203 protein-coding genes, 1 tRNA gene and 2 pseudogenes (2 of these 206 running past the window's edge) are annotated in these 221724 nt (G+C 63.3%); 92 read left to right on the forward strand and 114 right to left on the reverse strand.

Annotated features, from left to right (window positions below):
* A protein-coding gene (locus tag ACLEJU_RS01065) for an ATPase (protein WP_435421602.1) crosses the window boundary here: on the forward strand, positions 1-631 show its 3' portion. 191 nt of this gene lie to the left of the window's left edge; only the last 631 of its 822 coding nucleotides appear in the window; the start codon falls outside the window, past its left edge; its stop codon occupies positions 629-631.
* Positions 632-754: 123 nt separating this feature from the next.
* Here ACLEJU_RS01065 and ACLEJU_RS01070 read toward each other — a convergent pair whose 3' ends face one another.
* Positions 755-1804 (reverse strand): alkene reductase, encoded by a 1050-nt coding sequence (locus ACLEJU_RS01070; RefSeq protein WP_435421601.1) that lies wholly within the window; start codon positions 1802-1804, stop codon positions 755-757.
* A gap of 17 nt (positions 1805-1821) precedes the next feature.
* A complete protein-coding gene (locus ACLEJU_RS01075; protein WP_054885082.1) occupies positions 1822-2124 on the reverse strand; it encodes an ArsR/SmtB family transcription factor in 303 nt (100 codons plus the stop codon).
* Between the two features lie 152 nt (positions 2125-2276).
* On the opposite strand from ACLEJU_RS01075, the gene ACLEJU_RS01080 reads away from it, so the two are divergent.
* Complete coding sequence (locus tag ACLEJU_RS01080; RefSeq protein ID WP_435421600.1) at positions 2277-2861, forward strand: ACP phosphodiesterase; 585 nt, start codon at positions 2277-2279, stop codon at positions 2859-2861.
* A 66-nt stretch (positions 2862-2927) separates the two neighbouring features.
* Here ACLEJU_RS01080 and ACLEJU_RS01085 read toward each other — a convergent pair whose 3' ends face one another.
* Positions 2928-3716, reverse strand: a complete 789-nt coding sequence (locus ACLEJU_RS01085; RefSeq protein WP_435421599.1) for a lysophospholipid acyltransferase family protein — start codon at positions 3714-3716, stop codon at positions 2928-2930.
* Positions 3716-4471, reverse strand: coding sequence for an L-ornithine N(alpha)-acyltransferase (gene olsB, locus ACLEJU_RS01090; protein WP_159409011.1), 756 nt, complete (start codon positions 4469-4471; stop codon positions 3716-3718). The genes ACLEJU_RS01085 and olsB overlap by 1 nt, the downstream gene beginning before the upstream one ends.
* 147 nt (positions 4472-4618) lie before the next feature.
* Between olsB and ACLEJU_RS01095 the strand changes: the two genes are divergently transcribed.
* The 6 genes from ACLEJU_RS01095 to ACLEJU_RS01120 all read left to right on the forward strand — a co-directional run bounded on the left by ACLEJU_RS01095 (position 4619) and on the right by ACLEJU_RS01120 (position 9362).
* Positions 4619-5506 carry an acyl-CoA dehydrogenase gene (locus ACLEJU_RS01095; RefSeq protein WP_435421598.1) on the forward strand — a complete coding sequence of 296 codons (888 nt, stop codon included), beginning with the start codon at positions 4619-4621 and terminating at the stop codon, positions 5504-5506.
* Between the two features lie 68 nt (positions 5507-5574).
* Complete coding sequence (locus tag ACLEJU_RS01100; RefSeq protein WP_435421597.1) at positions 5575-6654, forward strand: serine hydrolase domain-containing protein; 1080 nt, start codon at positions 5575-5577, stop codon at positions 6652-6654.
* A complete protein-coding gene (locus tag ACLEJU_RS01105; protein WP_435421596.1) occupies positions 6651-6947 on the forward strand; it encodes an amidase in 297 nt (98 codons plus the stop codon). Before ACLEJU_RS01100 ends, ACLEJU_RS01105 begins: the two co-directional genes overlap by 4 nt.
* Before the next feature lie 44 nt (positions 6948-6991).
* Positions 6992-7573, forward strand: a complete 582-nt coding sequence (locus tag ACLEJU_RS01110) for a YceI family protein (RefSeq protein WP_435421595.1) — start codon at positions 6992-6994, stop codon at positions 7571-7573.
* A gap of 1 nt (position 7574) precedes the next feature.
* Positions 7575-8732 (forward strand): phospholipase D-like domain-containing protein, encoded by a 1158-nt coding sequence (locus ACLEJU_RS01115; protein ID WP_435421594.1) that lies wholly within the window; start codon positions 7575-7577, stop codon positions 8730-8732.
* A gap of 51 nt (positions 8733-8783) precedes the next feature.
* Positions 8784-9362 (forward strand): DJ-1/PfpI family protein, encoded by a 579-nt coding sequence (locus tag ACLEJU_RS01120; RefSeq protein WP_435421593.1) that lies wholly within the window; start codon positions 8784-8786, stop codon positions 9360-9362.
* A 28-nt stretch (positions 9363-9390) separates the two neighbouring features.
* On the opposite strand, the gene ACLEJU_RS01125 is transcribed toward ACLEJU_RS01120, so the two are convergent.
* Positions 9391-9789, reverse strand: coding sequence for a nuclear transport factor 2 family protein (locus ACLEJU_RS01125; protein ID WP_400721982.1), 399 nt, complete (start codon positions 9787-9789; stop codon positions 9391-9393).
* Between the two features lie 115 nt (positions 9790-9904).
* Here ACLEJU_RS01125 and ACLEJU_RS01130 point away from each other — a divergent pair, with 115 nt between their 5' ends.
* Positions 9905-10495, forward strand: coding sequence for a GNAT family N-acetyltransferase (locus tag ACLEJU_RS01130; protein WP_435421592.1), 591 nt, complete (start codon positions 9905-9907; stop codon positions 10493-10495).
* Positions 10492-11364, forward strand: coding sequence for a carbon-nitrogen hydrolase family protein (locus tag ACLEJU_RS01135; RefSeq protein WP_435421591.1), 873 nt, complete (start codon positions 10492-10494; stop codon positions 11362-11364). Before ACLEJU_RS01130 ends, ACLEJU_RS01135 begins: the two co-directional genes overlap by 4 nt.
* Before the next feature lie 45 nt (positions 11365-11409).
* Here ACLEJU_RS01135 and ACLEJU_RS01140 read toward each other — a convergent pair whose 3' ends face one another.
* Positions 11410-12933, reverse strand: a complete 1524-nt coding sequence (locus ACLEJU_RS01140; protein ID WP_012274004.1) for a fumarate hydratase — start codon at positions 12931-12933, stop codon at positions 11410-11412.
* A gap of 250 nt (positions 12934-13183) precedes the next feature.
* On the opposite strand from ACLEJU_RS01140, the gene ACLEJU_RS01145 reads away from it, so the two are divergent.
* Positions 13184-14104, forward strand: coding sequence for an iron-sulfur-binding ferredoxin reductase (locus ACLEJU_RS01145; RefSeq protein ID WP_435421590.1), 921 nt, complete (start codon positions 13184-13186; stop codon positions 14102-14104).
* 109 nt (positions 14105-14213) lie between these two features.
* Here the strand turns inward: ACLEJU_RS01145 and pyk are convergent, their stop codons facing one another.
* A complete protein-coding gene (pyk, locus tag ACLEJU_RS01150; RefSeq protein WP_110635940.1) occupies positions 14214-15668 on the reverse strand; it encodes a pyruvate kinase in 1455 nt (484 codons plus the stop codon).
* A 181-nt stretch (positions 15669-15849) separates the two neighbouring features.
* Between pyk and ACLEJU_RS01155 the strand changes: the two genes are divergently transcribed.
* The 3 genes from ACLEJU_RS01155 (at position 15850) to sbcB (ending at position 18203) form a co-directional block, all read left to right on the forward strand.
* Positions 15850-16236: a tetratricopeptide repeat protein gene (locus ACLEJU_RS01155; protein WP_435421589.1), complete on the forward strand. Its 387-nt coding sequence runs from the start codon at positions 15850-15852 to the stop codon at positions 16234-16236.
* Positions 16237-16360: 124 nt separating this feature from the next.
* Positions 16361-16720: a PilZ domain-containing protein gene (locus tag ACLEJU_RS01160; protein ID WP_110635946.1), complete on the forward strand. Its 360-nt coding sequence runs from the start codon at positions 16361-16363 to the stop codon at positions 16718-16720.
* A gap of 46 nt (positions 16721-16766) precedes the next feature.
* Positions 16767-18203: an exodeoxyribonuclease I gene (gene sbcB / locus ACLEJU_RS01165; protein ID WP_435421588.1), complete on the forward strand. Its 1437-nt coding sequence runs from the start codon at positions 16767-16769 to the stop codon at positions 18201-18203.
* A 70-nt stretch (positions 18204-18273) separates the two neighbouring features.
* On the opposite strand, the gene mvaT is transcribed toward sbcB, so the two are convergent.
* Positions 18274-18651: a histone-like nucleoid-structuring protein MvaT gene (gene mvaT / locus ACLEJU_RS01170; RefSeq protein ID WP_027917937.1), complete on the reverse strand. Its 378-nt coding sequence runs from the start codon at positions 18649-18651 to the stop codon at positions 18274-18276.
* 297 nt (positions 18652-18948) lie between these two features.
* Here mvaT and purU point away from each other — a divergent pair, with 297 nt between their 5' ends.
* Both purU and ACLEJU_RS01180 read left to right on the forward strand, forming a co-directional pair.
* The gene (gene purU, locus ACLEJU_RS01175) at positions 18949-19800 is read left to right on the forward strand and encodes a formyltetrahydrofolate deformylase (protein ID WP_023378897.1); all 852 of its coding nucleotides are present in this window, start codon (positions 18949-18951) and stop codon (positions 19798-19800) included.
* Positions 19801-19850: 50 nt separating this feature from the next.
* A complete protein-coding gene (locus tag ACLEJU_RS01180) occupies positions 19851-20084 on the forward strand; it encodes a hypothetical protein (protein ID WP_435421587.1) in 234 nt (77 codons plus the stop codon).
* On the opposite strand, the gene ACLEJU_RS01185 is transcribed toward ACLEJU_RS01180, so the two are convergent.
* From ACLEJU_RS01185 to ACLEJU_RS01205, 5 genes and pseudogenes are all read right to left on the reverse strand, one after another.
* Positions 19990-20982 (reverse strand): lysylphosphatidylglycerol synthase transmembrane domain-containing protein, encoded by a 993-nt coding sequence (locus ACLEJU_RS01185; RefSeq protein WP_435421586.1) that lies wholly within the window; start codon positions 20980-20982, stop codon positions 19990-19992. The genes ACLEJU_RS01180 and ACLEJU_RS01185 overlap by 95 nt on opposite strands.
* Positions 20979-21743, reverse strand: a complete 765-nt coding sequence (locus tag ACLEJU_RS01190) for a DUF2334 domain-containing protein (protein WP_435421585.1) — start codon at positions 21741-21743, stop codon at positions 20979-20981. The genes ACLEJU_RS01185 and ACLEJU_RS01190 overlap by 4 nt, the downstream gene beginning before the upstream one ends.
* Positions 21736-22857 (reverse strand): glycosyltransferase family 4 protein, encoded by a 1122-nt coding sequence (locus tag ACLEJU_RS01195; RefSeq protein ID WP_435421584.1) that lies wholly within the window; start codon positions 22855-22857, stop codon positions 21736-21738. Before ACLEJU_RS01195 ends, ACLEJU_RS01190 begins: the two co-directional genes overlap by 8 nt.
* Before the next feature lie 196 nt (positions 22858-23053).
* Positions 23054-23818: a methyl-accepting chemotaxis protein gene (locus tag ACLEJU_RS01200; RefSeq protein ID WP_371856889.1), complete on the reverse strand. Its 765-nt coding sequence runs from the start codon at positions 23816-23818 to the stop codon at positions 23054-23056.
* 93 nt (positions 23819-23911) lie between these two features.
* Positions 23912-25114 (reverse strand): annotated as a pseudogene (locus tag ACLEJU_RS01205) (cache domain-containing protein); the annotation flags it as partial.
* Here ACLEJU_RS01205 and ACLEJU_RS01210 point away from each other — a divergent pair.
* Complete coding sequence (locus ACLEJU_RS01210; protein WP_435421583.1) at positions 25095-26570, forward strand: helicase HerA-like domain-containing protein; 1476 nt, start codon at positions 25095-25097, stop codon at positions 26568-26570. The pseudogene ACLEJU_RS01205 and the gene ACLEJU_RS01210 overlap by 20 nt on opposite strands.
* Before the next feature lie 209 nt (positions 26571-26779).
* Here the strand turns inward: ACLEJU_RS01210 and ACLEJU_RS01215 are convergent, their stop codons facing one another.
* Positions 26780-28252 (reverse strand): inorganic phosphate transporter, encoded by a 1473-nt coding sequence (locus ACLEJU_RS01215; RefSeq protein WP_435425446.1) that lies wholly within the window; start codon positions 28250-28252, stop codon positions 26780-26782.
* A gap of 315 nt (positions 28253-28567) precedes the next feature.
* Entirely contained in the window at positions 28568-28768 is a 201-nt protein-coding gene (locus ACLEJU_RS01220; protein ID WP_027917930.1) for a hypothetical protein, read from the reverse strand.
* Between the two features lie 457 nt (positions 28769-29225).
* Between ACLEJU_RS01220 and pcaR the strand changes: the two genes are divergently transcribed.
* From pcaR to pcaC, 7 genes are all read left to right on the forward strand, one after another.
* Entirely contained in the window at positions 29226-30101 is an 876-nt protein-coding gene (gene pcaR / locus ACLEJU_RS01225) for a pca regulon transcriptional regulator PcaR (protein ID WP_178083375.1), read from the forward strand.
* A gap of 292 nt (positions 30102-30393) precedes the next feature.
* A complete protein-coding gene (locus tag ACLEJU_RS01230; protein ID WP_435425445.1) occupies positions 30394-31737 on the forward strand; it encodes an MFS transporter in 1344 nt (447 codons plus the stop codon).
* Between the two features lie 153 nt (positions 31738-31890).
* The gene (pcaF, locus tag ACLEJU_RS01235) at positions 31891-33096 is read left to right on the forward strand and encodes a 3-oxoadipyl-CoA thiolase (RefSeq protein ID WP_178083378.1); all 1206 of its coding nucleotides are present in this window, start codon (positions 31891-31893) and stop codon (positions 33094-33096) included.
* Between the two features lie 187 nt (positions 33097-33283).
* On the forward strand, positions 33284-34573 hold the full coding sequence (locus ACLEJU_RS01240) for an MFS family transporter (protein ID WP_159409034.1): 1290 nt from the start codon (positions 33284-33286) through the stop codon (positions 34571-34573).
* A 9-nt stretch (positions 34574-34582) separates the two neighbouring features.
* Positions 34583-35935, forward strand: a complete 1353-nt coding sequence (locus tag ACLEJU_RS01245; protein WP_159409035.1) for a 3-carboxy-cis,cis-muconate cycloisomerase — start codon at positions 34583-34585, stop codon at positions 35933-35935.
* Between the two features lie 11 nt (positions 35936-35946).
* Positions 35947-36738, forward strand: coding sequence for a 3-oxoadipate enol-lactonase (gene pcaD, locus ACLEJU_RS01250; RefSeq protein ID WP_435425444.1), 792 nt, complete (start codon positions 35947-35949; stop codon positions 36736-36738).
* A 10-nt stretch (positions 36739-36748) separates the two neighbouring features.
* Entirely contained in the window at positions 36749-37141 is a 393-nt protein-coding gene (gene pcaC / locus ACLEJU_RS01255; protein ID WP_085675148.1) for a 4-carboxymuconolactone decarboxylase, read from the forward strand.
* On the opposite strand, the gene ACLEJU_RS01260 is transcribed toward pcaC, so the two are convergent.
* The 6 genes from ACLEJU_RS01260 to ttgA all read right to left on the reverse strand — a co-directional run bounded on the left by ACLEJU_RS01260 (position 37138) and on the right by ttgA (position 46092).
* Positions 37138-37650, reverse strand: a complete 513-nt coding sequence (locus ACLEJU_RS01260) for a DUF962 domain-containing protein (RefSeq protein ID WP_435425443.1) — start codon at positions 37648-37650, stop codon at positions 37138-37140. The two genes, pcaC and ACLEJU_RS01260, sit on opposite strands and share 4 nt — an antisense overlap.
* A 71-nt stretch (positions 37651-37721) precedes the next feature.
* Entirely contained in the window at positions 37722-38645 is a 924-nt protein-coding gene (locus ACLEJU_RS01265) for a LysR family transcriptional regulator (RefSeq protein WP_435425442.1), read from the reverse strand.
* A gap of 190 nt (positions 38646-38835) precedes the next feature.
* The gene (locus ACLEJU_RS01270; RefSeq protein WP_435422179.1) at positions 38836-40092 is read right to left on the reverse strand and encodes an OprD family porin; all 1257 of its coding nucleotides are present in this window, start codon (positions 40090-40092) and stop codon (positions 38836-38838) included.
* A gap of 238 nt (positions 40093-40330) precedes the next feature.
* Positions 40331-41785: an AdeC/AdeK/OprM family multidrug efflux complex outer membrane factor gene (locus tag ACLEJU_RS01275; RefSeq protein ID WP_435422178.1), complete on the reverse strand. Its 1455-nt coding sequence runs from the start codon at positions 41783-41785 to the stop codon at positions 40331-40333.
* Positions 41782-44934 carry a multidrug efflux RND transporter permease subunit TtgB gene (gene ttgB / locus ACLEJU_RS01280; RefSeq protein ID WP_435422177.1) on the reverse strand — a complete coding sequence of 1051 codons (3153 nt, stop codon included), beginning with the start codon at positions 44932-44934 and terminating at the stop codon, positions 41782-41784. Before ttgB ends, ACLEJU_RS01275 begins: the two co-directional genes overlap by 4 nt.
* 3 nt (positions 44935-44937) lie before the next feature.
* Entirely contained in the window at positions 44938-46092 is a 1155-nt protein-coding gene (gene ttgA / locus ACLEJU_RS01285) for a toluene efflux RND transporter periplasmic adaptor subunit TtgA (protein WP_435422176.1), read from the reverse strand.
* A gap of 254 nt (positions 46093-46346) precedes the next feature.
* Between ttgA and ACLEJU_RS01290 the strand changes: the two genes are divergently transcribed.
* A complete protein-coding gene (locus tag ACLEJU_RS01290; protein ID WP_435422175.1) occupies positions 46347-46979 on the forward strand; it encodes a TetR family transcriptional regulator in 633 nt (210 codons plus the stop codon).
* 79 nt (positions 46980-47058) lie between these two features.
* Here ACLEJU_RS01290 and ACLEJU_RS01295 read toward each other — a convergent pair whose 3' ends face one another.
* Positions 47059-48510, reverse strand: a complete 1452-nt coding sequence (locus tag ACLEJU_RS01295; RefSeq protein WP_435422174.1) for an MDR family MFS transporter — start codon at positions 48508-48510, stop codon at positions 47059-47061.
* A gap of 353 nt (positions 48511-48863) precedes the next feature.
* On the opposite strand from ACLEJU_RS01295, the gene ACLEJU_RS01300 reads away from it, so the two are divergent.
* Complete coding sequence (locus tag ACLEJU_RS01300; RefSeq protein WP_110636008.1) at positions 48864-49733, forward strand: isocitrate lyase/PEP mutase family protein; 870 nt, start codon at positions 48864-48866, stop codon at positions 49731-49733.
* Positions 49734-49752: 19 nt separating this feature from the next.
* Here ACLEJU_RS01300 and ACLEJU_RS01305 read toward each other — a convergent pair whose 3' ends face one another.
* The gene (locus ACLEJU_RS01305) at positions 49753-49926 is read right to left on the reverse strand and encodes a hypothetical protein (protein WP_165837344.1); all 174 of its coding nucleotides are present in this window, start codon (positions 49924-49926) and stop codon (positions 49753-49755) included.
* Positions 49927-49970: 44 nt separating this feature from the next.
* Positions 49971-50879 (reverse strand): LysR family transcriptional regulator, encoded by a 909-nt coding sequence (locus ACLEJU_RS01310; protein ID WP_435422173.1) that lies wholly within the window; start codon positions 50877-50879, stop codon positions 49971-49973.
* Between the two features lie 102 nt (positions 50880-50981).
* Between ACLEJU_RS01310 and ACLEJU_RS01315 the strand changes: the two genes are divergently transcribed.
* Positions 50982-51857 (forward strand): MBL fold metallo-hydrolase, encoded by an 876-nt coding sequence (locus ACLEJU_RS01315; protein WP_435422172.1) that lies wholly within the window; start codon positions 50982-50984, stop codon positions 51855-51857.
* Between the two features lie 28 nt (positions 51858-51885).
* Positions 51886-52500: an NAD(P)-dependent oxidoreductase gene (locus ACLEJU_RS01320; protein ID WP_435422171.1), complete on the forward strand. Its 615-nt coding sequence runs from the start codon at positions 51886-51888 to the stop codon at positions 52498-52500.
* Between the two features lie 12 nt (positions 52501-52512).
* Here ACLEJU_RS01320 and ACLEJU_RS01325 read toward each other — a convergent pair whose 3' ends face one another.
* Entirely contained in the window at positions 52513-53388 is an 876-nt protein-coding gene (locus ACLEJU_RS01325) for a LysR substrate-binding domain-containing protein (RefSeq protein ID WP_435422170.1), read from the reverse strand.
* A 129-nt stretch (positions 53389-53517) separates the two neighbouring features.
* Here ACLEJU_RS01325 and ACLEJU_RS01330 point away from each other — a divergent pair, with 129 nt between their 5' ends.
* Entirely contained in the window at positions 53518-55155 is a 1638-nt protein-coding gene (locus ACLEJU_RS01330; protein ID WP_435422169.1) for a 5-guanidino-2-oxopentanoate decarboxylase, read from the forward strand.
* Between the two features lie 116 nt (positions 55156-55271).
* On the opposite strand, the gene ACLEJU_RS01335 is transcribed toward ACLEJU_RS01330, so the two are convergent.
* Positions 55272-56192 carry an AraC family transcriptional regulator N-terminal domain-containing protein gene (locus ACLEJU_RS01335; protein ID WP_435422168.1) on the reverse strand — a complete coding sequence of 307 codons (921 nt, stop codon included), beginning with the start codon at positions 56190-56192 and terminating at the stop codon, positions 55272-55274.
* A 201-nt stretch (positions 56193-56393) separates the two neighbouring features.
* Between ACLEJU_RS01335 and ACLEJU_RS01340 the strand changes: the two genes are divergently transcribed.
* Positions 56394-56687 carry a putative quinol monooxygenase gene (locus tag ACLEJU_RS01340; protein ID WP_103449332.1) on the forward strand — a complete coding sequence of 98 codons (294 nt, stop codon included), beginning with the start codon at positions 56394-56396 and terminating at the stop codon, positions 56685-56687.
* Positions 56688-56699: 12 nt separating this feature from the next.
* Positions 56700-56966: a hypothetical protein gene (locus ACLEJU_RS01345; RefSeq protein WP_435422167.1), complete on the forward strand. Its 267-nt coding sequence runs from the start codon at positions 56700-56702 to the stop codon at positions 56964-56966.
* Here ACLEJU_RS01345 and ACLEJU_RS01350 read toward each other — a convergent pair whose 3' ends face one another.
* Complete coding sequence (locus tag ACLEJU_RS01350; protein ID WP_435422166.1) at positions 56967-57572, reverse strand: flavin reductase family protein; 606 nt, start codon at positions 57570-57572, stop codon at positions 56967-56969.
* A 101-nt stretch (positions 57573-57673) separates the two neighbouring features.
* A complete protein-coding gene (locus ACLEJU_RS01355) occupies positions 57674-57961 on the reverse strand; it encodes a hypothetical protein (RefSeq protein ID WP_435422165.1) in 288 nt (95 codons plus the stop codon).
* A gap of 354 nt (positions 57962-58315) precedes the next feature.
* Between ACLEJU_RS01355 and ACLEJU_RS01360 the strand changes: the two genes are divergently transcribed.
* A complete protein-coding gene (locus tag ACLEJU_RS01360; protein ID WP_435422164.1) occupies positions 58316-59068 on the forward strand; it encodes a COG4705 family protein in 753 nt (250 codons plus the stop codon).
* Between the two features lie 51 nt (positions 59069-59119).
* On the opposite strand, the gene ACLEJU_RS01365 is transcribed toward ACLEJU_RS01360, so the two are convergent.
* From ACLEJU_RS01365 to bglX, 4 genes are all read right to left on the reverse strand, one after another.
* A complete protein-coding gene (locus ACLEJU_RS01365) occupies positions 59120-60439 on the reverse strand; it encodes an MFS transporter (RefSeq protein WP_435422163.1) in 1320 nt (439 codons plus the stop codon).
* 256 nt (positions 60440-60695) lie between these two features.
* Positions 60696-62030: a sigma-54-dependent transcriptional regulator gene (locus ACLEJU_RS01370; protein ID WP_435422162.1), complete on the reverse strand. Its 1335-nt coding sequence runs from the start codon at positions 62028-62030 to the stop codon at positions 60696-60698.
* Positions 62024-63781 (reverse strand): sensor histidine kinase, encoded by a 1758-nt coding sequence (locus tag ACLEJU_RS01375; RefSeq protein WP_435422161.1) that lies wholly within the window; start codon positions 63779-63781, stop codon positions 62024-62026. The genes ACLEJU_RS01370 and ACLEJU_RS01375 overlap by 7 nt, the downstream gene beginning before the upstream one ends.
* A 109-nt stretch (positions 63782-63890) precedes the next feature.
* The gene (bglX, locus tag ACLEJU_RS01380) at positions 63891-66182 is read right to left on the reverse strand and encodes a beta-glucosidase BglX (protein WP_435422160.1); all 2292 of its coding nucleotides are present in this window, start codon (positions 66180-66182) and stop codon (positions 63891-63893) included.
* A 188-nt stretch (positions 66183-66370) separates the two neighbouring features.
* On the opposite strand from bglX, the gene ACLEJU_RS01385 reads away from it, so the two are divergent.
* The 4 genes from ACLEJU_RS01385 to ACLEJU_RS01400 all read left to right on the forward strand — a co-directional run bounded on the left by ACLEJU_RS01385 (position 66371) and on the right by ACLEJU_RS01400 (position 69197).
* On the forward strand, positions 66371-66988 hold the full coding sequence (locus ACLEJU_RS01385; protein WP_435422159.1) for a TPM domain-containing protein: 618 nt from the start codon (positions 66371-66373) through the stop codon (positions 66986-66988).
* A gap of 73 nt (positions 66989-67061) precedes the next feature.
* On the forward strand, positions 67062-68276 hold the full coding sequence (locus ACLEJU_RS01390) for a class I SAM-dependent methyltransferase (protein ID WP_435422158.1): 1215 nt from the start codon (positions 67062-67064) through the stop codon (positions 68274-68276).
* Between the two features lie 178 nt (positions 68277-68454).
* Positions 68455-68706: a hypothetical protein gene (locus ACLEJU_RS01395; protein ID WP_435422157.1), complete on the forward strand. Its 252-nt coding sequence runs from the start codon at positions 68455-68457 to the stop codon at positions 68704-68706.
* A 2-nt stretch (positions 68707-68708) separates the two neighbouring features.
* The gene (locus ACLEJU_RS01400) at positions 68709-69197 is read left to right on the forward strand and encodes a helix-turn-helix transcriptional regulator (protein WP_435422156.1); all 489 of its coding nucleotides are present in this window, start codon (positions 68709-68711) and stop codon (positions 69195-69197) included.
* Positions 69198-69237: 40 nt separating this feature from the next.
* Here ACLEJU_RS01400 and ACLEJU_RS01405 read toward each other — a convergent pair whose 3' ends face one another.
* Entirely contained in the window at positions 69238-70248 is a 1011-nt protein-coding gene (locus tag ACLEJU_RS01405) for a DUF4917 family protein (protein ID WP_435422155.1), read from the reverse strand.
* A gap of 125 nt (positions 70249-70373) precedes the next feature.
* Here ACLEJU_RS01405 and ACLEJU_RS01410 point away from each other — a divergent pair, with 125 nt between their 5' ends.
* Entirely contained in the window at positions 70374-71444 is a 1071-nt protein-coding gene (locus ACLEJU_RS01410) for a glycerophosphodiester phosphodiesterase (protein ID WP_435422154.1), read from the forward strand.
* On the opposite strand, the gene ACLEJU_RS01415 is transcribed toward ACLEJU_RS01410, so the two are convergent.
* The 6 genes from ACLEJU_RS01415 to ACLEJU_RS01440 all read right to left on the reverse strand — a co-directional run bounded on the left by ACLEJU_RS01415 (position 71438) and on the right by ACLEJU_RS01440 (position 77228).
* On the reverse strand, positions 71438-73168 hold the full coding sequence (locus ACLEJU_RS01415) for a SulP family inorganic anion transporter (RefSeq protein WP_435422153.1): 1731 nt from the start codon (positions 73166-73168) through the stop codon (positions 71438-71440). The two genes, ACLEJU_RS01410 and ACLEJU_RS01415, sit on opposite strands and share 7 nt — an antisense overlap.
* A gap of 199 nt (positions 73169-73367) precedes the next feature.
* Positions 73368-73441 (reverse strand) — tRNA-Gly (locus ACLEJU_RS01420).
* Between the two features lie 110 nt (positions 73442-73551).
* Positions 73552-74439, reverse strand: a complete 888-nt coding sequence (locus ACLEJU_RS01425; RefSeq protein ID WP_435422152.1) for an alpha/beta fold hydrolase — start codon at positions 74437-74439, stop codon at positions 73552-73554.
* Positions 74440-74771: 332 nt separating this feature from the next.
* Positions 74772-75464 carry a pseudouridine synthase gene (locus tag ACLEJU_RS01430; RefSeq protein ID WP_435422151.1) on the reverse strand — a complete coding sequence of 231 codons (693 nt, stop codon included), beginning with the start codon at positions 75462-75464 and terminating at the stop codon, positions 74772-74774.
* Between the two features lie 47 nt (positions 75465-75511).
* On the reverse strand, positions 75512-75745 hold the full coding sequence (locus ACLEJU_RS01435; RefSeq protein ID WP_435422150.1) for a cysteine-rich CWC family protein: 234 nt from the start codon (positions 75743-75745) through the stop codon (positions 75512-75514).
* Positions 75738-77228: a sensor domain-containing diguanylate cyclase gene (locus ACLEJU_RS01440; protein ID WP_435422149.1), complete on the reverse strand. Its 1491-nt coding sequence runs from the start codon at positions 77226-77228 to the stop codon at positions 75738-75740. Before ACLEJU_RS01440 ends, ACLEJU_RS01435 begins: the two co-directional genes overlap by 8 nt.
* A gap of 212 nt (positions 77229-77440) precedes the next feature.
* Between ACLEJU_RS01440 and ACLEJU_RS01445 the strand changes: the two genes are divergently transcribed.
* A complete protein-coding gene (locus tag ACLEJU_RS01445; RefSeq protein ID WP_435422148.1) occupies positions 77441-77881 on the forward strand; it encodes a hypothetical protein in 441 nt (146 codons plus the stop codon).
* Positions 77882-77886: 5 nt separating this feature from the next.
* On the opposite strand, the gene ACLEJU_RS01450 is transcribed toward ACLEJU_RS01445, so the two are convergent.
* Positions 77887-78996 carry an enoyl-CoA hydratase/isomerase family protein gene (locus tag ACLEJU_RS01450; protein WP_435422147.1) on the reverse strand — a complete coding sequence of 370 codons (1110 nt, stop codon included), beginning with the start codon at positions 78994-78996 and terminating at the stop codon, positions 77887-77889.
* A 126-nt stretch (positions 78997-79122) separates the two neighbouring features.
* Between ACLEJU_RS01450 and ung the strand changes: the two genes are divergently transcribed.
* Positions 79123-79815 (forward strand): uracil-DNA glycosylase, encoded by a 693-nt coding sequence (gene ung / locus ACLEJU_RS01455; protein ID WP_435422146.1) that lies wholly within the window; start codon positions 79123-79125, stop codon positions 79813-79815.
* Between the two features lie 30 nt (positions 79816-79845).
* Here the strand turns inward: ung and ACLEJU_RS01460 are convergent, their stop codons facing one another.
* The 5 genes from ACLEJU_RS01460 to ACLEJU_RS01480 form a co-directional block, all read right to left on the reverse strand.
* Complete coding sequence (locus ACLEJU_RS01460; RefSeq protein WP_435422145.1) at positions 79846-80877, reverse strand: AbrB family transcriptional regulator; 1032 nt, start codon at positions 80875-80877, stop codon at positions 79846-79848.
* Positions 80870-82384 carry a tripartite tricarboxylate transporter permease gene (locus ACLEJU_RS01465; RefSeq protein ID WP_435422144.1) on the reverse strand — a complete coding sequence of 505 codons (1515 nt, stop codon included), beginning with the start codon at positions 82382-82384 and terminating at the stop codon, positions 80870-80872. Before ACLEJU_RS01465 ends, ACLEJU_RS01460 begins: the two co-directional genes overlap by 8 nt.
* 3 nt (positions 82385-82387) lie before the next feature.
* Positions 82388-82846: a tripartite tricarboxylate transporter TctB family protein gene (locus ACLEJU_RS01470; RefSeq protein WP_435422143.1), complete on the reverse strand. Its 459-nt coding sequence runs from the start codon at positions 82844-82846 to the stop codon at positions 82388-82390.
* 148 nt (positions 82847-82994) lie between these two features.
* Positions 82995-83975, reverse strand: coding sequence for a Bug family tripartite tricarboxylate transporter substrate binding protein (locus tag ACLEJU_RS01475; RefSeq protein ID WP_110636096.1), 981 nt, complete (start codon positions 83973-83975; stop codon positions 82995-82997).
* A 44-nt stretch (positions 83976-84019) separates the two neighbouring features.
* A complete protein-coding gene (locus tag ACLEJU_RS01480) occupies positions 84020-85309 on the reverse strand; it encodes an OprD family porin (protein ID WP_435422142.1) in 1290 nt (429 codons plus the stop codon).
* Positions 85310-85508: 199 nt separating this feature from the next.
* On the opposite strand from ACLEJU_RS01480, the gene ACLEJU_RS01485 reads away from it, so the two are divergent.
* Positions 85509-86180 carry a response regulator gene (locus ACLEJU_RS01485; RefSeq protein ID WP_159409075.1) on the forward strand — a complete coding sequence of 224 codons (672 nt, stop codon included), beginning with the start codon at positions 85509-85511 and terminating at the stop codon, positions 86178-86180.
* The gene (locus ACLEJU_RS01490) at positions 86173-87552 is read left to right on the forward strand and encodes a sensor histidine kinase (protein WP_435422141.1); all 1380 of its coding nucleotides are present in this window, start codon (positions 86173-86175) and stop codon (positions 87550-87552) included. Before ACLEJU_RS01485 ends, ACLEJU_RS01490 begins: the two co-directional genes overlap by 8 nt.
* Before the next feature lie 49 nt (positions 87553-87601).
* Here the strand turns inward: ACLEJU_RS01490 and ACLEJU_RS01495 are convergent, their stop codons facing one another.
* Positions 87602-88408: an HDOD domain-containing protein gene (locus ACLEJU_RS01495; RefSeq protein ID WP_435422140.1), complete on the reverse strand. Its 807-nt coding sequence runs from the start codon at positions 88406-88408 to the stop codon at positions 87602-87604.
* Between the two features lie 31 nt (positions 88409-88439).
* The gene (gene ygfZ / locus ACLEJU_RS01500; RefSeq protein ID WP_435422139.1) at positions 88440-89381 is read right to left on the reverse strand and encodes a CAF17-like 4Fe-4S cluster assembly/insertion protein YgfZ; all 942 of its coding nucleotides are present in this window, start codon (positions 89379-89381) and stop codon (positions 88440-88442) included.
* A 133-nt stretch (positions 89382-89514) separates the two neighbouring features.
* Between ygfZ and ACLEJU_RS01505 the strand changes: the two genes are divergently transcribed.
* Positions 89515-89769 (forward strand): FAD assembly factor SdhE, encoded by a 255-nt coding sequence (locus tag ACLEJU_RS01505; RefSeq protein WP_145187955.1) that lies wholly within the window; start codon positions 89515-89517, stop codon positions 89767-89769.
* Positions 89753-90214 (forward strand): protein YgfX, encoded by a 462-nt coding sequence (locus tag ACLEJU_RS01510; protein ID WP_435422138.1) that lies wholly within the window; start codon positions 89753-89755, stop codon positions 90212-90214. The genes ACLEJU_RS01505 and ACLEJU_RS01510 overlap by 17 nt, the downstream gene beginning before the upstream one ends.
* Here ACLEJU_RS01510 and nadB read toward each other — a convergent pair.
* Positions 90201-91805: an L-aspartate oxidase gene (nadB, locus tag ACLEJU_RS01515; RefSeq protein WP_435422137.1), complete on the reverse strand. Its 1605-nt coding sequence runs from the start codon at positions 91803-91805 to the stop codon at positions 90201-90203. The genes ACLEJU_RS01510 and nadB overlap by 14 nt on opposite strands.
* A gap of 435 nt (positions 91806-92240) precedes the next feature.
* Between nadB and rpoE the strand changes: the two genes are divergently transcribed.
* The 10 genes from rpoE to pdxJ all read left to right on the forward strand — a co-directional run bounded on the left by rpoE (position 92241) and on the right by pdxJ (position 102302).
* The gene (gene rpoE, locus ACLEJU_RS01520) at positions 92241-92822 is read left to right on the forward strand and encodes an RNA polymerase sigma factor RpoE (RefSeq protein ID WP_003252049.1); all 582 of its coding nucleotides are present in this window, start codon (positions 92241-92243) and stop codon (positions 92820-92822) included.
* A 31-nt stretch (positions 92823-92853) separates the two neighbouring features.
* A complete protein-coding gene (locus ACLEJU_RS01525; RefSeq protein ID WP_027917878.1) occupies positions 92854-93444 on the forward strand; it encodes a sigma-E factor negative regulatory protein in 591 nt (196 codons plus the stop codon).
* Positions 93445-93456: 12 nt separating this feature from the next.
* Positions 93457-94422: a MucB/RseB C-terminal domain-containing protein gene (locus tag ACLEJU_RS01530; RefSeq protein WP_435422136.1), complete on the forward strand. Its 966-nt coding sequence runs from the start codon at positions 93457-93459 to the stop codon at positions 94420-94422.
* 187 nt (positions 94423-94609) lie between these two features.
* The gene (locus tag ACLEJU_RS01535) at positions 94610-96046 is read left to right on the forward strand and encodes a DegQ family serine endoprotease (RefSeq protein WP_435422135.1); all 1437 of its coding nucleotides are present in this window, start codon (positions 94610-94612) and stop codon (positions 96044-96046) included.
* 182 nt (positions 96047-96228) lie between these two features.
* Entirely contained in the window at positions 96229-98028 is a 1800-nt protein-coding gene (gene lepA / locus ACLEJU_RS01540; protein WP_079226743.1) for a translation elongation factor 4, read from the forward strand.
* 5 nt (positions 98029-98033) lie between these two features.
* Positions 98034-98888: a signal peptidase I gene (gene lepB / locus ACLEJU_RS01545; protein ID WP_103449369.1), complete on the forward strand. Its 855-nt coding sequence runs from the start codon at positions 98034-98036 to the stop codon at positions 98886-98888.
* Between the two features lie 161 nt (positions 98889-99049).
* A complete protein-coding gene (rnc, locus tag ACLEJU_RS01550) occupies positions 99050-99739 on the forward strand; it encodes a ribonuclease III (protein WP_060508426.1) in 690 nt (229 codons plus the stop codon).
* Positions 99732-100634 (forward strand): GTPase Era, encoded by a 903-nt coding sequence (gene era / locus ACLEJU_RS01555; protein WP_016498176.1) that lies wholly within the window; start codon positions 99732-99734, stop codon positions 100632-100634. Before rnc ends, era begins: the two co-directional genes overlap by 8 nt.
* Positions 100635-100834: 200 nt before the next feature.
* A complete protein-coding gene (recO, locus tag ACLEJU_RS01560; RefSeq protein WP_435422134.1) occupies positions 100835-101518 on the forward strand; it encodes a DNA repair protein RecO in 684 nt (227 codons plus the stop codon).
* Between the two features lie 61 nt (positions 101519-101579).
* Entirely contained in the window at positions 101580-102302 is a 723-nt protein-coding gene (pdxJ, locus tag ACLEJU_RS01565) for a pyridoxine 5'-phosphate synthase (RefSeq protein ID WP_435422182.1), read from the forward strand.
* Here pdxJ and ACLEJU_RS01570 read toward each other — a convergent pair whose 3' ends face one another.
* Together ACLEJU_RS01570 and ACLEJU_RS01575 are read right to left on the reverse strand one after the other, a co-directional pair.
* On the reverse strand, positions 102303-103694 hold the full coding sequence (locus ACLEJU_RS01570) for a heavy metal sensor histidine kinase (RefSeq protein WP_435422133.1): 1392 nt from the start codon (positions 103692-103694) through the stop codon (positions 102303-102305).
* Positions 103691-104365, reverse strand: coding sequence for a heavy metal response regulator transcription factor (locus tag ACLEJU_RS01575; protein WP_435422132.1), 675 nt, complete (start codon positions 104363-104365; stop codon positions 103691-103693). The genes ACLEJU_RS01570 and ACLEJU_RS01575 overlap by 4 nt, the downstream gene beginning before the upstream one ends.
* Before the next feature lie 241 nt (positions 104366-104606).
* Here ACLEJU_RS01575 and ACLEJU_RS01580 point away from each other — a divergent pair, with 241 nt between their 5' ends.
* On the forward strand, positions 104607-104810 hold the full coding sequence (locus ACLEJU_RS01580) for a hypothetical protein (protein ID WP_103449372.1): 204 nt from the start codon (positions 104607-104609) through the stop codon (positions 104808-104810).
* A gap of 70 nt (positions 104811-104880) precedes the next feature.
* On the opposite strand, the gene cmoB is transcribed toward ACLEJU_RS01580, so the two are convergent.
* The 7 genes from cmoB to ACLEJU_RS01615 all read right to left on the reverse strand — a co-directional run bounded on the left by cmoB (position 104881) and on the right by ACLEJU_RS01615 (position 115944).
* On the reverse strand, positions 104881-105837 hold the full coding sequence (cmoB, locus tag ACLEJU_RS01585) for a tRNA 5-methoxyuridine(34)/uridine 5-oxyacetic acid(34) synthase CmoB (protein ID WP_435422131.1): 957 nt from the start codon (positions 105835-105837) through the stop codon (positions 104881-104883).
* The gene (gene cmoA / locus ACLEJU_RS01590; protein ID WP_435422130.1) at positions 105834-106577 is read right to left on the reverse strand and encodes a carboxy-S-adenosyl-L-methionine synthase CmoA; all 744 of its coding nucleotides are present in this window, start codon (positions 106575-106577) and stop codon (positions 105834-105836) included. Before cmoA ends, cmoB begins: the two co-directional genes overlap by 4 nt.
* Positions 106578-106666: 89 nt before the next feature.
* Positions 106667-107059 carry a protease inhibitor I42 family protein gene (locus tag ACLEJU_RS01595; protein WP_435422129.1) on the reverse strand — a complete coding sequence of 131 codons (393 nt, stop codon included), beginning with the start codon at positions 107057-107059 and terminating at the stop codon, positions 106667-106669.
* A 170-nt stretch (positions 107060-107229) separates the two neighbouring features.
* Complete coding sequence (gene lon / locus ACLEJU_RS01600) at positions 107230-109650, reverse strand: endopeptidase La (protein ID WP_435422128.1); 2421 nt, start codon at positions 109648-109650, stop codon at positions 107230-107232.
* A 225-nt stretch (positions 109651-109875) separates the two neighbouring features.
* Positions 109876-112287: a glucose/quinate/shikimate family membrane-bound PQQ-dependent dehydrogenase gene (locus ACLEJU_RS01605; protein ID WP_435422127.1), complete on the reverse strand. Its 2412-nt coding sequence runs from the start codon at positions 112285-112287 to the stop codon at positions 109876-109878.
* A 42-nt stretch (positions 112288-112329) separates the two neighbouring features.
* Positions 112330-113676 (reverse strand): carbohydrate porin, encoded by a 1347-nt coding sequence (locus ACLEJU_RS01610; protein WP_435422126.1) that lies wholly within the window; start codon positions 113674-113676, stop codon positions 112330-112332.
* A 222-nt stretch (positions 113677-113898) separates the two neighbouring features.
* Positions 113899-115944, reverse strand: a complete 2046-nt coding sequence (locus tag ACLEJU_RS01615; protein ID WP_435422125.1) for a TonB-dependent receptor — start codon at positions 115942-115944, stop codon at positions 113899-113901.
* A gap of 165 nt (positions 115945-116109) precedes the next feature.
* On the opposite strand from ACLEJU_RS01615, the gene ACLEJU_RS01620 reads away from it, so the two are divergent.
* Together ACLEJU_RS01620 and ACLEJU_RS01625 are read left to right on the forward strand one after the other, a co-directional pair.
* A complete protein-coding gene (locus ACLEJU_RS01620; RefSeq protein WP_023378991.1) occupies positions 116110-116331 on the forward strand; it encodes a VF530 family DNA-binding protein in 222 nt (73 codons plus the stop codon).
* 1 nt (position 116332) lies between these two features.
* On the forward strand, positions 116333-116968 hold the full coding sequence (locus ACLEJU_RS01625) for a Pr6Pr family membrane protein (protein ID WP_435422124.1): 636 nt from the start codon (positions 116333-116335) through the stop codon (positions 116966-116968).
* A 139-nt stretch (positions 116969-117107) separates the two neighbouring features.
* Here ACLEJU_RS01625 and ACLEJU_RS01630 read toward each other — a convergent pair whose 3' ends face one another.
* The 3 genes from ACLEJU_RS01630 to ACLEJU_RS01640 form a co-directional block, all read right to left on the reverse strand.
* Positions 117108-117866 carry a siderophore-interacting protein gene (locus ACLEJU_RS01630; protein ID WP_435422123.1) on the reverse strand — a complete coding sequence of 253 codons (759 nt, stop codon included), beginning with the start codon at positions 117864-117866 and terminating at the stop codon, positions 117108-117110.
* Positions 117859-118404 carry a PadR family transcriptional regulator gene (locus tag ACLEJU_RS01635; protein ID WP_294326535.1) on the reverse strand — a complete coding sequence of 182 codons (546 nt, stop codon included), beginning with the start codon at positions 118402-118404 and terminating at the stop codon, positions 117859-117861. The genes ACLEJU_RS01630 and ACLEJU_RS01635 overlap by 8 nt, the downstream gene beginning before the upstream one ends.
* An 86-nt stretch (positions 118405-118490) precedes the next feature.
* Positions 118491-121628 carry a transglycosylase domain-containing protein gene (locus tag ACLEJU_RS01640; protein ID WP_435422122.1) on the reverse strand — a complete coding sequence of 1046 codons (3138 nt, stop codon included), beginning with the start codon at positions 121626-121628 and terminating at the stop codon, positions 118491-118493.
* Positions 121629-122019: 391 nt separating this feature from the next.
* On the opposite strand from ACLEJU_RS01640, the gene ACLEJU_RS01645 reads away from it, so the two are divergent.
* Complete coding sequence (locus ACLEJU_RS01645) at positions 122020-123438, forward strand: amino acid permease (RefSeq protein ID WP_435422121.1); 1419 nt, start codon at positions 122020-122022, stop codon at positions 123436-123438.
* A 16-nt stretch (positions 123439-123454) separates the two neighbouring features.
* Here ACLEJU_RS01645 and ACLEJU_RS01650 read toward each other — a convergent pair whose 3' ends face one another.
* The 3 genes from ACLEJU_RS01650 to ACLEJU_RS01660 form a co-directional block, all read right to left on the reverse strand.
* Positions 123455-124594, reverse strand: coding sequence for an OpgC domain-containing protein (locus ACLEJU_RS01650; RefSeq protein ID WP_435422120.1), 1140 nt, complete (start codon positions 124592-124594; stop codon positions 123455-123457).
* 135 nt (positions 124595-124729) lie between these two features.
* Positions 124730-126349 carry an FMN-binding glutamate synthase family protein gene (locus ACLEJU_RS01655; RefSeq protein WP_435422119.1) on the reverse strand — a complete coding sequence of 540 codons (1620 nt, stop codon included), beginning with the start codon at positions 126347-126349 and terminating at the stop codon, positions 124730-124732.
* A gap of 101 nt (positions 126350-126450) precedes the next feature.
* Complete coding sequence (locus tag ACLEJU_RS01660; RefSeq protein WP_435422118.1) at positions 126451-130758, reverse strand: DEAD/DEAH box helicase; 4308 nt, start codon at positions 130756-130758, stop codon at positions 126451-126453.
* A gap of 90 nt (positions 130759-130848) precedes the next feature.
* Between ACLEJU_RS01660 and ACLEJU_RS01665 the strand changes: the two genes are divergently transcribed.
* On the forward strand, positions 130849-131262 hold the full coding sequence (locus ACLEJU_RS01665; RefSeq protein WP_435422117.1) for an NUDIX hydrolase: 414 nt from the start codon (positions 130849-130851) through the stop codon (positions 131260-131262).
* On the opposite strand, the gene metR is transcribed toward ACLEJU_RS01665, so the two are convergent.
* A complete protein-coding gene (gene metR / locus ACLEJU_RS01670) occupies positions 131246-132163 on the reverse strand; it encodes a transcriptional regulator MetR (RefSeq protein WP_435422116.1) in 918 nt (305 codons plus the stop codon). The two genes, ACLEJU_RS01665 and metR, sit on opposite strands and share 17 nt — an antisense overlap.
* A 198-nt stretch (positions 132164-132361) precedes the next feature.
* Between metR and ACLEJU_RS01675 the strand changes: the two genes are divergently transcribed.
* A complete protein-coding gene (locus ACLEJU_RS01675; RefSeq protein WP_435422115.1) occupies positions 132362-133357 on the forward strand; it encodes an alpha/beta fold hydrolase in 996 nt (331 codons plus the stop codon).
* Between the two features lie 169 nt (positions 133358-133526).
* Here the strand turns inward: ACLEJU_RS01675 and ACLEJU_RS01680 are convergent, their stop codons facing one another.
* The 6 genes from ACLEJU_RS01680 to ACLEJU_RS01705 all read right to left on the reverse strand — a co-directional run bounded on the left by ACLEJU_RS01680 (position 133527) and on the right by ACLEJU_RS01705 (position 140039).
* On the reverse strand, positions 133527-134855 hold the full coding sequence (locus tag ACLEJU_RS01680; RefSeq protein WP_435422114.1) for a sigma-54-dependent transcriptional regulator: 1329 nt from the start codon (positions 134853-134855) through the stop codon (positions 133527-133529).
* A complete protein-coding gene (locus tag ACLEJU_RS01685; protein ID WP_435422113.1) occupies positions 134852-136756 on the reverse strand; it encodes a sensor histidine kinase in 1905 nt (634 codons plus the stop codon). The genes ACLEJU_RS01680 and ACLEJU_RS01685 overlap by 4 nt, the downstream gene beginning before the upstream one ends.
* 69 nt (positions 136757-136825) lie before the next feature.
* Entirely contained in the window at positions 136826-137560 is a 735-nt protein-coding gene (locus ACLEJU_RS01690) for an amino acid ABC transporter ATP-binding protein (RefSeq protein ID WP_060512719.1), read from the reverse strand.
* Entirely contained in the window at positions 137557-138228 is a 672-nt protein-coding gene (locus tag ACLEJU_RS01695; protein WP_103449396.1) for an amino acid ABC transporter permease, read from the reverse strand. The genes ACLEJU_RS01690 and ACLEJU_RS01695 overlap by 4 nt, the downstream gene beginning before the upstream one ends.
* Positions 138229-138975: an amino acid ABC transporter permease gene (locus ACLEJU_RS01700; RefSeq protein WP_085675218.1), complete on the reverse strand. Its 747-nt coding sequence runs from the start codon at positions 138973-138975 to the stop codon at positions 138229-138231.
* 146 nt (positions 138976-139121) lie between these two features.
* Entirely contained in the window at positions 139122-140039 is a 918-nt protein-coding gene (locus ACLEJU_RS01705; protein ID WP_435422112.1) for a glutamate/aspartate ABC transporter substrate-binding protein, read from the reverse strand.
* Between the two features lie 338 nt (positions 140040-140377).
* Here ACLEJU_RS01705 and ACLEJU_RS01710 point away from each other — a divergent pair, with 338 nt between their 5' ends.
* A complete protein-coding gene (locus tag ACLEJU_RS01710; RefSeq protein WP_435422111.1) occupies positions 140378-144544 on the forward strand; it encodes an NEL-type E3 ubiquitin ligase domain-containing protein in 4167 nt (1388 codons plus the stop codon).
* Position 144545: 1 nt separating this feature from the next.
* Here ACLEJU_RS01710 and glpD read toward each other — a convergent pair whose 3' ends face one another.
* The 4 genes from glpD to ACLEJU_RS01730 form a co-directional block, all read right to left on the reverse strand.
* The gene (glpD, locus tag ACLEJU_RS01715; protein ID WP_435422110.1) at positions 144546-146084 is read right to left on the reverse strand and encodes a glycerol-3-phosphate dehydrogenase; all 1539 of its coding nucleotides are present in this window, start codon (positions 146082-146084) and stop codon (positions 144546-144548) included.
* A 174-nt stretch (positions 146085-146258) separates the two neighbouring features.
* A complete protein-coding gene (gene glpR, locus ACLEJU_RS01720; RefSeq protein WP_110636225.1) occupies positions 146259-147014 on the reverse strand; it encodes a DNA-binding transcriptional repressor GlpR in 756 nt (251 codons plus the stop codon).
* Positions 147015-147251: 237 nt separating this feature from the next.
* Positions 147252-148751, reverse strand: coding sequence for a glycerol kinase GlpK (glpK, locus tag ACLEJU_RS01725; RefSeq protein ID WP_159409114.1), 1500 nt, complete (start codon positions 148749-148751; stop codon positions 147252-147254).
* A 41-nt stretch (positions 148752-148792) separates the two neighbouring features.
* Positions 148793-149644 (reverse strand): MIP/aquaporin family protein, encoded by an 852-nt coding sequence (locus ACLEJU_RS01730; RefSeq protein WP_435422109.1) that lies wholly within the window; start codon positions 149642-149644, stop codon positions 148793-148795.
* 302 nt (positions 149645-149946) lie between these two features.
* Here ACLEJU_RS01730 and ybaK point away from each other — a divergent pair, with 302 nt between their 5' ends.
* Positions 149947-150417, forward strand: a complete 471-nt coding sequence (ybaK, locus tag ACLEJU_RS01735) for a Cys-tRNA(Pro) deacylase (RefSeq protein ID WP_435422108.1) — start codon at positions 149947-149949, stop codon at positions 150415-150417.
* A 37-nt stretch (positions 150418-150454) separates the two neighbouring features.
* Here the strand turns inward: ybaK and ACLEJU_RS01740 are convergent, their stop codons facing one another.
* Both ACLEJU_RS01740 and argF read right to left on the reverse strand, forming a co-directional pair.
* Positions 150455-151564, reverse strand: coding sequence for an ABC transporter ATP-binding protein (locus ACLEJU_RS01740; protein WP_435422107.1), 1110 nt, complete (start codon positions 151562-151564; stop codon positions 150455-150457).
* Positions 151561-152481 (reverse strand): ornithine carbamoyltransferase, encoded by a 921-nt coding sequence (argF, locus tag ACLEJU_RS01745; protein WP_435422106.1) that lies wholly within the window; start codon positions 152479-152481, stop codon positions 151561-151563. Before argF ends, ACLEJU_RS01740 begins: the two co-directional genes overlap by 4 nt.
* Before the next feature lie 383 nt (positions 152482-152864).
* Here argF and ACLEJU_RS01750 point away from each other — a divergent pair, with 383 nt between their 5' ends.
* A complete protein-coding gene (locus ACLEJU_RS01750; RefSeq protein ID WP_435422105.1) occupies positions 152865-154973 on the forward strand; it encodes a molybdopterin-dependent oxidoreductase in 2109 nt (702 codons plus the stop codon).
* Between the two features lie 91 nt (positions 154974-155064).
* Positions 155065-155400 (forward strand): Grx4 family monothiol glutaredoxin, encoded by a 336-nt coding sequence (gene grxD / locus ACLEJU_RS01755; protein ID WP_016395685.1) that lies wholly within the window; start codon positions 155065-155067, stop codon positions 155398-155400.
* 58 nt (positions 155401-155458) lie between these two features.
* Here grxD and bfr read toward each other — a convergent pair whose 3' ends face one another.
* Both bfr and ACLEJU_RS01765 read right to left on the reverse strand, forming a co-directional pair.
* Entirely contained in the window at positions 155459-155932 is a 474-nt protein-coding gene (bfr, locus tag ACLEJU_RS01760) for a bacterioferritin (protein WP_003258014.1), read from the reverse strand.
* Positions 155933-156133: 201 nt separating this feature from the next.
* Positions 156134-156355: a bacterioferritin-associated ferredoxin gene (locus ACLEJU_RS01765; protein ID WP_136913240.1), complete on the reverse strand. Its 222-nt coding sequence runs from the start codon at positions 156353-156355 to the stop codon at positions 156134-156136.
* A gap of 214 nt (positions 156356-156569) precedes the next feature.
* Here ACLEJU_RS01765 and ACLEJU_RS01770 point away from each other — a divergent pair, with 214 nt between their 5' ends.
* The gene (locus tag ACLEJU_RS01770; RefSeq protein WP_027918971.1) at positions 156570-157172 is read left to right on the forward strand and encodes a peroxiredoxin; all 603 of its coding nucleotides are present in this window, start codon (positions 156570-156572) and stop codon (positions 157170-157172) included.
* 147 nt (positions 157173-157319) lie between these two features.
* Here the strand turns inward: ACLEJU_RS01770 and rnt are convergent, their stop codons facing one another.
* Complete coding sequence (rnt, locus tag ACLEJU_RS01775) at positions 157320-157931, reverse strand: ribonuclease T (RefSeq protein ID WP_371922801.1); 612 nt, start codon at positions 157929-157931, stop codon at positions 157320-157322.
* 59 nt (positions 157932-157990) lie between these two features.
* Positions 157991-159037, reverse strand: coding sequence for a dihydroorotase (gene pyrC, locus ACLEJU_RS01780; RefSeq protein ID WP_085675229.1), 1047 nt, complete (start codon positions 159035-159037; stop codon positions 157991-157993).
* A gap of 130 nt (positions 159038-159167) precedes the next feature.
* On the opposite strand from pyrC, the gene ACLEJU_RS01785 reads away from it, so the two are divergent.
* Both ACLEJU_RS01785 and ACLEJU_RS01790 read left to right on the forward strand, forming a co-directional pair.
* Positions 159168-160142 carry a flagellar protein MotY gene (locus tag ACLEJU_RS01785; RefSeq protein WP_435422104.1) on the forward strand — a complete coding sequence of 325 codons (975 nt, stop codon included), beginning with the start codon at positions 159168-159170 and terminating at the stop codon, positions 160140-160142.
* A gap of 138 nt (positions 160143-160280) precedes the next feature.
* The gene (locus ACLEJU_RS01790) at positions 160281-161498 is read left to right on the forward strand and encodes an argininosuccinate synthase (protein WP_054885859.1); all 1218 of its coding nucleotides are present in this window, start codon (positions 160281-160283) and stop codon (positions 161496-161498) included.
* A 72-nt stretch (positions 161499-161570) separates the two neighbouring features.
* Here the strand turns inward: ACLEJU_RS01790 and ACLEJU_RS01795 are convergent, their stop codons facing one another.
* On the reverse strand, positions 161571-162011 hold the full coding sequence (locus ACLEJU_RS01795) for a hypothetical protein (protein ID WP_435422103.1): 441 nt from the start codon (positions 162009-162011) through the stop codon (positions 161571-161573).
* Between the two features lie 299 nt (positions 162012-162310).
* On the opposite strand from ACLEJU_RS01795, the gene ACLEJU_RS01800 reads away from it, so the two are divergent.
* Positions 162311-162937, forward strand: coding sequence for a response regulator transcription factor (locus ACLEJU_RS01800; protein ID WP_294326838.1), 627 nt, complete (start codon positions 162311-162313; stop codon positions 162935-162937).
* A gap of 44 nt (positions 162938-162981) precedes the next feature.
* On the opposite strand, the gene ACLEJU_RS01805 is transcribed toward ACLEJU_RS01800, so the two are convergent.
* The 8 genes and pseudogenes from ACLEJU_RS01805 to metG all read right to left on the reverse strand — a co-directional run bounded on the left by ACLEJU_RS01805 (position 162982) and on the right by metG (position 169325).
* Positions 162982-163158: a PA3496 family putative envelope integrity protein gene (locus ACLEJU_RS01805; protein WP_027918964.1), complete on the reverse strand. Its 177-nt coding sequence runs from the start codon at positions 163156-163158 to the stop codon at positions 162982-162984.
* A 104-nt stretch (positions 163159-163262) separates the two neighbouring features.
* Positions 163263-163901: an endonuclease III gene (gene nth / locus ACLEJU_RS01810; RefSeq protein ID WP_435422102.1), complete on the reverse strand. Its 639-nt coding sequence runs from the start codon at positions 163899-163901 to the stop codon at positions 163263-163265.
* Between the two features lie 4 nt (positions 163902-163905).
* Positions 163906-164424, reverse strand: a complete 519-nt coding sequence (locus tag ACLEJU_RS01815) for an Rnf-Nqr domain containing protein (RefSeq protein ID WP_435422181.1) — start codon at positions 164422-164424, stop codon at positions 163906-163908.
* Positions 164417-165019 carry an RnfABCDGE type electron transport complex subunit G gene (locus ACLEJU_RS01820; protein WP_435422101.1) on the reverse strand — a complete coding sequence of 201 codons (603 nt, stop codon included), beginning with the start codon at positions 165017-165019 and terminating at the stop codon, positions 164417-164419. The genes ACLEJU_RS01815 and ACLEJU_RS01820 overlap by 8 nt, the downstream gene beginning before the upstream one ends.
* On the reverse strand, positions 165016-165987 hold the full coding sequence (locus tag ACLEJU_RS01825) for an RnfABCDGE type electron transport complex subunit D (protein WP_435422100.1): 972 nt from the start codon (positions 165985-165987) through the stop codon (positions 165016-165018). Before ACLEJU_RS01825 ends, ACLEJU_RS01820 begins: the two co-directional genes overlap by 4 nt.
* Positions 165988-166009: 22 nt before the next feature.
* Positions 166010-166651, reverse strand: a pseudogene (locus tag ACLEJU_RS01830) (RnfABCDGE type electron transport complex subunit B); the annotation flags it as partial.
* On the reverse strand, positions 166648-167196 hold the full coding sequence (locus tag ACLEJU_RS01835) for an Rnf-Nqr domain containing protein (protein ID WP_435422099.1): 549 nt from the start codon (positions 167194-167196) through the stop codon (positions 166648-166650). The gene ACLEJU_RS01835 and the pseudogene ACLEJU_RS01830, both read right to left, overlap by 4 nt.
* A gap of 89 nt (positions 167197-167285) precedes the next feature.
* The gene (gene metG, locus ACLEJU_RS01840) at positions 167286-169325 is read right to left on the reverse strand and encodes a methionine--tRNA ligase (RefSeq protein ID WP_435422098.1); all 2040 of its coding nucleotides are present in this window, start codon (positions 169323-169325) and stop codon (positions 167286-167288) included.
* Between the two features lie 156 nt (positions 169326-169481).
* Here metG and apbC point away from each other — a divergent pair, with 156 nt between their 5' ends.
* Positions 169482-170576 (forward strand): iron-sulfur cluster carrier protein ApbC, encoded by a 1095-nt coding sequence (gene apbC / locus ACLEJU_RS01845; protein WP_435422097.1) that lies wholly within the window; start codon positions 169482-169484, stop codon positions 170574-170576.
* A gap of 184 nt (positions 170577-170760) precedes the next feature.
* Here apbC and ACLEJU_RS01850 read toward each other — a convergent pair whose 3' ends face one another.
* Positions 170761-170970 (reverse strand): cold-shock protein, encoded by a 210-nt coding sequence (locus ACLEJU_RS01850; RefSeq protein ID WP_003254922.1) that lies wholly within the window; start codon positions 170968-170970, stop codon positions 170761-170763.
* A gap of 328 nt (positions 170971-171298) precedes the next feature.
* Here ACLEJU_RS01850 and dcd point away from each other — a divergent pair, with 328 nt between their 5' ends.
* Both dcd and ACLEJU_RS01860 read left to right on the forward strand, forming a co-directional pair.
* Positions 171299-171865, forward strand: coding sequence for a dCTP deaminase (dcd, locus tag ACLEJU_RS01855; protein ID WP_003254920.1), 567 nt, complete (start codon positions 171299-171301; stop codon positions 171863-171865).
* Positions 171866-171964: 99 nt separating this feature from the next.
* A complete protein-coding gene (locus tag ACLEJU_RS01860) occupies positions 171965-172192 on the forward strand; it encodes a hypothetical protein (RefSeq protein WP_400721684.1) in 228 nt (75 codons plus the stop codon).
* Here ACLEJU_RS01860 and pdeM read toward each other — a convergent pair whose 3' ends face one another.
* From pdeM to ACLEJU_RS01915, 11 genes are all read right to left on the reverse strand, one after another.
* A complete protein-coding gene (pdeM, locus tag ACLEJU_RS01865; RefSeq protein ID WP_435422096.1) occupies positions 172193-172852 on the reverse strand; it encodes a ligase-associated DNA damage response endonuclease PdeM in 660 nt (219 codons plus the stop codon).
* Positions 172849-175299 carry a ligase-associated DNA damage response DEXH box helicase gene (locus ACLEJU_RS01870; RefSeq protein WP_435422095.1) on the reverse strand — a complete coding sequence of 817 codons (2451 nt, stop codon included), beginning with the start codon at positions 175297-175299 and terminating at the stop codon, positions 172849-172851. Before ACLEJU_RS01870 ends, pdeM begins: the two co-directional genes overlap by 4 nt.
* Before the next feature lie 68 nt (positions 175300-175367).
* Positions 175368-176483, reverse strand: coding sequence for a succinylglutamate desuccinylase/aspartoacylase family protein (locus ACLEJU_RS01875; protein ID WP_435422094.1), 1116 nt, complete (start codon positions 176481-176483; stop codon positions 175368-175370).
* A gap of 98 nt (positions 176484-176581) precedes the next feature.
* Positions 176582-178240, reverse strand: a complete 1659-nt coding sequence (locus tag ACLEJU_RS01880; protein ID WP_435422093.1) for an ATP-dependent DNA ligase — start codon at positions 178238-178240, stop codon at positions 176582-176584.
* Positions 178237-179253 carry a ligase-associated DNA damage response exonuclease gene (locus ACLEJU_RS01885; RefSeq protein ID WP_435422092.1) on the reverse strand — a complete coding sequence of 339 codons (1017 nt, stop codon included), beginning with the start codon at positions 179251-179253 and terminating at the stop codon, positions 178237-178239. Before ACLEJU_RS01885 ends, ACLEJU_RS01880 begins: the two co-directional genes overlap by 4 nt.
* Before the next feature lie 105 nt (positions 179254-179358).
* Positions 179359-179544, reverse strand: coding sequence for a hypothetical protein (locus ACLEJU_RS01890; RefSeq protein WP_435422091.1), 186 nt, complete (start codon positions 179542-179544; stop codon positions 179359-179361).
* A gap of 109 nt (positions 179545-179653) precedes the next feature.
* Positions 179654-182095, reverse strand: a complete 2442-nt coding sequence (locus ACLEJU_RS01895; protein ID WP_435422090.1) for a penicillin acylase family protein — start codon at positions 182093-182095, stop codon at positions 179654-179656.
* Between the two features lie 146 nt (positions 182096-182241).
* Entirely contained in the window at positions 182242-182442 is a 201-nt protein-coding gene (locus ACLEJU_RS01900) for an SEC-C metal-binding domain-containing protein (RefSeq protein WP_023379046.1), read from the reverse strand.
* A 7-nt stretch (positions 182443-182449) separates the two neighbouring features.
* Positions 182450-182926: an LEA type 2 family protein gene (locus tag ACLEJU_RS01905; protein ID WP_435422089.1), complete on the reverse strand. Its 477-nt coding sequence runs from the start codon at positions 182924-182926 to the stop codon at positions 182450-182452.
* A gap of 2 nt (positions 182927-182928) precedes the next feature.
* On the reverse strand, positions 182929-183405 hold the full coding sequence (locus ACLEJU_RS01910) for a YchJ family protein (RefSeq protein ID WP_110639619.1): 477 nt from the start codon (positions 183403-183405) through the stop codon (positions 182929-182931).
* 2 nt (positions 183406-183407) lie between these two features.
* Positions 183408-183902, reverse strand: a complete 495-nt coding sequence (locus tag ACLEJU_RS01915) for a DUF6231 family protein (RefSeq protein ID WP_110639620.1) — start codon at positions 183900-183902, stop codon at positions 183408-183410.
* 159 nt (positions 183903-184061) lie between these two features.
* On the opposite strand from ACLEJU_RS01915, the gene ACLEJU_RS01920 reads away from it, so the two are divergent.
* From ACLEJU_RS01920 to ACLEJU_RS01935, 4 genes are all read left to right on the forward strand, one after another.
* Positions 184062-184754 carry an OmpA family protein gene (locus ACLEJU_RS01920; RefSeq protein WP_110639621.1) on the forward strand — a complete coding sequence of 231 codons (693 nt, stop codon included), beginning with the start codon at positions 184062-184064 and terminating at the stop codon, positions 184752-184754.
* Between the two features lie 88 nt (positions 184755-184842).
* Positions 184843-185556, forward strand: a complete 714-nt coding sequence (locus ACLEJU_RS01925; RefSeq protein ID WP_435422088.1) for an OmpA family protein — start codon at positions 184843-184845, stop codon at positions 185554-185556.
* 101 nt (positions 185557-185657) lie between these two features.
* Positions 185658-185933 carry a DUF1145 domain-containing protein gene (locus tag ACLEJU_RS01930; protein WP_435422087.1) on the forward strand — a complete coding sequence of 92 codons (276 nt, stop codon included), beginning with the start codon at positions 185658-185660 and terminating at the stop codon, positions 185931-185933.
* On the forward strand, positions 185926-186684 hold the full coding sequence (locus ACLEJU_RS01935; protein WP_435422086.1) for a collagen-like protein: 759 nt from the start codon (positions 185926-185928) through the stop codon (positions 186682-186684). The genes ACLEJU_RS01930 and ACLEJU_RS01935 overlap by 8 nt, the downstream gene beginning before the upstream one ends.
* Before the next feature lie 36 nt (positions 186685-186720).
* Here the strand turns inward: ACLEJU_RS01935 and ACLEJU_RS01940 are convergent, their stop codons facing one another.
* Complete coding sequence (locus ACLEJU_RS01940) at positions 186721-187185, reverse strand: CopD family protein (RefSeq protein WP_435422085.1); 465 nt, start codon at positions 187183-187185, stop codon at positions 186721-186723.
* Positions 187186-187283: 98 nt separating this feature from the next.
* Between ACLEJU_RS01940 and dinG the strand changes: the two genes are divergently transcribed.
* The 6 genes from dinG (at position 187284) to ACLEJU_RS01970 (ending at position 195467) form a co-directional block, all read left to right on the forward strand.
* The gene (dinG, locus tag ACLEJU_RS01945) at positions 187284-189428 is read left to right on the forward strand and encodes an ATP-dependent DNA helicase DinG (protein ID WP_435422084.1); all 2145 of its coding nucleotides are present in this window, start codon (positions 187284-187286) and stop codon (positions 189426-189428) included.
* An 81-nt stretch (positions 189429-189509) separates the two neighbouring features.
* A complete protein-coding gene (locus ACLEJU_RS01950) occupies positions 189510-191747 on the forward strand; it encodes a beta-galactosidase (RefSeq protein WP_435422083.1) in 2238 nt (745 codons plus the stop codon).
* Positions 191748-191891: 144 nt separating this feature from the next.
* On the forward strand, positions 191892-193037 hold the full coding sequence (locus tag ACLEJU_RS01955) for a serine hydrolase domain-containing protein (protein ID WP_435422082.1): 1146 nt from the start codon (positions 191892-191894) through the stop codon (positions 193035-193037).
* Positions 193038-193136: 99 nt separating this feature from the next.
* Positions 193137-194114 carry an OmpA family protein gene (locus ACLEJU_RS01960; RefSeq protein WP_435422081.1) on the forward strand — a complete coding sequence of 326 codons (978 nt, stop codon included), beginning with the start codon at positions 193137-193139 and terminating at the stop codon, positions 194112-194114.
* A 19-nt stretch (positions 194115-194133) separates the two neighbouring features.
* Entirely contained in the window at positions 194134-194781 is a 648-nt protein-coding gene (pdxH, locus tag ACLEJU_RS01965) for a pyridoxamine 5'-phosphate oxidase (RefSeq protein WP_103449444.1), read from the forward strand.
* 221 nt (positions 194782-195002) lie between these two features.
* A complete protein-coding gene (locus tag ACLEJU_RS01970) occupies positions 195003-195467 on the forward strand; it encodes a glycine zipper 2TM domain-containing protein (protein WP_009684613.1) in 465 nt (154 codons plus the stop codon).
* A 72-nt stretch (positions 195468-195539) separates the two neighbouring features.
* Here the strand turns inward: ACLEJU_RS01970 and ACLEJU_RS01975 are convergent, their stop codons facing one another.
* The 7 genes from ACLEJU_RS01975 to ACLEJU_RS02005 form a co-directional block, all read right to left on the reverse strand.
* Positions 195540-197147 (reverse strand): NAD(P)/FAD-dependent oxidoreductase, encoded by a 1608-nt coding sequence (locus ACLEJU_RS01975; RefSeq protein WP_435422080.1) that lies wholly within the window; start codon positions 197145-197147, stop codon positions 195540-195542.
* Positions 197148-197250: 103 nt separating this feature from the next.
* The gene (locus tag ACLEJU_RS01980; protein ID WP_435422079.1) at positions 197251-197925 is read right to left on the reverse strand and encodes a COG3650 family protein; all 675 of its coding nucleotides are present in this window, start codon (positions 197923-197925) and stop codon (positions 197251-197253) included.
* 88 nt (positions 197926-198013) lie between these two features.
* Complete coding sequence (locus ACLEJU_RS01985) at positions 198014-198715, reverse strand: ABC transporter ATP-binding protein (protein ID WP_003254879.1); 702 nt, start codon at positions 198713-198715, stop codon at positions 198014-198016.
* Complete coding sequence (gene livG, locus ACLEJU_RS01990) at positions 198716-199483, reverse strand: high-affinity branched-chain amino acid ABC transporter ATP-binding protein LivG (RefSeq protein WP_008097486.1); 768 nt, start codon at positions 199481-199483, stop codon at positions 198716-198718.
* A complete protein-coding gene (locus tag ACLEJU_RS01995) occupies positions 199480-200736 on the reverse strand; it encodes a high-affinity branched-chain amino acid ABC transporter permease LivM (protein WP_435422078.1) in 1257 nt (418 codons plus the stop codon). The genes livG and ACLEJU_RS01995 overlap by 4 nt, the downstream gene beginning before the upstream one ends.
* Entirely contained in the window at positions 200733-201656 is a 924-nt protein-coding gene (gene livH, locus ACLEJU_RS02000) for a high-affinity branched-chain amino acid ABC transporter permease LivH (RefSeq protein ID WP_054886946.1), read from the reverse strand. Before livH ends, ACLEJU_RS01995 begins: the two co-directional genes overlap by 4 nt.
* Before the next feature lie 186 nt (positions 201657-201842).
* Positions 201843-202958 (reverse strand): branched-chain amino acid ABC transporter substrate-binding protein, encoded by a 1116-nt coding sequence (locus ACLEJU_RS02005; RefSeq protein ID WP_054891749.1) that lies wholly within the window; start codon positions 202956-202958, stop codon positions 201843-201845.
* A gap of 360 nt (positions 202959-203318) precedes the next feature.
* On the opposite strand from ACLEJU_RS02005, the gene ACLEJU_RS02010 reads away from it, so the two are divergent.
* Both ACLEJU_RS02010 and ACLEJU_RS02015 read left to right on the forward strand, forming a co-directional pair.
* Positions 203319-203624 (forward strand): DUF2288 domain-containing protein, encoded by a 306-nt coding sequence (locus ACLEJU_RS02010; protein ID WP_435422077.1) that lies wholly within the window; start codon positions 203319-203321, stop codon positions 203622-203624.
* 255 nt (positions 203625-203879) lie between these two features.
* Positions 203880-204767: an NAD(P)-dependent oxidoreductase gene (locus ACLEJU_RS02015; protein ID WP_435422076.1), complete on the forward strand. Its 888-nt coding sequence runs from the start codon at positions 203880-203882 to the stop codon at positions 204765-204767.
* Here the strand turns inward: ACLEJU_RS02015 and ACLEJU_RS02020 are convergent.
* Both ACLEJU_RS02020 and rapA read right to left on the reverse strand, forming a co-directional pair.
* Complete coding sequence (locus ACLEJU_RS02020; protein ID WP_435422075.1) at positions 204667-206931, reverse strand: putative bifunctional diguanylate cyclase/phosphodiesterase; 2265 nt, start codon at positions 206929-206931, stop codon at positions 204667-204669. The genes ACLEJU_RS02015 and ACLEJU_RS02020 overlap by 101 nt on opposite strands.
* Before the next feature lie 198 nt (positions 206932-207129).
* On the reverse strand, positions 207130-209976 hold the full coding sequence (rapA, locus tag ACLEJU_RS02025) for an RNA polymerase-associated protein RapA (RefSeq protein ID WP_435422074.1): 2847 nt from the start codon (positions 209974-209976) through the stop codon (positions 207130-207132).
* 132 nt (positions 209977-210108) lie between these two features.
* On the opposite strand from rapA, the gene ACLEJU_RS02030 reads away from it, so the two are divergent.
* From ACLEJU_RS02030 to ACLEJU_RS02060, 7 genes are all read left to right on the forward strand, one after another.
* Positions 210109-210807: a M949_RS01915 family surface polysaccharide biosynthesis protein gene (locus ACLEJU_RS02030; RefSeq protein ID WP_435422073.1), complete on the forward strand. Its 699-nt coding sequence runs from the start codon at positions 210109-210111 to the stop codon at positions 210805-210807.
* A gap of 107 nt (positions 210808-210914) precedes the next feature.
* A complete protein-coding gene (locus ACLEJU_RS02035) occupies positions 210915-211247 on the forward strand; it encodes an aspartate-semialdehyde dehydrogenase (RefSeq protein WP_435422072.1) in 333 nt (110 codons plus the stop codon).
* Positions 211248-211314: 67 nt separating this feature from the next.
* Positions 211315-211476, forward strand: a complete 162-nt coding sequence (locus ACLEJU_RS02040) for a hypothetical protein (protein WP_165837386.1) — start codon at positions 211315-211317, stop codon at positions 211474-211476.
* A 135-nt stretch (positions 211477-211611) separates the two neighbouring features.
* A complete protein-coding gene (gene ccoM, locus ACLEJU_RS02045) occupies positions 211612-211728 on the forward strand; it encodes a cytochrome c oxidase subunit CcoM (protein WP_275898203.1) in 117 nt (38 codons plus the stop codon).
* 169 nt (positions 211729-211897) lie between these two features.
* On the forward strand, positions 211898-213886 hold the full coding sequence (locus ACLEJU_RS02050; RefSeq protein WP_435422071.1) for an FUSC family protein: 1989 nt from the start codon (positions 211898-211900) through the stop codon (positions 213884-213886).
* Positions 213873-214079 carry a DUF1656 domain-containing protein gene (locus tag ACLEJU_RS02055; protein WP_027918922.1) on the forward strand — a complete coding sequence of 69 codons (207 nt, stop codon included), beginning with the start codon at positions 213873-213875 and terminating at the stop codon, positions 214077-214079. Before ACLEJU_RS02050 ends, ACLEJU_RS02055 begins: the two co-directional genes overlap by 14 nt.
* A gap of 11 nt (positions 214080-214090) precedes the next feature.
* Positions 214091-214960 carry an efflux RND transporter periplasmic adaptor subunit gene (locus ACLEJU_RS02060; RefSeq protein WP_435422070.1) on the forward strand — a complete coding sequence of 290 codons (870 nt, stop codon included), beginning with the start codon at positions 214091-214093 and terminating at the stop codon, positions 214958-214960.
* A gap of 39 nt (positions 214961-214999) precedes the next feature.
* On the opposite strand, the gene ACLEJU_RS02065 is transcribed toward ACLEJU_RS02060, so the two are convergent.
* A complete protein-coding gene (locus tag ACLEJU_RS02065) occupies positions 215000-215758 on the reverse strand; it encodes an SDR family NAD(P)-dependent oxidoreductase (protein ID WP_435422069.1) in 759 nt (252 codons plus the stop codon).
* Positions 215759-215870: 112 nt separating this feature from the next.
* Between ACLEJU_RS02065 and ACLEJU_RS02070 the strand changes: the two genes are divergently transcribed.
* Positions 215871-216827 (forward strand): LysR substrate-binding domain-containing protein, encoded by a 957-nt coding sequence (locus tag ACLEJU_RS02070; protein ID WP_435422068.1) that lies wholly within the window; start codon positions 215871-215873, stop codon positions 216825-216827.
* Positions 216828-216914: 87 nt separating this feature from the next.
* Positions 216915-217235, forward strand: a complete 321-nt coding sequence (locus ACLEJU_RS02075) for a DUF2025 family protein (protein ID WP_435422067.1) — start codon at positions 216915-216917, stop codon at positions 217233-217235.
* Positions 217236-217241: 6 nt separating this feature from the next.
* Here the strand turns inward: ACLEJU_RS02075 and ACLEJU_RS02080 are convergent, their stop codons facing one another.
* The gene (locus tag ACLEJU_RS02080) at positions 217242-219812 is read right to left on the reverse strand and encodes a bifunctional diguanylate cyclase/phosphodiesterase (RefSeq protein WP_435422066.1); all 2571 of its coding nucleotides are present in this window, start codon (positions 219810-219812) and stop codon (positions 217242-217244) included.
* A 54-nt stretch (positions 219813-219866) separates the two neighbouring features.
* The gene (locus ACLEJU_RS02085) at positions 219867-220940 is read right to left on the reverse strand and encodes a diguanylate cyclase (protein WP_435422180.1); all 1074 of its coding nucleotides are present in this window, start codon (positions 220938-220940) and stop codon (positions 219867-219869) included.
* A 130-nt stretch (positions 220941-221070) separates the two neighbouring features.
* Between ACLEJU_RS02085 and ACLEJU_RS02090 the strand changes: the two genes are divergently transcribed.
* Positions 221071-221724: the 5' portion of an MBL fold metallo-hydrolase gene (locus ACLEJU_RS02090; protein WP_435422065.1), read on the forward strand. It continues 441 nt past the right edge of the window; only the first 654 of its 1095 coding nucleotides appear in the window; it begins with the start codon at positions 221071-221073; its stop codon lies off the right edge, out of view.

Raw genomic sequence — 221724 nt, forward strand, 5'->3', positions numbered from 1 at the left:
CTTCCAGCAGATCTCGCTGATGGAGCAGCAACTGGTGGCCACCCAGGAAAGCTTTGCACGTATCAGCGAAGAAGCGGCCGGGCGTTTGCAGGCGATCAGCGGCAAGGTCGATGCCAGCGAGTCTACGAGCACCACCGGCAGTGAAGCACTGAAGCTGCAGATCCGTCAGTTGCAGGCCAGCCTGGCAGAGCAGGGCAAGCAACAGCAAGGTGTGGCGGGGCAGGCCGGTGACCTGGGCAAGCGCCTGGAGCAGGTGCTGGCGGATACCCGTGAGCAGCAGAAGGCGGTGACCGAGCTGCAGACTCAGCTGCAGGCACAGTTGAAGGCGGTGAACGGTGAGCTGGCGGCGCTGAAGTCGGGGCAGGTGGATGGCGGCAAGCTCGATGGCCAGTTCAAGAACCTCAACGATGAGGTGGCTGCACTGAAGAAGCAGGGTAATCAGAAAGCCGCGATCGACAGCCTGGAGCAGGATGTTCTGGTGCTCAAGACCCAGATGGAAAATCGCACGGCGTCGTCGAGCGGGGCGACGGTGCAGGAGTTCGATGCGTTCCGTGGACAGACCACGCGTAACCTCAATACCCTGCAGAACCAGATTCAGAACCTGCAGCAGCAGATCAATTCCCGGCCTTGAGAATGCAGGGGAGGGCTTTGCCCTTCTTTCGCGACACAAGGCCGCTCCTACAGGGAAACGCGATCTCTTGTAGGAGCGGCCTTGTGTCGCGAAAGGGCCGCAAAGCGGCCCCGGCAATCTCGATCACAGGCGTGGATAATCGATGTACCCCACCGGCCCCTTGCCATAGAAGGTCTCCGGATGTGCCTCATTCAATGGCGCATCCGCCGCCAGCCGCGCCGGTAGATCAGGGTTGGCGATAAACGGCACACCAAACGCCACTGCATCGGCCTTGCCCGCCGCCAATGCAGCATTGGCACTGGCCTTGTCGAAGCGTTCGTTGACGATATAAGGCCCGCCAAATGCCGCTTTGATCAGCTGGCCGATGCTGTCGTCGGCTTCCTTCTCCCGCGAGCAGATAAAGGCAATGCCGCGTTTACCCAGCTCGCGCGCCACGTAGGTAAAGGTCTCAGCGCGGTCGGCATCGCCCATGTCGTGGGCATCGGCGCGTGGCGCCAGGTGCACGCCGACGCGGCCGGCTCCCCAGACTTCGATGGCCGCATCGGTCACTTCCAGCAGCAGCCGAGCGCGGTTTTCCAGCGAGCCGCCGTAGCGATCGGTACGCTGGTTGGTGCTGCTCTGCAGGAACTGGTCGAGCAGGTAGCCATTGGCGCCGTGAATCTCCACGCCATCGAAGCCCGCGGCCTTGGCGTTCTCGGCACCACTGCGGTAGGCCTCGACGATGTCGGCGATCTCTTCGGTTTCCAGTGCACGCGGGGTCGGGTACTCGCTCAGCGGGCGCACCAGGCTGACGTGGCCTTTGGCCTGGATCGCGCTGGGGGCCACCGGCAATTCACCATTGAGATAGCTGGGGTGGGAGATACGGCCAACGTGCCACAGCTGCAGGAAAATACGCCCGCCAGCGCCGTGCACGGCCTGGGTGACGTTGTGCCAGCCACGCACCTGCTGGTCGTTCCAGATGCCGGGGGTGTCGGGGTAGCCGACGCCCATCGCGCTGACCGATGTCGCCTCGCTGAGAATCAGGCCGGCACTGGCGCGCTGCACGTAGTATTCGGCCATCAGCGCATTGGGCACGCGGCCTTCATCGGCGCGGCAGCGAGTCAGCGGGGCCATGATGATGCGGTTGGGCAGTTGCACGTCGCCCAGTTGGATCGGATCGAAAAGCGTGGTCATAACGGTTACCTGCCTTGTCAAAGCGCTTGGCGCAGTTGTTCGAGGAACGCCTCGATGGTGGCTTCGTTGCGTTTGAAGAAGTGCCACTGGCCGACCTTCTGGCTGCTGATCAGGCCGGCCCGCTGCAAGGTGGCCAGGTGGGCAGAGACGGTCGACTGCGACAGCCCGCAGCGCTGGTCGATCTGCCCGGCACAGACACCGTTCTCGGTGCTGTGGTACTGGTCGGGGAACTGCGTTGCCGGGTCTTTCAGCCAGCTGAGAATTTCTCGCCTGACCGGGTGGGCCAGCGCTTTTATGATTTCGTCGAGATCGAGTGGCATGGGTTGAGACTCGTGCAGTAGCGGTATATCGCGATAGGACGAAACGTACATCGGTATTTCGCGATACACAAATATGAAGAGGTTCTGAGCTGAGCGCGAATCGCTATATCGCGTTATAACGATATGCGTGATCGGGGTGCTAGACTGCGGCCATGAACTACCTCGCACACCTGCACCTGGGCGGCCCGGCGCCGCAGCAACTGCTCGGCAGCCTGTATGGCGACTTCGTCAAAGGCTCGCTGGAGGGGCGCTTCCCGCCTGCGCTGGAGGCGGCGATCCGGCTGCACCGGCATATCGACAGCTACACCGACCAGCATCCCTTGGTGCTGGCGGCGCTGGCGCGTTTTCCGCGGGAGCGGCGGCGTTTTGCCGGGATCGTCCTGGATGTGTTTTTCGATCATTGCCTGGCGCGGCACTGGGGAGATTACGCCGAGCAGCCGCTGGCGCAGTTCACCGGGGAATTTTACCGGGTGTTGCTGGCCGAGCCCGAGCTGCCAGGGCGGCTGGCGCGGATTGCGCCGTTCATGGCGGCGGATGACTGGCTGGGGGCGTATGGCGATTTCGCCACGCTGGAGCAGGTGTTCAACGGCATCGCCCGGCGCTTGTCGCGGCCGGATGGGATGGCCGGGGTAATGGATGAGCTGGAGCGGTTGTATGAACCGTTGCTGGCGGATTTCCGCGAGTTCTACCCACAATTGCAGGCGTTTGCGGCGGCCGGAAGGCTGTCTGACAGCTGAGCCTTGTGCTTTCTTCTCTGGCCTCTTCGCGGGCATGCCCGCGAAGAGGCCAGTACAGGCTATACATCAGGCAGCGCGTGCCTGACGGCGAGGCGCCGCTACAACTTCCTCAACCCCGAACAACGCCATGTGAATCGCCTGTTGCGCCTGAAACGCCAGCGCCGCACGTTCCTTCTCGACGCTGCCAATCGGCTTCAATATGTGAATACGCACCTCACCCCGTGGCTCGGCAAACAAGCGCATCAGGTGCGAAACCAGGTCATCGTCGCCAATGAACGGCGCAATCGGGTCCGCCTCGCCGTTGCGCAGGTACTGAATGGCCACCGGCTGCACTGCCACGCCCTGGTCGATGGCGCCGGCCAGCAGACGTCCGTGGAAGGTGCGCAGTTGGCGACCGTCGGTGGTAGTGCCTTCGGGGAAGATCAGCAGCGGCCGGGCATTCCCCAGCTGGTCGCTGATCTGTTCGCGCAGGCGCTGTCCGTCACCCCCACCGCGGCGAATGAACAGCGTGCCGGCCTTCTCTGCCAGCCAGCCGGCCACCGGCCAGTGGCGGACCTCGGCCTTGGACAGGAACGATAACGGCAGCAGCATGCCGAGCAGGGGAATATCGGTCCAGGACACGTGATTGCTGACCCACAGCATCGGCCGTTGTGGCAGTTCACCGATCACCTGCACCTCGAAGGGCAGGGCGCCGACCAGGCGCTTCATGAACCAGCAGGACCATTGCTGGCGAAGTTCGATGGAGGCCTTGATCCCCAGGCGTTCGGCCGCGGCGATGACGGCGGCCATGAGCATGCCGAGCGACAATACCAGCAGCAACCTGGCGAGGCGGGCGAGCACCCGCAGGCCAGGCATCAGACCGCTGCCTTGAAGTGGCGGGCGTAGCGCGGGCAGAGGTCGTCACGCTTGAGCAGGATGAACACATCAGCCACCTGGAAATCCTCGTCCCAGCACGGCTCGCCGCAGATCTTCGCACCCAGGCGCATATAGGCCTTGAGCAGCGGCGGCATTTCGGCGATGACGTTGTTCGGCAGGGCCAGGCTGGGCAACGGGTTCTTCGGCTCGGCACGCAGGTGCTCGGTGCACAGGTAGCGCTCGCGCAGGCGCTGCATGACAGCGTGGGCCTGCACGCCGCCGTCCTGCATGGGGATGCTGGCGCAACCCATCAGGTAGCTGTAGCGGCCCTCGTTGAGCACCTCGGCCAGTTCGCCCCAGAGCACGGCGATGGTGCCCCCATTGCGGTAGTCGGCGGCGACGCAGGTACGGCCCAGTTCGAGGATCGGGCCCTGCAGTTGCAGCAGGCCGTGCAGGCTGAATTCTTCTTCGCTGTAGAAGCGCCCCAGGCTGCTGGCGGCCTGGTGGTCGAGCAGGCGGGTGGTGGCTACCAGCTCGCCGGTGCTCAGGTCGCGCACGCCGATGTGGCGGCAATGTACGTCGTAGTCATCCATGTCCAGGCCCAGTTCGGCGCCTTTGAGCTTGGCCTTGAATTCTGCGCTGAACACCTTGTAGCGCAGGGCCTGGGCTTCCTGCAGGGCCGCGGCGCCGACCAGGCGTTCGGCTTGCAGACGGCGTTCAGTGCTGTTGTCGCCAGAGTGAGCGATCCGAGTCATTACGAGTCTCCATAAGCCAGCCATGAAAGGTTGCGGCCGGTCGGCTTTGTTGTGCAAAGTCAGCCTAGGTAGGCGCGGTGTCACCCCTGTGAACCTTTGGTGATGCTTGCATGACACCCCAGAACAGCCCCCTTGAAGGAGCGCCCGATGGCCTGGTTGCAACGACTCAACGACCCTCTCCGCCAGCCCCTGGCCGGCACCTTGGGCGAGACCTATGCCGCGCAGCTCGAGCGCCTTGGCGCGGTTGCCCCGTTCGAACTGGCGGTGCTGGGCGGGCGTGCCATGGCCACGCCGGGCCTGGCCTTCCTTATCGGTTACCAGGCCGCCCTGCGCGTGCTCTGGCCCAGTGCACCCGCCAGCCTTGGGGCACTGTGCGCCACCGAGCGGCGCAGCGTGCGCCCGGCTGACATGCATACCCGGCTGGTCGGTTTGCGCCTGAATGGAAACAAGGATTTCGTCACTGCCGGCCTGGATGCCGAGTGGCTGCTGGTTGCTGCGCGCAGCGAAGGGCTGGGTGAAACACCACGGCTGAGCCTGGCGGTGGTTTACCCGGGGGAGGCGGGGGTGACGCTTGAGGCACTGCCGACCCTGCCGCTGATGCCCGAGGTAGGGCACGGACGATTGCAGTTGCAGGATGCGGCCTGTGAGCTGCTGGCTGGCGATGGTTGGGATGCTTACGTCAAACCGTTCCGCTCGCTGGAGGACTTGTACGTGCTCGCGGCGCTGACGGCCTGGCTGTATGGGGTGGGGCAGGAGTGCGGCTGGCCGCAGGAGCTGCGCCTGCGTCTGCTGGGTTTGTTGGCGGGATGTGCCGAGGGCAGCCGGCAATGCGCCGACAGCGTCGGCTGCCACCTGTTGCTGGGTGGATTGTTCTCGCAGTTTCAGGAGCTGCGCGGGGCGATCGACAAAGCGCTGCTGGCGGGGCCGGAGCAATGGGCGCAGCTGTGGCAGCGGGATCAGGGGGTGCTGGCATTGGCCACTGCGGCGCGGGAAAAGCGCCTGGCCAAGGCCTGGGTGGCAGCAGGGCTGTCATGAAAGCCTGAAAAGCTGTGTGACCTTTTTTGATCCCGGGGCCGCAAAGCGGCCCCCAGCAGGCGATGAAGATGAAAGCATTTGCACTGCTTCTTGCTTTAGCCATGTGCCCTGCCTGGGCCGAAGTCTGGCCCGCACCTGACTGGCCCATCGACAACGCCACCTTCGACTGGCAGGCCGTCGACGCCTACGCCTTCCCCGAGCGCAACGCCAGCGAACGCAGCGGCATCCGCACCGACGCCCTGTTGATCATCCGCGACGGTCGCATCCTCCACGAACGCTACAGTGCCCCCACCACCGCCAATACCGCCCACCTGACCTGGTCGGTCAGCAAGAGCGTGCTGGCCACCGTGCTCGGCGTCGCCCAGGGTGAGGGCCGTTTCCAGCTGCAGGACCCGGCCGCACGTTTCTACCCGCCGATGCAGGCCCATCCTGACGTGCACCTGGCCGACCTGCTGCACTGGGCCAGCGGCCTGGACTGGCAGGAAGACTATGAATACGCACCGTTGAAGTCCTCCGTCGTGGCCATGCTCTATACCCGTGGGCGCGACGACATGGCGGCCTATACCGCAGCCCGTGCCAGCGCCGAAAAGCCCGGCCAGCGCTTTTCCTACTCCAGCGGCGACAGCAACGTGCTGGCAGCCGCCTTGCGCGGCATGCTCGATGCCGGCACCTATGCCGACTACCCCTGGCAGGCACTGTTCACCCCGCTGGGTATCGACAGCGCGGTCTGGGAGCGTGACGGCGCGAGTACGTTCGTTGGCTCTTCCTACCTTTATCTCAGTGCCCGCGACCTGGCGCGCATCGGCTTGCTGATGCAGCGCGATGGCCGCTGGCAAGGCCGCCAGCTGTTGCCGCCGAGCTGGGTTGCCTTCAACCGCACTCCCTTTACCCAGGCCGCCACGATGCCCGGCGAAGCCAACCCGGGTGGCCACTGGTGGCTCAACCTGCCATTGCCAGGTAGCCCGACACCGTGGCCCGATGCCCCGACCGATACCTACGCCGCGCTTGGCCACTGGGGCCAGGCGCTGTACATCGTGCCGTCGCAAAAATTGCTGATCGTGCGCTATGCCGATGACCGCGACGCCAGCTACAGCCATAACGAACTGCTCAAGCGGGTGCTGGCGGCGCTGGTCAAGGAGGGCGCATGAAGCGCGTGCTGTTGCTGGTGATCGTCGCCTTGCTCGGCTGGGCCTGGCTGGAGCGCCAGGCGCTGGCGGACTTCCCAGGTATTCTCTCGGCCTATTCGGCCAAGGAGTACTGCTCTTGCCGCTTTGTCATGGGCTTCGACGAGGCCTATTGCCGGGGCTATGTGAAGCAATGGTTGCCCCTGAGCCGGCTGGAGGAAGACGGCCCGCAACGGCGGGTCACCGCCGAGGGCCTCGGCCAGCGCAACCAGGCGGCCTGGCAGAGCGCGCAGGCCGGCTGCCGCTTGCTGCCATGAGGACGGGCGGGTAAGGTTGGCGGTCAAGTTTCACGAGACCTGCCATGTTCAAGCTGCCCCGTTTTCTACCTGCCCTGCTGCTGGCTTTGTGCCTGCCCGCCCACGCCAACTGGCACCTCGATGGCGAGTCCTCACGCCTTTCTTTCGTCACCGGCAAGAACGGTGATACCACCGAGGTGCATCGTTTTCTGGTGTTGCATGGCAGCGTTGACCGCAAGGGCGCGGCTGCGCTGAGCATCGAAATGGACTCGGTGAGCAGCGGCATCCCGCTGCGTGACGAACAGATGCGCGACAACCTGTTCGAGGTGGAGCGCTTCGCCGAGGCGAGCGTGAAGGCGCAGATCGACCTGCGACCGATCAACGACCTGGCCGATGGTGCGCAGATCGAACTGCGCCTGCCGCTGACCGTCACCCTGCATGGCCAGTCACACAGCTACAACGCGCTGCTGCTGGCCACCCGCCTGGATCAGCGGCGCTTTCAGGTAGTGACCCTCGAGCCGCTGGTACTGCGGGCCTCGGACTTTGGCCTGTTGCCAGGGCTGGAAAGCCTGCGCAAGTTCGCCAAGCTGAAATCCATCAATCCGTCGGTACCGGTCAATGCGGTACTGATCTTCAACGCCCGCTGACATGCCGGGGCCGGTCTTCCCCTGGCGGGATGGCAATGAATTCGAACTGCTGATCGACGGCCCCGAGTTCTTTCCGCGCATGCTCCAGGCGATCCTGCGCGCCGAGTTCCAGGTCGACCTCGAACTCTACCTGGTCGAGGCCGGTGCCTGTGCCGAGGCGGTGGTTGAGGCGCTGGAGCAGGTGGCACGCCGCGGCGTGCGAGTGCGTTGCCTGTTCGATGACTATGGCTCGCTGGCCTTTACGGCGGCGTTGCGCCAGCGCCTGCTGGAGGCCGGGGTGTACTTGCGCTGGTACAACCGCTTGCGCTGGAAACGTGGTTTTCGCAATCTGTACCGCGACCACCGCAAGCTGTTGCTGGTGGACGAACGCTGGGCGGTAGTCGGTGGCACTGGCGTCACCGACGAGTTCTGGACGCCAGGTGAGCCGACCAGCGAATGGCACGAGGTGATGGTGCAGATGCAAGGGCCCGTGGTGACCGACTGGCAGTTGCTGTTCGACCGCCAGTGGCAAGCCAACAACCGCCGCACCGCCTGGCGCCCGGCCGAAGGCTTCGGCTTGCCGCGCCTGCCCAAGGTGCCGGTGCAAGGCCAGGGCATGGGCCGGGTGGCCTATGCCGACGCCCGTCAGCATCAGGACATCCTGCATTCGCTGGTTCGGGCGATCAACAGTGGCAAGCAGCGGGTGTGGCTGGCCACGCCTTACTTCCTGCCGACCTGGAGCGTGCGCCGGTCGTTGCGCCGCGCCGCCGGCAAAGGCGTTGACGTGCGCTTGCTGCTGACCGGGCCACGTACCGACCATCCTTCGGTGCGTTATGCCGGGCACCGCTATTACCCCCGATTGCTGCGTGCCGGAGTGCGCATCTACGAGTACCAGCCGTGCTTCCTGCACTTGAAGATGGTGCTGATCGACGACTGGGTCAGTGTCGGCTCGTGCAACTTCGATCACTGGAACCTGCGCTTCAACCTGGAAGCCAACATCGAGGCCCTCGACCCACCGCTGACGGCCGCCGTGCAAGCCAGCTTCGAGCGCGATTTTGCCTTGAGCGAGGTGGTCGACCTTGACCATTGGCATGCCCGGCCGCTGTGGCGTCGGGTGAAGCAGCGCGTATGGGGCTGGCTGGACCGGCTGGTGGTCAACTTGCTCGACCGGCGCGACTGAGAGCGGCTATCGTGCAGTGACTGTCTCTAGGCAATCGAAGGAGTGGGTGCGATGACGGCGAAAAAGATTCTCATGCTGGTTGGCGACTATGTCGAAGATTACGAAGCCATGGTGCCGTTCCAGGCACTGAGCATGGTCGGGCACACGGTGCATGCGGTGTGCCCGGAGAAGGTTGCGGGGCAGACCGTGCGCACGGCGATTCATGATTTCGAAGGCGAGCAGACCTACAGCGAAAAGCCAGGGCACAATTTTGCCTTGAACTACGATTTCGTGCGGGTGCGGGCCGAGGGGTACGACGCGTTGCTGATCCCCGGTGGCCGGGCGCCGGAGTACCTGCGCCTGGATGAGAAGGTGCTGGAGCTGGTGCGAGCGTTCAACCAGGCCGGCAAGCCGATTGCGGCGGTGTGCCATGGCGCGCAGCTGCTGGCGGCAGCGGGTGTGCTGGAAGGGCGCGAGTGCAGTGCTTATCCGGCATGTGCGCCGGAAGTGCGCCTGGCGGGTGGTACGTTCATCGATATCGCGGTGGACCAGGCGCATGTCGATGGCAACCTGGTGACCGCGCCTGCGTGGCCAGCGCACCCGGCGTGGCTGGCCGCTTTCCTCAAGGTACTCGGCACCCGTATCGCCTGACGAACGCTCCCACAGGGGCCGTGTTGCGTCAGGCAACCTGCTCGATCCAGTCATTGAGGTTGTAGTAGTTGGTGACCCGGGCAATCTTGCCGCAGTGAATGTAGAAAAAGGCCCCCGCCGGCAGCACGTAGGTCTGCCCATTGGCTGCCGGCAGCCCTTCGTCGTCGGCCAGGTATTCGCCATGCACGGTGAATTCCGCCGCCGCCCGGCTGCCGTCGGCGTTCTGCATCACCACGATGTCGGCCAGGCGCTCGCGGTAGCAGCGGTTCATCTTGTCCATGAACGCAGCGAACTTCGCTTTACCCATGTGCCGCTCGCCCTGGTTGATGTCATGGATCACGTCTTCGCTGAGTAGTGCCAGGAAGGCCGGCATGTCGCCGGCATTGAAAGCGGCGTAGTAAGCATTTACCAGTTCGGTAGCGGTCATGGAACAATACCTGTCGTGTAGGGAAAAGGCGGTGTGCTGGCTCGGATGATAGGGTTTCCCCTCAAGCCCGGCTTAGCCGAGCGCGTCATCCACATCGACAAAACGACCGCCAAGCATGGAAATACGCCTGTTGCACGGCGCCGCTATCGCGCCTTACATCGATGACCTCGCTCGCCTGCGCCTGACCGTGTTCCGCGAGTTCCCCTACCTCTACGACGGCACCCCGGAGTACGAGGCCGAATACCTGGCCAGCTACACCCGTTCCGGCCGCAGCCTGGTGGTGCTGGCCCTGGACGAAGGCCAGGTGGTGGGTGCCTCCACCGGACTGCCGCTGGTAGATGTGGCCCCGCAGTTCCAGCAGCCGTTCCTGGCCCTGGGGCGCGACCCGGCCAGTGTCTACTACTTCGGTGAGTCGCTGGTACTGCCGGCGTACCGCGGCCGGGGCCTGGGCGTGCGCTTCTTCATCGAGCGCGAGTCCTATGCCCACAAACTGGCCGAGTTCGACTTCTGCGCGTTCTGTGCCGTGGAGCGCCCGGGTGTACATCCGCGCCGGCCTGCGGACTACAAGCCGCTGCACGGGTTCTGGCGGAATCGCGGCTTCCTGCATGAGCCGGCGCTGCGCACCAGTTACGCCTGGCGCGATTTGGACGAGTCGGAAAGCTCGGAAAAGATCATGTCGTTCTGGACCAAGGAACTGCCCATTTGATCCGCCTTGCGGCTTGCCAGTACGCCATCGAGCTGCATGAAACCTGGGACGCCTATGCCGAGCATTTGCAGGCCCTGTGTGCCGAGGCCGTGGCAGAAGGCGCCCAGCTGCTGTTGTTGCCGGAATACGCTGGGCTGGTGCTCAGCGGCCAGTTGCCGGCCGAACAGCGTGGCGACCTCAAGGGCTTGATCACCGGCATTCAGCCGCTGATCGAGCCCTGGCTGGCCCTGTGTGATGGGATTGCCCGGCGCTGGGGCATCTACCTGCAGCCGGGCAGTCTGCCGGTGCTCGACCGCGATGGGCAGTACCGCAACCGTGCCTGGCTGTTCGGCCCCAAGGGCATGCTCGGTTATCAGGACAAACTGATGATGACCCGCTTCGAGCGGGAGCATTGGGGCATTGCCGCAGGTCATGGCCAGCAGGTGTTTGATACTGATCTCGGGCGCCTGGGCATTCTGATCTGCTATGACAACGAGTTCCCGATGCTGGCGCGGCGCTTGGCCGAGGGTGGTGCCGACCTGATCCTGGCGCCGAGCTGCACCGACACCGAGGCGGGCTACCATCGGGTACGCATTGGCGCGCAGGCACGGGCATTGGAAAACCAGATTGCCGTGTTGCAGAGCCCGACGGTGGGGGTGGCGCCCTGGTCGCCGGCACTGGATGAGAATATCGGCCGGGCTGGGCTGTTCGTTCCGCCGGATCATGGGCTGCCGGGGGACGGGGTGGTTGCGTTGAGTCAGGCGATGAGCCCGGTGAGCAGCCAGTGGCTGGTGTGCGAGGTGGATCTTGAGGAAGTGCGGCGGGTGAGGCGGGAAGGGCAGGTGTTTACTCGCAGGGACTGGCCGGAGCAGTTCGAGAGAATCTTGTGAAAACAGCGGTGGCCCCATGCCGGGGCCACCACCGTTACAGGAGGCTTACTTCACCTCGACTGCCAGGCTTTGAGCAATCTTGCTCTGCCACAGGGCAGGGCCAGTGATGTGCACCGACTCACCGTTGCTGTCGACCGCGACGGTCACCGGCATGTCCTTGACCTCGAACTCGTAGATCGCTTCCATGCCCAGCTCGGCGAAGGCCAGGACCTTCGACTTGCGGATGGCCTGGGCCACCAGGTAGGCAGCGCCACCCACGGCCATCAGGTACACGGCCTTGTTGTCCTTGATCGCTTCGATAGCGGTCGGGCCACGCTCGGACTTGCCGATCATGCCCAGCAGGCCGGTCTGCTCGAGGATCTGGCGGGTGAACTTGTCCATGCGGGTGGCAGTGGTCGGGCCGGCTGGGCCTACCACTTCGTCACCGACCGGGTCGACCGGGCCGACGTAGTAGATGAAGCGGCCTTTCAGGTCCACCGGCAGTTCTTCACCGCGGTTGAGCATCTCGACCATGCGTTTGTGCGCGGCGTCGCGGCCGGTGAGCATCTTGCCGTTGAGCAGGATGGTCTCGCCTGGCTTCCAGCTGGCGACTTCCTCAGGGGTGATGTCGTCGAGGTTGACGCGGCGGGCGCTCGGGCCGGCTTCCCAGACGATTTCCGGGTAGGCATCCAGCGACGGTGCTTCAAGCTCGGCAGGGCCGGAGCCGTCGAGCACGAAGTGGGCGTGGCGGGTGGCGGCGCAGTTGGGGATCATGCAGACCGGCAGCGAAGCTGCGTGGGTCGGGTAGTCCATGATCTTGACGTCGAGCACGGTGGTCAGGCCGCCCAAGCCCTGGGCGCCGATGCCCAGCTGGTTGACCTTCTCGAACAGCTCCAGACGGATTTCTTCGAGGCGGTTCTGCGGGCCACGGGCTTTCAGTTCGTGGATGTCGATGGACTCCATCAACACTTCCTTGGCCATCACCGCGGCCTTCTCGGCGGTACCGCCGATGCCGATGCCGAGCATGCCAGGCGGGCACCAGCCAGCGCCCATGGTCGGGACGGTCTTCAGCACCCAGTCGACGATCGAGTCGGACGGGTTGAGCATGGCCATCTTCGACTTGTTCTCCGAGCCGCCGCCTTTGGCTGCAACGTCGACCTCGACCTTGTCGCCAGGGACGATGGAGTAGTGGATGACGGCCGGGGTGTTGTCCTTGGTGTTTTTGCGGGCACCGGCCGGGTCGGCCAGGATCGAGGCGCGCAGGACGTTTTCAGGCAGGTTGTAGGCGCGACGCACACCTTCGTTGATCATGTCGTCGACGCTCAGGGTGGCGCCGTCCCAGCGCACGTCCATGCCCACGCGCACGAACACGGTGACGATACCGGTGTCCTGGCAGATCGGGCGGTGGCCGGTGGCGCACATGCGCGAGTTGATCAGGATCTGGGCGATGGAGTCGCGTGCCGCAGGCGACTCTTCGCGCAGGTAGGCCTCGTGCATCGCCTGGATGAAATCGACGGGGTGGTAGTACGAGATGAATTGCAGGGCGTCGGCGACGCTCTGAATCAGGTCGTCTTGCTTGATCACGGTCATGCAGCGCGCTCCTCTTAAAGACGGGAACATTCAAAAAGACGCTCGACGGTGCCGACCAGCGTGTCGAAGCGCCTTGCAAGGCGCGCCGGCAGGCTGGCCGACGCAAAAGGGCGCGGCAGTATAGCGCGCCTCACCGCTCGAAACACCTGCGTGTGGTCTGGACCATGGTCGGCAGGCGCCAGGCATCCTTTTTGCTGCCAATGCGCGCTTGGCATACAGTGATCCGGTGATCGATGGAGACAGACTTACCATGCCCGAACTTTGCGTGGGCGCGCGCCGCTGGACGGTGCCGACCGGCAGCAACCTGCTCGATGCCTTGAATGAGGCCGGGTTCAACGTGCCCTACAGCTGCCGTGCCGGCAGTTGCCACGCCTGCCTGGTGCATTGCCTGCAAGGGCAGCCGGTGGACGCCTTGCCCGAGGCACTGTCGCTGGACAAGCATGCCTTGGGCTGGCGTCTGGCTTGCCAGTGTCGGGTGGTCGAGGACCTGCGCGTGGCGGTGTTCGACCCGCAGCAGGATGGCGTGCCGGCGCGAGTCTGCGCGGTGGACTGGTTTGGCAATGTGCTGCGCGTGCGGCTGCTACCGCAACGGGCGTTGCGTTATCAAGCGGGGCAACATGTGGTGTTGTGGTTGGGTGCGGTAGCTCGGCCTTATTCCCTGGCCAGCCTGCCGGGGGAAGATGATTTCCTCGAATTTCATATCGATTGCCAACGAGCAGGTGCCTTTTGCGACAAGGCCCGTGGGCTGAAGGCGGGCGATGAGTTGCGCCTGGGTGAGTGCAGGGGCGGGGCGTTGCACTACGACCCGGACTGGCAGGCGCGGCCGCTCTGGTTGCTGGCAGCGGGCACCGGCCTGGCGCCGTTGTGGGGCATCTTGCGCGAGGCAGTGCGCCAAGGGCATGACGGGGAGATTCGAGTGGTGCATGTGGCGCGGGACCACGCTGGGCACTATCTGGCGGAGCCGCTGATGCAATTGCAGGGTGTGAAGGTCGAGCTTGTGCTGGCGGAGCAGATGGAGGAGGCGCTGGTGGGGTTGCGGCCGTCATCGCGGCAGACGGTGGCACTGGTGTGCGGGGCGCCGGGGAGTGTCGAGCGGTTTGCCCGGCGGCTGTTTATTGCCGGGGTGCCGCGGGGGCAGGTGTTTGCTGATGTGTTCGTTGAACATGCATGAGGCATTTGTGATACCTGTGCGGGCCTCATCGCGACCTTCGGTCGCTCCTACGGGGAATTGCGATTTCCTGTAGGAGCGACCGAAGGTCGCGATGAGGCCTCAAAGGCTATCAGCCGACCAGCGGATCACCCACGTGCAAGATCTTCATGCCGTTGGTGCCACCGATGGTGTGGTAGCTGTCACCCTTGGTCAGGATCACCCAGTCACCTTGCTCCACCAGGCCGCGCTTGAGCAGCTCGTCGACGGCTGCCTGGCTGACCTTGTCGGCCGGCAGCGAGGCCGGGTCGAAGGCGATCGGGTAGACGCCGCGGAACATGTTGGCGCGGGCCTGGGTGGCGCGGTGCGGCGACAGTGCGAAGATCGGCACGTGCGAACGCAGACGCGACATGATCAGCGGGGTGTAGCCACTTTCGGTCAGGGCGATGATCGCCTTCACGCCCGGGAAGTGGTTGGCGGTGTACATGGCTGCCAGGGCGATGCTTTCGTCGCAGCGCTCGAAGGTGGTGTGCAGGCGGTGGCTGGACTTCTGGCTGGTCGGGTGCTTTTCGGCACCGGAGCAGATACGGGCCATGGCCTGTACGGCTTCGATCGGGTAAGAACCGGCGGCGCTTTCGGCCGACAGCATCACCGCGTCGGTGTTGTCCAGCACGGCGTTGGCCACGTCGGACACTTCGGCACGGGTCGGCATCGGGTTCTGGATCATCGACTCCATCATCTGGGTCGCGACGATCACCGCTTTGTTGTTGCGGCGGGCGTGCTGGATGATCTTCTTCTGGATGGCGATCAGCTCGGCGTCGCCGATTTCCACGCCCAGGTCGCCACGGGCAACCATCACCGCGTCGGAAGCGAGGATCAGCTTGTCGAGGGTCTCGTCGTCGGCAACGGCCTCGGCGCGCTCGATCTTGGCAACCAGCCAGGCGCTGCCGCCGGCTTCGTCACGCAGCTTGCGTGCGTATTCCATATCGCTGGCGTCACGCGGGAAGGAGACGGCCAGGTAGTCCAGGTCCATTTCCGCGGCGAGCTTGATGTCGGCCTTGTCTTTCTCGGTCAGGGCCGGCGCGGTCAGGCCGCCACCTTTGCGGTTGATGCCTTTGTGGTCCGACAGCGGGCCACCGATGATCACCACGCAGTGCAGGGCGTCTGCGGTGGCGGTTTCGACGCGCATGACCACACGGCCGTCGTCGAGCAGCAGTTCGTCACCAACGCCACAGTCCTTGACCAGGTCGGGATAGTCGATACCGACGATGTCCTGGTTGCCTTCGGTCAGCGGGTGGGCGGTGGAGAAGGTGAACTTGTCACCGATCTTCAATTCGATGCGCTTGTTGGCGAACTTGGCGATGCGGATCTTCGGACCCTGCAGGTCGCCCAGCAGTGCGACATGGCGGCCGTTCTTGGCGGCGATGTCACGGATCAGGCGGGCGCGCGCCTTGTGCTCGTCCGGAGTGCCGTGGGAGAAGTTCAGGCGTGCCACGTCCAGGCCGGCGAGGATCAGCTGTTCGATCACTTCCGGCGAGTTGCTGGCGGGGCCAAGGGTGGCGACGATTTTGGTACGGCGGATGCTCATGCACAGACTCCTATAGTGAAGCGCAGCGAAAGGCTACTCCTCAATTGCGCTGTAGTCATTGTTCCGTTGCACTACCTGCGACCAATGCAGGGGGGCATTTGAACGGGCGGGAGTATCCTTGCAAATGGCTGTGAAGATTTGCCGGCAATGGCCGATAAACAGGCATCAAAGGAGATACCCCATGCGCGCCCTGATCATAATCGCCCTGGCGGCCAGCACCGTCGGCTGCACCCGCTGGTCCATGGACCACCACCTGAACAACGCCTACCGCGCCTATGACCGGGGCGATTGCTCGAAGGTCATGCTGGAGTTGTCGCAGGTCGACCGCACCAGCCGTGCGCGGCCGTTCATCCACCCGGAAGTGTCGCTGCTGCGTGGCCAGTGCCTGGAGCGCGACAGGCTTTATGTGGATGCGGCGCAGACCTACGAGTACCTGATCCAGCAGTACCCGGGCAATGAATACGCTTACCGGGCCAAGGCGCGCCTGGAGACCCTGCAGAAGCTCGGGCACTACCGTGGTGCAGAGGCGGCGGTGGCCAACCCGGTCAATACCCCTACTTGGCGTTAACACCAAGGTGTCATTAATTTCACGGGATTTGACCGGCGCGCTGCGCTAATCTGTAACTCAGCTGTTACAACAACCGCCAGTACCTTGCATTCCTGGCATCAGGTACGGGACTGCACTCGCGATCATGTTCATCCAGCGCCATATCGAACGCCATCAGTTGCCTTGTGTGCTGAAGGTCTACAACCGCTTTACCGATCAGCCGATCGGTCAGCTGGGCAATGCCTCCGAAGACGGGATCATGCTGATCAGCTCGCTGCCTGTGCTGGTCGGGCCGGACTTCGAGCTGCAATTGCGGATCCCGCTGGCCGGTGGCGGATTTCAGTTCATCAACCTGACCGCCAGTTGCCTGTGGTGCCGCGAAGACCAGACCCCGGGCCACTACGATTCCGGTTTCATGCTGCTGCAGGCGCCGCGTGAATACGATGAGTTCGTCCGCTCGCTGCGCGACTATTTCAGTTTCCGCCCCGCCAACGCTTCCGCCTGAGCCTGTCTCCGCTAGAATCGGGTCGACCTCGAAACAGGACGACCCCGTGACTTCCAGCATCTTCTGGCACGACTACGAAACCACTGGCATCAACCCACGCTGCGACCGGCCGTTGCAGGTCGCTGGCGTGCGCACCGATTTCGAACTCAACGAAATCGAAGAGCCGATCAACCTCTATTGCCGCCCTTCGGACGATATTCTGCCGCACCCGGCCGCCTGTCTGGTCACCGGTATCACCCCCGAGCAACTCGCCAACCAGGGCCTGTGCGAAGCCGAATTCATGACCCGCGTCCACGCACAGCTGGCGCGCCCTGGCACATGCGCTGCCGGCTACAACACCCTGCGCTTCGACGACGAAGTGACCCGCTACAGCCTGTACCGCAACTTCTTCGACCCTTATGCCCGCGAGTGGCAGGGCGGCAACAGCCGCTGGGACTTGATTGACGTAGTGCGCACTGCCTACGCCCTGCGTCCGGAGGGCATTGTCTGGCCGCAACAGGACGGGCGCACCAGCTTGCGTCTTGAATTGCTCAGCCAGGCCAATGGCATCGACCATGGGCATGCCCACGAAGCGCTTTCCGACGTACGGGCCACGATTGCCCTGGCACGCCTGATCAGGCAGCAACAACCCAAGTTGTACGAGTGGCTCTTCCAGTTGCGCAGCAAGCACAAAGTGATGGAGCAGATCCGTCTATTGCAGCCTCTGGTACATATATCCGGGCGCTTTTCCGCAGCGCGTAATTATCTGGGGGTGGTCCTGCCATTGGCCTGGCACCCGCGTAATCGTAATGCACTGATTGTGTGTGACCTGCATCAGGAAACCCTACCGTTAATAAGGGAAAGTGCCGAGGTACTGCGCGAGCGTTTGTACACGCGGCATGAGGAATTATCTGAAGGACAATTACCGGTACCGCTCAAGTTGGTACAGATCAATCGCTGCCCGGTAGTCGCTCCGCTTTCGGTATTGCGCCCTGCCGATCAGCAGCGACTGGGTGTCGATCTGGCAATGATGCAATCACGCGCTGAACAGTTGGCTAATCAACAGGCTGAATGGCAGGACAAGCTTGAGCATATCTACGGCAAGGAGGACTTCGCTGCGGTTGAAGACCCGGAACAGCAGTTGTATGACGGTTTCATCGGTGATCGCGACCGCCGCCTGTGCGAGCAAGTTCGCACGCTGGACCCTGCGCAATTAGGGCATGGCCACTGGATGTTCGATGATCCGCGTCTGCCGGAGTTGTTGTTCCGCTACCGCGCCCGTAACTTCCCGGAAACCTTGAACAGCGAAGAGCGCCAGCGCTGGTATGGCTTCTGCCAGCAGCGCCTGAGCGATCCGCAATGGGGGGCACCGAACACGCTGGGTGATTTCGAGCAGGCCAGGCTGAGCGCCTGGGCCAACGCCGACGAGGCCGGGCGGCGAGTGCTGGACGCCTGGCAGGCGCATGCCAGCAACTTGCGTGAGCAGTTTGCAATCAGCCTTTGAATGAGCAAACAAAAACGCCGGCATCATGCCGGCGTTCTTGTTTGTATATACAAAGCGTTGCTGTGGACAGTCAGTCCAGCAGGGTCGCCCAGCTTTCAACCACGTCACCACCCCATTTGGCTTTCCATTCTTTCAGGGTCTTGTGGTTGCCGCCTTTGGTTTCGATCACTTCACCGTTGTGCGGGTTCTTGTATTGCTTGACCTTGCGCGCACGCTTGGTAGCAACTGGTTTCGCTGCACCGCGTGGGGCTTTGCTCAGTTTCGACTCTGGGTCGAGCAGGGCGATGACGTCGCGCAGCGACTTGGAGTATTCGCCCATCAGGGTGCGCAGTTTGCCTTCGAACTCCAGTTCTTTCTTCAGCTTGTCATCCTGCGACAGGTTGGCCAGGCGGGCCTGAAGTTCCTTGATGGCTTCTTCGGTAGCGCGGTATTCGTTGATCAGGGACATGGAGTGTTCCTTTAATGCGTGTTCAGAAATGAGTGAGGCAATAATAGACAGACGATACTCTCAAGTAAACATATTATTCGGCACTTAACTGTTAGTAGCCCTGTGACAAAATATCTCAAAATTAAGAAAAATTTACATATGACCCTGCAGTTCGTCCTGATTGTCATCAGGCTGTAGTAGCGCGCTTTCCGCCTTGGCTTGCCGGGCATGGCGCTGCCGGCGGGCGCAATGATTACTGCGTTTTTTTGGTCGGGCCGCTAGAATGAGCGCCTTTGCGAAGTTCTGGAGTCTTAATTCATGCGCACCTATCGTCTGGTGATCGCCTGCCCCGACCGTGTTGGCATCGTGGCGAAAGTCAGTAATTTCCTGGCCTTGTACAACGGCTGGATCAACGAAGCCAGCCACCACTCCGATGAGCAGAGCGGCTGGTTCTTCATGCGCCATGAAATCCGTGCCGAATCGCTGCCTTTCGGTATCGAGGCGTTCCGCGAGGCCTTCGCGCCGATCGCCGAAGAGTTCTCCATGACCTGGCGTATCACCGACTCGGCGCAGAAGAAGCGCGTGGTGCTTATGGCCAGCCGCGAATCGCACTGCCTGGCTGACCTGCTGCACCGCTGGCACACCGATGAACTGGATTGCGAGATCCCGTGTGTGATTTCCAACCACAACGACCTTCGCAGCATGGTCGAGTGGCACGGCATTCCTTTCTTCCACGTGCCGGTCGACCCCAAGGACAAGGCCCCGGCCTTTGCCGAAGTGTCACGCCTGGTCCAGGAGCATGCGGCTGACGTGGTGGTGCTGGCGCGTTACATGCAGATCCTGCCGCCGCAACTGTGCCAGGACTATGCCGAAAAGGTCATCAACATCCACCACAGCTTCCTGCCGTCGTTCGTCGGCGCCAAGCCGTATCACCAGGCGGCCCTGCGTGGCGTGAAACTGATCGGTGCGACCTGCCACTACGTGACCGAAGAGCTGGATGCCGGCCCGATCATCGAGCAGGACGTGGTGCGTGTGAGCCACGCCGACAGCATCGAAGACATGGTCCGCTTCGGCCGTGACGTCGAGAAGATGGTGCTGGCTCGCGGCCTGCGCTATCACCTGGAAGACCGCGTGCTGGTGCATGGCAACAAGACCGTGGTATTCGACTGATACCACCGCGGGGGCTGCATCGCGGCCCCCAATGCTTTGCGGAGAACATGATGGCAATCTCGCGCAACAAACCCACTGCCTCAACTCCCCCCACCCTCGGCGAAGGCTGCCTGGCCCGCTACGACCCCGAAGCCCTGAGCGACGACGACGGCACCGATTTCCCCGATGCCGCCGCATTGTGGCGCCAGCTCAACCCGCCTGACCCCGCCAGCGTTCCAGCAACGGACGCGCCAGCAGGCAGAAAAACACCGGCCCGCCCGCCAGCAGATAAAAGTAGTAAGTGATCGCCCTCCAGATCACGATCGCCGCTGCGGCTGTCGAGCTGCCTACCAGCGGTGTCAGCAGGCTGGCCGAAGTCAGCTCGGCGGCTCCAGCGCCACCTGGCAGCAGGCTGAATTGCCCGGCGCTGAGCGACAGCATCTGCACCAGGAAGCTCGGGATCCACGACAGCTCCACCCCCAGGCCCTGCAGCACCAGATACAGCACGCTGTAGCGCAGGCTCCAGTGCAGGCAGGTGAGGGTGAACACCAGCGCCAGGGTGCGTCTGGGCAGCTGCCAGGTCTGTGCCAGGGCGTCGATGAAATGCAGGACCTTGCGGGCCCAGCGGCGTTTGCGCTTGCCGGGCATGCCCAGGCGTTGCAGCAGGCGCCCGTTGAAGCGCATCACAGCCCGGCGGTAACGCAGCAGTACCACGATCATGGTCAGGGCTGCACACAGCAGCAAAGCGCTGCCCAACAACATGCTTTGCTGGCTGCGCCCGAGGCTGTGGAACAGGGCATAACCGGCAATCGCCAGCATCGCGCAGAAAAAGAACAGCAGGTCGTTCAACTGATCCATGGCAAATACCGCACCACTGCGGGCCGGCCCGATACGGTCACGGGCGAGCAGGGCCATGAGGGTGATCGGGCCACCGCTGCCGCCAGGGGTGGTACAGATCGCGAACTCGGTGGCCATCACCACGCCGAGGCTGCGCACACGGCCAAGCTGCGTCGCTTGCTCGCCGAGCAGCAGGCGCAGGCGCATGGCATTGATCACCCAGCACAGCAGGATCATGCCGAGCAGGGTCAGCAACAGCGTGGTGTCGAAGGTCGCCAGCCTGGGCAGCAGTTCGTTGCCGCCGAGCAGCGCCGGCACCAGCAAGGCGCCGGCCAGTGCCAAGGCCAGCCAGCCGAGGCGGTTCATGCGATCACCTGGCGCTCCAGCCAGGCCGACTTGGTCAGCGGCTCACGGCCTTGCAGCAGCAGGTTGTCGAGGGTGCGCAGCCAATAGTTGCGCGCTGAGCGGTGGCGCATGTCCACCGGGTGCAAGCCAAGACGCAGGGTTTCAGCCGTGCGCCAGTGCCGGCACTGCCAGTCGCAGACCACCCTCGACAGCCCCCGGCGCCACGCGCTGCGTGCGCTCCACACCAGCCCCGGTGCATCGAATGCGGTGAAGTCAGGCAAGCGATAAAGGTGCTGGGGGGTGCTGGTGTAGCGCAGCGGCAGTTGGCTCAGGGCCTGCCGGGTGCCTTGGCTCATCAGCCAGCCCGGGGCGACGAACCCGGCCACTGGCCAGCCTTGCCCGGCGAACAGGGCCAGGCCTTGTTCCAGGCGCTGCAGGGCTTGCGTCTGGTCAAGGGCATAGAACTCGCCTTCGTGGGTGTAGATACGGCGCATGAAGTACTCGCCGAGGCTGCGCGGCGTGGGCCCGTCGTCGGCGTGGTAGAAGCCGTGCAACGCCAGTTCGTCACCCCGGGCCAGGCGCCGTTCGAGCAGGCGGCAGAAGGTTGGTGAGCGAGTCAGAGGGTTGCGGTGATGAAAGTCTGGCACCACCAGCCAGGTCATCGGCACATTGCCCATTTCGTCCACGGCCTGCACGAACGGCTGGTAGTCCGGCCAGGTTTCGGGCGCGATATCGTGCAGCACCAGCATCAGGCTGCCCGAAGCCGCTGCGGGCTCAGCCATGGGCGCGTACCTGGGGTTGGTGGCCGAGCACTGCCTGGTAGTGTTGCAGCAGGCCAGCCACCACGATGTCCCACGAATAGTGCTGCTCCACATGCACGCGGGCCTGGGCACCGAGCTTGCGCACCCCTGCTTCGAACGCTTCGCGCACGGCAAGGGCCATTGCCTGGCCATCATTGGCCCGGCACAGGCGCCCGCAATGTTCGTTGACGATCTCGCCAAAGGCCCCGGCGCGTACTGCGACCACCGGGGTGGCGCTGGCCATGGCTTCGAGGATGACCAGGCCGAAGGTTTCCTGGTCGCCGGCGTGTACCAGCAGGTCGGCGCTGGCCATCAGGCGGGCCACCTCCTGCGGCGGGCGGAACTGGTCGATGACGCTGACGTTCTCGGGCACGCTGGCTGGCATGCTGGAACCAACCAGCAACAGGTGATAGGGCTGCCCGAGGTGTCGCATGCATTCGAGCAGCACCGGCAGATTCTTTTCCCGTGAACCGCGCCCGGCATAGATAAGCAGGCGGCTGGTATCGGCAATGCCCAGCTGGGCGCGCAGTTGCGGGTCGCGATGGTCAGGGTGGAAGGTCTGCAGGTCGACACCCAGGCGTTGTACATGCACGTCACGTACACCCAGGCGGCGCAGCTTGTCGGCCATCACCAGGCTGGGCGCCAGTACCCGGTCAAAATTGCCATACAACTTGCTGACATAGGCCTCGACATTGGGCGTGAACCAGTTGCCCATTCGGTTGCTCACCAGCAGCGGCAGGTCGGAATGGTAGAAGCCGATCACCGGCACGTCGAGCTTGCGCCGGGCTTCAAGTGCTGCCCAGGCGGTGAGGTAGGGGTCGCCGACTTCGATCAGGTCGGGCTTGAGGCAGCGCAGCACGTTGCACCACGGCGCCAGGCGCACCGGGAAACGATAGCCTTTGCCGAATGGCAGGGGCGGTGCGGGCACCTGGTAGATGCCATCGGCATGGCTGGCGCTGGGGCCGGGAATCAGGAGGCTGTGGCGTACGCCCGGCAGGGCGTCGAGGCGGTGGTGTTTGGCATCGAGGTACGTCCGCACGCCGCCGCTGGCCGGGGCGTAGAACATGGTGATGTCGGCGATGTGCACGATCAGCATCCCTCCGGGATCGTCTTCGGGTGTGTCATCTGGCGATGACGCGCCTAAAGGTTGACCTTTCTGAAGGATAGTTTGTTCGATCGGGTTGGGCGGGAGGGCAGTGCTGGATTCTTCGCGGCTGAAGCCGCTCCCACAGGGATTTCCACAATCCTGTAGGAGCGGCTTCAGCCGCGAAGCAGGCGACGCGGTCTGACGGTCAGATGCGGAAGCTGCCGACCAGGTGCTTGAGGCGGGTGGCCTGCTGCTCCAGGTCCGAACAGGCGCGCAAGGTGGCCTGCAGGTTCTCGACACCTTCCTGGTTGAGCATGTTGATCTCGTTGATGTCCATGTTGATCGAGTCGACCACGGCGGTCTGCTCTTCGGTGGCGGTGGCCACCGACTGGTTCATGCCGTCGATTTCGCCGATACGCACGGTCACGCTGTCCAGGCGCTCGCCGGCCTGGTTGGCGATCTGCATGCTGTCCTGGCTGTGGCGCTGGCTCTGGCCCATGGTATCGACCGACTCGCGGGCACCGACCTGCAGCTCTTCGATCATGGTCTGCACCTGCTGCGCCGACTCCTGGGTGCGATGCGCCAGGTTGCGGACCTCGTCGGCAACCACGGCAAAACCACGCCCGGCCTCACCCGCGCGGGCCGCTTCGATCGCGGCGTTGAGCGCCAGCAGGTTGGTCTGCTGGGAAATGCTGGTGATCACTTCGAGGATCTGGCCGATGTTCACGGTCTTGCTGTTGAGCGTCTCGATGTGCGCGCTCGAGGTGACGATCAGGTCGGACAGGCGGTTCATCGCGGCGATGTTGCGCTCCACCACCTGCTGGCCTTCCTCGGCCAGCAGGCGCGCGGAGCTGGCGTGCTGCGACGCTTGGGCGGCATTGCCGGCGATTTCCTGGGCGGCGGCGCCGAGTTCGTTGATGGCCGCAGCCACACTGTTGGTGCGGTTGGACTGCTCGTCGGAATTGGCCATCGACGAGTTCGAGGCGCTGATGACGCGCAGGGCCACCTCGTTGACCTGCTCGGTCGCCGAGGACACTTCGCGGATCGAGCCGTGGATACGTTCGACAAAGCGGTTGAAGGCCTTGCCGAGGATGCCGAACTCGTCGTGGTTGTGGATGCTCAGGCGCTTGGTCAGGTCCCCTTCACCTTCGGCGATGTCTGCCATGGCGCGGGTCATGGTGTGCAGCGGCTGCATCAGCACGCGTATCAGCAGGCCGAGCAGGCCGATGATGATCACCACCGCCACAAGGGTGGCGATCACCGCCGAGGTGCGAAAGGTGCTGAGCATGGCAAAGGCCTTGTCCTTGTCCACCGACAGGCCGATGTACCAGTTGGCCGAGGGCAGGCCCTTGATCGGGGTGAAGGTCAGCAGGCGAGCCTGGCCATTGGCGTCGACTTCGGTCAGCTCGCCGGACAGTTTCGGCGTTTGCTGCGGGAACAGGTCCGACAGCGACTTCATGACCAGGTCCTTGTCCGGGTGGACCAGGATCTTGCCCTGGTCGTTGACCAGGAAGGCATAACCCATGCCGCCAAAGTTCAGCGAGTTGATGATCTGCACCAGGCCATCGAGGGCGAGGTCGCCACCGACCACGCCGACGCTGCTGGAAACCTTGCTGAGGATGCCGATGACCATCTTGTTGGTGGTCAGGTCGATGTAGGGCTCGGTAAGAATCGCACCCTGGGCGTTCATGCCGTCCTTGTACCAGGGGCGGGTGCGCGGGTCGTAGCCATCAGGCATCTTGGAGTCCGGGCGCACGCTGAAACCACCATCGACCTTGCCCAGGTAGACCGTGAGGAAGCTCGAGATCAGGGCATTCTGGCCCATCAGTGTTTCGGCGTTGGCCGGTTGCTGGGCAATGTTCTGCGCCAGGTTTTCCACCAGCTTGATACGGCCATCGAACAGGTTGCGGATATTGGTCGAAGTGGACTCGCCCATCTCAGCCAGATAATTCTCCAGATTCTCGCGGATCGCATTACGCTGGAGGTAATCGTTGTAAAGGGTGAACAGGCTGAAGGCGAGTATCACGATCAATGACGCAGCCAGAAGGATCTTGTGGCTGAAACGCAGGTTTTTGTTCATGGCGTAATCGGTTCCGCTAAGGTTTTTATCGGGCGTTCGCACGGTGTCGCTGCAAACAGTGCAACATCCCGAAAAGTCCTTTTTCGGTTGCTCCTGTCTATTAAGGCGAATATCACCCAAAGGTATCGGCCGAATTAAGCTAAAGCTTGAGCGGGGGATAAAAGAGATGTCAGAAACATCGACCATAGTTGTAGGCGCTGACCCGGGCGGGCAACCCGTTCAGCAGGCCATGCGCCTCGCCAATCGTCACGGCCTGGTCGCCGGGGCTACCGGCACCGGCAAGACCGTGACCCTGCAGCACCTGGCGGAGGTGTTCAGCGATGCCGGGGTGGCGGTATTTGCGGCAGACGTCAAAGGCGACCTGTGCGGCCTGGGTGCGGCAGGTGCGCCACAAGGCAAGGTGGCCGAGCGGATCGCTGGCATGCCTTGGCTGGGACACACGCCAAAAGCCTATCCGGTAACGCTCTGGGATGTGGCGGGGCAGTCCGGCCACCCGTTGCGTACCACGCTCAGCGAGATGGGCCCGTTGCTGCTCGGCAATCTGTTGGAGTTGACCGACAGCCAGCAAGCCGCGCTGTATGCGGCGTACAAGGTGGCGGATCGCGAAGGCCTGTTACTGCTAGACCTGAAAGACCTCAAGGCCTTGTTGGCCCACCTGAAGGACAACCCGCAACTGCTTGGCGAAGACAGCGCATTGATGACCACCGGCTCGACCCAGGCCTTGCTGCGCCGGCTGGCAACCCTGGAGCAGCAGGGCGCCGAGGCGTTGTTTGGCGAGCCGGCGCTGCAGCTGGAGGACCTGTTGCGGCCGGATGCCGATGGCCGTGGGCGTATCCACCTGCTTGATGCCAGCCGACTGGTGCATGAAGCACCGAAGGTGTACGCGACATTCCTGCTGTGGCTGCTGGCTGAGCTGTTCGAGCAGCTGCCGGAACGCGGTGATGCCGACAAGCCGGTACTGGCGCTGTTCTTCGATGAGGCGCATTTGTTGTTCAACGGTACGCCGAAAGCGCTGCAGGACCGCCTGGAGCAGGTGGTTCGGCTGATCCGTTCCAAGGGGGTTGGCGTATATTTCGTCACCCAGTCGCCGGGGGATCTGCCCGATAGCGTGCTGGCCCAACTGGGCTTGCGTATCCAGCATGGCCTGCGCGCCTTCACCGCTAAAGAGCAGAAGTCGCTCAGGGCCGTGGCCGATGGCTTCCGCCCGAACCCGGCATTCGACAGCCTGGCGGTGCTGACCGAGCTGGGGATTGGTGAGGCGTTGGTCGGCACCCTGGAAGACAAGGGCACGCCGGCGATGGTCCAGCGAGTGCTGATCGCGCCACCGCAATCGCGGATCGGGCCGCTGAGTGCGGCCGAACGCAGTGCGCTGATTGCGGCTTCGCCTTTGTTGGGGCGCTACGACAAGGCTATCGACCGGGAGTCGGCGTATGAAATGCTGACCCAGCGCAAAGGAGAGCCGGTGGAGCCGGCGCCAGTGCCCAAGGCGGACGAAGAGAGCTTCACTGACAAGGCGGGCGAGTTTCTGCAGAGTGCGGCGGGGCAGGCGATCAAGTCGGCGGTGCGCCAGGCGGCCAATCAGTTGGGGCGGCAACTGGTGCGAGGGTTGATGGGGTCGTTGTTGGGTGGCAAGAAAAGGTAATCATGATGGTTGCGCGGTCTCTGTAGGAGCGGCCTTGCGTCGCGAAAGGGGCGCGAAGCGGCCCCAGCAATCTGTGCTGTTGCATGGATCCTGGGGCCGCTACGCGCCCCTTTCGCGACGCAAGGCCGCTCCTACAAAGACTGCGTCTGTGTTGACGATACCCATGAAAAAGGCGCCCTGGGGCGCCTTTTTCAGTGCAGCGGAATCGCTCAGGCCAGTGCCTTGGACGCCAGCCAGAACAGGCCGGCCGCCAAGCCCATCGAGGCCGGCAGGGTCAGTACCCAGGCCAGCAGGATGGTCTTCACAGTGCCGCCTTGCAGGCCGCTCTTGTTGGCGACCATGGTGCCGGCAACGCCGGACGACAGCACGTGGGTGGTCGACACCGGCAGGGCGAACACGTTGGCCATGCCGATAGCGCAGGCTGCGGTGATCTGCGCCGACATGCCCTGGGCATAGGTCATGCCTTGCTTGCCGATCTTCTCGCCGACGGTCAGCACCACACGCTTCCAGCCGACCATGGTGCCCAGGCCCAAGGCCAGGGCGACGGCCACGATCACCCAGAACGGGGCGTATTCAGTGGTGGCGGTCAGGTCCTTGCGCAGCTTCTCGAGGTCGGCCTTTTCACGGGCCTCCAGGCCAGGCAGCTTGCCGACCTTCTTCGCGGTGTCGTCCAGGCACAACAGGTAGCGGCGCACTTCGACACGCTTCTCGGCATCCAGCGCGTGGTAGTCGGTCACGCCTTGCAGCGAGGACTGCAGGGCGGCGATGGTCGGTTCGGTCTGCTGCGGGTTGCAGCTGAACTGCTCCGGCAGGTCGGTCGACTTGGCCTTGCCCAGTGCCAGGAACTCGCCCAGGGTGGCGGCGTTGCGCTGGTAGAACTGGCTCATGTGCAGGGTGGCGTCGCGGGTGCGCTCGATCTGGTAGGTGGTGCTGTTCAGGTCGAGGACGAACTTGGCCGGGACGATACCGATCAGCACCAGCATGATCAGGCCGATGCCTTTCTGGCCATCGTTGGAGCCGTGCACGAAGCTCACGCCCATGGCCGAGATCACCAGGACCAGGCGGTTCCAGAACGGTGGGTGCTTTTTGTCGTCGAGCTTGCGGCGCTGGTCCGGGGTCTTGTGCATCTTCGACAGCGGGCGCCACCATTTCAGGCCGACCAGCACCAGTGCGGCGACAGCGAAGCCGGCAATTGGCGAGACCACCAGCGACATGGCGATGTCGATCGCCTTCTGCCAGTTGACGCCATCGCCCAGCGGAATGTCGTTGATCAAAGCGTTGGCCAGGCCCACGCCGAGGATCGAGCCGATGAGGGTGTGCGAGCTGGAAGCGGGGATGCCGAAGTACCAGGTACCGAGGTTCCAGGTGATGGCAGCAGCCAGCAACGAGAAGACCATGGCCAGGCCATGCCCGGTATTCACATTGATCAGCAGCTCGACCGGCAGCAGGTGCACGATGGCGTAGGCCACCCCGACACCACCGAGCAGAACGCCGAGGAAGTTGAACACCCCGGAGAAGAACACGGCCAGGTGTGGTGGCATGGCTTTGGTATAGATGACGGTGGCTACCGCGTTTGCGGTGTCATGAAAGCCATTGATGAACTCGAATGCGAGCACGAAGGTCAGGGCGAGCAGCAGGCTCACCAATACCCAGGCATCCAGTCCGCTGAATAAATCGATCATGAAGGTTGTCTGGCGGTCATAGGGGGGCGGGATTATGCCAGAAAACCTTGGCAATCGATGCACCCACTGCTGACCGATGGCAGCTTTGTGAGCGCCCTCTCAGCCCAGTAGGTGACGTGATCTGGCGGAAAAAGTTCCGTTAAAAATCAAGAAATCGCCAAAAATTCGTTAAATTTCTGGAAAAATCTTGGCGCATTGACGCTTCAAACGGTTGTATGAAATTTGTGTAATTCCATTTCATCCTCGGCTTTTCGGTAAAGATCGGCCGCGTCGAGGGCGCCAAGCCCGCGACGTGCTGGCAGAGCAACAGGCAGCTCAGGGCTGCTCGCTGCGCAGTTCCTTTTCCATTTTTTCCAGTTCCTGGCTGAAGGCCTGGTCCTGAACGGTGGCGCGTTTGCGCCAAGGCTTGCGTTCCGGTTCCGGTTGCGCGGCATAGGTGGTGACTTCACCACCGTAAACTTCCTTGTAACGTTCTGCCTGGCGCTCGAGTTCCGCGCGCAGTTCATCTTTCGTCACAGTAATACCTGAATGAGTAAAAGTGGCTGATGTTGCATGCAGGTCCAAGTTGCCCATGCACACGACGTGCTGGTTGGCGGATGAAAGCCGGGCCAGTACTCCATTGCCGGAGTGTCGATCCGGGCCAGCGGAATCGATTATAGCAATCGGTAAATCGCCAAACAGGGATATTTATGTAATAGCGTGCAAAGTTTCAAGGCCACAGGTGGCCTGTACAAACTTTGAGCAAACAGCACCTGGAAGAGTTCACCGTCTTTTTCCGCAAGGCGGAAATAAAACGGCCCCGCACGAGGCGAGGCCGTTGCCTGGGGACTTCTACGGTGGGTACCTGACCAGTCTCTCCAAAGAAGCCACATGTGGCAGGAGAAAGGTATAAGTAAATTTGTCGGCGGTCAATTGCGATTATCGGCCGTTCGTTCGATAATCGCACGAGCCAGCGATTTTTTTGAGGTGAGCGATGAACGACGAAAGCACGGCCAACGAATCTGCCAACCCAGAGGCGATACGCCCGAGCGCACCCGCTCTGGCACCGCCGATCGTGGCCTCGCCGGCCAAGCGCATTCAGGCGTTTACCGGTGACCCTGACTTCATGACCTCCCTGGCGCGTGGCCTGGCGGTGATCCAGGCCTTCCAGGAGCGCAAGCGCCACCTGACCATCGCCCAGATCAGCCATCGCACCGAAATCCCCAGGGCCGCCGTGCGCCGCTGCCTGCACACGCTGATCAAGCTGGGGTACGCCACCACCGACGGGCGTACCTATTCGCTGTTGCCGAAAGTGCTGACCCTGGGCCATGCCTACCTGTCGTCGACGCCGCTGGCGGTGTCGGCCCAGCCCTATCTGGACCGCATCAGCGACCAATTGCACGAGGCTGCCAACATGGCCACCCTCGAAGGCGACGATATTCTTTATATAGCCCGTTCGGCCACGGTGGAGCGGCTGATTTCGGTCGACCTTTCGGTTGGTGGGCGGTTGCCGGCCTATTGCACGTCCATGGGGCGCATCCTGCTGGCGGCAATGGATGACACCAGCCTGCGCGAATACCTCGACCGCGCCGACCTCAAGGCGCGCACCAGCCGTACCCTGAATGACCCCGAGTCGTTGTTCGCCTGCATCCAGCAGGTGCGGGAGCAGGGCTGGTGTGTGGTCGATCAGGAGCTGGAGCAGGGGCTGCGCTCGATTGCCGTGCCTATCTATGATGCGTCCGGGCAGGTGCTGGCGGCGCTGAACGTGAGCACCCATGTCGGGCGGGTGACGCGCAGCGAGCTTGAGCAGCGCTTCCTGCCGATTTTGCTGGCGGCCAGCCGCGACCTTTGTCACCAGCTGTTCGGTTGACGGTATTAGCGACACTGTTTCCTGTTCGATAAACGCACAGTGTCGCTCCGGGTCAATTGCGCCTCCCGCCATCGCTGATTAATGTCTCTCGCAACGGTCGGCTCTGCCGACCGATACAAGAAAAACATAAGAGGCGCATCCCATGACCACTGTCACTCGACTGCCGCGGCCGCACCCGTTCGCAGTACCGTTGTATCCAGGCTGATTCAGGCCGCACTTATTCGATATTCAAGCCCTGTGCTCTTGACCCAAGTGCAGTGGCCCGACCGTGCCCCCTTTCTGGATAACAACAATGAACCAACCTCACGCTGTCGGGAGTAATCTCGACGTCCAGTCGTTCATCAATGAACAACCGTTGTCGCGCTATCAGTGGCGCGTGGTGATCCTCTGCTTCCTGATCGTTTTCCTCGATGGCCTCGATACCGCAGCCATGGGCTTTATCGCGCCTGCCTTGTCGCAGGAGTGGGGCATCGACCGTGCCAGCCTCGGCCCGGTGATGAGTGCCGCGTTAATCGGCATGGTGTTCGGTGCCCTGGGCTCCGGGCCGTTGGCCGACCGCTTCGGGCGCAAGGGCGTGCTGGTCGGGGCGGTGCTGGTGTTCGGTGGTTTCAGCCTGGCTTCGGCCTATGCAGGCAACGTCGACCAGCTGCTGGTGCTGCGCTTCCTGACCGGCCTGGGGCTGGGGGCGGGGATGCCCAATGCCACCACGCTGCTGTCCGAATATACCCCGGAGCGCCTCAAGTCGCTGCTGGTGACCAGCATGTTCTGCGGCTTCAACCTGGGCATGGCCGGTGGTGGATTCATCTCCGCGAAGATGATCCCGGCCTATGGCTGGCACAGCCTGTTGGTGATCGGTGGCGTGCTGCCGTTGCTGCTGGCTGTGGTGCTGATGGTCTGGCTGCCTGAGTCAGCGCGCTTCCTGGTGGTGCGCAACCGCGGTAACGACAAGGTGCGCAAGACCTTGTCACCGATCGCGCCGGCGGTGGTGGCACAGGCGGCCAGCTTCAGCGTACCGGAGCAGAAGGCCGTGGCTGCGCGCAACGTGTTTGCGGTGATCTTCTCGGGTACCTACGGCCTGGGCACGGTGCTGCTATGGCTGACCTACTTCATGGGCCTGGTGATCGTCTACCTGCTGACCAGCTGGCTGCCGACGCTGATGCGCGACAGCGGCGCCAGCATGGAACAGGCCGCGTTCATCGGCGCGCTGTTCCAGTTCGGCGGTGTGCTCAGCGCCGTAGGGGTAGGCTGGGCCATGGACCGCTTCAACCCGCACAAGGTCATTGGCATCTTCTACCTGCTGGCCGGGGTGTTTGCCTACGCCGTGGGCCAGAGCCTGGGCAACATCACCGTGCTCGCCACCCTGGTGCTGGTGGCCGGCATGTGTGTCAACGGTGCACAGTCGGCCATGCCATCGCTGGCCGCACGCTTCTACCCGACCCAAGGTCGCGCCACAGGCGTATCGTGGATGCTGGGCATCGGCCGCTTCGGCGCGATCCTCGGGGCCTGGAGCGGTGCAACGTTGTTGGGCCTGGGCTGGAACTTCGAGCAGGTACTGACTGCATTGCTGGTGCCCGCGGCGCTGGCGACGGTGGGCGTGATCGTCAAGGGGCTGGTGAGCCACGCCGACGCGACCTGATCAGTCGGGGGCCGCATTGCGGCCCCGTCATCGGAGATGGATAGCAGGGCAACATTTTGTTCGATAACCGCACATTTAGTCGATTATCGAATTGTAAGCGACCCCTCAGTCTCCTTAATCTGGGCCCAACGTAGCACCCCTGGCAGGAGAAGCCTGATGCGTGAAGTATTTATCTGTGACGCCATCCGCACCCCGATCGGCCGCTTCGGCGGCGCCCTGGCCGGCGTGCGTGCCGACGACCTGGCAGCCGTTCCGCTGAAGGCGCTGATCGAACGCAACCCGTCGGTACAGTGGGACCAGCTCGACGAAGTGTTCTTCGGCTGCGCCAACCAGGCCGGTGAAGACAACCGCAACGTCGCGCGCATGGCGCTGCTGCTGGCTGGCCTGCCAGAGAGTGTCCCGGGTGTGACCTTGAACCGCCTGTGCGCCTCGGGCATGGATGCCATCGGCACTGCCTTCCGCGCCATTGCCAGCGGTGAGATGGAGTTTGTGATTGCCGGCGGCGTCGAGTCGATGTCGCGTGCGCCGTTCGTCATGGGCAAGGCCGAAAGCGGCTACTCGCGCAATATGAAGCTGGAAGACACCACCATCGGCTGGCGTTTCATCAACCCGTTGATGAAGAGCCAGTACGGCGTCGACGCCATGCCGGAAACCGCCGACAACGTGGCTGATGATTACAAGGTATCGCGCGCTGATCAGGACGCCTTCGCCCTGCGCAGCCAGCAGAAGGCTGCAGCGGCCCAGGCTGCCGGTTTCTTCGCCGAAGAGATCGTGCCCGTGCGTATCGCTCACAAGAAGGGCGAAACCATCGTCGAGCGTGACGAACACCTGCGTCCTGAGACCACCCTCGAAGCGTTGACCAAGCTCAAGCCGGTCAACGGCCCGGACAAGACCGTCACCGCAGGCAACGCCTCGGGCGTCAACGATGGCGCCGCGGCACTGATCCTGGCTTCGGCCGAGGCGGTGAAGAAACACGGCCTGACCCCACGTGCCCGCGTACTGGGCATGGCCAGTGCCGGTGTTGCCCCGCGTGTCATGGGCATCGGCCCGGTGCCAGCGGTGCGCAAGCTGACCGAGCGCCTGGGTGTGGCAGTGAATGATTTCGATGTGATCGAGCTCAACGAAGCCTTCGCCAGCCAAGGCCTGGCTGTGCTGCGTGAGCTGGGTGTGGCCGACGATGCGCCGCAGGTGAACCCCAACGGCGGCGCGATCGCCCTGGGCCACCCGCTGGGCATGAGCGGCGCGCGCCTGGTGTTGACTGCGCTGCACCAATTGGAGAAGAGCGGGGGGCGCAAGGGCCTGGCGACCATGTGTGTGGGCGTTGGGCAGGGCCTGGCGTTGGCCATCGAGCGGGTTTGACCTGTACCGGTCTCTTCGCGGGGCAAGCCCGCTCCTACAGGGAACCACGCTGCCCTGTAGGAGCGGGCTTGCCCCGCGAAGAGGCCGGCACTTACGACACAAGGCCAATTGCCAGTCTGTAAGCGGAACGAGTGTGTTACTAGGTATGTCTAGACTTACCTAGGACCCCTCCAGGAGTAAAACCGTCATGACCTCAACCTATTACACCGGTGAAGAGCGCAGTAAGCGCATCTTCGCCATCGTCGGTGCCTCTTCGGGCAACCTGGTGGAATGGTTCGACTTCTACGTCTATGCCTTTAGCGCGATCTACTTCGCTGCGTCCTTCTTCCCCTCCGACGACCCTACCGTGCAGCTGCTCAACACTGCCGGCGTATTTGCTGCGGGCTTCCTGATGCGCCCGATCGGTGGCTGGATCTTCGGTCGCCTGGCCGACCGCCATGGCCGCAAGAATTCCCTGATGATCTCGGTGCTGATGATGTGCTTCGGCTCGCTGATGATCGCCTGTCTGCCGACCTATTCGAGCATCGGTGCCTGGGCGCCGGCGCTGCTGTTGCTCGCGCGGCTGATCCAGGGCCTGTCGGTGGGGGGCGAGTATGGCACCACGGCGACCTACATGAGTGAAGTGGCCCTGCGCGGTCAGCGCGGCTTCTTCGCATCGTTCCAGTACGTGACCCTGATCGGCGGCCAGTTGCTGGCGGTGCTGGTGGTGGTGATCATGCAACAACTGCTGACCGAGGAAGAGCTGCGTGCCTGGGGCTGGCGCATTCCGTTCGTGGTCGGCGCCATCGCCGCGCTGATCTCGCTGATGCTGCGCCGCTCGCTGCACGAGACCAGCAGCGCCGAAACCCGCAAGGACAAGGACGCCGGCACCATCAAGGGGCTGTTTCGCAACCACACCGCAGCGTTCATTACCGTGCTGGGCTACACCGCCGGTGGCTCACTGATCTTCTACACCTTCACCACCTACATGCAGAAGTACCTGGTCAACACGGCAGGCATGCCTGCGAAGACCGCCAGTTTCGTGATGACCGGCGCACTGTTCCTGTACATGGTGATGCAGCCGTTCTTCGGCATGCTCTCCGACCGCATCGGCCGGCGTAACTCGATGCTGCTGTTTGGTGCGCTGGGCACGATCTTTACCGTACCGCTGCTGATGGCGCTGAAGACCGTGAGCAGCCCGTTCATGGCTTTCGTGCTGATCACCCTGGCCCTGTGCATCGTCAGTTTCTACACCTCGATCAGTGGCCTGGTGAAAGCCGAAATGTTCCCGCCGCAGGTCCGTGCGCTGGGCGTGGGCCTGGCTTATGCAGTGGCCAACGCAGCGTTTGGTGGCTCGGCCGAGTATGTGGCCCTGGGGCTGAAGACCATGGGTATGGAAAACACCTTCTACTGGTATGTGACGGCCATGATGGCGATTGCCTTCCTGTTCAGCCTGCGCCTGCCGAAGCAGGCGGAATACCTGCACCACGATGATTAAGGACGTTGCATGAGCAACCAACTGTTCGACGCCTACTTCACCGCGCCGGCCATGCGCGACGTGTTCTCCGACCGTGGCCGCCTGCAGGGCATGCTCGACTTCGAGGCCGCGCTGGCCCGTGCCGAGGCTGCTGCCGGCCTGGTGCCGCACAGTGCCGTGGCGGCCATCGAGGCGGCCTGCCAGGCCGAGCGCTATGACGTGCGGGCGCTGGCCGATGCCATCGCCACCGCCGGCAACTCGGCGATCCCGCTGGTCAAGGCGCTGGGCAAGGTAATCGCCAGTGGTGTGCCCGAAGCCGAGCGCTACGTGCACTTGGGCGCCACCAGCCAGGATGCGATGGATACCGGGCTGGTGTTGCAGTTGCGCGATGCACTGGCGCTGATCGAAGCCGATCTCGGCAAGCTGGCCGAGACTTTGGCACGCCAAGCCCTGCAGCATGCCGACACACCGCTGGTTGGCCGCACCTGGCTACAACATGCCACGCCAGTGACCTTGGGCATGAAGCTGGCGGGTGTGCTCGGTGCCTTGACCCGCCATCGCCAGCGCCTGCAGGAACTGCGCCCGCGTCTGCTGGTGCTGCAGTTCGGCGGTGCCTCCGGGAGCCTCGCGGCCTTGGGTAGCAAAGCCATGCCGGTGGCTGAGGCGCTGGCCGAACAACTCAAGCTGACCTTGCCCGAGCAGCCTTGGCACACCCAGCGTGATCGCCTGGTGGAGTTCGCCTCGGTGCTGGGCCTGGTTGCCGGCAGCCTGGGCAAGTTCGGCCGTGATGTCAGCCTGCTGATGCAGACCGAAGCCGGTGAGGTGTTCGAGCCTTCCGCGCCGGGCAAGGGCGGTTCCTCTACCATGCCGCACAAGCGCAATCCGGTCGGTGCTGCGGTGCTGATTGGCGCCGCGACCCGCGTGCCGGGCCTGCTTTCGACGCTGTTCGCCGCCATGCCCCAGGAGCATGAGCGCAGCCTCGGCCTGTGGCATGCCGAATGGGAAACCTTGCCGGACATCTGCTGCCTGGTCTCTGGCGCCCTGCGCCAGGCCCAAGTGATCGCCGAAGGCATGGAAGTGGATGCCGAGCGCATGCGCCGCAACCTCGACCTGACACAAGGCCTGGTGCTGGCCGAAGCAGTCAGCATCGTGCTCGCCCAGCGCCTGGGTCGTGACCGTGCCCACCACTTGCTGGAGCAATGCTGCCAGCGAGCCGTGGCCGAACAGCGCCATTTGCGCGCCGTGCTGGGTGACGAGCCGCAGGTCAGTGCCGAGCTGAGTGCGGAAGAACTCGACCGCCTGCTCGACCCTGCTCATTACCTCGGCCAGGCCCGCGTCTGGGTGGCGCGCGCCGTGGCTGAACATCAACGTTTGACTGCCTGAAGGAGACCGCTGTGGCGCACTTGCAACTGGCCGATGGCGTACTGAACTACCAACTCGACGGCCCGGCCGATGCGCCGGTGCTGGTCCTGTCCAACTCGCTGGGTACCGACCTGGGCATGTGGGACAGCCAGATTCCGCTGTGGAGCGAACATTTCCGCGTGCTGCGCTACGACACCCGTGGCCATGGCGCTTCGCTGGTCAGTGATGGCCCTTACAGCATCGAGCAACTGGGCCAGGATGTACTGGCACTGCTCGACGCGCTGGACATTCAGCATGCGCACTTTGTCGGCCTGTCGATGGGCGGCTTGATCGGCCAGTGGCTGGGCATCCATGCCGGGGCGCGCCTGCACAGCCTGACCCTGTGCAACACCGCAGCCAAGATCGCCAACGACGAAGTGTGGAACACCCGTATCGACACCGTGCTCAAGGGCGGCCAGCAAGCCATGGTCGACCTGCGCGATGCCTCCATCGCCCGCTGGTTCACCCCGGCGTTTGCCGAGCAGCAGCCGCAAGAGGCGCAGCGCATCTGCCAGATGCTGGCGCAAACCAGCCCGCAAGGGTATGCCGCCAACTGCGCGGCCGTGCGTGACGCCGACTTCCGTGAGCAATTGGGCCGTATCCAGGTGGCGACGCTGATCGTTGCGGGCACCGAAGACGTGGTCACCACGCCTGAGCATGGCCGCTTCATGCAGGCCGGCATCATCGGTGCCACCTACGCCGAGTTCCCGGCGGCGCACCTGTCCAACGTCGAGATTGGCGAGGCATTCAGCCGCCGCGTGCTCGACTTCCTGCTGGCTCGCTGAGGAATTGGCCATGGATGAGAAACAACGTTACGACGCTGGCATGCAGGTTCGCCGCGCAGTGCTGGGCGATGCCCACGTGGACCGCAGCCTGGAGAAGCTCAACGACTTCAACGGCGAGTTCCAGGAAATGATCACCCGCCATGCTTGGGGCGACATCTGGACCCGCCCAGGCCTGCCGCGTCACACCCGCAGCCTGATCACCATCGCCATGCTGATCGGCATGAACCGCAACGACGAGCTCAAGCTGCACCTGCGTGCGGCAGCCAACAACGGCGTGACCCGCGACGAGATCAAGGAAGTGCTGATGCAGAGCGCGATCTACTGCGGCATCCCGGCAGCCAATGCCACCTTCCACATGGCCGAGTCCGTGTGGGATGAGCTGGGCGTAGAGTCGCGGGGTTAAACCCCGCGCACGGCCACCGGCCCGGCATTGGCTTCCACGGCCTGTTTCAGTGCCGGGCACAGGCCCAACATGAATGCCGCTTCAGCCACCACGAACAGCGGGCCGATGATCAGCCCGCTGATATCGTCGACGAACGCCGGCTTGCGGCCTTCGTAATGATGCCCGACGAACTGGATGATCCAACCCACCACGAACGCACCCAGGCCGGCGCTGAGCCACAGGCCGGTGGATTGCGTGGCCAGTGCCTGGCCGATCCACAGGCACAGGCCCAGCAGCAGGCCCATGACCAGGCCGAAGCGCAGGTCCAGGCGCAGGTAGAACCGCACGGCAGCGGCTGCGGCGAACAGGGCGGGGGATAGCCAGATGCCGGCCAGGTCCCAGCCGGGGCGCGACAGCAGCACCGTGACGGCGACGACGATCAGCGGAATGCCGACGAAGTGGGTGGCAATGTTGCGTGGGTCGCGGTGGTAGTTGGCGTATTGGCTCAGGTGTTCGACGAGGTTTTTCATTGTTGTTCCTCCCTGGGTGGCCGATGTCTCGATATAGCTAAGAATAGCCCGCGGTCACCACCATCATCAGTTCAGCGAATGGCAGCAGCGCGCATTGGTGCATCCAACCCCACCAGGGTTTCGATCATTGCCCGTGCCGCCGGTGACAAGCGGTAGCCGCTGCGGCTGACCACCCCGCACCTCACGCTCAGGACCTCCAGTGCCGGTGGCAGGTTGCGCCAGTGCAGGCGCACCAGGTGCCCGCTGGCAAGGTCTTCAGCCACGGCTTCTTCGCTGGCCGTGCCCACGGCATCGCTGGCCAGCACCACGCTACGCAATACCGCCAGATGCTCGGTCTGCAGGTGCGGGATGAAGTCGTTGCGCCCGCTCAGGTTGGCCAGGCGCTTGCGCACGCCGGGTGCGAGCCGGGCACTGGCCAAGGGGTAGGCGAACAGGTCGTTGGTCGACAGGCTGTCCTTGGCCAGCAGCGGGTGGCCGGGGCGGCAGAAGAACAGCCCGGGGCGCGGCGTGAGCGGTTCGGTGTGGAAGTTGGGGTCGGCCTCGAAGGGGCGGATGTCGTCAACGAAGAATTCGATCTGCTCGCGGCGCAGGGCCTGGCCCAGGCGCTCGGCATTGTCCACCACCAGTGCCGTGCGGATGCCGGGGTGGCTGGCGATGAAATGTTGCAGCGCTTGCGGGACCAGGCGCACGGCCAAGGCCGGGCCGCTGCCGAAATGCAGTTCGCCAGCGTCGAGCTTGGTCATCTGCAGCACTTCGTTGCTCAGCTGGGTGGCGCCTTGTACCAGGCGGCGGGCGTGCTGCAGCACCACCAGGCCCTCGGGGGTAGGGGGCAGGGCCTTGCTGGCGCGGTCGACCAGGGGGCAACCGAAGGTGTGTTCGAGGCCTTGGATGGCCCGGCTGAAGGCGGGTTGGGTGATGCCCATGGCTTCGGCGGCGCGGACGAAACTGCGGTATTCGGTGAGGGCGATGAAGTAGCGCAGTTGGCGAAGATCCATGTCGAGGCTCTGCGGTGGAACAGGGCTCGATTTAAGCGGTTACTTCATATGTCGTCAAAGAAGGTTTATTGATTTGGTTATGTCTTTTGATTATTTAAAAGGGAGTTGGCCTCTTCGCGGCTAAAGCCGCTCCCACAGGTCTGGCGCAGTACCTGTGGGAGCGGCTTTAGCCGCGAAGAGGCCGGTGGATCTAGAGGAGATTCAGCGGATAGCTCACGATCAACCGGTTCTCATCGAACGAGTTGGTGCTGTAATCCCGGCGCATGGTGGAGTTGCGCCACTTTACCGAAAGGTCCTTGAAAGTGCCGGACTGGATCACATAGGCCAGCTCGCTTTCCCGCGCCCATTCCTTGCCGTCGGTCACGCCGCCGGCGGTGACGTTGTCGCCCTTGATGTAGCGGTTCATCAGGGTCAGGCCAGGAATGCCGACGCTGACGAAGTTGAAGTCGTGGCGGACCTGCCAGGAGCGTTCCTTGGCGTTGTCGAAGCTCGAGTTGTAGCTGTCGTTGGCCAGGGTCCCGCCACTGGTGCCGTTGACCCGCATCCAGGCATCGTCGCCGCTGACCTTCTGCAGGCCGACGTAGAAGGTGTTGCCCTTGTAGCGCGCCGACAGCATCGCCGATGCCGTGCGGTTGTCCAGCTGGCCGGCGCGTTCCGCGCCATCTTCCTTGCCCCAGAAGTAGCCCAGGTTGGCGCCCAGGGTCCATTCGCCCAACGGCTGGCTGTGCACCAGGTTGAGGTACTGCTGGCGGTAGATGTCCTTGAGCTGGGCGTCCCACAGGCCAATCATGGTGCGCTTGTCGTTGAAGGTATATTCACCGCCGCCGAAGTTGAAGCGGTCGGAGGTGAAGGCCGCGCGGCCGTTGAGCGACATGTCTTCCATGCTGGCGTCGTTGCGCGGGCTGTTGCCGCGGAATTGGCCGGCATACAGGGTCAGGCCTTCGATCTCTTTCGAGGTGACTTGGCCACCCCGGAACGTCTGCGGCAGCGAGCGGCCGTCGTCCGAGCGCAGGATCGGCAACACCGGCATCCATTCACCGACCTTCAGCTCGGTCTCGGACAGCTTGGCTTTCAATGCCACGCCCAGGCGGCCGAAGTCGTCGGCGGGGCGGCCGTCGTCATGCACCGGTAATAGTTGGGTGTTGGCGGTACCTTTACCGCCATCGAGCTTGATCGAATACAGGCCCAGCACGTCCACGCCGAAGCCGACAGTGCCTTGGGTGAAACCGGAGCGGGCATCGAGGATGAAGCTCTGGGTCCATTCTTCGCCCTTGCCCTGCGGGTAGGCCGGGTCGACGAAGTTGCGGTTGATGTAGAAGTTGCGCAGGTTGAGGCTGGCCTTGGCGTCCTCCATGAACCCGCCATTGTCGGCGGCGCATACAGGCAGGGCGCAGGAAATGGCCAACAGGCCGGGCAGCAGCTGGCGTGCGGGTTGCGAAGTGCTCATCTGTCGTAAATCTCTTGTTTTTATGGGCGAACCGCTGCGCTACAGGATGCGGCCTGCAGGCGCGGGTCTTTTGATGAACTTGCGAAGCGTTGCGTAGGGAATGGTGCTGGGCAGGGCGGGGGTGAGGCAATTCGCCGCAAACGGTATTGGGCGATAATCGAACGCTATGTTCCGTCTGGTTAATTTTGCTCAATAGAAAGCCCAGCACGAGGCTGGGCTTGAGGCTGTTGCCGGTCGATCAGCTCTTCGGTGTGGCCACCGAAGCCTGCTGGTTGGCCTGGCCCGACTGCTCGTACCAGCCACCGCCGAGCGCCTTGTACAGGTTGACCTCGCTGGTCAGCTGCGAAAGACGATCGGTGATCAGCGATTGCTGGGCGCTGAACAGGTTGCGCTGGGCATCGAGGAAGGTCAGGTTGCTGTCGATACCGATGCGGTAGCGGCGTTCGGCCAGGCGGTAGTAGTCCTGGTTCGCTTGCACCAGGTCGCGTTGCGCCTGCAGCTGCTCTTCGAAGGTCTTGCGCGCCGCGAGGCCATCGGAGACTTCCTGGAAGGCGGTCTGGATGGTCTTTTCGTACTTGGCGACGTTGATGTCCTTCTGGATCTTCGAGTAGTCCAGGCTGGCCTTCAGGCTGCCAGCGTTGAAGATCGGCAGGTTGATCTGCGGCTGGAACAGCCAGGTGCCCTGGCCGCCGGCGAACAGGTGGCCCATGTCGGGGCTCAGGCTGCCAGCGTTGGCGGTCAGGCTGATGCTCGGGAAGAACGCTGCGCGGGCTGCACCGATGTTGGCATTGGCGGCCTTGAGCAGGTGTTCGGCTTCCTGGATGTCCGGGCGACGCTGGAGGATGTCGGACGGCAGGCCGGCCGGCACTTCGGCCAGCTGGTCGGCATTGAGCTCCAGCGGCTTGGCCAGGTCGGCCGGAATGCCGGTACCCAGCAGCACGGTCAGGCTGTTGACGTCCTGGGCGACCAGGCGCTGGTACTGCGAGTACTTGACCCGAGCGCCTTCCACGGCGGTGCGCGACTGGCTGACGTCGAGCGCCGAAGCCACACCGACTTCGTTGCTGCGACGGGTCAGGTTGTAGCTTTCCTCGTAGGTCTTGAGCGTCTCTTCGGTCAGTTTGAACAGCGCCTGGTCGGCCTGCCAGGTGTAATAGGCGTTGGCCACGCTGGCCACCAGGGCGATCTGCGTGGAGCGGCGCGCCTGCTCACTGGACAGGTAGGTTTCCAGGGCCTGCTCGGTCAGGCTGCGGACGCGGCCGAACAGGTCCAGCTCATAGGCGCTGACGCCCAGGGTAGCGGAGTACTGGCTGGTGATGTTGGATTCACCAGTGGTCGACATGTTCGCCGGCACGCGCTGGCGGCTGCCGCTGCCGGTGGCCGAGACTGCCGGGAACAGGTCGGCACGCTGGATGCGGTACTGTGCGCGGTAGGCGTCGATGTTCAACGCCGCCACACGCAGGTCACGGTTGTTCACCAGCGAGGTCTGGATCAGCTGCTGCAGGGCCGGGTCATGGAAGAACTGGCGCCAGCCCTGTTCGGCGGCGGCCACGTCGGCCGACTGGGTCGGCGAGTACGCAGGGCCTTGCGGCCACTGCGCGGCCACCGGCGATTCCGGGGTCTGGTAGTCAGGGATCAGCGAGCAGCCGCCGAGAATGAAAGCGGTTACCGCCAGGGACAACAAAGACTTGGTCATTGCCCAGCCTCATAACGTGGAGTTTCAGGGGTGGCGTCTTTTTCCGGCTCTTTGCTGCCGAACAGCGACGACACTGCGACGAAGAATAGCGGTACCCAGAAGATTGCCAACACAGTCGCACTGATCATGCCGCCAATCACACCGGTGCCGATGGCATGCTGGCTACCGGCGCCAGCGCCGCTGGCGATGGTCAACGGTACCACGCCGAGAATGAACGCCAGCGAGGTCATGATGATCGGGCGCAGACGCATGCGGCAGGCTTCGATGGCCGAGTCGTACAGGCTGCGGCCCTGTTCGTGCAGCTCCTTGGCGAATTCGACGATCAGGATCGCGTTCTTCGCCGCCAGGCCGATGGTGGTCAACAGGCCGACCAGGAAGTACACGTCGTTGGACAACCCGCGCAGGCTGGTGGCGATCAGTGCCCCGATGATACCCAGCGGTACGACCAGTACGACGGCGATCGGGATCGACCAGCTTTCGTACAGCGCTGCCAGGCAGAGGAACACGAACAGTACCGAGAGGGCGAACAGCGCCGGCATCTGCGAGCCGGAGAGTTTTTCCTCGTAGGACATGCCGGTCCAGGAGAAGCCGACACCGGCTGGCAGTTCGCCGGCAATGCGCTCGACTTCGGCCATGGCTTCACCGGTACTGTAGCCCGGCGCCGGGGCACCGAGGATTTCCATCGCTTCGACGCCGTTGTAACGCGACAGCTTCGGCGAACCGTAGGTCCATTCGCCCTTGGCGAAGGAGGAGAACGGCACCATCTCGCCGGCGCCGTTGCGCACGTACCACTTCTGCAGGTCTTCCGGGCTCATCCGCGAGTTGGGTTCACCCTGGATGTACACCTTCTTGACCCGGCCACGGTCGATGAAGTCGTTGACGTAGCTGGCACCCAAGGCAATCGACAGGGTGTTGTTGATGTCGGCGATGGTCACGCCCAGGGCGCTGGCACGTTCGTCATCGATGGTCAGCTGGTACTGCGGTTCATCATTCAGGCCGTTCGGGCGCACGGCGCTGAGGATCTTGCTTTGCGCGGCCTTGGCCAGGAACTGGTTGCGCGCTTCCATCAGCTTGGCATGGCCGACACCGCCGCGGTCCTGCAGGAACACGTCGAAGCCGGTGGCGTTACCCAGCTCCAGTACCGCAGGCGGGGCGAAGGCGAACACCATCGCATCGCGGAAGGTGAAGAAGTGTTGCTGGGCGCGCTGGGCGAGGTTGAACACGCTGTTCTCGGCCGAACGCTCACCCCACGGCTTGAGCATGATGAATGCCATACCGGAGCTCTGGCCACGGCCGGCGAAGTTGAAGCCGTTGACGGTGAACACCGACGCTACGGTGTCGGATTCTTCCTTGAGCAGATACTCACGCATTTGGTCGACCACCACCTGGGTGCGCTCGGCACTGGAGCCGGCTGGCGTCTGCACCTGGGCGAACAATACACCCTGGTCTTCTTCAGGCAGGAATGCGGTAGGAATGCGGGCGAACAGCCAGATCATGCCGACCACGATCAGCGCATAAGCCAGCAGGAACGGCACCTTGTTGCGCAGGATCGCACCAACGCTACGCTCGTAACCGTTTACGCTGCGGTCGAAGTTGCGGTTGAACCAGCCGAAGAAGCCACCTTTGGCGGTGTGGTGCTCGCCTTTCTTCAGCGGCTTGAGCATGGTGGCGCAAAGTGCCGGTGTGAAGATCAGCGCCACCAGCACCGACAGGCCCATTGCCGAGACGATGGTGATGGAGAACTGCCGATAGATCACACCGGTGGAGCCGCCGAAGAACGCCATGGGCAGCAGTACCGCCGACAGCACCAGGGCGATACCCACCAGGGCGCCCTGGATCTGCTCCATGGAGCGCTTGGTCGCCTCCTTGGGTGGCAGGCCTTCCTCGGACATTACCCGCTCGACGTTCTCCACCACGACGATGGCGTCGTCCACCAGCAAGCCGATGGCCAGGACCATGGCGAACATGGTCAAGGTGTTGATGCTGAAGCCCGCGGCGGCAAGGATGCCGAACGTACCCAGCAATACCACCGGGACAGTCATGGTGGTGATGATGGTGGCGCGGAAGTTCTGCAGGAACAGATACATCACCAGGAACACCAGGACCACGGCTTCGATCAGGGTGTGAATAACGCCACTGATCGATTCGGTGACCACCGGGGTGGTGTCATACGGGAATACCGCTTTCACCCCAGGCGGGAAGAACGGTTCCAGGTCGGAAATGGTCTTGCGCAGGGCCTTGGCGGTGTCCAGGGCGTTGGCGCCGGTGGCCAGTTTTACCGCAAGGCCGGAAGCCGGCTTGCCGTTGAACTGTGCGCTGACCGCGTAGTTTTCGCCGCCCAGGCCGACTTGGGCAACATCGCCCAGACGCACCTGCGAACCGTCGCTGTTGACCTTGAGCAGGATCTTCTCGAACTGCTCGGCGGTCTGCAGGCGGGTCTTGCCGATGATGGTGGCGTTCAACTGGGTGCCAGGCATGGCGGGCAGGCCGCCGAGCTGGCCGGAGGACACCTGCACGTTCTGCGCGGCAACCGCGGTCTTGACGTCGACCGGGGTCAGCTGGAACTTGTTCAGCTTGGCCGGATCGAGCCAGATACGCATGGCGTACTGCGCACCGAACACCTGGAAGTCACCTACACCGGCAGTCCGCGAAATCGGGTCCTGCATGTTGGAGACGATATAGTTGGCCAGGTCGTCCTTGGTCATGCTGCCGTCTTCGGACACCAGGCCGATCACCAGCAGGAAGTTCTTCACTGCCTTGGTGACACGGATACCTTGCTGCTGCACTTCTTGCGGCAGCAGTGGGGTGGCCAGGTTCAGCTTGTTCTGCACCTGGACCTGGGCGGTGTCAGGGTTGGTACCCTGCTCGAAGGTGGCGGTAATGGTCATGCTGCCGTCGGAGTTACTTTCCGATGACACATAACGCAGGTTGTCGATACCGTTGAGCTGCTGCTCGATGACCTGCACCACGGTGTCCTGCACGGTCTGCGCCGAGGCGCCCGGGTAGGTCACGGCGATGGCGATGGCCGGCGGCGCGATGCTCGGGTACTGGTTGATCGGCAGCTTCAGGATCGACAAGGCGCCGACCAGCATGATCACCAAGGCGATCACCCAGGCGAAGATCGGGCGATCGATAAAGAACTTCGACATGGTTTACTCCGCTTTGGCGTCTGCTTTGGCCGCGTTGGCCTGATCAGGGCTGCCTGGCTTCTTGACGTTGGTGGCGTCGCTGACCTTGACCTCGACGCCAGGGCGTACGTACTGCAGGCCTTCGGTGATCAGGCGGTCGCCCGGGTTCAAGCCGTCCTCGATCAGCCAGTCACTGCCCAGGGTACGGCTGGCCTTGAGCTGGCGCAGTTCGACCTTGTTTTCCTGGTTGACCACCAGTGCGGTCGGCGCGCCCTTGAGATCGCGGGTCACGCCCTGCTGCGGGGCCAAGATGGCGTTGGCGTTGACCCCGGCCTTGAGCCGCGCGTGCACGAACATGCCAGGCAGCAGGGTGTGATCGGGGTTGGGGAACAGCGCGCGCAGGGTCACCGAGCCGGTGGTCTCGTCGACCGCGACTTCGGAGAACTCCAGGCGGCCTTCCTGCTTCAGCAGGCTACCGTCTTCCAGCACCAGCTGCACCGAGGCGGCGTTTTCGCCGGCCTTCTGCAGTTGGCCGCTTTCCAGGTCACGGCGCAGCTTGAGCAGCTCGGCGGTGGACTGGGTGACGTCGACGTAGATCGGGTCGAGCTGCTGGATGGTGGCCATGGCGTTGGTCTGGCCATTGCTCACCAGGGCCCCTTCGGTGAACGAGGAGCGGCCGATGCGGCCGCTGATCGGGGCGAGGACCTTGGTGTAACGCAGGTCAATCTGTGCGCTTTTCAGCGAAGCTTCGGCCTGCAATCGTTTGGCACTGGCATCGTCGTATTCCTGTTTCGATACCGCCTGCTCGTTGACCAACTGCTTGTAGCGCTCGGCCAGCGACTTGGTCGCCTGCAGGTTGGCCTGGGCGTTGGCCAGGGTGGCTTCGTACACGGAAGGGTCGATCTGGTACAGCTGCTGGCCTTCCTTGACGTCGCTGCCTTCCTTGAACAGGCGCTTGAGGATGATGCCATTGACCTGCGGGCGCACTTCGGCGACGCGGAAGGCAGTGGTACGCCCTGGCAGTTCCGAGGTCAGGGTGAAGGATTGCGGCTGGATGGTCACGACGCCGACCTGAGGAGCCTGCGCTGCGGGCGCGGCTTCTTCTTTCTTACAGCCACTTAGCAGGGTTGCCAGGGCGACGGCGGAAACCAGAGCGGTAACGGCTGGCTTGAGTTGCATGAGGATCCTCGGGTCGCAAGAGCAGGGAGACGCTCAAGAGTAATGGAAGAGTCTTGTCAGAAAAAAACTATCCGGTGGATAAATAGCTTGCTAAGGAATATACTTACATTCATGGTTGTTTGTAAATACCGCTGGGTAGTACTTGGCTACTACCACGGCCCTTGATTAGCCCATCCGGGAGGCACCCTGCAGAGGTGACCCCGGCGGATTCCCCGCGAGCGAAGCGTAGCGGGCCCAGATGAGGTTGTACTGCCATGGTCCGTCGAACCAAAGAAGAAGCCCAGGAGACCCGCGCCCAGATCATCGAGGCAGCGGAAAAGGCCTTCTACAAGCGCGGGGTTGCGCGAACCACACTGGCCGACATCGCCGAGCTGGCGGGCGTGACCCGGGGGGCGATCTACTGGCACTTCAACAACAAGGCGGAGCTGGTGCAGGCGTTGCTCGACAGCCTGCATGAAACCCATGACCACCTGGCGCGGGCCAGTGAAAGCGAAGACGAACTGGACCCGCTCGGCTGCATGCGCAAGCTGTTGCTGCAGGTGCTCAACGAGCTGGTGCTGGACGCCCGTACCCGGCGTATCAATGAAATCCTGCATCACAAGTGCGAGTTCACCGATGACATGTGTGAAATTCGCCAGCAGCGCCAAGGCGCGGTGCTGGACTGCCATGTGGGCATCGACCTGGCGCTGGCCAATGCCGTTCGCCGTGGTCAGTTGCCGGCGGATCTGGATGTCGGACGCGCTTCTGTCGCCTTGTTCGCCTATGTCGACGGCCTGATCGGGCGCTGGTTGCTGCTTCCGGACAGCTTCGAACTGCTGCGCGACGCGGAAAAATGGGTCGACACAGGGCTGGATATGCTGCGCTTGAGCCCCGCGCTACGCAAATGACACTTTGTTAAGGATTGTGAGGGAGTGTTTCCCTCATGTATTAAGTGAGTATTAATGCCTTAGGGCAAGCCCTCGGCTCTCAACGGCCGCGCAATTGCCGGTCCGGCAGCGCCAAGGCCGCCAGCAGCCCCAGCAATGCAACTGCCGCACTGCCCAGCAACAACTGGCGGAACGTCTCCAGCAGTTTCATCTGCGTGTGTGGGTCCGCCTCACCTGCCTTCAGGCTCCCCAGCAGCGGGTTGCCCATCAACTCGAAACCACCTTGTTGAAGCAGTGCCAGCAGCAGGCTGGACATGCACGCCACGCCCATGGCCCCGCCGAGTGAGCGGAACAGGTTGGTGGTGCTGGTGGCCACACCGATATCCTTGCTTTCCACTGCACTCTGCGTGCCCACCAGCGAGGTCGGGAACTGCAGGCCGCAGGCGATGCCGGTCAGCAGCATGAACACGGCACTGAGCAGGCCAGACTGCGGTGGGGTGATGGCCATGGCGAAGATCGCCACGGGCATCAGCACGGCGCCCGCCAGAATCTGCGGTTTGAAGCGCCCGGTGCGGCTGGTCATGCGGCCACCGGTGTAGGCGCCCATGGGCAGGCCCATGACCAGCGGCAGCAGGTGCAGCGCGGCGCTGTCGGCACCGGCGCCAGTGATGCCCTGGTAGCGCAGCGGTATCAGCATGGTCAGCGAAATCGACTGGAAGCTGGCGAAGAAGATCACCCCCCAGCACAGCACGGCCACCCGGTTGCCGAACAGGCCCATGGGCAGCAGTGGTTCCTGGCAGCGCCGCTCATGGCCAATGAACAGGCTCAGGCCAAGCAAGGCGCAGGCGAACAGGGTCAGCACCGCGGGTGCGCTCCACGCCTGGCCTTGGCCGACCAGGGTGATGCCCAGCAGCAAACTGCCCAGGCCGAGGATCATCAGCACCGCGCCGAGGTAATCGACCCGAGCCTGACGGTGCTGCACCGGCATGCCGGCCAAGGCGCGGCGGATCGCCCACAGCGCGACCAGTCCCAGCGGCAGGTTGATCCAGAACACCCAGCGCCAGGACAGGTACTCGGTCAGCCAGCCGCCGAGTACTGGCCCGGCCACGCTCGCCACGGCGTACATGCTGCTGAAGTAGCCCTGGTAACGGCCACGTTCACGCGGTGGTACGAAATCGCCGATGATCGCCTGGCTCACCGACACCATGCCGCCGGCCCCAATGCCTTGCAGCACGCGCGCCATGACCAGTTGCTGCATGTCCTGGGCCAGGGCGCAGGCGATCGAGGCCAGGGTGAACAGGCTGATACCGGTGAGGATCATGCGTCGCCGGCCATACAGGTCGCCGAGCTTGCCGTAGATCGGCACGGCCACGGTCATCGCCACCATGTAGCCGGAAATCACCCAGGCCAGCAGGCCGACATCGTTGAACTGGGCCGAGATGGCCGGCAGCGAGACGGCGACGATGGTCTGATCTAGGGCACCGAGGAAGATCGCCAGCATCAGGGCGGTCAACACGTTGCGCAGGACGGTCGGGGGCAGGGCGGCAGTCACGGGGGTACCTTGTCTGGAAGGGCGACGCGAATAGCCGGATTGTAACCCGAGTTAGGTAGCTTCCTATGTACTATCTGCATCGCCTATGCAAGATCGGCATTGGCGCATTCATCCAGCGCTGCATGGCCGCGTGATATCGTTGGTATGCCACAGCGGCTGTAAGCCGCGGCCTGCACCAGCTTGGTGCAGCATTTTGCCGCAGGCTCGTGCTCCGCTGTCTCCCACACCTTTTATTCCTCTGCCTGCATGTCGAGCATGACCGCCCAGATGGCGACGGTTGGAACAGGTCAGGTAGACCCGATTCAGGGGTCGGTAGCAACCGTTCATTTTCTACATATATAAGCGGAGTGATCATGCCCAAGGCTTCCCATCAAGATCTGCGTTTTGCCTTCCGCGAGCTGCTCGCTTCAGGCTCCTGCTATCACACCGCCTCCGTGTTCGATCCGATGTCGGCACGCATCGCTGCCGACCTGGGCTTTGAAGTCGGCATCCTCGGCGGTTCGGTGGCCTCGTTGCAGGTGCTGGCAGCACCGGACTTCGCCCTCATCACCTTGAGCGAGTTCGTCGAGCAGGCCACCCGCATTGGCCGCGTGGCGCAATTGCCGGTGCTCGCCGATGCCGACCACGGTTATGGCAATGCGCTCAACGTCATGCGCACGGTCATCGAACTGGAGCGCGCCGGTGTGGCTGCGCTGACCATCGAAGACACCCTGTTGCCTGCCCAGTTCGGGCGCAAGTCCACCGACCTGATCTCGGTCGAAGAGGGCGTGGGCAAGATCCGTGCGGCCCTGGAAGCGCGCGTCGACTCGTCGCTGTCGATCATCGCCCGGACCAATGCCGGCGTGCTCACCACCGAGGAAATCATCGTACGCACCCAGAGCTACCAGAAGGCCGGTGCCGACGGAATCTGCATGGTCGGGGTGAAGGATTTCGATCAGCTGGAAAAGATCGCCGAGCACTTGACCGTGCCGCTGATGCTGGTGACCTATGCCAACCCCAACCTGCGTGACGACGAGCGCCTCGCTCGCCTGGGCGTGCGTATCGTGGTCGATGGCCATGCCGCCTACTTCGCCGCAATCAAGGCCACCTATGACTGCCTGCGCCTGCAGCGCGGCCAGCAGAACAAGTCCGAGAACCTCAGCGCCACCGAGCTCTCGCACACCTACACCCAGCCTGAGGACTACATCCGCTGGGCCAAGGAGTACATGAGCGTCGAGGAGTGATTGGCGTGGTGCCAATCAACTAACGGACGGCACTCAAGGTTGCGGTGTGGGGCACGCAGTGTTCCTGCTCGCAACGGTTGGCCGCACTGGGCTGGCTGCGTAGCAGTTCGGCGCGCCAGCAGGCCGAGCCATACAGCGCTGCGACCGCGGTCAGGGCCATGACCATGGCGACTCTTCTGGACTTGATGCCCATGGTGCTCACCTCCTGTTACTGCACAGGTGACACGCTAAGCATAGTCAATACAAGTCCCGGTCCCACTCCGGTTCGTCCCTGAACCGTTGCACCAGAAAATCCAGCATGCTGCGCAAGGTCGCCGGCATATGCTTGCGCGAGGTGTAGACCGCGTTCAGGTTCAGCTCCCGTGGCCGCGCTTCCGGCAGCAGCCGCACCAGAGCGCCGCTGCGCAGGGCCGTGGCCGCCTGGTAGGTTGGCAGCATAGCGATGCCGGCACCTGCCAGCGTTGCGTTCTGCAGCGTCATGACCTCGTTGGCGCTGATGTTGCCTTGCACCGGCACGGCGATCTGTTGGCCGCCCACTTCGAAATGCCACAGGCTGTGGCCGAAATAGGCATGGGTCAGGCAGTTGTGCTGGGTGAGTTCCTCGACTTGCTGCGGTGTGCCGTGCTCGCGCAGGTAGGCGGGCGTTGCACAGATCACCGAGCGGCACACGGTCAGGCGCCTGGCAATCAGGTTCGGGTCCAGATCGTTGCTGGTACGGATTGCCAGGTCGATACGCTCGTCCACCAGGTTGACCGTGCGATCGAGCATCTGCAGTTCAACCTTCACCCCAGGGTAGCGCCGCACGTACTCGGCGACCGCATCGGCCAGCTGCGCCTGTCCAAACGACGTACTGACGCTGATGCGCAGGGCACCCTTCGGCGCATCTTGCGGTTGTTGCACCGCGGCCTGCAGGTCACCGGCCAGGTCCAGCAACTGCCGGCAGCGGGGCAGGGTTTCCTGGCCGGCGGCAGTCAGGCTGAGCTTGCGCGTGGTGCGCTGCATCAGCCGTGCGCCAACCCACTCCTCCAGCTCGGCCAGGTAGCGCGACACTACGGGGCGCGATAGCTGCAGGTGGTCTGCCGCAGCCGACTGGCTGCCCAGGTCGACGACGGTGACGAAAACGCGCATGGCGTTGAGACGATCCATGATTTGCCCGATTTTAGAAACAAACTATGTCTGAGCATCGCATTTTTTGTCATGGATCGGGCAACTAAGCTGTTGCCCATCGTTCATCCCGCAGGAGTCACCATGTCGCTCTTCACTCCCTTGCGTGGCCTGCTGCTGGCCTGCATTACCCTGGCCGGCCCGGCACTGGCCGCCGAGCCGTTGCAGCTCGAGGTATACAACCCGGGGCATCAGGCCATTTTCCCGGTCAGCTCGGTGATCGTCAGTGGCGAGAAAGAGGCCATCCTGGTCGATGCCCAGTTCGGCAAGGCCCAGGCCGAGCAACTGGTGCAGCGCCTGCAGGCCAGCGGCAAACGCCTGACCACTATCTACATCAGCCACGGTGACCCGGATTACTACTTCGGCCTGGACACCGTGACCCAGGCCTTCCCCGACGCCAAGGTGTTCGCCTCGGCAGCCACGCTGGCCCATATCCGCCAGACCATGGACGCCAAGCTGGCGTACTGGGGGCCGCAGATGGGCGCGGACAAGCCGGCACGGCTGGTGTTGCCGCAACTGCTACACGGCCACAGCCTGATGCTGGAACGGCAGTCGCTGGAGGTCGTCGGCCTGGATGGTCCGCAACCGGACCGCAGTTTCGTCTGGATTCCGTCGATCAGGGCGGTGGTCGGCGGTGTCGTGGTTGCGCAGAACATCCACGTGTGGATGGCCGACACCCAGACGGCCAAATCCCACGCCGACTGGCTTGCCACCCTGGCGAAGATCGAGACCCTGGCACCGCGTACGGTGGTGCCAGGCCATTACCTGGGCCAGAGCAGTCACTCACTCGACGCCGTGCGCTTCACGGCGGGCTACATTCGCGCGTTTGATGTCGAAGCGGCCAAGGCGAAGGATAGCGGCGCGTTGATCGAGGCGATGAAACAGCGCTATCCCGGGCTTGCCGATGAGAGTTCGCTGGAGCTCGGCGCGAAGGTCGCCAAGGGCGAAATGAAGTGGTAATTCCGTTCAACTGACAGGAGCATTTTCGATGAGCAAGATCGCAATCATCGGCGCCACCGGCCGTGCTGGCAGCCAACTGCTGGAAGAAGCCCTGCGTCGCGGCCACAGTGTGGTGGCCATCGCCCGTGACCCATCGCAGTTGCAGGGGCGCGAAGGTGTAACCACCCAGGCATTGGATGCCAAGGACAGTGCTGCCCTGCAGCAGGCGGTCGCAGGTGTTGACGCGGTGCTCAGTGCAGCGCATTTCTCGACCCTCGAGCCCCACGCCATCATCGAGCCGGTCAAGCGTGCCGGGGTCAAGCGTCTGCTGGTGGTGGGCGGCGCAGGCAGCCTGCTGCTGCCTTCCGGGCACCGCGTGATCGACAGCCCGGACTTCCCGGAGGCCTACAAGGCTGAGGCCAGTGCCGGGGTGCAATTTCTCGATGTGCTGCGCCAAGAGCCGACACTGGACTGGACCTTCCTGTCGCCATCGGCGGAATTCGTCGAAGGCGAGCGCAGCGGGCACTACAAACTGGGCAAGGACCATCTGCTGATCGGTGCGGATGGCAAAAGCACGATCACCTTTGCCGACTTTGCCATTGCCATGCTCGATGAACTGGAGAAACCGGCGCACTCGCGCCAGCGCTTCACCGTCGGTTACTGAGACGTTTGTAGCTCATGGACTGGCCTGGCTTTCCAGCCAGTCCATGAGCTCGCCCAGCCCTGGCGGAAGGCTCTTCGCCTGGCTCACCAGGTAATACCCTTTACCGGTCTCTACCTTCAGCGCAAACGGCATGCACAGCCGCCCCCCGCGCAAGTCATCACCGATCAGCGCCCAGTCGCCAATCGCCACCCCGGTTCCCTGCGATGCCATGGCCATTGCCATGTCCAGCGTTTCGAAATGCTGCTTTGGCCCCTGTGCCTCCAGCACCACACCTGCCGCCTGTAGCCACAGCCGCCAGTCATGTTCATCCCGTGATGGATGCAGCAGCATGTGCCGGGCCAGATCCTGGATCTGCTGCAGGGGCACCGCCCCGTTCAGCAGCGAAGGCGCGCACACTGGTGTCAGTTGTTCGTCGAACAGCTTGCGCACCCGCAGCCCATGGTTCGGCGCAGCGCCATAGACCACGGCTGCATCGAACCCCTCACGGCGAAAGTCGACCCCGTGTTGCACCGTGGTGGTCAATTCGACCGGCACGTCTGGTCGCAGCGCCTGCCACTCCATCAGCCGTGGCAGCAGCCAGCGCATCACGCAGGTCGGTGCCTTGAGCTGCAAGGTGGCGCTGCGCCCGCCCACTTCGCGCACGCCTTGTTCGATGAGTCCGAAGATCTGCTGTACCCGAGGCAGCCAGTCCTGGCCCTCGCGGGTCAGGCTCAGGCCGCGGGCCTGGCGCTGGAACAAAGCGTAGCCCAGGTGCTCCTCGAGCCCGGCGATCTGCCGGCTGACGGCGCCTTGGGTGATGTGCAGCTGCTGTGCGGCACGGGTGAAATTGCAGTGCTGCGCGGTGACCAGAAAGGTGTGCAGGGCGGGCAGGGGGGGTAGCCGTTTCATTGCGCTGAGCCATGATTACAGGACATGGCTAGTATGTGTTTTTTTGCATTGTGGGGGTAGCGGTGCCTTGGGTCCAATGGGAGCAGATTGCAACAAGATTCTCCCCAACAAGATCTTAGGTGAAACCCCATGGCAACCTGCGGCGAAGTATTGGTCAAACTCCTTGAAGGCTATGGCGTGGACCATGTCTTCGGCATTCCCGGCGTACATACCGTGGAACTCTACCGTGGCCTGGCGGGCTCGTCGGTCCGCCACATCACCCCGCGTCACGAGCAGGGCGCCGGGTTCATGGCGGATGGCTATGCGCGTACCCGTGGCAAGCCAGGCGTGTGCTTCATCATCACCGGCCCGGGCATGACCAACATCACCACCGCCATGGGCCAGGCCTATGCCGATTCGATCCCGATGCTGGTGATCTCCAGCGTGCAGTCGCGCGATCAGCTGGGGGGCGGCCGCGGCAAGCTGCACGAGCTGCCCAACCAGGCAGTGCTGGTGTCGGGCGTGGCGGCGTTCTCGCAGACGCTGATGAGCGCCGATGACCTGCCGCAGGTGCTGGCTCGCGCCTTTGCCGTGTTCGATGGCGCCCGCCCACGCCCGGTGCATATCGAAATCCCGCTGGACGTGCTGGTGGAGCCCGCCGACCACCTGCTGCCCGGCCGCCCTGTGCGCAGTGCCCGCGCAGGTGCCGCTCCCCAGGCCGTAGCCGCCATGGCCGAACGCCTGGCCAATGCCCGCCGGCCGCTGATCCTCGCCGGTGGTGGCGCACTGGCTGCGGGTGTACCGCTGGGGCTGCTGGCTGAGCACTTGCAGGCACCGGTGGCACTGACCATCAACGCCAAAGGCCTGCTGCCAGCCAGTCACCCGCTGCAGATTGGATCGACCCAATCGCTGGTCGCCACCCGTGAGCTGGTGGAAGAGGCCGATGTGGTGCTGGCGATCGGCACCGAACTGGCCGAGACCGACTATGACGTGACCTTCAAGGGCGGTTTCAAGATTCCTGGCAGCCTGCTGCGCATTGACATCGACCCGGACCAGACCGTGCGCAACTACCTGCCGGAGCTGGCGCTGGTGGCGGATGCCGAACTGGCTGCGCAATCTCTGCTTGAGGCCTTGCGTCAACTACCCGCACCGGTGTGTGCCGAGGGCTGGGGCGTTGCCCGCGCACAGCGCCTGCGCGAAGCGTTGGCAACGGGCTGGGACCAGCCGACGCTGAGCCAGACACGCCTGCTGAGCAGCATTCTGCAAAGCCTGCCCAACGCCATTCTGGTCGGTGACTCGACCCAGCCGGTGTACACCGGCAACCTGACCCTGGACATGGATCAGCCGCGCCGCTGGTTCAATGCTTCGACCGGTTACGGCACTTTGGGCTATGCATTGCCAGCGGCGATGGGTGCCTGGTTGGGCAGCGCCGAGCAAGCGGCCGAGCGTGCGCCAGCGGTTTGCCTGATTGGCGATGGCGGCATGCAGTTCACCCTGCCGGAACTGGCCAGCGCGGTAGAGGCGCAGGTGCCGATGATCGTGCTGCTGTGGAACAACCAGGGTTACGAGGAGATCAAGAAGTACATGGTCAACCGGGCGATCGAGCCGGTTGGCGTGGACATTCATACCCCGGACTTCATCGGCGTGGCGCGGGCGTTGGGTGCCGATGCCGAGCATGTGGCCGATGTCGAGCAACTGCAGGCTGCGCTGGGACGGGCGGTGGAGCGCAAGGGGCCGACGCTGATCCAGGTCGATCAGAACCAGTGGCAGGCTTCAGTGGTGGAGTGAGATAAGTTTTTTCCTGCACCGGCCTCTTCGCGGGTAAACCCGCTCCCACAGGAATGTGGTGATCCTGTGGGAGCGGGTTTACCCGCGAAAAAGCCGGTGCAGGTTCACGCGATTTTTCAACCGGCACTGGCGCGCAACCGCGCCACATCTCGAATCGGCGGTGCGCCATACAGCCGGCTGTACTCGCGGCTGAACTGCGACGGGCTTTCGTACCCTACCCGATAGCCCGCCACCGCCGCCTCCAGGCCGTCGTTGAGCATCAGCCGCCGCGCCTCCTGCAGGCGCAGTTGCTTCTGGTACTGCAGCGGGCTCATGGAAGTCACGGCCTTGAAGCGGTGATGCAGGGTCGAGGTGCTGAGGTTGACTTCGCGGGCCAGGTCCTCGATGCGCAGCGGCTGCTGATAATTCTGGTTGAGCCAGGTGATAGCCTGGCACACCCGGTGGGTCTGGCTGTTGGCCAGGGCGATTTCGTACAGACGATAACCCTGCGGCCCACGCAGCAGGCGGTAGAGAATCTCGCGACGAATCAGCGGCGCCAGCATGCCGATGTCGCGCGGTGTGTCCAGCAAGCGGACCAGCCGCAGCAACGCGTCGAGCAGCTGCGGGTCGGTGCGTTCCACATAGAGGCCACGGCCGGAGGGCAGGTTGGGCACTAGCATCGGCCCGCTTTCTGCGATCAGCTGGCTGATTTCGGCTGGGTCGAGGTCCATGCGGATGCCCAGGCTCGGGTTTTCCGGGCTGGCGTCCAGCTTCACGCCGCTCAGCGGCAAGGTCACCGATACCACCATGTAATGCAACGGGTCGTAGGCGTATTGTTCGTCGCCGAGGAACAGGCTTTTGCTGCCCTGCGCCAGGATGCACAGCGCCGGTTGAGCCAAGGTAGGTACCGAACGAACGTCCTCGGTGTAGCGCACCAGATACAGGTCGTCGATGGCCGAGGCGGGGCCATGAGGCTCGCCAGCGTGCTTGCGAATCAGCTCGGCCAGTTCCTGGCGTTGCACTTCCAGAGTCGGGTCGATGGACGGGGCGGTGGTCATGATGGCTTTCCTCTGCTGACCGACGCAGCATAGGTTTGGGCAATGGCGGGCGCTAGTCGAAAGCTGCACGTCGATTGCCTGATCCTGCCGCAGTGCAGGATCAGGCAATCGGTGAGCAGTAATGGCCTAACGCGTCGCGCGTGCCAGCCCCTAACCTTGGCAGCCTGGTTTTCCGCCCGCCTGCTTCAAGGAGATCGTGCAATGACCCTACGACAACCGGTCACCCATCTGGCTTTCATCCGCGCCAGCAGCGGTCGTTCCGCAGAACTCGGCGCCCGCCTGCGCGACCTGCTGGAGCCATCCTTGCGCACCCCGGGCTGCCTGAGCTTCACCGTGCAGCGCTCCCAGGCCGACGCCGACCTGTGGCTGCTCAGCGGCAGCTGGCAGGATCAGCAGGCGATGAGTGGCTATTTCGCTTCACCCACCCTCAATGTGTTCGGCGAGCTGGTTCAGGCACAGGTCGTCAGCAGCCTCGACCTGCATACCTTCGATTGAAACACGGTTAGAATGCCGCCCCTCGATCAACAGGCGGATGGCAACATGGCACGTAGGGAATTCCCGCATTTCGAAGCGGTTTCGGCGATGGTCCCGGTGGAAGGCGGTGGCTATAACGCCGCCATCGCGGTCAAGGCCCTGGGCATGGGCGGCGCGCCGCGCTTTCACAAGGTACTCGACGAGCAGGTGTTCAAAAGCGCCGTGGCGGCTGACGAAGCCGCCTGCGCCGAGCTTGCACGCCTGCACGGCGTGGGCGAGGAAGGCGAACTGATCTGGTGATCAGGCCTGTGGGCGAGCCATCTTGAACAGGTTGCCCAACTCGAAGTAATCCGCCGGGCCACCACCACGCAGTATCGGCTCGGCGGCAGCGGTATCGTAGATGCCGTTCTTCAGCAGGTGCTCGGCTATGTGCACCGCCACCACCTCACCCAAAATCAGCCAGCTAGGCACCAGTTCCTGATCAGCGCGCTTGAGCTGGACGATCTGGCTCACCTTGCACTCGAAGGCCACCGGCGTTTCGCCCACGCGTGGCACTTTGACGATGTTCGATGGCACCGCAGTCAGCCCGCTCAGCTCGAACTCGCTGATATCGGCGGCGACGGCCGCGCAGCTCTGGTTCATCTGCTCGGCCAGTGGTCGGGTCGCCAGATTCCAGACGAACTCGCCGGTCTGCTCGATGTTGTTCAGGCTGTCTTTGCGCCCGACGCTGCAGAAACCGATGATTGGTGGAATGTAGTTGAAGGCGTTGAAGAAGCTGTACGGCGCGAGGTTCAGTTGGCCGTCCTGGCTTTGCGAGGAGATCCAGCCGATCGGGCGCGGGCCGACGATGGCGTTGAACGGGTCGTGGGGCAGGCCGTGGCCTTTGGCGGGTTCGTAGTAGTACATCTGCCAGCATCCTGGGAACGAAGTGCCTAGTGTGCCAAGCCTTTGTCCGCCTGAAAATGATCAAGCCCGGCCGAGGCCGGGCTGGTAGCGCGCAACAGGGATCAGCTGAGGCGGTGGGCGTTGGTGCGGTCGAAGCCGTCTTCGGCGAAGCGTTGGGCGTTGGTGTGGTCGAAGCCATCTTCGGCGAAGCGTTGGGCGCCGGTGTGATCGAAGCCATCTTCAGCGAAGCGTTGAGCGCCAGTGTGGTCGAAGCCGTCTTCTGCGTAGCTGGCCGATTGAGTCTGGGCAGCGGCGAAGGTGTGGGCGTTGGTGCGGTCGAAACCATCTTCGGCGAATGCGCCAGCAGCGAATACCGAGAGGGCCAGGGTGAGGATCAGTTTGCTTTTCATGGTCGTTGCTCCTTTGGGTGCGAGAGGTTATTTGTTTCTATGGGTTTAATGCTACGCCGATTAATTTGATTAAAAAGCGCAAAAAATAGCGCCTAAAAATCTAATTAATAGATGTATTTGGCCGAGCGCTGTGACTATCAGCAGGTGCCGATGCCTCTTTATGAGGTGCTTCGAACCCAAGGCGAGCGCAATGCTTCGCCAGCCATTGCAGATTGAGGGAGTAGGATTAATCGGTGGTTAAGAATGAAAAATCTTAATTTGTAACAGCGTATGACGCTTTTTTCATATATCGCCAACCGATTTTTCAAGCCCTTCTCAGCACCATCGCCGCACTCAATTCCGGAGCGGCAAACAATGAACAAACTTCCGCAAATCACCTTGGCCTTCTGGGTCATGAAGATCTGCGCCACCACCCTTGGCGAAACAGCCGGTGATCTGCTGTCGATGACCCTCAACGTTGGCTATGCCGTCAGCTCGATGATGCTGATCAGCGTGTTCCTGGTGACCCTGTTCGGTCAGCTGTTTTCGCGCCGCTATCACCCGATGCTGTATTGGCTGGTGATCCTGTCCACCAGCACCGCCGGCACCACCATGTCCGACTTCATGGACCGCACCCTGGGCCTGGGCTATGCCGCAGGCTCGGCAATCCTGATCGGTATCCTGCTGCTGACCTTCCTGGTCTGGCGCCTGAGCGGCAACCCGCTCGACGTTACCCGCATCAAGAACCGCACCGGTGAAATCTTCTACTGGGTGGCGATCCTGTTTTCCAACACCTTGGGTACCGCGTTGGGCGACTACCTGGCGGACGACTCGGGTCTGGGTTTTGCCGGTGGTGCACTGCTGGTCGGCAGCGCCATCGCACTGGTGGTACTGGCCCGCTACTGGACGCGCATCCCGGGTGTGGTGCTGTTCTGGGTGGCCTTCGTGCTGACCCGTCCGTTCGGCGCGACCCTTGGCGACGTCCTGACCAAGCCTCACGAGAAGGGCGGGCTGGACTTCGGCACCATCGGTTCTTCCGCTGTGCTGGGGGGCGTGCTGCTGGTGCTGGTGCTGATGGCGAGTTGGTACCAGAAACGTGAGCCGCGTCAGGTGCTGGAGATGTCCTGAAGCAAAAAGGGCGCCCTTGATAGGGCGCCCTTTTTTCATGCGGTATCACCATCAGTCAGTAGTAATCCGCGAATGCTGCTTGGTGTCCTTCATGGTCGCATACACCAGCAGCGAGCAGGCGATGCACGCCGTGACGTACCAGTAGAAGCCGCTTTCCATGCCGGCGCTCTTGAACCACAGGGCCACGTACTCGGCGGTGCCGCCGAAGATCGACACGGTCAACGCGTACGGCAGGCCGACGCCCAGGGCGCGGATTTCGGTGGGGAACAGCTCGGCCTTCACCACTGCGTTGATCGAGGTGTAGCCGCTGACGATGATCAGCGCCGCCATGATCAGGAAGAACGCGCCCCACCAGGTCTGGATGGTGTGCAGGGTGCTGAGGATCGGTACGGTGAACAGGGTGCCGAGCACGCCGAAAGCGATCAGGATCGGGCGACGGCCGATCTTGTCGGACAGGCTACCGATCACTGGCTGCAGGCACATGAACAGGAACAGCGTGGCCGCCGAGATGGTGGTCGAATCACTGATGCTCATGCCCACGGTGTTGACCAGGTACTTCTGCATGTAGGTGGTGTAGGTGTAGAAGGCCAGGGTGCCGCCCATGGTCAGACCCACCACGGTCATCAGCTCCTTCGGGTGGCGCATGAGGGTGCGCATCAGGCTTTCCTTGGCCTTTTCCTTCTTGGTGAAAGAGGCGGTTTCTTCCATCCCGCGGCGCAGGTACAGGGCAACCACTGCGCACAGCGCACCGATCACGAAAGGCACACGCCAGCCCCAGGCGTACAGCTGCTCGGTGGTCAGGGTTTGTTGCAGGATGATCAGTACTGCCAGGGCAATGAGCTGGCCGGAAATCAGCGTCACGTACTGGAAGCTGGAGAAGAAGCCACGGCGGTCCTTGCTGGCCATTTCGCTGAGGTAGGTGGCCGAGGTACCGTATTCGCCGCCCACTGACAGGCCCTGCATCAGGCGTGCGATGACCAGCAGGACCGGCGCCGCGACACCGATGGTGTCATAGCCTGGGGTGAGGGCGATCACCAGGGAACCGGCGCACATCAGCAGCACCGAAGCCATCAGCGCGGCCTTGCGGCCCTTGCGGTCGGCGTAGAGCCCCATCAGCCAGCCACCGATCGGGCGCATCAGGAAGCCCACGGCGAAGATCGCGGCGGTGTTGAGCAGTTGGGCGGTGGAGTCGCCGGCAGGGAAGAAGGCCTTGGCGAAGTACAGCGAGAATGCGGCGTAGACGTACCAGTCGTACCATTCGACCATGTTGCCGATGGAACCACTGAAGATCGACTTGAGGCGGCTGGCGGTGGTTTTTTCAGCGGCGGGCGTGTCGGCCGCCCCGGCTGGCAGGGAGGTGGCGTTATCCATCAGGGATACCTTCTCGTTGTTTTTGTGGAGCGCGCCGAAGCGCAGCTTGCCAGGGCAATTGCAGAAGGTGTGCCAAATGGGTGCGTAACGATCCAAATGGGGGCGTTGCAATGTCACAGGAGCCGCGGGTTACTTGGCGCGGCGCAGTTCTCTGTGGCAGCGGGTGTGCCCGCGAAGGGCTGCACAGCAACCCCGAGATCTCACAGAAATAAGCGGATTTTCGCCTATCAAGATTCGCCGATAAGCGGATTTCCGCCTATTCCCGTTCGACGAATGCCTCTCGGACCAAACCGTGGCGCTGCATTTTTTCGTTCAGCGTGCGTCGAGGCAGCTGCAAGGCCTCCATCACCGCCTTGATCTCCCCCGCATGCTGACGCAACGCCGCACGCAGGCACTGGGCCTCGAACGCTTCCATCTGCTCACCCAACGACTGTCCGGCAGGCGCAACTTCGATGTTCGGCGAGCCCAACCCCAGGGCATGCCGCTCCGCCGCATTGGCGAGTTCACGCACATTGCCCGGCCAGTCATGGGACAGCAGCTGCGCTAGTTGCGCACCGCTCAGTGCTGGCGCCGTGCGCCCCAGCTTGGCCGCGGCCGCACGGGCGAAATGCTCGAACAGAAGCGGGATATCCTCACGCCGTTCACGCAATGGCGTCAGGCGCAGTTCCGCCACGTTCAGGCGATAGGCCAAATCCTCGCGAAAACGCCCGGCTCGGGCCTCTTCGAGCAAGTCGGGCTTGGTTGCGGCAATGATGCGCAGGTCGACGCTGATACTTTGGTTGGCCCCCAGCCGCTCCAGCTTCTGCTCCTGGATCACCCGCAACAGCTTGGCCTGCTGGGCCAGCGGCATGCTCTCGATCTCATCGAGGAACACCGTACCGCCGTTGGCGTACTCCAATTTGCCGATGCGTTTGCCCTGGGCGCCAGTGAAGGCACCGCTTTCGTGGCCGAACAGTTCGGCTTCGAACAGTGCCTCAGGGATGGCCGCACAGTTGAGCGCGACGAACGGCCTGTCGGCACGCGGACCAAAGTCGTGCAGGCAGCGCGCCACGCGCTCCTTGCCGCTGCCGGTTTCGCCGCGGATCAGCACATTCACTGGCAGGCTAGCCAGGTCCAGCACCTGCCGGCGAAGCTGCTGCAAACCATGCGACATGCCGAGCAGGGTCGTTTCCAGGCGCGACTTGAGGTCAGCCTGTTCATGCAGGCGGCGGTTCTCCAGGACCAGCTGCCGTTTCTCCAAGGCGCGGCGCAGGCTGCCCAGCAAGTGCTGCGGGGTAAAGGGCTTTTCGAGGAAGTCGTAGGCGCCGTTGCGCATGGCCTCGACCGCCATCGGCACATCGCCATGGCCGGTCAGCAGGATCACCGGCAGGTCCGGGTCATCCGCCTGCAGGCGTTCGAGCAGTTGCAGGCCACCCATGCCTGGCATGCGTACGTCGCTGATGATCACCCCGGCAAAGTGCGCGGGTAGCTGGGCCAGGCAGTCTTCGGCGCGCGCGAACAGTTGCACACTGAAGCCCGACAGGCTCAGCCACTGCTCGACCGCAGTGCGGATGCTGGCTTCATCATCGACGACGATCACCGAATTCAACATACAGGCTCCAGGTCACGGGGCAAGGTCAGGCTCAAGCGGGCGCCGCCCGGCAGGTTCTGGGCGTGCAACTGGCCGCCGGCTTCGACGATGATGCCATAGGAAATCGCCAGGCCCAGCCCCAGGCCTTCGCCCACCGGTTTGGTGGTGAAGAAGGGGTCGAAGACCTTGGCCAGGTTCGCTTCGGCGATGCCGCCGCCGGAATCCAGCACGCTCAGGCGCCACTGCTCGTGCTCCGGTTCGATACGTACTTCCAGGCGCTTGTAGCGTTTATCGGCCATGGCGTCGAGGGCGTTGCGCAGCAGGTTGATCAATACCTGCTCGAGACGGATCGCGTCGCCCCGGACCCAGGCCGGGCGTGCCAGGTACAGGGCCACTTCGACTTCCTCACTGCGAATGCGGGTGTCCAGCAGGTGCAGGGCTTGGTCGACCACGGTGGCCAGGTCGAGGCGTTCGCGCAGGCCGACCGGGCTGTTGCGGGCGAAGGTCTTCAGGTGGCTGGTCAGCGCGGCCATGCGCGTGAGCATCTGTTCCAGTGGCTCGAGGGCCTTGCGCGCATCGTCGTAGCGGCCGTGGTCGAGCAGCAGGCGCAGGGTTTCCAGTTGCATGCGCTGGGTGGTCAGCGGCTGGTTGATCTCGTGGGCCATGGCCGCCGACATCTGGCCCAGCGCGGCCAGCTTGGCCGACTGCACCAGGCCCTCCTGGGCGGTGCGCAGCTCGCGGGTGCGTTCCTCGACCTGGCGCTTGAGCTCTTCGCGGCTGCGCTGGCGCAGGCGGGCCAGGCGCAGGCGCTGGCTGACGAACAGTGCGGCGAACACCAGGCTCAGCCACACGGCGGCGGCGCCCAGTGCAGCGTTGCGGCCAGCGGCTTCGACCTGGGGTTTGCGCAGTAGGTGCAAGGTCCAGTCCTCGCCCTCCAGCGGCAGGCTTTCCCAGAGGTATTCGGCAGCGCCATCGGGGCCCTGCACGCGGCTCAGGTGACTGTTGTTGGCGAAGCGGGTCAGTATCTGATGCTGAAGCGGCACCAGCGGCTGTTTGTCGTACTGGCGGGTCTCGCCGAGCTCGGCGCGATCGGCGCCGCTGAGCGGCTTTAACTCGCGGTAGCGCCAGCCGTCCTGATTGGCGATGAAGGTAATCCCGCGGGCATCACTGACCAGCAGGATGTCGCTGCCCTGGCGCCACTCGCGCTCAAGCTCGGGGAACTCCAGCTTCACCACCATGGCACCGAGGAAGCGCCCGTGCTCGTCGTTGACCGCACTGGACAGGAAATAGCCCGGCACGCCACTGGTCACACCCACCGCGTAGAAGCGGCCGCTGCCCAGGTTGCGGGTCTGTTTGAAGTAGGGGCGAAAGCCGTAGTTGGAGCCGACGTAGGTGGTCGGCAGGCGCCAGTTGCTGGCGGCCACGGCCAGCCCGGTGCGGTCGAGCAGCTCCAGGGTCGAGGAGTTGGCGGCGCCGTTGATGCGCTCGAGCTTGAGGTTGAGCGCGTGCTGCACCTGTTCGCTGACCGGGCCGCGCAGGGCCTCGATCAGCTCTGGGTCCAGCGCCAGCACGGCGGGCAGGGCGCGGTAGCGATCGATCAGGGTGTGCAGGGCGTTGGCGTACAGCACGAGCTGCTGGCTGGCGCGGCGGGCGTCGTCTTCCATGGCCTGGCGTTTGGCCTGGTGCATGGCCCAGCCGGCGCTGAGTGCGGTGCCAAGCACGATCAGCAGGGTGATCAGCCCCAGACGCAGGGCGCGAAAGGAAAAGGGCATGGGGCGGATCCGGGTGATGGGGATATCAGGCCCGGCCCATTCGCAGGGCAAGCCCGCTCCTACAGAGGGCGTGTAGGAGCGGGCTTGCCCGCGAAGAAGGCCAACCTAGTTACAACAGCTCGAAACTCTTTTGTTGCACCGCCTCGGAGTCCAGCCCGACCTGAACATTGAACTCGCCAGGCTCGGCCACCCGCTGCAGCTGGCCATTGTAGAACTTCAGGTCGTCCTCGCTGATGCGGAAGGTCAAGGTCCGCGACTCACCGGCCTTGAGCATCAGTTTCTGGAAGTTCTTCAGTTCCTTGACCGGACGGCTCATCGACGCCGAAACATCCTGCAGGTACAGCTGTACCACCGTCTCGCCGTCAAGCTTGCCGGTGTTCTTCACCGTCACCTTGGCCTCCAGAGTATCGCCACGCTTGAGGTCCTTGTTCGACAGGGTCAGGCCCGACAGTTCGAAGCTGCTGTAGCTCAGGCCATAGCCGAACGGGTACAGCGGGCCGTTGGGCTCTTCGAAATACTGCGAGGTGTAGTTGCCCGGCTTGCCTGGGGTGAACGGCCGGCCGATGCGGGTGTGGTTGTAGTACATCGGGATCTGCCCGACCGAACGCGGGAAGGTGATGGCCAGCTTGCCCGACGGGTTGTAGTCGCCGAACAGCACATCGGCGATGGCGTTGCCGCCTTCGGTACCGGAGAACCAGGTTTCGAGCATGGCATCGGCCTGCTCACGCTCCCAGCTGATCGACAGCGGGCGACCGTTCATCAGGACCAGGACCAACGGTTTGCCGGTGGCCTTCAGGGCCTTGATCAGCTCGCGCTGGCTGGCCGGTATTTCCAGGGTGGTGCGGCTCGACGACTCGTGGGACATGCCACGGGACTCACCGACCACGGCCACCACTACATCGGACTGCTTGGCGGCCTTGACCGCTTCATCGATCAGCACGGCCGCAGGGCGTGGGTCATCGACGATTTCCGGTGCATCGAAGTTGAGGAAGTTCAGGTAGTCGAGGATCGCCTTGTCGCCGGTGACGTTGGAGCCTTTGGCGTACACCAGCTTGGCCTTGCCCTCGACCGCACGGCGCAGGCCCTCGCGCACGGTGACCGAGTGCATCGGCTTACCGTCGGCGGCCCAGCTGCCCATCATATCGATCGGAGCATCGGCCAGCGGGCCGACCAGGGCGATGGTGCCGGCCTTTTTCAGTGGCAGGGTCTGGTTGCGGTTTTCCAGTAGCACCAGGCTGCGGCGTGCCACGTCACGGGCGGCGTCGCGGTGCAGGCGGTTCTCGGCGTAATAGTCTTTCAGGTCGGTTTCGGCCTTGCCGATGCGTACGTAAGGGTCCTTGAACAGGCCCATGTCGTACTTGGCACCGAGCACCTCGCGCACGGCCTGGTTCAGCTCGTGCTGGGTCACTTCGCCGGATTTCAGCAGCCCTGGCAGCTCTTCGCCGTACAGGGTGTCGTTCATGCTCATGTCGATGCCGGCCTTGATCGCCAGCTTGGCGGCTTCGCGGCCGTCGCGGGCGACACCGTGGCGGATCAGCTCCTGGATGGCACCGTGGTCGCTGATGGTCACGCCCTTGAAACCCCACTCTTTGCGCAACAGGTCGTTCATCAGCCAGGTGTTGGAGGTGGCCGGCACGCCATTGATCGAGTTGAGTGCCACCATCACCCCGCCAGCACCGGCGTCGAGCGCGGCGCGGTAGGGCGGCAGGTAGTCGTTGTACATCTTCGGCAGGCTCATATCGACCGTGTTGTAGTCGCGCCCGCCTTCCACCGCGCCATACAGGGCGAAGTGCTTGACGATGGCCATGATGCTGTCGGGGTTGGCCGGGCTGCTGCCCTGGAACGAGCGGACCATTACCTGGCCGATCTTCGAGGTCAGGTAGGTGTCTTCGCCGAAGCCTTCACTGGTGCGACCCCAACGTGGGTCGCGGGCGATGTCGACCATGGGCGCGAAAGTCATGTCCAGGGCGTCGGCCGACGCTTCGATGGCCGAGGTGCGGCCGACCTTGGCGATGGCGTCCATGTCCCAGCTGGCGGCCAGGCCCAGGCCGATCGGGAAGATGGTGCGCTCGCCGTGGATGGTGTCGTAGGCGAAGAACATCGGGATCTTCAGGCGGCTGCGCATGGCGGCGTCCTGCATCGGCCGGTTCTCGGGGGCGGTGCGCGAGTTGAACGTACCGCCAATGCGACCGGCGGCGATTTCTTCGCGGATCTTGTCGCGGGGCATTTCCGGGCCGATGCTGATCAGGCGCAGCTGGCCGATCTTTTCAGCCTCGGTCATCTGGCTGATCAGGTGGTCGATGAACGCCTGCTTGTCCTGCAGGGGCGGGGCGGTAGGGGCGGCAAGGGCCGCCTGGCTGGCAAGGCCCATGGCCAGGCCCAGCAAAGACAGTTTCATCATCAATTCCATTGTCGAGGCCTTTGCCGTATCCACGGTGATACGCGCGCGGCCGAAGTTTTCAGGCGGCTATTGTTGTACGATTCGCGGGTGATGCTTCCAGCGGCGGATTATGCCTGAATATGTCGACCGCGGACGAAGACCCGAATGCCGGGACAACAACTATAAGAACGCTGATAGAGAGCGAAGGCATGACCCCCCTCAATGAATACGAACGCCGCCAGGTGGCCGAGGCCATCGCCCGGGTCGAGCGGCGCACCGATGCGCAACTGGTGACCGTGCTGGCGCGCCGCGCCGATGACTATGCCTACCTGCCACTGTTCTGGGCCGCCGTGCTGGCGCTGGCCGTGCCTGGCCTGCTGCAGTGGTTGCTGGGCTGGCCTGGCATACGAGGGCTGCTGGTTGCCAACATGCTGCTGTTCATTGGCCTGTGCCTGCTGCTGCGCAGCCCGCGCCTGGCGGCCATGCTGATCCCCGCGGCCTTGCGCCGCTGGCGCGCTTCGAGCCTGGCGCGCCAGCAGTTTCGCGAACAGAACCTGCAAGGCACGGAAGGTGCTACAGGGGTGCTGATCTTTGTCGCCGAGGCCGAGCGGCATGTGGAGATTCTTGTCGACCTAGGCATCGATCATCATCTCGATGCCCAGGCCCGCGCTGTGTTGGTTGCGCGTTTCGCCGAACAGGTTCGCCTGGGGCGGACCTTGCAGGGCTTTGTCGAGTGCATCGAGGCGTGCGGCGAGTTGCTGTGCGAACACGTGCCACGCACCCATGCGCGCAACGAACTGCCCAACCGTCTGGTGATTCTCGACTGAACTGGTTGGCACAGGGTGTAGAATGCGCGGCATTGCGCAACGCGCCCCCTGTTATCCGAGGCACCCGCTTTCCATGTCCGCCAGTACTTCCGCTTCTTCCGCGCCGGATGCGCGCGCCCAGTTCCTCGACCTGCTGAGTGCCGCCCTGCACGGCAACACCCTGGTCAAGCTGGTGCTGGCGCGCCATGTCGGAGCCGACCAGACCCTGCAGCGCATCATCGCCAAGCCACTGCTGGTGAAGGGGCAGGCCCAGCTGTCGCTGGTCTACCGCCACCAGACCCGCGACATCACCCGCAACCTGCCGCTGGAGCAGGCCCAGGCGCTGGTTGCCGAGCTGCTGCCGGAGAGCTTTCGCAATGCCCACCTGTTCAATGCCGACGGCGAAGTGCAGCTGACCTTCAGCAAGAAGGGCAAGCCGATGCTCCAGCGCCACGGCGCCCAGGCGCCACGCGAGGCGGTTGCCAATACCGGCCATGACCGCGAAAAGAAACGCTACCTGGAGCTGTCGCGGCCATTCCTGCGCGACCTGGGCGTGACCGATGCCCAAGGCGTGCTGATCCCGTCGATGTCGCGCAAGTGGAAGCAGATCAACAAGTTCATCGAAGTCTTCGACCACGCCCTGGCCAATGCCCCGGTGCCGGTCGAGCAGACCCTGCGGGTGGCCGACTTCGGCTCGGGCAAGGGTTACCTGACCTTCGCCATGCATGATTACTTGCGCAACACCTTGGCGCGAGAAGCGCAGGTGACCGGAGTGGAACTGCGCCAGGACATGGTCGACCTGTGCAATGCCGCCGCGCAGCGTCTGGAACACCCTGGCCTGGAGTTCCAGTGCGGCGATGTGCGCAGCGTGGTGCCCGAGGCCATCGAGGTGATGATTGCCCTGCACGCCTGCGACATCGCCACCGACTACGCGATCCACACCGGCATCCGCTGCAATGCCGCGATCATCATGTGCTCGCCGTGCTGCCACAAACAGATCCGCCCGCAACTTCACAGCCCGGGGCTGCTGCAGCCGATGCTGCAATACGGGCTGCACCTGGGGCAGCAGGCCGAGATGCTGACCGACAGCCTGCGAGCGCTGTACCTGGAAGCCTGTGGCTATGAAACCAAGGTGTTCGAGTTCATCTCCCTGGAGCACACCAACAAGAACAAGATGATTCTTGCGGTGAAGCGCCTGCAGGCGGGGGATAACGCGGCATTGCTGAAGAAGATCGAGCAGCTCAAGGCGTTTTATGGGGTGCAGGAGCATTGCCTGGAGACGTTGTTGCGGGCGGACAAGCTGATCTGATTACAGCAAGATGAAGTGCACTGGAGAACTGCTCCTGCATTCTTGTAGGAGAATTCCCAAGAGCATTTAGCGGCCGTTTTGATCCTTGAGAGTTCTGTAGTGTGGCGTGATTGTTCGTCAATCTCGATGGTTGTCATTTGACAACCTGCTAATCACAAGCCCACACTGGAGAAAGCTGATGTCACGCCCCAGTCATGCCAGAAAAGAGGTCGAGCAGGCCTTGAGGCACGCTGAGTCACAGGGATGGCGGGTGGTGGTAGGAGGCGGCAAGCTGTACTGCCCCCTGAATGATGCCGATTGCCGTTGCGGGGAGTTTTGCATTACCAGCGTGTGGAGCACCCCGACAAACCCTGGCAATTTTGCCCGTCAGCTAAGGCGCGTCGTGGACAACTGCCCCAGCAGCATGGCTAAAGCTGGTAAGGAGAGGTAGCAGTGGAATACGAGTTCACCCTGAAGTATCAACTGATCGAAGACGAAAACGTCGATGTGATGCTGGAGCGTCTGGCCGAGGCAGGCTGTGATGATGCAATGGTGGGAGTTGGGCAGCCAGGCCGCCTGGCACTGGCTTTTGTGCGCGAAGCGCCCTCTGCCATGGAAGCCATTGAAAGTGCGCTGAGTGATGTACGTAAAGCAGTGCCCGGTGCCCGCCTGATCGAAGCGACACCCGACTTGGTAGGGCTCACCGACGTAGCGGAAATCATCGGTGTCTCACGGCAAAACATGCGCAAGTTGATGCTTTCGCATATGTACAGTTTCCCTACACCAATTCATGAAGGCAGTACATCGCTGTGGCATCTTGCGGATGTGCTGATCTGGTTGCAGGCGCGGGGAAGTTACGCGATCGGTCAGGACATTGTGGATCTGGCTCGGGTAGCCATGTCCGTCAATGTTTCCCGTGCACATGCGCGCGTTTTCGGTTGAGTGCGAAACCCAGCCTTTGCAAGCTAGTTGAGCGCGGCTATTAGCGACGCGCTGACGCCACCTCGATCGCCAACTTCTCCAACCCCAGCGGATGCGTACTGGCATCGAAAAAGTGCAGCGCAGTCCCGGCCATATCCCCGAACCGCTCGACAAAGTGCTGCTTCTGATTGATTACCGATGCCTCGCTCAACGGCCGGATGGCAATCGACAGATGCGCCGGTCGTGCCTGGCGAACGGCGTCGACCAGGTGCTGGTCTGTGCCGTCCAGATGTTGCCCGAACAGGCACATGCCCTGGCTTTCCTGTGCCAGCTGCCCCAACCCCCAGGCCAGGTAGTCCGAGTTGCGGATGGCGCGCATTTTCTCGTCGCTGCGTTCTTCGTTGACGAACAACGGCACTTCACCGGGAATGTTCACGGCGAAGCCGTCCAGCAACTCGGCGCTGTCGGCGCTGCGCTGGCGGGTACTGCCGTCAGGCAGCTTGAGCAGGTGCAAGCCGCCATGCAGGTGCAATACGCGGGTGCCTTCGCTGCGGGTGCGGCGTATGTCAAAGAACCCTTGGTCGTCGAACAGCGCGGCGAAGCCCTGCGGATTGTGCTGCATGGCCCAGGGCAGGATGAGGTCGTAGTTGCTGGTATAGACGCTGCGGTATTCGCGTAGGGCCTGGTTGATAGACGCCAGGGTAGCGGCTGGCACCAGCGGCCAGGGCAGGTGCAGGGTGCGGATGGCGTGGATCAGGCCTTCCTTGATCGAATAGTAGCGGTTCAGCGGCGCGGTGGAATTGATGGCCAGGGCGGCGTTGGCGCGCACGGTGTGGTTGAGGGTGCTCAGTACCGGCTCGAACAGCTCGGTGCCCAGCGACTTGAACAGGGCCTGGTCACTGATCGCCAGGCCTTTCTTGCGCCCGGCGCGCTGGGCCTCCTCGTACAGCGAGAAGTAGCCGAACGGTTTCCATAGCGCGCGACTGGCGCCGTTGCCCAGCAGCAGGGCTGTACACGGGTGGCGCTGGTTGAGGTCTGGCCAAGAGGCGAGGCGGGCGTCGAGAGCTGGCATGTGCGGTCCGTTCGGTGGTGCGGGAAACGGCGGGGACTTTAGCATGTCATGCAAGGTGTGCGAGGGTTGGTGTTTACATTGCAGCCTTGTGCTGCCTGCAACGCAGGACGAAAGAGGACTTCTCCATGCGCAATCCGCTGCTCCGCACCCTGGCCCTGAGCACGCTGTTCTCGGCTGCCTTGGCCTCAGCCACTGATGGCAAGACCTTGGCCGCTGCCCAAGGCATTCCTTACCCGGCCGTGATCGCCCACCGCGGCGCATCCTACGATGCCCCCGAATCCACCACGCCTGCCTATCTGCTGGCCCGTGAACTGGGCGCCGATTACCTGGAACTCGACCTGCAACGCACCCGCGATGGCGTGCTGGTGGTGGTCCACGATGATGAGCTGTCGCGCACCAGCAACGTCGCCGAGCGATTTCCCGAGCGTGCGAAAAGCCCGGTCAGTGCCTTCACCCTGGCTGAGCTGAAGTCGCTGGATGCCGGCAGCTGGTTCAATCAGGCCTACCCGAAGCGTGCCCGTCCGTCGTTCGAAAAGTTGCCGATCCTGACACTGGACGAAGTCATCGACATCGCCGAAGGCAACCCAGACCGCCACCCTGGGCTGTACATCGAAACCAAGGTGCCCAATCAGTTCCCCGGCATCGAGAAAGACCTGAAGGCACGCCTCGAAGCCCGAGGCTGGCTCGATCGGCCGGGGCGGGTAGTGTTGCAGACCTTCGACCGCAACAGCCTCAAGCTGCTGCACGAAGCCATGCCGCAGGTGCCGAAGATCCTCTTGCTGTGGGTGGGCAACAATGGCATCGCATCGGCATCCGGGCAGGATTTTGCCCAGTCAGGCGAGCAGGACAAGGCCGCTTTCTATGCGCGCCAACAGCCCAAGGACAAGGCGGAGTTCCTGCGCTGGCTCGACCATGCAAAGCGGGAGGGCGCAATCGGTACCGGCCCGTCAGCCACGCGCACTCATCTGAGCGAGCAGAGCTACAGCAACCTGATCCAGCCGTGGATGAACAAGGCGAATCACGAGCGCGGGCTATTGGTTCACGTCTACACACTCGATGACCGGGTCGATTTCGACAAGGCCATGCAGTCCGGTGTCGACGGGATCTTCACCAATCGGTCCGCAGAGCTGTTGCGCTTCCTGCAACGACCTGTGAAGCGCTCCGAATCCGAAATGCTGGAAGCTTTGGGTTATTGATTGTCCTGACTCGCCAGTGGCTTTTGTTCGGCCTCTGGCGCCTTGCGACTCCTGTTCCGCCAAACCCGATAAGCCCGAATTCCCGCCCTTACTGAGCCAAACAGCAACTTTTCTTCCATCTCCCGCGCCATCCCCGAGCGCACCAGCATGCGCAGGAAGGTGCCGCGGGCACGGGCGATGGCAAAGTGGATGCCCTGCGCTGTCAGGGTGTCGCGCACTTCGCGCAGGGCGGTGATGCCGCTGACGTCGATGCTGCTCACCGCTTCCGCATCGAACAGCACCGCATGAGGCTGGGCCTGACTCTGCACCGCTTCGAGCAGGCGCATCTTGAAGTAGTCGGCGTTGAAGAACAGGATCGCGTCGTCGAAGCGGTACACCACAAGGCCCGGCACGGTGCGGGCATCCTTGTTCTTGCGGATGTCGACCTGGCCTTCGGTGCCTGGCAGCCAGCCGAGCACGGCGTCGGTGGGCTGATAGATGGTATAGAGCAGGCGCAGGATCGCCAGGGTCACGGCAAACACGATGCCTGGCAATACGCCCAGACCAAGCACGCCGACCGTGGTCAGCAGGCACAGCCAGAACTCGAAGCGGCTCAGGCGCCTGATCCTGCCCAGCGACTTGATGTCGATCAGGCCCCAGCCGGCCATCAGCAGCACCGCACCCAGCACCGCCTGCGGGATCCACGCCATCGGTGCGGTGAAGAACAGCAGGATCAGGGCGATGACCAGTGCCGCGATAATGCCGACCAGCTGGCTCTTGCCACCGACCATGTCATTGACCGCCGTACGCGAGTCGGCGCCGCTGATGGCAAAGCCCTGGGAAATGCCGGCGGCCAGGTTGCTTACGCCAAGGGCGACGAACTCATGGTTGGCGTTGATCGCATAGCCGTGCCGTGCAGCAAAGCTGCGCGCGGTGAGCATGGCGCTGCAGAAGCTCACGGTGGCGATACCCAAGGCATCGCGCAGCAGGCTCTTGGTTTCGTTCAGGTTGCTGTGGGGCCAGGCGAGTTTGGGGATGCCGGACGGCACCGGGCCGAGGACGGCGACGCCAAAGCGGTCCAGGCCGAGCAGGCCGACCAGCAGGGTAAAGATTGCCACGGTCACCAGGGCCGCCGGCAGGCGAGGGTAGCGGCGCGGCAGCAAGATCAGCAGTGCCAGCCCGGCCAGGCCGATAGACAGGGTCATCCAGTGGATCTCGTTCAGGCGCTGGAAGAAATTCACCACGCTGAGGATGAAGCCGTCTCCCTCGATCTTGAACCCCACGACCTTGGACAATTGCCCGGCAATCAGGCTCAAGCCGATACCGTTGAGGTAACCGATCAGGATCGGGCGCGAGAAGAAGCTGGCGATGAATCCGGCGCGCGCCACACCGGCGACAATCAGCATCACCCCTACCAGCACGGTGACGATCACCGACAGTTCAGCGATGCGTTGCGGGTCGCCCATGGCCAGTGGCGCCACGGCGCCAGCGATCATGGCGCAGGTGGCGGCGTCGGGGCCGACCATCAATTGCCGCGAGCTGCCGATCAGGGCATAGACCATCATCGGCAGCACGCACGCGTAAAGGCCGTATTGCGGCGGCAGGCCGACGATCTGCGCGTAGGCGATGGCGATGGGTATCTGGATAGCCGCCACCGAAAGCCCGGCCTGCAAGTCGGCATGGAACCATTCACGACGGTAATGCAGCAGGTTGGCAAGGCCGGGGAGCCAGCGGGAGAGAAACATGCGTCGTCCTTTCAATATGTTTCACGGATTCATGAAGCATATGCGCCCCAAGCCGTTTCGCTTGCAAGCGCATTGAAGCGGAAGGCGTCGACTGCGGCCATGGGCCATATCAATGAAAGGGCAGAAACGAAAAAAGGAGCCGTGGGCTCCTTTTGACAGCGATGACGTTGCTGGAACGCCATGCGGGGAATGCAATGTGTGGAGCGGGTAGAGGGAATCGAACCCTCAACTAAAGCTTGGGAAGCTTTCGTTTTGCCACTAAACTATACCCGCGTCTGCGCTGGACTTTGTACCAGAACCCTCCCTGAATTAGAAGCCCAAGTTATAAAAAAGCTTGTAGGCGCCCCATGACCTGCGGGTGTGGGTAAGGGACGCCGATGCGCTCAGATGGCCAATGCATGCTGCCCCTGGATGTATGGGTTACCGCGTTGACGGGACTCGCGCACGGTCGGCTTGAGGAAACCGAGCATGACGTTGCGGGTGTCTTCACAGGCTGCCTTGTTTTCCATGTCGAGGAAGTGGCCCGCGTCGCGGATCACGCTGAACTGGCTGTTGCCCACATGCTTGCCGAACTCGCGGGCATCTTCGACGGTGGTGTACTCGTCGCGGTCGCCGTTGATGAACAGCACCGGGATGTCGATGTTGCGCGCGCCGTTCAGTGCCCGCTGCAGGTCACGCTGCAGCACTTCATTGATGTGGAAGTGCATCTGCGCATACTCGTGGCTGTCCAGGCCGCTGACATGCCGGTAGTTGAAGCGCTTGAACAGTGATGGCAGGTACTTGCCGATGGTGTCGTTGACCAGGTTGCCGACCTGGTAGCGATCGCAGGCAGCCAGGTAACGGCAGCCACGCTCCAGATAGTCGCGCATCGGTTCGTTGATGATCGGCGAGAACGAGCTGACCACCGCCTTCTTCACCATCCGCGGCTGGTGCGCCAGCGCCAGCAGGGTGCTGGCACCGCCCCAGGAGAAGGACATGACGTGGTCGCACTGGAAGCGCTCGATCAGTTCGAGAAGGATCTGCGCCTCGTCCTCCTTGCTGATCAGCCGTTCCTGGCGGTTGTGCGGCTTGGACTTGCCGGCATACGGCTGGTCGTACAGCACAACGTTGAATTGTGGGTGCAGGTTACGCACCGTCTGGGCGAACGAGGCCGTGGTGGCCAGCGACCCATTGATCAGTATGATCGTCTTCTCGGCCGCATCCGCGCGATAGAACTCCGTGTAAACCCGATACTGACCTTGGATATCAAGTACAGCGATTTCTGGCCTCATGTCATCGACTCCTGGCGCAAAAAGGGTAATCGCGTCACCTAGGGTGCACGTTCTTTATGACAGGTAGGCATTCGCCTGAATAAAACGGGGGGCCCTGTGTCGATCCTTGGCACACGTGTCGACGATATTGTTGTGGCGGGCAATCTGCCGTGCCCCAAGGCATCTGGGCTTTGGGTGGCCGGCAAAAGGTGTCTGAACTGCAGGCGTGACTGGCTGGTCACTCGCGGACTGACGAGTTGAGAGTCAAGCAGTGGGTCGGGGATCCCGCAAGTGCCGTTTGCGCAAATTTGTGACTCGGGCCGCTCAGCGGTCGTATGCCTGTATTACGGCATTCAGACGGAGGCGATCTCTTCCGCCGTCAGGGCCCTGAATTCGCCGGGTTGCAGGCCCGGATCAAGGCGGATCGTACCCATGCTTTCGCGATGCAGGCCGACCACCTTGTTGTCGAAATGGCCGAACATGCGCTTGACCTGGTGATAGCGCCCTTCGACGATTGCCAGCCGTGCCTGACGCGGGCCGAGGATGTCGAGTCGGGCGGGCAGGGTGGTCAGGTCTTCGAAGGCGAAATAGAACCCTTCGCTGAACTTGGCGACATAGTGCGCGCCGATCTCGTCTTCGGTTTCCACCAGATAGTGCTTGGGCAGCTTGGTGGCCGGCTGGGTCAGGCGCCGTGACCACTGGCCATCGTTGGTCAGGATCATCAGGCCGGTGGTGTTGAAGTCCAGGCGCCCGGCGATGTGCAGGTCGTCGCGCAATTCGCCGGGCAGCAGGTCGAGCACGGTGCGGTGCTGCGGGTCTTGCGTGGCGCTGACGCAGCCAGTGGGCTTGTGCAGCATCAGGTAACGTGCGGGGCGGCCGGCCTGCAGCAGTTGATCGTCCACTTCCACGCGGCTGAACTCCCGGACGTCCGCCTTGGGGTCGGTGACCACTTTGTGGTCCAGGCGCACACGGCGCTGCACCAGCAGCAGGCGTACTTGCTGGCGGTTGTAGCAGGGCAGGTTGGCGAGGAAGCGGTCGAGGCGCATGGCAGCGGGCAACGTGAAATGGGGACGCAGTTTAGCGGTTTTTCACTTTAGAGCGGTGCCGGCTTGTTCGCGGGCGAGCCGGCTCCCATAAGCTGGTCTTCCACGGCGGCGCAGCGCGGGCACAGGCAGGCCTTGTCTCGCAGTTCGGCAGGAAGGGCCTGGAGCACGGCAGGGTCGATGGTTACGCCGTAGCACCAGCAGGCCTGGGTGGCACTGCGTGCGTCGGCCAGGCTGCACTGGTTAAGGGCGCCACAGGCAGGGCAGAGCTGGCTGTCATTCATGTTCAGTTCCGGGTGTTTCACTGCAGACGCGGTTGCGACCGGCCTGCTTGGCACGATAAAGCGCACGGTCGGCGCGAGTCAGCAGGGCGTGGAGGCTGTCACCCGGTTGCAAGGCGCTGAGGCCGATACTGGTGGTCAGGCGCAAGGGTTGATCTTCGTAGCTGAAGGTCAGTTGCTCGGTACGACGGCGAATTTTCTCCGCCACGTCGATCGCCTGTCGGCCCTCAGCTTCGCGCAACAGCACGATGAATTCCTCACCACCCCAGCGGCAGAGTATATCCGACTGACGCAGGCTGCCCTGCAGCACGTTGGCGAACTGACGCAGCACTTCGTCGCCTGCAAGGTGGCCATGGGTATCGTTGAGCACCTTGAAGTGATCGAGGTCGATCAGCAAGGCGACCAAAGGTGCGCAATCGCGCTGGGCCTCCTGCAGGGCCTGGGCGGCCAGCAGGTCGAAGCTGCGCCGGTTGGGCAGGCCGGTCAGGCTGTCTAGGGTCGCCAGCGCCTCGGTGCTGGCCTGGTGGCGCCTGAGCATGCCATTGAGCAGCGACAGCACCACCAGGGTGATCATCGCGCAGATCACCAGGTTCAGGTACAGCGAGTGGCGAATCGGGTCCAGGGCGCCGGTCTCGCGTTTGTCGACCAGCAGGTACCAGCCTAGTTCGGGCAGTTGCCGCACATTAAGGAAGTGGCTGTGACCCCTGCTGTCCTTGTACTCGTGGCTGCCCTCGGTGGGCGTCGGGCGCTGCGCCAGCAAATCGCTCAGGTCGGTATTGTCGGACAAGGGTTGCCCGACCTTCAGGCCATGCGGGCCACCCTCCGAGCCGGTCAGAATGACCTTGCCCTTGGCGTCGGTGAAGAACACCGAGCGCTGGTAGCGGCGCTGATACTTGTCGATCAGCTTGATCACCGCGTCCACGCTCAGCCCCACGCCGGTGGCGCCGATGAAGCGCTGCTGATAGTCCAGCACCGGGTAGTTGATGAACACCGTCAGGTTGTCCTGGTTGGCCATGTCCAGGTCGACGTTGATCTCATACGGCGTTTTCATCTCGCGTAGGCGGAAGTACCAGGCATCGCGCCAGGTGTTCGGTACCACGTGCTTGAGCACACCCTTGGCCTGGTAGTAGGTGAGAGTGCGGTCGGAGACGAAAAAAGAGGTGAAGGTGTCCTGCTTTCCCATCACCTCGCCGAGAAAGCGAGTGACGCGCTGGGTGTCCTGTTCACCCGCCAGCACCCAGTCGCGCAGGAAGGTGTCCTGGGCCATCATCGAGGCGATCAGCACCGGGCGGATCAAGTCTTTCTGGATTTCCGAATAGACGGTATCGGAGGTCAGTGGCAGCTCGGTATTGACGATGCCGTCGCGGATCGCGCTGCGCGAGGCTACATAGCTGATCAGCGATGTGGCGAGGAAGCCGCAGGTCAGCAACAGCAGCAAGGCGAGGATCAGCGAGCGCTGTGAAAACAGGGCGGAGCGTGAAGGCATGATCTTCCCGTGATGTGTGCCGAGGCGCTCATTCTAGTGAGATGACAGGCAAAAGACTGCATGTTTTTAATGGTTATTTCGAGCTGTATCAATTTGTTGCTGAAATGGCACTGCACCTTGTCGCCGTTGTCTGATTCATTGTCGATGAACACGTTTTAGTCGACGCTCGCCAGCGCCGCTGTTCGGGCACCTCAGCGGTCCAGGAGGCCGCCATGTCCTATCGAATTCTGTTGATCGCCCTGCTGGGTCTGATGACATCTGCCTGTGCGCCCTACTACGACGGTGGCGGCTATTCACGCACTGAATACTATTCGACCGATCGCTACGTGACGCCAGGGTATTACCGCTATGACCGCTACTATGTAACTCCGCAGCCGCGCTATTACTATCAGCCCGCGCCTCGTTACTATCACCCGGCCCCCGTACCTTACTACCGGCCCAACCCACCGCCGGGGGTGAACCAGTGGCATGGCAACCCGCGTTACGACTATGGCAATCGTCAGCGCAATGACTATGGCCGCGATCGCGATCGCAATGACTATCGCGATGGCAGCCAGCGTTACCAGCATGATCGCTGGCATTCCCATAACCGCGGCGACAACGACGGCCAGTCGAATCGTGGGCGGGGTGGCGACCACAACTGGCAGCGCTGAGGGTGTCATGACCCAAGGTCGGCCAACGGGTGTCGCCCTTCCCACACCTTCGCGAAATGCGCCTCGACCACCGCCGCTGGCACCTGCGCCACATCCGGCCAGTGCCAGCGCGGCTGGTTGTCCTTGTCCAGCAGGCGGGCGCGCACCCCTTCACTGAATTCCGGGTGCCGGCAGCAGTTGAGGCTCATGCCGTATTCCATCTGGAACACCTGGGCCAGCGACAGGTGCCGGGCGCGGTGGATCTGTTCCCAGACCAGGTGCGCGGTCAGCGGGCAACCTTCATGCAGGCGTTGGCCGGCCTCGGCCAGCAGCGGATCAGTGTGATGCTTGAGGCCTTCGAGTGCCCGCCAGGCCGCAGCTGGGTCGGCTACATCGAGCAGTTCGTCGATCACCTGGCGCCGCGGCAGCCACTGCGCCGTTGGCAGCTCGGCCCATGCGCGATGCTGCTCGGCCTTGAGCAGGCTGTTCAGCTGCAGGCCGGTCTGCTCCTGCCAGTTCAGTTGCAGCAGCTCTTCGACCAATGCCTCTTGCTGTTCTTCCCCAAAGAAGCGATCAGCCAGGTCCAGGTCTAGGGCATCACGGGCATTGATCGGTGCCCCGGTCAGCCCGAGGAACAAGCCAAGCTTGCCGGGCAGGCGGGCGAGAAACCAGCTGGCGCCTACGTCCGGGTAAAGGCCGATGCTGATTTCCGGCATGGCCAGCCGGCTGCTTGGGGTGACGATGCGTACACCGGCGCCCTGCAGCAGCCCCATGCCGCCGCCCAGCACATGCCCGTGGCCCCAGCACAGCAAGGGCTTCGGGTAGGTATGCAAGAGGTAATCGAGGCGGTATTCGGCGGCAAAGAAGGTGGCGGCCAGCGGTGGTACGCTGCCGGGGTGGGCCAGGCAGGCCTGGGCCAGCGCTCGCACATCACCGCCGGCGCAAAAGGCCTTGGGGCCGTTACCGCGTAGAAACACGCAGACGACGCCACGGTCGCTGGCCCAGCTGTGCAGCTGTTCGCCCAGCACTTCGATCATCGGCAGGTTGAGGGCATTGAGCGCCTTGGGGGCATCGAGCGTGGCGATGCCGATTCGGGCGCCATCGGCGCCGGTGAGTACCTCGCAATGAATGGCCATGGACTACCTCGCGCAAGTCATCCCCCAAGTATGGCCCGCATCGCCGATCATGCCGGTCGTCGGTCGGATCGATTGACAAGGGTGATTGGCTTACCTAGTGTCGCGCCATTGTTTACGGATGGCCCCATGACTGAAGACGATCGCATCAAACTCGAACCCAGCTGGAAGGCTGCACTGCGCGCCGAGTTCGACCAGCCCTACATGCACCAGCTGCGTGAGTTCCTGCGCCAGGAGCACGCGGCCGGCAAGGAGATCTACCCGCCGGGGCCGCTGATCTTCAATGCGCTCAATTCCACGCCGCTGGAGCAGGTCAAGGTGGTAATCCTCGGCCAGGACCCCTATCACGGCCCGGGCCAGGCCCATGGCCTGTGCTTCTCGGTGCAGCCGGGGGTGCCGGCGCCACCGTCGCTGGTCAACATCTACAAAGAGCTGCAGCGCGACCTGAACATCCCGATCCCTAGCCATGGTTACCTGCAGAGCTGGGCCGAGCAGGGCGTGCTGCTGCTCAACACGACCATGACCGTCGAGCGCGCCAATGCCGCCTCGCATGCGAAGAAGGGCTGGGAGTTCTTTACCGACCGGATCATCCAGGTGGTCAGCGAGCAGTGTCCGAACGTGGTGTTCCTGCTGTGGGGGGCGCATGCCCAGAGCAAGCAGAAGCTGATCGATGGCACCAAGCACCTGGTGCTCAAGTCGGTGCACCCGTCGCCACTTTCGGCGTATCGCGGGTTCCTTGGTTGCGGACACTTCAGTCGCACCAACAGCTTCCTCGAACAGCGTGGCATGGCGCCCATCAACTGGGCATTGCCGCCACTCTGAAGGCGGGCAGGGGCTGCAGGGCGGCAGCCCCTAGTCCTGAGCCTTGACCCAATACCTGAACAACGGCTCCGCCAGAAACAGCACCAGAATCAACCGCACCACCTGCAGCGCCGTCACCAGCGGCACCGACAACTGCAGGGTTTCGGCCGTCAGGCTCATCTCGGCGATCCCGCCCGGCATCATCCCCAGGGTCAGCGAACGCAGGTCCAGCTCGGTCATCACGCTCAACCCCCACGCTGCGCTGCCGGCAATCGCCATGCACAGTGCCGTGGCCAGCAGGGTGCGCCCGAGGAAGGATGGCGCGCGGCGGAAGAACGCGCGGTTGAAATGGCAGGCCAGGCCGCTACCGATCAGCCACTGGCCGATCTGACTGGCACCGTTGGGCAAGGCGATCTGCAGGTTGCCTGCCAGGCTCACCGACGCGGCGACCAGTAACGGCCCGAACAGCCACGGGTTGGGCTGGCGCAGCCGCTGCCAGGCAAACCCCACCGCCACTCCCAACGGCACGATCAGCGCCAGCCAGCCCCAACTGACACTACTGGCGTGATTCAGCGGCACGCCGTCACCAAGCAGGAACTTGAACAGTGCCGGCACGCACAGCACCACGGCCAGCACGCGCAGGCTCTGCGCCGCAGCCACCTGGCTGAGTACCGCGCCATTGCGTGCGCCAAGGTTGACCATCTCCCCCGAGCCACCAGGCATGCTGGCGAAAAATGCCGTCGCACGGTCTTCACCGGTGCGCCGCAGCAGCCACACACTGATCACGCTGGAAAGCGTGGTGAACAGCGCGCCGAAGATGATCAGCGCGAAGTGGCTGGCGACCTGCTCGATCACCGCCGGGGTGAAGTGCAGGCCAATGCCGATACCGATGATGCATTGCCCACACTTGCGGCCATTGGGGATTTCCGACAGTTGCCAGGGCGTCAGGCAGCGCACCAGGATGATCGCCAGCAACGCGCCGACCATCCATGGCAAAGGCCAGCCGACCTTGCTGGCGGCGAAACCGCCAGCAAGGCCGACCAGCCCGGTTGCGACAAACAGCGGCAGTGACCTATCAGGCATCAGCCATGGCCCGGCGCTGCAGGCTGCGCTTGCGCCAGATGCGCAGCAGCGGCAGGGTCAGCATGCAGATGGTCAGCACCCATACCGACATGCTGATCGGGCTCGACCAGAGGATGCCGAGCTCACCGTTGGAAATCGACAGCGCCCGGCGCAGGTTCTGCTCCATCAGGCCGCCGAGGATGAAGCCAAGCAGGATCGGCGACAGCGGGAAGTCCAGCTTGCGCAGGATGTAGCCCATGATGCCGATGCCGACCATCAGGAACAGGTCGAAGGTGGTGGCATGTACTGCATAGACGCCGATCCCGGTGATGATCGCGATTACCGGTACCAACGCCCAGTTCGGTACGGCGAGGATGCGGGTGAAGATGCGGATCATCGGGATGTTCAGGATCACCAGCATGATGTTGGCGATGAACAGCGAGGCGATCAGGCCCCAGACGATGTCCGGCTGCTGTTCGAACAGCAGTGGGCCCGGAGTGATGTTGTACAGGGTCAGCGCGCCGATCATTACCGCGGTGGTGCCCGAGCCGGGTACGCCGAGGGTCAGCATCGGCACCAGGGCGCCGCAGCAGGAGGCGCCGATGGCGGTTTCCGGAGCAGCCAGGCCACGGGCATCACCCTTGCCGAAGTTGCCTTTTTCACCGGCAATGCGTTTCTCGGTCATGTAGGCAACGGCGCTGGCCAGGGTCGCGCCGGCACCCGGCAGTACGCCCATGATGAAGCCCAACAGGCCGCAGCGGATGTTGACCACGAACACCGAGGCTGCTTCCTTGAAGTTGAACAGCATGCGCCCGGTGGCCTTCACCGCCTGGTGGCCATGGTGGGTCTTCTCCAGCAGCAGGAGGATCTCGCTGATCGAGAACAGGCCCAGCACCAGCACCACGAACTGGATACCGTCGGCCAGGTGCACGCTGTCACCGGTGAAGCGGTATACACCGCTGTTGGCATCGATACCGACTGCCGACAGGAACAGGCCGATGAGGGCGGCAATGAATGTCTTCAGTGGCTTGTCACCGGCCATGCCGCCGAGGGCGACGATGGCGAACACCATCAGCACGAAGTATTCCGCCGGGCCGAAGGCAATCGCCCATTTCGCCAGCAGCGGGGCGAACAGCACCATTCCGCAGGTGGCGATGAACGCGCCGATGAACGAACTCCAGGCCGACAGCGACAGGGCCACGCCGGCCAAGCCCTGACGCGCCATCGGGTAGCCGTCGAGGGTGGTCATCACGGTCGAGGCTTCGCCAGGGATGTTCAGCAGGATCGAGCTGATACGGCCGCCGTATTCGCAGCCAAGGTACACCGCGGCCAGCAGGATCAGCGCCGACTCCGGTGGCAGGCCGAGGGCGAAGGCGATCGGGATCAGCAAGGCCACACCGTTGATTGGGCCCAGGCCTGGCAGCAGGCCGACCACGGTGCCGATCAGCGTACCCGACAGGGCGGTGACCAGGTTGTAAGGGGACAGGGCGACGCCGAAGCCCTGGCCCAGGTAGCTCAAGGTATCCATGTGTCAGTTCTCCAGTACGCTCAGCAGGCCGAGGGGCAGGGGTACGTCCATGACGCGGTCGAACAGCCAGTAGAGCAGCACGCTCATGCCCACCACCACGAGGGTGCTGTGCAGCCAGCGGCCGCCATACAGACGGGCCATGGGGATGCCGACCAGGATGGCGCTGAGGATGAAACCCAGGGGTTCGAAAGTGCCGGCGAAGATAATCAGCAGGCCGACACAGGCACCAATCTTGATCAGGGTTTCGCGGTCCAGCTCAGGCTCGTCGTCTTTGCGCACGATGGGCGTGGGACGGATGGCCAGGTAAAGCAGGCCCAGGCTCATCAGGCCAAGCATCAGCAGCGGGTAGGCACGCGGGCCGACCGGTTCGTAGGAAAACGCGGCCTGATAGGGCCAGGCCATCACGGCCAGGGCGGCGCACACCGCCAGCAGGGCCAGGGCGAAGATGCGTTGCAGGATCATGAGGAAATCCTCGTTGTTTACGGCGCGACACGGGCCCTGTGGGAGCGGGCTTGCCCGCGAACACCGGCATAGCCGGTGCCATGCACCGCGGTGCTTGCTTCGCGGGCAAGCCCGCTCCCACAGGGAACGATGACAGCTTTCGGGGGGCTTACTGGATCAGGCCGAATTCCTTGGCCAGTGCCTTGTACTCAGTCACCTGCTTCTTCACATAGCCGTCCAGCTCCGCGCCGGTCATGGCGAACGGGAACAGCTCGCGCTGGTCACGCAGCTTGGCGAAGTCTTCCGAGGCCAGCATTTTGTCGAACGATTCTTTCCACCAGGCGTACTCTTCGTCGCTCACCTTCGGCCCGAGGTAGAAGCCGCGCACCACTGGCCAGACGATGTCGTAACCCTGTTCCTTGGCGGTGGGGATGTCCTTCATCTCAGGCTCGTCCAGGCGGTTTTCCGAGAACACCGCGAGGATCCGCATGTTGCCGCTCTGGATGTGCGGCATGGAGTCGGAGATGTCGGTGGAACCGACCTGGATGTGCCCGCCCAGCAGCGCGGTGGCGATCTCGCCGCCGCCTTCCAGGGCCACGTAGCGCAGGTCGCGCGGGTTGATGCCGGCGGCCTTGGCGATCAGTGCGGTCTGCATCCAGTCCTGGCTGCCGACGGTGCCGCCGGAGCCGATCACCACTTTGCTCGGGTCCTTCTTCAGTGCCGCGACCAGGTCGTCGAGGGTCTTGTAGGGCGAATCACTCTTCACCGCGATGGCGCCGTAGCTGGTGCCGACTGCCGCCAACCACTTCACCGCGTTCTCGTCGAAGCGGCCGAACTTGCCCTGGGCCAGGTTCAGCAGCGAACCACTGGACCAGGCCACCAGGGTGCCAGCGTCGGCCGGGCGCTGGGCGACCACGGCGTTGTAGGCCACGGCGCCGACACCGCCGGGCATGTAGGTCACACGCATCGGCTTGCTGAGGATCTTTTCCTGCACCAGGGCGCTCTGCACCAGTTTGCAGGTCAGGTCGAAACCACCGCCAGGCGAAGCCGGGGCGATGCATTCAGGGCGTTTCGGTTCGGCGGCGAGGGCATTGCCGGCCAGCAACAGGCAGCCGGTGGCGAGGACGAGGCGGCGCAGTGAAAAGGTCATCGAATGTCTCCGTGAGCATTGTTGTTATGGGTTACCGCTTTGGGTTACCACAGCGCGACGCTGTAGCTCACCAGCAGCCGCACTTCGTCAGCATCGCGGGCGAAGTTTGAGCGGAAGGTGGCGTTGCGCAGGCGCACGGCGACGTTCTTCAACGGGCCGCTTTGTACCACGTACTTCAGTTCGGTGTTGCGTTCCCATTCCTTCCCCTCGCCACCAGCGGCGCGGCTGACGTTGTCGCCGTTGATGTAGCGGGTCATGAAGGTCAGGCCGGGGACGCCAAGTGCGGCGAAGTTGTAGTCGTAGCGCGCTTGCCACGAGCGCTCGTCTTTACCTGCGAAGTCGTTGATCTGGACGAAGTTGACCAGGTACGGGTCGGCACCATCGATGTAGGGGAAGGCGCTGTCGCCGGAAAGCTGCTGCCAGGCAGCGCTGACCTTGTGCCCACCCAGGCTGTAGCTGAGCATGGTGTTGAAGGTGGTGTTGTCGATGCGCCCGGCCTTGGCCGCCCCGGCATCGTCGCTGATCGCCAGGCGCACGTCGGCGCCGAAGGTGCCCGGGCCCCATGGCTGGGTGGCGAGCATGCCGATGAAGTGCTGGCGGTAGATGTCGTCGAGCTGGGCGAAGTGATAGCTGCCGGTGATGCGATCGGTGAACTTGTAGTCCAGGCCGGCCAGGTCGAGGTTGTCGGCGCTGAAGGTGCCACCGAAGCGGCCGTTCTTGTTGTTGAGGGCGAGGTCTTCCCAGTTGGTGTCGTTGCGGTCCTTGGCCTTGTCCAGGCGCCCGCCGGTGAAAGTAAGGCCCTTGATCTCCTGCGAGGTCAGCAGACCGCCTTCGAAGGTCTGCGGCAGGATACGGCCGTCGTTGGGCTGCAGGGTCGGCAGTTCCGGGATCAGGGTGCCGATCTTCAGTTCGGTCTTCGACACTTTGACCTTGCCGGTCAGGCCGAGCTTGGAATACTCGTCGGCAGCCTTGCCGTCATCGTGGGTCGGCAGCAGGCCGGTGTCGGTGCGGTCGGGGCTGGAGTCGAGCTTGATGCCCATCATGCCCAGCGCATCCAGGCCGAAGCCCACTGTACCATCGGTATAACCGGACTCGAAGTTGAGCATGAAGCCCTGGGCCCATTCGTCGCGCTTGGATTGCTGCGCGCTGGTGCCGTCGCGGAAGTCGCGGTTGAAGTACATGTTGCGGGTTTCGAAGGTTGCCGTGCTGTCTTCGAAGAAGGCGGCCTGGCTCAGCGGGGCGACACCGGCAAGTGCAACTGCACTGGCGATGGCAGAAGGGCGTGCGGACAGGGAACGGCTAGGCGCGAGCGCCTTAGGCTGCGATGACAGCATCGGGATGACTCCGTTTTTTATTCTTGTTCGTTGCACCTTGCTGGTGCTTTTTTCGGCGCGTGGAGCGACCGTGGTGCGATGCTAGGCAATGAACCTTTCGCTAACCTTTCAGCGTAAAAGGTTTGCTATAAGGGGCTTCACAGGCTTGGCGACGGCGGTACACTCCGCGCCACCGCCCCACCCGAGCAGGGAGAATCCGATGCGCGTGCTGCTGGTCGAAGACCATCTGCAACTGGCTGAAAGCGTGGCCCAGGCCCTGAAAAGCCAAGGCCTGACCGTGGATGTTTTGCATGATGGCGTGGCTGCCGACCTGGCCCTGGCCAGTGAGGAGTACGCCGTTGCCGTGCTCGACGTGGGCCTGCCACGGATGGACGGCTTCGAGGTGCTGGCGCGCCTGCGCGGTCGCGGCAAGACCCTGCCGGTGCTCATGCTCACCGCACGCAGCGATGTGAAGGATCGCGTGCACGGGCTGAACCTCGGTGCTGACGATTACCTGGCCAAACCCTTCGAGCTGACCGAACTGGAAGCGCGGGTAAAGGCCTTGCTCAGGCGCAGCGTGCTCGGTGGTGAGCGCCAGCAGCGCTGCGGGCCACTGGTCTACGACCTGGACACCCGGCGTTTCAGCCTGGACGAGGAAAACCTGACCCTGACCTCGCGTGAACAAAGCGTGCTCGAAGCATTGATCGCTCGCCCAGGTCGGGTGATGAGCAAGGAACAGCTGGCCGCCCAGGTATTCGGCCTGGACGAAGAGGCCAGCCCCGACGCCATCGAAATCTACATCCACCGCCTGCGCAAGAAGCTCGATGGCCACTCGGTTGCGATTGTCACCTTCCGCGGCCTGGGTTACCTGCTCGAGCACCGCGATGCGTGACAATGGCAGCTTGCGCGGGCGGCTGCTGGGCAACCTGGCGCTGCTGCTGGTGGTGCTGATGCTGGCCAGCGGCCTGAGCGCCTACTGGAACGGTCGCGAAGCGGCCGATACCGCCTACGACCGCACCTTGCTGGCTTCGGCGCGGACCATAGCCGCCGGGCTGTCCCAGCGTGATGGCAGCCTCAGCGCCGATGTGCCCTATGTGGCGCTGGACACCTTCGCCTACGACAGCGCCGGGCGTATCTACTATCAGGTGCTGGACATCAACCAGCAGCTGATTTCCGGTTACGAGCACCTGCCGCCACCGCCGCCCGGCACCCCGCGTACCGACGACTATCCGGCACTGGCGCGCTTCTACGACGCTACCTACCTCGGCCAGGACGTGCGCGTGGTCAGCCTGCTGAAAGCGGTGAGCGAGCCGAACATGAATGGCATGGCGGAAATTCGCGTGGCTGAGACCGAAGAGGCGCGGGTGCGCATGGCCCGTGGGTTGATGGCCGACACCCTGCTGCGCCTGGGCATGCTGGCGCTGGCTGCACTGGTCATGGTGTGGTTCGCGGTCAGCGCGGCGCTACGCCCCCTCGAGCGCCTGCGCACGGCGGTGGAAGAGCGTCAGCCGGATGACCTGCGGGCGTTGCCGGTGGTACAGGTGCAGCGTGAGCTGGGCCCACTGGTGCGTGCCTTGAACCACTTCACCGAGCGTTTGCGCGGGCAGTTCGAACGCCAGGCGCAGTTCATTGCAGAGGCGGCCCACGAACTGCGCACGCCACTGGCGGCGCTCAAGGCACGGGTCGAACTGGGGTTGCGTTCGCAGCAGCCCGAAGAATGGCGGCAGACCCTGGAGTCGGCAGCGCAGGGGACTGATCGCCTGACCCATCTGGCCAATCAGTTGCTGTCGCTGGCCAGGGTCGAGAACGGCGCCCGGGCGATTGCCGAAGGTGGTGCCCAGCGCCTGGATCTGAGCCAGCTGGCCCGTGAACTGGGCATGGCCATGGCGCCACTGGCGTACAACCGCGGCGTGGCCTTGGCGCTGGAAGCCGAGGCACCGGTGTGGTTGAAGGGGGAGCCGACATTGCTCAACGAGCTGCTCAGCAACCTGGTGGACAATGCGCTGGCGCATACCCCGGCGGGCGGCAATGTGATTCTGCGGGTGCTGGCGCCGGCGGTGCTGGAGGTCGAGGATGATGGGCCGGGGATTCCCGAAGAGGAGCGCGAGCGGGTATTCGAGCGGTTCTATCGCAGGGGTGTGCAGGGCAGTGGGCTGGGGTTGGCCATCGTGGGTGAGATCTGCAGGGCGCACCTGGCGCAGATCAGCCTGCATGATGGCGAGAAGGGCGGATTGAAAGTGCGGGTGAGCTTTATCGCCGACTGATCTTCTGCCTGTACCGGCCCCTTGGCGGGGAAAGTGCAGGCAGCCCCTATCAGCGCAACATGCTCCGCGCTTCCAGCAACTCGGCAATCTCCAGCTCGGTGCCAAAGGGCAGCCCAAGGTGCCGATAAGCCGGCAACGCCGCCAACGGCCGGCTGCGCCCGCGTTGGCTCAGGCATTTGGCGATCTGTACTACATCGATGTAGTCGACCTTGTCGGTGCGCCGGTCCAGGTCCTGTACCTGGCTCGGCAGGTTGACCAACTGCTCGGGAAACTCCCACGAAGAGAGAATCTTGTCCCCCAGCACCGGCTGGATCTGCTCGATCACATAGTGCAGGCAGACCGGGTCGGAAAGCAGCTCGTTGTGTTCTTCGGCGTAGATCAGCACCGGCAGCGCGCCGATCTGGTTGACCAGCCCGCCGAGGGTTGCCTGGTCGGGTTTCAACTGTGTAAAGCGACGGCAGATCTCATAGCTGATGCCCGCGACTTCCAGGCTGTTCGACCAGATATCCCGCAATTTTTGTTCAACTGCCGACGAGCGGGCATGGAAGATCTGTTCGATCACCAGGCCGATCGCCAGGTTGCAGCTGTAGTTGATGCCCAATCGTGTGATGGCCGTGTGCAGGTCGGTGACTTCGACCGCTGCGCGTAGCAGCGGGCTGTTGACCACCTTGATCAGGCGCGCGGACAGGGCGGCGTCACGGCCGATTACCTTGCTCAGGGCGGCAACGCTGATCTCGCTGTCTTCGGCGGCCTCGCGAATGCTCAGGGCTACCTCGGGCAAGGTTGGCAGGACCAGGTCATCGTTGTCGATGGCAGCGAGCAACTGCGCTTGAACCATCTCGGCCAGCTTGTTCATTAACGTCTCAACGGCAAGGGTGGTGCACTGTTCAGCGCTGGATTTCCTGGTCGCGGTCCAGCTCGTAGGGCAGGCTCAGCACCTGCAGGCGGGGGCCTTCGAGGCTGCCCAGGTGCAGGTTGTCGTCCTCCACCGACTCGGCGCTGAGCACTGCGAGCAGTTCGCAACCCTGGCCGGTGCTGGCGGCCAACACCACTTCGCCAACTGACGAACCATGGGTCGGTGAGAAAATTTCGCTACCGGGGGCCGGAACATCCTGCTGCTCGAGTGCCAGTCGGTACTGGCGGCGCTTGAGCTTACCCAGATACTGCATGCGCGCGACGATTTCCTGGCCGGTGTAGCAGCCTTTCTTGAAGCTCACGCCATCGACGGCCTGCAGGTTGATCATCTGCGGGATGAACAGCTCGCGGGTGGGGCCCATGACCTGGCCGATGCCGGCGCGCACTTGCCCCAGCAACCAGTCATTGAGGCTGCCTTCCGGCAACGCGGCTGCCAGCTGTTGGCGAATGCTGTCGGCCTGCTCTGCAGGTACCCAGAGTTCGGCGCGGTCGGCGGAGACGGCAATGGCGATCAGGCCATCATGGCGAACGGTGCTACCCGCCGCAGCCGGAAGGTCCAGCCCCAGTGCCTGCAGCGCGGCACCGCCACCCTGCAGGCCGAAGCGCGCCCAGGCTGCGCTCTCGTCAGTGAGCGTGGCCTTGGAAAACACGGCGTACTTCTTCAGGTCGGCCAGCTGCAGCTCCAGCAGCTCGCTGGCCATGGCCAGCAGGTAGCCATTGCCCTCGGGCAGGATGCGGAAGCTCGACTGCATGCGCCCCTTGACCATGCAGCGGGCGCCGAGGCTGGCATGCTCGAGGCTGAGGTAGTTGATGTTGCAGGTCAGCTGGCCCTGCAGGAACTTGCCGGCGTCGGAGCCGCGGACGGCGAGGATGCCCTCGTGGGACAGGGGGCTGAAGAAAGCGGAATCGGCCATGGGTCATCGCGGTGGCTAAAGACTGGCGGCCATCATAGAACGCCAGTAACAAAATAGGTAGGTGACTAGACCAACGCCCTGTGTCGCTTCGTTCACTGCGCGGTATACTGCGCGACCATTCGAGGAGGGCCCCATGGTCGAACAAACTGAACTCAACCGGCTTTTCTGGCACAGCCGCCGCGGCATGCTGGAACTGGACGTACTGCTGGTGCCATTCACCCAGGAGGTCTATCCGACCCTGAGCGAAGCCGACCGCGAACTTTATGTCCGCCTGTTGAGCTGTGAAGATCAGGACATGTTCGGCTGGTTCATGGAGCGTACCGAGTCGCAAGACCCGGAGCTGCAGCGCATGGTCCGCATCATTCTGGATCGTGTCCAGCCCAAGTGAGTGTTTCGAGTGCCGCTGGCAGGGCTCGCGCCTGTTGCTGGCGGCCTACCTGGGTTGCCAGGTGCTGGCGCTATTGGTCTTGTGGCTGAGCGCGCAGCCCTGGTGGCTTGGCCTTTCTGTTCTTGCCGCTTGTATTGCCCACGCGTGCTGGGCCATTCCCCGTCGTATCCTGCTGACTGACCCCCGTGCTGTTACTGGCCTGCGCCGAGATGCGCTGGGCTGGCGCGTATTCAGCCGGGCGCTCGGCTGGCAGCCGGTGCGCCTGTGTCGGGACAGTGTAGCCGTGCCGGGAATGGTGGTGTTGCGGTTCGTCAGGGCTGGGCACTGGCTCGGCGAGAGCCAGTGCGTACCTCGAGATGCCTTGGGGGCTGACCAGCACCGGCGTTTGCGGGTGCGTCTGAAGTTCAGCCGTCGCCGGTTCGACAGCTGTTTCAGGTCGGGCTGAGGATGGTGTCCCTGGCCTCTGGCAGCAATCCCGGGTAATCCAGGGTGTAATGCAGCCCGCGGCTTTCCTTGCGCTGCATCGCCGAGCGAATCATCAGCTCCGCCACCTGGGCGAGGTTGCGCAGTTCGATCAGGTCGCGGCTGACCTTGTAGTTGCTGTAGAACTCGTCGATCTCGTCGAGCAGCAGGCGAACGCGATGCTCGGCGCGCTGCAGGCGCTTGCTGGTGCGCACGATGCCCACGTAGTCCCACATGAAGCGGCGCAACTCGTCCCAGTTGTGCGCGATGATCACGTCTTCGTCCGAATCGGTGACCTGGCTGGCGTCCCAGCAGGGCAGGGCCCTGGGCATGGCGATCTGGTCCAGGTGCGCCTCGATGTCCGCCGCTGCGGCACGGCCATAGACGAAGCATTCCAGCAACGAGTTGCTGGCCATGCGGTTGGCGCCGTGCAGGCCGGTGAAGCTGGTTTCGCCAATGGCGTACAGGCCGGGCACATCGGTGTGGCCGCGATCATCGACCATGACCCCGCCACAGGTGTAATGGGCGGCAGGAACCACCGGTATCGGCTGGCGGGTGATATCGATGCCGAAGGCCAGGCAGCGTTCATACACGGTCGGGAAGTGGCTCTTGATGAAGTCGGCCGGCTTGTGGGTGATGTCCAGGTAGACACAGTCCACGCCCAGTCGCTTCATCTCGTGGTCGATGGCGCGGGCGACGATATCGCGAGGGGCCAGTTCTTCGCGCGGGTCGAAGCGCGGCATGAAACGCTCACCGTTAGGCAGCCGCAACAGCGCGCCTTCGCCACGCAACGCCTCGGTGACCAGGAAGCTCTTGGCCTGCGGGTGATACAGGCAGGTTGGGTGGAACTGGTTGAATTCCAGGTTCGCCACCCGGCAGCCGGCGCGCCAGGCCATGGCGATGCCATCGCCGCAGGCACCATCGGGGTTGCTGGTATAGAGGTAGACCTTGGCTGCCCCTCCCGTGGCCAGCACGGTGAAGCGTGCGCCGAAAGTGTCGACTTCGCCGCTGTTGCGGTTCAGCACGTAGGCGCCCAGGCAACGGTCACCCGCCAGGCCCAGGCGGCGCTCGGTGATAAGGTCGACCGCCACGCGCTGCTCCAGCAGCTCGATGTTCGGGCGTTTGCGCGCCTGTTCGAGCAGGGTGGTGAAAATCGCCGCGCCGGTGGCGTCGGCGGCATGGATGATGCGTCGGTGGCTGTGGCCGCCTTCGCGGGTCAGGTGGAACTCGAAACCGCCATCATCGACGCTGTAGTGCTCATCGCGGGTAAAAGGCACACCTTGCTCGATCAGCCATTCGATGGCTTCGCGGCTATGCTCGACGGTAAAGCGCACAGCGTCTTCGTCACACAGGCCACCTCCGGCATTTAGGGTGTCCTCGACATGCGACTGCACGGTGTCGGTGTCGTCGAGTACGGCGGCGACCCCGCCTTGGGCCCAGAAGGTCGAGCCGTTGGCCAGGTCGCCCTTGCTCAGCACGGCAATGCGCAAATGGCCGGGAAGGTTAAGTGCCAGGCTGAGACCGGCTGCGCCGCTGCCGATCACCAGGACATCATGTTGGAATTGTTGGCTCATGTCGGGACACTAGTAATCTTTGGAAAGGGCGCGGCACAATAGTCACGTGCAGATGGCAATGTGAAACTATCGTGAATGCTGGCCGGGCTGCCTTTATAGCAGCCTGCGGCAACCAATTTCCATGCCAGTTGGGACGTTGCGTCAATCTTTACGGGAACTTTCCGACACGGCCGGAAATCCTATGAAGGCTGTCCGCACGCCACAATTTGCCGCGGCGACGCGGGGCGGCAGCTCTATTCGGGCTGACACCTGCGTATTCGAAACCTGATTATCGACGCAGCGGGCCGTGACCGCGCCGCGTCTTCCGTGCGAGCCGACCAAGGGCCGCAGGAAACTTGCTTGGAGGGGAGAACTTTTGCGCAAAGCCCGAGTCTATGGTTGCAAGCCTGAACAAAGGCTGTGGCAACGCTCCTTCGAGTTTACTGAGGAGTGTTCATGCTAACCCAGGAAGAGGATCAGCAGCTTGTCGAGCGCGTGCAGCGCGGAGACAGGCGAGCGTTCGATCTGTTGGTGCTGAAGTATCAGCACAAGATTCTAGGGTTGATCGTGCGGTTCGTTCACGACACCCACGAGGCCCAGGATGTAGCACAGGAAGCCTTCATCAAGGCCTACCGTGCGCTTGGCAATTTCCGCGGTGACAGTGCGTTTTATACCTGGCTGTACCGCATCGCCATCAACACGGCGAAGAACTACCTGGTGTCCCGTGGAAGACGGCCGCCAGACAGCGATGTGAGCTCCGAGGATGCGGAGTTTTACGACGGCGATCATGGTCTCAAGGATCTCGAGTCCCCAGAGCGCTCGTTGTTGCGGGATGAAATCGAAGGCACTGTCCATCGCACCATCCAGCAACTGCCCGAAGATCTGCGCACGGCACTGACGCTGCGTGAGTTCGACGGGTTGAGTTACGAAGACATTGCCAGTGTCATGCAATGTCCGGTGGGTACCGTGCGCTCTCGAATCTTCCGCGCTCGGGAGGCCATTGATAAAGCCCTGCAGCCGTTGTTGCAGGAAACCTGAGACAGCGGCGATAGCCAAGAGAGGAACCGCCATGAGTCGTGAAGCTTTGCAGGAATCGCTGTCCGCGGTGATGGATAACGAAGCGGACGAACTGGAATTGCGTCGGGTGTTGAACGCCGTCGACGATGCCGAAACCCGAGCCACCTGGTCGCGTTACCAGGTAGCCCGCGCAGCGATGCACAAGGAATTGCTGCTGCCCAAGCTGGATATCGCCTCGGCGGTCTCCGCCGCGCTGGCCGATGAAGCCGTACCGGCCAAGGTCAAGCAGGGCCCGTGGCGCAGCATTGGCCGTCTGGCCGTGGCTGCCTCGGTCACCGTAGCGGTGCTGGCCGGTGTGCGTATGTACAACCAGGATGAGATCACTGGCGCCGAGCTGGCTGCCCAGCAGCCTGCACAGCAAGGCCTGAGCATGCCACAAAGTCAGGGTCCGGCGGTTTTGGCAGGCTATAGTGAAAGCAGTGAGCAACCGACCGGGCCGATGGCCAACGGCGTGCTGCAGAACCAGGCCGGCTGGGATCAGCGTCTGCCAGGCTATCTGCGCCAGCACGCGCAGGAATCCGCGCTCAAGGGCACTGAAACCGCCCTGCCGTATGCCCGCGCCGCCAGCCTGGAAAACCGCTAAGTAAGGAGGATCATGCGCGCGCTACCTCTCCTGTCGCTGCTGATAGGCAGCTGCATGACGGTGCCAGCGTTGGCAGCCAACTCATCGCCTGAGGCGAGTGAATGGTTGAACAAGCTGGCACAGGCCGAGCAGAAGCAGAGTTACCAGGGCTCCTTCGTCTACGAACGTAACGGCAGCTTTTCTTCCCACGATATCTGGCATCGCGTTCAGGACGGCAAGGTCAGCGAACGGCTTCTGCAGCTCGATGGCACCGCCCAGGAAATCGTGCGCGTGGATGGCAAGGTGCAGTGCGTCAGTGGTGCCTTGGCGAGCGGGGTAGGTAAACCTCCTGATTCTGCACAGCGTTCGCTCGATCCCCTCAAGCTGATGAGCTGGTATGACCTGAGCGTGGCAGGCAAGTCACGGGTCGCTGACCGCGATGCCGTGATTGTCACGCTGACACCTCGCGATCAGCATCGCTACGCATTCGAACTCCACCTGGACCGCCGTACCGGGCTGCCGCTGCGCTCATTGATGCTCAATGACAAGGGGCAACTGCTCGAGCGCTTCCAGATGACCCGCCTTGACACCGACGACCTGCCTACCGACCAGGACCTGCAAGCCAGTGCTGCATGCAAGCCGGTCGAGCGGGTGGCCAGTACCAGCAGCGAAGCGGTTGCCGGTTGGCGTTCTGACTGGCTGCCGCCGGGATTCGAGTTGATCAACAGTACGGTGCGCCGCGACCCTGAGCGCAACAGTTCGATCAGCAGCCTTATGTATGACGATGGCCTGGCCCGATTCTCGGTGTTCCTCGAGCCGGTGAAGGACGATGCCGGCGCTGATGTGCGCACCCAGCTTGGCCCGACCTCGGCCGTTTCGCGCCGGCTGAATACGCCCAAGGGCAAGGTGCAGGTCACCGTGGTCGGCGAGATTCCACTGGGTACGGCAGAACGTATCGCGTTGTCGATGCGCCCTCAAGATGCCCAGGCGCGCCAGTGACGGTGCGCTTTTTCGGGCCGAATCAAGGGCAATGCACAGGCGAACGGACACGCGGCTGAAATGAAATTAAAGCATTGTCATTTGCAATCCTTCGGCAAATTTTCTATAGGTCAGGCTTCTAGGAGCCTGGCCTTTGCTGCTTTGTGCAGGGCAATTTCCAACTACCGCTCGTTGTGACGGGAGCCGTATGTCAATACCACGCTTGAAATCCTACCTAACGATGTTCGCCGCCGTGCTGATGCTCGGCCAGGTGCTCAGTGCCCAGGCCGATGAAGCCCTGCCGGACTTCACCACCTTGGTCGAGCAAGCCTCGCCGGCCGTGGTCAACATCAGCACCAAGCAGAAGCTGCCGGACCGCGTCGCCTCCGGGCAGATGCCAGACCTCGAAGGCCTGCCGCCGATGTTCCGCGAGTTCTTCGAGCGCAACATGCCGCAGCAGCCGCGTTCGCCGCGCGGTGACCGTCAGCGCGAGGCCATGTCGCTGGGTTCGGGCTTCATCATTTCCAGCGATGGCTATGTACTGACCAACAATCACGTGGTTGCCGATGCCGACGAGATCATCGTCCGCCTGTCGGACCGCAGCGAGCTGCAGGCCAAGCTGATCGGCACCGACCCGCGCACCGACGTGGCCCTGCTAAAGGTCGAGGGCAAGAACCTGCCGACCGTCAAGCTGGGTGACTCCGAGAAGCTCAAGGTCGGTGAGTGGGTGCTGGCCATTGGTTCGCCGTTCGGGTTCGACCACTCGGTGACCAAAGGTATCGTCAGTGCCAAGGGCCGGACGCTGCCCAACGACACCTATGTGCCGTTCATCCAGACCGACGTGGCCATCAACCCGGGTAACTCCGGTGGCCCGCTGTTCAACATGAAGGGCGAAGTGGTGGGTATCAACTCGCAGATCTTCACCCGTTCCGGTGGTTTCATGGGCTTGTCCTTCGCCATCCCGATCGACGTGGCCATCGATGTGTCCAACCAGCTGAAGAAAGACGGCAAGGTCAGCCGCGGCTGGCTGGGCGTGGTGATTCAGGAGGTCAACAAGGACCTGGCTGAATCGTTCGGCCTCGACAAGCCGGCGGGTGCCCTGGTGGCGCAAGTACTGGAAAACGGCCCGGCAGCCAAGGGCGGCCTGCAGGTGGGTGACGTGATCCTGAGCATGAACGGCCAGCCGATCGTCATGTCGGCCGACCTGCCGCACCTGGTCGGCAGCCTGAAGGACGGCGAGAAAGCCAAGCTCGAAATCATCCGCAACGGCAAGCGCCAGACCCTGGACGTCGCTGTCGGCCCAATGCCGGATGACGATGCCGACATCGGTGCCGGTACTGGCCCTGAAGGCGGCGCCGAGCGCAACAGCAACCGCCTGGGCGTGTCGGTATCGGACCTGACCGCCGAACAGAAGAAGACCCTGGAGCTCAAGGGTGGCGTGGTCATCAAGGAAGTCCAGGACGGCCCGGCCGCGATGATCGGGCTGCGCCCGGGCGACGTGATCAGCCACCTGAACAACCAGGCGGTCGCGTCGGCCAAGCAGTTCACCGAAATCGCCAAGGACCTGCCGAAGAACCGTTCGGTGTCGATGCGCGTACTGCGCCAGGGGCGTGCCAGCTTCATCACCTTCAAACTCGCTGAATAAGCGGGCTCAAGGGTAGGAAAGGGCAGCTTCGGCTGCCCTTTTTCATGAAAGTTCACAATTGCGGGGGCGAATGCTGTGTACAGTCCGGTAGAGGAATCTCCCATATCCCAGCAGCTTAAGGTACAATTCCCGGCTATTTTTCGGCGGGCGTCCGGCTCGCAGCCTTTTCCGAGTGTTGACCCGTGAGTGATTTGAGTCATATCCGCAATTTCTCCATCATCGCCCACATCGACCATGGCAAGTCGACGCTGGCCGACCGTTTCATTCAAATGTGCGGTGGCCTGTCGGCGCGCGAAATGGAAGCCCAGGTACTGGACTCCATGGACCTGGAGCGCGAACGCGGTATCACCATCAAGGCCCACAGCGTCACGCTCAACTACAAGGCGCAAGACGGCAAGGTCTACCAGCTGAACTTCATTGACACCCCTGGCCACGTCGACTTCACCTACGAAGTCTCGCGTTCGCTGGCGGCCTGTGAAGGTGCGCTGCTGGTGGTGGACGCCGGCCAAGGCGTCGAAGCCCAGTCCGTGGCCAACTGCTACACCGCCATCGAGCAGGGCCTGGAAGTCATGCCGGTCCTGAACAAGATGGACCTGCCCCAGGCCGATCCGGACCGCGTGAAGGACGAGATCGAGAAGATCATCGGCATCGACGCCACCGATGCCGTGGCCTGTAGCGCCAAGAGCGGCATGGGCGTGGACGAGGTGCTCGAGCGCCTGGTGCAGACCATTCCCGCGCCGGAAGGCGATATCGAGGCGCCACTGCAGGCGCTGATCATCGACTCCTGGTTCGACAACTACCTGGGCGTGGTCTCGCTGGTGCGTGTGCGCCACGGCCGCGTCAAGAAAGGCGACAAGATCCTGGTCAAGTCCACCGGCAAGGTGCACCTGGTCGACAGCGTCGGTGTCTTCACCCCGAAGCACACCCAGACCGCCGATCTGAAGGCCGGTGAAGTAGGCTTCATCATTGCCAGCATCAAGGACATTCACGGTGCGCCGGTCGGTGACACCCTGACCCTGTCCACGACCCCCGAGGTCGAAGTGCTGCCAGGCTTCAAGAAGATTCAGCCGCAGGTCTACGCCGGCCTGTTCCCGGTCAGCTCCGACGACTTCGAGGACTTCCGCGACGCCCTGCAGAAGCTGACCCTCAACGACTCGTCGCTGCAATACATGCCGGAAAGCTCCGACGCCCTGGGCTTCGGCTTCCGCTGCGGCTTCCTCGGCATGCTGCACATGGAGATCATCCAGGAGCGCCTGGAGCGCGAATACGACCTGGACCTGATCACCACCGCGCCAAGCGTGATCTACGAGCTTGAGTTGAAGACCGGCGAAACCATCGTCGTCGACAACCCGTCGAAGCTGCCGGATGTCTCGGCCGTGGCCGATTTCCGCGAGCCGATCGTCACCGCGACCATCCTGGTGCCGCAGGAGCACCTGGGTAACGTCATCACCCTGTGCATCGAGAAGCGTGGCGTGCAGCGCGACATGCAGTTCCTTGGCAGCCAGGTGCAGGTGCGCTATGACATGCCGATGAACGAAGTGGTCCTGGACTTCTTCGACCGCCTGAAGTCGACCAGCCGCGGCTATGCTTCGCTGGACTATCATTTCGATCGCTACCAGTCGGCCAACCTGGTCAAGCTGGATGTACTGATCAACGGCGACAAGGTCGATGCCCTGGCATTGATCGTGCACCGCGACAACGCGGCCTACAAAGGCCGTGCGTTGACCGAGAAGATGAAGGAGCTGATCCCTCGGCAGATGTTCGACGTGGCGATCCAGGCAGCCATTGGCGGCCAGATCATCGCGCGGACGACCGTCAAGGCGCTCAGAAAGAACGTACTGGCCAAGTGCTACGGTGGTGACGTCAGCCGTAAGAAGAAACTGCTGGAGAAGCAGAAGGCCGGTAAGAAACGCATGAAACAGGTGGGTAACGTGGAGATTCCACAGGAAGCCTTCCTCGCCGTGCTCAGGTTGGATAGCTAGGTCCTATGTCGCTAAATTTCCCGCTGTTGCTAGTCATCGCCGTCTTCGTCTGCGGTTTGCTGGGCTTGATCGATCTGCTGTTCCTGGCCCCGCGCCGGCGGGCAGCGATCGCCAACTACCAGGGCAGCGTCACCCAACCAGAAATGGCGGTGGTCGAGCGCCTGAACAAAGAGCCGCTGCTGGTTGAGTACGGCAAGTCGTTCTTCCCGGTGCTGTTCATCGTGCTGGTGCTGCGCTCGTTCCTGGTCGAACCGTTCCAGATTCCTTCGGGGTCGATGAAACCGACCCTGGAAGTGGGCGATTTCATCCTGGTGAACAAGTTCTCCTATGGCATCCGCCTGCCGGTGATCGACAAGAAGGTCATCGAGGTTGGTGACCCGCAACGCGGCGATGTGATGGTGTTCCGCTACCCGAGCGACCCGAACGTCAACTACATCAAGCGTGTGGTCGGCCTGCCAGGCGACAAGATCAGCTACACCAACGACAAGCGGCTGTTCGTCAACGGCCAGCCGATTGCCGAGCAGCTGGTCGGCGCCGAGCCAGGTACCCTGGGCAGCGCTGAGCTGTACAAGGAAAAACTCGGCGAAGCCGAGCACTTGATCCGCAAGGAGATGACCCGTTATCGCATGCCGCCGGACCAGCAATGGACCGTGCCGGCAGGCCATTACTTCATGATGGGCGACAACCGCGACAACTCCAACGACAGCCGCTACTGGGATGACCCGAAAATCCCTAAAGAGCTGCACGGCATGGTTCCGGACCGGAACATCGTCGGCAAGGCCTTCGCGGTGTGGATGAGCTGGCCAGAGCCCAAGCTCAGCCACTTGCCCAACCTGTCGCGGGTCGGCCTGATCCATTGATACCCTTCGGCGCTGTCTTGCAGACAGCGCCGAATGCATTTCTGACATAGGCTGTGTTCTCAAGGAACGAGAGATTCGCCGCTTACCGCGACGGACCACAGCCAAACAGTCTTTCAGGATGTTGATTTGAACAACGCGTTGAACAACCAACGGGTGGCTGCATGACTGCTTCCCTTGCCCGTCTCGAGCGCAAGCTCGGCTACACCTTCAAGGATCAGGAGCAGATGCTGCTGGCCTTGACCCACCGCAGCTATGCCGGGCGCAACAACGAGCGCCTGGAGTTCCTCGGTGACGCCATTCTCAACTTCGTCGCCGGCGAGGCGCTGTTCGAGCGCTTCCCGCAGGCCCGCGAAGGCCAACTGTCGCGTCTGCGTGCCCGCCTGGTCAAGGGCGAGACCCTGGCCCGCCTGGCCCGTGGTTTCGACCTGGGCGACTACCTGCGCCTGGGCTCGGGTGAACTCAAGAGCGGTGGCTTCCGCCGTGAGTCGATCCTGGCCGACGCCCTCGAGGCGCTGATCGGCGCCATCTACCTGGACGCGGACATGCAGACCGCGCGCGAGCGTGTCCTCGCCTGGCTGACCGACGAGTTCGAGGGCCTGACCCTGGTCGACACCAACAAGGACCCGAAAACCCGCCTGCAGGAGTTTCTGCAATCGCGCAGCTGTGAGCTGCCGCGTTACGAAGTGGTCGACATCCAGGGCGAACCGCACTGCCGTACCTTCTTCGTCGAATGCGAAGTGGTACTGCTGAACAACAAGAGCCGTGGCCAAGGCGTCAGCCGGCGTATTGCCGAGCAGGTCGCCGCCGCTGCTGCATTGATCGCCCTGGGCGTGGAGAATGGTAATGACTGATAACAATCCGACCCGCTGCGGTTACGTGGCCATCGTCGGCCGCCCGAACGTGGGCAAGTCGACCTTGCTCAACCACATCCTCGGCCAGAAGCTGGCGATCACCTCGCGCAAGCCGCAGACCACCCGCCACAACATGCTCGGCATCAAGACCGAGGGTGACGTGCAGGCGATCTACGTCGATACCCCGGGCATGCACAAGGCCAACGACAAGGCCTTGAACCGCTACATGAACCGCAACGCCTCGGCGGCCCTGAAGGACGTCGACGTGGTGATCTTCGTCGTCGACCGCACCAAGTGGACCGACGAAGACCAGTTGGTGCTGGAGCGCGTGCAGTACGTGACCGGCCCACTGATCATTGCCGTCAACAAGACCGACCGCATGGAAGAGAAGGCCGAGTTGATCCCGCACCTGCAATGGCTGCAGGAGCAACTGCCGAACGCTGAAGTGATGCCGATTTCCGCACAGCAGGGCCACAACCTGGAAGCGCTGGAAGCCCAGATCGCCAAGCACCTGCCGGAAAACGACCACTTCTTCCCGGAAGACCAGATCACCGACCGCAGCAGCCGTTTCCTCGCTGCCGAACTGGTGCGCGAGAAGATCATGCGCCAGCTGGGTGCCGAGCTGCCGTACCAGATCACCGTGGAAATCGAAGAGTTCAAGCAGCAGGGCCACGTGCTGCACATCCATGCGCTGATCCTGGTCGAGCGTGATGGCCAGAAGAAGATCATCATCGGAGACAAGGGCGAGCGCATCAAACGCATTGGCTCTGAAGCGCGCAAGGACATGGAAGTGCTGTTCGACTCCAAGGTCATGCTCAACCTTTGGGTCAAGGTCAAAGGCGGCTGGTCCGACGACGAACGCGCCTTGCGTTCGCTGGGCTACGGCGACCTCTAAGTATTACTGTTGGGGCCGCTTTGCGGCCCATCGCAGCGGTTCGTCGCCACGACAAGCCAGCTCCCACAGGTACTGCACATGACTTGAAGTCGATGCTGTCGGTGTGGGAGCTGGCTTGTCGTGGCGACGAACCGCTGCGATGGGTTGTGCAGCAGCCCCAATTAGCAGTATTACCGGGGCGCAGGTAACGAGTGATCTTTATGGAACAGCCAGTCGGCCAGCCGGCCTACGTCCTGCACAGCCGCGCCTACAAGGAAACCAGTGCTCTGGTGGACTTCTTCACCCCGCAGGGCCGCCTGCGTGCGGTGCTGCGGCGTGCGCGAGGCAAGGGTGGCAGCCTGGTGCGGCCGTTCGTTCCGCTGGAAGTGGAGCTGTTCGGCAAGGGTGAGCTGAAGAACGTCAGGCGCCTGGACACTGTGGGTATTGCAGCGTGGCTGCATGGTGACGCGCTGTTCAGCGGCCTCTACCTCAATGAACTGCTGATGCGCCTGCTCCCCGCCGAGGCGCCGCAACCCGAACTGTTCGAGCATTACGCACTGACCCTGCAAGCCTTGGCCGCAGGAAGGCCTTTGGAACCCCTGCTGCGCTCCTTCGAGTGGCGGCTGCTGGAAGACTTGGGCTACACCTTTTCACTCAGCCACGACGTCAACGACCACCCGATCGAAGCTGACGGACTGTACCGCCTGCGGGTCGATGCCGGCCTCGAGCGCGTGTACCTGGCCCAACCTGGTCTGTTCAGCGGCACCGAGCTGCTGGCCCTGGCCCAGGCCGACTGGAATGCCCCCGGCGCCTTGCTGGCGGCCAAGCGCCTGATGCGCCAGGCACTGGCGGTACACCTGGGGCCAAACCCGCTGGTCAGCCGGGAACTGTTTCGCAAGCGCTGAGCACGTCGTATGCTGTGTGGCTCAAACTTCAGGAGAGCCTTTCGTGACTCATAGCAACCGCATGCTTCTTGGCGTCAACATCGACCATGTGGCGACCCTGCGCCAGGCCCGCGGCACCCGCTACCCGGACCCGGTCAAGGCTGCGCTGGATGCCGAGGAAGCAGGCGCCGACGGCATCACTGTGCACCTGCGTGAAGACCGCCGGCATATCCAGGAGCGCGACGTGCTGGTGCTCAAGGATGTACTGCAGACGCGCATGAACTTCGAAATGGGCATCACCGAAGAGATGATGGCCTTTGCCGAAAAGATCCGCCCGGCGCATATCTGCCTGGTTCCCGAAACCCGCCAGGAGCTGACCACCGAAGGCGGCCTGGACGTGGCCGGCCAGGAGGCACGCATCAAGGCAGCGGTCGAGCGCTTGTCGCGTACCGGTGCTGAAGTGTCGCTGTTCATCGATCCTGACGAGCGGCAGATCGAGGCTTCGCGCCGTGTCGGCGCCCCAGCCGTCGAGCTGCACACCGGGCGTTATGCCGATGCCGAAACACCGACCGAAGTGGCCGAGGAACTGCAGCGCATCGTCGACGGCGTAGCATTTGGCGTGGGTCAGGGGCTGATCGTCAATGCTGGTCATGGCCTGCATTATCACAACGTCGAGGCGGTGGCGGCGATCAAGGGCATCAATGAACTGAACATTGGCCATGCCTTGGTCGCGCATGCGCTGTTCGTCGGCTTCAAGGCCGCTGTGGCCGAGATGAAGGCGCTGATCGTCGCGGCTTCGCGCTGATCAGTCGTCAGTGCCGGCCCGGAACACCAAGGTGAACCGGGTTGGCCCTGTCGCTTCGCTTCGAACCTCGATCCGCCCTCCATGCAATTGCATGATCGATTTCACGATCGCCAGTCCCAATCCCGTCCCACCCTCCAGCCGCGAACGCCCTGAACCCACTCGATAGAAACGCTCGAACAGTTGAGGTAAATGTTCATCGGCTATGCCTGGCCCTTGGTTTTCCACCCAGATCAACACATCGTTGCCCTGACGCTCGATGCCCAGCTTCACTGGCTGCCACTGAGGTCCATGCCGTATGGCATTGCTCAACAGGTTCGACAGCGCCCGCTGGAACATCAAGCGGTCTGCCAGCGCCGTCCCCCAGCCCTGCAAGTGCAGCTCGATACCCTTCAGCTCGGCACTGAAGGCAAACAACTCGCTTACCTGCGCCGCTTCCTCCGCCAACGCCAGTGGCTTGAGCGCCACCTGCGCCTGGGGCTGGCTGACCTGGGCGAGGAATAGCATGTCGTTGATGATACGGTTGAGGCGGGTCAGCTCCTCGACGCTGTCTTCCAGCACTTCCCGGTAGTGCGGGCTATCGCGCTCGCGGGCCAGGGTGACCTGGGCCTTGCCCATCAGGTTGCCCAGCGGGGTACGCAGTTCGTGGGCCAGGTCGTCGGAGAATTGTGACAACTGACGCACACCCTGATCCAGGCGGTCGAGCATCACATTGATACTGCGCGCCAGTTCTGCCAGCTCCAGCGGTAACCCGGTGGCGGGCAAGCGGTGTTGCAGGTCCTGGGTGGAGACTTGCCCAGCGATGCGGCGGAAGTGGCGCAGTGGCCTCAAGCCGCGTTGCATCAGCCACCAGGCGCCTGCGCCGATCAGCAGCAACAGCACGGGCAGGGCCAGCAGGGTGGAGTGCAGATAGGCCTGGAGCAGGGCATGGTCGTCGGCGCGGTTGAGTGACATCATCACCCGCACCGGGGTGTCGTCACGCAGGCGCATCTGCCGGGTCACGGTGAGGATCTGGTTGCCGCTGCTGTCGCGCCATTCGTGATAGTTCAGCCGTGAATCGGTAGGCAATTCGCCAACCCGGGACTCCAGCGCAGGGCCGAGGCTGAGCAGGTGCGGGTGGCGACCCTCAAGGGCCAGGACGCTCAGGCTGAGGTTGTCGTGGCCCATCACCAGGTCGAGCAACGGATGGGCGCGGTTGCCAAGGTCCTCACTGCGCAGGTCGACCCGCAGGTTGTGCTCTACCTGCAACATCTTGCGCGCCAGGTCCTTGCGGGCGCGGCTGTCCAGTTCGTGGTCGAGGGCGAACACTGCCAGGCAGGCGAGCAGCAAGACCAGGGCGGCGCCCATCAGGGTCATGCTCAGGCCCAGGCGCAGCGACAGGCTGGCCTGCTTCACACGCGGGCCTCGAGGACATAGCCGACGCCGCGCAGGGTATGGATCAGCTTGTCGTCAAACGGGTCGTCAATCTTTGCCCGCAGGCGGCGGATCGAGACTTCGACCACATTGGTGTCGCAATCGAAATTCATGTCCCACACCAGCGAGATGATCTGCGTGCGCGACAGGACCTCGCCGCTCTGGCGCATCAGCAGGTGGAGCAGGGCGAATTCCTTGGCGGTCAGGTCGATGCGCTTGCCGGCACGGTAGGCCCGGTGACGGCTGGGGTCCAGCTCCAGGTCGGCGACGCGCAGGGTGCTCGGTTGCAGTTGCTGGTCGTTACGGCGCAGCAGGCTACGAATCCGGGCCAGCAACTCGGGGAATTCGAACGGTTTGAGCAGGTAGTCATCAGCGCCCAGGTCCAGGCCTTTGACCCGGTCTGACAGGCGACCATGGGCGGTCAGCATCATGATCCGCGTGGCCGACTCGGCGCGCAGACGCTGCAGCACCGTCCAGCCATCCAGTTCGGGCAGGTTGACGTCGAGGATGACCAGGTCGTAGGGCTGCTGGCGCGCCAGGTGCAGGCCGTCGGTGCCAGTGTGTGCGCAATCGACCACGTAACCGTTTTCGCGCAGGCCTTGTTGCAGGTAGTCGGCGGTACGCAGTTCGTCCTCGATGATCAGTAGGCGCATGGGCGGGCTCGGTAGGCTGGAAAGGGCAGAATTCTCAAGCCTGTAGGGGCTTCAGGGTCAAGCAGCAGGATGTTACGGCATGCGAATGGCCCGTCGGCGCAGATAACGGATTTGTAATCCTGGCGTTATCTGGCTGTATGCCAGGGCCACATTGCAAGACTGTAATGCCCGCCTCACCTTGGCGTTAGCTGCCGGTGGATACGATTGCCCTGTCTGATCGGTTATCAACGAGGCAAGCACGATGAACCTGAGCAAGTACCTGCTGCTGGCGACCCTCGCCCTGGGCAGCGCCAGTGTCTACGCCGAAGGCGGCGCCGAACGTTCCCAGCAGTTCTGGCAAGCATTCCGCCAGGACCAGGAGCGCCTGCACGGCGACAAGCAACAGGCTGTCGCCGAGCGCGAGCGCAAGGCGCAGGAGAAGGCCCGCGAGGTGGCCAAGGACTGAGGCAACAGCGGCTGTGCCGGCACTGCTCCCCGGCACAGCGGTGATTCGGGCGTCCCTATGGACGCCTTTTTTATTTGCGCGCCAGCAGGGTGGCGCGGCGCGGGGCGGGCAAGCCTTCGATCGTCTTGCTGTGGTCGTTCGGGTCGAGGAAGTCGCCTAGCGACTGGTAGCGCATCCATTCGGTGCTGCGCTGTTCCTCGACGCTGGTGACACTGACGTCGACGCAGCGCACATCGGTGAAACCGGCGCGGCGCAACCAGCGCTCCAGGGCCGGTACCGACGGCAGGTACCAGACGTTGCGCATCTGCGCGTAACGGTCTTCGGGCACCAGCACCTGGTTTTCGTCGCCCTCGATCACCAGGGTCTCCAGCACCAGTTCGCCGCCTTTGACCAGGCAGTCCTTGAGCGCCAGCAGGTGCTCGATGGGCGATCGGCGGTGGTAGAACACGCCCATGGAGAACACCGTGTCGAAGCCTTCGAGGTTGGCCGGCAGCTCTTCCAGCGCGAACGGCAGGTGCCAGGCGGGCAGGTCGGGCAGGTATTGCTGCACAGCCTGGAACTGGCAGAAGAACAGCCAGTTGGGGTCGACGCCGATGACCATGTCGGCACCGGCACCGAGCATGCGCCACTGGTAGTAACCGTTGCCGCAGCCGACATCGAGCACGCGCTTGCCCTTGAGGTCAAGGTGCGGGCCGACCCGCGACCACTTCCAGTCCGAGCGCCATTCGGTGTCGACATGCACGCCGAACAGGTCGAAGGGCCCCTTGCGCCACGGAGACAGGTCCATCAGGGCCTGGCGCATCTGCGCACGGGTGGCGTCATCGCATTCGCAATCCAGGCGCAAGCCGTCAGCCAGGTCGATTTCGCTGGGCTGCAGGGCTGGCAGTGCGTCGAGCGCGCCACGCCAGCGGTCGAGGTCGCCGTGGCCTTTTTCCAGCTTGGCTTCCAGTTGAGCTTGCAGGCCTTGGGACCAGGAAGCCAGGGGCGTGCCCGCCAGGCGGCGGACGAGGGGGGACAGATCGATCATGGCAGGGCTATCAGCGAGGCAAAATTGAGGCATTGGAACCACGGCACCACCTTGGTGAAGCCAGCCGCGTACAGGCGTTCCTTGTGGGCTTGCAGGGTGTCGGGCTTCATCACGTTCTCGATGGCGCTGCGCTTCTGGGCGATTTCCAGTTCGCTGTAGCCATTGGCCCGCTTGAAGTCCAGGTGCAGTTCGTTGAGCAGGGACTGTTCTTCGTCATCAGCGAAACGCAGTTTCTCCGAGAGGATCAGCGCGCCACCGGGCAGCAGTGCCTGGCGGATCTGGCCGAGCAGCGCCAAGCGTTGTTCCGGGGCAACAAACTGCAGGGTGAAGTTCATCGCCACCACCGAGGCCGGTTCGAAGGGCAGGGTGAGGATGTCGGCCTCCAGCACATCGACCGGCAGCAACTCCTGGAACATCGAGTCCTGGGCGTTGAGGTACTGCCGACAACGCTCGACCATGGCGGCGGAGTTGTCAACCGCGATCACCCGGCAGCCGTCGCTGCGCACATGGCGGCGCAGCGACTGGGTGACAGCACCCAGGGAAGCGCCCAGGTCGTACAGCGCGGTGTTCGGCTGGGCAAAGCGGGCGGCCAGCACGCCGAGGTTTTCGACGATGGTCGGGTAACCGGGCACCGAGCGCTTGATCATGTCCGGGAACACGCGCACCACGTCTTCGTTGAACACGAAGTCGGGGACTTGCTCCAGAGGTTGGGCGAAAAGGCGGTCGGGTTGTTTGCTCACGGTGAATCCAGGCGGCTGACGATAGGCAGGGCCGGCATTCTAGCCAAACCGCGGCGAGGATGCATGGTTGGCTGACCAGCGCTGCCCGTTCAATTGACCCGGATGGCGCAATCGAAGGTCTGTACCGGGCGCACTTCCGGTGCCCAGGGCTGCTGATAGATCAGCACCAGGTGGCCTTCACCGGCGGTGCGGGCCTGGTAGCGCCAGGTGGAGATGCCCGAGCTGCCAACGATGCCGGCGTCCTCGGGGGCACTGTAGACCTCAGGGCCCAGGCTTTGCAGCACGTTGGACGCAGGGTTCTGCACCAGCCAGCGGTAGCCGGTGGTGGGGTTGCTAGGCAAAGTCAGGGTGAGGCTCTGGCCGACCTGCAGGCGCTTGGGGCATTCGCTTTCAGCGTCCAGTTCGACGGTTTGCGTTGGCTGTTGGGCGCAGGCGGCAAGCAGGGCGAGGCTCAGGGGAACGAGCAGACGAGGGGCGGTCATGGTGGCTCCGAAGACTGGCGATGGCCTGAGGATACCCGATGATCGAGGGATTTTGTGTTGCCAGTGCCGGCCTCTTCGCGGCTAAAGCCGCTCCCACAGGTACAGCACAGCGCTCGAAAACTGTGATTTCCCTGTGGGAGCGGCTTTAGCCGCGAAGAGGCCGGTAAAGGTCAGAACAGGACTTTGGCCACGTCAGCGAAGCGCTTGGCGAAATGCACGGTCAGGCCTTCACGCAGGTAGTCCGGCAGCTCTTCGTAGTCACCGCGATTGGGCTCGGGCAGGATCAGCTCGAAAATCTTCTGCCGCCGCGCCGCGATCACTTTTTCACGCACGCCGCCAATCGGCAGCACCTGGCCGGTCAGGGTCAGTTCGCCAGTCATGGCAACCCCCTTTTTCGGCGCCTGGTCACGGGCCAGGGACAGCAGGGCGCTGGCCATGGTCACCCCGGCACTGGGGCCATCCTTGGGCGTGGCACCCTCGGGCACGTGCAGGTGGATGAAAGCTTCGTTGAAATAACCGGGGGTGCCACCGAACTGCTTCAGGTTCGAGCTGATGTAGCTGTAGGCGATCTCCGCCGATTCCTTCATCACGTCACCCAACTGCCCGGTGAGCTTCAGCCCGCGGTTGAGGCTGTGGATGTGGGTGGCTTCGATCGGCAGGGTCGCGCCGCCCATGCTGGTCCAGGCCAGGCCGGTAATCACGCCTTTGCCTGCCAGCACCTGCTCGCTGCGGAACACCGGCATGCCCAGGGCGGGCTCCAGGTCCTTGTTGCCGATCTTGAGCTTGGCGTCCGGGTCTTCCAGCAGCTTGACCACGGCCTTGCGCACCAGCTTGCCCAGCTGTTTTTCCAGCTGGCGCACCCCGGCTTCACGGGCGTAGCCCTCGATCACCGTGCGCAGGGCGCTGTCGCTGATGCTCAGGCTGGTCTTGGCCACGCCGGCCTTATCCAGCTGCTTGGGCCACAGGTGGCGCTTGGCGATGGCCAGCTTCTCTTCGGTGATGTAGCCGGACAGGCGGATCACCTCCATACGGTCGAGCAGCGGTCCGGGGATCGAGTCGAGGGTGTTGGCGGTGCACACGAACAGCACCTTGGACAGGTCCAGGCGCAGGTCCAGGTAGTGGTCGAGGAAATCGACGTTCTGCTCCGGGTCGAGGGTTTCCAGCAACGCCGAGGCCGGGTCGCCTTGGTAGCTCTGGCCCATCTTGTCGATCTCATCGAGCATGATCACCGGGTTCATCACCTCGACTTCCTTCAGCGCCTGCACCAGCTTGCCCGGCTGGGCGCCGATGTAGGTGCGGCGGTGGCCCTTGATCTCTGCCTCGTCACGCATGCCGCCGACGCTGAAGCGGTAGAACGGCCGGCCGAGGGATTCGGCGATGGACTTGCCGATGCTGGTCTTGCCCACCCCCGGCGGGCCCACCAGCAGCACGATCGAGCCGCTGATCTCGCCCTTCCAGGCGCCGACGGCGAGGAATTCGAGGATGCGCTCCTTGATGTCATCCAGGCCGGCGTGGTGCTGGTCGAGCACCTTGCGCGCATGCTTGAGGTCGAGCTTGTCCTTGCCGTACACACCCCAGGGCAGGGCGGTAGCCCATTCCAGGTAATTGCGGGTGACGGCGTATTCGGGCGAGCCGGTCTCGAGGATGGCCAGCTTGCCCATTTCTTCGTCGATGCGCTTTCTCGCCTGCTCAGGCAAGGTCTTGCCGGCAAGGCGCTGCTCGAACTGTTCGAGGTCGGCGCTGCGGTCATCCTTGGTCAGGCCCAGTTCCTGCTGGATGACCTTGAGCTGCTCCTTGAGGAAGAACTCGCGCTGATGCTCGCCGATCTGCCGGTTGACCTCGGCGGAAATCTCGTTCTGCAGGCGCGCGACCTCGACCTCCTTGCGCAGCATCGGCAGGACCTTTTCCATGCGCTTGAGCATGGGCACGCAGTCGAGCACTTCCTGCAGCTGGTTACCCGTGGCGGAGGTGAGCGCGGCGGCGAAGTCGGTGAGTGGCGACGGGTCGTTGGGGCTGAAGCGGTTGAGGTAGTTCTTCAGTTCTTCGCTGTACAGCGGGTTGAGCGGCAGCAGTTCCTTGATCGCATTGATCAGCGCCATGCCGTAGGCCTTGACCTCGTCGGTCGGCTCGGCCGGCTGGCGCGGATATTCGACTTCGACCAGGTACGGCGGGCGATGGTGCTTGAGCCAGGTGCGGATGCGCACCCGGGTCAGGCCCTGGGCGACGAACTGCAATTTGCCGTTTTCGCGGCTGGCGTGGTGCACCTTGACCAGGGTGCCGTACTGCGGCAGGGCCGAGGTGTCGAAATGGCGGTGGTCTTCCGGCGGGGTATCCATGAAGAACAGTGCCAGCGAGTGGTGCTCGGTCTTGGCTACGAGGTCGAGGGTTTCGGCCCAGGGCTCTTCGTTGACGATCACCGGCAGCACTTGCGCGGGGAAGAACGGGCGGTTGTGGATCGGGATCACGTAGACCTTGTCCGGCAACTGCTGGCCGGGCAGGGCGAGGGCGTGGCCGGTATTGGCCTTGGTATCGAGGTGTTCGACTTCGCTGTGTTCGTCGGGTTGTTCCGGAAAATCCTGCTGGTCGCTCATGGGGCACCTGCGTGAATGACTATGGTGCTTAGATGGGGCGCGGGGGGATGGGTTTCAATGGTAGACGAAGGGCGCAGAGGGAGGGTTTCATCTTCGGTTTTTGCCGGACCCTTCGCGGGCAAGCCCGCTCCCACAGGTACAGCGCTGCCCTGAAGAACAGCGCTGTACCTGTGGGAGCGGGCTTGCCCGCGAAGGCGGCGGTGAGGCCACCGCCGCAGCTGAAACTTAGTCAGCCAATTTGTAAGCGATGATGTAATCGCCCATCTTCGTGCCCAGCGAGCCATGGCCGCCGGCAACGATCAGCACGTACTGCTTGCCGTCCTTGCCGGTATAGGTCATTGGCGTGGCCTGGCCACCCGCTGGCAGGCGGGCCTTCCACAGTTCCTTGCCGTTGTTCACGTCATAGGCGCGCAGGTACTGGTCGAGGGTGCCGCTGAGGAAGCCGACGCCACCGGCGGTGACGATCGAACCGCCCATGCTCGGTACGCCTACCGGCATGCCGATCGGCACTGGGGTGCTGTCACGGGTAGTGCCGTTCTTGCGCTTCCATACCACCTTGTTGGTGAACAGGTCGATGGCCGCCACATAACCCCAGGCGGGTGCCTGGCACGGGATGCCGATCGGCGACATGAACGGGTGCATGGTCACTGCGTAAGGCGCGCCAGTGTTCGGCTGCACACCGCTGGTCTCGCTTTCGCGCTTGCTGCCGGCAGCAACCTGCTCGCGCGGCACCATCTTCGACACGAAGGCCATGTAGTTGGGCGAGGTGAACAGCAGCTGGCGCACCGGGTCGACCGACACACTGCCCCAGTTGAACACGCCGACGTTGCCCGGGTAGATCAGGCTGCCCTGTTCGGACGGCGGGGTGTATTGCCCTTCGTAGCGCAGCTCGCGGAACTGGATGCGGCACAGCATCTGGTCGAACGGCGTGGCGCCCCACATGGCCTTTTCGGTCAGCTCAGGGCCAAGCAGGTTGAGGTCGGAGCGGGCCTGGGTCGGTGCGGTGTGGTCACCCTTGACCGCGCCCTGCGGGACCGGGATCTCGCGAATCGGCACGATCGGCGTGCCGTCGCGGCGGTCGAGCACGTACAGGCTGCCCTGCTTGGTCGGCACGATGATCGCCGGCTTCACGTCGTCCTTGGTCTTCAGGTGCACCAGGGTCGGCTGGCTGCCGACGTCCATGTCCCACAGGTCGTGGTGGGTGAACTGATAGTTCCAGCGGGCCTTGCCGGTGGCCAGGTCCAGGGCGACCACGCCAGCGCTGTACTTCTCGGCGCCCGGGGTGCGGTCGGCGCCCCACTGGTCAGGGGTCTGGTTGCCCAGCGGCAGGTAGACCATCCCCAGGTCTTCGTCGACGCTGGCCAGCGACCACATGTTGGCCGAGTTGCGGCTGTACATCTTGCCCGGGGCCAGCGGCTTGGTGTCGTCCGGGTTGTTGCTGTCCCAGTTCCACACCAGGTGGCCGTCGTGCACGTCGTAGGCGCGGATCACGCCGGACGGTTCGTTGGTCGACTCGTTGTCGGTCACATGACCACCGATGATCACCAGGCTGCGGGTGATCGCCACTGGCGAGGTGGAGTAGTAGCCACCGGCAGTGAACGGGCCGATGCCCGTGGTCAAGTCGATCGCGCCCTGGTTGGCGAAGCCTTCGCAGACCTTGCCGTTGTCGGCGTTGATGGCGATCAGGCGGGCGTCGGCGGTCGGCAGGTAGAGGCGGCGTGGGCAGGCCTGGGCCACGGCCTGGCCGGCGTCGGACACTTTCGGTGCCGGGCTGCCGTCGCGGCTGACGTAGCTGTTCTCGTCATAGTACGAGACGCCGCGGCAGGTCATGTGGGCGAAGCCCTTGAAGGTGCCGACCGGGGTCTTGATCTGCGGGTCGTAGCGCCAGATCTCGGCACCAGTGTCCGGGTCCAGGGCCAGCACCTTGCTGTGGGCGGTGCAGGCATAGAGCATGCCGTTGGCCTTCAACGGGGTGTTTTCGTTGGTCAGCTCGACCGGGTCGTTGTCGGTCGGCAGGTCGCCGGTGCGGATGCGCCAGGCTTCTTCCAGGCGGTAGGCGTTCTGCGCGGTGATCTGGCGCAGCGGCGAATAGCGGTCGCCGTGCTCGGTGCGGCCATAGGCCTGCCAGTCGCCATCCGGCATGGCCGGTGCGGCGCTGCCCATTTCGCTGTTGTCGCGGCCCAGTTCGCCGAACACTTCACCTGGATGGGTGAACTGGCTGCCCAATGCGCAAGCGCCGGAAGCCAGCACGGCAACGCTCAGCAGTGCGGTGTTGGCCTTGGCGGCAGGGCCGGTCAGCGGGCGACGGGCCCACGGCAGCAGCAGCACCACGCCGATGGCGAACCAGATGGCCAGCCGCGGCACCAGTTGCCACCAGTCCAGGCCCACTTCGAGCATGGCCCAGATGGTGCTGCCCAGCAGCACCAGGCCATACAGGCCCAGAGCAATACGGCGCTTGGCCAGCAGCAGGGCGCCCGACAGGGCAAAGCCGATGCCGGCAATCAGATAGTACAGCGATCCGCCCAGCTGGCTCAGCTTGATGCCGCCGGCCAGCAGGGCCAGGCCCATCAGCAACAGCAGCACGCCCATCAGGCGTGGCAGCCAGCGGGTTCCTTGGTTGGCACCGTCAGTGCTCATCGTAGGTTCTCCCTTTAGTGAAGGTGGTCAGTGTGAAAGTGGTCAGAACGTGCTTTGAATCTTCAGGCCGCCGATCAGCGCGCTGTCGACCTGCGACACCCCGCCCGGATGGCGGATGTACTGCAGGTTCGGGCGCACCGTGAGCCAGTCGGCCAGGTGAATGCCGTAATAGAGTTCGGCGCTGTACTCGGTGTCTTGCACCGGCAGGTAGCCCGGGTTGTCGTAGTCGTCGAGGCCGGCCACCTGATTGGCCAGGCGGGCGTTCTTGCGGTAGGCCGGATTGGCGTGCACGCGGGCGACGGCGAAGCCGATGCCGTCCTTGGCGCGGGCGTCGAAGGGGCCTTTGTATACCAGTCCAGCTTGAACATAGTTGTCGATGACATTGGTCTTCTTGTCGTGCAATGTGGCGTTGGCGAACAGACTCAGGCCGCGCGACTGGTCGGACGCCAGCGAGGTGACCTGCTGCTGGGCCCCGAGCCACATGCCGTGCTTGCTCGAACTGCTGCGGTAGGCGGCGCCACTGAGGGCTGCCGGCTGGCCGTTGCTGTCCTTGAGAACATCCTGTGCCTTGGCATTACTGTAGTAGTAGCCGGCGCGATATTCCCCTTTCAGGCCATTCAGGCGTGGGCTCCATACCAGTTCGACCGGCATGACCGCGCCTTGGGTGCCGCTGCCGCTGAGCTTGAAGCCGTTGCCCGATTCGAGGTTGGACGGGTTTTGCTCATACACGCCAACCTGGGCATACAGCTCAGGGTTGAGGTTGTAGCGCACGCGCATGGCCCACTGGCTGACCGGCCAGTTGTACCAGATGCCGCCGACCCAGTTGCCCACCTGCGAGCCGCAGAAGGCGAGGTTCTGGAAGTCGCAGGGGAAGCTGTTGAAATCCTCGCCTTCGCCGAAACGGCCGACTTTCACGTCCAGGGCGCCGTCGAAGTATTTCTGCTTGATCCACATTTGCGTGAGCCGCCAGGTTTCGCCACGGCCCCAGACTTCCTGGGCCGAGGTGAAGCCGCCGACCCGCGGGTCGTTGATGCGGTCGTTGCTGATGTTGTTGCCGTGGCGCTCGGTAAGGGTCAGCTGGAACTCGGTGTCGTTCCAGCCGAGAATCTTCTCCAGGTCCAGGTGGCTGCCGAAGGTGAACTGGTCGCTGTAGCGTGCCGTGCGGTCGTGGTCGTAGCCGCCGTGCAGGTTGCTGCCCATCTCGCCGGTGTAGCCGAGGGTGAAGTCGTAGCCTTTTTCCAGCAGCTCGGTACGGGTGCCACCCCAGTCGCCGAACATCCATGGGGAGTCCTTGGCGAAGGGTTCGCTGGCGCTGGCGGTGTTCGGCAGGCTGGCGGTAAGGGCAATGAGGGCAAAGCCGGTGTAGCGGGTCTTGGGCAGTTGGAACATGAGATAGCGCTATCTTTTGATTATTGGGCAAACGGCAAGCGCACCGAGGAGTGGGTTCTTCGATGGAAGTGGCAATTGGGAATGCTGGATGAAGCGATTCAGCTTGCGGCGGGGAGGATATAGGGGAAGTTGTAAGAAAAAAAGACAAAATGTCGCAGTTGATTGTTGCTGATCCAGTAACAGTCAGTTGGGCAAGGGGGCTGCAGTGCAGCCCCAAATCGCTTAGAAGGTGGTCCGCAGTCCAACTTCTACGCTGCGCCCCGGCGCTGGCGCGATATCCCGAAGAATCGAACTCGCATAGCGCACGGTCTGGTCGGTCAGGTTCTCGCCGCGCACGAAGGCCAGCCACTGGCTCTGGCCGATGTCGAAACGGTAGCCGACGCTGGCCCCAAGCGTGGTGTAGCCGTCGGTGCTGGTCTCATTCTCAGGCTTGCGATGCTGCGATGCGGCATGTTGCACATCGACCCGTGCCTGCCAGCGGTCCAGTTCCCATACCAGTCCGCTGTTCAGCCGCAACGGGGCAATGCGCGGCAAGGGCTCGCCGCTGTCAAGGTTCTTGGCCCGGGTGTAGTCGCCGGACAGCTCCAGCGCAAAGCTGCCGTAGCGGTTCTCGAGCAGCTTCCAGCGGTCTTGTGCCTCGATGCCGTAGAAGCGCGCACGCACGCCCTGGTACTGGTATTCGGGGAAGCCGCCATCGTCATGATCGTGGTGGTGATCATCCTCGTCATGGTCGTGATCATGGCCTTCACGCAGGTTACCCGTGCCGATCAGGCCGATATAGTTGCGGAAGTGGCTGTAAAACACCCCGACACTGCCCTTGTGGGTGCCATTGTCGAAGCGCAGGGCCAGGTCAGCGGAAATGGCCTTTTCCTTGTTCAGGCTGGCGTCACCGACTTCATACGCGCCGGTGGCCACGTGGGCGCCGTTGGCATAAAGCTCGTAGAACGTCGGGGCGCGCTCGGTGTAGCCGAGGTTGGCCGCCAGCGACCAGATCGGGTCGAGCTGGTACACCGCGCCCGAAGACAGGCTGAAGGCGTTGAAGCTGCTGGCGCTGTCTGCGTCGACGAAGTTCTCGTTGCCCTTGGCATCGGGGTCGACGCGGGTGTGTTCCAGGCGTGCGCCCAGGCTCAGGTTCAGGCGCTCGGTGGCCTGCCACTGTTCGAGCATGAACAGCGCCAGGCTGTCGGTGTCGGTGTGCGGGACGAAGGCTTCCTCGCCCAGCGCCGAGAACTCGTTGCGGCTGACCTGTGCGCCAATCACGCCTTCGAGCGGCCCGAGCGGCTGATGACGGGCTTCGATGCGGGCTTCGTAGCCCTTGTTCTTGAAGGTGGTGTGTACCTCGCCTTCTTCGATCTCGCTGTGCTCGTAGTCGGTGTAGCCGGCATCGACCTTTACCGAGCTGAACGGCCCGTCCAGGTCACGCAGTTCCGAGGCAAAGGCGTAGTGGTCCTGCTTCATGTCCAGGCGCACGCCGGACTCGGCCACCGAGCCGTAGTTGCTGTCGTAGCGGCTGTAGGACAGGCCGGCATAACCATGGTCCCAGTTGTAGGAACCGCCGATTGCGCCACCGTCCTGGCGGCCGTCGCTGTTTTCCAGGCGGTGGCGACTGCCTGGTGCCTCGGGGTCACGGACCTTGGCGCTCTGCGCGTAGCCGGGGATACGCAGGTCATTGAATTGACGGCTATTGGCGTCCAGGTGCAAGGCGAAGGTGCCGTCACCGGCTTCCAGCTTGCCGGAACTGCTGCGGGTGGTGTCGGCGCCGCCGTAGCGCAGTTCGCCAGCACCGTGGATGCCCTCGATCGGCGAGTCGGGGATGCGGTTGTCGAAAGTGTTGATCACCCCTCCGATGGCATTGCCGCCGTACAGCAGGGCGGCCGGGCCGCGGACAATCTCCACGCGCTCGACCGTGACCGGGTCCAGCGGCACGGCGTGGTCATAGGAGAGCGATGAGGCATCCAGGGCACCCACGCCATTGCGCAGGATGCGAATGCGGTCGCCATCCAGGCCGCGAATCACCGGGCGGCTGGCGCCTGGGCCGAACCAGGTTGAGGCCACACCGGGTTGCTTGTTCAGGGTTTCACCGAGGCTGCCGTGCTGCTGTTGCAACAGGTCGTCACCTTCGAGCACGGTGCTGGGGGCTGCCTGTTGACGGTTGCCCAGCGGATTGGCGGTGACGACCTGGGGTTCCAGTTCCACGGCTTGGCTGGGTGATGAGGCGAGCCACAGGGCGACAGCGAGGGGGGAGAGGCGGAGCGGGATGTACAGCATGGGGATGAGGCGTTCCTTGGCAGATGCTTTTGTGTTGTTACAATATAACATCACTATTTCAGCACAGAGGTTTTGCCCCTGGCCAGTGGTTTTTCCGCAGGCAACACGGATCCCACCCGCCACTACACTCGTGTAAGGTGCGCATCTTTCCTACGGAGCACTGGCATGAGCACGGCCCAACACAACGCGCTGCACGGCAAGACCCTCGAACAGATCCTCACCGAACTGGTGGCGCACTACCAGTGGCAGGGCCTGGCCGAACGCGTTGATGTGCGCTGCTTCAAGAGCAATCCGAGCATCAAGTCGAGCCTGACCTTCCTGCGCAAGACGCCCTGGGCGCGGGAGAAGGTCGAGCAGTTGTACGTGAAGCTGCAGCGCCAGGCCTGACATGCCACGGCGCCCCTGGCTGACGTCGATGGCGTTGCTTGGCTGGTTCGGCCTTACGGTGCAGGTCTACCTGGTGCTGCTGGCGCGCTGGCAGGAGCAAGCCAGCCTGATTGGCGGGTTGATCAATGTGTTCGGTTACTTCACGGTGCTGACCAATACCCTGGTGGCGACGGTGCTCAGCTACGCGGCCTTTGGCCGGGAGTCGGCGGCCAGGCGCTGGTTTCTGTCACCTTCGGTGAGTTCTGCGGTGGCGGCCAGCATCGTGCTGGTGGCGTTGGCTTACAGCGTGCTGCTGCGCCACCTGTGGCAGCCCGAAGGCTGGCAGTGGCTGGCGGATGAACTGCTGCACGATGTGATGCCGCTGCTGTTCGCCTTGTACTGGTGGTTCGAGGTGCCCAAAGGCAGACTGCGGCTCTGGCACCTGATGGTGTGGGCGCTGTACCCGGCAGTGTATTTCGCCTATGCGCTGTGGCGGGGGAGTGAGATCGGGGCGTATGCCTACCCGTTCATCGATGTGGCGAGTCTGGGGTATGGGCAGGTGATGCTCAATGCCCTGGGGGTGTTGGCGGGGTTCTGGGGGATTGGCCTGGTGTTGCTGGGGCTGGACCGGTGGCGGGGATTGCGCAGGTTTGCTTGATCTGTAGGAGCGGCCTTGTGTCGCGAAAGGGCTGCGAAGCGGCCCCAGCAATATGTGTGGCGTCGCTGAAATCCCGGGGCTGCTTGGCAGCCCTTTCGCGACACAAGGCCGCTCCTACAGGGGAGCACGGCCGGGAGGTTCACTCGTCGTCTGCAGATCCATCGGCACGCCAATATGCGGCGGCCTTGAGGGCATCTTCCGCCACGCCTCTTTCCAGCAACAACGCCTTGGCCTGGCGGGTTAGCGATTTTTCCAGCGCCACCCAGCTGTACAGTTTGCCTTCGGGCAGCGACAGCGTGTTGAGCAACGCCAGCAAGTCTTCATCGCGCTTCAGCCAGATCACTTCAACCTCAGCCTTGCTCGGCAGCGGCTGGCGCTCCTGTTCATCCTCGATCTGGATCACTGCCAGCACCCGACGCCCCGCCGGCAGCTCCTCCAGGCGTCGGCCAATTGCCGGGATCGCCGTTTCGTCACCCACCAGCAGGTAGCTGTCGAAGATATCCGGTACCACCATCGAGGCCCGTGGCCCGGCGATGTTCAGCGTCTGCCCAGGTTTCGCCTGGGCCGCCCAGGTCGAAGCTGGGCCGTCGCCGTGCAGCACGAAATCGATGTCCAGTTCGTGGGCCACCAGGTCGATACGGCGCGGCGTGTATTCGCGCATGGTCGGCCGGGCGCCACCGTCACGGCCCAGGTTGCGGGCGTCGATGGCCTGCTGCTGCTCGGCCGTTTCAGCGAACAGCAACTTGATGTGGTCGTCACTGCCCAGGCTGGTGAAGCCCTGCAGTTCGGCGCCACCTAGGGTGATGCGGCGCATGCGCGGGGTGAGGTCGGTGACCCGCAGCACCTGCAGGCGGCGTTGGCGGATTTCGTGGTTGACGCGGTGAATGCTGTCACTCATGGGGATTCTCCCTGACTGGATCGGCAGGCCCGGAGGCGATGGCCTTGGCAGTGTCGTTGAGCAGGTTGCGCACCCGTTCGATTTCTTCCGGCGTCCAGCGGCCACTGTGCATGTGCAGGGCATGGCGCAGGTTGCCGACCGCCTCGTGGATTTCCGGCGGGCGGTCGTGGCCACGCAAGGCGCGCTTGCTGACTTCGATGCGCATGCGCACGCCATCCAGGGCAACGGCCTGATCGGCCAGCGCGTTACGGCCGGCAGCGGTAATGGCGTACAGGCGTTTGCTGCCGTGCACCTGGCCACTGATCAACTCGGCTTCTTCGAGGAAATTGAGGGTGGGGTAGATCACGCCGGGGCTCGGCGTGTAGCTGCCGTCGAACAGGTTTTCGATCTGGCGGATCAGGTCATAGCCATGGCCCGGTTGCTCGGCCAGCATCGACAGCATCAGCAGCTTGAGGTCACCCGGGGCGAAAACCCGCGGGCCGCGCTCGCCACGGGCAGGGCGGCGTTCAAAAGGGTCATGTGCGGAGTGGTCACGCATTTAGAGGCTCCCTGTGTTTCGATATATCGAAAGATATTACTCAAGATATATCTAAACACAAGCCTCTAAATGCCGATGATTATCATCTACGTTTTAGATGAGTCGTCGCCATGCATGGCAACCTGCGGTGGTTTGCACTCGTTCGGGTTACCTGGCTGCAAGTACGGCATCAGGATCGGCGCCATGCCCTTGAGTACCTGCACCGGCAGCGCCGAGGTGAACTTGAAGGCTTCCGCCGAGCGCCCAGGGACAAAGGCGGTCAGGGTGCCGAAGTGGTTTTCACCGAGGAAGAACACGAAGGTGGCGGTACGGTTGAGCGAGCGTGAGCCGATCAGCCGGCCGCCAGCGCCGAAGCTTTCGATACGGTTGTCACCGGTACCGGTCTTGCCGCCCATCACCAGCGGCGTGCCATCCTTGAGCTTGAAGCTGCCGGAGATGCGTCGCGCGGTACCGGCATCGACCACCTGCGACATGGCCCCTTTCAGCGCCCGCGCCACTTCCACCGGCAGAATTCGCACACCCCGGTCCGGGTCGCTGACCAGCTTGGTCTCGTAGGGGGTGTTGGCGGCAAAATGCAGGGTGTCGATGCGTAGCGTCGGCAGGCGCACGCCGTCGTTCTGGATGATGCCGACCAGTTCCGACAGCGCAGCCGGGCGGTCGCCGGAACTGCCGATGGCGGTGGCCAGCGACGGCACCAGATGGTCGAACGGGTAGCCCACGCGCTTCCAGCGTTGATGGATATCGAGGAACGCTTCGATCTCGACCATGGTGCGGATGCGGCTGTCACGCGCACCCTGGTGCCGGCTCTTGAACAGCCAGCTGTAGACTTCCTGGCGCTCGAAATGGCTGGCGTTGACCATTTCGGTGAGCGTGGAACTCGGGTGCTTCAACAGGTAGCCCAGCAGCCACAGGTCCAGCGGGTGGACCTTGGCGATGTAGCCCTGGTCGGGCAGGTCGTACTTGCCGGGGCCGTAGGCTTCGTACATCTCCGCCAGCTTGCCGTCGGTGAGTTTGCCCAAGGCGATCTTGTCATCCTTGCTGTGGGCACGGACGAAGGCATTGAAGGTTTCCTGGCCGGCTTCCGGGAACAGGTAGCGGTGCACCGCCGCCAGACGCTGCGGGGTGGCGCGCATGCTGTCGAGGAAAGTGTCCAGGCGCTGCTGGGAAGTCTTGCGCTGGTACTTCTTCCAGAAGCGCATCAGGTAGCTTGTGCCTTCCTTGTCGGCGAAACGGGCCAGGTATTCCTGGCGGCGCGGGTCGGAGTCGTCCTTGAGCAGCGGCACGCGGTTGAACGGCTGCTGGTAGGTGACGTAACGCACCAGGTCGCGCATCAGGCGGATGAACGGCAGGTTGATCGATTCGCGCAGGGCATCCTTGAGTGTCGGGTTGCGGTTGTTGTCTTCCTTGCGGAAGTTGTTGAACACGTGCATGCCGCCGCCGGTGAAGAAGGCTTCACCCGTGTTGGCCGAGTATTTGCGTTCCAACGCGGCATCGAGCATGGCATCCAGGCTCTGGTTCTTGCTGTTCTGTGCCAGCCATTCCAGTGACCACTGGGTAATGCGGTCGAGCTCGGCGACTTCGACTTTCTTCAACTCGGCTGCAGGCTTGCCGGCGTACTTGTCGTGCAGCTCGGCGATGATTTCCAGGTAAGTCGTGAGCACTCGTAGTTTGGCGGTCGAGCCCAGTTCCAGTTTGCTGCCTTCGTTGATATCGAAAGGCTGGTTGGTGCTGTCGGTCTGCACACGGACCCGCGAACCATCGGCGGTGCGCTCGAACAAGGTGAAGCTGTAGCTCACCTGGTCGGTAGTCTTGGAGGTGAGCAGGCGTTCACCGATCAGGCCGATCTGCGCGGCGAATTCGGGGTCGGCAAGGTTTTTCAGGTACTGGCTGACCTGCAGCTGCAGGTCGGCTTGCAGGGTGCTGGTGGCTGACACATCGAGGCGGTCGAGGTCATACAGCGGGCGGTTGAGCATGGCCGCCAGGCGGTTGCGGGCCAGGCTGATGCCTTTGTTGGTGATGATCGGCACGATGGTCGGCTGGGCGACCCAGTCGCGGTAGACCGCCTTGCTGGCCAGCGCCGCGTCGGCCAGCGGTTGATCGATGATCTTGGCGGCCGCCAGCACGCGAATGTGCGAGTCGGTGAGCTCGGCCAGTTCGACACGGCCCTTGGACAGGTAATGCGAAGGGCGGCGCTGGGCGATCATCAGCGACAGCACCTGGCGCAGGGCCAGGCCGCGCGCGGCCATGCTGTCCGGGTCCGTTGCGGTGGAGGTCAGTGCCTGGTTGACCTGGTCGAAATCGGCGCCGTACCAGACCCGCAGGCCCTCGGCCATGCCATGCACCTCGCCATGCCCAGGCACGGCCGACAGCGGCACGCTGTTGAGGTAGTCACGCACGATCCGGTGGCGCGCTTCGCTGGTGTCGGGGCCACCCTGGTAGGCGCGCACGCTGGCCGAGATCATCTGGCGGATCTTCTCGGCACCATTGACGGTCAGGCCATCCGGCGAATGGCGGTACTTCTCCAGCTGGGTGGCGAGGGTGCTGCCACCCGCCGACTGGCCGGGCAGGGCCAGATACTTGGCCACCTGGCTGTAGGCAGCCTTGGCAAAGCGTGGCCAGTCCACGGCCGGGTTGTTCTTTACGTCCGTGGTATCGAGCAGGTCGCGGTTTTCGATGAACAGCAAGCTGTTGACCATCACCGGTGGGATGGAGGCGAAATCCGGGTACAGGTGCTGCGGGTAGTTGTACTGGTACAGCGTCTCGCCGCGGCAGTCGGTGATCGACAAGCCGGTCTGGATCTTTTCGATGTAGGGGGCAAACAGACCATGATCGACATAACGCATCAAGGCGGGGGAGAACTGCACTTGTTCGCTGATCAGGTAATCGCGTTTCAGCAGGCGAGGCAGGAATTCGCCCAGCCCGCTATAGCCCAGGCGCTTGTCGAACGGCCCGTCGCCCGGGTAGACGATCGCATCGCTCGGCCCTGGCTGCAGCGAATAGGTGAGGGTGGTGGCCAGCTTGCTGAATTCGCGCGATTGCAGGTTGGAGGTGCGGAACTCGTCATAGGCGGCGAAACCGATGGCAACCAGTACCACCAGCAGGATCAGGAAAATCAGCCGCCACCAGAGCCTGCGCTGACGTGGGGACTGCGGTTGTGGCGTCTTGGCCGGAGGTGCTTCAGATGCTTCCGTTCTGGTTGGTTCCGATTGCCACAGTGCGCCCATAGTCTTCTATCCGGCCAGGTATTTTCGTCTTGCTTGTCTGAAGCTTAGACGTTGGCAGGAACAGGTGAAAAATTTGTAGGAAGTCGGGAAATGTAGCGTAGGGCTATGCGGCTTTGGTGTGGGTTTAATCCTGCGGCGTTGTTGTTAGGGTGGCAGTGGGATCGGGGCGGGCGTAGCAGCCCCCGAAAAACTCGCTGAATTTCCCTGTTTTTACAGCGAAAACCCCTGTAACGGACTTCCTATACTGCTCGGCCCCTTCGCCCTGCCGGCCGCTCTAGCCCGGCACACGGGCCGGCCCACAAGGCCAGCCTGGCAAGCCAACGCCACGCCTATCGGCATGGCCGGTGCTGCACGAAGGTCAAATCCAATAACAAAATGAGGTTGTATTGCTATGCCAGTCGGCAACCATCCTGCCCCTGCCGCGCCCACCGAGGGCAGCCCGCTCAAGCGTGAGCTGGGCGAACGGCACATTCGTCTGATGGCGCTGGGCGCCTGTATCGGCGTCGGTCTTTTCCTCGGTTCGGCCAAAGCCATCGAAATGGCCGGCCCCGCGATCATGCTTTCCTACATCATTGGTGGCCTGGCGATCCTGGTGATCATGCGTGCCCTCGGAGAGATGGCCGTGCACAACCCGGTCGCCGGCTCGTTCAGCCGCTACGCCCAGGACTACCTTGGCCCGCTGGCGGGTTTTCTCACTGGCTGGAACTACTGGTTCCTGTGGCTGGTGACCTGCGTGGCGGAAATCACCGCGGTGGCCATCTACATGGGCATCTGGTTTCCTGACGTGCCGCGCTGGATCTGGGCCTTGATGGCGCTGGGCAGCATGGGCGCAGTCAACCTGATCGCGGTCAAGGCGTTCGGCGAGTTCGAATTCTGGTTTGCCCTGATCAAGATCGTTACCATCATTGCCATGGTCCTCGGTGGCATTGGCGTAATCGCGTTCGGCTTCGGCAATGACGGCGTCGCCGTGGGCATCTCCAACCTGTGGAGCAACGGCGGCTTCATGCCCAACGGCGTGACGGGCGTGCTGATGTCGCTGCAGATGGTGATGTTCGCCTACCTGGGCGTGGAAATGATCGGCCTCACCGCCGGCGAAGCGCGCAATCCGCAGAAAACCATTCCCCAGGCGATCGGCTCGGTGTTCTGGCGCATCCTGCTGTTCTACGTCGGCGCCCTGTTCGTGATTCTGTCGATCTACCCGTGGGACGGCATCGGCAGCCAGGGCAGCCCGTTCGTCATGACCTTCGAGCGCTTAGGGATCAAGACGGCTGCCGGCATCATCAACTTCGTGGTGATTACCGCTGCGCTGTCGTCGTGCAACGGCGGCATCTTCAGCACCGGGCGCATGCTCTACAGCCTGGCGCAGAACGGCCAGGCCCCGGCCGCCTTCGCTCGCACCTCGAAAAGCGGCGTGCCGCGCAATGCGCTGCTGCTGTCGATTGGTGCGCTGCTGCTGGGCGTGCTGGCCAACTACCTGGTGCCGGAAAAGGTGTTCGTCTGGGTGACCTCGATTGCCACCTTCGGTGCGATCTGGACCTGGGTGATGATCCTGCTGGCGCAGATCAAGTTCCGCGCCGGCCTCTCGACCGCCGAGCAGAAGGCGCTGAAGTACCGCATGTGGCTGTGGCCGCTGAGCTCCTACCTGGCCCTGGCCTTCCTGGTGCTGGTGGTGGGCCTGATGGCGTACTTCGAGGATACCCGCGTGGCGCTGTACATTGGCCCGGCGTTCCTGGTGCTGCTGACGGTGCTGTATTACGCGTTCCGTCTCGCGCCAAAGCAGGAGCAGGGCATCGTCAGTCCGGCTTCTTGATGTGGAAGGGGGGCAGCTAGGCTGCCCCTTGTCCCGCCACTGCGGGCGCTACTCTGGGTTGCCCCAGCTGCTTGCTCCATTCCAGCCACCCCGCCAGCAACAGCATGGCCAGCAGCCCGCCCAGCGCGGTCAGCAACTGCACCGGCCAGCGATCCCCACCCATCGCATTGAACATGTCCGCCATCGGCGCCAGCAACACGCCCAGGCAGAACACTTCCAGCGAATAGCGCCCCATCCTGCAACTCTGCCGCGCCGCCCAACCTTGCAGCCACGGGCCGCTGCGCACCAGCCTGGCAGTGCAGAAGGCCAGCGCCAGGAACTGCACCAACCGCAGCGGTGAGAGATTGGTCTTGTCGATCGGGTACAGCCATTCGCCCAGCCAGCGTGGAATCAGCACATCGTGCAGTGCCGTCCAGCGCCAGGACAGGGTGATCAGCGCGCTGGCCAGCACCACGACGGCTGCGGCCACGAACAGCGGCTGGCGCCATGCCCGGGTGGACGACATTGTTGCGTTGCGCTGCCCACTCAGTGCTGCTGCGCCACCGAGCACGAACAGCAATTGCCAGGCAAACGGGTTGAAATACCAGACCCCACCGGCCTGGGCCGGCAGGTTCCACTTGAACGCCTGCACCAGCGCATACAGCCCCAACGACAGGCCCACCGCCAGCGCCAGGCGTTGCATCAACAGTGGCAGCAGCAGCGGCAAGCCCAGCAACAACAGGATGTACAGCGGCAGCGGGTCCATCAGGTTGGGCTTGAAGCGCAGCAGCAATTCGTCCACCAGCGCTTGCTGCGGGTCATGGAGGAAGTAGCTCAGCCCCATGCCTTCGATCATGTCCCGCTGGGCGTGGTGGTTGGCGACGAACACCATGCCCATCAGCAGCGCCAGCAGGAAGATATGCGCCACATACAGCACCCAGACTCGGCGCAGGATGCGCATGCTCGCCACCAGCCAGCCGTCGCGCCGGGCGACCTTGCCATAGGCCAGCACTGCCGCGTAGCCGGCGAGGAACACGAAGATCTCCGCCGCATCGCTGAAGCCGATATTGCGCACGGTGAAATTGCCCAGCGGGTTGTCGGGGATGTGGTCCCAGAAGATGAACACCAGGGCCAGGCCACGAAAGAAGTCGATGCGAAGGTCGCGGGCGTTGTTCATGGTCAGTGCCCTGGTCTGGAGGTTTCAGAGAATATCGTCCGGTGTACCAGGCGGCTCCCTTCGCCTCTGGCAAGCTGACTGAAGGCCGATTCGCCACTACCGCCAGCTTGCATTTCATTCAGCCAGTATAGGTACTCAAGCGACCGCTTCACTTTGCGGCTCGAAGCTGTCGGCCCGCGCCATCTGCCACATACGTGAATAGAACTGCCCGTTGACCTCGCCGGTGAGCAACTCGCCCGGCTTGAGGAACACATGCATCTGCGAGAACAGCTTGATCTCGGTGGCCGACACGCGCCGCACCAGGTGCTTGGCCTCCAGCTGCGCCGGGTGCTCAAGGCCCGCTGCGGCCAGCATCTCGGCCAGCGCACGCAGGGTGTTGTGGTGGAAGTTCAGCACCCGCTGGGCCTTGTCCGGCACCACCAGGGCGCGCTGGCGCAGCGGGTCTTGCGTGGCTACGCCGGTCGGGCACTTGTTGGTGTGGCAGCTCTGCGACTGGATGCAGCCAATGGCGAACATGAACCCGCGCGCCGAGTTGGCCCAGTCGGCGCCGATGGCCAGCACGCTGGCGATGTCGAAGGCGCTGACGATCTTGCCGCTGGCGCCGAGCTTGATCTTGTCGCGCAGGTTCAGGCCGACCAGGGTGTTGTGCACGAACAGCAGGCCTTCACGCAGCGGCACGCCGATGTGGTCGGTGAACTCCACCGGCGCGGCGCCGGTGCCGCCTTCCTTGCCATCGACCACGATGAAGTCGGGCAGGATGCCGGTTTCCAGCATGGCCTTGGCGATGCCCATGAATTCCCACGGGTGGCCCAGGCAGAACTTGAAGCCCACCGGTTTACCGCCAGACAGTTCACGCAGTTGGGCGATGAAGTGCATCATCTCGATCGGGGTGGAGAAGGCGCTGTGGCGCGATGGCGAGATGCAGTCCTCGCCCATCAGCACACCCCGGGTTTCGGCAATTTCCTGGGTTACCTTGTGCTTGGGCAGGATGCCGCCGTGGCCGGGCTTGGCGCCCTGGCTCATCTTGATCTCGATCATCCGCACCTGTGGGGTGCGGGCCTGGGCGGCGAAGCGTTCGGGGTCGAAGCGGCCGTCAGCGGTGCGGCAGCCGAAGTAGCCGCTGCCCAGCTCCCAGACCAGGTCGCCACCGTTTTCGCGGTGATAGGGGCTGATGCTGCCTTCACCGGTGTCGTGGTGGAAGTTGCCCAGCTTGGCGCCTTTGTTCAGGGCGCGGATGGCGTTGGCGCTAAGCGAACCGAAGCTCATGGCCGAGATGTTGAAGATCGACGCCGAATACGGCTGGCTGCACTGCGGCCCGCCGACGATGACCCGGAAGCTTGCCGGGTCGGTCAGTGGCGCCGGGCGCATGGAATGGCCGATGAACTCGAAGCCTGATTCGTAGACGTCGATCAGGGTGCCGAAGGGTTTGTCCGAGGCTTCGTTCTTGGCCCGGGCGTACACCAGCGAGCGCTGGGCGCGGGAGAAGGGCAGGGCATCGCTGTCGGCCTCCAGCAGGTACTGGCGGATTTCCGGACGAATGCCCTCGACCAGGTAGCGGATGTTGCCAAGGATCGGATAGTTGCGGCGCACCGCGTGGCGTTGCTGCAGCAGGTCGAACACCCCGATCAGGCTGAGCACCCCGGTGACCAGGGTGAACGGCCACAGCCATTCGTGGTGAAGGAACGGCAGGCTCGCCAGGGTGAACAATACACAGGCGGTGAAGAAGGCATAGCGGCTGAGAAGTGACAGGCTCATACGGGATCCTTGCGATGGCGCGGTCAGGCTCAGGGCCTGGGGCAAACCCCGACCATAGCCAACTTGTGTGGCAGTGCAAATCAAAATCGGGGTAGCGAAAATCATTCTCGCCAAGAGGTGTTCGAGGATAAGGTTCCAGCGCCTGTCGGCGTACGCATCAATGTATCCTTCCAGCTCGCTTGCTCCTGCGCCGAGGCATCCAGCAGATAGCTATAACGCCCAGCCACCCGCACCGCCACCGGAACACCATCGCGATACAGCAACCGGTTGCCACCCACAGCAGGCACTTTCGCCCCAGGCAGCAGCGACCCGATCAGGTTCAGCGGGTCGCTCGCACTCACCACCACCAACCCAGCATCCAAGGCACGCCGGCGTACCTGCCTCAGCAACCCGACCGCCTCCGGCAAGGCGAACTGCTCACCGGCCAGGCCGGCAATGAAACGCCCGCCACGAATTTCGCCACGCGCTTCCAGCCGGTGATAGCAACGCAGCAGCTCGCGCCAGGGCGGTAACACATCGCTTTCCCGCTCCAGCAGCCGCCAGCAGATGACCCCATAGCGTCGCAGCAGTGTGCGGGCGATATGCTCCAGGCGCTGGTTCTCGTCAATGCTGGTGCTGCCCCGACGCAGCAACGCCCAGCGCCCGGCATGGGCCATGCTGCTCGACATCGGCGGGTGGCCGCGCCGGCTATTGCGGGAGCTGCGCTTGGCGGCAGGGGTAATCAGGCTGCGCAGGCCGGTGAAGCTGTCGGCGCCCACCAGGCCGGCACCCACCAGTTCCTGCAACGCCGCTTCCAGCTCGCTGGGCAGCAGGTGGGCATCGCTGGTCAGTTCGTCGAAGAACAGCGCCCCGTGGGCCTGCAGCGCTTCAAGTACCCGTTGTGCCCGCCCGCCAAGTGCTTCCCGCGCAGGCTCGGGGGCGAGACTACGCCACAGGCCCATATGCTCGCGTGGCAACAGCACCAGCGGCGTACTGGACAAGGTGTTGCTCGCCACGGTCGCGGCCAGCCTGCTCCAGGCAAACTGCCCGCTGCGGCAGGCTTCGTCCAGCCATTGCGGGCTGTAGTCCGTGATTCGCGTGGGCAGCAGTTCCGCTTCCCAGGCGCCGGCCGCACTGGGGAAGCCCTGCAGCTGGCCCAGCACTTCGGCCACCGCCTGAGGCCCACGCAGGCGTTCATCTGGCGCCAGGTGCTGCCAGTCGAAGAGAAAACGCATGAAATCCTGCAGGCTGACCGGCTCGATCTCCCGGCGCAGGCGCTTCACCGTGTAGCGATGGATGCGCGCCAACAGGTGGCGTTCACACCATTGCAGCTCCCGCGCCCCTGGGTTGAAGTGGCCACGCAGTACATAGCCTTCGGCTTCCAGGCGGGCCAGCGCCTGCTCGACCTGAGCAGCGGGCTTGCCCAGTGGCGCGGCAATCTGTGCCACGCTCAGCGGGCCGTGGCCGCTCAGGCGGGCGCGCAGCAGCTCGCTCAGCGCGTTGTCCGGGTCGATGGCCTGGTCGAAGCCGGGCAGTATGCCCAGCGCGGGCTGCAGGCGCGATGCCGGATACAGGGTTTGCAACAGGTTCAGGCGCTCGCGTGCCAGCCAGAGTTTTTCATCGATCAGGCGCATGGCGCGCCCGGCCTTGGCCAGCTGGCGCAGCAGCAGGTCCCAGCTGGGGTTAGCCTGGACTTCGTCATGGCTGACGGCGCCCAGGGTCATCAGCGCCTCGTGCATCTCGTCGGCATTGCCCGGCTGCGGCCAGGCCTCGGCTTGCACGGCGGTGATCGCATCGGCGTCCAGCGCACCGAGGTCATCGCCGTCATGCACGTCATTCCAGCGCCGGTTGAGCACCGCTTGCGTGCGTCGCTCCTCCAGCGGGGCGTCATCGAGGAAGGCATAGGGCCGTGCATTGAGAATGGCCGCGGCCAGCGGCGAAGGTGCGGGCAGGTCGCGGCACAGCAGGCGCACCTGGCCGCTTTCCATGCGTCGCAACAATGCCAGCCAGCCTTCGCTGTCCATGGCTTCGTGCAGGCAGTCGTCGAGGGTCTGTTCGACCAGCGGGTGATCGGGAATCTGACGTTCACCGACGATGTTCTCCACGCAGGCGATCTGGTCGGGGAACACCGAGGCAATCAGGTCTTCGCTTTTCATGCGCTGGATCTGCGGTGCCACCTTGCGACCGCCGACGAAGCGCGGCAGAGCCATGGCCACGCCGGCGTTCCAGCGCCAGCGCACGCCGAACAGCGGCGCGTCGAGCAGGGCCTGGATGAGGATCTCCTCGGCATTGCGGCTGTTCAGGTAGCGCCATACTTCATCCAGTTCGAAGCTGTGGCTGGTGGACAGCGACAGCACGATGGCATCTTCGCTGGCCGCAGCCTGCAACTCGAAATTGAAGGTGCGGCAGAAGCGTTTGCGCAGGGCCAGCCCCCACGCACGGTTGATACGGCTGCCGTAGGGCGAATGGATGATCAGTTGGGTACCGCCGGACTCGTCGAAGAAGCGCTCCATCACCAAGGTTTGTTGGGAGGGTAGGGCACCGAGCACCTCGCGGGTGCGGCCCAGGTAATCGAGCAACTGGCTGGCGCTGGCTTCGTCGAGTTCGAAGGTGTCTTGCAACCACTGCAGAGCCTCTTCGCTCTGTGCCAAACGCTCATCCAGGCGGGCCTGCAGGCGGGCGACCGCAGCGGACAGTTCGTCACTGCGCCCCGGTGCTTCGCCGAGCCAGAACGGAATGGTCGGCGGCAGGCCTTGGGCATCCTCGACGCGCACGCGCCCCGGCTCGACCCGCAGGATGCGATAGGACGCGTTGCCCAGCTGGAAGATATCGCCGGCGATGCTTTCCACCGCAAAGTCTTCGTTGACGCTGCCGATGTTCAACGCCTGTGGCTCGAGCAGCACGGCATAGTCGGCAGTCTCGGGAATGGTGCCGCCACTGGTCAGCGCGGTCAGCTGGCTACCCCGGCGCCCGCGCAAGGTGCCGCTGACCGCATCACGGTGCAGATAGGCGCTGCGGATGCCCAGGCGGCCGTTGTAGCCTTCGGCGAGCATGCGCAGCAGGGCCTGGTAATGCGCGGGATCAAGGGCGGTATAAGGTGCGGCTTGGCGCAGGCAGTCGAACAGCGCCTGTTCCTGCCAGGGCTGGTTGCTGGCTTCGGCGACGATCTGCTGGGCCAGCACGTCCAGCGGTGCCTTGGGGACATGCAATTCATCAAGTTCGCCATGGCGCACGCAGTCGAGCAGCGCTACGCATTCGATCAGGTCATCGCGGGAAGTCGGAAACAGACGGCCCTTGGGGATGCCCTCGACCTGGTGCCCGGAGCGGCCGACTCGCTGCAGGAATGCCGCGATCGATCCCGGTGATTCGATCTGGCAGACCAGGTCGACATCGCCGATGTCGATACCCAGCTCAAGCGAGGCGGTGGCCACCAGCACTTGCAGCTGGCCGCTCTTCAGGCGCTGTTCGGCGTCCAGGCGTAGCTCCTTGGCCAGGCTGCCATGGTGCGCGGCTACCGCTTCCTTGCCCAGGCGGTCGCTGAGGTGGCGAGTGATGCGTTCGGCCAGGCGCCGGGTATTGACGAAGACGAGCGTGGTGCGGTGTTCGCGGGCGAGGGCCGCCAGGCGGTCGTAGACCAGGCCCCAGACGTCCGTGGCCATGACGGCGCCGAGCGGTACCGGCGGCACTTCGATGGCGAGGTCGCGCTGGCGCGCATGGCCGACATCGACGATCGCGCAAGGGCGTTGGCCGCCAACCAGAAACTGCGCCACGCGCTCCACCGGCCGCTGGGTGGCGGACAGGCCGACGCGTCGTAGTGGGCGCCCGGACAAAGCCTGCAAACGCTCCAACGTCAGCGCCAGGTGGGCACCGCGCTTGTTGCCGGCCAGGGCGTGGATCTCGTCGACAATGACCGTGTGCACGCTGGCCAGGCCTTCGCGGCCGGAGGCCGAGCCCATCAGCACGTATAGCGACTCCGGTGTGGTCACCAGGATATGGGGTGCCAGCTTGCGCATGGCCGCCCGCTCTTTTTGCGGGGTATCGCCGGTGCGCACGGCGGCGGTGATGCGTGGTGCTTTCAAGCCTTGTTGTTCAAGGGCCTGGCTGATGCCCTCGAGGGGGGCCTGCAGGTTCAGGCGGATGTCGTTGGACAGCGCCTTGAGTGGCGACACGTAGACGACCTGGGTGTGCGCCGGCAACTCGCCGTCATGCTCCAGGCCCTCGCGGAACAGTTCGTCGAGCACGGCCAGGAAGGCGCTCAGGGTCTTCCCCGAGCCGGTCGGCGCGGCGAGCAGCATCGACTGGCCGGCATGGATCAGAGGCCAGGCACGGGCCTGGGCATCGGTGACCGTGGCGAAGTGGCGGCGGAACCAGGTGCCGACGGCCGGGTGGAACAGCTCGAGCACCGGGTGCTGGTGGGCTGGCAGGTTCATCTGTTGGTTATGGCGGGTGAACGGCGGCTTGGCAAGGGGCCGTTCGTCGTGGATCTTCTGTAGACTGTCGCCTTTTCAGCGAGCCCACCCATGCCCAACATCATCCGCATCGCCGCCGCCCTGTTGATCGACCCGCAAGGCCGCACCCTCCTGGTGCGCAAACGTGGCACCCAGGCGTTCATGCAACCGGGTGGCAAGATCGATGCGGGTGAGTCACCCGTTCAGGCGTTGGTGCGTGAGCTGCACGAAGAGTTGGGGCTGCACATTGACCCGGCCCAGGCCGTGCACCTGGGCCAGTTCAGCGCACCGGCGGCCAACGAACCAGGCTTCGAAGTGCAGGCCGAGCTGTTCCGCGTCGACAGTGCGGAGGCCGTAGCCCCAGCGGCGGAAATCGAAGAAGTGCTGTGGCTGGCCGCCGATCAGGCAGCAACGCCTGAGTTGGCGCCGCTGACCCGCGACCTGATCCTGCCTCTGTACCGCCAGGCCGTCAGCGTACCGCGCTGACCCCATCGAGGGTGGCGAACGAGGTGTCCTTGGCGGTCAGCAGGAAGTCGCGCATGTAAGGCGCATCGAGCATGTCGGTGCGTACGGCCGCATACAGCGTGGCGAACAGGCCTTTCTCACCCAGGCGCTTGCCCTTCACGTAGCCCCGTGCGCTGTACTCGTGCAGCGCCCAGTGCGGCATGCCGCACACGCCACGGCCGCTGGCCACCAGTTGCATCATCATCACAGTCAACTCGGACGTGCGCACGGTGGCCGGCTCGATATCGGCTGGCTCCAGGAAGCGGGTGAAGATGTCCAGGCGGTCGCGCTCCACCGGGTAGGTGATCAGGGTCTGGTCGAGCAGGTCCTGGGGCACGATGTACGGTTTGCTGGCCAGAGGGTGCTGGTTGGCCACGGCGAGCATGGCTTCGTAGGTGAACAGCGGCACGTAGGTGATGCCGGCGAGGTCCAGCGGGTCGGAGGTCACCACCAGGTCGAGGTCGCCCCGGGCCAGTGCCGGCAGTGGGGCGAAGGCAAAGCCCGAGGCCAGGTCCAGTTCCACCTCCGGCCAGGCATCGCGGAACTGGTCGATGGTCGGCATCAGCCACTGGAAGCAGCTGTGGCATTCGATGGCCATGTGCAGGCGCCCGGCAGTGCCGCCAGCCAAGCGGGCAATGTCGCGCTCGGCGCCGCGCAGCAGCGGCAGGGTGGCATCGGCCAGTTGCAGCAGGCGCAGGCCGGCGCTGGTGAAGCGGATAGGCTTGGACTTGCGCACGAACAGTGGCAGGCCCAGTCGCTCTTCAAGCTCCTTGAACTGGTGCGACAGCGCCGACTGGGTCAGGTGCAGGCGTTCGGCGGCCTCCACCAGGCTATCGGCCTCGCGCAGGGCATGAAGGGTTTTCAGGTGGCGGATCTCCAGCACAGCTGACTCCGAGAGAAAATTTTCAGAAAACAGGGGGATGAGTTGAGTTTCGCTCATGTTGCCCCGAGCTGTCGACTGGACGCTGCGCCGCACCGCTCGGCAGGGTTCATCAAACTGTCACTGAACTGTGGCAGCGCGCCCGAATTAAATTCATCAGACTCGCGCTCTACTGGGAATCTGCATTCTGGTGTTTCTTTCATGCGGGCTATTCTGCTTTTTTTCTTTCTCGTGTTCAGCACTTCGGCCAGCTTCGCCGACACGCGCTGCGACGCCCATGTGCCGGTACAACGTGCCGAAATCGGTGAGCTGAGCCTGGTCTATCAGAGCGTTGGCGCGCCTCGCGATCCGGCCTTGCTGCTGGTCATGGGCCTGGGCGGGCAACTCATCCACTGGCCGGACGACGTGGTCCAAGCATTGTGCCGTCAGGGTTTTCGGGTCATTCGCTATGACAACCGCGATGTCGGCCTGTCGCGCTGGAACCAGCTGCCGCCTTCGGCCAACCTCACCGTCGAGCTGTTGCGCTACAAGCTGGGCCTGCCGGTCGCCGCGCCTTATACCCTGACCGACATGGCCAACGATGGCCTACAGCTGATGGATGTACTGGGTATTCGCCAGTTCCATGTGCTGGGCGTGAGCATGGGCGGGATGATCGCTCAGCACCTGGCTGCCATGGCGCCCGAGCGGGTGCGTAGCCTGACCCTGGTGATGTCCAGCTCGGGGGCGGCGGGGCTGCCAGCGCCGGATCCGGCCCTGGTGCAGTTGCTGGCGCGGCGCAGTGCGCCGAGTCGCGAGGTAGCCATCGAGCAGCAGGCGGACCTGCTGGCGGCGCTGGGTAGCCCCGAGGTGCATGACGACCGTGCCGCGTTGTTGCAGCAGGCAGCGGTGGCCTATGACCGGGCGTTCAACCCTGAGGGCGCCAAGCGCCAGATCATGGCGATTCTGGCCGAGCCGAGCCGGGTGCAGTTGCTGAATGAGTTGCGAGTGCCGACGCTGGTGGTGCATGGCACCGCCGATCCGCTATTGCCGGTGATGCACGGCGTGCATCTGGCGGCTCATATCCAAGGGAGTCAGCTTCGGTTGATTCCGGGGCTGGCGCACCGCTTCCAGGAGCGGTTCAAGGCTCCCTTGCTGGCGGCGGTGCTGCCTTACCTGCAATCGCACCGGCAGGATGTTACTCATATCGCAGGGCTCTGAATCGGAGTCGCCTGCTTCGTGGTGATGCACACCATTGTAGGAGCGGCCTTGTGTCGCGAAAGGGCTGCAAAGCAGCCCCAGCAATTTATGCACTGCACAGAAATCCTGGGGCTGCTGCGCAGCCCTTTCGTGACACAAGGCCGCTCCTTCAATGGCCGTAAACGCTTTTTCAGCCGAGCCCGTACTTCTTGACCTTGTCGAACAGGGTGGTCTTGGCCATGCCCAGCTCCTGGCTGGCCTGGCTGAGGTTGCCGCCGGTGCGTTGCAAGGCATCGCTGAGCAAGTTGCGCTCAAAGGCCTCCACCGCCTCGGCAAACCCCAGCCCTTGGCTGGCGCCACCGCTCGGGCCCTTCTTGAACGCCGGCAACCCGAGGGCATAACGCTCGGCCACGTTGCGCAACTCGCGCACGTTGCCCGGCCAGTCATGGGCCATCAGCCGTGACAGGGTCTGGCTGTCCAGTGACGGCGCCTCGCGGTCGAAGCGCAGCGCCGATTGCTGCAGGAAGTGTTCGAACAGTTGCAGGATATCTTCGCGGCGCTCACGCAGCGGTGGCAGCTCAAGGGTCACCACGTTCAAGCGGTAATACAGGTCGCTGCGGAACTGCCCGGTCTGGCCCAGCGCGTCGAGGTCGGATTTGGTGGCGGCGATCACCCGACAATCCACGGCAATGCTCTGGTTTGAACCCAGGCGCTCCAGGGTGCGCTCCTGCAGCACGCGCAATAGCTTGATCTGCAGGTTGATCGGCATACTCTCGACCTCGTCGAGGAACAGCGTGCCGCCGTTGGCGTGCTCGATCTTGCCGATGCGGCGCTTGCCGGCACCGGTGAAGGCGTTGGCTTCGTGGCCGAAGATCTCGCTCTCGAACAGGTTTTCCGGCAGGCCACCACAGTTCAGCGCCACGAACGGCTGGCCCTGGCGCCGGCTGAAATCGTGCAGGCAACGGGCGACCAGCTCCTTGCCGGTGCCGGTTTCACCTTCGATCAGCACGTTGGCCGAAGTATCGGCGACGTTGGCGATCAGCTCGCGCAGATGCTCCATGGCCGGCGAGCGACCGATGATGCGCCCCTCCAGGCTGCTCTGTTCGGCCAACTGCCGGCGCAGGGCCACCACCTCGCGTGACAACCCGCGCTGCTCCAGCGCGCGGCGCACCACGTCGACCAGGCGTTCGGGCGAGAACGGTTTCTCCATGAAATCGTAGGCACCATTGCGCATGGCGCCGACGGCCATGTCGATGTCGCCGTGGCCGGTAATCAGCACCACTGGCAGGCTGCGGTCGCGGGCCTTGAGGCGATTGAGCAGTTCCAGGCCATCGATGCCGGGCAGGCGGATATCGCTGACGACGATGCCGGCAAAGTCGTCGCCGATGCGCTCCAGGGCCTGTTCGGCACTGCCGACGCCCTCGCAGGCGATGTCTTCCAGGGCCAGCGCCTGCTGGCAGCCGAGCAGCACATGCGGGTCGTCTTCGACGATCAGGACGGTAAGTGGCGCTTGGTTCATGGTTGCTCTGCCGATTCGCTGGGGGGCGTGACCAGGGGCAGGGCGAGGACGAAGGCGGTGCCGCCGGTGGCGGGGTGCTCGACGTTCAGGCTGCCCTTGGCGGCGGCGGCAAGGCTCGCCGACAGGGTCAGCCCCAGGCCCAGGCCATGTTCGCCCGGTTTGGTGGTGAAGAAGGGTTCGAACAGGTGCTTGCGGGTTTCGGCATCGATACCGTGGCCGTTGTCGCGCACCCGCAGGCGGTACTTGTCGCCTTGCAGCTCGCCTTCGAGCCAGAGCTCGGGCAGTGGCTGGGTGGCCATGGCGTCCAGGGCGTTACCGATCAGGTTGACCAGGATCTGCTCCAGGCGGGTCTGGTCGATGGCCAGCTGCTGGTCGTCGAACTGGCTGTGCAGCTGCAGGTGGCAGCCTGTGATGCGGTTGCTCAGCACCTGCAAGGAGGCGTCCACAGCCTTGGCCAGCGACGCCTGGCCGCTGTCGTCGCCACGCCGGGCGAACGAGCGCAGGCTGGCCGTGATGCGGCCCATGCGGTCGATCAGGTCGTTCATGGTGCGCAGGTTGGTGCTGGCGGTTTCCAGTGCCCCACGCTCGAGGAAGCGCACGGTGTTGCCGGACAGGGTCCGCAGCGCCGCCAGCGGCTGGTTGAGCTCGTGGGCGATGCTGGTGGACATCTGCCCGATCGCAGCCAGCTTGCCGGCCTGGACCAGTTCGTCCTGGGCGTGGCGCAGGGTCTGTTCGGCATGCCGACGTTCACGGATCTGGCCCTTGAGCCGCTCGTTGCTGGCGCGCAGGTCGGCAGTGCGGTCGGCGATGCGCCGCTCCAGCTGACTGTTGGCTTCTTCCAGGGCCTCACGAGCAGCCAGGCGCGTGGCGATAACCTTGCGCCGCTCGTTCCAGGCGATGGCGAGGATGGTCAGCAGGGCGAAGGCCACGCCGACCAGGATGCCCTGCACCATGGATTCGCGGCGCAGGTCCTGCAGCGGGGTGAGCAAGGTGAAGTGCCAAGGCGTGTCGGCCAGGCGCCGGGTCTGCGCCAGGTAGCTCACTTCGTGGGGCTTGCCCTGGGCGGTTTCGGCGTTGGCCGGGAAGGTCAGTTTTTCCACGCCATCGGCCAGGGTTTCGCGGGCCAGCGGTTGCAGCTCGTTCAGCGGCCACCAGTAATACTGCAGGCTGCGCGCCAGCCGCTCCTTGATCTGCGGGGTCAGCGGGCGTACCGATTTCAGGCGGCGGGCCGGGTCGCTGGAGAGAATGATGATGCCGTTCTCGTCGCTGACGAAGGCTTCCAGGCGGGCGCGTTGCCAGCGCTCTTCGAGGGTATCCAGGCGCACCTTGATCACTGCCACGCCGATGATCTTGCCGTGTTCCTCCAAGCCGTGGGCGAGGTAGTAGCCAGCCTCGCCCGTGGTGCTGCCGATCCCGTAGAAACGGCCCGGTTCGCCGCGCACGGCGCTCTGAAAATAGGCCCGGAACGACAGGTCTTCACCCAGGAACGAATCGGCATCGCGCCAGTTGCTGCTGGCCTGTACCCGGCCGTTGGTGTCGAGGACAAAGATGGCCCGGCTGCGGCTGCGGCGGTTCAGGCCTTCGAGGTATTCGTTGACGGCCTGCCGGTTGGCGCCATCCGGGTCGGTGAGCAGCTGCGAGACGCTGTCCTCCAGCTCCAGCAGGCTCGGCAGGTAGGTGTACTTGCTGATTTCGCTCTCGACCGTGCGCGCATGCAGCTCCAGCGCGCGCTCACCGCTTTCGCTCAAGGTGCGGATGCCGTTGCTCTCGCTGATCAGGAAACCGGCCATGCCCAGCCCGACCATCAGCAGGATGATCAGCGGCGGCAGCAGCAATTGGCGAATCAGGCGGGATTTCACGGCGGGCTTGGCAGGGAGAAGAAGCGAAGGGTCGCATTTCATCACAGTGGCCTTGTCACGGCCAGCATCCGCTGCCGGGCGAACCCGGGCAGCGGTGCCGTTGTTGCCGAATCAGTGTTGCAGGATCTTGCTGAGGAAGTGCTGGGTGCGTTCGTGGCGGGCGCTCGGGTCACCGAAGAAGGCTTCCTTCTGGCAGTCTTCGATGATGTTGCCCTTGTCCATGAAGATCACGCGGTTGGCCACTTTGCGGGCGAAGCCCATTTCGTGGGTCACGCACATCATGGTCATGCCTTCGTGGGCCAGTTCGACCATCACGTCCAGTACTTCGTTGACCATCTCCGGGTCCAGCGCCGAGGTCGGTTCGTCGAACAGCATGACGATCGGGTCCATCGACAGCGCGCGGGCAATGGCCACGCGCTGCTGCTGGCCGCCTGAAAGCTGGCCGGGGTGCTTCTTGGCATGGGCACTGAGGCCGACGCGGTCGAGCAGGGCCAGGCCTTTCTTGGTCGCTTCCGCTTCACTGCGGCCGAGCACCTTGCGCTGGGCGATGGTCAGGTTCTCGGTGATCGACAGGTGCGGGAACAGCTCGAAGTGCTGGAACACCATGCCCACCCGCGAACGCAGCTTGGGCAGGTTGGTCTTGGGGTCGGCAATCGAGGTGCCATCGACCACGATGTCGCCTTTCTGGAACGGCTCCAGCGCGTTGACGCACTTGATCAGTGTGGACTTGCCCGAGCCGGACGGGCCGCAGACCACCACCACTTCACCCTTCTTCACTTCGGTGGTGCAGTCGGTCAGCACCTGGAAGTCGCCGTACCACTTGTTGACGTTCTTGATGGAAATCATACGGTGATCCTTTTTTGCAGGCGCTTGACCAGCCACGAAGCGGAGAAGCTGATGACGAAGTACACGACCCCGGCGAAGATAAGGAACTCATGGGAGCGCCCGATGATGTCGCCGTTGGAACGTGCCGAGTTGAGGAAGTCCACCAGGCCCACGGTGTACACCAGCGAGGTGTCCTGGAACAGGATGATGCTCTGCTGCAGCAGCAGCGGGGTCATCTTGCGGAAGGCCTGGGGCAGGATGATCAGGCGCATGGTCTGGCCGTAGGTCATGCCCAGGGCCTGGGCAGCGCCCATCTGGCCCTTGGAGATCGACTGCACGCCGGCGCGGACGATTTCGCAGAAGTACGCGGCCTCGAACATCATGAACGCCACCACGCACGAGGTGAAGGCGCCCACCGGGGTGTCCTCGCCGGTGATCCAGCGCAGCACGAAAGGCACCGCCAGGTAGAACCAGGTGATTACCAGCAGCAGCGGGATCGAGCGGAAGTAGTTGACATAGGCACCGGCCACGCGCGACAGCAGCTTGCTCGACGACAGGCGCATCAGCGCCAGGATGGTGCCCAGCACGATGCCGCCGACCACGCCCATGACCATCAGCTGCAGGGTCATGACCATGCCGTCCCAAAGGGCCGGCAGGGCGGGGATGATTTCGCTGAAATCCATGTCCATTTACTTGCCCCCCACGGAGATCAGGCCAGGCACGGCAACTTTCTTCTCGACCATGCGCATCAGCAGCATCAGGCCCATGTTCAGGGTGAAGTAGATCAGCGTGGCCAGGGTGAAGGCCTCGAACAGGTTGGCCGAGAATTCGGCGGTCTGCTTGGTCTGCGCCAGCAGTTCCATCAGGCCGATCAGCGAGGCCACCGAGGAGTTCTTGAACACGTTCAGGAATTCCGAGGTAAGCGGTGGAATGATGATCCGGTAGGCCTGCGGCAGCAGCACGTTGTTGTAGATCTGCGGCAGGCTGAAGCCCATGGCGCGGGCAGCGGCTTCCTGGCCACGAGGCAGCGCCTGGATGCCGGTGCGCACCTGTTCGCAGACGCGGGCAGCGGTGAACAGGCCCAGGCAGATGACCACGCTGATCAGCGCTGAAGTGGTCGGGTTGAGGTCTTGCTTGAACCATTCCTGCAGGCCTTCGGGCAGCAGGTCCGGCACCAGGAAGTACCAGATGAACAGCTGCACCAGCAGCGGCACGTTGCGGAACAGCTCCACGTAGGCGGTGGCGATGCCCGATACCAGACGGTTCGGCACGGTGCGCATGACGCCGAGGACTGACCCCAGCAGCAATGCGATGATCCAGGCGGTGATGGCGATGGCGATGGTCCAGCCCAGACCGGTAATGTACCAGTCAAGATAGGTCTCGCTGCCCACGCCGGTGGACTTGAAGAACACGCCCCAGTCCCAGTTGTAATTCATCGGGATTTCCCCTCAGACGGTTGTTTCACGGGCACCTTCGAGCATCCGAGGGCGATGAACGCCCTCGGATGAAAGGGTAGACACTAAAGCGTGGCCTGTGGGTTCAATCGTGTGCGGATGCGCACCAGGCCACTATTGGCTGAGGATCAGGACTTCTTCTCGTCCGCGGCCTTGTCGGTCGGCTCGGCGATCAGTTTCTTCAGCTCGTCGCTCATCTGGAAGTTCAGGTTGAGGCCCTTTGGCGGGATGGGCTGGGTGAACCACTTGTCGTAGCTCTTGTTGACTTCGCCCGACTTGAAGTAGGCAACGATGGCGTCATCGACCGCTTTCTTGAAGGCCGGGTCATCCTTGCGCACCATGCAGCCGTAGATTTCGTACGACTGTGGAGTACCGGTGATGACCCAGTCCGACGGCTTGCGCGCCTTGGCCATTTCGCCGGCGAGCAGGGCGTCGTCCATCATGAAGGCCACGGCACGGCCGCTTTCGAGCATGTTGAAGGCTTCACCGTGGTCCTTGGCGGAAATCACGTTCATCTTCATCTGCTTGTCGGCGTTCATCGCCTTGAGGATGCGCTCGGAGGTGGTGCCGGCGGTGGTCACCACGTTCTTGCCGGCCAGGTCCGGGAAGTCCTTGTAGGAAGGCTGACCGTCCTTGACCTTGGTCAGCAGGCGGGTACCGACTTCGAAGATACCTACCGAGAAGCCGACTTGCTGCTGGCGCTCGACGTTGTTGGTGGTGGAGCCGCACTCAAGGTCGACGGTGCCGTTCTGCACCAGCGGGATGCGGGTCTGGGAAGTCACGAGGTTGTATTTGACCTTGATGTCGGTACCCAGTTGCTTCTTCAGGGCATCGACCACAGCCAACTGGATGTCGTGGGAGTAGCCCACGGGCGTTTGACCGCCAGCCAGGTAGGAAAACGGAATGGAAGAGTCGCGGTGGCCCAGGGTGATGGTGCCCGAATCCTTGATCTTCTTCAGGGTACCGGTCAGTTCTTCGGCCATGGCTGGCGAAGCGATGATCGCGGCGGCGATGGTTGCGCCCAACAGATGACGAACGATACGCATCAAATTTTCCTCGACGTGTTTGTTTTTTTTATGGAGCCGTTGGCGGACTCTTTCGTTCAACGAATACAGCTAGAAGCGAGTGCATTCGGCTACCAAGTGTAGAGCATGAGTCGTGCCAAGCTCTGCTCTCGATCATAACGCCGCGAAAATGCTGGGGATTAATCTTTTCTGACCATTGCTGTTCAAATTTATCTGGTCGGGTTTCCGAATGAATCCAATGTATCTGTTCGCTTATCCGAATGAGTGGGGTTGATGGCTGCGCCTCATGGCGATATGTACCGCAGATCCCGCCGCCCGGTGTGGTGTGCTGGCGTCTTTCAGATCTGGAGCACATCCCCATGGCATCCGCCGATATCATCCCGTCGAGCTCAGTAGATCATCTGATTGCCCGGCAGCTACCGCACTGGCTGACCTCAGCCGAAGCGAGCCCGCTTGCGGCCTACCATCAAGCCTTGCGCGCGCAGCAGCAGGCTGCCGAGAGCTTGCGTTACTTGCTGGGCCGCATACCCGACATCGAAATGTTCGCCGCACCACTGTTGCAGCAGGCGTTGACCGCAGCGGGGCTCACTGGGATCGATCCTCGCCGCGCGCAAGTGATCATCAGTGACAAGATCCGCCTCCCTTCCGCGGCAGAGAAATTCTACACGCCCACCGTTACCTACAGCAGCAGGCAGACGCTGTTGGCGGCCGCGTTGCATAATTTCGAACTGGACGAAGCCCAGGCCTCGCTGTTTCGCACTGCGCACCTGGTCGATCAGGCGGGGCAGCGGCTGGCGATGACCTTCGAACAATTTGTAAGGCTTTGCCGCACACTGGACGTTGGAGGTCAATATCAAGCGCTTCTGAAAAGCGTATTGCAGCCCAGATCGGGCCGTGGTCAGCCAGAGCAGCACGCTCGCGCAGCCATTGCCAAGCTGTTCGAGGAGGGCTTGCGCACGCGTCTGCGGGCCGATCTTTACGAAGGCAGGCTCAAGGGCAAACTGGACGCTTTGGATCTGCAGCGGCTCCTGACGCTGGTCGAAGAGCGCCCGCTAGCTGGATCAGCACGAGGAACCCTGACGCCCCGCCAACTCTACCTGTTGGGTATCTGCATCAATGGCGTGGTCACGCTGGAATGGCGGCCGGTGAATGCTGAAAGAGTGGATGAAATCATCCTGTGGTTACCTGGAGATCCGCAGCAGTGTCTGCACTTTTACGATAGCTGGGACGCTCTTTACAACGACCTGGCACGTCGCTTGAAACAGGTACGCTTTCGAGCTTTCTTGAGCGGTTTTGTCAAGGCGCAGGACAAAACGCATTTCGGCAACTCGCTCGCCCGCTTGCTCGATGCATCGAAGCGCGACGAGGGGATGGAGCTGGACGGGCGTAATCTGCCTGTAGCCGGCAATGTCTTCGCGCATACGCGAACCCTGCTGGTCGCCAAGCTGTTCAGCGATGCTGCCTTCGTAGCCGTGCCGACCGATGTCGAAGACCGGCTGAGTCGGCACAAGCGGTTGCAGGCGATGTTCGCGACAGGGCTGGATGTGCTGGGTTTGGCTGCCCTGGTGGTACCTGGACTGGGTGAGCTGATGCTGGTGGTCAGTGCGGCGCAGTTGTTGGATGAGCTGTACGAGGGTTACCAGGACTGGCAGCTGGGCGATCGCCAAGGGGCGCTGGATCACCTGTTCACGGTCGCCCAGGGTTTGCTTGTCGCGGGTGCAACGGCGGGGGTACTGCATACGCTGAGGCGCGTTCCTTTCGTCGACGCTCTGGCGCCGAAGGTCATGACCAATGGCAACTTGAGGCTGGTCAGGAATGCTTGTTACCCGCCCAGCGAGGCCAACGTCCTGGTATTGCTGGAAGGATTGGAGGGCGATCATCTATCCGGCATATCGTCTAGTGACGCGCAGAACCTGCTGGACGTGACGGGCTACGAGGCCGAACACATACGCCAGCTTCATCTGGAGCGCGTGCAAGCGCCTGCGCGGTTGGTCGACCTTCGTGAGCGCATGGTACTTCACGAAGCTTCACCAACATTGCGTGGATCGGCCTTCGAAGAAGCGTTGCAAGCGTCGCGTCAGGGCGCCAGCGCAGACCAGACGAAGTTGGTCGAGGCGTTCCCGGGCCTGTCGCCGCGTTGCGCTCAGGAAATCATCGACAACAGCAGCTCGGCCCAGCTGGACATGCTGCGCAGCCAGGGTCGCGTGCCTTTGGCGATGGCCGAGCGCGCCCGCTGGTTGGTGCGTGACAGCCGGATCGACCGGGCATGCCTGGGCATCCGCTTCCAGGGCTTGGCAAATGCAGACAGTGAGCAACTGATATTCAAACTGATAGAGCACAAGGCACCTTGGCCTGCCTCGTCGCGTATCGAGTTGCGTGCGGGTCAGCGTGAAGGGCGCTTGCTGTATTCGAGCCAGGGGGAAGCGGGTAGCCAGCTGCAGGTCATCATCCAGCACGAGCACGGCTATACCTTGGCGCAAGCGCAGGCAGGAGAGCCTGCTGGTGTCGGCCAGTCGCTGCTCCAAGTGGTTTTGCAGTGTCTGGATGGCGAACAGAAACGCAAGCTGGGTGGGGCGAACTTGTCGTTCAAGCAGCTGCGCACGGCCTTGCTCAAGGGCGCTGCCGAAAACCGCGAACAAGCTGCCGGGTTCATCGGTCTGCCTTCCACCGGCACCAGTATCAGGCCACCCAGGCGATTTGCCGACGGCCGCTTGGGATACCCCCTTAGCGGTGGCGGGGAAAGCAGTCGACAGGCGATCAGGCAAGGTATCCATCAGATTTTTCCGACGCTCAGCGAGCTGCAGCTCGACGCCTATCTTGACGCTGTGCGTCAGCGTGGCGACAACCTGTGGAATCATTACCTGATGTTGCAACGTCAATTGGCAGAGCTGCGTGAGGCCCTGAGCCAATGGCAGAACAGCTCGCAATCACCGATCGATGCCATTCGCCGCCGTCGCGTCGCCAATACCCTGCGGCGCAGCTGGCGGCGCAAGTTGGTGGATGGCAACGACGAGTACGAGCTGACCATCGACGGTGAGCATGTAGCGCAGTTGCCAAACATGCCCGCCGGGCTCGACTATGCACATGTGCGCCGTTTGGCGTTGCGCAACATGCGGTTGAACAGCCTTGACGCTTCGTTTCTCGGCTTGTTCCCGAACGTGGTCGACCTGGACCTGAGCGGCAATCGTCTGGCCTCGGTCCCGCAAGGCATCGAGGGGCTGACCCAACTGCGACGGGTCAATCTGGGCAACAACCTGATCGAGCTGGATGCTGCGGGCAGCAGCCGACTCGCTCGGTTGACGAGTCTCGATACCCTGATACTGAGCTACAACCCGCTCAATGGCATGCCCGACCTGTCCGTCCTGCCGCATGTGCGCGACATCCGTTTGCGCTCTACGGGGCAGGTGGACATCGCTCCGATCCATCAGAATGTCGCGTTGCGGGCCCACATCGACCTGCGTGACAACCGGATAAGCGAGCTGCGCCGGGAAATGCGCGGGTTGCGCCTGCGCCTGCAGCGCATGAGCCTGCACCACAACCCCTTGAGCGAGGCCAGCGCCGAGTTCGTGGATGAGGCGCGCAGTGTGTCGCCCGCAGGTGCAAGGGGCAGCGCGACCCATGTTCACAGGGGGCTGGACGATGGCGTGCGCGATGCCTGGGTGGATACCAGCAACGCGCTTTTACAAGAGCAACGCGAAGCCACTTGGCAGCACCTTGTCGGGGAACCTGGCTCAAGTGGGCTGTTCAGGTTTCTTGCCGATTTTGTCGATACCGAGGACTTCGCGACTCACCCGTCATATTTTCGCCAGCGTGTCTGGCGCATCCTGCAAGCGTGCGAGCACAACGAGAGCCTGCGTGAACAGCTGTTCCGCGAGGCCGATGGGCCGCGCAGCTGCGAGGATCGTTTGCTGCTGATGCTCAACCAGATGGAAGTGGGCATCCTCGCCCACGAGGGCATCGAAGGCGGGCCTGTGGCGTTGCGGGAAACCCGTCTGCTGCGGCTCGGGCGGCAGCTGCACCGCCTCGACCTGCTGGACGATGTCGCCAACGAGCACGTGCGGCGCATGCGCGACGAAGGTCGGCGCAGGGTCGACGAGATCGAAGTACGGCTGTACTACCGGTCGCGATTGGCAGGGGCACTCGACTTGCCGGTGGTGCCGGACCCGATGCATTTCGCGTCTTTCGCCCAAGTATCCATGGCCGATCTCAGCCGTGCAGAACTGGCTGTGCTGCGCGGTAGCACCCCCGTCGCCATGCTGGACGCGCTGGTCGAACGGCCGTACTGGCAGCGTTATCTGCGGGAAACCTACGCCGAGCGTTTCGAGACGATGGGCGCTGGCTACCATGAGCGCCTGGAAGCCCTGGAACAACAAGCCAGGGCAGGGCAGGAGGCCGACTACGACGAGCGTGCAAGGGCACTGATGGCCCAGCACGCCGCCGAGGAAGCGGTGTTGATGCGAAACCTGACTACCGAAGCCTGGGCACAATCGCGGTATGGCTCGCAGGAGCGCCTGATGCCAGTCTGACTCAGGCCGCCTGGATGCGGGCCAGATCCTGCTCGCGCTGTTGCATGTATTCCTTCAGCGCCTGCTGTTCGGCCGCGCTGGTGAACAGCCCCAGCTTGGTGCGACGCCACAAGATATCGTCGGCGTCGCACGCCCACTCCTCGTTGCAAAGATAATCCACTTCACGGCTGAACAGACCACCGCCGATCGATTGGCCGAGGTCCTCAGGGCCATGCACGCCATCGATCAGCCGCCAGACGCGGCTGCCGTATGTGCTGGCCCAGCGCCGGGCAATATCGACCGGCAACCATCCGCAGCGGGCCAGGATGGCGTCGCTCAGGGTCTGGGCGGTGGTCATGTTCTCGCCGCCCGGCAGCGGCGCGGTGGCGGTCCAACTGCCGCGCATCTGGGTGAAGAAAGGCTTGAGCTCAGCCATCGCCGACTCTGCCAGCTTGCGGTACGTGGTCAACTTGCCGCCGAACACCGACAGCAACGGCGCCTGGTTCTCGCTGGCAGACAGCGCCAGCGTGTAGTCACGGGTCACCGCCGACGGGTTGTCCGACTCGTCGTTGCACAGCGGTCGCACGCCCGAATAGGTGTGCAGGATGTCGCTGTGGCTCAGTTGGTGATTGAAGTGCTCGTTGACCACCTTCAGCAGGTAGTCGGTTTCCTGTCCGGTGATTGCTACCTTGGCCGGATCGCCGCTGTACTCGCGGTCGGTGGTGCCGATAAGGGTGAAGCGATCCAGGTACGGAATGCAGAAGACAATACGCTGGTCTTCGTTCTGCAGGATGTAGGCGTGTTCGCCTTCATACAGGCGTGGCACGATGATGTGGCTGCCCTGGATCAGGCGGATGCCGTAGGGCGCATCGAGCTTGAGATCATCCTTGATGAAGCTGGCGACCCATGGGCCGGCAGCGTTGACCAGTGCCCGGGCGCGGATCGTCTGCAGCGTGCCGTCGGCGTGCTGCAACTCGACCTGCCACAGGCCATCGACGCGCTCGGCACGCAGGCAGCGGGTGTGAGTATGAATGTGCGCGCCGTGTTCACGGGCGGCCATGGCGTTGAGCACCACCAGACGTGCATCGTCGACGGCGCAGTCGGCGTATTCGAAGCCGCGGGTAATTGCTGGCTTGAGCGGGTATCCCTGGCTGAAGCGCAGGCTGCGCGAGGCGCCTAGGCGTTTACGCTTACCCAGGTGGTCATAAAGGAACAGGCCGGCGCGAATCATCCAGGCAGGGCGCAGGTGCGGGCGGTGCGGCAGCACGAAGCGCATTGGTTTGACGATGTGCGGCGCCTTGGCCAGCAGCACTTCACGTTCGGCCAGCGCCTCGCGCACCAGGCGGAATTCGTAGTGCTCCAGGTAACGCAGGCCGCCATGAATCAGCTTGCTGCTGGCCGACGAGGTGTGTTGTGCCAGGTCGTCCTTTTCGCAAAGGAATACCTTTAAGCCACGCCCGGCGGCGTCTGCAGCGATGCCCACACCATTGATGCCACCGCCGATCACGGCGAGGTCGTAGCAGTCGGCGACTGGGGGCTGGGACGAGACGGGCTGGGACACGGGCAAGGCCTCCTGAGGCTGTTCATATCGAATATGAACATTTATGTTCGTTTCCGAAAATAGTAGCGCAACAGAAAGCCGGTCGCCAGTCAGTCTTTATAGAAAAAACTGATCAAATGACAATAAAACGAACATTTACGAAAGTGACGGGCCTGTTGACGGCCCGTCGCGGGGTCAGACCACCTCGAGGCGGATCTTGTACTGGTTCAGCAGCTGGGTGAGTGCAGGGGTAGGTGCCTGGTCGGTCACCAGGCAGTCGACCAAGCTGATCGAGCCGAGGCGCACCATGGCGTTGCGCCCGAACTTGCTGGAGTCGGCGGCAAGCACCACCTGGCGGGCATTGGCGATGATCGCCTGGGAAACCCGTACTTCCTGATAATCGAAATCGAGTAGGCTGCCGTCTTCATCGATGCCGCTGATGCCCACCAAGGCGAAATCGACCTTGAACTGGTTGATGAAGTCGACGCTGGCCTGGCCGACCACGCCGCCATCACGACGTACCGTGCCGCCGGCTACCAGCACCTCGAAGTCATCCTTGGCAGCCAGAATGGCAGCCACATGCAGGTTGTTGGTGATGACCTTAAGGTGGTTGTGGTTGAGCAATGCCCGGGCAATCGATTCGGTGGTGGTGCCGATATTGATGAACAGTGAGGCGTGGTCGGGGATCTGCCGCGCTACGGCTTCGGCGATGCGCTGCTTTTCGTCGCGCATCTGGTCGGCGCGCATGGCATAGGCGGTGTTCTCAATGCTCGAATCATAGGCAGCCCCGCCGTGGTAGCGGCGTAGCAGGTTGAGCTCGGCCAGCTGGTTGATATCGCGGCGGATGGTTTGCGGTGTGACGACGAACAGCTGCGCCATTTCTTCGATACTGACGTAACCGCGGTCGCGCACCAGTTCGAGGATTTGTTGTTGGCGTGGGGGCAGATTCATGGGCGGTCCTTTGGGGCTGCCGGACAAATTCTGCAATGATGCCGTAGGACGGGGACTACGGCCAGTAGACGATGGCGCATTAGCGCACGGTCATTGTAGGAGCGGCCTTGCGTCGCGATTGGGCCGCAACGCGGCCCCACGGTTTCAGCGCAGACGCATAAATTGCTGGGGCTGCTTTGCAGCCCTTTCGCGACGCAAGGCCGCTCCTACAATGGCCGCGTCAGCACTGATGTGGTGTTACGCCTCGTGATCTTCCCAGTCACGGGTGCGGTCGACGGCCTTCTTCCAGCCGGCATACAGTTTTTCTTTCTGCGCCTCATCCAGCTGCGGGCTGAACTCGCGCTCGATGATCGCCTTGTCGCGCAGCTCTTCCAGGCCGCTCCAGAAGCCGCAGGCCAGGCCTGCCAGGTAGGCGGCGCCGAGGGCGGTGGTTTCGCGCATTTTCGGGCGCTCCACACAGGTTCCGAGGATGTCGGCCTGGAACTGCATGAGAAAGTTGTTGGCCACTGCACCGCCGTCAACGCGCAGCTCCGACAGACGTTCGCCGCAGTCCTGCTGCATGGCGTCAAGCACGTCGCGGGTCTGGTAGGCAATCGATTCCAGCGCGGCGCGAATGATGTGGTCGACCTTCACGCCACGGGTCAGGCCGAACAGTGCGCCACGGGCATACGGGTCCCAGTACGGCGCACCCAGGCCGGTGAAGGCTGGCACCAGATACACACCGTTGCTGTCCTTGACCTTGCTGGCGAAGTACTCCGTATCCAGCGCATCGTTGACGATTTTCAGTTCGTCACGCAGCCACTGCACGGTAGAGCCACCGTTGAAAACCGCGCCTTCCAGGGCATAGGCCACCTCGCCGCGTGGGCCGCAGGCGATGGTGGTGAGCAGGCCGTGGGAGGATTTCACGGCCTTGTCGCCGGTGTTCATCAGCAGGAAGCAGCCGGTACCGTAGGTGTTCTTGGCCTGGCCCGGTTCCACGCACATCTGGCCGAACAGCGCCGACTGCTGGTCGCCGGCGATACCGGCGATGGCGATGCCGCTCTTGGTATGGCCGTACACTTCCGACGACGAGCGCACTTCGGGCAGCATCTGCCGCGGGATGCCGAGAATTTCCAGCAGCTTGTCGTCCCACTGCAGGCTGTGGATGTTGAACATCAGCGTGCGCGAGGCGTTGGTGTAGTCGGTGACATGCACCTTGCCGCCGGAGAACTTCCAGATCAGCCAGGTATCGATGGTGCCGAACAGCAGCTCGCCGCGCTCGGCGCGTTCACGGGCGCCTTCGACATTGTCGAGGATCCACTTCAGCTTGGTGCCGGAGAAGTACGGGTCGGTGACCAGGCCGGTGGCTTCGCGGATGTAGTCTTCATGGCCATCACGCTTGAGCTGGGCGCAGATCTCGGTGCTGCGGCGGCACTGCCAGACGATGGCGTTGTACACCGGGCGGCCGGTTTCCTTGTCCCATACCACGGTGGTTTCACGCTGGTTGGTGATGCCCAGCGCGGCAACCTGTGCATGGCTGATGCCGGCCTGGGCCAGGGCCTCGACCATGGTCGCGCTCTGGGTGGCAAAGATCTCCATCGGGTCGTGCTCGACCCAGCCAGCTTGCGGGTAATGTTGGGCGAACTCGCGTTGCGAGGTACCAACCACATTGGCATCGCGGTCGAAGATGATCGCTCGCGAGCTGGTGGTGCCCTGGTCCAGGGCGATGATGTAGTTCTTATCCTGGGTGTCTGTCATGGTCGTAGGCCTTGCATAAAGAGGAATTCAGGGCGTCAGCATCAGTTGGCTTGAGTATCGCCCTGGCGATTGTCGGTTGTCTCGGCGCTTGCGCTTTGCGCCGTCGGCAGGTTGCGGGCGATCAGGCCGCGATAGATCGCAGCCCCCAGGCAAGCGCCGAGGATCGGTGCGAACACCGGAACCAGGAAATACGGAATGTCCCGACCGCCAGTGAAGGCGATTTCGCCCCAGCCAGCCAGGAAGGTCATCAATTTGGGGCCGAAATCGCGGGCCGGGTTCATCGCAAAACCGGTCAGCGGGCCCATGGCACTGCCAATCACGGCGATCAGCAGGCCGATCAGCAGCGGGGCCATGGCGCCGCGCGGCAGGCCGTTGTTGTCATCGGCCAAGGCCATGATCACGGCCATCAGAATCGCGGTGATCACCACTTCGACCAGGAACGCCTGGCCAGTGGACAGTGACGGGTGCGGATACGTCGAGAATACCGAGGCCAGTTCCAGGCTTTCGGTGCTGCCACGCAGCATGGCGTGGGCCTGTTCGAAATCGAAGAACAGGTTGCTGTAGAGCGTGTAAACGAGTGCGGCGCCGCAGAATGCACCGCAAATCTGGGCGAGTGCATAGAACGGCAGCTTGCGCTTGTCGAAGCCGGCGAACAGGGTGAGCGCGATGCTCACGGCCGGGTTCAGGTGCGCGCCGGAAATGCCGGCGGTGAGGTAGATCGCCATGCTTACGCCGATACCCCAGATGACGCTGATTTCCCATAGGCCGAAGCTGGCGCCAGCGACCTTGAGCGCGGCGACGCAGCCGGTTCCGAAGAAGATCAGCAAGGCGGTGCCGAGAAATTCGGCCAGGCATTGGCTGGACAATGTAGGTTCGCGAAGAGCAGTCGTCATGTATGACCTCGTTGTTTTTGTTGTGAGGCGCGAAGCGCTCGACAGCAAAGCCTGGTGCCTATCCCCATTGACCCCAGGCGGGTGTTAAGAAGCGCACCTTAAAAGAGCACCATTTATTCAGAAACGAAAAAATATAGACAAGAAACGCTGATGTCAAAGGTCGAAAGTGAACGGGTAGTCACGTTTTGGTCGCCTGTTTCAAAGGCTGATGCCCGTGTTAGAGGGCTGCGTCAGCCATTGGCTGGCTGGGGCGCAGGAATTGCCCTAAAGTAGCCGCGACCTGTCCCAGACCGGAGCACTGCATGACCCCCGCACTTGACCTGTTGAAAAAAGCCCGCGCCGAACATCGCGTGCACAGTTATGAACATGACCCCAAGTCGGCGTCATATGGGCTGGAGGCGGCGGAAAAGCTAGGGCTCGAACCGCAGCAGGTGTTCAAGACCTTGCTGGCGAGCAGCGAGAAGGGCGAATTGCTGGTGGCGGTGGTGCCGGTGGTAGGGACGCTGGACCTCAAGGCGCTGGCCCATGCGGCTGGCGTGAAGAAGTGCGAAATGGCCGACCCGGCTGTGGCTCAGCGGGCGACGGGCTATCTGGTGGGCGGGATCAGCCCTTTGGGGCAGAAGAAGCGCCTGCGCACCTTCATCGATGATTCGGCGCAAAATTTTGCAACCATCCATGTCAGCGCTGGGCGGCGGGGGCTGGAAGTCGAGTTGGCGGCGGCGGTACTGGCCGAGCATACCCAGGGCAAATTTGCCGGGATTGGTAGAGGCTGAGATTGCAGGGGCCGCACAGCGGCCCCGACATCTTGAATCAGGTCGCCGAGCTGTAGCGGCGAACCCCGTTCTCCTGACGCGCCGACTGCGTCGCGACACTGCCCGGCACCGGGAACAGCACCAGGTGATCGGCCTTCACCGCAATCCCCACATCCTCACCCAGCTGGTGGTCGATATGGCTCGGGAAGATCGCTTCGAGCTGGCTGCCAGTGGGCAACTGCAAACGGTACAGGGTCGACGCACCGAGGAAGCTCTTGCCGACGATGTTCGCCTGCAGCGCGCTGCCTGGGGCTGGCACGATGTCATCAGGGCGCAGCAGCACATCCACCGAGCTGCCTGGCGCCATGGTGTAGGCACGGTTGCCACGCAGCTCTCCCAGTTCGGTATTGACCGCTTCATGGCTGCTCATCTGGCCACGGATGAAGTAACCCTGGCCGACGAAGCTGGCCACGAACGTCGTCTGCGGTTCGTGATACAGGTTGTAGGGCGTATCCCACTGCTCCAGCCGGCCTTCCTTGAACACGCCCACGTGGTCGCTGACGGCAAACGCCTCTTCCTGGTCATGGGTCACCAGGATCGCACTGGTGCCGCGGCTCTTGAGGATGTCACGCACTTCGTGGCTGAGGCGTCGGCGCAGTTCCACGTCGAGGTTGGAGAACGGCTCGTCGAGCAGCAGCAGTTGTGGCTCAGGTGCCAGCGCGCGCGCCAGGGCGACACGCTGTTGCTGGCCACCCGACAGCTCATGCGGGTAGCGCCCACCGAGGCCGCCGAGCTTGACCAGTTCGAGCATCTCTTTGATCACCTGGGCCTGATTCGGGTGCTTGGCGATGCCGAAGGCGATGTTCTGCGCCACGGTCAGGTGCGGGAACAGGGCGTAGTCCTGGAACACCATGCCGATGCGGCGTTTCTCCGGGGCCAGGGTGAAGCCGGCGCGGGAGATGACTTCGCCGGCCAGCTGGATTTCACCCTCGTGCACCGGCTCGAAACCGGCGATGGCGCGCAGGGTGGTGGTCTTGCCACAACCCGACGAGCCCAGCAGGCAACCGATGTCGCCTGCGTTCAGGTGCAGGTTGAGGTTCTGGACGATGCGCTGCTCGCCGTAGCCGCAGGCGAGGTTGCGCAGGTTGAGCAGTAAGGGTTGACTCATGCGTGGTGGTAAGCCGGTTCGACAAGGAATTCGAGAAGGGCCTTCTGTGCATGCAAGCGGTTTTCAGCCTGGTCCCAGGCGACCGAACGAGGGTCGTCGAGCAGGTCGTGGCTGATTTCCTCACCCCGGTGGGCGGGCAGGCAGTGCATGAACAGGGCGTCGGGTGCCGCCAGGTCGAGCAGTGCGCGGGTGACCTGGTAAGGCGCGAAATGCGCCAGGCGCCGTGCAGTTTCCTCTTCCTGACCCATTGAAGTCCAGACATCCGTGGTTACCAGGTGCGCACCGCGCACGGCTTCCTGCGGATCGCGGACGATCTGCACGTGGTCGCCACCCAGGGCCATGAAGCGTGGATCGGGCTCATAGCCTTCCGGGCAGGCGATGCGCAGCTGGAAGTCGAACTGCTTGGCCGCTTCGATATACGAGTTGCACATGTTGAAGCCATCGCCGATCCAGGCCACGGTCTTGCCCTGGATCGAGCCGCGGTGCTCGAGGAAGGTCTGCATGTCGGCCAGCAGCTGGCACGGGTGCGACTCGTCGGACAGGGCGTTGATCACCGGCACGCGGGACTTGGCGGCAAATTCGGTCAGGGTGCTGTGGGCGTGGGTACGGATCATCACCACGTCGAGCATGCTCGACAGCACGATGGCGCTGTCACCGATCGGCTCGCCACGGCCCAGCTGGGTGTCCCGTGGCGAGAGGAAGATCGCCTGGCCACCGAGCTGGATCATGCCGGCTTCGAACGACACGCGGGTACGGGTCGAGGATTTCTCGAAGATCATGCCCAGCACGCGGTTCTTCAGGGGCTCGAACAGCACGCCTCGCTTGCGCAGGTCCTTCAGCTCGATGCCTCGGCGGATCACACCGAGCAATTCGTCGGTGGTGAAATCCAGCAGGGAGAGAAAGTGCCTAGCGCTCATGATTGACTACCTTATCTGCAACGGTATGCAGGTCGACCGTATGGTTTTTTTTGACAACGGGAGTGACCTGCGGCGTAAGCCGCACGGGGCGGACGAAATGGGGAAAGGCGCAATACTATAATTAAATGTCGCCTGAAACCAAGAGGGGAAACAGCAGCTCGTTCTTAAGATGTTGCAAAGGGTGTCGTACCCCTTGCACCCGTGCTGTTTTTTATTTGCTACAGAAGGTTGTACACGGCTTGCTGGCAATTTGGCAAATGGCTGTCGCGAATCGTGCGCCTGATGTCGCGGGATTCACGCCGCGAAGCGCACTGGCCGGCGCGAGGGCTGCGGCGCATAGTCGTGGCTCGACGACTCCTTACGACAACAAGGCAGAGGCGGCCATGACCAAGACCCTGCATCACCGTGCCTGTCACCTGTGCGAAGCGATCTGCGGCCTGAACATAGAAGTCAGCCACGAAGACGACGGGCGAGCGCTGATCAGCTCCATCAAGGGCGACCCGGAGGACCCTTTCAGTCGGGGTCACATCTGCCCCAAGGCGGTGGCCCTGCAAGACATCCAGAACGACCCGGACCGCCTGCGCCAGCCCCACCGTCGGGTAGGGTGCGAGTGGCAACCGATCGGCTGGGACGAGGCGTTTGCCTTGGCTGCCGAAAAGCTGTGGGCGGTTCAGCAGGCCCACGGGCGCAATGCCGTGGCGGTCTATCAAGGCAACCCCAGCGTGCACAATTATGGGCTGATGACCCACAGCAATTACTTCCTTGGCCTGCTCAAGACCCGAAACCGCTTCTCCGCCACCTCGGTCGACCAGCTGCCGCAGCACCTGACCAGCCACTTGATGTACGGCCACGGCCTGCTGTTGCCGATCCCGGATATCGACCATACCGACTTCATGCTGATCCTCGGTGGCAATCCGCTGGCCTCCAATGGCAGCATCATGACCGTACCCGACGTGGAAAAGCGCCTGAAAGCCCTGCGCGGGCGAGGTGGTCGCCTGGTGGTGGTCGATCCCCGGCGCAGTGAAACCGCCGCCATGGCCGACCGCCATCTGTTCATCCGTCCCGGAGGCGATGCAGCGTTGCTGTGTGGCCTGCTCAACACCCTGTTCGATGAAAACCTCGCGCGAGGTTCGCATTTGCCGGTCAGCGGCCTTCAGCACGTGCGCGAAGCGATCTTGCCGTTCAGCGCAGAGGCGATGAGTGCACACTGCGGCATAGCCGCTACCCAGATACGCCAACTGGCGCGGGACTTCGCTGCTGCAGACAAGGCAGTCTGCTATGGGCGCATGGGGGTGTCGACCCAGACGTTCGGCACGCTGTGTCACTGGCTGGTGCAACTGATAAACCTGGTGACCGGCAACCTCGATCAAGAGGGTGGGGCGCTGTGTACCGAGCCTGCGGTCGATCTGGTGGCGACCACGTCAGGTGGCCATTTCAATGCCTGGCAGAGCCGGGTTTCGGGCTTGCCGGAGTACGCTGGCGAACTGCCGGTGGCGGCCCTGGCCGAGGAGATGCTGACCCCGGGGGAGGGCCAGGTGCGGGCGCTGGTGACGGTTGCCGGCAATCCGGTGCTGTCCACGCCCAATGGCCGGCAGCTGGATGCGGCGCTGGACGGGCTGGAGTTCATGCTCAGCATCGACCTCTATATCAATGAAACCACCCGCCACGCCGACCTGATCCTGCCTTCGACCTCGGCGCTGGAAAACGACCATTACGACAGCACCTTCAACCTGTTGGCCGTACGCAATGTGACCCGTTTCAATCGCGCTATCCTGGCCAAGCCCGAGGGCGCTTTGCATGACTGGGAGATCTTCGTCGGCCTGGCTCAGGCGTTCGCCAAGCGTGCCGAACTGGAACTGAAACCGACCTGGCCGCCAGCGCAGATGATCGACCTGGCCCTGCGTAAGGGGCGCTATGGCGAAGCAAGCGTCTGGAAGCTCTCGCTTGCGGCGCTGGACGAGCATCCCCACGGGCTCGACCTGGGGCCGCTGCGCGCCAACCTGCAGTCACGCCTGGCAACTGCCAGCAAAACCGTCGAAGCGGCGCCGCAGGTGCTGCTGGATGACCTGCAGCGGTTGGCCCTGCAGGCACCGCCTGCGCCGGGCGAGTTGCTGTTGATCGGTCGCCGTCACGTGCGCAGCAACAATTCATGGATGCATAACTTTCATCGTCTGGTCAAAGGCAAGCCGCGCCATCAACTGCTGATGCACCCGCAAGACCTGCAGCAACGGCAATTGCAGGATGGCCAGCGGGTGCGTATCCGTTCGCGTACCGGCACGCTGGAGGTCGAGGTGCAGGCCTGTGAAGACATGATGCCCGGGGTGGTCAGCCTGCCCCATGGCTTCGGCCATGGTCGTCAGGGTGTGCAGTTGCAGGTTGCGCAGGCGCAGGCGGGTGTCAGTGCCAACGACCTTACCGATGAACGCCTGCGCGACGCGATTTCCGGTAATGCTGCGCTCAATGGCGTGCCTGTGCAGGTCGAGGCCGCATGAGCAACGGTAAGGCCGAGCACGCTGCTCGGCTTTCCGATACAATGCGTCACCGTGCCGACGACCGCGTCGGAAAGTTCAGCCGAGGTGCTACATGGATATCATCGAAACGATCAAAGAGCAGATTGCCAACAACACCGTTCTGCTTTACATGAAAGGCTCGCCGAATGCCCCGCAGTGTGGCTTCTCCGCGCGTGCCTCGCAGGCTGTGATGGGTTGCGGCGAGAAGTTCGCCTACGTCGACATCCTGCAGAACCCGGAAATCCGCGCCAACCTGCCAAAATACGCCAATTGGCCGACCTTCCCGCAACTGTGGGTAGCCGGCGAGCTGGTTGGCGGTAGCGACATCATGCTGGAAATGTTCGAGAAGGGTGAGCTGCAGACCCTGATCAAGGACGCCGCCGCCAAGGCCAAGGCTTCCGAAGCCTGATCTTCAGGCAGCCATGAAAAAACCCGCTCAAGGCGGGTTTTTTTATGGGGCGAGAATCTTATTCTTCGCCCATCTGCGACTGCAGGTAGTTCTCGATGCCGATCTTGTCGATCAGGCCCAGCTGGGTTTCCAGCCAGTCGATGTGCTCTTCCTCGGACTCGAGGATGTCTTCGAGCATGTCACGCGAGCCGAAGTCGCCAGCGGTTTCGCAGTGGGCGATGGCGGCTTTCAGGTCGACCAGGCCTTTCTGCTCGATCTTCAGGTCACACTCGAGCATTTCTTTGGTGTGCTCGCCAATCAGCAGCTTGCCCAGGTCCTGAACGTTGGGAATGCCTTCGAGGAAGAGAATACGCTTGATCAGTTTGTCAGCGTGTTTCATCTCGTCGATGGATTCTTTGTACTCGTGCTTGCCGAGCTTGTTCAGCCCCCAATCTTCGTACATGCGCGCGTGCAGGAAGTACTGGTTGATTGCGACCAGCTCGTTTCCGAGGATCTTGTTGAGATGCTGGATGACGCTTACGTCGCCTTTCATGACGGGTTCCTGCCCTGTAGAAGTGTGCCAATACAGGGAAGTTTGAGCCTGTAACTGTGGGCTGTCAAACCTAAGTGATTGAATAATAAGTGAAAATTAATAGAAATAAGAATGTTTGTGAACCGCGTTGGAACGCTAACTTATTGATATTCGGGCATAAAAAAACCGGACACGAGGTCCGGTTCTTCGAATTCTGTAATATCAGGCAGCAGTAAATTCCACCGGATAGGGCAGAGCAGCCTGCTGGCTCACCTGCAATTCGGTGAGGGTCTCGCGGACCACCTGCTTGGCCAGACAGGCACATTTGCCACACTGGCTGGCGACGTTGGTCGCCGCTCGGACTTCCTTGTAACTGCAGCATCCTTCATAGATCGCATCGCGGATCTGTCCGTCGGTGACGCCGACACAAAGACACACATACATAAGGGCTGACCATCGCGGGTTGAGTCGATGGGTTGGAGCTTAATGTTAATGAGAATGCTTGTCAAAGGACTTTCTGAAAGGGCCGTGCTTGAGCGACCGACGGTTGCATTCGGCCTGTAACCACAAGCCGTGTATGATGGTCGGCCTTTGTTGGATGTCGGGCAAGCCTGCCTTGGCCCGGCAAACGGTTCTTCACCCTCATCAGGAGATTACAATGAGCGTACTCGTTGGCAAACAAGCCCCCGACTTCACCGTCCCAGCCGTCCTGGGCAATGGCGAAATCGTCGACAGCTTCAACCTGGCCTCGGCCATCAAGGGCAAGTACGGCCTGGTGTTCTTCTACCCACTGGACTTCACCTTTGTCTGCCCGTCCGAGCTGATCGCTCTGGACAACCGCATCCCTGACTTCCAGGCGCGCAACGTTGAAGTGATCGGCGTTTCGATCGACTCGCACTTCACTCACAACGCATGGCGTAACACCCCGGTCAACGCCGGCGGTATCGGCCAAGTCAAGTACACCCTGGCTGCCGACATCACCCACGAAATCTGCAAGGCCTACGACGTCGAGTCCGAAGGCGGCGTAGCCTTCCGTGGCGCCTTCCTGATCGACACCAACGGTGTTGTTCGTTCGCAGATCGTCAATGACCTGCCGCTGGGCCGTAACATGGACGAACTGCTGCGTCTGGTCGACGCCCTGCAATTCCACGAAGAGCACGGCGAAGTCTGCCCTGCCAACTGGAAGAAAGGCGACCAGGGCATGACCGCTTCGCCAGAAGGCGTTGCTGCTTACCTGAGCGAGAACGCTGGCAAGCTGTAATTGCCCCGCGCATGAAAAAACCGGCCCATGTGGCCGGTTTTTTTTGCCTGGTATCTGGGGACAAGGCCGCTCCTAAAGGAAACGTGATCTCCTGTAGGAGCGGCCTTGCGTCGCGAAAGGGTCGCGAAGCGGCCCCAGGACTTCAACTTAATCGTTGAAGTCGCGCCAGCCGCCCATTTCCTTCCAGCGGTTGACGATGCCGCAGAACAGTTCGGCAGTCTTCTCGGTGTCGTAACGCGCCGAGTGCGCCTCACGGCCGTCGAAGTCGATGTCGGCGCTCTGGCAGGCCCGCGCCAGCACGGTCTGGCCATAGGCCAGGCCCGCCAGGGTCGCGGTGTCGAAGCTGGAGAACGGGTGGAACGGGTTACGCTTGATATCGTTGCGCGTTACTGCCGCATTGAGGAAGCCAAGGTCGAAGCTGCTGTTGTGGCCGACCAGGATCGCCCGTTTGCAGCCGTTGGCCTTCAGCGCCTTGCGCACGCCGCGGAAGATGTCGGTGAGTGCGCTTTCCTCGCTCACCGCCATGCGCAGCGGGTGGTCCAGCTTGATGCCGGTGAACTCCAGCGCGGCCGGCTCGATGTTGGCCCCTTCGAACGGTTCTACCCGGAAGAAGTAGGTGTGCTCGGGGAACAGGAAACCTTTCTCGTCCATGCCGATGGTTACGGCGGCGATTTCCAGCAGGGCGTCGGTGGCGCTGTTGAAGCCGCCGGTCTCGACATCCACCACGACTGGCAGATAGCCGCGGAAGCGCTCGGCCATCGGGTGGCGCGAGCCGCTGCCGCCCTGACCGTCCTGGTCGTCTTCGTAGAGGTCTTCGCTCACGCGTTGTCCTCCAGCAGGCGCCAGCGCAGTTTTTCACCGGCACGCAGCGGGATCACGGTCTGCTCGCCAAACGGCAGGCTGTCCGGGGCGGTCCACTCTTCGCGGACCAGGGTGATGGTGTCGGTATTCGCCGGCAGGCCATAGAAGGCCGGGCCGTGCAGGCTGGCGAAACCTTCCAGCTTGTCCAGTGCATTGCGCTGTTCGAACGCCTCTGCGTACATCTCGATGGCAGCGTATGCGGTGTAGCAGCCGGCGCAACCGCAGGCGGCTTCCTTGGCGTGACGGGCGTGCGGTGCCGAGTCGGTGCCGAGGAAGAACTTCGGGTTGCCGCTGGTGGCCGCGTCCAGCAGCGCCACCTGATGGGTGTTGCGCTTGAGGATCGGCAGGCAATAGAAGTGCGGGCGGATACCGCCGACCAGCATGTGGTTGCGGTTGTACAGCAGGTGCTGGGCAGTGATGGTCGCACCGACATTGGCCGGGGCTTCGGTGACGAACTGCGCGGCGTCGCCCGTGGTGATGTGCTCGAACACCACTTTCAGGGTTGGGAAGCGCTCGACCAGGCGGCGCATGTGCTCGTCGATGAAACGCTTTTCGCGGTCGAACACGTCGATCTCGCTGCGGGTCACTTCACCATGCACCAGCAATGGCATGCCCACTTCCGCCAACGCTTCGATGGCCGGGAAGATGTTGTCGATGCTGGTCACGCCCGAGTCGGAGTTGGTCGTCGCGCCGGCCGGGTAAAGCTTGGCGGCGTAGACGATGCCGCTGGCCTTGGCCGCGCGGATGTCCTCAGGGCTGGTGCGGTCGGTGAGGTACAGCACCATCAGCGGTTCAAAGCGGCTGCCAGCCGGGCGGGCGGCAAGGATGCGCTCGCGGTAGGCGCCAGCTTCGACGGCATTGCGCACCGGCGGAACCAGGTTAGGCATGATGATGGCACGGGCGAAAGTACGCGCCACATCGCCAACGGTATGGGGCAGGACGGCACCATCGCGCAGATGGATGTGCCAGTCGTCGGGACGCAGGAGGGTCAGGCGATCGGACATTGGGAATTCCAGGCGGGTCGAACTCAGGCCCCAATGCTACCGGAAAACCCCGGTCCGAGCACGGCTATCAAGTTTTCCGGCACGCGTCCGATAGCCTGCCTGTAAGCCGTCAGAAATTGTGGAGCCGCCCGTGCGCCAGCGTTACCTAGCCCTGTTGACCCTTGTCGCCAGCCTGCCGGCCGGCGCACTGACCTTCCAGACCCGCATGGAGAATGTCGCCTGGAAAGTCGAGGGTGACCAGTTCGAATGCCGCCTGATCCAGCCGATCGACGGTTTCGGCAGTGGCGAGTTCGTACGCAAGGCCGGTGAGCAGCCGGTGTTCCAGTTGCGTTCGCACAGCAACATACTGGGCGCAGGTTCCGCCACCTTGCTGGCAGCCGCGGCCCCTTGGCAGCCAGGCCGTGGTGATGTCAACCTCGGCGCCGTGCGCATGACCCGTAGTGGCGTGCTGTTCAGCTCGTCGCAGAGCCAGGCCAGTCGCCTGATCAACGGCCTGCTCGATGGCCGCAGCACGGTGGTGCGCAACTACACCGGCGAAGGCGGGCGGGTGATGGAGGTACGCGTACTGCCGGTCAGCTTCGCCAAGGCATATGACGACTATCAGGCCTGTGCCAGCAAGATGCTGCCGATGAACTATGACCAGGTGCGCCAGACCCAGGTTGGCTTCCCGGGCGGTGGCTTCGATCTCGACGCCGACGCCCGTGCGCGGCTGGATGTGATCCTCGATTACCTCAAGGCCGACCCGACGGTGAACCACATTGAACTCAACGGCCACTCCGATAACAGTGGTAACCGCCTGACCAATCGTGACACCTCGCGGCGTCGGGCCCTGGCCGTTGCCGATTACCTCAAGGCCCATGGCGTGCCGGAAGAGCAAATCGTCGTGCGCTTCCATGGTGAGCGCTATCCGTTGGTGAAGAACAACAGCCCGGCCAATCGGGCGCGTAACCGGCGGGTGAACATCGAACTGGATCGGGTGGCTCAGGTGGGGAAACCGGCCGTGCAGCCGGTTCAGCAACCGGCAGCGGTAGCGCCTACCATCCCGTCTGCCGGTGCGTCACCGGCTGCGCCTGCTCCGGCTGCACCAGGATCGAAGGCACCTTGACCAAATTTCCTTGCCACCCCACGTCGCGCCGCTGACAGTTCCTGTCGCTTTGTCGTCAGAAGCTGTCGCCCCACTGTAAATTTATCCGCAACGCCGGTAGAATCGATCCCTTTCCGTACAACCCCGTGGAGTGATGGCATGGCGGACGTAAAAAAGGTCGTACTGGCGTATTCCGGCGGCCTTGATACTTCGGTGATTCTCAAGTGGCTGCAGGATACCTACAACTGCGAAGTGGTGACCTTCACCGCTGACCTGGGTCAGGGCGAAGAAGTCGAGCCGGCTCGCGCCAAAGCTCAGGCGATGGGCGTAAAAGAGATCTACATCGACGACCTGCGCGAAGAGTTCGTGCGTGATTTCGTCTTCCCGATGTTCCGCGCCAACACCGTCTACGAAGGCGAGTACCTGCTGGGTACCTCCATCGCCCGCCCGCTGATTGCCAAGCGCCTGATCGAAATCGCCAACGAAACCGGCGCCGATGCCATTTCCCACGGCGCTACCGGCAAGGGTAACGACCAGGTTCGCTTCGAGCTGGGTGCTTACGCCCTCAAGCCAGGCGTCAAGGTCATCGCCCCATGGCGCGAGTGGGACCTGCTGTCCCGCGAGAAGCTGATGGACTATGCCGAGAAGCACGGTATCCCGATCGAACGCCACGGCAAGAAGAAATCGCCGTACTCGATGGACGCCAACCTGCTGCACATCTCCTACGAAGGCGGTGTCCTGGAAGATACCTGGACCGAGCACGAAGAAGACATGTGGCGCTGGAGCGTCTCGCCAGAAAACGCCCCGGACCAGGCTACCTACATCGAGCTGACCTACCGCAATGGTGACATCGTCGCCATCGACGGCGTCGACATGACCCCGGCCACCGTGCTTGCCGAGCTGAATCGCATCGGCGGCGCCAACGGTATCGGCCGTCTGGACATCGTCGAGAACCGTTACGTGGGCATGAAGTCTCGCGGCTGCTACGAAACCCCTGGCGGCACCATCATGCTCAAGGCCCACCGTGCCATCGAGTCGATCACCCTGGACCGCGAAGTCGCTCACCTGAAAGACGAGCTGATGCCGAAGTACGCCAGCCTGATCTACACCGGCTACTGGTGGAGCCCTGAGCGTCTGATGCTGCAGAAGATGATCGACGCTTCGCAGGTCAACGTTAACGGCGTTGTGCGACTGAAGCTGTACAAGGGCAACGTCATCGTGGTTGGCCGCAAGTCGGACGACTCGCTGTTCGATGCCAACATCGCGACCTTCGAAGAAGACGGCGGCGCCTACAACCAGGCCGATGCTGCCGGCTTCATCAAGCTCAACGCGCTGCGCATGCGTATCGCTGCCAACAAAGGCCGCGGGATGCTCTGAGCATCTGGCTGAAGTGGCATAAATAAACCCGGCTCTGGCCGGGTTTTTTTTGCCTGCTGGACGGTGGTCTGATCAATGTCCATGGGGTAAATCCTCGGGCAAGCGGATGCTCGAGAGAACAACGCATCTCTGTAGTTCGATATTGCACATTCGCCACTGCCTGTTTGCGACATGTGGTTGGCTAATGGCTTGCACGATTTGCTGTTCTATCAATTTCTGCGCGTCAGGGCCGGAAAACATCATGGTTATAGTTTCTTGCATGTCGGGAGGCGTCGCTTGCTCAGGGATGCTCTTCTGCTCGGCAGGGCCAGGTTTGTAAAAGGATTTGTAGTTGAAGTTCAGGGTGAGAAAGAACAGGGCTGTGAGGAAGAATGGAAACCCTACAAGGAACCAAGTGTAATACGTCTGACTTTTTTCGCTGAGGAAAGGCAAGGTTGCCAAGGCAGAAGCTTCGATGATGCCAGCGAAGATGGCAATTATGGTCAGTGGGGCCACAGGTTGGTTATCGTTCATGATTATCGCCTCCTGCATGTTTTTCATATCAATAACCTACTGGCTGCCTCAACTAAATTGTGGACTTTTTCCGGGGTAGGGGAATTCTCAGCGGAGTGAGTGAATTGATCACGGTTTGACTTGCTTGTTCGTGAGCACAGCCGTGAGAAAGCGCTAAATTTTTCTTGTAGGAAAATTCCCAAACAGACGTAAGGTTCATCTATTCGGCTATTTGTGCGGGGAATTGACGCGCCATTGCGCGTTCTGCTCGGTTATGGTGAGGCAGTCGTCAAAGCAAAATAACGAATGATGGATATCGCATGAATAAAGTCCTTATCGTGGATGATCATCCGGTCATACGCCTGGCAGTGCGCATGCTGATGGAGCGGCATGGGTACGATGTTGTTGCGGAAGCCGATAACGGCATAGCGGCCTTGCAGCTCACTCGTGAACACCTCCCCGATATTGTCGTACTCGATATCGGCATCCCCAAGCTCGACGGGCTGGAAGTCATCGCCCGTATGGCCGCGGCCAGCCCTGGCAGCCGTGTCCTGGTGCTGACTTCCCAGGCGCCCGGGCATTTTTCCATGCGCTGCATGCAGGCGGGGGCTTCTGGCTATGTTTGCAAGCAGCAGGAACTCACCGAACTGCTCAGTGCCATCAAGGCTGTGCTCTCTGGCTACAGTTACTTCCCGAATCAGGCCTTGCACAAGTCCCATGGCCGGGTGGGAGGCGCCAGCGAGGCTGAAATGGTGGATCGCCTGTCGGCAAGGGAGATGATGGTGCTGCAGCAGCTTGCACGCGGGCGTTCCAACAAGGAGATTGCCGACAGCATGTTCCTCAGCAACAAGACGGTCAGCACCTACAAGACCCGCCTGTTGCTGAAACTGAATGCCCATTCACTGGTGGACCTGATCGAGTTGGCCCGGCGTCATGGTCTGAACTGAGCCCGGCACGCACAAAGCCTCCGTGAAGGAAGCTTTGTGCCAGGCTACAGGTCGTAGTCAAAATCGGCGAGTTGCCGTTGCAGGCGTCGTTCTTCGAGGAGGTTGTCAATGGTACGACGCTTGCTCAGGTTGGTCTTTGCGGTTTCAACCTGAGGCTCCGCTTCGTCGTCAGCGGTGGCAAAGTCATCTTCGATCGACAGGTCGTCTTTATCGGTACTCATGAGTCGCTCCAAGCCAAAGGGCCATTGGCCGTCCTTATAGCGGGAAAGCGAAGTTCGGTAAAAAAGATTTTTTCAATCACGATGCAGCTGTTTTTGCTATTGGCTCAATCGTCGGAGGTCTTGTGCTTGTATTCGCACAGATCTTCGATGCGGCAGCTACCGCAACGGGGCTTGCGTGCCTGGCACACGTAGCGGCCATGCAGAATGAGCCAATGGTGAGCGTCGAGCAAGTAATCCTTGGGGACGAACCTGACCAGTTTCTTCTCGACTTCGAGCACGGTCTTGCCAGGCGCGATGCCGGTACGGTTGCTGACCCGGAAGATGTGCGTGTCCACGGCCATGGTCGGCTGGCGGAAGGCGGTGTTGAGCACCACGTTGGCGGTCTTGCGGCCAACGCCCGGTAGCGCTTCCAGTGCTTCTCGGGTCTGCGGTACTTCGCCTTCATGGCGCTCGATCAACAGGCGGCACGCCTCGATGACATTCTTGGCCTTGCTGTTGTAGAGGCCGATGGTCTTGATGTATTCGCTCAGGCCCTCGACACCGAGCTCATAGATGGCCTGTGGTGTATTGGCGACCGGGAACAAGCGCGCCGTGGCCTTGTTGACGCCGACATCGGTGGACTGCGCGGAAAGCGTCACGGCAACCAGGAGCTCGAATGGGGTGGTATAGGCCAATTCCGTTTTCGGGTCGGGATTGTCTTCGTGCAGCCTGCGGAAGATCTCCAGGCGTTTGGCGGCATTCATGGGTTCAACGCTTTCCTTGACGACGTGTGAGGGTGGGGCGCAGCCAATTGTACAAGGCCATTAGCGTGCCGAGCAGTAGCAGCCCACCGGACGGCAGGTGGGCCAAGTGCATGCCGGCGACATCGTCCAGCCATTGGCGGCCGGCGCCAAGCAGCAAACAGGCGAGCAGCAGGCCGCTCAAATGCAGCAACAGTTGCCGCCAGCGCCCTTCAGTTGGCAGCAATGTGTCGATGGCAAGGCATTGCAGGCAGATCAGTGCAGGAAAAAAACCAAGCGTCAGCGCCAATGGCAATGCCCAGGCCCGCAGAGCCAGTTGCAGGCAGCTGGCAAGTGCAGCAAGCAGCAGCAGGCTTGCCAACCAGTACTTCGCGCCGCTGAGAGTTGCTCGCAGCAGGCTTAGCAAGACTTGGTGGAGAAGGGGCAGCACGAACATGCACGCGCCAATGGTCGCTGCCTGCGGGAAGGTGCGCGTTGCGCCAAGCAACGGGGCCAGGCCGGTCATCAGCAGGTAGTATTTATTCATGGCCGGGAGCTCCGAGCAGTTCGCTGCGATGTTGGTCAAAATATCGCAAGGCTTCCTGCTGGGCATCGATCACGGCCCGAGAAGTAACGGTCGCTCCAGCCAGCTGATCGAAGTCGCCCTGGTCGCGCCTGAGCGCCCAGCGATCGCCAAGGCCGTGATGGGCAAATTGTGACAACCAGCCAGACTGTGGGTCGGCGATCTGGCCGCCCAGCCCAGGGCTCTCCTGCTGTTCGATCACTCGGCTGCCAATCAGGCGGCCTTCGTCGTCGATGGCAATGGTCAGCTTGATGGGGCCGGCATAGCCCTGGACCTGGCTCACCAGCACGATGGCTGTTGGCGAAGTGCGGAGGGTCGCGCGGTAGACCGCGAGTATCTTGCTATGCAATGGCTGTTCTGCTGGCAATGCTAACGCGTTGTCCAGGGGGCGATTGTCGTAACTTTGCGCGGGCAGCACCGCCAGGAATTGGGCTGCCTTAAGTTGGTGCTCGGCATCTGCGATGGCTGGACGCGTCCAGTGCTGCCAGGCCAGTGTTAACGCCAACGCCGACCCTCCGACGGCAAGTAGCAGCAAGCTGCTGCGAACAGGTGCGGTCATGACGAGACCTGCTGGCGTCGCAAGGCAAACCGATCCAGGGCGGGCATTGCCAGGTTCATCAGGAGGATGGCGAATGCCGTGCCATCCGGGTAACTGCCCCAGGTGCGAATCAGGTAGATCAGCGCGCCTGCGCCAAAGCCAAACAGCAGCTTGGCCAGGTTGGTCTTGGGGCCAGACACGGGCTCCGTGGCGATGAAGAACGCCGCCAGCATGGTTGAGCCGCTGAACAGGTGCAGCAGTGGCGAGCCGTTCGAATCCGAGCCGGAGCCATTCCAGGCCAGCAGGCTGAACAGAAACAGGCCGGCCAGCAGGCCTGCCGGGGCATGCCAGCTGATAACCCTGCGCTGCAAGAGAAACAGCCCACCGAACAGCAGTGCCAGGTTGACCCACTCGCTGTTGCGGCCGCCAAAACTGCCAAAACCGGAGTGGCTGGCGAAGAGTTCGTCGATGGTCAGGCTGCGGTTGTGGCGCAGGCCATCGAGAATGGTCGGCCCCGCCCAGCCATCGATCTGGTTACCACTGCCAGACACCAACTGCAGGCTATCGATAAAGCCAATGGCCTGGCTGGGCCAGTGGGTCATTTGCAGCGGAAAGTTGAGCAGCACAAAGGCGTAACCGACCATTGCCGGGTTGAACAGGTTGCGGCCCACGCCGCCAAAGGCCTGCTTGCCGACGCCGATGGCAATGCCTGCTGCTGTCACTGGCAACCACCAGGGCGCTTGCACAGGCAGGGCGATGGCCAACAGCACGGCAGTCACCAGGGCACTGCCATCGTTCAATGCCGGTAGAACCGGTTGTCGACGCAAAGCCAGCAGTGCCGCTTCGCAACTCAATGCACTGCTGGCGCACAGCAACAGGTTGAACAGCACTCCCCAGCCTTCTGTCCAGAACGCCGCGAGCAAGCCGGGTATGCAGGCCAGCAGCACGAGGCCCATGGCCTTGCGTAGCCGTGGGTCAGGGTTTGCCATGGTCGTGCCCGGCCGCTGTAGGCGCAGCATCGGCAGCGGCGGCTTGTTGCGCCTTGATCCGCTCGAGGGCGGCCTTGATCGCGTCTGGCGCGCCTTGTGTGGCTCCGGCCGCACGTGCCTGGCGCTGCGCCTCCCGGCGCGCGATATCGCGTTGCAGGCGGGCGTTACGCTGTTCGTGGCGCTGGCGCGCATGATCGCGGCGCTGGCGGCGGGCCTGCAGTTGTTCGGGGGTATGGGCCAGGCCGCTGACAATTGGCACCACTGTGGCTGGTAGTGGGTGCATGTCGATGCAATCGACCGGGCAGGGCGCCAGGCACAAGTCACAGCCGGTGCATTCGCTGGCGATGACCGTGTGCATCAGCTTGGCGGCGCCGACGATGGCATCGACCGGGCAGGCCTGGATGCATTTGGTGCAACCGATGCATTCGGCTTCGCGAATGTAGGCGACCTGGGGCGGTGCGCTTCCTCGTTGCGGCTCTGGCGCGAGCAGTGGCACTTCCAGCAGCGCGGCCAGCGCGGCGATGGTTTCGCTACCGCCTGGCGGACACTTGTTGATGGCCTCACCCGCAGCCAGGCCTTCGGCGTAGGGCCGACAGCCATTGTGGCCGCATTTGCCGCACTGGGTCTGCGGCAACAGGGCGTCGATGCGTTGAATCAAGTTCATTGAGTGAAAAGTCCGTTGAATCCCGAGAACGCCAGGGCCATGACACCTGTACCGATCAATGTAATGGGCAAGCCGCGCAGCGCGGCCGGTACGTCAGGGTGCTGGCTGCGCTGGTGCAGGTCGTCGAACAGCACCAGCGCAAGCCAGAAGCCCAGGCCGGCCACTATCCCCCAGCACAACGTTGCTAGCGCCGAGGTGTCCTCTCCCGTCACTTGCAGCGCAAGGCCCAGCAGCAAGGCATTGCCCAGCAAGGGCTGAGCAAGATCCCCGGTGGGCCATTGCGGGCGTAGCCTGGCCAACACCTGCGGCACGCCCCATGTCAGCAACGCCAGCCATGGCAGCAGCAGGAACAGGCGCAAGTCCTGCAAATGCCAGGGTGCGATGATCAACCGGTCGAGCGCTTGCCCGCCGCTTGCCCCGAGCGCTATCGACAGGGCGCCTGCCAGGCCACAGACCTGCAGGCGCAGCCGGCTGAACGGCCGTTGTTGCAGAAGCAGGTGGCTGAACAGCGCAGCGCTGGCCAGGATCAGCATGTAGTCGTTCATGTGAATGACGATAGCCGGTTATCGCCTGGAGCGTCCGGCATTGGTGCTGCACATGGAACTGCCCCGGCGGTGAGGCCGGGGCAGAAGGCTTACTTGATGCGCTGACCTGGCTTGGCGCCGCTGTCAGGGCTGAGCAGGTAGATCTCTTCGCCGCCAGGGCCGGCCGCCATGACCATGCCCTCGGACACGCCAAAGCGCATTTTCCGCGGCTTGAGGTTGGCCACCATCATGGTCAGGCGGCCTTCCAGCTGGGAGGGGTCCGGGTAGGCCGACTTGATGCCGGAGAACACGTTGCGGCGCTCGTCGCCGATGTCCAGGGTCAGCTGCAGCAGCTTGTCGGCGCCAGCTACGGCTTCAGCCTTGACGATCAGTGCGACGCGCAGGTCGACCGCGGCAAAGGTGTCGAACTCGATTTCGGCAGACAGCGGGTCCTTGGTCAGCTCGCCATTGCCGGCCGGTGCCTGGGCTTCGGCGGCCAGCAGGTCTTCCTTGCTGGCGGCGACCATGGCTTCGACCTTGGCCGGTTCGATACGGCTCATCAGCGCCTTGAACGGGTTCAGCTGGTGGTTTTCCAGGCGCGACTGATGGTCGTTCCAGGTCAGTGGCGCGACGTTGAGGAATGCCTCGGCATCGGCGGCGAGCAGCGGCAGCACCGGCTTGAGGAAAATCACCAGCTGGCGGAACAGGTTGATGCCCTGGGCGCAGATGGCTTGGACTTCGTCCTGCTTGCCTTCCTGCTTGGCCAGCGACCAAGGCGCCTTGTCGGCGATCCAGGCGTTGGCACGGTCAGCCAGGGCCATGATTTCGCGCATGGCGCGGCCGAAGTCGCGGCCTTCGTAGGCGTCGGCAATCGACGGGGCGGAAGCGAGGAAGGCCTCGGTCAGCTCCGGTGCAGCATCGCCCGCGACCATCACGCCCGCATTGCCCTTGTGGATGAAGCCGGCGCAACGGCTGGCGATGTTGACTACCTTGCCGACCAGATCGGAGTTGACCTTCTGCACGAAGTCCTCGAGGTTCAGGTCGAGGTCATCGACGCCACGGCCAAGCTTGGCGGCATAGTAGTAGCGCAGGTATTCCGGCTGCAGGTGATCCAGGTAGGTGCGGGCCTTGATGAAGGTGCCACGCGACTTGGACATCTTGGCGCCGTTGACGGTCAGGTAGCCGTGCACGTTGACTGCAGTCGGCTTGCGGAAGCCGGCGCCTTCGAGCATGGCTGGCCAGAACAGCGCGTGGAAGTTGACGATGTCCTTGCCGATGAAATGGTACAGCTCGGCCTTGGAGCCTTCGTTCCAGAAGGCGTCGAAGTCCAGCTCCGGGCGGCGTGCGCAGAGGTTCTTGAAGCTGGCCATGTAGCCGATCGGCGCGTCCAGCCAGACGTAGAAGTACTTGCCCGGCTCGCCCGGGATCTCGAAGCCGAAGTATGGCGCATCACGCGAGATGTCCCACTCCTGCAGGCCGGAATCCAGCCATTCGGCGAGCTTGTTGGCCACGGCGTCCTGCAGGGTGCCGCTGCGGGTCCACTGCTGCAGCATGGCCTGGAAGTCCGGCAGCTTGAAGAAGAAGTGCTGGGAATCGCGCAGTACCGGAGTGGCACCGGAGATCGCCGACTTGGGGTTCTTCAGTTCGGTCGGGGCGTATGTGGCGCCGCATTTTTCGCAGTTGTCGCCGTACTGGTCTTCAGCGGCGCATTTCGGGCAGGTGCCCTTGATGAAACGGTCAGCGAGGAACATGCCCTTTTCAGGGTCGAAGTACTGGGTCACCGAACGGGTGGCGATGTGCCCGGCATCACGCAGGCGCCCGTAGATCAGGCTCGACAGCTCGCGGTTTTCGTCGCTGTGAGTTGAGTGGAAGTTGTCGAAGTCCACCAGGAAGTCGGCGAAGTCGCCACTGTGCTCGGCCTGGACATTGGCGATCAGCTGCTCCGGGGTGATGCCTTCCTTCTCGGCACGCAACATGATGGCCGAACCGTGGGCGTCGTCGGCGCAGACGTAGATGCACTGGTTGCCGCGCAGCTTCTGGAAGCGCACCCACATGTCCGTCTGGATGTACTCCAGCATATGGCCAAGGTGGATGGATCCATTGGCATAGGGCAGGGCGCTGGTAACGAGAATCTGACGTGGCTCGGACATGGTGGCTCGGCTACTTATCTGGCTCGGGTAAAAATGAGGGTGATCGGCCACTATAAAGGGCCGGCGAAGATATTTCACCCCAAGCACGCATCTGCTGACGATTGACGGGTTAGGATAGGCGTCTGTTTCGTACTCAGTTTGCCAATGGGAGTGTCCATGAGTGCCGTCACCCGTGCCGCCGTCGAAGGCGTGCTTCGCCAGTACACAGACCCTTACCTGAACCAGGACCCGGTCAGCGCCGGTTGCGTGCGCGCCATCGACATCCAGGGCGGGCAAGTCGCTGTGCAGTTGCAGCTTGGCTATGCCGCCGGCCTGTTCAAGAACGGCTGGGCCCAGGTGCTGCAGACCGCGATCGAGAACCTCGACGGTGTCAGTTCGGCCCAGGTGTCGATCGACTGCTTGGTTGCCGCGCACAAGGCCCAGGCCCAGGTGCCGGCCATGGCCAACGTCAAGAACATCATTGCCGTGGCCTCGGGCAAGGGCGGGGTCGGCAAGTCGACCACCGCCGCCAACCTGGCCTTGGCCCTGGCTCGTGAAGGCGCCCGCGTGGGCATTCTCGATGCCGACATCTATGGCCCCAGCCAGGGCGTGATGTTTGGTATCGCCGAGGGTACCCGCCCGCAGATCCGTGAGCAGAAGTGGTTCGTGCCGATCAAGGCTCATGGCGTGGAAGTGATGTCCATGGCGTTCCTCACCGATGACAACACGCCGATGGTCTGGCGTGGGCCGATGGTGTCCGGTGCGTTGCTGCAGCTGGTGACCCAGACTGCCTGGGACGACCTGGATTATCTGGTCATCGACATGCCGCCGGGTACCGGCGATATCCAGCTGACCCTGGCGCAGAAGGTGCCGGTGGCCGGCTCGGTGATCGTCACCACGCCACAGGACTTGGCCCTGCTGGATGCCAAGAAGGGCGTGGAGATGTTCCGCAAGGTCAACATCCCGGTATTGGGCGTAGTCGAGAACATGGCCGTGCACATCTGCTCGAACTGTGGCCATGCCGAGCACCTGTTCGGTGAAGGCGGTGGTGAGAAGCTGGCGGCGCAATACGGCGTCGAACTGCTGGCTTCGCTGCCGCTGTCGATGCTGATCCGCGAGCAGGCCGACAGCGGCAAGCCGACGGCGATCGCCGAACCGGAAAGCCAGATTGCCATGGTCTATCAGGAGCTGGCCCGCCAGGTGGGTGCACGGATCGTGCTGCAGGAAGCGGCGGCGCCGGCGATGCCGAGCATCACCATCAGCGAAGACTGATCCGAAACCGAGTCGCCTGCTTCGCGGGCTCGCTCGCTCCCACAGCTACAGCGCAGCCTTCAAGTGTCGCGCGGTCTCTGTGGGAGCGGGCGAGCCCGCGAAGAAGCCAGCACCGATTTTCGGTCAGGCATAAAAAAACCCGCCAGAAGGCGGGTTTTTTTGAAAGCTAGGAAGCTAAATCGACTTAGGCGATTTGAACTTCTTCAGCCTGCATGCCTTTCTGGCCGCGGGTAGCGACGAAAGTAACAGCCTGGCCTTCTTTCAGGGTTTTGAAGCCGTCAGCTTGGATGGCTTTGAAGTGCACGAACAGGTCGTCGCCCGACTGAGGGGTGATGAAGCCGTAGCCTTTCTCATCGTTGAACCACTTAACAACACCGGATTGACGGTTGGACATTTTTCTGTCTCCTTGGACAATTTGATAACGGTCAGGAAAAACCCTGGCCGGGACTGAGCGCAAAGAGAGCAGAAAATTCAGCGATGGGCCGATCAGGATCGTGCATCAAACTAGAGATTCTCGGTGTCACGTGCAGCACAGTGGCGCCACCTTACCCCACTTTCCACGAGCTGCCAATGGTCTGTGAACGCTTTACGCAAATTCGGATCGACGGCGGCTGCAGCCCCCGTCCGGCGCGGGATAAGGCACTGGAACTTTAACCCGGGCGCCGGGACCGGTAAGATGCGCGTCTGGATTTTCCCCTCGCAACTCTTCAGGACACCCCGCCATGAGCATCAAATCGGACAAGTGGATTCGCCGCATGGCGCAGGAACACGGCATGATCGAACCGTTCGTCGAGCGCCAGGTGCGCGGCGAGCAGGACAATCGGGTCATCTCCTTCGGCGTCTCCAGCTATGGCTACGACGTGCGCTGCGCCGACGAATTCAAGGTGTTCACCAACATCAACTCGGCCACCGTCGACCCGAAGAACTTCGATGCTGGCAGCTTCGTCGACATCAAGAGCGACGTCTGCATCATCCCGCCAAACTCCTTCGCCCTGGCCCGTACCGTCGAGTACTTCCGCATCCCGCGTGACGTGCTGACCATCTGCCTGGGCAAGAGCACCTACGCGCGTTGCGGCATCATCGTCAACGTCACCCCGCTCGAGCCGGAGTGGGAAGGCCACGTGACGCTGGAGTTCTCCAACACCACCACGCTGCCGGCGAAGATCTATGCGAACGAAGGCGTGGCGCAGATGCTGTTCCTGCAGTCCGACGAAGAATGCGAAGTGTCGTACAAGGACCGTGGCGGCAAGTACCAGGGCCAGCGCGGCGTCACCCTGCCACGCACCTGATCCGACGAGTGCGGGGAATTAGTTTCCCTGATGGCACTCCAACAGTTTGAACAGTGCCGATACGTATGCAGCGTGTCGGCCCTCGTCCAGGAGCTGCCAATGAAACTTAACCCCGCAATCAGTGCCAAGCTGGCCGTACTGCAGCCCAATCAGATCGGGTTGCTGGCGTGGTCACTGCTGGCGCATCCCTTGCCACTGCAGGCCGGTGGCGTTCCGCACCAGCCTGACCCCGATACGCCGCAACCGCCGGAGCCAGGCGAACATCCGCCCATGGAGCCAGGTGAGCCGACCCTGCCGGATGAGCCACCACCGTCTCCCGTAGCCTGACTAGTTGGCAAGTGCCCACACCCGATCGCCCCCTGCGACGAACGCGCGTGCGCTCGGGCCAGGCTCTATCGACCATCCCCCGGTAAATTCGCCGAACGCCGGCAGCAGGCTGACTTGTGCGTCGATCAGGAAGCAAGGCAGCCTGAGCCGTTGCCGTGCCCGCCCTCGCAGCACATAGACCGGATGCACGTGGCCGGCCAGCACCGGATGGGTGGGGTGAGGCATGGGATCGTGTCGCAGGGCAAAGGGTTCCAGCAGGAATGGTTCATCCCTTACCTCGATACCCAGCTCCACAGGCGGGTCGCCGGCATGGCGATCATGGTTGCCACGCACCAGCAGCACCTTCACCGCGCCATGGCTGTTTTTCCACCTGTGCAGGCTGGCCAGCGTGCCTGGCGAATGTGCGGCTCGCGCATGAAGGAAGTCACCGAGGATGACCAGCTGTTCGCAGTCATAGGTATTCAGCAACGCATCCAGGCGTGCCAGGGTGGCGGTTGTGGTGCCTCGCGGAACGGGTTGATGCAGGGCTCGGTAGCTTGCGGCCTTGCCGATATGGACGTCAGCCACCAGCAGGGTGCGGCGGGCCGGCCAGTAGATGGCCTTGTCCGGCAACAGCCAGAGCGTTTCGCCGAAGTGCTCGATCGACAAATAACTATTCATGGCCGGCTTGCCGCTTTTTCCAGGTCGGCCACCATTCGCGCAATGCGGTCTGCCAACTTTTCCGTGCTCAAGGTCTCGCGCATGCCCTCCACCAGCAGGGCGAATGCCAGGGGTCCAGGCCGTTGCAGCGTGCGCAGGTCCAGTTGCAGGCGGTGCATCTTGAGCAACTGGCGGTGCAGGCGCTCGATCTCCAGTTCTTCGCTCAGTACTTCATCGCGCGCCTGGCCGAGCAGCAGGTTGCCGGCATCATGTTTGCGGAATACTTCATAGAACAATCCGCTGGAGGCCTGAATCTGCCGCGTGCTCTTCTGCGCGGCGGGATAGCCGCCGAACACCAGCCCGGCGATCTGAGCGATTTCACGAAACCGCCGCAACGCCATCTCGCCGGCGTTCAAGCTGGCCAGCACATCCTCCAGCAGGTTGTCGCCAGACAGCGCCTCAGGCAGGCAGCGGGCCCAATCCACGGTACTGGGGCTGAGCAGTTCGAAACCATAGTCGTTCACGGCGATGGATACCGACAGCGGCTGCACCCGGCTCACCCGCCAGGCGATCAGGTTGGCCAGGCCCAGGTTGGCCATGCGCCCGGCGAAGGGGTAGAGGAACAGGTGCGAGCCCTGGCGCGATCCCAGTGTTTCGGCCAGCAGCGTGCGGCAGGTGGGCAAGGCCGACCACTGTGCCTGCAAGGCCAGCAACGGCCGCACGGCCTGCATCTCCGGGCCGAGGTAGCGCCCATGGGCGGCAGCATCGAGTTGCTCGACCAGTGCGTCGGCCAGTTCGTTGGACAGCGGCATGCGCCCGCCATTCCAGCGCGCCACGGCGGCCTTGCGCGCGGTGCTGCGGCGCACGTAGGCGGTCATGCCTTCCACCCGTACCAACTCCAGGACCCGGCCGGCGAACACCAGGGTGTCGCCAGGGCGCAGGCGGGCAATGAAGGCTTCCTCGACACTGCCAAGGTGCTTGCCGCCACCACCCTTGCTCCAATACTTGAGCTGTAGGCTGGCTTCGCTGACGATGGTGCCGATGCCCATGCGGTGACGCCTCGCCAGGCGCTCGCTGGCCACCCGCCAGACCCCGTCGGGGTGCGCTTCGACGCGCTGATAGTCAGGGTAGGCAGTCAGTGCGTGGCCACCGTGATTGACGAAATCCAGCGCCCATTGCCACTGGCTGTCGCGCAGGTCACGGTAAGCCCAGGTGCTGCGCACTTCCTCAAGCAGTTCGCCGGGGCGAAAACCACTGCCCAGGGCCATGCTGACCAGATGCTGAACCAGCACGTCCAGGCACAGGCGCGGCGAGCGACGCGCCTCGATATGGCCGGCAGCCAGTGCGGCGCGGGCTGCGGCAGCTTCAACAAGCTCCAGGCTATGGGTCGGCACCAGGGTGATGCGCGAGCGGCGCCCTGGCGCATGGCCAGAGCGCCCGGCGCGCTGCATGAGGCGGGCAATGCCTTTGGCCGAGCCAATCTGCAGCACCCGTTCGACCGGCAGGAAGTCCACCCCCAGGTCCAGGCTGGAGGTGCAGATCACCGCCTTGAGCGTGCCCTGCTTGAGGCTGAGTTCTACCCAGTCGCGTGTGGCCCGGGCCAGCGAAGCATGGTGTAAGGCGATCTGCCCGGCCCAGTCGGGGCGGGCATCCAGCAGGGCCTGGTACCAGAGCTCGGCCTGGGCGCGAGTGTTGGTGAATACCAGGCTGCTGGCGCTGGCGTCGAGTTGCTGGGCAACCTGGTCGAGCATCTTCAGGCCCATGTGCCCGGCCCAGGGGAAGCGCTCGATGGCATCGGGCAGCAAGGTGTCGACGACCAGCTGCTTGTCCTGGCGGCCTTTCACCAGGTGGCCACCACTCGGCAACAGTACCTCGAGGGCGTGCGGCAGATTGCCGAGCGTTGCCGACAAGCCCCAGGTCATCAGGCCTGGATGCCAGCGCCGTAACCGGGCCAGGGCCAGTTGCAGCTGTACGCCGCGCTTGTTGCCGAGCAGTTCGTGCCATTCATCCACCACCACCAGGCGCAGGCTGGCGAAATCGTCGGCGGCCTGCGCCCGGGTCAGCAGCAGGGTCAGGCTTTCCGGTGTGGTGATCAGGGCGCTTGGCAGGCGCCGGGCCTGGCGAGCGCGCTCGGCGCTGCCGGTATCGCCGCTGCGCACGCCGACCGTCCAGTTCAGGCCAAGCTCATTCAGCGGCGTTTGCAGGGCGCGTGCCGTATCAGCGGCCAGTGCGCGCATGGGCGTGATCCAGAGCACCTGCAGCGCTGCTGGCTGGCGCCCGCTGGCTGGCTTGGCGAAGGCACGCAATGCAGCCAACCAGACCGCATAGGTCTTGCCCGCACCGGTGCTGGCATGCAGCAGCCCGGAATCACCGCGGCCAACCGCAGCCCATACCTGGCGTTGGAAGGCGAATGGCTTCCAGCCACGGGCAGTGAACCAGGCATTGGCAAGGTCGGAAGAGGCGGGCATGCGTGCAGGCAGTCCTGAGAAGGCTGTGCTTCTACAGACCACTCGCCGCACGCATTGGTTTTACCCGATCAGTTGGCCAGCAGATAACCGCTGCGCAACACCTGTTCACCAGCGACATGAGCGATGACCATGCCGGCCGTGGCCATGCGCCGCACGCTGCGGGCATAGAGCAGGCCGGGCTGGCTGTTGCGCACGGCAGTCACCCGGTCGTTGAGCGGGTCGATGACTTCGGCGATCAACTGCCCGGCCTCCAAGTGCTCACCTGGGCGGGCGTGGTACACCAGAAGCCCGCCCAGGGGCGCGGCCACGGGTTCGACGGCGGCCAGTGGTGTGGCCGGGCGTGGCAGCTCCGGCAGTGGTGCGGCAGTGCCTTCGATGACATTGGCGTGGGTCAGGTAGTCGAGAATCGCCTGGCAGTCCTGGCTGGCCAGGTCATGGCTGACGTCGGCCTGGCCACGCAGTTCGACGGTTACCGAAACGCTGCCCAGCGGGATCGGGAAGTGCTTGCCAAAGCGTTGCTGCAGCTGCCACCAGACCAGACTGAAGCATTCGTCGAACGACTGCCCGCCGGAATCGGTGGCCAGCAGGCTGGCCTGGGCGCCCAGGTAGCGCGCCAGGGGTTCGACCTGCGGCCAGGCTTCCGGCGTGGTGTAGAGGTGTTCGACCGCTTCGAAGTCGCAGTGCAGGTCCAGTACCAGATCGGCATCGCAGGCCAGTCGTTGCAGGGTCAGGCGCTGGGACTGCAAGGGCGTGCGCGCCGGGTGGGCGTCCAGGCCACGGCGCAGATATTCGCGGATGAGGGCCAGGTTGTGGGCCGGGTCCTGGGTCAGGTGGCCTTCGATCTGGTCGCCGATGCTGTCGGACAAGTCGACGAAATTGCGGTTGAAGTTCTCGCCGCTCTGCAGTTCGAAACGGCCCAGGGGGGCATCCAGCATCACCTGCTCCAGGCCGACCGGGTTGGCCACCGGTACCAGGATGATCTCGCGCAGCAGGCGTCCCTGCTGTTCCAGCTCGGCCAGGCGGCGCTTGAGATGCCAGGCCACCAGCATGCCGGGCAGTTCGTCGGCATGCAGCGAGGCCTGGATATACACCTTGGCGCCACCGCGTGGGCCGAAGTGGAAGCTGTGCAATTGGCGGGTAATGCCCGGTACGGGCGAAAGCAGGTCGTGGGTCGAATGGTGCATGGTGGTCCTGGCTGCGTGGCGAAAACGGTCTGCGACACGGGTCGGCTCAAAGATAGAAGCATAATTTTCGGTATCGCGCCTCACCGCGTTGCCTTCTTTCAGACCAGCAATGCCTGCAGGCTGGCCAGGTCATCGGCTTCCTCGACCGGCTTGTCCAGGCGCCAGCGCAACATCCGTGGAAACCTGACGGCGATGCCGCTCTTGTGTCGTTTGGACAGCGCAATGCCCTCGAAGCCGAGCTCGAACACCAGCGTTGGAGTAACGCTACGCACCGGCCCGAAAGTTTCCACCGTGGTCCTGCGGATGATCGCATCCACCTTGCGCATCTCTTCGTCGCTGAGCCCCGAATAGGCCTTGGCGAAGGGCACCAGCGCGCGATCGGGCGTGCCGGGTGGCGCGTTCCATACGGCGAAGGTGTAGTCGCTGTAGAGGCTGGCACGGCGGCCATGGCCGCGTTGGGCATAGATCAGCACTGCATCGACGCTGAACGGGTCGATCTTCCATTTCCACCACAGGCCCATGTCCTTGGTCCGACCTACACCGTACAGGGCATCGCGCTGCTTGAGCATCAGCCCTTCAACGCCCAGGCTGCGCGACTTTTCGCGCTGCCGGGCCAGGTCGCTCCAGTCGTTGCCATCGAGCAGCGGTGAAAGCAGCAGCGGGGCCAACGGGCACTCTGCTACCAGGCGCTGCAACTGCTGGCGCCGTTCATGTTGCGGGCGGCTGCGCCAGTCCTCGCCTTGCCATTCCAGCAAATCATAGGCTTGCAGTACGACCGGGGCGTCAGCCAGCAGCTTTTTGCCCAGGGTCTTGCGGCCAAGGCGCTGCTGCAGCACGGCGAACGGTTGCACAGCCGGTGCATCGGCGCTGACGCCTGGTTTCCAGACCAGGATCTCGCCGTCGAGCACCGTGCCGTCCGGCAAGCTTTCGGCCAAGCCGTGCAGCTCTGGGAAACGCTCGGTGACCAGCTCTTCACCCCGTGACCAGACCCACAGCTGACCCTCGCGCTTGACGACCTGAGCGCGGATGCCATCCCACTTCCATTCGATTTGCCACGCAGTGGGTGGACCGAGCAAAGCTTCGAACTGCTCCAGCGGGGCCTGAAGGGCGTGAGCCAGGAAGAAAGGGTAAGGCTGGCCACCGCGCTGGCCATATTCATCAGCGGACTCTTCGGCGATCAGCTTGAGGTAACTGGCGGCTGTCGGGCGATGGCTGATATCGGTATAGCCGACCAGTCGCTGGGCCACGCGCTTGGCATCCAGCCCCGCCAGTTGTGCCAGGGCGCGGGTTACCAGCAGCTTGGAAACCCCGACACGGAAGCTGCCGGTGATCAGTTTGAGGCACAGCATCAGGCTGGCGCGGTCCAGTTGCGCCCACAAGGGAGGCAGGCGCTGCTGCACTTCTTCAGCAGGCAGGCCGCGCAAGGGCAGCAGATGGGCTTCGACCCAGTGTGCCAGGCCGTCGTCGTTGGCATGGGAGGCTCGCGGCAACAGCAGCGAGATGGTTTCGGCCAGGTCGCCAACAGCTTGGTAGCTCTCCTCGAACAACCATTCGGGCAGGCCCGCCAACGCCGTGGCCAGCTCACGCAGCACCCGGGTCGGCACCAGCTGGCGCGGGCGCCCGCCGGCGAGAAAGTAGACGGCCCAGGCGGCATCCGCGGCGGGCGCTGCCGCAAAGTAGTCGCGCAAGGCTTCGAGCTTGGTGTTGCTGGAGGTGGTAGCGTCCAGGCGCAGGTACAGTTCGGCGAAGGCTTTCATGCCTCAGGCTCCGTGCCCGTGGTGTCATCTTCTTCACCGTATTCGGTGACGAAGGCGCGGGCATCCAGGCCTTGTTCGTTGAGGTAGCGCACCAGCACGTTCACCGAGCCGTGGGTGACCATGACGCGCTCTGCACCTGTCTGGTCGATGGCCCACAGCAACCCCGGCCAGTCGGCGTGGTCGGACAACACAAAGCCACGATCGACACCGCGCCGCCGCCGTGTGCCGCGCAGCAGCATCCAGCCGCTGGCAAAGGCATCGCTGTACTCGCCGAAACGGCGCATCCAGCTGCTGCCTGCAGCAGACGGTGGCGCCAGGATCAACGCCTGGCGCATCAGCGGGTCGTTGCGCGGGACATCACCGGCATAACGGGTGCTCGGCAGGTGCACACCGGCTTCGCGGTATACCCGGTTCAGTGGCTCGACAGCACCATGCACGAGGATCGGGCCGATGTCTGGGTCCAGGCCATGGAGAATTCGCTGAGCCTTGCCGAAGGCATAGCAGAACAGCACGCTGGCCTTGCCTTGCTCAGCGTTGCTCCGCCACCAGGTATTGATCCCGGCAAAGATTTGCGCCTGGCTGGGCCAGCGGTAGATGGGCAGGCCGAAAGTGGACTCGGTGATGAAGGTATGGCAGCGCACGGGTTCAAAGGCAGCGCAGGTGCCGTCCGGCTCGACTTTGTAATCGCCCGAAGCGACCCAGACTTCGCCCTGATACTCGAGGCGCACCTGTGCCGACCCCAGCACATGGCCGGCCGGATGGAGGCTGAGGGTGACGCCGTGATGCTGGATGCGTTCACCGTAGGGCAGGGTCTGCAGGTCGATGTCCTGGCCCAGTCGGCTGCGCAGGATGCCGGCACCCGGAGCGGCTGTCAGATAGTGATGATTGCCGGTGCGGGCATGGTCGCCATGGCCATGGGTGATCACGGCGCGCTCGACCGGGCGCCAGGGGTCTATGTAGAAGTCACCGGGCGGGCAATACAGGCCTTCGGGGCGGGCGATGATGAGGTCCATGGCAATGCCTGGGCAGAGGGCTTACCAGTTGAGAACGTCATCAGGAGAGGGAAGTTCGGCTGATGACAAGCGCCAGCCCTTTCGCAGTGCTGGCGTCTTGATCGGTTAACGCAGGGTTATTGTCCAGCAGTTGGCCATGGCATCGGCAATGCTGATTTTTTCCGCATAGCTGATGTTCAGGCGTTTGCTGTCGTGTGCCAGGGTAGGGAGCAGCGCATTGATGGTCGCGCCTTCGCCAACGGCAAGCGATGCTGGCCAGGATATTTCGATCTTGAGGGTTTCGTTGCTCATGTTAGTCATCCTTTTCGAGTTGAGTTGTGCTGCGCTCGCCGAAGGGCTAACGCATTACGTCAGGATGCTAAGCGCCTGGCTCGCAGGTGATCAGACGGAACTCAGATCGCTAGCGGCCTGGCACCAACGTCAACCGCTCGCTGCCATATGCCCGCCCGAAGTTCTGCGGCTGCAACGGCAGGCTCATGAACCGCCCCTTGAACCACGCATCCATGCCGTCGCTGTAATGCGAGCTGGCCGGGTTTCCCGATTGGCCGTTGCTGGTCAGTACCTGCAGCGGCTCGGTCTGGCCGAAGTCAACGATCATCCGCGCCGAGGCCGGCAGGCGGGTGTCGAAATCGCTGCCCCAGGCGTAAGGGGTCAGGGCAGGTGTGCTGAAGTCGCCACCGGCGGCCATCGGCGAGCGGCTCAGTGCATCCCCCAGGCCGTGGTAGGCAGGGGCCGGCCAGCGGTACTGGTGCAGCTTGCCCCACTGCCAGGCACGACGGTCGCTCCCCAGTTGCGCGGTGCCGGCATCCACGGCAGCGGCAAGGCTAAGGGCGAGGATGGTCGGTTTGTCTTCTTTCTGCGGCGTGTTGCGATCGTCCCAGAACGGGCTGTCGTCGCGGCCCAGCAGGTGGTCGGCCTGGGCCGAGTACGACAGGCGGGCATTGCTGACGAATGCTTGCCAGGCAGGGCTCGATTCCGGGCCGAGGTCGTCGAGGAAGGTCTGCCGGGTCACTTCCTGGAGGAACAGCTCGTACAGCGCCGCATCCGCCGACACCGGGCTCAGGCGGCCATCGAAGGCCTTCAGCCGGGCCAGGGCGTCGCGTGCCTTGTCACGCTGGGCCGCGGGCAGGGCGTCGATCGCCTGCTTGAGCGGCTGGGCCATTCCAGGGGCATCGAACATCTGCTTGAGCTTGTCGGCCAGCAGCGTCACCTGGTCGTTCTGCAGGGCCATCAGGCTGCGGCTGTCGTGGCGGCCGTTGCCGGCCAGCTGGCCCAGGCGCTCGGCACGCTCGGGGTAGTACCAAGTGCTGGACAGCTGCATGCCGTAGCCACGCGGCAGGCTGCGCTGGTTGGCATGGGCGATCCAGCCGGCTGGTGGGTCCTGGTCGTAGGGGTGCAGCATCGGGTCGGCATAGCCATCCCAGTCGTAGCGCCCGTCCCAGCCCGGTGACGGCAGCAGGCCCTGACCTTCACGGCGGTTAGGGTAGCGGCCGCTGACTTGCCAGCCGATGTGCTCGGGCTCGGCGAAGACGAAGTTGAGCGCGGCAGTCGCGACTTCACGGGTGCTGTCGAAGGCGCGCTCGATGTTCTGTGCGCGGGTCAGGTCGAACAGCGCATCGAGGCTGCGGTCGCCCTTGAGCTGCGGCAGGCTCAACGCCAGGCCCAGGCTGGCGTTCCCCGCTTGGGGCAGCAGAGTGCCGTGGCGGGTGTCGTACATCACCTCGCGCACTGGGCGCTGGCCGCGGACGAAGAAGGTTTCGCTGCGGGCGCGGGCCGGCAGCCACTTGCCGTCGGCCAGGTAGGTCACCTGGCTGCCGGCATGGCGCAGTTGTTCCAGGTACAGATCCTGGTTGTCGGCCATCACCGCGCTGCTGCTCCAGGCCAGCTTGCCGTTATAGCCGGCCAGCACGATGGGCAGGCCCGGCAGTGACAGGCCGGCGACCTGGTATTTGCCAGTGTGAATCTGTACCGGGCTCAGTGCCCAGGTTGCGCGGCTGTCGCTGGCCAGCAGGCTCTTGCCGCTGCGGCTGCGTTGTGGGCCCAGCGCCAGGTTGGCTGAACCGGGGCTGCCGAGCAGGTCGAGGTCGGCGAGTTTCTGGCTTGCCGCCGCCAGCGCCGGCAAGCCTGGCAGCTGGCTGCTCAGGTTCAGGCCCTTGAGCTTATCCACCTCGGTCTCAGCCAGGGGCTCGTCTGGCGCGCCGGGCAGCAACCAGGGCAGCTTGGCGTTGCCGACTTTCTGCGCCAGGGTCAGGGCGCTGAGCTCTTCCTGCAGGTTTACCGACTGGCTGAAGGCATACAGGCTGAAAATCAGTGCCGAATCTTCAGGCTTCCAGTACTCCGGGCGATAGCCACTGCTGGCGAGGTTGGCCGGTAGCTTGTCGCGGTAGCGGAACAGGTAGGCGTTGACCCCACGGGCATACACCTCGAAGAAGCGCTTCAGGCGTGGCGAGGCGTCGGCATATTGCTGGGCGGCGCTCTGCTTGAGGTTGGCGGCGCGCATCAGCCGGTCGATATCCAGCGCTTCGCTGCCGGCCAGTTCCGCCAGGCGGCCCTGGGCGAGCAGGCGCATGGCGAGCATCTGCTCGATGCGATCGCCGGCATGTACATAGCCGAGGGTGAACAGGGCGTCATGGAAGCTGCTGCTTTCGATCAGCGGGGCACCCATGGCGTTGCGCCGGACCGAGACGTTCTGCGCCAGGCCCTTGAGCGGCTGCACGCCGGTGGTCGGTGGCACGCTGTCCTGATAGCCACCCATCTGGCAGCCGGCGAGCCCGAGCATGCCGAGCAACGTGGCGGCGGCGGTGAACCGCTGGCGGAAGGGAGGAAGGACGGGGGCGGCCATGACAAGGGCTCCTGCAAGGCGTGGCGGGGTTCGAAAGGCGCTAAGGTAGTGAGCGCGCAGGCGCCGTGCAAGGTGCGGTGAAGCTTTATTTACCAGCGGTACCTGCAGCGCCGTCATCGGCGCTGCAGGTACCCGCGTTCAAGACATCAAGCGCCGTGGCACTTCTTGAATTTTTTCTGGCTGCCGCACGGGCACGGGTCGTTGCGACCAACGTCCTTGAGGGCGTTGCGCACCGGCTCCTGGTGGCCGTGGTTGCAGTGCGGGCCGTGTACATGGCCGTGGTCGTGATCATGATGATCGTGACCGTGGTTGCAGTCCGGGCCATGAACATGGGGTTGCTGGGTCATTGCAGGGTTACTCCGGTATGAGATCGCCGGGGATTATCTCACCACTGCGCGACAAGTGCAGGTCCTGATGGAAGATCAGCCCGGTCTCCAGCTCGCCTTGCAGGCGGTAGTGCAGCGGCTGCCCGCTCTTGAGCAGCTTGGCCAATGGCTTGAGGTGTTGCCAGAGGTTGGTCCGCGCCGTGATCTTGAAGGTGCGCCGGGCATGTCCGCCGACACTGCGCCAGAGGCTGACGTCATCCTGCGCCAGCAGCAGGTCGTCGAGCCACACCGAATAGCTCAGGTTGCGAATGAACAGGCGGCTGTCGTTGGGGTTGTCGACGCGCAGGTGCAGTACGAATTCCTGTTGCAGCAGCCGCGCCTTCACCGTTTCCACCTTGTCCAGGTGCAGCTCCGGCTCGCGCGAGTCGTCGTCGCCCCAGCTCGCACAGCCCGCCAGCAGTGCCAGCAGGGTGCTGAGCAAGAGCAGGCGGGTGGCGGCGATCATGCTCAGTTACCGACGTAGCTGGCGCAGCATTTCTTGAATTTCTGCCCGCTGGCGCAGGGGCAGGGGTCGTTGCGGCCGGCCTTGAGCGCGACGGTGGGGTCGATGAAGTACCAGCGTCGCTCGTGCTGCACGAAAGCAGACCGCTCGCGGTGCTGGTGGTCGCCCTCCTGGTCATGCCAGCGGGCAGTGAAGGTCACAAAGGCGTGTTCAGGCTGGCCGCCGAGCACTTCGGCGCTTTCCACCTCCAGCCCCAGCCAGGTGCTCTGGGCGCTCCAGGCCGCCATGGCGGCGCGGTCCAGCTCCGCCTGCTGGGCCGGCAGGGTAGTAGCGACCAGATAGTCGACCAGCCCCAGCACATAGGCGCTGTAGCGCGAACGCATCAGCGTCTGGGCGTCGGGGGCCGGGGTGCCGGCATGGTAGTGCCCGCAGCAGGCGTCGAGCAGGTTGCCGCTGCCACAAGGGCAAACCGAGACACTCATCATCACCACCAATACTTGCCGAAGTTTTCAGGGTTGGCCCAGAACTTGGCGTTGAGCCAGTCCGGGACCTGCTTGTAGTCATGTAGATCATAGGTGAACAAGCTCAATACCTGCTCATCGCGGCGGAATTTCTCGCTGGCCGACAGTGCCAGGGAGAAGAAATCGGTGTCTTGCCAGCCGCAGGCGGGCAGGTCGGCCAGTACGGCAACCCGGCTTGCATTGAGGTTGCGGATGCCACCCAGCAGTTGCAGGCCGGTGCGTTTGGGCAAGTGCTCCAGGCAGTCCACCAGCACCGCCAGGTCAAAACGCTGGGCCGCCAGCGCTGCCGGCAATGGTCCCGGCGCACAGGTTTCGATGGTCACTTGGGGGTGTGCCTGGGCAAAGGCATCCAGGGCCGGGAAGCGGGTGCCCACCAGCAGCAGGCGTTGCGGGGTGAAGCGCTCTAGCAGGGCGGCCAGGGCTTGTTGCGGGGTGCGCTGGGAAAAACCGTCGGTCATTGCCAATCCTCGTTCAGGTCATAGAAGACTAGCGGGCTGCTGTCCGCCGGCATAGAGGCAAGTGGCCGCGTCGTGGCTTATTGCTGGCAGGGATCAATTGTGCGGTCTTTACTCCCAGAGATCGGTCTTATGCCGATTCCCCTAGGAGAAGCTACGAAAATGAGCATAGTACGCACAGCGTTACCCCTGGTACTGCTCACCAGTGTGTTGACTGGTTGTGCAGGTTTGCAAAAAACCGACTGGCCGAAGTGTGCTGCCGTCGGGGGCGTCGCCGGTGCTGGTCTGGGCGCCATCGAGAGCTCCAGCTGGGCTGGCTGGGGCGCGCTGCTTGGTGGTGGCCTGGCGGCGGGCTATTGCTGGGCTCACGGTGATGGCGACGAGGACGGTGATGGCGTGCCGGACAGCCGTGACAAGTGCCCGCACACGCCGCGCGGCGTGAAGGTCGATGCCAATGGCTGCCCGCCTGAGCCGGCGCCTGTGGTCGAGGAAGTAGTGGTGCAGAAGGAAGAAGTGATCGTCATTCGTGATGTGCACTTCGAGTTCAATTCCTCGCGCCTGACTGCGGCCGACAAGGAGCGCCTGAACACGGTTGCCACGCGCCTGAAGCAAGAGGCCCCAAGTGCCCGTCTGAGCGTGACCGGGCATACCGACAGCGTCGGCTCCGACAAGTACAACCAGAAATTGTCCGAGCATCGTGCCCACGCGGTAACCGACTACCTTATCGAAAGCGGTGTGCCTCGCGCCAGCTTCATTTCGGTGGTAGGTGCAGGCGAAACCCAGCCAGTCGCGGACAATGCCACGGCCGAGGGGCGTGCCATGAACCGTCGCACCGAGATCAAGATCCAGCGTTGACGTCCCGGCGCCCGCGCCTTGAGAAGTGGCGCGGGCGCGTCTTTAATCCTGCTAGCCGGTTGCGGCCGATGACACAGGAGCATTCATCATGAGTGTAATGTCGAAGGCGGCGATGCCGTTGCTGTTGGTTACCAGCCTGCTTGCGGGCTGCGCCACACACAGTGATGGCAGTGCCCCGCTCAATCAAAGGACTTGGCCCATCTGCAGCCTGCTCGGTGGTGCCGTGGGCGGTGGCCTTGGCGCCATCGAAAATTCCAGCTGGGCGGCTGGCCTCGGCGCCCTTGGCGCGATCACCGGCGGGCTTATCTGTTATGCCCAGGATGGCGACGAGGATGGCGACGGCGTGTTCGACCGTCGCGGCCGTTGCCCCGACACCCCGGCCAACACCCCGGTCGACCACATGGGTTGCCCGCTGCCGCAGTACCCACCGTCCCAGCCCGCACCGGAGCCCAAGCCTGAGGTGATCACCCTCGACGACCAGGGCCAGGTGATGTTCGCCTTCAACTCTGCCGACCTCACCCAGGGTAGCGAGGAGCGCCTGAAAAGCCTGCTGCCGCGCCTCAACGAGCTGGGGGTCACGCGCATCAAGGTGGTCGGGCATACCGACAACGTGGGCTCCGACAGCTACAACCAGGCGCTTTCCGAACGCCGCGCCGCCAGTGTCGCCGAGTACCTGATCCGTCAGGGCCTGGCGCCGCAGAAGGTGACCAGCGAGGGCCGTGGCGCCCTTGAGCCAATCGCCGACAACGCCACCGATGAAGGGCGTGCGCACAACCGACGGGTGGACTTGCACCTCAACTGACTGCGCTGGCGTGTGCCTGGGCATACAGGTAGTGTTGGCTGCGCGGCGCGCTTGCTCGGGCCGCGCAGACATAACAATAAATAGACACGTAGGGGCGGGAAATGAAGTTCATCCTGGGTCTGGGCAAGTTCCTGACCGTGGCGTTCTGGGGCGTGGTGCTGTTCAACCTGATGATGCCGCAACCGTTGCCGTTGAATCTGTTGATCAATGCCTTGGGTATTTTTGTGCTGAGCCTGCACGTTCTTGAAGTGCTGTTTTTCAATGGCAGCCTGCGAGGCCGTAGCCATCGCTGGTTCGACCGGCTGCAGATCCTGCTGACCGGTATCTTTCATGTCATGTCCATTCCCCGTCCGCAGGAGGCGCCTCGCCATGCGTAATTTGATGTTGCTGGCGATGCTGGCCGCGCCCCTGGCCCAGGCGCAGAGCCTGGAGGTTGCCCCCCATTCGATGCTGCGCCTGCCGAACAAGTCGGCGAGCGTGCACCTGGAGCAATTGCGAGTGGCGGACTCGGCGACCTTGCTGTTGCCGGCCACATTGACCGAGCTGAAGGTCGATCATCTGCAACTGGGCCGCGATGCGCGCATTGCCATTGCGCCCGCCGAAGCACCGCTGCTCATCGATGTACGCAGTGCCGTGCTGGACGAGGGCAGCGAGATCAGCGCGCCGGGAGCGCCTGGCACCTATGAACGCGCTGCCCGCTCTGGACGCAGCCTGGAGTTGAAGCTTGCCGAGGTCGATGCCGAGCGCCTGGCCATCGATGCCCGTGGTGGCGCCGGAGCGCCAGGCTACGTCGGCCTTGATGGCGGCAATGGCCAGGCGGGTGGCTGTACCTGGGGCCAGGCAAGCAAAGGGGCGAATGGCGATGATGGTGGCAACGGGCATGACGGTGCGCCTGGCGGGCGGATTCGCCTGAGCCTGCCGCAGGGCTTCCCGCAGGAGCGCGTCGTGGTACGCCTGGAAGGCGGTGCGCCGGGCAAGGCCGGGGCTGCCGGCAAGGCCGGTAAGGGCGGGGCGAGCAAGGGTTGCCTGGTTTATCGCACCGATGCCGGGGCCAATGGCCGGCCGGGGCAGGAGGGGCAGCCTGGGTTGGCAGGCGCCGAGGGTGAACTGATCCTGCAGCGCCTCTGATAATGGGGTGCCGGCCCATCGCCGGCACCTGCAACATCACATCAGCAGTCGTGAACTGGCCACTGCGACGACCGCAAGGCCAAGCAGCAGGTTGATCCCCACCATCCGCCGAATGCGCCCCAGCACGGCGGCGCCTGCCGGCCAGTCCTCGGCCTGTACCGCCGCCTTGAGCTCCGGCAGCAGCAGTGCCTGGATGCGCATGAACAGCGCAAACATGGCAATTCCGCCGCCAATCATTACATGCACATATTTGGGCGCCGTCTCGAAGCCGTTGAAACGCATGTGCAACATGCCGATACCACTTATCGCCAAAATCGCCACGGCCAGCCAGACCCAGACGAAGAAGCGTCGGAAAACTTCCACCCACAACCGCAGCCGCGCAGGCCCTTCAAGGGCTGCAACCGTTGCCGGGCGCAGCACCAGCCAGGCGAAGAACATGCCGCCGACCCATACCAGGGCGGCGAGGACATGCGATGTGTAGGGCAGGGCAAAGGCTAGCATCCGGATCTCCATGCGGCACAAAGGGCAATAGCGGGGTATGATAGCCGCCCCATGCGAAACACTGAAAATATATCCAGCCCTCCGGGCGCCTGCAGACCATGATCAGCAACGAACTCAAAGCCACCATCCAGGGCGCCTACACGCGTTTTCTCGAAGCCAAGAGCCTCAAGCCGCGGTATGGCCAGCGCCTGATGATCGCCGAAGTGGCCAAGGTGCTCGGCGACATCGCCTGTGACGACGAAGGCCGCCGCGCCGGCGAACCCGCCGTGGTTGCGGTGGAGGCGGGCACCGGTACCGGCAAGACCGTCGCCTACGCGCTGGCCGCGATCCCGGCCGCCAAGGCCGCTGGCAAGCGCCTGGTGATTGCCACTGCAACCGTGGCCTTGCAGGAACAGATCGTCATCAAGGACCTGCCGGACCTGATGCGTAACAGCGGCCTGAACTTCAGCTTCGCCCTGGCCAAGGGCCGCGGTCGCTACCTGTGCCTGTCCAAGCTCGACATCCTGCTGCAGGAGGGCCACGCGCAGTCGGCCACTGCCCAGCTGTTCGAAGAAGAAGGCTTCCACATCGAGGTCGACGAGCGCAGCCAGAAGCTGTTCAACAGCATGATTGAAAAGCTCGCTGGCAACCGTTGGGACGGCGACCGCGACAGCTGGTCGGAGGCCATCGAGGACCAGGACTGGGCGCGCCTGACCACTGACCACAGCCAGTGCACCGGCCGCCACTGCCCGAATTTCCAGCAGTGCGTGTTCTACAAAGCCCGCGAAGGCATGGGCAAGGTCGATGTGATCGTCACCAACCACGACATGGTCCTGGCCGACCTGGCCCTGGGCGGTGGTGCGGTGCTGCCCGACCCGCGCGACACGATGTACGTGTTCGACGAAGGCCACCACCTGCCAGACAAGGCCATCGGCCACTTCGCCCATTATTCGCGCCTGCGCTCGACTGCCGACTGGCTGGAGCAGACCGCCAAGAACCTGACCAAGCTGCTGGCCCAGCACCCGTTGCCGGGCGACCTGGGCAAGTACATCGAACAGGTGCCGGAGCTGGCGCGGGAAGTACGCACCCAGCAGCAGTTCATGTTCACCCTGTGCGAGCAGGTCGCCGACTTCCGCCCGAGCGAAGACACCGAAGGCCGGGAGCGCCCGCGTTACCGCTTCGAGGGCGGTGTGGTGCCGGAGCAGATTCGCGAAGTCGGCATCGAGCTGAAAAAAGGCTTCGCCCGCCTCAATGACCTGTTCACCCGCCTGGCCGACCTGCTCAAGGAAGGCATGGACGGTGAGGTCAACATCGGCATCGCCAGCCACCAGGCCGAGGAGTGGTACCCGCTGTTCGGCAGCCTGGTCACCCGCGCCCAGGGCAATTGGGAGCTGTGGACCGCGTTCACCGCTGAAGACCCGGAAGACAGCCCGCCCATGGCGCGTTGGCTGACCCTGGCCGAAAGCGGTGCGCTGTTCGACATCGAGGTCAATGCCAGCCCGATTCTCGCCGCCGAAATGCTACGGCGCAGCCTCTGGAGTGTCGCCCACGGCGCCCTGGTGACCTCGGCCACGCTGACCGCGCTGGGCAAGTTCGACCGTTTCCGCATGCGCTCGGGGTTGCCCCGCGATGCCGTCACCTGCGTGGTCCCAAGCCCGTTCGTGCACGGCGATGCCGGCCTGTTGCGGGTCCCCGACCTCAAGGCCGACCCACGCGACGCCGCTGCTCACACTGCGGCGATTATCCGTGAGCTGCCGAGCATCGTCGAAGATGCCCGCGGCGCACTGGTGCTGTTCTCTTCGCGCAAGCAGATGCAGGAAGTGTTCGACGGCCTGGACCGTGACTGGCGCAAGCTGGTGCTGATTCAGGGCAACCTGTCCAAGCAGGAAACCTTGAACAAGCACAAGGCACGGGTCGACGACGGTCAGCACAGTGTGCTGTTCGGCCTGGCCAGCTTCGCCGAGGGTGTCGACCTGCCAGGCGCCTATTGCGAGCACGTGGTCATCGCCAAGATCCCTTTCGCCGTCCCCGACGACCCGGTCGAAGCGGCCCTGGCCGAATGGATCGAAGCCCGCGGTGGCAACCCGTTCATGGAGATTGCCGTCCCCGACGCCTCGCTGCGCCTGATCCAGGCCTGCGGTCGCCTGCTGCGTACCGAGCAGGATCGCGGTGTCATCACCTTGCTGGATCGGCGTCTGGTCACGCAGCGCTACGGCAAGGCTATTCTCAATGCGCTGCCGCCATTCCGGCGGGAGATTTCCTGACGGCCGGAGCACGATGCGCCGGCCCGTTGTCCATTACTCAGTCGCGGGCCCATGAGGGCCTGGAAGGAGAGCCCTAGCCCTATGATCCGCCGCACCTTGCCCGTGGTATTCACGCTGTTGTTCAGCACGCCCTTGCTGGCTGGCCAACAGACGCTGTTCAGCTTCGTCCGCCCGGCCTCTGTGGTCAATGTGGCGACCGAAGGCACCGGCATGCCGCAGTACAATGCGGAGCAGACGGCCGAAGGCGAGGTGCTCAGGCGGGTGGTATTCAACCCGGTCGAACGGCCGACCTTGCGCTTGAGCCCGCAGAGTGGCGTGTGGGACTGGTCGGCTGGGCAGTTCCTCACCTTGCGCATGCAAAGCGCCCAGGACTGGGCCTTGACCGTCGACGTCACGGTGCTCGGCAGCGACGGGCGCACGCTGACCAGCCGTATCGACCTGCCTGCGGGGCCTGCGCAAACCGTCATGCTGCCGCTCAAGGCCCGTTCGCCACTGAGCCAGGGCATGCGTGCCGGCCCGCCCATGCCATGGGCTTACGAAGGGCAGCGGTTGCTGTTGACCAGCAGTACCGGTGAGGTAGACCTCAAGCAGGTGGTGTCGGTCAGCCTGACCATCCCCAACCCGAAGGTGGCGCAGAACCTGCTGATCGAGAAGGTTGGCATCCAGGACGACGACCAGGCCTACCAGGCGGCCTACCACGAGTTGATTGATGCCTACGGGCAGTCTACCCGTGGGCATTGGCCCGAGAAGATCGCCAGTGACGATCAGCTCAAGGCTGCTGACACTCGCGAGCAGCAGCAGCTCAAGAGCTGGCTGGCCGATCGTCAGAAGCAGCAACTGGACAGCTACGGGGGCTTGCTGGGCGGGCCGACTTTCGCAGCCAAGGGCTTCTTCCGCACGGAGAAGCGCGATGGCCGCTGGTACCTGGTCACGCCGGAAGGCCATCCGTTCTACTCGCTGGGCGTCAATGCCGTGGCCGCCGATGGTGGGCGTACCTACGTTGCTGGCCGCGAGGGAATGTTCAAGGCCTTGCCAGTTGAAGGCGACGCGCTGACGGCCTTTTATGGCGAAGGCAACAACGACGATGGCAACGCTTCGTCGCAAGGACGCAGCTTCAAACAGGGGCGCTGGTTCGACTTCTACGCCGCGAATATCCAGCGCACCTATGGCAAACCGTGCCCGCCAGCCGTGGAGGGGCAAGCCCCTCCCGTATGCCCACCGCAGGCGCTGGACGCCGGGCGTTGGCAGGCTCACACGCTGGACCGGCTGCAGGCCTGGGGCTTCAACACCCTGGGCAACTGGAGTGACCCGACCATCGGCCAGGCCAAGCGCATGCCCTACACCTTGCCGCTGTCGATCGTCGGCGACTATGCCAGTATCAGCACCGGCATGGACTGGTGGGGCCGCATGCCTGACCCGTTCGACCCACGGTTTGCCATGGCCACGGAGCGTGCCGTGGCGATTGCCACTCGCGATCACCGTGACGACCCTTGGCTGATCGGCTATTTCGCCGACAACGAACTGGCCTGGGCCGCGCCCGGCAGCGACCCCAAGGCGCGCTATGGCCTGGCCTATGGCACCCTGCGCCTGACCACCGACGTACCCGCCAAGCGTGCGTTCCTCAAGCAGTTGCGTGACAAGTATCGCAACCAGGAGGGGTTGTCCAAGGCTTGGGGCATCGACCTGCAGGCCTGGGAGCTGATGGAAGACCCGGGCTTCGAGGCGCCGCTGCCCAACCCCGAGCACCCGGAAATCGAGCGTGATTACCAGTACTTCCAGCAGGTGTTCGCCGAAACCTACTTCAAGACCATTTCCGATGCACTGAAGTGGCATGCACCCAACCACCTGCTGCTGGGCGGTCGCTACGCCGTGAGCACACCGGAAGCGGTCAAGGCCTGTGCCGAGTTCTGCGATGTCCTGAGTTTCAACTTCTATACCCTCAAGCCCGAGGATGGCTATGACTTTGCCCGTCTGGCCGAGCTCGACAAGCCGGTGCTGGTGTCCGAGTTCCAGTTCGGCTCTCGCGACCGTGGGCCGTTCTGGCCAGGGCCGGTGGAAGTGGCAAGGGAAGAGGACCGTGGGCCTGCATACGGCAACTTCCTCAAGGCCGCCCTGGCACAGCCGATGATCGTCGGCGTGCATTGGTTCCAATACCTCGACCAACCGGCCAGTGGGCGTTTGCTGGATGGCGAGAACGGCCACCTGGGCCTGGTGGCGATCACCGATGTGCCGTATCCGGGCTTCGTCGAGGCGGTGCGCAAGAGCAACCTGCAGGCCGTTGGTCAGTTGCGCGGCGAACTGGAGAAAAACGCCCCCTGAATGTCTACCGGGGGCGCTCAGCGCCTCTGGCACAGATGACATTGCTGTTTCGGCACCGGCCATCCGGCCTTGCCCAGTAGGCAAAACCGCCAACTACTGAAACAATGCACGCCTTTGTCAGCAAGGTCGTACGGAGAACAGCGGGTGCAGATCCAGGGTCACTATGAGCTGAAGTTCGAAGCGATGCGCGAAGCGTTTGCGGCATTGTTCGAGGATCCCCAGGAGCGTGGCGCGGCGCTGTGCATCCAGGTCGGTGGCGAGACCGTGGTCGACCTGTGGGCGGGCAGTGCCGACAAGGACGGCCAGCAGGCCTGGCACAGCGATACCATCGCCAATCTGTTTTCCTGCACCAAGACCTTCACCGCCGTGACGGCGCTGCAACTGGTAGCTGAGGGCAAGCTTGGCCTTGATGCCCCGGTGGCGCGCTACTGGCCGGAATTCGCCCAGGCCGGCAAGCAGAACATCACCCTGCGCCAGTTGCTCAGCCACCGTGCCGGCCTGCCGGCCATCCGTGAGCTGCTGCCGGCTGAAGCCCTGTATGACTGGCAGACCATGGTCGATGCCCTGGCTGCGGAAACGCCGTGGTGGACGCCCGGCACCGAACACGGCTATGCCGCCATCACTTACGGCTGGCTGATCGGCGAACTGATCCGCCGCGTCGATAACCGTGGCCCGGGTGAGTCGATCGTCGCCCGTACCGCCCGGCCGCTGGGTCTGGACTTCCATGTCGGCTTGGCCGATGAAGAGTTCCACCGTGTGGCGCATATTGCCCGTGGCAAGGGCAACGCGGGTGATGCCGCAGCCCAGCGCCTGTTGCAGGTGACCATGCGTGAGCCCGAGGCACTGTCGACGCGCGCCTTCACCAATCCGCCGGCAATCCTGACCAGCACCAATAAGCCCGAATGGCGGCGCATGCAGCAGCCGGCAGCCAATGGCCACGGCAATGCGCGCAGCCTGGCCGGCTTCTATGCGGGCCTGCTGGACGGCAGCCTGCTCGAGTCCGAACTGCTTGACGAACTGACCCGTGAACACAGCCTCGGCCAGGACCGTACCTTGTTGACCCAGACCCGCTTCGGTCTGGGTTGCATGCTCGACCAGCCCGATGTGGCCAATGCCACCTTCGGCCTCGGCGCTCGTGCCTTCGGCCATCCAGGTGCTGGCGGCTCGGTCGGTTTCGCCGACCCGGAGCACGATGTGGCTTTCGGCTTCGTGGTCAATACCCTCGGCCCTTACGTGCTCATGGATCCAAGAGCCCAGCAGCTGGTACGCGTGCTTGGCACTTGCCTTTGATCGGGTAAAGCGGGTATTACGCGATCCCTTTGACTATCCTCAATGCCAACGCCTGAAGTGCGTTGGCAAAATATCTTTCAATTTCATGGTGTATCGCTGATGTCTTCACATAAAACCTTAGCTCTCGCCCTGTGCCTGGCCGCTATGACCGGTTGCGCCAGCCACTCCCAGGACGCTTCCAAGGACGGCGGCAGCAGCTGGTGGCCGTTCGGTTCGGACCAGGTTGCCGACAAGGAAGTGAAAGCGGCGGTCACCGAGAAAGTCGCCAAGGCCGACGCCAAGTCCGAGAACGCCAGCCACTGGTGGTGGCCGTTCGGCGGTGATGACAAGCAGGCCAAAGGCCCTGTCGTACCGAAGATCGATGAAAAGGCCACCCAGGCCTGGCTGGACCAGTATGAGCCGAAGCTGCGCGAAGCCGTCAAGGACAGCAAGCTGGAGCTGGAGCGCCGTGACAACGTGCTGGTGGTGACCATCCCGGTCGACAGCTCGTACAACCCGGATCGCCCGAACATGCTGCTGCCGATGACCTTGGGCCCGATCACCCGCGTGGCCAAGGCCGTCGAGGGTGACTCGAAGACTGCCGTGCTGGTACTGGGCCATGCCGACACCAGCGGTGTAGCAGCCGCCAACCAGAAGCTGAGCCTGGAGCGTGCCGCCTCGGTCTCGGCCATCTTCCGTCTGAGCGGCCTGCAGCGCGACCGCCTGTCGCTCAAGGGCATGGGTTCGGAAATGCCACGTGCCGCCAACGACAGCGCTGAAGGCCGTGCCCTGAACCGCCGCGTAGAAATGCTGCTGACGCCGCAGAACACCATGGTTGCCCTGCTGGCCAAGTATCAACAGGCAGCTCCTGTGGCAGCCCCGGCTTCGATGGTTGCCGTGCAGGATGCCAAGGCGCCTGCCGCCAAGCCTGTAGAGACCAAGAAACCAGCCGCCAAGCCAGTTGCGAAGAAAGCCGCTGCCAAGCCTGCGGCGAAGGCCACTGCCAAGAAGAAAGCCGCGCCAGCCAAGCCTGCCGCCAAGAAAGCCGCTACTACCGACAAGAAAGTAGCCGCCAACAGCCCTGCGAAGACCAACTGATCGTCAAGGAAACGCAGCCATGACCCAATCCCTGGCCGATATGCGCCGCGACTACACCCGTGATGGCCTGGCTGAAGCCCAGGCCCCGGGTGAGCCGTTCGCCCTGTTCCACCAGTGGTTTGCCGACGCGGTGAAGACCGAGCAGCCACCGGTGGAGGCCAACGCCCTGACCCTCGCCACAGTCGATGGCGAGGGCCGCCCGCACTGTCGTGTGTTGCTGCTCAAGGGCCTCGATGACCGTGGTTTCACCTTCTTCACCAACTATGACAGCGCCAAGGGCCAGCAGCTGCTGGCCAACCCGTTCGCTGCCATGACCTTCTTCTGGCCGGCGCTGGAGCGCCAGGTGCGGATCGAAGGGCGAGTGGAAAAGGTCACGGCCAAGGAGTCGGATGACTACTACCAGGTGCGCCCGCTGGGCAGCCGCCTGGGGGCCTGGGCTTCGCCGCAGAGCCGTGTGATTGCCAATCGTGAAGAGCTCGAAGGCCTGGTCAAGGCCACCGAAGCGCGCTTTTCCGATACCCAGCCGCATTGCCCGGAACATTGGGGTGGCTATCGCTTGCTGCCTGAGCGGATCGAATTCTGGCAGGGGCGGGCCAGCCGGCTGCATGACCGCCTGAACTACCGCCTGGTCGACGGGCAGTGGGCGCGGGAGCGCCTGGCGCCCTGATATCCCCGGGGCTGCCCGGCAGCCCCATTCCCTCCTCAAACCACACTTCTTCACAGACGATGAAGTAATCCGTGGCTATCCTTGGTCTGAGCTGTAACGCCCGCATTACTGCCCGTCACGGCTGTACAGGGGCTGAATGGAAATAAATTTATTGCGTCAGCGCAGTGACAGCCGTCTACGCGCGGCGTCTAATGGACACCTGTTTTCTGGAGATTGTACCCATGCGTAAATCCGCTTTGCTGGTGGCGACTTTCACCACCATGTCGCTGCTGCTCGGTGGCTGTGCCTCGAGCCTGACCGGTGACAGCTACTCCCGTGATGAGGCCCGTCGCGTGCAGACCGTGCGCATGGGTACCATCGAATCCCTGCGCCCGGTCAAGATCGAAGGCACCAAGACCCCGATCGGCGGTGGTGCTGGCGCCATCGTCGGTGGCGTGGCCGGCAGCGCCGTTGGCGGCGGCCGTGGCAGCATCGTTGCAGCCGTGATCGGTGCCGTGGCCGGTGGCCTGGCAGGCTCCGCTGCCGAGGAAGGCCTGACCCGTACCCAGGGGGTGGAAATCACCGTGCGTGAGGACGATGGCAGCATGCGCGCTTACGTGCAGGCCGTGCAGGAGAATGAAATCTTCCGCGTTGGCGACCGCGTGCGCATCATGACCGTTGACGGTACCAGCCGCGTTTCGCACTGATCGTCGCGGCAAATAAAAACCCCGGACAGGCCAGGCCTGTTCGGGGTTTTTTGTTTTCCTGGGCCGGTAGTTCTAAAGGCCCAGGATGTCGCGAGCCACGGCTTCGGCAATGCGGATACCATCCACGCCCGCCGAAAGAATGCCACCGGCATACCCCGCACCTTCACCTGCCGGGAACAGCCCCTTCATGTTCAGGCTCTGGAAGTCCGCACCACGGGTAATGCGCAATGGCGACGAGGTGCGCGTCTCGATGCCGGTCAGCACCGCATCATGCAGGTTGTAGCCTTTGATCTGGCGGTCGAAGGCCGGCAGCGCTTCGCGAATCGCCTCGATGGCGAAGTCCGGCAAGCTCGGTGCCAGGTCACCGAGGGTCACCCCCGGCTTGTACGACGGCTCGACGCTACCCAGCGCAGTGGACGGCTTGCCAGCGACGAAGTCGCCCACCAGCTGCGCCGGTGCCTGGTAGTTGCTGCCACCCATGACGTAGGCATGGGCTTCCAGTCGCTCCTGCAGTTCGATGCCGGCCAGTGGGCCGCCCGGGTAGTCGCGCTCAGGGTCGATGCCGACGACGATGCCGGAGTTGGCGTTGCGCTCGTTACGCGAGTACTGGCTCATGCCGTTGGTCACCACCCGGCCCGGTTCGCTGGTGGCGGCGACTACGGTGCCGCCCGGGCACATGCAGAAGCTGTACACCGAACGGCCGTTCTTGGCGTGGTACACCAGCTTGTAGTCGGCGGCGCCGAGTTTCGGGTGGCCGGCGTATTTACCCAGGCGAGCCTTGTCGATCAGCGTTTGTGGGTGTTCGATACGGAAGCCCACCGAGAACGGCTTGGCTTCCATGTACACGCCCTTGGCGTGCAGCATGCGGAAGGTGTCGCGGGCGCTATGGCCCAGGGCCAGGACCACATGGCGCGAGTGCAGCTGCTCGCCGCTTTCCAGCACCACGCCGGTCAGTTGGCCATCTTCGATCAGCAGGTCGGTGACCTTTTCCTGGAAGCGCACTTCGGCGCCGAGGGCGATCATGTCCTGGCGCATCTGCTCGACCATACCGGTCAGGCGGAAGGTACCGATGTGCGGTTTGTTGATGTAGAGGATCTCATCCGGCGCACCGGCCTTGACGAACTCTTCCAGGACCTTGCGGCCGTGGTGGTTCGGGTCCTTGATCTGGCTGTAGAGTTTGCCGTCGGAGAAGGTCCCGGCGCCGCCTTCGCCGAACTGCACGTTGGACTCGGGGTTGAGCACGCTTTTACGCCACAGGCCCCAGGTGTCCTTGGTGCGCTGGCGCACTTCCTTGCCGCGCTCAAGGATGATCGGCTTGAAGCCCATCTGTGCCAGCAGCAGGCCGGCGAAGATGCCGCACGGGCCGAAGCCGACCACGATCGGGCGTTGCGGCAGGTCGGCCGGAGCCTGGCCGACGAACTTGTAGGTGACGTCGGGTGCTACGCCGATGTTGTGATCGTCGGCGAACTTGCTGAGCAGCTCGGCTTCGTTGCTGGCTTCAAGGTCGATGGTGTAGATGAACAGCAGCTCGCTGTTCTTCTTGCGCGCATCGTAGCTGCGCTTGAACAGGTTGAAGCTGAGCAGTTGCTCGTCGCGGATGCCCAGGCGCTGGACGATGGCTTCACGCAGGGCTTCGTCGGGATGGTCCAGGGGCAGCTTGAGTTCGGTGATTCGTAGCATGGCAGGGTCCAGTATCCCGGCCATGGGCGGCCGGCGGCTTTACACAAACCGCCAAGTATAAGCTGTTAGCCGCCCCGACTGGCAGGATAAAAGCGCCCGGCGATCAGTTGTCGCGCGCACCGCCGTAGTAACCGCAGCCGTGCAGGGTCTGGCCGTCGATGCGCAGCTCGGCACGCAGGTGACGCACGGCGCCAGTGGCACCATCGACGCAGCGTTGCGGGGCGACCCACAGTTCAACGTGCTGGCCGTTGGCTTCGCTGGTCAGGGTCAGGCCGCCGCCGGGCACTTCTTCTTCGAGGAACGGCAGGGGCAGTGGCTCCTGGCCGACGCGATTGAGCACCATGCCCTTGCCGCTGGCCTTGATGTCCCAGTCCGGTTCATGGCCATTGGCGCGCAGGGTCAGCTGCTTGAAGTTAGGGTCGTCGCAGGCGCGGGTTGAGGGCTCCAGGCGGTACAGGCGGCTGACCTCCAGCTGGCCGTCGTTGTCGGCCTGTTTGGCGCCAGTGAGGCGGCCACGGACGTCGGCGAACAATTTGGCGTTGGCGTCCTTGGCCAGGCTGACGGACTCCTGGAGGATGCCGGTGCCGGCGACGTCATTGATCACGAAGTGACGGCTTTCACCGCAGGGTTTGAACAACAGCCGGCCGCCGCCTGCACTCAGTTCGCCCTGCATGCGCGTGGTGCCGATATTCGGGTCACGGGGCTGCTCGGCGAGCAACTGGCAGCCGGCGAACAGGGGCAGCAGGGCAGTGAGCAGCAGGGTAGGGGTGAGGCGCATGGGGCGGGCTCCGGAGAATCTTTGCCAAAGAGCTGGCCACGATACACGTCCTGCGGGCAGAAAAAAGGGCCCGTAGGCCCTTTTTCATTCAACCACCCAAGTAGGCGTCGCGCACCTTCGGGTCGGTCAGCAGTGCCTCGCCGGTGCCCTGCATCACCACCCGGCCGTTCTCCAGCACATACGCCCGGTCGGCAATCTTCAGTGCCTGGTTGGCGTTCTGCTCCACCAGAAACACCGTCACGCCATCGCGGCGCAGCTGTTCGATGATGTCGAAGATCTGCTGGATGATGATCGGCGCCAGGCCCAGCGAAGGCTCGTCGAGCAGCAACAGCTTGGGCTTGCTCATCAGCGCCCGGCCGATGGCCAGCATCTGCTGCTCGCCACCGGACATGGTGCCGCCACGCTGGATGTAACGCTCCTTCAGCCGTGGGAACAGCTGCAGGACCTTGTCCAGTTGCTCCTGGTAGTCGCCCTTGTCGGTGAAGAAACCACCCATGGCCAGGTTTTCCTCGACGGTCAGGCGGGCGAACACGCGGCGGCCTTCCGGCACCACCGCGATGCTCTTGCGCATGATGTGCGAGGACGGCTGGCCGACCAGTTCTTCACCCAGGTACTTGATGCTGCCGCTGTGCGCCTGCGGCGAGCCACACAGGGTCATCAGCAAGGTCGACTTGCCGGCACCGTTGGCACCGATCAGGGTGACGATCTCGCCCTGGTTGATCTCCACGTTGACGCTGTGCAGCGCCTGGATCTTGCCGTAGAAGGTGGAAACGTTCTCGAACTTCAGCATTTACGCTTCCCCCAGGTAGGCTTTGATCACGTCAGGGTTGTCGCGGATCTCCTCCGGCGTACCGTGGGCCAGGGGCGTGCCTTGGTTGATCACGACGATGTGGTCGGAGATGCTCATCACCAGCTTCATGTCGTGCTCGATCAGCAGCACGGTGACGTTGTGCGACTCACGCAGGTAGGCGATCAGTGCCTTGAGGTCTTCGGTTTCCTTCGGGTTCAGGCCCGCGGCGGGTTCGTCGAGCATGATGATCCGAGGCTGGGTCATCATGCAGCGGGCGATTTCCAGGCGGCGTTGCTGACCGTAGGCGAGGGTGCCGGCGGTACGGTTGGCGAACTCGGTCAGGTTGACCTTCTCCAGCCAGTACTGGGCGCGTTCCATGGCCTCCTTCTCGCTGCGGCGGAAGTTCGGGGTCTTGAACAGGCCGGCGAAGAAGTTGGTGTTCAGGTGACGGTGCTGGGCGATCAGCAGGTTTTCCAGCGCGGTCATTTCTTTGAACAGGCGCACGTTCTGGAAGGTCCGCACCACGCCCTTGCGGGCGATCTGGTGGCCGGCCAGGCCCTGAATCGGCTGGCCGTCGAGCAGGATGGTACCGCCGCTTGGCTTGTAGAAGCCGGTCAGGCAGTTGAACACCGTGGTCTTGCCGGCACCGTTCGGGCCGATCAGCGCCACCACCTGTTTTTCCTTGACGGTCAGGGCCACGCCGTTGACCGCCAACAAGCCACCGAAGCGCATGCTCAGGCCGCTGACTTGCAGAATTTCACGGCTCATCGATGCAGCTCCATGTGGGGGCGTTGCATAGGCAGCAGGCCTTGCGGGCGCCAGATCATCATCAACACCATCAGCGCACCGAACATCAGCATCCGGTATTCGCTGAACTCACGCATCAGCTCCGGCAGCAGGATCATCACGATGGCCGCGAGAATCACGCCCAGTTGTGAGCCCATGCCGCCGAGCACGACGATGGCGAGGATGATCGCCGACTCGATGAAAGTGAACGACTCTGGCGTCACCAGGCCTTGGCGCGCCGCGAAGAAGCTGCCGGCGAAACCGGCGAAGCAGGCACCCAGGGTGAACGCCGAGAGCTTGATCACGGTGGGGTTCAGGCCCAGCGCACGGCAGGCGATCTCGTCCTCACGCAGCGCTTCCCAGGCACGGCCGATCGGCATGCGCAGCAGGCGGTTGATCACGAACAGTGCCAGCAGGGCCAACAGCAGGGCGACCAGGTAGAGGAAGATGACCTTGTTGATCGAGTTGTATTCCAGCCCGAAGAACTCGTGGAAGGTCTGCATCCCCTCGGCGGCGCGGCGCTCGAAGGTCAGGCCGAAGAACTCCGGCTTGGGGATGTTGCTGATGCCGTTGGGGCCGCCGGTCCAGTCGGTGAGGTTGCGCAGGAACAGGCGGATGATCTCGCCGAAGCCGAGGGTCACGATCGCCAGGTAGTCACCGCGCAGGCGCAGCACCGGGAAGCCGAGCAGGAAGCCGAAGGTGGCGGCCATCAGGCCGGCGATCGGCAGGCAGACCCAGAAGCTCCAGCCCAGGTAGTGCGAGAGCATCGCGTAGCTGTAGGCACCGACGGCGTAGAAACCGACGTAGCCGAGGTCGAGCAGACCGGCCAGGCCGACCACGATGTTCAGGCCCAGGCCCAGCAGCACGTAGATCAGGATCAGCGTGGCGATGTCCACCGCGCCGCGCGAACCGAAGAACGGCCACACCAGGGCCGCGACGATCAGGCCCATGATCACGTAGCGCTGGGTTTTCGGCAGGGTCAGGTAATTGCTGACGGCTGGCGGGATCAGCTTGCGGTCCGAGCGACGGCCCATCACCGAGCTCCACTGCTTGTCGAACAGCACGCGCAGGAACATCAGCACCGAACACACGGCGATGATACTGATGGTGAACGACCCTTGGCTGTGCACGATCAGGCTGATGCCGTCGATGCTCAGTTTCAGGCCCAGCACCGGGAAGGCCACGGCCCAGACCAGCAAGGCGCTGAAGAACGCCTGTTTGAGATTTCTGTTCATACTTTTTCAACCTCCGGGCGGCCCAGGATGCCGGTCGGCCGGAACAGCAGGACAAGAACCAACAAGCCGAATGCCACCACGTCCTTGTACTGGTCGCCGAAGATGTCGGCACCAAAGGCTTCGGCCACGCCCAGCACCAGCCCGCCGAGCATGGCGCCCGGGATGCTGCCGATGCCGCCCAGTACCGCCGCGGTGAAGGCCTTCAGGCCCACCAGGAAACCGGCGTTGGGGTTGATCACGCCGTACTGCATACTCAGCAGCACGGCCGCCACGGCCGCCAGGGCAGCACCGATGACGAAGGTCAGGGCGATGATGTTGTTGGTGTTGATGCCCAGCAGGTTGGCCATCTTGATGTCCTCAGCGCAGGCGCGGCAGGCGCGGCCCAGACGGGAACGGGAGATGAACAGGGTCAGGCAGGTCATGGCCACCAGGGTGACCACGAACACCAGGATCTGCATGTAGGAAACCAGGACCTCCTCCGCACCGCCCGGCCCGAAGGAGATGCTCCCGGGGATCAGGTTGGGGATGGATTTGTCCTTCGAGTCTTGCGACAGCAAGACCGTGTTCTGCAGGAAGATCGACATGCCGATGGCGGAAATCAGCGGGATCAGGCGGTTGCTGTTGCGCAGGGGGCGGTAGGCAACCCGTTCGATGCTGTAGCCATAGGCACTGGTGACGCAGATCGTCGCGACGAAAGCGACGGTCATCAGGATCGGCAGCGAATGGATACCCATCATGGCCAGGCCCGCGAGGGCGATGAAGGCCACGTAGGAACCGATCATGTACACCTCGCCGTGGGCGAAGTTGATCATGCCGATGATGCCGTACACCATCGTGTAGCCGATGGCGATCAAGGCATAGGTGCTGCCGATGGTCAATCCATTAACCAGTTGTTGGAAGAAATGGTAGATCTCAGGCATTACAGCGCTCCTAAAAACCTGATTTGCATTTCGCTGGCGGGGGTACGGCCAGGAAACCGCGGGTGACGGTTTTAAGATTTTCAGGTGGGCCGGCCCCCGGATCGCGGGGATCAGGCCCATGAACCTCGTAAAACAAAGCCCACTGCTCGCACAGTGGGCTTCTACGGTCAGCTATTAGTCACGCAGTTACTGAGGGGAGACTTCGGTCTTCGGCTTGCCGAAGTGCCATTCGTAGACCACGAATTTGAAGTCTTTCAGGTCGCCTTTCTCGTCGTAGGACAGTTCGCCGGTCGGGGTCTTGAACTTGCCGGCATGGATGGCGGCTGCCACCTTGTCGGTGTCTTCGGACTTGGCCGCTTCGATGCCTTTGGCGATCAGCTCGACAGCCGAGTAGGCCGGGAACACGAACGGGCCGCTCGGGTCCTTGCCGTCAGCTTTGATGGCGTCGACGATGGCCTTGTTCTCAGGGTCGGCGTCGAACGACTTGGGCAGGGTGACCAGCAGGCCTTCGGAAGCACCTTGGGCGATCTGCGAGATGGAGTCGTTACCCACGCCTTCCGGGCCCATGAACTTGGCTTTCAGGCCTTTTTCCTGGGCTTGGCGCAGGATCAGGCCCAGCTCTGGGTGGTAGCCGCCGTAGTAGACGAAGTCGACGTTGTTCTGCTTGAGCTTCTGGATGATCGAGGAGAAGTCCTTGTCACCGGCGTTCAGGCCTTCGAAGACGGCCACCTTGGTGCCTTTCTTCTCGAGGGTCTGCTTGACCGCAGTGGCGATGCCTTCACCGTACTGCTGCTTGTCGTGCAGAACGGCAACCACTTTCGGCTTGACGTGGTCGGCGATGTAGTTGCCGGCAGCCGGGCCCTGGGCGCTGTCCAGGCCGATGGTGCGGAAGATCAGCTTGTAGCCACGGGCGGTGATTTCCGGCGAGGTGGCGGCCGGGGTGATCATGATCACGCCTTCGTCTTCGTAGATGTCGGACGCTGGCTGGGTGGAGCTGGAGCACAGGTGGCCGATGACGAACTTGACGCCGTCGTTGACCACTTTGTTGGCAACTGCCACGGCCTGTTTAGGGTCGCAGGCGTCGTCGTATTCCTTGGCTTCGAGCATCTTGCCATCGACGCCGCCCTTGGCGTTGATATCCTTGATGGCCTGCTTGGCGCCGATGAACTGCATGTCGCCGTACTGGGTCACAGGGCCGGTCTTAGGGCCCGCGATCCCGATCTTGATGGTATCGGCGGCAAACGAATGGCTGGCTACCCCGGCCAGTACCATTGCGGCGAACAGCTTGGAAATCTTGATCATAGTGCTCCACTCATTCTGTTGTAATTCTTATAGTCCTGGCGGCCAGGGCTACAGACCGGGCGGGATTTGCGGCATGGCCACGCCATACTGCATGCCCACCTTCCCCCGGAACATGTCCCGGAACTGTACCGGTACAGTGTAGAGCGCTGCTTGCGCGCTTGAAAAGCCGGCAAAAAGTGCCTGTTCTGGGGGTTGTCGCATGATCGACACAAAGATACAGAAAAGCGCCATCACTTTGCCTGCATTCCGGGCCCCACCCCACAACTTCGGGGCCAATCGACCAAATTACATATTTGAAACCGGGTTTTTCTGCAAAAATGCCGGCCTTTTTTCATTGGCCGAATTTGCGGGTATAAACCCATGACTGATCAAACAAGCACCCTCTATGCCAAATTGCTTGGCGAGACGGCAACAATCGAGTGGAAGGCTTTGGAGCGTTTCTGGGCCAAGGGTGACCTGATTTGGGTCGACCCCAGTCTCGACCTGATCGAGGTTGCTGCGGCAATGGCCGAGAATCGCAGCGAGATCTTCGCCAAGTGGCGTAGTGATGGCACTGTCGGGCCAGTCAGCGCCGAGCAGGCGCTCGACCTGCAAACCCGCGATCCAGAGATCTGGGCGGTGGTGGTTTCGCCGTTCATCGTGATTCAGGCCAAGCAAGCGGAATAACGACGCGCTTTTTTAGTGCGTAAAAATACACAGCCGCCCCATCGAGGTGCTTGTTGACGCTCACGTAAGGTGGAAGTTGGTAACAGTAGCGGGCTGATTCGGCGCTGCGGTAACAGTTTACGGCATGCGTAATGGGGGCCGCTCTGCGGACCTTTGCGCATTGGCAGAAGTTGTGGCAGAGGTCATAGTGCGCCATTTGCCGGCATTGCCTCGCCCGCTTGTCGCGCTTCTTTGATCTTATGCCTGGAGTCGTTCATGAGTACTGCACTGCCTTCACTGGGATTCGCCGGGATTGGCCTGATGGGCCTGCCAATGTGCCGGCGCCTGTTGGCCGCGGGTTATCCGCTGACGGTCTGGAACCGCAGCCCGGACAAATGCGCCACGTTGGTGGCCGCAGGTGCGCGGTTGGCGGCAAGCCCGGCCGAGCTGTGCCGTGACAGCGACATGGTGCTGTTGTGCCTGGCCGACACGGCAGCGGTACGCGAGGTGGTGTTTGGCGAGCAAGGCATCGCCGAGGGCGGGCGCAGAGGGCAGTTGCTGGTGGACTTCTCCAGTCTGGAGCCGACCGCCACCCGGGAAATGGCTGCCGAGCTGGCTGCACTGTGCGGCATGGCCTGGCTGGACGCCCCGGTTTCCGGCGGTACGCCAGGGGCCGAGGCGGGCACCTTGGCGATCATGGTGGGTGGCGAGGCCACTGACCTGCAGCGGGCGCGTCCGGTGCTGCAGGTGCTTGGCCAGCGGGTCACGCACATGGGCGGGGTGGGGGCAGGGCAGGTGACCAAGGCCTGCAATCAGATGATCGTGGCCTGCAATGCCTTGGTGATTGCCGAGGTGGTGGCGTTGGCCGAGCAGTCAGGCGTCGACGCCACCTTGATCGCCGAAGCCCTTGCCGGTGGCTTTGCCGATTCGAAGCCGCTGCAGATCCTCGCGCCGCAGATGGCCGAAAGCCGTTTCGAACCGGTCAAGTGGCATGTTCGCACCTTGCTCAAGGACCTCGACGGTGCCGTCAAGCTTTCCCGCGAGCAGGGTACGGCAACGCCGCTCAGTGGCCTTGCCGCGCAGCTGATGCGCCTGCACGGTAGCCAGGGGTATCTGCAAAAAGATCCGGCGACCCTGGTAGAGCTGTATCGCAACAAGGGCTGAATACACTGTCCTCGCGGTCCAGCTGATCGAGCAGCGAGCGCAGTTCGCTCAGCGGCACGGGGCGACTGAGCAGGTAGCCCTGCAGGTAGTCGCAGCCCTTGCTGACCAGGAACTCATGTTGCTCGACGGTTTCGACGCCTTCGCTGACCACTTCCAGGTGCAGGGTGTGGGCCATGACGATGATCGCCTCGACGATCTCGCGATCCTTCAGGCTGCCGGGCACATCCTGCAGGAATGAGCGGTCGATCTTAAGCACGTCCAGAGGCAGGCGCTTGAGGTAGGCCAGGGACGAATAGCCGGTGCCGAAATCGTCGATCGACAGGCCGACACCTTGCCCGCGTATGCGCTTGAGCAGGCTGACGGTATGCTCGATGTCGCCCATCAGGGCATTTTCGGTGACCTCCAGCTCCAGCTGGCGAGGCGCCAGGCCCGCCTGGAACAGCGCCACTTCGACTTCGCTGGGCAGGGCTTCATGGCCGAGGGTCACCGCCGAGCAATTGACCGTGACCTTGAGGCTGGTAAAACCATGCTGCTGAAGCCGGGCCAGGTCCTGGCAGGCGTGGCGCAGCACCCACAGGTCGAGGTCGACGATCAGGCCGTTGGCTTCGGCTATGCCGATGAACCGGTCAGGGCCCATCAGCCCGTGCAGCGGGTGCTGCCAGCGCACCAGCGCTTCGAGTTTGGCCACCTGGCCGGTGCGCAGGTCGAAGATAGGTTGATAATGCACGCACAGGCCGCGCTCTTCGAGCAGGGCAACGCGCAGTTCCTCTTCCAGTTGCAACGCCAGGCTGGCACGGCTTTTCAGGCTGCTGTTGAAAAAGTGCAGGCTGTTGCGCCCGCTACCTTTGGATTGATAGAGGGCAAGGTCGGCATGCTTGAGCAGTTCTTCGGTGGTCAGGCCATCATCGGGGTAGATGCTGATGCCGATGCTGGTGGTCATGACCATGCGTCGGCCGCCCAGGTCGATCGGCTCCTTCATCCGTTGCATGATGCGCTGGGCCAGGTGGCGCGCCTCGTCGTGGCTGTTGAGGCTGGTGACCACACAGAATTCGTCACCGCCGAAGCGGGCCACCAGATCGTGACTGCGGGTAGCAGCCGTGATGTGGTTGGCGATCACCTTGAGCAATTCGTCGCCGGCGTCGTGGCCGAGGCTGTCATTGATCCGCTTGAAGTGGTCGATGTCGAGGAACATCACGGCCAGGCGGTGTTCATTGGGATCCTGCTCTGCCAGGCGTTCGGCGAAGATCTGGTTGAAACCACGGCGGTTGACCAGGTTGGTCAGGGCGTCGTAGTGGGCGGCCTGTTGCAGTGACTCGCGGGCCTGGTCCAGCTGGCTGAGCAGCACGCCGTAGCGGCGCAGGTCGTCTTCCTTGCTCTGCAGCTTCTTGTCGGCCAGGGCGGCGCTGATGCTGCTGCCGCTGATCAGCAAGGTGATGAAGGCGATGGTCAGCCCCAGCTGCAGGCTGTTGTCGCCCGAGGGCAGGCGTAAGGCGGTGTCGGCGGGGATTACCAGGGTCATGGCCGACATGGCGGTGAAGTGGGTGGCCACGATGCCACTGGCCATGATCAGGCTGGCGCCATACTTCATGGTCTGGTGCAAGGTGCCGCTGCCGTTGCGGAAGTAGCGGGCCAGCAACAACGCGACAAGGCTGGTGAGCAGAGCGATGACGGCGCTGCTTAGCAGCAGGCCGGTCTGGTAATACTGCTGGGCACCGGTCTGCAGCGCGGCCATGCCGACGAAATGCATGATGACAATGCCCAGGCCGATAAGCAGCGCGCTTTGCAGATAGTGCTGCGGGCGCATTTCGCTGCGGTCCAGGCTGTTCATCGCCAGCCAGGCCACCAATAAGGCGATCAACAGTGACAGGCCGGTCAGCGATACGTCGTAGTGCATTTCCACCGGGGCCTGAAAGGCCAGCATGCTGATGAAGTGCATGGCCCATATGCCGCCGGCCAGGCAGCAGGCGCCGAGCACACGCCATTGTCGCTGGGCAGCGCGCAGCTCGGTGTGGGATTGGCGCTCGGCCATGTCGAGGGTCGCGAAGCACGCTGCGCTGGCCACGGCAAAAGCGATCAGCACCAGTAACGGTTCATGGCGGCAGTCGATGACGATACGCCCGGTTACCGGCAGTTCGGTGAACAGTTGCAGTCCCAGCCAGTCCATTGCTTGCCCTTTGCTCGAGTTTTCACTCGTCTCCGTTCAAGCCCTGTGGAGACTGTTCTGGGGCAGTATAGAAACAGGTGGTTAAACCTTCCTGACTAGTGGCACTTTAGCTTCAATGATTTGGCTCTGAAGTTGATAACCAGTTGGCATAACGAACTGGGGGGCGCCAAGCGCCCCCCAAGTCATGTGGCCAGTCGGTCAACCGGCGACCAGCACACGAATCGCTTCGAGGCGCAGTGCAGCCTTGTCCAGCATCGCCAGGCCTTGTTCACGCTGCTTGCGCAGTGCATCGATTTCGCTATCACGCACACTCGGGTTGACTGCCTGCAGTGCGGTCAGGCGTGCCAGCTCTTCATCGGCCTCGGCCACCAGGCGGCGCTGGGCTTCGGCCACGCGCTCGACGTGGACGGGCATGACCTTGGCTTCACCACCACTGATGCGCTGAGCCAGCACGTCACGTTGGGCCTGCACGAACTTGTTGGCGCTCGCCCGCGGTACGCTTTCGAGTTGGTCGTTGAGGGTTTCGAACGCCACCCGCGAAGCCAGGTCGTTGCCGTTGGCATCGAGCAAGCAGCGCAGTGCCGCTGGTGGCAGGTAGCGGCCCAGTTGCAGGCTGCGCGGCGCCACCACCTCACTGACGAACAGCAGTTCGAGCAGCACGGTGCCCGGCTTGAGTGCCTTGTTCTTGATCAGCGCGACTGCGGTGTTGCCCATCGAGCCGGACAGCACCAGGTCCATGCCGCCCTGCACCATCGGGTGTTCCCAGGTGAGGAACTGCATGTCTTCACGCGACAGCGCCTGGGCGCGGTCGTAGGTAATGGTCACGCCTTCGTCGTCGCCCAGCGGGAAGCTGGCGTCGAGCATCTTCTCGCTCGGCTTGAGGATCAGGGCGTTTTCCGAGTGGTCTTCGCTGTCGATGCCGAAGGCATCGAACAGGGTTTCCATGTAGATCGGCAGGGCGAACTGGTCGTCTTGCTCGAGGATCGCCTCGACCAGCGCCTGGCCCTCACCGGCACCGCCGGAGTTGAGCTCCAGCAGGCGGTCACGGCCGCTGTGCAGTTCTGCCTCCAGGCGCTCGCGCTCGCCACGGGCCTCGCTGACGAGTGCGGTCCAGGCCTTGGCGTCGCCGCCTTCGAGCATCGGCAACAGGCGCGGGCCGAACTGATGCTGAAGGGCGTTGCCGGTCGGGCAGGTATTGAGGAAGGCGTTCAGGCCATCGTGGTACCACTGGAACAGGCGCTCCTGCGGGCTGTCCTGCAGGTACGGAATGTGCAGCTCGATGGTGTGCTTCTGGCCGATACGGTCGAGACGGCCGATGCGCTGTTCAAGCAGGTCCGGGTGGGCCGGCAGGTCGAACATCACCAGGTGGTGGGCGAACTGGAAGTTGCGGCCTTCACTGCCGATCTCCGAGCAGATCAGCACCTGGGCACCAAATTCCTCGTCGGCGAAGTAGGCTGCGGCGCGGTCGCGCTCGAGGATGCTCATGCCTTCGTGGAACACCGTGGCCGGGATGCCGGAGCGCACGCGCAGGGCGTCTTCCAGGTCCATGGCGGTTTCAGCGTGGGCGCAGATCACCAGGACCTTGGTGCGCTTGAGCATCTTCAGCGTGTCGATCAGCCAGTCGACCCGTGGGTCGAAGCGCCACCAGCGTTCGTCATCGCTGACCTCACCCTGGGCCTGGAAGGCCACTTCCGGGTACAGCTCGGCGTGTTCGCCAGCGGGCAGGTCCTGGTATTGCTCGGGGTTGGCCAGCGGATACGGATGCAGCTGGCGCTCGGGGAAGCCCTGGACGGCCGCACGGGTGTTGCGGAACAGCACGCGGCCGGTGCCGTGACGGTCGAGCAGTTCGCGGATCAGGCGGGCACTGGCCTGGGTATCGCCATCGTTGACTGCGGCCAGCAGGGCTTCGCCTTCGGCGCCGAGGAAGCCTTGAATGGTGGCATGGGCCTTGGGTGACAGGCGGCCTTCTTCAAGCAGCTCCTGCACGGCTTCGGCCACCGGGCGGTAGTTTTCGCTCTCGGCGCGGAACGCCGCGAGGTCATGAAAACGGTTCGGGTCGAGCAGGCGCAGGCGGGCAAAGTGGCTGTCCTGGCCAAGCTGTTCGGGGGTAGCTGTCAGCAGCAGCACGCCCGGGATGACCTGGGCCAGTTGTTCGACCAGGCTATATTCGGTGCTGGCCTGCTCTTCGTGCCACACCAGGTGGTGCGCTTCATCGACCACCATCAGGTCCCAGCCAGCAGCGAACAGCGCGTCTTGGGCCTTTTCGTCATCGACCAGCCATTCCAGGGCGACCAGCGCCAGCTGGGCATCCTCGAACGGGTTGCTGGCGTCGCTTTCGATGAAGCGCTCGGCGTCGAACAGGGCGACCTGCAGGTTGAAGCGCCGGCGCATTTCCACCAGCCACTGGTGCTGGAGGTTCTCCGGAACCAGGATCAGCACGCGGCTGGCGCGGCCGGACAGCAGCTGGCGGTGGATCACCAGGCCGGCCTCGATGGTTTTGCCCAGGCCTACTTCGTCGGCCAGCAGTACGCGCGGGGCGCTGCGGTCGGCGACTTCGCGGGCGATGTGCAATTGGTGGGCGATCGGTTGCGCGCGGCAACCGCCCAGGCCCCATAGCGACGACTGCATCTGCTTGCTGGTGTGGTGCAAGGTGTTGTAACGCAGGCTGAACCACGACAGCGGGTCGATCTGCCCGGCGAACAGGCGGTCGCTGGCCAGGCGGAACTGGATGAAGTTCGACAGCTGGGTTTCCGGCAGGGTGCGCGCCTGGTTCTGGCCATCCAGGCCGTGGTAGACCATCAGCCCGTCGATGTCCTCGACCTCGCGCACGGTCAGCTTCCAGCCTTCGAAGTGGGTGATCTGGTCACCCGGCGAGAAACGCACGCGGGTCAGCGGCGCATTGCGCAGGGAATACTGGCGGGTGTCGCCAGTGGCCGGGTAGAGCACGGTCAACAGGCGGCCATCCTGCGCCAGGATGGTCCCCAGGCCAAGCTCCGCTTCACTGTCGCTGATCCAGCGTTGCCCCGGTTGATACTGCTGCGCCATACTGCCTGAACTCCCGCGATGAAAAAGCCGGCTATGTTAACGGATAGGCCGGGCGGACCATAGACCAGAAGTCCATGAGTCTAGCTGTTTCATCGCAGAACACCGTCTTGCTGACGAGGGCTACGCACCGATATGCCGCTCAAGCACCGCTGGTTGCACACTTCCCTGGCCCTGGGCAGCTTGCTGCTGCTGGCTGCCTGTGAACAGAAAAATTTCGAAACCTTGCCTGCGATCCCGATCGAGCAGCTTGAAGTGCTGGGCGTGCAGACGCCGATCAAGAGCGTGCACTTCCGCGACCGTGACGGCGAGGGGCTGCTGGTACTCAGCCGCAGCGACGGCCAGGCGGTCGATGCCGAGTCCGAGCAGGAGGTCGACAAAGTGGTGCTCAAGGCCACCCTGTACGGGCGCACCTCCGAGCGCGACGCGTTCAAGCCGCGCTGGCAGATCGAGCAGGAAACCACCTGCCCGGGGCTGGATCTGGATGTCGACTTCTATACCGATGTCAGTGACGTCAGTGACCTGAACAAGGACGGTGTCGCCGAAGTGACCGTGGCCAGCCATGCCTTCTGTGGTGGCGGCATCGACCCCCATGACATCGCCATCGAGATGCGCGAGGGGCAGAACGCGTACACCATCACCGGTCAGTCGCTGATCACCCCGGCAGGTGAAGAACCGGTTGGCGGCGAACGTGAAGACAGCGCTTCGCTGAAGAACGCGCCGCAAGTGTTGCGTGAGCACATGGATTCGGTTTGGCAACAGGTCTACAAGCGGCCCTGGAGCGAAGCCAGCCCACCGGCCAGCGACGACGACCCTGAGGATGAAGCCGAGTAACGGCTGTCTATACTGGCATGGCGCGGCCGTGAATGGCCGCACATCCTCACCTTTGACGCTCAAGCTGGCTAATGGATGGCCGATACAGTGGGCACAGGAGAACTTCCATGCTGCCGCCGATCATCCCGCTCAGTGCCGCCCCCGTGACCTCGCAACAGGACCCGGTCAGGCATACCCCCGACATCAAGCCGGTGGTGCCCGTGCAGCCGTCGTCCAACGAAAGTGCCATCGACCTCAAGCAGCAGCGTGACCCGCAGGAGCAGGCCTTGCTGCTGCGTGAAGAGCAGCGCCGGCAGCAGCAACGGCGCAACAGCAAGGGCGATGACGAGCGTTACAGCGCGGTGCCGGGTGATGAAGTCAACGCCGACAATACCGTGCCGGTGGCGCCGCTGATGGGCGAGCACCAGCGTCAGGGCCTGCTGGTCGATATCGAAGTCTGACGCGGGGCTGGTCACGGCCGGCGGCTGGCTTCATGATGCAAGTCTCTGTAGATCGTCGAGCCCACCCATGAGCCAAGACAACCTCATCGACTTCGATGCCGAGCGCGCCAAGCGCATCCATGACCTCAAGGAAAAACGCCTGAACGAAGTGCGCCAGGCGTTCGAGCAGGCCATGCCGCTTGCCACCGCTAAGAAAAAGAAGCCCAAGGGCAAGCCCAAGAAACGCTGAAACTTGACGCAGGTCAACCCTGCACCCGCCTCGCGTGCCCGGTCCCGGGCGGCATTGATCCTGATCAATTTTCCCCGCCCCCGTATTCGTTACCTTGCATCCATCGGACAACGGCAAACGAATCGGGAGGCCAGCATGTTCTTCGACAATGTGGTTATCGCGGGCGTGGTAACGGTCGGGCTGATGTTTGCATTCTTTGCCGGTCTGGGCATTTTTATCTGGAAGGACTCGCAAAAGCGCAAGCCGCGCTGACCTTCCGGATCCACGAGCACGCAAGGCATTTTGGGCGACTTCGGTCGCCTATTTTTTTGCCTGCGAATTTTGTCGACAAAGATGATTAGCTAGCTAATTAATCGTTTCGACAGTATCCTCTCCACCATTGTCTATCGTTTATATAACCTCCCCCCGCAAGGTCCGATTCGTGCCCATCACCTTCCAGGCCCTGTTCGCACCCAGCAGCCTCGCCATCAAGTTCGCCATCAAGACCCTGCTTGGGGCAGGCCTGGCGCTGTGGCTGGCCATGCGTTGGGGGCTGGAGCAACCGTCCTGGGCGTTGATGACCGCATTCATCGTCGCCCAGCCGTTGTCGGGCATGGTGGTGCAAAAGGGCTTGGCGCGTCTGGCCGGGACTTTGGTCGGCACGGTCATGTCGGTGGTGTTCATCGGCCTGTTCGCCCAGACCCCATGGCTGTTCCTGATCACCCTGGCGCTGTGGCTGGCCCTGTGCACGGCGGCCTCCACGCAGTTGCGCAGTGCCTGGGCTTACTCGTTCGTACTGGCCGGCTACACCGCAGCCATCATTGCCTTGCCCGCCATCAGTCATCCCTTGCAGGTGTTCGACCAGGCGGTGGCACGTTGCACCGAAATTTGCCTGGGAATCTTCTGCGCCACCGCCAGCAGTGCTCTGATCTGGCCGATGCGGGTCGAGCAGCAGCTCGCCGGGCAGGCCCGTCAGGCCTGGCAGAACGGGTTGCAGGCGGCAAGCGCCATGCTGGGCGGCGAGGACGAAGCGCGCAAAGGGTTGCTGGACAGCCTCGGCCGCATTGTCGCCATCGATACCCAGCGTGAGCATGCCTGGTTCGAGGGCCCGCGCGGGCGACTGCGGGCCAAGGCCATTCGCGGGCTGAGCCAGAAGCTCATGGTACTGCTGCGTATTTCACGCTCGGTCCGCCGGCAGTGGCGGCAACTGGACGAGCACGAAGCCGGGCGCCTCGGTCCTTGGCTTGAAGAGCTTCGAGCCCTGCTGGTCAGCCCCGATCAGCCGAGCCTGCTGGTGTTGCGCCAGCGTATCTGGGACGCCGCGCATGACGAGCAGATCAGCTCTGCCGAGCATTTCTGCCTGGCGCGCATGGCCTTGCTGCTGGACTTCGCCATGGCCGCCACCCAGGCCCTGGACGATGTCGAGGCGGGCAGGGCACCGAAGGATGTTGCCCAGGGCCTGGCGGTGCACCGCGACTGGTCGCTGGCCTTGTTGTTCGGTTCACGCAGTGCCCTGGCCTTCCTGGTGATGAGCAGCTTTTGGCTGGCCACTGCGTGGCCATCGGCGCCTGGCGGCCTGGTGCTGACCTGCGTGGTCTGCAGCCTGTTCGCCAGCCGCGAGAACGGCGCGCAGATCGGCCTGAGTTTCTTGCGCGGGATCTTCCTGGCGATCCCGGCTGCGTTCCTGGTCGGGCAGATCATCCTGCCGCAGTGGAGCAGCTTCGCCATGCTCTGCCTGGGCATGGGTGTGCCGCTGTTCTTCGGGGCGCTCGGTATGGCCCATCCGCGTACCGGTGCCACGGCGACCTCTTATTGCCTGCACTTCATCGTGCTGGTCTCGCCGCTCAATGCCATGACGTTTGGTGTGGCGACCATGCTCAACAGCGCCCTGGCCATGTTGATGGGGGTGGGCGCCGCCGTGTTGGCGTTCCGCCTGCTGGTGTTCCGTCACCCGGCCTGGCTTGGCCGGCGCCTGCGCGCCGCAACCCAGAGCGACCTGGTGCGCTTGACCCGGCGCGATTTGCGCGGTGCCGACAGCTGGTTTGGTGGGCGCATGGCCGACCGCCTGATGCAGCTGGCCCGGCATGCCAGTGAATTGCCGGCCACCGAGCGCAAGCGCTGGGATGACGGGCTGCACGGGCTGGATATCGGTGACGAGCTGGTGCATCTGCGCATGTGCCTGGCGGTGGCCCAGGTGCCATTGGCTGGCGCCGAGCGCGAGTACCTGCAGCAGGTCGAGGCGGTGCTGGCCAAAGGCCCGGCAGCGGGTCGCGGGCAGCGCCTGGATACGGCCAGCGAGCAGTTCATCGCCGCCTTGCAGCGGGCGCCGGCCAGCGACCCGTTGCGCCTCGCCCAGGGCGCGGTACTGCAGTTGCAGAAAAGCTGGGGGAAATGGTGCCGTTCGCAGGAGGATGCCCATGGGCTTGCGTGAGTGGGAGCTGGGTGGTGTGCTGCTCAGCCCGTTCCTGATTTATGTGCTGATGGCGCTGGCGCTGACCGGCGTGCTGCGCCTGGTGGTGCAGGCCACGCCGCTGGGGCGCTGGATCTGGCATGAAGCGCTGTTCGACACGGCGTTGTTCGTTTGTGTGCTGTTCCTGGTGGTTCGCCTGCTGGGGCCTTTGTAAGGAGTGATTCAATGCGTGCCGTCGTCCGTACCCTGGTGACCTTGTGCGTGGTCGCCATTGCCGTTCTGGCCGGCTTCAAGCTCTGGCAGTACTACATGCTCACGCCGTGGACGCGTGATGCGCGGGTACGCGCCGATGTGGTGGTAATCGCCCCGGACGTGTCTGGCTGGGTGCGTGAGCTGAAGGTGCAGGACAACCAGCAGGTCAAGGCTGGTGACCTGTTGATGAGCATCGATCGCGAGCGTTTCCAGGCTGCGTTCGACCAAGCCAGCGCGGTGGCTGAAACCCGCGCCCAGCAATTGCACCTGCGTGAGCGTGAAGCAGCTCGGCGTACGGCCCTGGGCCCGGAGGCGATCAGTGCCGAGCTGCGCGAGAATGCCCAGATCAACGCCGCTGTCGCCCGTGGCGAACTGCATGAGGCCGAAGCCCAGTTGCAGGTGGCGAAGATCAACCTGGCGCGCAGCGAAGTGCGGGCACCGCGAAGCGGACACATCACCAACCTGCGCCTGGCCCAGGGCAACTATGTGAATACCGGTCAATCGGTGATGGCCCTGGTGGATGATTCGACGTTCTACATCCAGGCCTATTTCGAGGAGACCAAACTGCCGCGCATTCGGGTTGGCGATGAGGTAAAGGTCTGGCTGATGGGTGCGGGCGATGCGATGCAGGGACATGTGGAAAGCATCAGCCGCGGCATCACCGACAGCAACAGTAACCCGGACAGCCAGCTGCTGCCGGTGGTAGAGCCGACTTTCAACTGGGTGCGGCTCGCGCAGCGGATACCGGTGCGGATCAGGCTGGACCAGATTCCCGAAGACGTGCACCTGAGTGCGGGGATGACCGCCAGTGTGCAGGTGCATGAGGATCAGATAGAACAGTGATGGCCAGGGGGGCCGCAAAGCGGCCCCAGAATCTCTGCCTTAAAGGAACATCCCGCCAGACACCTCCAGCCGCTGCCCGGTAATCCAGCCATTGCCCTCTTCGAGCAACAGCGCGATGGCAGCGCCGATATCGTCGGGCAACCCGACCCGCCCCAGCGCCGTATTGCCGGCAATGAAGTCATTGACCTGCTGGTTGTCGCGCACCACCCCGCCACCAAAGTCAGTCTCGATCGCCCCCGGCGCGAGGATGTTGACGCGGATGCCGCGTGCCCCGAGCTCCTTGGCCTGATAACGGGTCAAGACCTCCATCGCCCCCTTCATGGCGGCGTAGGCGGCATACCCAGGCAGCGCAAAACGCGCAAGCCCGGACGAGATGTTGACGATGCGCCCGCCATCGACCAGCAACGGCAGCAGCCGCTGGGTGAGGAAGAATGGCCCCTTGAGTTGAATGTTCAGCAACTGGTCGAACTGCGCCTCGGTGGTTTCACTGAACGGCACATTCAGGCCGATACCGGCGTTGTTCACCAAAAAATCGAATCGCTCACGGCCGAAGTCCTGTTGCAAGGTCGTGCCCAGGCGTTCGGCAAAGCTGGCGAAGCTGCTGCTGTCGCCGACATTCAGTTGCAGCATGTCAGCCTTGACGCCAGCCGCTTCAAGGGCCTTAGCCACCTGCTGGGCCTCGTCGACCTTGCTGTGGTAGGTGCCGATGATGTCGATACCGCGTGCAGCCAGATGTTCGGCGGCATTGCGGCCCAGGCCACGGCTGGCGCCAGTGATCAGAGCGATCTTGCGAGTCATGTCGTATCCCTCGTGGATGGTGGATGACGGACAGGTTATTGATCGTACTCCGGCTGTTAAATCCAGCAGAATCGGAAATACTGTTCGTGTGTTTCGAACAGTCGGGGTGGATATGAACAAGCTGGAACTGCTGCGCACCTTCGTACGCGTGAGTGAGGTGAGCAGTTTCACACTGGCGGCAGACAGCCTGGGCCTGCCGCGCTCGACGGTATCGGAGCAGGTGAGGGCGTTGGAGCACTTGCTCGGCACGCGCCTGTTCAACCGCACCACGCGGCGCGTTCAGGCGACCCAGGACGGTTCGTTGCTGTATGAGCGGAGCAAGGACCTGCTGTCGGGCATGGACGAGATCGAAAGCCTGTTCCGCGCAGACGATGCCGAGCTGGCCGGCTGCCTGCGGGTCGACATGCCGACCATGATGGCCCGCCGTGTGATCATTCCGGCCTTGCCGCAGTTCTTGTCGCGATTTCCCAGGCTGGAGGTAGAGATCAGTTGCACTGATCGGCAAGTTGATCTGCTGCGTGAAGGCTTCGACTGTGTCATGCGCATCGGTGCGCTGAGTGACCTGGATGTCGTGGCGCGGCCTGTCGGCCAGTTGAGCATGCGCAATTGCGCCAGCCCCGCCTACCTTGCCCGTTGCGGCGTCCCACAGAACCTGGACGATCTGGCGGAGCACCGCCTGGTCCACTATGTACGCAACCTGGGTACGCGCAGCGCGGGCTTTGAATACGTGCAGGCCGGCCGGGTGTGCTTTCAGCCCATGGCTGGCGTGGTCACGGTCAACAATGCCGAGGCCTATTCAGCGGCATGCCTGGCGGGCCTCGGCTTGATCCAGGTACCGGCAGTCGGCGTGGCGCATCACCTGGCAAGCGGTGAGCTGGTGGAGGTGATGCACGGCTGGCAGGCCCAGGCCATGCCGGTGTCCTTGCTATATGCCCGGCAACGGCATGTGCCACGCAGGGTCCAGGCCTTCATGGGCTGGCTGGGCGGGCTGCTGGCGTCGCAGGTCGATCCCACGCCAGTCGATCTCATGCCAGACGACGAAAACCTTGGCGCAACGATGAGCACATGAGCTAGGCTGCCCACTGCGCGTCGTCCATCAGAGGCGACCGTTGCCTGCCTGGCGTGCGTCACTTCCGTTCATTTGCGAGGTTACGTCATGGCCATCACTTCCCAGGACATCTGCAGCGCTGCCGACCAGCTCAAAGGTTTTGTCGGCTTTCATGGCAAGCGCGGCGTCCATATCGTGCGGTTTTCCGAGGACGCGTTCGGCATGGACGTGGCGGATGACAGCATCACCCCTTGCAACGAATTCGTCTGGCGGCCACAACAGGGCGCGCGCATGGCACTGTGCCGGGAGCGTCTGGCGCTGTTGCTGGAGCAGCATGTGGATGACCGGCTGAACATCGGCGAGCCATTGCGTATCTACCTGCGGCGCAGCGATCTGCCAGAGATCGTGGCCGAGCGCTCGCTGCGCTGAGCCGGTTCAACTGGCATCGGCAGAGCAACCCGGCTTGTGCTGCAACAATTGCTCGAAGCCGGCCCTGTCCAATGGCCGGCTCAGGTAATAGCCCTGCACTTCATGGCAATTGTCCCTGGCCAGGGTTTGCAGCTGCTGTTCGGTTTCAACGCCCTCGGCGGTCACGGTAAGCCCCATGGCCTCACCCAGGTTGATGATGGCCTGCACGACCGCCCGGTCATTGCCGCTGGCGTTGGCAAGGCCTGCGATGAAGCGCTTGTCGATCTTGATGCTGTCGAACGGATAGGTTCGCAGGTAACCCAGCGAAGAGTAGCCGGTGCCGAAGTCATCCATGTTCAGCCGAACGCCCAGCTCCTTGAGTGCGAGCATGGTGCCCAAGGCGCCTTCGATGTCGTTCAGCATCACGTTTTCGGTTATCTCCAACTCCAGCCGCTGGGCCGGGAAGCGTGTATCCAGAAGGATCTCGCGAATGTCGGCAACCACGTCGCTGCGCATGAACTGCGCCGGTGACAGGTTTACCGACACCAGCAGGTGCTCCGGCCAGTCGAGCGCACTGCGGCAGGCTTCGCGCAACACCCAGCGTCCCAGGGTGACGATCAGCTCGCTTTGCTCGGCCAGCGGGATGAAGGTGTCCGGGGCAAGCAGGCCTTCTTGCGGGTGTTGCCAGCGCAGCAGGGCTTCGACCGAAACGATGCGCAAGTCGCCCAGGCGGTAGCGTGGTTGGTAATGGAGCACGAATTCGTTGTTGTTCAGGGCCCGGCGCAGGTCATTTTCCAGCTGGCGGCGATACTGGATCTGCTGGTTCATCTCGGCGCTGAAGTAGCGCCAGGTGCCTTTGCCATCGGCCTTGGCCTGGTACAGGGCGATGTCCGCGCAGCGGATCAGCTCGCCAGCATCGAAACCTTGATTGCGGGTCTGGGCGATGCCGACGCTGGCGCCGATGTGCAACTGATGGCTTTCGAAAGCGATGGGCTGTTGCAGCAGTTCGATGAGCCGCTGGCACAGCTTGTCGATCTCGCTGCGGTTATCCATGCCGGTGAGTACCAGCACGAACTCGTCACCGCCCAGACGCGCCACCAGGTCGACGTCGCGCGTGGTGTCTCGCAGACGTGCGGCGACCTCTTGCAGGACTGCATCACCTGCCGCGTGGCCAAGGGAGTCGTTGATGGGCTTGAAGTTGTCGAGGTCGAGCAGCAGCAGGGTCAGCGGCGGCGAGTCACTACCGCGCAGCAATGCCTGTTCCAGGTGCCGGGCCAGCTTGTTGCGGTTGGCCAGGCCGGTCAGCGGGTCGTGCAGCGACAGGTGCTGGATGCGCGCATGGGCCTCAACTTCGTCGGTGATATCGCTGGCCGTGCCGCGAAAGCCGGCGAGCTTGCCATCGAAGCGGATCGCCCGGGCTGAAATCCGGCAGTAGCGGCTCGGGCCATTGTGATCGAGGTAGGCACAGCGCAGGTTGGCCGGTTGCTCCGAATCGGCCTCGGCCTGGGCGTCGAGCCACGGAGAAAGGGGCGTGGTTTCACAGCTGAGCAACTGGTTGAGCGGCTGGCCCAGCCAGGCCTCGACCGGGTCGCCGGTGACCTTGACGAATCGCTGTGACAGATAGGTCAGCCGTTGCTGGCGGTCGGTTTCCCAGATCCAGTCGGATGCAGCCTCGGCGACCGCGCGAAAACGCTGCTCACTGGCCTCCAGCGCCTGGTTGCTCTCCTGCAGGCGCTCAAGGCTGAGGTCGATGGCGCGGGAGCTGCGCAGTGCATGGCGAAACAGATAGAGCATGACCAAGGCCAGTATCAGCAGCGCGCAGATCAACGGCGGCAGCACGGCCCATAACAGTTGTTCCCCCGGCTGCGGGCTGGTCCATGTCAGGTGGTAGCCGGTGTCGCCCAGGGCGATCTGTTGCTGGAGGCGGTCGTGCTCGCCGTTCTTTTCGATGTGCATGTGTGCAAGGCCGGCACCCGCGCCCAGGCCCTCGAGCTTGGCTTCGGTAAGCTGGTCGACGAACAGCATGACCGGTGCCTGGCTCACCTCCTGCGCGGAAACATCCCGGTCCGGGCGCACAGCAGCAGCGCTGAGCACTGCTGGCCAGTTGTTGAACATGACGAAGCGGGTAATCTGCTCGCGGGCGCTGGCGGCCCCACGTGCCGCGTCGATGACTTCGGCCAGGGTGGCATCGATGAAACTGCCAGCATCCGCCTGGGTCGGCGCCCCCTTGAAAAGCGCATAGGTGGTGCGTTGGTCCTCCACCACGAATACCCCTTCGTAGCCGCTGGCGCTGTACAGCGACTCACCTACATTCTTTTCTTCATAGGCCCACTGCCAGTCGACCTTGCCAGCCAGGTGTTCAAAGGCGGCGTCCCATACCGCGTAGCTGGAAAGGAACTGCCTGGAGGCCAGCAACCGTTGTTCCAGCGCCTGAGTTGCATGGAACGCACTGCGTTGCTGCTCCTGTTCATCGAGCGTGGCGGCGATATTGAACAAGGCACCCAGCGTGACCAGGCAGGCGAGGCCGAAAACTGCGCAGAAGCCGCCAATCAGGTGACGGACTTGGAGACGGGGGAGGGGGCTGGCGGTCCTGGCCATGCGCGAACAACTCCTTGTTGACTGCATTCCCCGCCGGGCAATCAGCAAGGAGGTTCAGTCAGGATAGGCCAGCCTGAGCGGGGTGGCCTCGCCCTGCGCGAAATTGACCTGGTCGCGACCGCGGCGCTTGGCGCTGTACAGCGCCTTGTCGGCCTGCTCCAGCCAATGCTCGGGGGACTGGAGGTCGGCATGGAACGCTGCCAGGCCAATGCTCAGGCTGATGCGCAGGTGCGGTAGCTGCGGGTTGCGGTAGCTGGCGACCTGTTCGCGCAGGCGTTCCATGGCCTGGCAGGCCTGAGCCTCGCTGGTGGCGGGCAGGATCACGCAGAACTCGTCGCCACCATAGCGCCCGGCCTGATCGGATCCGCGCAGGATGGGCCTGAGCTCCTCGCTTACCCGGCGCAGCATGCAATCGCCGACCACATGGCCGAAGGTGTCGTTGATGGTCTTGAAGTGATCGATGTCTATCAGGGCGATGACTGCGGGTGCCTGTTGTTGCCGGCAGGCCTGGAACCTGAGCAGCAGCAGGTCTTTCCAGGCACCGTGGTTGAGCAGGCCGGTCAGGCTGTCGGTCAGGCTCAGGGCGCTGAGGCGACGCTTGTGCTCTGCCAGTTTGATTGCCAGGCGGTAGCAGACCCAGCCCAGTGCCAATGGGTAAAGGGTCAGCATTGGCAGGCAGGCGTAAATCTGCAGTGGCGTGCTGTTCAACTGCAGCCCGGTGCCCAGCAGCATGCTGGCCAGCAACATGCCAGCCAGCTGAGCCATTACCCCGCGAACGATCAGGCGCTTGCCGCCTGCGGCCACGTTGTTCATGGTCATCATCGATAGCACGGTCACGGTCGGCAGCGGATTGAAGTGCATGACTGCGCTCCAGAAGCCGCCCAGCAGCGAGTCCAGCAGCATGTTGCGCTGTTCCGCCTGATAAGGGGCCGCCGAATGTGATGCCCATTGATAGGCGACATGTGGCCAGAGCAGGCCATTGAAGACCAGCAGTACCCAGACCCAAGTGGGCGGCGATAGCGGCGCCACGGCAGCGGCTACGCTGAACAGGCCGATCCCCAGTCCGATGACCCGCGGCAGGTAGATGCGCCTGACGAAAGAAAGTCCCTTGCCGCTGCGATTATCCATCATGGTTGTTGTTCTTTAGCTGGGGTGCCGTTTATCGCATAACTCACGTGAATATTGTTGAACAGTGTTTCATCGACGAAAAATGACCTTACAAGCCAATTCACGGTTGATGTGATCCCAGTGGGGTAACATGAAGCCTTTCCTCTTGCTTGGAGTGTTGCTGCTCATGGCTCCCATGGCGAATCCTGGCGACCAATCGGCGCCACAGCGGGACGGACGTTTTCACAACCTGGCTAGCCTGCCCCAGGATGGCGTGCTGAAGAAGCTGCGCATCGGCCTCAAGTACCTGTTTCTGCGCAAGCCGCCGGAAACTCGGCCGGCAGGCGCGATCAGCGTGCAGCCCATGACCCGCCAACAGGTGCTTGATGCGCCGGACCACAGCCTCTGGCGCCTGGGCCATTCCACGGCATTGCTCAAGCTGCGCGGGCGCTACTTCATCACCGACCCGGTCTTTGCCGAACGCGCCTCGCCGGTGCAATGGGCCGGGCCGCTGCGCTTTCATGCACCACCGCTGGGGTTGGATGAGCTTCCGCCGCTGACGGCGGTGATTCTGTCCCACGACCATTTCGACCACCTCGATGAGCAGGCGATACGCCGACTGGCCCCGCGTGCCGAGCGCTTCCTGGCGCCGCTCGGGGTGGGTGACCTGCTGATCGAGTGGGGGGTGCCTGCTGCAAAGGTCGTGCAACTGGACTGGTGGCAGGAAACCGAAGTCGAGGGTGTGCGTTTCGTCGCCACGCCCGCGCAACACTTCTCCGGGCGTGGCCTGTTCGACAGCAACCTC

Source organism: Pseudomonas sp. SMN11 (assembly GCF_052041945.1).
Taxonomy (GTDB): Bacteria; Pseudomonadota; Gammaproteobacteria; order Pseudomonadales; family Pseudomonadaceae; genus Aquipseudomonas.

What these genes read in the sequence shown, in the direction of transcription:
- ACLEJU_RS01070 (WP_435421601.1), bottom strand. Translation starts at nt 1,804, where the DNA reads ATGACCACGCTTTTCGATCCGATCCAACTGGGCGACGTGCAACTGCCC.
- ACLEJU_RS01075 (WP_054885082.1), bottom strand. Translation starts at nt 2,124, where the DNA reads ATGCCACTCGATCTCGACGAAATCATAAAAGCGCTGGCCCACCCGGTC.
- ACLEJU_RS01080 (WP_435421600.1), top strand. Translation starts at nt 2,277, where the DNA reads ATGAACTACCTCGCACACCTGCACCTGGGCGGCCCGGCGCCGCAGCAA.
- ACLEJU_RS01085 (WP_435421599.1), bottom strand. Translation starts at nt 3,716, where the DNA reads ATGCCTGGCCTGCGGGTGCTCGCCCGCCTCGCCAGGTTGCTGCTGGTA.
- olsB (WP_159409011.1), bottom strand. Translation starts at nt 4,471, where the DNA reads ATGACTCGGATCGCTCACTCTGGCGACAACAGCACTGAACGCCGTCTG.
- ACLEJU_RS01095 (WP_435421598.1), top strand. Translation starts at nt 4,619, where the DNA reads ATGGCCTGGTTGCAACGACTCAACGACCCTCTCCGCCAGCCCCTGGCC.
- ACLEJU_RS01100 (WP_435421597.1), top strand. Translation starts at nt 5,575, where the DNA reads ATGAAAGCATTTGCACTGCTTCTTGCTTTAGCCATGTGCCCTGCCTGG.
- ACLEJU_RS01105 (WP_435421596.1), top strand. Translation starts at nt 6,651, where the DNA reads ATGAAGCGCGTGCTGTTGCTGGTGATCGTCGCCTTGCTCGGCTGGGCC.
- ACLEJU_RS01110 (WP_435421595.1), top strand. Translation starts at nt 6,992, where the DNA reads ATGTTCAAGCTGCCCCGTTTTCTACCTGCCCTGCTGCTGGCTTTGTGC.
- ACLEJU_RS01115 (WP_435421594.1), top strand. Translation starts at nt 7,575, where the DNA reads ATGCCGGGGCCGGTCTTCCCCTGGCGGGATGGCAATGAATTCGAACTG.
- ACLEJU_RS01120 (WP_435421593.1), top strand. Translation starts at nt 8,784, where the DNA reads ATGACGGCGAAAAAGATTCTCATGCTGGTTGGCGACTATGTCGAAGAT.
- ACLEJU_RS01125 (WP_400721982.1), bottom strand. Translation starts at nt 9,789, where the DNA reads ATGACCGCTACCGAACTGGTAAATGCTTACTACGCCGCTTTCAATGCC.
- ACLEJU_RS01130 (WP_435421592.1), top strand. Translation starts at nt 9,905, where the DNA reads ATGGAAATACGCCTGTTGCACGGCGCCGCTATCGCGCCTTACATCGAT.
- ACLEJU_RS01140 (WP_012274004.1), bottom strand. Translation starts at nt 12,933, where the DNA reads ATGACCGTGATCAAGCAAGACGACCTGATTCAGAGCGTCGCCGACGCC.
- ACLEJU_RS01145 (WP_435421590.1), top strand. Translation starts at nt 13,184, where the DNA reads ATGCCCGAACTTTGCGTGGGCGCGCGCCGCTGGACGGTGCCGACCGGC.
- pyk (WP_110635940.1), bottom strand. Translation starts at nt 15,668, where the DNA reads ATGAGCATCCGCCGTACCAAAATCGTCGCCACCCTTGGCCCCGCCAGC.
- ACLEJU_RS01155 (WP_435421589.1), top strand. Translation starts at nt 15,850, where the DNA reads ATGCGCGCCCTGATCATAATCGCCCTGGCGGCCAGCACCGTCGGCTGC.
- ACLEJU_RS01160 (WP_110635946.1), top strand. Translation starts at nt 16,361, where the DNA reads ATGTTCATCCAGCGCCATATCGAACGCCATCAGTTGCCTTGTGTGCTG.
- mvaT (WP_027917937.1), bottom strand. Translation starts at nt 18,651, where the DNA reads ATGTCCCTGATCAACGAATACCGCGCTACCGAAGAAGCCATCAAGGAA.
- purU (WP_023378897.1), top strand. Translation starts at nt 18,949, where the DNA reads ATGCGCACCTATCGTCTGGTGATCGCCTGCCCCGACCGTGTTGGCATC.
- ACLEJU_RS01180 (WP_435421587.1), top strand. Translation starts at nt 19,851, where the DNA reads ATGGCAATCTCGCGCAACAAACCCACTGCCTCAACTCCCCCCACCCTC.
- ACLEJU_RS01185 (WP_435421586.1), bottom strand. Translation starts at nt 20,982, where the DNA reads ATGAACCGCCTCGGCTGGCTGGCCTTGGCACTGGCCGGCGCCTTGCTG.
- ACLEJU_RS01190 (WP_435421585.1), bottom strand. Translation starts at nt 21,743, where the DNA reads ATGGCTGAGCCCGCAGCGGCTTCGGGCAGCCTGATGCTGGTGCTGCAC.
- ACLEJU_RS01195 (WP_435421584.1), bottom strand. Translation starts at nt 22,857, where the DNA reads ATGCTGATCGTGCACATCGCCGACATCACCATGTTCTACGCCCCGGCC.
- ACLEJU_RS01200 (WP_371856889.1), bottom strand. Translation starts at nt 23,818, where the DNA reads ATGGCCAATTCCGACGAGCAGTCCAACCGCACCAACAGTGTGGCTGCG.
- ACLEJU_RS01210 (WP_435421583.1), top strand. Translation starts at nt 25,095, where the DNA reads ATGTCAGAAACATCGACCATAGTTGTAGGCGCTGACCCGGGCGGGCAA.
- ACLEJU_RS01215 (WP_435425446.1), bottom strand. Translation starts at nt 28,252, where the DNA reads ATGATCGATTTATTCAGCGGACTGGATGCCTGGGTATTGGTGAGCCTG.
- pcaR (WP_178083375.1), top strand. Translation starts at nt 29,226, where the DNA reads ATGAACGACGAAAGCACGGCCAACGAATCTGCCAACCCAGAGGCGATA.
- ACLEJU_RS01230 (WP_435425445.1), top strand. Translation starts at nt 30,394, where the DNA reads ATGAACCAACCTCACGCTGTCGGGAGTAATCTCGACGTCCAGTCGTTC.
- ACLEJU_RS01240 (WP_159409034.1), top strand. Translation starts at nt 33,284, where the DNA reads ATGACCTCAACCTATTACACCGGTGAAGAGCGCAGTAAGCGCATCTTC.
- ACLEJU_RS01245 (WP_159409035.1), top strand. Translation starts at nt 34,583, where the DNA reads ATGAGCAACCAACTGTTCGACGCCTACTTCACCGCGCCGGCCATGCGC.
- pcaC (WP_085675148.1), top strand. Translation starts at nt 36,749, where the DNA reads ATGGATGAGAAACAACGTTACGACGCTGGCATGCAGGTTCGCCGCGCA.
- ACLEJU_RS01260 (WP_435425443.1), bottom strand. Translation starts at nt 37,650, where the DNA reads ATGAAAAACCTCGTCGAACACCTGAGCCAATACGCCAACTACCACCGC.
- ACLEJU_RS01265 (WP_435425442.1), bottom strand. Translation starts at nt 38,645, where the DNA reads ATGGATCTTCGCCAACTGCGCTACTTCATCGCCCTCACCGAATACCGC.
- ACLEJU_RS01270 (WP_435422179.1), bottom strand. Translation starts at nt 40,092, where the DNA reads ATGAGCACTTCGCAACCCGCACGCCAGCTGCTGCCCGGCCTGTTGGCC.
- ACLEJU_RS01275 (WP_435422178.1), bottom strand. Translation starts at nt 41,785, where the DNA reads ATGACCAAGTCTTTGTTGTCCCTGGCGGTAACCGCTTTCATTCTCGGC.
- ttgB (WP_435422177.1), bottom strand. Translation starts at nt 44,934, where the DNA reads ATGTCGAAGTTCTTTATCGATCGCCCGATCTTCGCCTGGGTGATCGCC.
- ttgA (WP_435422176.1), bottom strand. Translation starts at nt 46,092, where the DNA reads ATGCAACTCAAGCCAGCCGTTACCGCTCTGGTTTCCGCCGTCGCCCTG.
- ACLEJU_RS01290 (WP_435422175.1), top strand. Translation starts at nt 46,347, where the DNA reads ATGGTCCGTCGAACCAAAGAAGAAGCCCAGGAGACCCGCGCCCAGATC.
- ACLEJU_RS01300 (WP_110636008.1), top strand. Translation starts at nt 48,864, where the DNA reads ATGCCCAAGGCTTCCCATCAAGATCTGCGTTTTGCCTTCCGCGAGCTG.
- ACLEJU_RS01305 (WP_165837344.1), bottom strand. Translation starts at nt 49,926, where the DNA reads ATGGGCATCAAGTCCAGAAGAGTCGCCATGGTCATGGCCCTGACCGCG.
- ACLEJU_RS01310 (WP_435422173.1), bottom strand. Translation starts at nt 50,879, where the DNA reads ATGGATCGTCTCAACGCCATGCGCGTTTTCGTCACCGTCGTCGACCTG.
- ACLEJU_RS01315 (WP_435422172.1), top strand. Translation starts at nt 50,982, where the DNA reads ATGTCGCTCTTCACTCCCTTGCGTGGCCTGCTGCTGGCCTGCATTACC.
- ACLEJU_RS01320 (WP_435422171.1), top strand. Translation starts at nt 51,886, where the DNA reads ATGAGCAAGATCGCAATCATCGGCGCCACCGGCCGTGCTGGCAGCCAA.
- ACLEJU_RS01325 (WP_435422170.1), bottom strand. Translation starts at nt 53,388, where the DNA reads ATGAAACGGCTACCCCCCCTGCCCGCCCTGCACACCTTTCTGGTCACC.
- ACLEJU_RS01330 (WP_435422169.1), top strand. Translation starts at nt 53,518, where the DNA reads ATGGCAACCTGCGGCGAAGTATTGGTCAAACTCCTTGAAGGCTATGGC.
- ACLEJU_RS01335 (WP_435422168.1), bottom strand. Translation starts at nt 56,192, where the DNA reads ATGACCACCGCCCCGTCCATCGACCCGACTCTGGAAGTGCAACGCCAG.
- ACLEJU_RS01340 (WP_103449332.1), top strand. Translation starts at nt 56,394, where the DNA reads ATGACCCTACGACAACCGGTCACCCATCTGGCTTTCATCCGCGCCAGC.
- ACLEJU_RS01345 (WP_435422167.1), top strand. Translation starts at nt 56,700, where the DNA reads ATGCCGCCCCTCGATCAACAGGCGGATGGCAACATGGCACGTAGGGAA.
- ACLEJU_RS01350 (WP_435422166.1), bottom strand. Translation starts at nt 57,572, where the DNA reads ATGTACTACTACGAACCCGCCAAAGGCCACGGCCTGCCCCACGACCCG.
- ACLEJU_RS01355 (WP_435422165.1), bottom strand. Translation starts at nt 57,961, where the DNA reads ATGAAAAGCAAACTGATCCTCACCCTGGCCCTCTCGGTATTCGCTGCT.
- ACLEJU_RS01360 (WP_435422164.1), top strand. Translation starts at nt 58,316, where the DNA reads ATGAACAAACTTCCGCAAATCACCTTGGCCTTCTGGGTCATGAAGATC.
- ACLEJU_RS01365 (WP_435422163.1), bottom strand. Translation starts at nt 60,439, where the DNA reads ATGGATAACGCCACCTCCCTGCCAGCCGGGGCGGCCGACACGCCCGCC.
- ACLEJU_RS01370 (WP_435422162.1), bottom strand. Translation starts at nt 62,030, where the DNA reads ATGTTGAATTCGGTGATCGTCGTCGATGATGAAGCCAGCATCCGCACT.
- ACLEJU_RS01375 (WP_435422161.1), bottom strand. Translation starts at nt 63,781, where the DNA reads ATGCCCTTTTCCTTTCGCGCCCTGCGTCTGGGGCTGATCACCCTGCTG.
- bglX (WP_435422160.1), bottom strand. Translation starts at nt 66,182, where the DNA reads ATGATGAAACTGTCTTTGCTGGGCCTGGCCATGGGCCTTGCCAGCCAG.
- ACLEJU_RS01385 (WP_435422159.1), top strand. Translation starts at nt 66,371, where the DNA reads ATGACCCCCCTCAATGAATACGAACGCCGCCAGGTGGCCGAGGCCATC.
- ACLEJU_RS01390 (WP_435422158.1), top strand. Translation starts at nt 67,062, where the DNA reads ATGTCCGCCAGTACTTCCGCTTCTTCCGCGCCGGATGCGCGCGCCCAG.
- ACLEJU_RS01395 (WP_435422157.1), top strand. Translation starts at nt 68,455, where the DNA reads ATGTCACGCCCCAGTCATGCCAGAAAAGAGGTCGAGCAGGCCTTGAGG.
- ACLEJU_RS01405 (WP_435422155.1), bottom strand. Translation starts at nt 70,248, where the DNA reads ATGCCAGCTCTCGACGCCCGCCTCGCCTCTTGGCCAGACCTCAACCAG.
- ACLEJU_RS01410 (WP_435422154.1), top strand. Translation starts at nt 70,374, where the DNA reads ATGCGCAATCCGCTGCTCCGCACCCTGGCCCTGAGCACGCTGTTCTCG.
- ACLEJU_RS01415 (WP_435422153.1), bottom strand. Translation starts at nt 73,168, where the DNA reads ATGTTTCTCTCCCGCTGGCTCCCCGGCCTTGCCAACCTGCTGCATTAC.
- ACLEJU_RS01425 (WP_435422152.1), bottom strand. Translation starts at nt 74,439, where the DNA reads ATGAGGCCAGAAATCGCTGTACTTGATATCCAAGGTCAGTATCGGGTT.
- ACLEJU_RS01430 (WP_435422151.1), bottom strand. Translation starts at nt 75,464, where the DNA reads ATGCGCCTCGACCGCTTCCTCGCCAACCTGCCCTGCTACAACCGCCAG.
- ACLEJU_RS01435 (WP_435422150.1), bottom strand. Translation starts at nt 75,745, where the DNA reads ATGAATGACAGCCAGCTCTGCCCTGCCTGTGGCGCCCTTAACCAGTGC.
- ACLEJU_RS01440 (WP_435422149.1), bottom strand. Translation starts at nt 77,228, where the DNA reads ATGCCTTCACGCTCCGCCCTGTTTTCACAGCGCTCGCTGATCCTCGCC.
- ACLEJU_RS01445 (WP_435422148.1), top strand. Translation starts at nt 77,441, where the DNA reads ATGTCCTATCGAATTCTGTTGATCGCCCTGCTGGGTCTGATGACATCT.
- ACLEJU_RS01450 (WP_435422147.1), bottom strand. Translation starts at nt 78,996, where the DNA reads ATGGCCATTCATTGCGAGGTACTCACCGGCGCCGATGGCGCCCGAATC.
- ung (WP_435422146.1), top strand. Translation starts at nt 79,123, where the DNA reads ATGACTGAAGACGATCGCATCAAACTCGAACCCAGCTGGAAGGCTGCA.
- ACLEJU_RS01460 (WP_435422145.1), bottom strand. Translation starts at nt 80,877, where the DNA reads ATGCCTGATAGGTCACTGCCGCTGTTTGTCGCAACCGGGCTGGTCGGC.
- ACLEJU_RS01465 (WP_435422144.1), bottom strand. Translation starts at nt 82,384, where the DNA reads ATGGATACCTTGAGCTACCTGGGCCAGGGCTTCGGCGTCGCCCTGTCC.
- ACLEJU_RS01470 (WP_435422143.1), bottom strand. Translation starts at nt 82,846, where the DNA reads ATGATCCTGCAACGCATCTTCGCCCTGGCCCTGCTGGCGGTGTGCGCC.
- ACLEJU_RS01475 (WP_110636096.1), bottom strand. Translation starts at nt 83,975, where the DNA reads ATGACCTTTTCACTGCGCCGCCTCGTCCTCGCCACCGGCTGCCTGTTG.
- ACLEJU_RS01480 (WP_435422142.1), bottom strand. Translation starts at nt 85,309, where the DNA reads ATGCTGTCATCGCAGCCTAAGGCGCTCGCGCCTAGCCGTTCCCTGTCC.
- ACLEJU_RS01485 (WP_159409075.1), top strand. Translation starts at nt 85,509, where the DNA reads ATGCGCGTGCTGCTGGTCGAAGACCATCTGCAACTGGCTGAAAGCGTG.
- ACLEJU_RS01490 (WP_435422141.1), top strand. Translation starts at nt 86,173, where the DNA reads ATGCGTGACAATGGCAGCTTGCGCGGGCGGCTGCTGGGCAACCTGGCG.
- ACLEJU_RS01495 (WP_435422140.1), bottom strand. Translation starts at nt 88,408, where the DNA reads ATGAACAAGCTGGCCGAGATGGTTCAAGCGCAGTTGCTCGCTGCCATC.
- ygfZ (WP_435422139.1), bottom strand. Translation starts at nt 89,381, where the DNA reads ATGGCCGATTCCGCTTTCTTCAGCCCCCTGTCCCACGAGGGCATCCTC.
- ACLEJU_RS01505 (WP_145187955.1), top strand. Translation starts at nt 89,515, where the DNA reads ATGGTCGAACAAACTGAACTCAACCGGCTTTTCTGGCACAGCCGCCGC.
- nadB (WP_435422137.1), bottom strand. Translation starts at nt 91,805, where the DNA reads ATGAGCCAACAATTCCAACATGATGTCCTGGTGATCGGCAGCGGCGCA.
- rpoE (WP_003252049.1), top strand. Translation starts at nt 92,241, where the DNA reads ATGCTAACCCAGGAAGAGGATCAGCAGCTTGTCGAGCGCGTGCAGCGC.
- ACLEJU_RS01525 (WP_027917878.1), top strand. Translation starts at nt 92,854, where the DNA reads ATGAGTCGTGAAGCTTTGCAGGAATCGCTGTCCGCGGTGATGGATAAC.
- ACLEJU_RS01530 (WP_435422136.1), top strand. Translation starts at nt 93,457, where the DNA reads ATGCGCGCGCTACCTCTCCTGTCGCTGCTGATAGGCAGCTGCATGACG.
- ACLEJU_RS01535 (WP_435422135.1), top strand. Translation starts at nt 94,610, where the DNA reads ATGTCAATACCACGCTTGAAATCCTACCTAACGATGTTCGCCGCCGTG.
- lepB (WP_103449369.1), top strand. Translation starts at nt 98,034, where the DNA reads ATGTCGCTAAATTTCCCGCTGTTGCTAGTCATCGCCGTCTTCGTCTGC.
- rnc (WP_060508426.1), top strand. Translation starts at nt 99,050, where the DNA reads ATGACTGCTTCCCTTGCCCGTCTCGAGCGCAAGCTCGGCTACACCTTC.
- era (WP_016498176.1), top strand. Translation starts at nt 99,732, where the DNA reads ATGACTGATAACAATCCGACCCGCTGCGGTTACGTGGCCATCGTCGGC.
- recO (WP_435422134.1), top strand. Translation starts at nt 100,835, where the DNA reads ATGGAACAGCCAGTCGGCCAGCCGGCCTACGTCCTGCACAGCCGCGCC.
- pdxJ (WP_435422182.1), top strand. Translation starts at nt 101,580, where the DNA reads ATGCTTCTTGGCGTCAACATCGACCATGTGGCGACCCTGCGCCAGGCC.
- ACLEJU_RS01575 (WP_435422132.1), bottom strand. Translation starts at nt 104,365, where the DNA reads ATGCGCCTACTGATCATCGAGGACGAACTGCGTACCGCCGACTACCTG.
- ACLEJU_RS01580 (WP_103449372.1), top strand. Translation starts at nt 104,607, where the DNA reads ATGAACCTGAGCAAGTACCTGCTGCTGGCGACCCTCGCCCTGGGCAGC.
- cmoB (WP_435422131.1), bottom strand. Translation starts at nt 105,837, where the DNA reads ATGATCGATCTGTCCCCCCTCGTCCGCCGCCTGGCGGGCACGCCCCTG.
- ACLEJU_RS01595 (WP_435422129.1), bottom strand. Translation starts at nt 107,059, where the DNA reads ATGACCGCCCCTCGTCTGCTCGTTCCCCTGAGCCTCGCCCTGCTTGCC.
- lon (WP_435422128.1), bottom strand. Translation starts at nt 109,650, where the DNA reads ATGAGCGACCAGCAGGATTTTCCGGAACAACCCGACGAACACAGCGAA.
- ACLEJU_RS01605 (WP_435422127.1), bottom strand. Translation starts at nt 112,287, where the DNA reads ATGAGCACTGACGGTGCCAACCAAGGAACCCGCTGGCTGCCACGCCTG.
- ACLEJU_RS01610 (WP_435422126.1), bottom strand. Translation starts at nt 113,676, where the DNA reads ATGTTCCAACTGCCCAAGACCCGCTACACCGGCTTTGCCCTCATTGCC.
- ACLEJU_RS01615 (WP_435422125.1), bottom strand. Translation starts at nt 115,944, where the DNA reads ATGCTGTACATCCCGCTCCGCCTCTCCCCCCTCGCTGTCGCCCTGTGG.
- ACLEJU_RS01620 (WP_023378991.1), top strand. Translation starts at nt 116,110, where the DNA reads ATGAGCACGGCCCAACACAACGCGCTGCACGGCAAGACCCTCGAACAG.
- ACLEJU_RS01625 (WP_435422124.1), top strand. Translation starts at nt 116,333, where the DNA reads ATGCCACGGCGCCCCTGGCTGACGTCGATGGCGTTGCTTGGCTGGTTC.
- ACLEJU_RS01630 (WP_435422123.1), bottom strand. Translation starts at nt 117,866, where the DNA reads ATGAGTGACAGCATTCACCGCGTCAACCACGAAATCCGCCAACGCCGC.
- ACLEJU_RS01635 (WP_294326535.1), bottom strand. Translation starts at nt 118,404, where the DNA reads ATGCGTGACCACTCCGCACATGACCCTTTTGAACGCCGCCCTGCCCGT.
- ACLEJU_RS01640 (WP_435422122.1), bottom strand. Translation starts at nt 121,628, where the DNA reads ATGGGCGCACTGTGGCAATCGGAACCAACCAGAACGGAAGCATCTGAA.
- ACLEJU_RS01645 (WP_435422121.1), top strand. Translation starts at nt 122,020, where the DNA reads ATGCCAGTCGGCAACCATCCTGCCCCTGCCGCGCCCACCGAGGGCAGC.
- ACLEJU_RS01650 (WP_435422120.1), bottom strand. Translation starts at nt 124,594, where the DNA reads ATGAACAACGCCCGCGACCTTCGCATCGACTTCTTTCGTGGCCTGGCC.
- ACLEJU_RS01655 (WP_435422119.1), bottom strand. Translation starts at nt 126,349, where the DNA reads ATGAGCCTGTCACTTCTCAGCCGCTATGCCTTCTTCACCGCCTGTGTA.
- ACLEJU_RS01660 (WP_435422118.1), bottom strand. Translation starts at nt 130,758, where the DNA reads ATGAACCTGCCAGCCCACCAGCACCCGGTGCTCGAGCTGTTCCACCCG.
- ACLEJU_RS01665 (WP_435422117.1), top strand. Translation starts at nt 130,849, where the DNA reads ATGCCCAACATCATCCGCATCGCCGCCGCCCTGTTGATCGACCCGCAA.
- ACLEJU_RS01675 (WP_435422115.1), top strand. Translation starts at nt 132,362, where the DNA reads ATGCGGGCTATTCTGCTTTTTTTCTTTCTCGTGTTCAGCACTTCGGCC.
- ACLEJU_RS01680 (WP_435422114.1), bottom strand. Translation starts at nt 134,855, where the DNA reads ATGAACCAAGCGCCACTTACCGTCCTGATCGTCGAAGACGACCCGCAT.
- ACLEJU_RS01685 (WP_435422113.1), bottom strand. Translation starts at nt 136,756, where the DNA reads ATGAAATGCGACCCTTCGCTTCTTCTCCCTGCCAAGCCCGCCGTGAAA.
- ACLEJU_RS01690 (WP_060512719.1), bottom strand. Translation starts at nt 137,560, where the DNA reads ATGATTTCCATCAAGAACGTCAACAAGTGGTACGGCGACTTCCAGGTG.
- ACLEJU_RS01695 (WP_103449396.1), bottom strand. Translation starts at nt 138,228, where the DNA reads ATGGACATGGATTTCAGCGAAATCATCCCCGCCCTGCCGGCCCTTTGG.
- ACLEJU_RS01700 (WP_085675218.1), bottom strand. Translation starts at nt 138,975, where the DNA reads ATGAATTACAACTGGGACTGGGGCGTGTTCTTCAAGTCCACCGGCGTG.
- ACLEJU_RS01705 (WP_435422112.1), bottom strand. Translation starts at nt 140,039, where the DNA reads ATGCGTATCGTTCGTCATCTGTTGGGCGCAACCATCGCCGCCGCGATC.
- ACLEJU_RS01710 (WP_435422111.1), top strand. Translation starts at nt 140,378, where the DNA reads ATGGCATCCGCCGATATCATCCCGTCGAGCTCAGTAGATCATCTGATT.
- glpR (WP_110636225.1), bottom strand. Translation starts at nt 147,014, where the DNA reads ATGAATCTGCCCCCACGCCAACAACAAATCCTCGAACTGGTGCGCGAC.
- glpK (WP_159409114.1), bottom strand. Translation starts at nt 148,751, where the DNA reads ATGACAGACACCCAGGATAAGAACTACATCATCGCCCTGGACCAGGGC.
- ACLEJU_RS01730 (WP_435422109.1), bottom strand. Translation starts at nt 149,644, where the DNA reads ATGACGACTGCTCTTCGCGAACCTACATTGTCCAGCCAATGCCTGGCC.
- ybaK (WP_435422108.1), top strand. Translation starts at nt 149,947, where the DNA reads ATGACCCCCGCACTTGACCTGTTGAAAAAAGCCCGCGCCGAACATCGC.
- ACLEJU_RS01740 (WP_435422107.1), bottom strand. Translation starts at nt 151,564, where the DNA reads ATGAGTCAACCCTTACTGCTCAACCTGCGCAACCTCGCCTGCGGCTAC.
- argF (WP_435422106.1), bottom strand. Translation starts at nt 152,481, where the DNA reads ATGAGCGCTAGGCACTTTCTCTCCCTGCTGGATTTCACCACCGACGAA.
- ACLEJU_RS01750 (WP_435422105.1), top strand. Translation starts at nt 152,865, where the DNA reads ATGACCAAGACCCTGCATCACCGTGCCTGTCACCTGTGCGAAGCGATC.
- grxD (WP_016395685.1), top strand. Translation starts at nt 155,065, where the DNA reads ATGGATATCATCGAAACGATCAAAGAGCAGATTGCCAACAACACCGTT.
- bfr (WP_003258014.1), bottom strand. Translation starts at nt 155,932, where the DNA reads ATGAAAGGCGACGTAAGCGTCATCCAGCATCTCAACAAGATCCTCGGA.
- ACLEJU_RS01765 (WP_136913240.1), bottom strand. Translation starts at nt 156,355, where the DNA reads ATGTATGTGTGTCTTTGTGTCGGCGTCACCGACGGACAGATCCGCGAT.
- ACLEJU_RS01770 (WP_027918971.1), top strand. Translation starts at nt 156,570, where the DNA reads ATGAGCGTACTCGTTGGCAAACAAGCCCCCGACTTCACCGTCCCAGCC.
- rnt (WP_371922801.1), bottom strand. Translation starts at nt 157,931, where the DNA reads ATGGCCGAGCGCTTCCGCGGCTATCTGCCAGTCGTGGTGGATGTCGAG.
- pyrC (WP_085675229.1), bottom strand. Translation starts at nt 159,037, where the DNA reads ATGTCCGATCGCCTGACCCTCCTGCGTCCCGACGACTGGCACATCCAT.
- ACLEJU_RS01790 (WP_054885859.1), top strand. Translation starts at nt 160,281, where the DNA reads ATGGCGGACGTAAAAAAGGTCGTACTGGCGTATTCCGGCGGCCTTGAT.
- ACLEJU_RS01795 (WP_435422103.1), bottom strand. Translation starts at nt 162,011, where the DNA reads ATGAACGATAACCAACCTGTGGCCCCACTGACCATAATTGCCATCTTC.
- ACLEJU_RS01800 (WP_294326838.1), top strand. Translation starts at nt 162,311, where the DNA reads ATGAATAAAGTCCTTATCGTGGATGATCATCCGGTCATACGCCTGGCA.
- ACLEJU_RS01805 (WP_027918964.1), bottom strand. Translation starts at nt 163,158, where the DNA reads ATGAGTACCGATAAAGACGACCTGTCGATCGAAGATGACTTTGCCACC.
- nth (WP_435422102.1), bottom strand. Translation starts at nt 163,901, where the DNA reads ATGAATGCCGCCAAACGCCTGGAGATCTTCCGCAGGCTGCACGAAGAC.
- ACLEJU_RS01815 (WP_435422181.1), bottom strand. Translation starts at nt 164,424, where the DNA reads ATGAATAAATACTACCTGCTGATGACCGGCCTGGCCCCGTTGCTTGGC.
- ACLEJU_RS01820 (WP_435422101.1), bottom strand. Translation starts at nt 165,019, where the DNA reads ATGACCGCACCTGTTCGCAGCAGCTTGCTGCTACTTGCCGTCGGAGGG.
- ACLEJU_RS01825 (WP_435422100.1), bottom strand. Translation starts at nt 165,987, where the DNA reads ATGGCAAACCCTGACCCACGGCTACGCAAGGCCATGGGCCTCGTGCTG.
- ACLEJU_RS01835 (WP_435422099.1), bottom strand. Translation starts at nt 167,196, where the DNA reads ATGAACGACTACATGCTGATCCTGGCCAGCGCTGCGCTGTTCAGCCAC.
- metG (WP_435422098.1), bottom strand. Translation starts at nt 169,325, where the DNA reads ATGTCCGAGCCACGTCAGATTCTCGTTACCAGCGCCCTGCCCTATGCC.
- apbC (WP_435422097.1), top strand. Translation starts at nt 169,482, where the DNA reads ATGAGTGCCGTCACCCGTGCCGCCGTCGAAGGCGTGCTTCGCCAGTAC.
- ACLEJU_RS01850 (WP_003254922.1), bottom strand. Translation starts at nt 170,970, where the DNA reads ATGTCCAACCGTCAATCCGGTGTTGTTAAGTGGTTCAACGATGAGAAA.
- dcd (WP_003254920.1), top strand. Translation starts at nt 171,299, where the DNA reads ATGAGCATCAAATCGGACAAGTGGATTCGCCGCATGGCGCAGGAACAC.
- ACLEJU_RS01860 (WP_400721684.1), top strand. Translation starts at nt 171,965, where the DNA reads ATGAAACTTAACCCCGCAATCAGTGCCAAGCTGGCCGTACTGCAGCCC.
- pdeM (WP_435422096.1), bottom strand. Translation starts at nt 172,852, where the DNA reads ATGAATAGTTATTTGTCGATCGAGCACTTCGGCGAAACGCTCTGGCTG.
- ACLEJU_RS01870 (WP_435422095.1), bottom strand. Translation starts at nt 175,299, where the DNA reads ATGCCCGCCTCTTCCGACCTTGCCAATGCCTGGTTCACTGCCCGTGGC.
- ACLEJU_RS01875 (WP_435422094.1), bottom strand. Translation starts at nt 176,483, where the DNA reads ATGCACCATTCGACCCACGACCTGCTTTCGCCCGTACCGGGCATTACC.
- ACLEJU_RS01880 (WP_435422093.1), bottom strand. Translation starts at nt 178,240, where the DNA reads ATGAAAGCCTTCGCCGAACTGTACCTGCGCCTGGACGCTACCACCTCC.
- ACLEJU_RS01885 (WP_435422092.1), bottom strand. Translation starts at nt 179,253, where the DNA reads ATGGACCTCATCATCGCCCGCCCCGAAGGCCTGTATTGCCCGCCCGGT.
- ACLEJU_RS01890 (WP_435422091.1), bottom strand. Translation starts at nt 179,544, where the DNA reads ATGAGCAACGAAACCCTCAAGATCGAAATATCCTGGCCAGCATCGCTT.
- ACLEJU_RS01895 (WP_435422090.1), bottom strand. Translation starts at nt 182,095, where the DNA reads ATGGCCGCCCCCGTCCTTCCTCCCTTCCGCCAGCGGTTCACCGCCGCC.
- ACLEJU_RS01900 (WP_023379046.1), bottom strand. Translation starts at nt 182,442, where the DNA reads ATGACCCAGCAACCCCATGTTCATGGCCCGGACTGCAACCACGGTCAC.
- ACLEJU_RS01905 (WP_435422089.1), bottom strand. Translation starts at nt 182,926, where the DNA reads ATGATCGCCGCCACCCGCCTGCTCTTGCTCAGCACCCTGCTGGCACTG.
- ACLEJU_RS01910 (WP_110639619.1), bottom strand. Translation starts at nt 183,405, where the DNA reads ATGAGTGTCTCGGTTTGCCCTTGTGGCAGCGGCAACCTGCTCGACGCC.
- ACLEJU_RS01915 (WP_110639620.1), bottom strand. Translation starts at nt 183,902, where the DNA reads ATGACCGACGGTTTTTCCCAGCGCACCCCGCAACAAGCCCTGGCCGCC.
- ACLEJU_RS01920 (WP_110639621.1), top strand. Translation starts at nt 184,062, where the DNA reads ATGAGCATAGTACGCACAGCGTTACCCCTGGTACTGCTCACCAGTGTG.
- ACLEJU_RS01925 (WP_435422088.1), top strand. Translation starts at nt 184,843, where the DNA reads ATGAGTGTAATGTCGAAGGCGGCGATGCCGTTGCTGTTGGTTACCAGC.
- ACLEJU_RS01930 (WP_435422087.1), top strand. Translation starts at nt 185,658, where the DNA reads ATGAAGTTCATCCTGGGTCTGGGCAAGTTCCTGACCGTGGCGTTCTGG.
- ACLEJU_RS01935 (WP_435422086.1), top strand. Translation starts at nt 185,926, where the DNA reads ATGCGTAATTTGATGTTGCTGGCGATGCTGGCCGCGCCCCTGGCCCAG.
- ACLEJU_RS01940 (WP_435422085.1), bottom strand. Translation starts at nt 187,185, where the DNA reads ATGCTAGCCTTTGCCCTGCCCTACACATCGCATGTCCTCGCCGCCCTG.
- dinG (WP_435422084.1), top strand. Translation starts at nt 187,284, where the DNA reads ATGATCAGCAACGAACTCAAAGCCACCATCCAGGGCGCCTACACGCGT.
- ACLEJU_RS01950 (WP_435422083.1), top strand. Translation starts at nt 189,510, where the DNA reads ATGATCCGCCGCACCTTGCCCGTGGTATTCACGCTGTTGTTCAGCACG.
- ACLEJU_RS01960 (WP_435422081.1), top strand. Translation starts at nt 193,137, where the DNA reads ATGTCTTCACATAAAACCTTAGCTCTCGCCCTGTGCCTGGCCGCTATG.
- pdxH (WP_103449444.1), top strand. Translation starts at nt 194,134, where the DNA reads ATGACCCAATCCCTGGCCGATATGCGCCGCGACTACACCCGTGATGGC.
- ACLEJU_RS01970 (WP_009684613.1), top strand. Translation starts at nt 195,003, where the DNA reads ATGCGTAAATCCGCTTTGCTGGTGGCGACTTTCACCACCATGTCGCTG.
- ACLEJU_RS01975 (WP_435422080.1), bottom strand. Translation starts at nt 197,147, where the DNA reads ATGCTACGAATCACCGAACTCAAGCTGCCCCTGGACCATCCCGACGAA.
- ACLEJU_RS01980 (WP_435422079.1), bottom strand. Translation starts at nt 197,925, where the DNA reads ATGCGCCTCACCCCTACCCTGCTGCTCACTGCCCTGCTGCCCCTGTTC.
- ACLEJU_RS01985 (WP_003254879.1), bottom strand. Translation starts at nt 198,715, where the DNA reads ATGCTGAAGTTCGAGAACGTTTCCACCTTCTACGGCAAGATCCAGGCG.
- livG (WP_008097486.1), bottom strand. Translation starts at nt 199,483, where the DNA reads ATGAGCCGTGAAATTCTGCAAGTCAGCGGCCTGAGCATGCGCTTCGGT.
- ACLEJU_RS01995 (WP_435422078.1), bottom strand. Translation starts at nt 200,736, where the DNA reads ATGAACAGAAATCTCAAACAGGCGTTCTTCAGCGCCTTGCTGGTCTGG.
- livH (WP_054886946.1), bottom strand. Translation starts at nt 201,656, where the DNA reads ATGCCTGAGATCTACCATTTCTTCCAACAACTGGTTAATGGATTGACC.
- ACLEJU_RS02005 (WP_054891749.1), bottom strand. Translation starts at nt 202,958, where the DNA reads ATGATCAAGATTTCCAAGCTGTTCGCCGCAATGGTACTGGCCGGGGTA.
- ACLEJU_RS02010 (WP_435422077.1), top strand. Translation starts at nt 203,319, where the DNA reads ATGACTGATCAAACAAGCACCCTCTATGCCAAATTGCTTGGCGAGACG.
- ACLEJU_RS02015 (WP_435422076.1), top strand. Translation starts at nt 203,880, where the DNA reads ATGAGTACTGCACTGCCTTCACTGGGATTCGCCGGGATTGGCCTGATG.
- ACLEJU_RS02020 (WP_435422075.1), bottom strand. Translation starts at nt 206,931, where the DNA reads ATGGACTGGCTGGGACTGCAACTGTTCACCGAACTGCCGGTAACCGGG.
- rapA (WP_435422074.1), bottom strand. Translation starts at nt 209,976, where the DNA reads ATGGCGCAGCAGTATCAACCGGGGCAACGCTGGATCAGCGACAGTGAA.
- ACLEJU_RS02030 (WP_435422073.1), top strand. Translation starts at nt 210,109, where the DNA reads ATGCCGCTCAAGCACCGCTGGTTGCACACTTCCCTGGCCCTGGGCAGC.
- ACLEJU_RS02035 (WP_435422072.1), top strand. Translation starts at nt 210,915, where the DNA reads ATGCTGCCGCCGATCATCCCGCTCAGTGCCGCCCCCGTGACCTCGCAA.
- ACLEJU_RS02040 (WP_165837386.1), top strand. Translation starts at nt 211,315, where the DNA reads ATGAGCCAAGACAACCTCATCGACTTCGATGCCGAGCGCGCCAAGCGC.
- ccoM (WP_275898203.1), top strand. Translation starts at nt 211,612, where the DNA reads ATGTTCTTCGACAATGTGGTTATCGCGGGCGTGGTAACGGTCGGGCTG.
- ACLEJU_RS02055 (WP_027918922.1), top strand. Translation starts at nt 213,873, where the DNA reads ATGGGCTTGCGTGAGTGGGAGCTGGGTGGTGTGCTGCTCAGCCCGTTC.
- ACLEJU_RS02060 (WP_435422070.1), top strand. Translation starts at nt 214,091, where the DNA reads ATGCGTGCCGTCGTCCGTACCCTGGTGACCTTGTGCGTGGTCGCCATT.
- ACLEJU_RS02065 (WP_435422069.1), bottom strand. Translation starts at nt 215,758, where the DNA reads ATGACTCGCAAGATCGCTCTGATCACTGGCGCCAGCCGTGGCCTGGGC.
- ACLEJU_RS02070 (WP_435422068.1), top strand. Translation starts at nt 215,871, where the DNA reads ATGAACAAGCTGGAACTGCTGCGCACCTTCGTACGCGTGAGTGAGGTG.
- ACLEJU_RS02075 (WP_435422067.1), top strand. Translation starts at nt 216,915, where the DNA reads ATGGCCATCACTTCCCAGGACATCTGCAGCGCTGCCGACCAGCTCAAA.
- ACLEJU_RS02080 (WP_435422066.1), bottom strand. Translation starts at nt 219,812, where the DNA reads ATGGCCAGGACCGCCAGCCCCCTCCCCCGTCTCCAAGTCCGTCACCTG.
- ACLEJU_RS02085 (WP_435422180.1), bottom strand. Translation starts at nt 220,940, where the DNA reads ATGGATAATCGCAGCGGCAAGGGACTTTCTTTCGTCAGGCGCATCTAC.